210 protein-coding genes, 2 tRNA genes and 1 pseudogene (2 of these 213 running past the window's edge) are annotated in these 225320 nt (G+C 70.5%); 114 read left to right on the forward strand and 99 right to left on the reverse strand.

Annotated elements, in window-relative coordinates; genetic code table 11:
• Positions 1 to 708, forward strand: the 3' portion of a protein-coding gene (locus tag I4J89_RS09640; protein ID WP_196413529.1) for a DUF4407 domain-containing protein. The gene continues 537 nt to the left of window position 1, outside the view; 708 of the gene's 1245 nt are visible here — the last part of the coding sequence; its start codon lies beyond the left edge, outside the window; its stop codon occupies positions 706 to 708.
• 8 nt (positions 709 to 716) lie between these two features.
• Here I4J89_RS09640 and I4J89_RS09645 read toward each other — a convergent pair whose 3' ends face one another.
• The 8 genes from I4J89_RS09645 to I4J89_RS09680 form a co-directional block, all read right to left on the reverse strand.
• Entirely contained in the window at positions 717 to 1724 is a 1008-nt protein-coding gene (locus tag I4J89_RS09645) for an SDR family oxidoreductase (RefSeq protein WP_196413530.1), read from the reverse strand.
• An 11-nt stretch (positions 1725 to 1735) separates the two neighbouring features.
• A complete protein-coding gene (locus tag I4J89_RS09650; protein WP_196413531.1) occupies positions 1736 to 2389 on the reverse strand; it encodes a hypothetical protein in 654 nt (217 codons plus the stop codon).
• Positions 2390 to 2826: 437 nt separating this feature from the next.
• Positions 2827 to 3522 carry a hypothetical protein gene (locus I4J89_RS09655; RefSeq protein ID WP_196413532.1) on the reverse strand — a complete coding sequence of 232 codons (696 nt, stop codon included), beginning with the start codon at positions 3520 to 3522 and terminating at the stop codon, positions 2827 to 2829.
• Entirely contained in the window at positions 3519 to 4001 is a 483-nt protein-coding gene (locus I4J89_RS09660; protein WP_196413533.1) for a hypothetical protein, read from the reverse strand. Before I4J89_RS09660 ends, I4J89_RS09655 begins: the two co-directional genes overlap by 4 nt.
• A gap of 66 nt (positions 4002 to 4067) precedes the next feature.
• Positions 4068 to 4544: a hypothetical protein gene (locus tag I4J89_RS09665; RefSeq protein ID WP_196413534.1), complete on the reverse strand. Its 477-nt coding sequence runs from the start codon at positions 4542 to 4544 to the stop codon at positions 4068 to 4070.
• 498 nt (positions 4545 to 5042) lie between these two features.
• Positions 5043 to 5792, reverse strand: a complete 750-nt coding sequence (locus I4J89_RS09670; protein ID WP_309238249.1) for a class I SAM-dependent methyltransferase — start codon at positions 5790 to 5792, stop codon at positions 5043 to 5045.
• 113 nt (positions 5793 to 5905) lie between these two features.
• On the reverse strand, positions 5906 to 6988 hold the full coding sequence (locus I4J89_RS09675) for a DNA polymerase III subunit beta family protein (protein WP_373688112.1): 1083 nt from the start codon (positions 6986 to 6988) through the stop codon (positions 5906 to 5908).
• A 34-nt stretch (positions 6989 to 7022) separates the two neighbouring features.
• Positions 7023 to 7622 (reverse strand): LysE/ArgO family amino acid transporter, encoded by a 600-nt coding sequence (locus tag I4J89_RS09680; RefSeq protein WP_196413535.1) that lies wholly within the window; start codon positions 7620 to 7622, stop codon positions 7023 to 7025.
• Between the two features lie 70 nt (positions 7623 to 7692).
• On the opposite strand from I4J89_RS09680, the gene I4J89_RS09685 reads away from it, so the two are divergent.
• Positions 7693 to 8517, forward strand: a complete 825-nt coding sequence (locus I4J89_RS09685) for a LysR family transcriptional regulator ArgP (protein WP_196413536.1) — start codon at positions 7693 to 7695, stop codon at positions 8515 to 8517.
• Here the strand turns inward: I4J89_RS09685 and dapD are convergent.
• Positions 8514 to 9494 carry a 2,3,4,5-tetrahydropyridine-2,6-dicarboxylate N-succinyltransferase gene (dapD, locus tag I4J89_RS09690; RefSeq protein ID WP_196413537.1) on the reverse strand — a complete coding sequence of 327 codons (981 nt, stop codon included), beginning with the start codon at positions 9492 to 9494 and terminating at the stop codon, positions 8514 to 8516. The two genes, I4J89_RS09685 and dapD, sit on opposite strands and share 4 nt — an antisense overlap.
• Before the next feature lie 34 nt (positions 9495 to 9528).
• Between dapD and dapE the strand changes: the two genes are divergently transcribed.
• A complete protein-coding gene (gene dapE / locus I4J89_RS09695; RefSeq protein ID WP_196413538.1) occupies positions 9529 to 10599 on the forward strand; it encodes a succinyl-diaminopimelate desuccinylase in 1071 nt (356 codons plus the stop codon).
• On the opposite strand, the gene I4J89_RS09700 is transcribed toward dapE, so the two are convergent.
• Positions 10596 to 10796, reverse strand: a complete 201-nt coding sequence (locus I4J89_RS09700; protein WP_196413539.1) for a hypothetical protein — start codon at positions 10794 to 10796, stop codon at positions 10596 to 10598. The two genes, dapE and I4J89_RS09700, sit on opposite strands and share 4 nt — an antisense overlap.
• 174 nt (positions 10797 to 10970) lie before the next feature.
• On the opposite strand from I4J89_RS09700, the gene I4J89_RS09705 reads away from it, so the two are divergent.
• From I4J89_RS09705 to I4J89_RS09720, 4 genes are read left to right on the forward strand one after another with little or no spacing between them, the layout of a single operon-like run.
• Positions 10971 to 11738, forward strand: coding sequence for an LOG family protein (locus tag I4J89_RS09705; RefSeq protein ID WP_196413540.1), 768 nt, complete (start codon positions 10971 to 10973; stop codon positions 11736 to 11738).
• 1 nt (position 11739) lies between these two features.
• The gene (locus I4J89_RS09710; RefSeq protein WP_196413541.1) at positions 11740 to 12291 is read left to right on the forward strand and encodes an LOG family protein; all 552 of its coding nucleotides are present in this window, start codon (positions 11740 to 11742) and stop codon (positions 12289 to 12291) included.
• Positions 12292 to 12320: 29 nt separating this feature from the next.
• On the forward strand, positions 12321 to 16034 hold the full coding sequence (locus tag I4J89_RS09715; protein WP_196413542.1) for an ATP-dependent helicase: 3714 nt from the start codon (positions 12321 to 12323) through the stop codon (positions 16032 to 16034).
• Entirely contained in the window at positions 16031 to 19702 is a 3672-nt protein-coding gene (locus I4J89_RS09720; protein WP_196413543.1) for an ATP-dependent DNA helicase, read from the forward strand. The genes I4J89_RS09715 and I4J89_RS09720 overlap by 4 nt, the downstream gene beginning before the upstream one ends.
• 30 nt (positions 19703 to 19732) lie before the next feature.
• Here the strand turns inward: I4J89_RS09720 and I4J89_RS09725 are convergent, their stop codons facing one another.
• Positions 19733 to 20140: a pilus assembly protein CpaE gene (locus I4J89_RS09725; protein ID WP_196413544.1), complete on the reverse strand. Its 408-nt coding sequence runs from the start codon at positions 20138 to 20140 to the stop codon at positions 19733 to 19735.
• Positions 20141 to 20364: 224 nt separating this feature from the next.
• Between I4J89_RS09725 and cspE the strand changes: the two genes are divergently transcribed.
• A complete protein-coding gene (gene cspE, locus I4J89_RS09730; RefSeq protein WP_030442529.1) occupies positions 20365 to 20568 on the forward strand; it encodes a transcription antiterminator/RNA stability regulator CspE in 204 nt (67 codons plus the stop codon).
• Positions 20569 to 20929: 361 nt separating this feature from the next.
• Here cspE and I4J89_RS09735 read toward each other — a convergent pair whose 3' ends face one another.
• Positions 20930 to 21646, reverse strand: coding sequence for a lysophospholipid acyltransferase family protein (locus tag I4J89_RS09735; RefSeq protein ID WP_196413545.1), 717 nt, complete (start codon positions 21644 to 21646; stop codon positions 20930 to 20932).
• 101 nt (positions 21647 to 21747) lie between these two features.
• On the opposite strand from I4J89_RS09735, the gene I4J89_RS09740 reads away from it, so the two are divergent.
• Positions 21748 to 22611, forward strand: coding sequence for a hypothetical protein (locus I4J89_RS09740; protein WP_196413546.1), 864 nt, complete (start codon positions 21748 to 21750; stop codon positions 22609 to 22611).
• A 3-nt stretch (positions 22612 to 22614) separates the two neighbouring features.
• On the opposite strand, the gene I4J89_RS09745 is transcribed toward I4J89_RS09740, so the two are convergent.
• The 4 genes from I4J89_RS09745 to I4J89_RS09760 are packed head-to-tail and all read right to left on the reverse strand — an operon-like array spanning position 22615 to position 25802.
• Positions 22615 to 23553, reverse strand: a complete 939-nt coding sequence (locus I4J89_RS09745; protein WP_196413547.1) for an ABC transporter permease — start codon at positions 23551 to 23553, stop codon at positions 22615 to 22617.
• Positions 23543 to 24301, reverse strand: coding sequence for an ABC transporter ATP-binding protein (locus tag I4J89_RS09750; RefSeq protein WP_196413548.1), 759 nt, complete (start codon positions 24299 to 24301; stop codon positions 23543 to 23545). Before I4J89_RS09750 ends, I4J89_RS09745 begins: the two co-directional genes overlap by 11 nt.
• 5 nt (positions 24302 to 24306) lie before the next feature.
• On the reverse strand, positions 24307 to 25380 hold the full coding sequence (locus I4J89_RS09755) for an ABC transporter substrate-binding protein (RefSeq protein ID WP_196413549.1): 1074 nt from the start codon (positions 25378 to 25380) through the stop codon (positions 24307 to 24309).
• A gap of 8 nt (positions 25381 to 25388) precedes the next feature.
• The gene (locus tag I4J89_RS09760) at positions 25389 to 25802 is read right to left on the reverse strand and encodes an RrF2 family transcriptional regulator (protein ID WP_196413550.1); all 414 of its coding nucleotides are present in this window, start codon (positions 25800 to 25802) and stop codon (positions 25389 to 25391) included.
• A 151-nt stretch (positions 25803 to 25953) separates the two neighbouring features.
• On the opposite strand from I4J89_RS09760, the gene I4J89_RS09765 reads away from it, so the two are divergent.
• The 4 genes from I4J89_RS09765 (at position 25954) to I4J89_RS09780 (ending at position 30522) form a co-directional block, all read left to right on the forward strand.
• On the forward strand, positions 25954 to 27261 hold the full coding sequence (locus I4J89_RS09765) for a M16 family metallopeptidase (protein WP_196413551.1): 1308 nt from the start codon (positions 25954 to 25956) through the stop codon (positions 27259 to 27261).
• Positions 27258 to 28577, forward strand: coding sequence for a M16 family metallopeptidase (locus I4J89_RS09770; RefSeq protein ID WP_196413552.1), 1320 nt, complete (start codon positions 27258 to 27260; stop codon positions 28575 to 28577). Before I4J89_RS09765 ends, I4J89_RS09770 begins: the two co-directional genes overlap by 4 nt.
• A complete protein-coding gene (nudC, locus tag I4J89_RS09775; RefSeq protein WP_196413553.1) occupies positions 28574 to 29551 on the forward strand; it encodes an NAD(+) diphosphatase in 978 nt (325 codons plus the stop codon). The genes I4J89_RS09770 and nudC overlap by 4 nt, the downstream gene beginning before the upstream one ends.
• Before the next feature lie 89 nt (positions 29552 to 29640).
• On the forward strand, positions 29641 to 30522 hold the full coding sequence (locus I4J89_RS09780) for a phytanoyl-CoA dioxygenase family protein (RefSeq protein WP_196413554.1): 882 nt from the start codon (positions 29641 to 29643) through the stop codon (positions 30520 to 30522).
• A gap of 45 nt (positions 30523 to 30567) precedes the next feature.
• Here the strand turns inward: I4J89_RS09780 and I4J89_RS09785 are convergent, their stop codons facing one another.
• Positions 30568 to 30810, reverse strand: a complete 243-nt coding sequence (locus tag I4J89_RS09785; RefSeq protein WP_196413555.1) for a mycoredoxin — start codon at positions 30808 to 30810, stop codon at positions 30568 to 30570.
• An 83-nt stretch (positions 30811 to 30893) separates the two neighbouring features.
• Here I4J89_RS09785 and I4J89_RS09790 point away from each other — a divergent pair, with 83 nt between their 5' ends.
• From I4J89_RS09790 to I4J89_RS09800, 3 genes are all read left to right on the forward strand, one after another.
• Positions 30894 to 33029 carry an ATP-dependent DNA helicase UvrD2 gene (locus I4J89_RS09790; RefSeq protein ID WP_196413556.1) on the forward strand — a complete coding sequence of 712 codons (2136 nt, stop codon included), beginning with the start codon at positions 30894 to 30896 and terminating at the stop codon, positions 33027 to 33029.
• Between the two features lie 118 nt (positions 33030 to 33147).
• Positions 33148 to 33426, forward strand: coding sequence for a hypothetical protein (locus I4J89_RS09795; RefSeq protein WP_196413557.1), 279 nt, complete (start codon positions 33148 to 33150; stop codon positions 33424 to 33426).
• A 142-nt stretch (positions 33427 to 33568) separates the two neighbouring features.
• Positions 33569 to 33931, forward strand: coding sequence for a WhiB family transcriptional regulator (locus tag I4J89_RS09800; RefSeq protein WP_196413558.1), 363 nt, complete (start codon positions 33569 to 33571; stop codon positions 33929 to 33931).
• Positions 33932 to 34342: 411 nt separating this feature from the next.
• On the opposite strand, the gene I4J89_RS09805 is transcribed toward I4J89_RS09800, so the two are convergent.
• The 7 genes from I4J89_RS09805 to I4J89_RS09835 all read right to left on the reverse strand — a co-directional run bounded on the left by I4J89_RS09805 (position 34343) and on the right by I4J89_RS09835 (position 38935).
• Positions 34343 to 34693 carry a hypothetical protein gene (locus I4J89_RS09805; RefSeq protein WP_196413559.1) on the reverse strand — a complete coding sequence of 117 codons (351 nt, stop codon included), beginning with the start codon at positions 34691 to 34693 and terminating at the stop codon, positions 34343 to 34345.
• 349 nt (positions 34694 to 35042) lie between these two features.
• Positions 35043 to 35342, reverse strand: a complete 300-nt coding sequence (locus I4J89_RS09810; protein ID WP_196413560.1) for a hypothetical protein — start codon at positions 35340 to 35342, stop codon at positions 35043 to 35045.
• Positions 35343 to 35380: 38 nt separating this feature from the next.
• Entirely contained in the window at positions 35381 to 35611 is a 231-nt protein-coding gene (locus I4J89_RS09815; RefSeq protein ID WP_196413561.1) for a hypothetical protein, read from the reverse strand.
• Positions 35608 to 35871, reverse strand: a complete 264-nt coding sequence (locus tag I4J89_RS09820) for a hypothetical protein (RefSeq protein WP_196413562.1) — start codon at positions 35869 to 35871, stop codon at positions 35608 to 35610. Before I4J89_RS09820 ends, I4J89_RS09815 begins: the two co-directional genes overlap by 4 nt.
• Positions 35872 to 36061: 190 nt before the next feature.
• Positions 36062 to 37408: an ABC1 kinase family protein gene (locus I4J89_RS09825; protein WP_196413563.1), complete on the reverse strand. Its 1347-nt coding sequence runs from the start codon at positions 37406 to 37408 to the stop codon at positions 36062 to 36064.
• 39 nt (positions 37409 to 37447) lie between these two features.
• Positions 37448 to 38563 carry a ubiquitin-activating E1 family protein gene (locus I4J89_RS09830; RefSeq protein WP_196413564.1) on the reverse strand — a complete coding sequence of 372 codons (1116 nt, stop codon included), beginning with the start codon at positions 38561 to 38563 and terminating at the stop codon, positions 37448 to 37450.
• Positions 38564 to 38773: 210 nt separating this feature from the next.
• Positions 38774 to 38935, reverse strand: coding sequence for a DUF5679 domain-containing protein (locus I4J89_RS09835; protein WP_169792401.1), 162 nt, complete (start codon positions 38933 to 38935; stop codon positions 38774 to 38776).
• Positions 38936 to 39408: 473 nt separating this feature from the next.
• On the opposite strand from I4J89_RS09835, the gene I4J89_RS09840 reads away from it, so the two are divergent.
• The gene (locus I4J89_RS09840) at positions 39409 to 39936 is read left to right on the forward strand and encodes a M48 metallopeptidase family protein (protein WP_196413565.1); all 528 of its coding nucleotides are present in this window, start codon (positions 39409 to 39411) and stop codon (positions 39934 to 39936) included.
• 29 nt (positions 39937 to 39965) lie between these two features.
• Positions 39966 to 40562, forward strand: coding sequence for a hypothetical protein (locus tag I4J89_RS09845; RefSeq protein WP_196413566.1), 597 nt, complete (start codon positions 39966 to 39968; stop codon positions 40560 to 40562).
• Here the strand turns inward: I4J89_RS09845 and I4J89_RS09850 are convergent.
• Positions 40559 to 41725, reverse strand: coding sequence for a zinc-dependent metalloprotease (locus I4J89_RS09850; RefSeq protein ID WP_230858723.1), 1167 nt, complete (start codon positions 41723 to 41725; stop codon positions 40559 to 40561). The genes I4J89_RS09845 and I4J89_RS09850 overlap by 4 nt on opposite strands.
• 159 nt (positions 41726 to 41884) lie before the next feature.
• Between I4J89_RS09850 and I4J89_RS09855 the strand changes: the two genes are divergently transcribed.
• From I4J89_RS09855 to I4J89_RS09865, 3 genes are all read left to right on the forward strand, one after another.
• Positions 41885 to 42913 (forward strand): YlbL family protein, encoded by a 1029-nt coding sequence (locus I4J89_RS09855; RefSeq protein WP_196413568.1) that lies wholly within the window; start codon positions 41885 to 41887, stop codon positions 42911 to 42913.
• Positions 42914 to 43011: 98 nt separating this feature from the next.
• The gene (locus I4J89_RS09860; RefSeq protein WP_196413569.1) at positions 43012 to 45999 is read left to right on the forward strand and encodes a UPF0182 family membrane protein; all 2988 of its coding nucleotides are present in this window, start codon (positions 43012 to 43014) and stop codon (positions 45997 to 45999) included.
• A gap of 65 nt (positions 46000 to 46064) precedes the next feature.
• Positions 46065 to 46138, forward strand: a tRNA-Met gene (locus I4J89_RS09865).
• Positions 46139 to 46457: 319 nt separating this feature from the next.
• On the opposite strand, the gene I4J89_RS09870 is transcribed toward I4J89_RS09865, so the two are convergent.
• The 3 genes from I4J89_RS09870 to I4J89_RS09880 form a co-directional block, all read right to left on the reverse strand.
• On the reverse strand, positions 46458 to 46634 hold the full coding sequence (locus I4J89_RS09870; RefSeq protein ID WP_196413570.1) for a hypothetical protein: 177 nt from the start codon (positions 46632 to 46634) through the stop codon (positions 46458 to 46460).
• A 54-nt stretch (positions 46635 to 46688) separates the two neighbouring features.
• Complete coding sequence (locus tag I4J89_RS09875) at positions 46689 to 48023, reverse strand: lamin tail domain-containing protein (RefSeq protein ID WP_230858646.1); 1335 nt, start codon at positions 48021 to 48023, stop codon at positions 46689 to 46691.
• A 110-nt stretch (positions 48024 to 48133) separates the two neighbouring features.
• The gene (locus I4J89_RS09880) at positions 48134 to 49327 is read right to left on the reverse strand and encodes a lamin tail domain-containing protein (protein WP_309238263.1); all 1194 of its coding nucleotides are present in this window, start codon (positions 49325 to 49327) and stop codon (positions 48134 to 48136) included.
• A gap of 470 nt (positions 49328 to 49797) precedes the next feature.
• On the opposite strand from I4J89_RS09880, the gene I4J89_RS09885 reads away from it, so the two are divergent.
• Complete coding sequence (locus I4J89_RS09885) at positions 49798 to 50442, forward strand: pentapeptide repeat-containing protein (protein WP_230858647.1); 645 nt, start codon at positions 49798 to 49800, stop codon at positions 50440 to 50442.
• A gap of 9 nt (positions 50443 to 50451) precedes the next feature.
• A pseudogene (locus tag I4J89_RS09890) lies at positions 50452 to 51432 on the forward strand (TerC family protein); the annotation flags it as partial.
• A gap of 240 nt (positions 51433 to 51672) precedes the next feature.
• Here I4J89_RS09890 and I4J89_RS09895 read toward each other — a convergent pair.
• Positions 51673 to 52569, reverse strand: coding sequence for a translation initiation factor 2 (locus tag I4J89_RS09895; RefSeq protein ID WP_196413573.1), 897 nt, complete (start codon positions 52567 to 52569; stop codon positions 51673 to 51675).
• Positions 52570 to 52729: 160 nt separating this feature from the next.
• Positions 52730 to 53581, reverse strand: coding sequence for a spermidine synthase (locus tag I4J89_RS09900; protein WP_196413574.1), 852 nt, complete (start codon positions 53579 to 53581; stop codon positions 52730 to 52732).
• Positions 53582 to 53663: 82 nt separating this feature from the next.
• Between I4J89_RS09900 and I4J89_RS09905 the strand changes: the two genes are divergently transcribed.
• Entirely contained in the window at positions 53664 to 55205 is a 1542-nt protein-coding gene (locus I4J89_RS09905) for a DUF1800 domain-containing protein (RefSeq protein ID WP_196413575.1), read from the forward strand.
• Between the two features lie 5 nt (positions 55206 to 55210).
• On the forward strand, positions 55211 to 56446 hold the full coding sequence (locus tag I4J89_RS09910; RefSeq protein ID WP_196413576.1) for a DUF1501 domain-containing protein: 1236 nt from the start codon (positions 55211 to 55213) through the stop codon (positions 56444 to 56446).
• Positions 56447 to 56510: 64 nt separating this feature from the next.
• On the opposite strand, the gene I4J89_RS09915 is transcribed toward I4J89_RS09910, so the two are convergent.
• The 3 genes from I4J89_RS09915 to malQ all read right to left on the reverse strand — a co-directional run bounded on the left by I4J89_RS09915 (position 56511) and on the right by malQ (position 59153).
• The gene (locus tag I4J89_RS09915) at positions 56511 to 56768 is read right to left on the reverse strand and encodes a hypothetical protein (protein ID WP_196413577.1); all 258 of its coding nucleotides are present in this window, start codon (positions 56766 to 56768) and stop codon (positions 56511 to 56513) included.
• Positions 56769 to 56861: 93 nt separating this feature from the next.
• Entirely contained in the window at positions 56862 to 57041 is a 180-nt protein-coding gene (locus I4J89_RS09920) for an antitoxin (RefSeq protein ID WP_196413578.1), read from the reverse strand.
• A gap of 15 nt (positions 57042 to 57056) precedes the next feature.
• Complete coding sequence (gene malQ / locus I4J89_RS09925) at positions 57057 to 59153, reverse strand: 4-alpha-glucanotransferase (protein ID WP_196413579.1); 2097 nt, start codon at positions 59151 to 59153, stop codon at positions 57057 to 57059.
• 64 nt (positions 59154 to 59217) lie between these two features.
• Between malQ and I4J89_RS09930 the strand changes: the two genes are divergently transcribed.
• Positions 59218 to 59463, forward strand: coding sequence for a hypothetical protein (locus I4J89_RS09930; protein ID WP_196413580.1), 246 nt, complete (start codon positions 59218 to 59220; stop codon positions 59461 to 59463).
• A gap of 24 nt (positions 59464 to 59487) precedes the next feature.
• Positions 59488 to 60723, forward strand: coding sequence for a chitosanase (locus I4J89_RS09935; protein WP_196413581.1), 1236 nt, complete (start codon positions 59488 to 59490; stop codon positions 60721 to 60723).
• A gap of 21 nt (positions 60724 to 60744) precedes the next feature.
• Here the strand turns inward: I4J89_RS09935 and I4J89_RS09940 are convergent, their stop codons facing one another.
• From I4J89_RS09940 to aroA, 7 genes are all read right to left on the reverse strand, one after another.
• A complete protein-coding gene (locus tag I4J89_RS09940) occupies positions 60745 to 61992 on the reverse strand; it encodes a glycoside hydrolase family 16 protein (RefSeq protein ID WP_196413582.1) in 1248 nt (415 codons plus the stop codon).
• 106 nt (positions 61993 to 62098) lie between these two features.
• Complete coding sequence (locus I4J89_RS51445; RefSeq protein ID WP_196413583.1) at positions 62099 to 62845, reverse strand: family 16 glycosylhydrolase; 747 nt, start codon at positions 62843 to 62845, stop codon at positions 62099 to 62101.
• Between the two features lie 84 nt (positions 62846 to 62929).
• Positions 62930 to 63487 (reverse strand): DUF5709 domain-containing protein, encoded by a 558-nt coding sequence (locus I4J89_RS09950; protein ID WP_196413584.1) that lies wholly within the window; start codon positions 63485 to 63487, stop codon positions 62930 to 62932.
• A gap of 9 nt (positions 63488 to 63496) precedes the next feature.
• Positions 63497 to 64279 (reverse strand): ATP-binding protein, encoded by a 783-nt coding sequence (locus I4J89_RS09955; protein ID WP_230858648.1) that lies wholly within the window; start codon positions 64277 to 64279, stop codon positions 63497 to 63499.
• Positions 64280 to 64455: 176 nt separating this feature from the next.
• A complete protein-coding gene (hisN, locus tag I4J89_RS09960) occupies positions 64456 to 65256 on the reverse strand; it encodes a histidinol-phosphatase (RefSeq protein WP_196413586.1) in 801 nt (266 codons plus the stop codon).
• A 290-nt stretch (positions 65257 to 65546) separates the two neighbouring features.
• Positions 65547 to 66617, reverse strand: a complete 1071-nt coding sequence (rsgA, locus tag I4J89_RS09965; RefSeq protein WP_196413880.1) for a ribosome small subunit-dependent GTPase A — start codon at positions 66615 to 66617, stop codon at positions 65547 to 65549.
• Positions 66618 to 66619: 2 nt separating this feature from the next.
• Complete coding sequence (gene aroA, locus I4J89_RS09970; RefSeq protein ID WP_196413881.1) at positions 66620 to 67912, reverse strand: 3-phosphoshikimate 1-carboxyvinyltransferase; 1293 nt, start codon at positions 67910 to 67912, stop codon at positions 66620 to 66622.
• A 357-nt stretch (positions 67913 to 68269) separates the two neighbouring features.
• Between aroA and I4J89_RS09975 the strand changes: the two genes are divergently transcribed.
• From I4J89_RS09975 to rsrA, 5 genes are all read left to right on the forward strand, one after another.
• On the forward strand, positions 68270 to 68950 hold the full coding sequence (locus I4J89_RS09975; protein WP_196413587.1) for an SOS response-associated peptidase: 681 nt from the start codon (positions 68270 to 68272) through the stop codon (positions 68948 to 68950).
• Between the two features lie 192 nt (positions 68951 to 69142).
• Positions 69143 to 69538 carry a WhiB family transcriptional regulator gene (locus I4J89_RS09980; protein WP_196413588.1) on the forward strand — a complete coding sequence of 132 codons (396 nt, stop codon included), beginning with the start codon at positions 69143 to 69145 and terminating at the stop codon, positions 69536 to 69538.
• 14 nt (positions 69539 to 69552) lie between these two features.
• Positions 69553 to 70161 (forward strand): alpha/beta hydrolase family protein, encoded by a 609-nt coding sequence (locus I4J89_RS09985; RefSeq protein ID WP_196413589.1) that lies wholly within the window; start codon positions 69553 to 69555, stop codon positions 70159 to 70161.
• Positions 70162 to 70816: 655 nt separating this feature from the next.
• Positions 70817 to 71617 carry a sigma-70 family RNA polymerase sigma factor gene (locus I4J89_RS09990; protein WP_196413590.1) on the forward strand — a complete coding sequence of 267 codons (801 nt, stop codon included), beginning with the start codon at positions 70817 to 70819 and terminating at the stop codon, positions 71615 to 71617.
• A gap of 4 nt (positions 71618 to 71621) precedes the next feature.
• Positions 71622 to 71900, forward strand: coding sequence for a mycothiol system anti-sigma-R factor (gene rsrA / locus I4J89_RS09995; protein WP_196413591.1), 279 nt, complete (start codon positions 71622 to 71624; stop codon positions 71898 to 71900).
• Positions 71901 to 71960: 60 nt separating this feature from the next.
• Here the strand turns inward: rsrA and I4J89_RS51935 are convergent, their stop codons facing one another.
• Positions 71961 to 72035: a 50S ribosomal protein bL37 gene (locus I4J89_RS51935; protein ID WP_369752275.1), complete on the reverse strand. Its 75-nt coding sequence runs from the start codon at positions 72033 to 72035 to the stop codon at positions 71961 to 71963.
• 133 nt (positions 72036 to 72168) lie between these two features.
• Between I4J89_RS51935 and I4J89_RS10000 the strand changes: the two genes are divergently transcribed.
• Entirely contained in the window at positions 72169 to 72387 is a 219-nt protein-coding gene (locus I4J89_RS10000) for a biotin/lipoyl-binding carrier protein (RefSeq protein WP_196413592.1), read from the forward strand.
• A 4-nt stretch (positions 72388 to 72391) separates the two neighbouring features.
• Here the strand turns inward: I4J89_RS10000 and I4J89_RS10005 are convergent, their stop codons facing one another.
• Positions 72392 to 73933 (reverse strand): tetratricopeptide repeat protein, encoded by a 1542-nt coding sequence (locus I4J89_RS10005; RefSeq protein WP_196413593.1) that lies wholly within the window; start codon positions 73931 to 73933, stop codon positions 72392 to 72394.
• 162 nt (positions 73934 to 74095) lie between these two features.
• Between I4J89_RS10005 and I4J89_RS10010 the strand changes: the two genes are divergently transcribed.
• Positions 74096 to 75112 carry an SIS domain-containing protein gene (locus I4J89_RS10010; RefSeq protein WP_196413882.1) on the forward strand — a complete coding sequence of 339 codons (1017 nt, stop codon included), beginning with the start codon at positions 74096 to 74098 and terminating at the stop codon, positions 75110 to 75112.
• A gap of 15 nt (positions 75113 to 75127) precedes the next feature.
• On the forward strand, positions 75128 to 76669 hold the full coding sequence (locus tag I4J89_RS10015; RefSeq protein WP_196413594.1) for a sensor histidine kinase: 1542 nt from the start codon (positions 75128 to 75130) through the stop codon (positions 76667 to 76669).
• Here I4J89_RS10015 and I4J89_RS10020 read toward each other — a convergent pair whose 3' ends face one another.
• A complete protein-coding gene (locus I4J89_RS10020; protein WP_196413595.1) occupies positions 76670 to 77809 on the reverse strand; it encodes a glycosyltransferase family 39 protein in 1140 nt (379 codons plus the stop codon). It lies immediately after the preceding gene.
• A gap of 385 nt (positions 77810 to 78194) precedes the next feature.
• On the opposite strand from I4J89_RS10020, the gene I4J89_RS10025 reads away from it, so the two are divergent.
• From I4J89_RS10025 to I4J89_RS10035, 3 genes are all read left to right on the forward strand, one after another.
• Positions 78195 to 79889 carry a nitrite/sulfite reductase gene (locus I4J89_RS10025; RefSeq protein ID WP_196413596.1) on the forward strand — a complete coding sequence of 565 codons (1695 nt, stop codon included), beginning with the start codon at positions 78195 to 78197 and terminating at the stop codon, positions 79887 to 79889.
• 151 nt (positions 79890 to 80040) lie between these two features.
• On the forward strand, positions 80041 to 80805 hold the full coding sequence (locus I4J89_RS10030) for a phosphoadenylyl-sulfate reductase (RefSeq protein WP_196413597.1): 765 nt from the start codon (positions 80041 to 80043) through the stop codon (positions 80803 to 80805).
• Complete coding sequence (locus I4J89_RS10035; protein WP_196413598.1) at positions 80787 to 81572, forward strand: sirohydrochlorin chelatase; 786 nt, start codon at positions 80787 to 80789, stop codon at positions 81570 to 81572. Before I4J89_RS10030 ends, I4J89_RS10035 begins: the two co-directional genes overlap by 19 nt.
• A gap of 308 nt (positions 81573 to 81880) precedes the next feature.
• Here I4J89_RS10035 and I4J89_RS10040 read toward each other — a convergent pair whose 3' ends face one another.
• Both I4J89_RS10040 and I4J89_RS10045 read right to left on the reverse strand, forming a co-directional pair.
• Positions 81881 to 82135 carry a WhiB family transcriptional regulator gene (locus I4J89_RS10040; protein WP_196413599.1) on the reverse strand — a complete coding sequence of 85 codons (255 nt, stop codon included), beginning with the start codon at positions 82133 to 82135 and terminating at the stop codon, positions 81881 to 81883.
• A 411-nt stretch (positions 82136 to 82546) separates the two neighbouring features.
• Positions 82547 to 83497, reverse strand: a complete 951-nt coding sequence (locus I4J89_RS10045) for a diacylglycerol/lipid kinase family protein (RefSeq protein WP_196413600.1) — start codon at positions 83495 to 83497, stop codon at positions 82547 to 82549.
• Positions 83498 to 83549: 52 nt separating this feature from the next.
• On the opposite strand from I4J89_RS10045, the gene I4J89_RS10050 reads away from it, so the two are divergent.
• Complete coding sequence (locus I4J89_RS10050; protein WP_309238251.1) at positions 83550 to 83945, forward strand: hypothetical protein; 396 nt, start codon at positions 83550 to 83552, stop codon at positions 83943 to 83945.
• A gap of 38 nt (positions 83946 to 83983) precedes the next feature.
• A complete protein-coding gene (locus tag I4J89_RS51450) occupies positions 83984 to 84676 on the forward strand; it encodes a FadR/GntR family transcriptional regulator (RefSeq protein ID WP_196413601.1) in 693 nt (230 codons plus the stop codon).
• Here the strand turns inward: I4J89_RS51450 and I4J89_RS10060 are convergent.
• Both I4J89_RS10060 and sodN read right to left on the reverse strand, forming a co-directional pair.
• Positions 84673 to 85080 (reverse strand): ATP-binding protein, encoded by a 408-nt coding sequence (locus I4J89_RS10060; RefSeq protein WP_196413602.1) that lies wholly within the window; start codon positions 85078 to 85080, stop codon positions 84673 to 84675. The genes I4J89_RS51450 and I4J89_RS10060 overlap by 4 nt on opposite strands.
• A 96-nt stretch (positions 85081 to 85176) precedes the next feature.
• Complete coding sequence (gene sodN / locus I4J89_RS10065; RefSeq protein WP_196413603.1) at positions 85177 to 85581, reverse strand: superoxide dismutase, Ni; 405 nt, start codon at positions 85579 to 85581, stop codon at positions 85177 to 85179.
• A gap of 85 nt (positions 85582 to 85666) precedes the next feature.
• On the opposite strand from sodN, the gene I4J89_RS10070 reads away from it, so the two are divergent.
• The 3 genes from I4J89_RS10070 (at position 85667) to I4J89_RS10080 (ending at position 88366) form a co-directional block, all read left to right on the forward strand.
• Entirely contained in the window at positions 85667 to 85975 is a 309-nt protein-coding gene (locus I4J89_RS10070; RefSeq protein WP_255521591.1) for a S26 family signal peptidase, read from the forward strand.
• A gap of 216 nt (positions 85976 to 86191) precedes the next feature.
• Positions 86192 to 87349 (forward strand): NAD(P)-dependent malic enzyme, encoded by a 1158-nt coding sequence (locus I4J89_RS10075; protein ID WP_230858731.1) that lies wholly within the window; start codon positions 86192 to 86194, stop codon positions 87347 to 87349.
• Between the two features lie 72 nt (positions 87350 to 87421).
• On the forward strand, positions 87422 to 88366 hold the full coding sequence (locus tag I4J89_RS10080) for a zinc-binding dehydrogenase (RefSeq protein WP_196413605.1): 945 nt from the start codon (positions 87422 to 87424) through the stop codon (positions 88364 to 88366).
• 329 nt (positions 88367 to 88695) lie between these two features.
• Here the strand turns inward: I4J89_RS10080 and I4J89_RS10085 are convergent, their stop codons facing one another.
• Entirely contained in the window at positions 88696 to 89538 is an 843-nt protein-coding gene (locus I4J89_RS10085; protein ID WP_196413606.1) for an alpha/beta hydrolase family protein, read from the reverse strand.
• Positions 89539 to 89676: 138 nt separating this feature from the next.
• On the opposite strand from I4J89_RS10085, the gene I4J89_RS10090 reads away from it, so the two are divergent.
• Positions 89677 to 89838 carry a hypothetical protein gene (locus I4J89_RS10090; protein ID WP_196413607.1) on the forward strand — a complete coding sequence of 54 codons (162 nt, stop codon included), beginning with the start codon at positions 89677 to 89679 and terminating at the stop codon, positions 89836 to 89838.
• On the opposite strand, the gene I4J89_RS10095 is transcribed toward I4J89_RS10090, so the two are convergent.
• Positions 89827 to 90942, reverse strand: a complete 1116-nt coding sequence (locus I4J89_RS10095) for an acetate/propionate family kinase (RefSeq protein ID WP_196413608.1) — start codon at positions 90940 to 90942, stop codon at positions 89827 to 89829. The genes I4J89_RS10090 and I4J89_RS10095 overlap by 12 nt on opposite strands.
• Complete coding sequence (pta, locus tag I4J89_RS10100; protein WP_196413609.1) at positions 90939 to 93020, reverse strand: phosphate acetyltransferase; 2082 nt, start codon at positions 93018 to 93020, stop codon at positions 90939 to 90941. Before pta ends, I4J89_RS10095 begins: the two co-directional genes overlap by 4 nt.
• 116 nt (positions 93021 to 93136) lie before the next feature.
• Between pta and I4J89_RS10105 the strand changes: the two genes are divergently transcribed.
• Positions 93137 to 93466, forward strand: coding sequence for a hypothetical protein (locus I4J89_RS10105; protein ID WP_196413610.1), 330 nt, complete (start codon positions 93137 to 93139; stop codon positions 93464 to 93466).
• A gap of 3 nt (positions 93467 to 93469) precedes the next feature.
• On the opposite strand, the gene I4J89_RS10110 is transcribed toward I4J89_RS10105, so the two are convergent.
• From I4J89_RS10110 to I4J89_RS10120, 3 genes are all read right to left on the reverse strand, one after another.
• Positions 93470 to 93646, reverse strand: coding sequence for a DUF6104 family protein (locus tag I4J89_RS10110; RefSeq protein ID WP_196413611.1), 177 nt, complete (start codon positions 93644 to 93646; stop codon positions 93470 to 93472).
• A 58-nt stretch (positions 93647 to 93704) separates the two neighbouring features.
• Positions 93705 to 97412 carry a multifunctional oxoglutarate decarboxylase/oxoglutarate dehydrogenase thiamine pyrophosphate-binding subunit/dihydrolipoyllysine-residue succinyltransferase subunit gene (locus tag I4J89_RS10115; RefSeq protein ID WP_196413885.1) on the reverse strand — a complete coding sequence of 1236 codons (3708 nt, stop codon included), beginning with the start codon at positions 97410 to 97412 and terminating at the stop codon, positions 93705 to 93707.
• A 154-nt stretch (positions 97413 to 97566) separates the two neighbouring features.
• Positions 97567 to 98232, reverse strand: a complete 666-nt coding sequence (locus I4J89_RS10120) for a hotdog fold domain-containing protein (protein ID WP_196413612.1) — start codon at positions 98230 to 98232, stop codon at positions 97567 to 97569.
• Between the two features lie 93 nt (positions 98233 to 98325).
• Here I4J89_RS10120 and I4J89_RS10125 point away from each other — a divergent pair, with 93 nt between their 5' ends.
• The 7 genes from I4J89_RS10125 to I4J89_RS10155 all read left to right on the forward strand — a co-directional run bounded on the left by I4J89_RS10125 (position 98326) and on the right by I4J89_RS10155 (position 107498).
• Positions 98326 to 99087, forward strand: coding sequence for a GNAT family N-acetyltransferase (locus I4J89_RS10125; protein ID WP_196413613.1), 762 nt, complete (start codon positions 98326 to 98328; stop codon positions 99085 to 99087).
• Positions 99084 to 99848, forward strand: coding sequence for a lysophospholipid acyltransferase family protein (locus I4J89_RS10130; protein WP_196413614.1), 765 nt, complete (start codon positions 99084 to 99086; stop codon positions 99846 to 99848). Before I4J89_RS10125 ends, I4J89_RS10130 begins: the two co-directional genes overlap by 4 nt.
• Before the next feature lie 72 nt (positions 99849 to 99920).
• A complete protein-coding gene (locus I4J89_RS10135; RefSeq protein ID WP_196413615.1) occupies positions 99921 to 100634 on the forward strand; it encodes a response regulator transcription factor in 714 nt (237 codons plus the stop codon).
• A gap of 7 nt (positions 100635 to 100641) precedes the next feature.
• Complete coding sequence (locus I4J89_RS10140) at positions 100642 to 102225, forward strand: sensor histidine kinase (RefSeq protein ID WP_309238252.1); 1584 nt, start codon at positions 100642 to 100644, stop codon at positions 102223 to 102225.
• Between the two features lie 39 nt (positions 102226 to 102264).
• Positions 102265 to 103827, forward strand: coding sequence for a S1C family serine protease (locus I4J89_RS10145; RefSeq protein ID WP_196413616.1), 1563 nt, complete (start codon positions 102265 to 102267; stop codon positions 103825 to 103827).
• A 239-nt stretch (positions 103828 to 104066) separates the two neighbouring features.
• Positions 104067 to 107252, forward strand: a complete 3186-nt coding sequence (locus I4J89_RS10150; protein WP_196413617.1) for a cyclic nucleotide-binding protein — start codon at positions 104067 to 104069, stop codon at positions 107250 to 107252.
• 30 nt (positions 107253 to 107282) lie between these two features.
• Complete coding sequence (locus I4J89_RS10155; RefSeq protein WP_196413618.1) at positions 107283 to 107498, forward strand: hypothetical protein; 216 nt, start codon at positions 107283 to 107285, stop codon at positions 107496 to 107498.
• On the opposite strand, the gene trxA is transcribed toward I4J89_RS10155, so the two are convergent.
• Both trxA and I4J89_RS10165 read right to left on the reverse strand, forming a co-directional pair.
• Entirely contained in the window at positions 107495 to 107842 is a 348-nt protein-coding gene (gene trxA / locus I4J89_RS10160; RefSeq protein ID WP_196413619.1) for a thioredoxin, read from the reverse strand. The genes I4J89_RS10155 and trxA overlap by 4 nt on opposite strands.
• On the reverse strand, positions 107824 to 108204 hold the full coding sequence (locus I4J89_RS10165; protein ID WP_196413620.1) for a MerR family transcriptional regulator: 381 nt from the start codon (positions 108202 to 108204) through the stop codon (positions 107824 to 107826). Before I4J89_RS10165 ends, trxA begins: the two co-directional genes overlap by 19 nt.
• 65 nt (positions 108205 to 108269) lie before the next feature.
• On the opposite strand from I4J89_RS10165, the gene I4J89_RS10170 reads away from it, so the two are divergent.
• Both I4J89_RS10170 and I4J89_RS10175 read left to right on the forward strand, forming a co-directional pair.
• A complete protein-coding gene (locus I4J89_RS10170; RefSeq protein ID WP_196413621.1) occupies positions 108270 to 109124 on the forward strand; it encodes a patatin-like phospholipase family protein in 855 nt (284 codons plus the stop codon).
• Positions 109124 to 110161: a 1-acyl-sn-glycerol-3-phosphate acyltransferase gene (locus I4J89_RS10175; protein WP_196413622.1), complete on the forward strand. Its 1038-nt coding sequence runs from the start codon at positions 109124 to 109126 to the stop codon at positions 110159 to 110161. Before I4J89_RS10170 ends, I4J89_RS10175 begins: the two co-directional genes overlap by 1 nt.
• Here I4J89_RS10175 and I4J89_RS10180 read toward each other — a convergent pair.
• The gene (locus I4J89_RS10180; RefSeq protein WP_196413623.1) at positions 110140 to 110955 is read right to left on the reverse strand and encodes a hypothetical protein; all 816 of its coding nucleotides are present in this window, start codon (positions 110953 to 110955) and stop codon (positions 110140 to 110142) included. The genes I4J89_RS10175 and I4J89_RS10180 overlap by 22 nt on opposite strands.
• A 228-nt stretch (positions 110956 to 111183) precedes the next feature.
• Between I4J89_RS10180 and I4J89_RS10185 the strand changes: the two genes are divergently transcribed.
• Positions 111184 to 112332 (forward strand): FHA domain-containing protein, encoded by a 1149-nt coding sequence (locus I4J89_RS10185; RefSeq protein WP_196413624.1) that lies wholly within the window; start codon positions 111184 to 111186, stop codon positions 112330 to 112332.
• A gap of 51 nt (positions 112333 to 112383) precedes the next feature.
• Here the strand turns inward: I4J89_RS10185 and rocD are convergent, their stop codons facing one another.
• From rocD to I4J89_RS10205, 4 genes are all read right to left on the reverse strand, one after another.
• Complete coding sequence (rocD, locus tag I4J89_RS10190; RefSeq protein ID WP_196413625.1) at positions 112384 to 113598, reverse strand: ornithine--oxo-acid transaminase; 1215 nt, start codon at positions 113596 to 113598, stop codon at positions 112384 to 112386.
• Entirely contained in the window at positions 113595 to 114401 is an 807-nt protein-coding gene (gene ddaH, locus I4J89_RS10195; protein ID WP_196413626.1) for a dimethylargininase, read from the reverse strand. Before ddaH ends, rocD begins: the two co-directional genes overlap by 4 nt.
• 270 nt (positions 114402 to 114671) lie before the next feature.
• On the reverse strand, positions 114672 to 115235 hold the full coding sequence (locus tag I4J89_RS10200) for a hypothetical protein (RefSeq protein ID WP_196413627.1): 564 nt from the start codon (positions 115233 to 115235) through the stop codon (positions 114672 to 114674).
• A 105-nt stretch (positions 115236 to 115340) separates the two neighbouring features.
• Positions 115341 to 115946 carry an ATP-dependent Clp protease proteolytic subunit gene (locus I4J89_RS10205; protein ID WP_196413628.1) on the reverse strand — a complete coding sequence of 202 codons (606 nt, stop codon included), beginning with the start codon at positions 115944 to 115946 and terminating at the stop codon, positions 115341 to 115343.
• Positions 115947 to 116069: 123 nt separating this feature from the next.
• Between I4J89_RS10205 and I4J89_RS10210 the strand changes: the two genes are divergently transcribed.
• On the forward strand, positions 116070 to 116912 hold the full coding sequence (locus tag I4J89_RS10210) for an Fpg/Nei family DNA glycosylase (RefSeq protein ID WP_196413629.1): 843 nt from the start codon (positions 116070 to 116072) through the stop codon (positions 116910 to 116912).
• Here the strand turns inward: I4J89_RS10210 and I4J89_RS10215 are convergent.
• Together I4J89_RS10215 and I4J89_RS10220 are read right to left on the reverse strand one after the other, a co-directional pair.
• Entirely contained in the window at positions 116890 to 118230 is a 1341-nt protein-coding gene (locus I4J89_RS10215) for a polysaccharide deacetylase family protein (protein ID WP_309238253.1), read from the reverse strand. The two genes, I4J89_RS10210 and I4J89_RS10215, sit on opposite strands and share 23 nt — an antisense overlap.
• Positions 118231 to 118505: 275 nt before the next feature.
• Positions 118506 to 119663 (reverse strand): carboxylate-amine ligase, encoded by a 1158-nt coding sequence (locus I4J89_RS10220; RefSeq protein WP_196413630.1) that lies wholly within the window; start codon positions 119661 to 119663, stop codon positions 118506 to 118508.
• Between the two features lie 146 nt (positions 119664 to 119809).
• Here I4J89_RS10220 and I4J89_RS10225 point away from each other — a divergent pair, with 146 nt between their 5' ends.
• The 3 genes from I4J89_RS10225 (at position 119810) to I4J89_RS10235 (ending at position 123834) form a co-directional block, all read left to right on the forward strand.
• Positions 119810 to 121189 carry a carbohydrate-binding protein gene (locus I4J89_RS10225; protein ID WP_196413631.1) on the forward strand — a complete coding sequence of 460 codons (1380 nt, stop codon included), beginning with the start codon at positions 119810 to 119812 and terminating at the stop codon, positions 121187 to 121189.
• Positions 121190 to 121337: 148 nt separating this feature from the next.
• Positions 121338 to 122609: a chitinase gene (locus I4J89_RS10230; protein ID WP_196413632.1), complete on the forward strand. Its 1272-nt coding sequence runs from the start codon at positions 121338 to 121340 to the stop codon at positions 122607 to 122609.
• A 28-nt stretch (positions 122610 to 122637) separates the two neighbouring features.
• Complete coding sequence (locus I4J89_RS10235) at positions 122638 to 123834, forward strand: carbohydrate-binding protein (RefSeq protein WP_196413633.1); 1197 nt, start codon at positions 122638 to 122640, stop codon at positions 123832 to 123834.
• 9 nt (positions 123835 to 123843) lie between these two features.
• Here I4J89_RS10235 and I4J89_RS10240 read toward each other — a convergent pair whose 3' ends face one another.
• Entirely contained in the window at positions 123844 to 124500 is a 657-nt protein-coding gene (locus I4J89_RS10240) for a DedA family protein (protein WP_196413634.1), read from the reverse strand.
• Between the two features lie 98 nt (positions 124501 to 124598).
• Here I4J89_RS10240 and I4J89_RS10245 point away from each other — a divergent pair, with 98 nt between their 5' ends.
• From I4J89_RS10245 to I4J89_RS10270, 6 genes are read left to right on the forward strand one after another with little or no spacing between them, the layout of a single operon-like run.
• Positions 124599 to 124946: a PadR family transcriptional regulator gene (locus I4J89_RS10245; RefSeq protein ID WP_196413635.1), complete on the forward strand. Its 348-nt coding sequence runs from the start codon at positions 124599 to 124601 to the stop codon at positions 124944 to 124946.
• 56 nt (positions 124947 to 125002) lie between these two features.
• Complete coding sequence (locus tag I4J89_RS10250; RefSeq protein ID WP_196413636.1) at positions 125003 to 125803, forward strand: hypothetical protein; 801 nt, start codon at positions 125003 to 125005, stop codon at positions 125801 to 125803.
• Positions 125804 to 125809: 6 nt separating this feature from the next.
• The gene (locus I4J89_RS10255; RefSeq protein WP_196413637.1) at positions 125810 to 127456 is read left to right on the forward strand and encodes an alpha-amylase family protein; all 1647 of its coding nucleotides are present in this window, start codon (positions 125810 to 125812) and stop codon (positions 127454 to 127456) included.
• Between the two features lie 50 nt (positions 127457 to 127506).
• Positions 127507 to 128271, forward strand: coding sequence for a 3-oxoacyl-ACP reductase FabG (gene fabG / locus I4J89_RS10260; protein WP_196413638.1), 765 nt, complete (start codon positions 127507 to 127509; stop codon positions 128269 to 128271).
• A 36-nt stretch (positions 128272 to 128307) separates the two neighbouring features.
• The gene (locus I4J89_RS10265) at positions 128308 to 128712 is read left to right on the forward strand and encodes a hypothetical protein (protein WP_196413639.1); all 405 of its coding nucleotides are present in this window, start codon (positions 128308 to 128310) and stop codon (positions 128710 to 128712) included.
• Between the two features lie 3 nt (positions 128713 to 128715).
• Positions 128716 to 130179: a glutathionylspermidine synthase family protein gene (locus I4J89_RS10270; protein WP_196413640.1), complete on the forward strand. Its 1464-nt coding sequence runs from the start codon at positions 128716 to 128718 to the stop codon at positions 130177 to 130179.
• Between the two features lie 165 nt (positions 130180 to 130344).
• Here I4J89_RS10270 and I4J89_RS10275 read toward each other — a convergent pair whose 3' ends face one another.
• The 3 genes from I4J89_RS10275 to I4J89_RS10285 all read right to left on the reverse strand — a co-directional run bounded on the left by I4J89_RS10275 (position 130345) and on the right by I4J89_RS10285 (position 131850).
• Positions 130345 to 130872: a hypothetical protein gene (locus tag I4J89_RS10275; protein WP_196413641.1), complete on the reverse strand. Its 528-nt coding sequence runs from the start codon at positions 130870 to 130872 to the stop codon at positions 130345 to 130347.
• A gap of 194 nt (positions 130873 to 131066) precedes the next feature.
• Positions 131067 to 131492: a hypothetical protein gene (locus I4J89_RS10280; RefSeq protein ID WP_196413642.1), complete on the reverse strand. Its 426-nt coding sequence runs from the start codon at positions 131490 to 131492 to the stop codon at positions 131067 to 131069.
• Complete coding sequence (locus tag I4J89_RS10285) at positions 131485 to 131850, reverse strand: hypothetical protein (RefSeq protein ID WP_196413643.1); 366 nt, start codon at positions 131848 to 131850, stop codon at positions 131485 to 131487. The genes I4J89_RS10280 and I4J89_RS10285 overlap by 8 nt, the downstream gene beginning before the upstream one ends.
• 77 nt (positions 131851 to 131927) lie before the next feature.
• On the opposite strand from I4J89_RS10285, the gene I4J89_RS10290 reads away from it, so the two are divergent.
• A complete protein-coding gene (locus I4J89_RS10290; protein WP_196413644.1) occupies positions 131928 to 132827 on the forward strand; it encodes a Gfo/Idh/MocA family protein in 900 nt (299 codons plus the stop codon).
• Positions 132828 to 132832: 5 nt separating this feature from the next.
• On the opposite strand, the gene I4J89_RS10295 is transcribed toward I4J89_RS10290, so the two are convergent.
• A complete protein-coding gene (locus tag I4J89_RS10295; protein WP_196413645.1) occupies positions 132833 to 133048 on the reverse strand; it encodes a hypothetical protein in 216 nt (71 codons plus the stop codon).
• A 311-nt stretch (positions 133049 to 133359) separates the two neighbouring features.
• On the opposite strand from I4J89_RS10295, the gene I4J89_RS10300 reads away from it, so the two are divergent.
• A complete protein-coding gene (locus tag I4J89_RS10300; RefSeq protein ID WP_196413646.1) occupies positions 133360 to 133689 on the forward strand; it encodes a hypothetical protein in 330 nt (109 codons plus the stop codon).
• 2 nt (positions 133690 to 133691) lie between these two features.
• Here the strand turns inward: I4J89_RS10300 and I4J89_RS10305 are convergent, their stop codons facing one another.
• Positions 133692 to 134615: an AraC family transcriptional regulator gene (locus I4J89_RS10305; RefSeq protein WP_309238254.1), complete on the reverse strand. Its 924-nt coding sequence runs from the start codon at positions 134613 to 134615 to the stop codon at positions 133692 to 133694.
• A gap of 351 nt (positions 134616 to 134966) precedes the next feature.
• On the opposite strand from I4J89_RS10305, the gene I4J89_RS10310 reads away from it, so the two are divergent.
• Positions 134967 to 135323 carry an STAS domain-containing protein gene (locus tag I4J89_RS10310; protein WP_196413648.1) on the forward strand — a complete coding sequence of 119 codons (357 nt, stop codon included), beginning with the start codon at positions 134967 to 134969 and terminating at the stop codon, positions 135321 to 135323.
• Between the two features lie 68 nt (positions 135324 to 135391).
• Here I4J89_RS10310 and I4J89_RS10315 read toward each other — a convergent pair whose 3' ends face one another.
• Genes I4J89_RS10315 through I4J89_RS10330 form a run of 4 tightly spaced genes read right to left on the reverse strand, consistent with a single transcriptional unit; the run spans position 135392 to position 139773 of the window.
• Complete coding sequence (locus I4J89_RS10315; RefSeq protein WP_196413649.1) at positions 135392 to 136966, reverse strand: MDR family MFS transporter; 1575 nt, start codon at positions 136964 to 136966, stop codon at positions 135392 to 135394.
• Positions 136963 to 137601 carry an acyl-CoA-like ligand-binding transcription factor gene (locus tag I4J89_RS10320; RefSeq protein WP_196413650.1) on the reverse strand — a complete coding sequence of 213 codons (639 nt, stop codon included), beginning with the start codon at positions 137599 to 137601 and terminating at the stop codon, positions 136963 to 136965. The genes I4J89_RS10315 and I4J89_RS10320 overlap by 4 nt, the downstream gene beginning before the upstream one ends.
• A gap of 40 nt (positions 137602 to 137641) precedes the next feature.
• Positions 137642 to 138100, reverse strand: a complete 459-nt coding sequence (locus tag I4J89_RS10325) for a hypothetical protein (protein ID WP_196413651.1) — start codon at positions 138098 to 138100, stop codon at positions 137642 to 137644.
• Between the two features lie 35 nt (positions 138101 to 138135).
• Positions 138136 to 139773, reverse strand: a complete 1638-nt coding sequence (locus I4J89_RS10330; protein ID WP_196413652.1) for a CocE/NonD family hydrolase — start codon at positions 139771 to 139773, stop codon at positions 138136 to 138138.
• A 131-nt stretch (positions 139774 to 139904) separates the two neighbouring features.
• Between I4J89_RS10330 and I4J89_RS10335 the strand changes: the two genes are divergently transcribed.
• The 3 genes from I4J89_RS10335 (at position 139905) to I4J89_RS10345 (ending at position 145227) form a co-directional block, all read left to right on the forward strand.
• Positions 139905 to 141524 (forward strand): serine/threonine-protein kinase, encoded by a 1620-nt coding sequence (locus I4J89_RS10335; protein WP_196413653.1) that lies wholly within the window; start codon positions 139905 to 139907, stop codon positions 141522 to 141524.
• 80 nt (positions 141525 to 141604) lie between these two features.
• Positions 141605 to 143545 carry a capsular polysaccharide synthesis protein gene (locus I4J89_RS10340; RefSeq protein ID WP_196413654.1) on the forward strand — a complete coding sequence of 647 codons (1941 nt, stop codon included), beginning with the start codon at positions 141605 to 141607 and terminating at the stop codon, positions 143543 to 143545.
• Positions 143546 to 143649: 104 nt separating this feature from the next.
• Entirely contained in the window at positions 143650 to 145227 is a 1578-nt protein-coding gene (locus I4J89_RS10345; RefSeq protein WP_196413655.1) for a methyl-accepting chemotaxis protein, read from the forward strand.
• A 199-nt stretch (positions 145228 to 145426) separates the two neighbouring features.
• Here I4J89_RS10345 and I4J89_RS10350 read toward each other — a convergent pair.
• The 3 genes from I4J89_RS10350 to I4J89_RS10360 all read right to left on the reverse strand — a co-directional run bounded on the left by I4J89_RS10350 (position 145427) and on the right by I4J89_RS10360 (position 147009).
• Positions 145427 to 145498: transfer RNA gene (locus I4J89_RS10350), tRNA-Arg, on the reverse strand.
• Positions 145499 to 145564: 66 nt separating this feature from the next.
• On the reverse strand, positions 145565 to 146221 hold the full coding sequence (locus I4J89_RS10355) for a DUF305 domain-containing protein (RefSeq protein WP_196413656.1): 657 nt from the start codon (positions 146219 to 146221) through the stop codon (positions 145565 to 145567).
• Positions 146218 to 147009: a thioredoxin-like domain-containing protein gene (locus tag I4J89_RS10360; RefSeq protein WP_196413657.1), complete on the reverse strand. Its 792-nt coding sequence runs from the start codon at positions 147007 to 147009 to the stop codon at positions 146218 to 146220. Before I4J89_RS10360 ends, I4J89_RS10355 begins: the two co-directional genes overlap by 4 nt.
• A gap of 86 nt (positions 147010 to 147095) precedes the next feature.
• Here I4J89_RS10360 and argS point away from each other — a divergent pair, with 86 nt between their 5' ends.
• From argS to thrC, 5 genes are all read left to right on the forward strand, one after another.
• The gene (argS, locus tag I4J89_RS10365; protein WP_196413658.1) at positions 147096 to 148766 is read left to right on the forward strand and encodes an arginine--tRNA ligase; all 1671 of its coding nucleotides are present in this window, start codon (positions 147096 to 147098) and stop codon (positions 148764 to 148766) included.
• Between the two features lie 2 nt (positions 148767 to 148768).
• Positions 148769 to 150154, forward strand: coding sequence for a diaminopimelate decarboxylase (gene lysA, locus I4J89_RS10370; RefSeq protein ID WP_196413659.1), 1386 nt, complete (start codon positions 148769 to 148771; stop codon positions 150152 to 150154).
• Positions 150151 to 151461 carry a homoserine dehydrogenase gene (locus tag I4J89_RS10375; RefSeq protein ID WP_196413660.1) on the forward strand — a complete coding sequence of 437 codons (1311 nt, stop codon included), beginning with the start codon at positions 150151 to 150153 and terminating at the stop codon, positions 151459 to 151461. The genes lysA and I4J89_RS10375 overlap by 4 nt, the downstream gene beginning before the upstream one ends.
• Positions 151461 to 151829 carry a VOC family protein gene (locus I4J89_RS10380; RefSeq protein WP_196413661.1) on the forward strand — a complete coding sequence of 123 codons (369 nt, stop codon included), beginning with the start codon at positions 151461 to 151463 and terminating at the stop codon, positions 151827 to 151829. The genes I4J89_RS10375 and I4J89_RS10380 overlap by 1 nt, the downstream gene beginning before the upstream one ends.
• A gap of 68 nt (positions 151830 to 151897) precedes the next feature.
• Entirely contained in the window at positions 151898 to 152947 is a 1050-nt protein-coding gene (thrC, locus tag I4J89_RS10385; RefSeq protein ID WP_196413662.1) for a threonine synthase, read from the forward strand.
• Between the two features lie 35 nt (positions 152948 to 152982).
• Here the strand turns inward: thrC and I4J89_RS10390 are convergent, their stop codons facing one another.
• A complete protein-coding gene (locus I4J89_RS10390) occupies positions 152983 to 153396 on the reverse strand; it encodes a MarR family transcriptional regulator (RefSeq protein ID WP_196413663.1) in 414 nt (137 codons plus the stop codon).
• A 231-nt stretch (positions 153397 to 153627) separates the two neighbouring features.
• On the opposite strand from I4J89_RS10390, the gene I4J89_RS10395 reads away from it, so the two are divergent.
• The 6 genes from I4J89_RS10395 (at position 153628) to I4J89_RS10420 (ending at position 163294) form a co-directional block, all read left to right on the forward strand.
• Positions 153628 to 156900, forward strand: a complete 3273-nt coding sequence (locus I4J89_RS10395; RefSeq protein WP_196413664.1) for an efflux RND transporter permease subunit — start codon at positions 153628 to 153630, stop codon at positions 156898 to 156900.
• A 73-nt stretch (positions 156901 to 156973) separates the two neighbouring features.
• Entirely contained in the window at positions 156974 to 158221 is a 1248-nt protein-coding gene (locus I4J89_RS10400; protein WP_196413665.1) for an MFS transporter, read from the forward strand.
• Between the two features lie 48 nt (positions 158222 to 158269).
• Positions 158270 to 159214 carry a homoserine kinase gene (gene thrB / locus I4J89_RS10405; protein WP_196413666.1) on the forward strand — a complete coding sequence of 315 codons (945 nt, stop codon included), beginning with the start codon at positions 158270 to 158272 and terminating at the stop codon, positions 159212 to 159214.
• 313 nt (positions 159215 to 159527) lie between these two features.
• A complete protein-coding gene (gene rho / locus I4J89_RS10410) occupies positions 159528 to 161591 on the forward strand; it encodes a transcription termination factor Rho (RefSeq protein ID WP_196413667.1) in 2064 nt (687 codons plus the stop codon).
• Positions 161592 to 161722: 131 nt separating this feature from the next.
• The gene (locus I4J89_RS10415) at positions 161723 to 162892 is read left to right on the forward strand and encodes a nitric oxide synthase oxygenase (protein WP_196413668.1); all 1170 of its coding nucleotides are present in this window, start codon (positions 161723 to 161725) and stop codon (positions 162890 to 162892) included.
• Between the two features lie 9 nt (positions 162893 to 162901).
• A complete protein-coding gene (locus I4J89_RS10420) occupies positions 162902 to 163294 on the forward strand; it encodes a VOC family protein (RefSeq protein WP_196413669.1) in 393 nt (130 codons plus the stop codon).
• Here I4J89_RS10420 and I4J89_RS10425 read toward each other — a convergent pair.
• Genes I4J89_RS10425 through I4J89_RS10435 form a run of 3 tightly spaced genes read right to left on the reverse strand, consistent with a single transcriptional unit; the run spans position 163278 to position 165845 of the window.
• A complete protein-coding gene (locus I4J89_RS10425; RefSeq protein WP_309238255.1) occupies positions 163278 to 163898 on the reverse strand; it encodes an RNA ligase family protein in 621 nt (206 codons plus the stop codon). The two genes, I4J89_RS10420 and I4J89_RS10425, sit on opposite strands and share 17 nt — an antisense overlap.
• Positions 163899 to 164795, reverse strand: a complete 897-nt coding sequence (locus tag I4J89_RS10430) for a phosphatase domain-containing protein (RefSeq protein ID WP_196413670.1) — start codon at positions 164793 to 164795, stop codon at positions 163899 to 163901.
• 12 nt (positions 164796 to 164807) lie between these two features.
• Positions 164808 to 165845 carry an RNA ligase gene (locus tag I4J89_RS10435; protein ID WP_196413671.1) on the reverse strand — a complete coding sequence of 346 codons (1038 nt, stop codon included), beginning with the start codon at positions 165843 to 165845 and terminating at the stop codon, positions 164808 to 164810.
• A gap of 196 nt (positions 165846 to 166041) precedes the next feature.
• On the opposite strand from I4J89_RS10435, the gene rpmE reads away from it, so the two are divergent.
• Complete coding sequence (gene rpmE / locus I4J89_RS10440) at positions 166042 to 166266, forward strand: 50S ribosomal protein L31 (protein WP_196413672.1); 225 nt, start codon at positions 166042 to 166044, stop codon at positions 166264 to 166266.
• A gap of 85 nt (positions 166267 to 166351) precedes the next feature.
• Positions 166352 to 167443, forward strand: a complete 1092-nt coding sequence (prfA, locus tag I4J89_RS10445) for a peptide chain release factor 1 (protein WP_196413673.1) — start codon at positions 166352 to 166354, stop codon at positions 167441 to 167443.
• On the opposite strand, the gene I4J89_RS10450 is transcribed toward prfA, so the two are convergent.
• Genes I4J89_RS10450 through I4J89_RS51255 form a run of 3 tightly spaced genes read right to left on the reverse strand, consistent with a single transcriptional unit; the run spans position 167427 to position 171581 of the window.
• Entirely contained in the window at positions 167427 to 168770 is a 1344-nt protein-coding gene (locus tag I4J89_RS10450) for an outer membrane protein assembly factor BamB family protein (RefSeq protein ID WP_196413674.1), read from the reverse strand. The genes prfA and I4J89_RS10450 overlap by 17 nt on opposite strands.
• Positions 168767 to 170083 carry an outer membrane protein assembly factor BamB family protein gene (locus I4J89_RS10455; protein WP_196413675.1) on the reverse strand — a complete coding sequence of 439 codons (1317 nt, stop codon included), beginning with the start codon at positions 170081 to 170083 and terminating at the stop codon, positions 168767 to 168769. The genes I4J89_RS10450 and I4J89_RS10455 overlap by 4 nt, the downstream gene beginning before the upstream one ends.
• 1 nt (position 170084) lies before the next feature.
• Positions 170085 to 171581 (reverse strand): GGDEF domain-containing protein, encoded by a 1497-nt coding sequence (locus I4J89_RS51255; RefSeq protein WP_196413676.1) that lies wholly within the window; start codon positions 171579 to 171581, stop codon positions 170085 to 170087.
• Positions 171582 to 171666: 85 nt separating this feature from the next.
• On the opposite strand from I4J89_RS51255, the gene prmC reads away from it, so the two are divergent.
• Genes prmC through I4J89_RS10480 form a run of 4 tightly spaced genes read left to right on the forward strand, consistent with a single transcriptional unit; the run spans position 171667 to position 174753 of the window.
• Positions 171667 to 172539, forward strand: coding sequence for a peptide chain release factor N(5)-glutamine methyltransferase (prmC, locus tag I4J89_RS10465; RefSeq protein ID WP_196413677.1), 873 nt, complete (start codon positions 171667 to 171669; stop codon positions 172537 to 172539).
• 24 nt (positions 172540 to 172563) lie between these two features.
• Positions 172564 to 173208, forward strand: a complete 645-nt coding sequence (locus tag I4J89_RS10470; RefSeq protein WP_196413889.1) for an L-threonylcarbamoyladenylate synthase — start codon at positions 172564 to 172566, stop codon at positions 173206 to 173208.
• A gap of 1 nt (position 173209) precedes the next feature.
• Positions 173210 to 173803, forward strand: a complete 594-nt coding sequence (locus I4J89_RS10475) for an arsenate reductase/protein-tyrosine-phosphatase family protein (RefSeq protein ID WP_196413678.1) — start codon at positions 173210 to 173212, stop codon at positions 173801 to 173803.
• Positions 173800 to 174753, forward strand: coding sequence for an L-threonylcarbamoyladenylate synthase (locus I4J89_RS10480; RefSeq protein WP_196413679.1), 954 nt, complete (start codon positions 173800 to 173802; stop codon positions 174751 to 174753). The genes I4J89_RS10475 and I4J89_RS10480 overlap by 4 nt, the downstream gene beginning before the upstream one ends.
• Here the strand turns inward: I4J89_RS10480 and I4J89_RS10485 are convergent.
• The gene (locus I4J89_RS10485; RefSeq protein ID WP_196413680.1) at positions 174730 to 176196 is read right to left on the reverse strand and encodes an SDR family oxidoreductase; all 1467 of its coding nucleotides are present in this window, start codon (positions 176194 to 176196) and stop codon (positions 174730 to 174732) included. The two genes, I4J89_RS10480 and I4J89_RS10485, sit on opposite strands and share 24 nt — an antisense overlap.
• Before the next feature lie 81 nt (positions 176197 to 176277).
• Between I4J89_RS10485 and glyA the strand changes: the two genes are divergently transcribed.
• The 14 genes from glyA to I4J89_RS10555 all read left to right on the forward strand — a co-directional run bounded on the left by glyA (position 176278) and on the right by I4J89_RS10555 (position 187988).
• Positions 176278 to 177567, forward strand: a complete 1290-nt coding sequence (glyA, locus tag I4J89_RS10490; protein WP_196413681.1) for a serine hydroxymethyltransferase — start codon at positions 176278 to 176280, stop codon at positions 177565 to 177567.
• Positions 177568 to 177683: 116 nt separating this feature from the next.
• A complete protein-coding gene (locus tag I4J89_RS10495) occupies positions 177684 to 178076 on the forward strand; it encodes a hypothetical protein (protein WP_230858651.1) in 393 nt (130 codons plus the stop codon).
• A 210-nt stretch (positions 178077 to 178286) separates the two neighbouring features.
• Entirely contained in the window at positions 178287 to 178523 is a 237-nt protein-coding gene (locus tag I4J89_RS10500; RefSeq protein WP_230858652.1) for a hypothetical protein, read from the forward strand.
• A gap of 14 nt (positions 178524 to 178537) precedes the next feature.
• Positions 178538 to 179326: a F0F1 ATP synthase subunit A gene (atpB, locus tag I4J89_RS10505; RefSeq protein WP_196413682.1), complete on the forward strand. Its 789-nt coding sequence runs from the start codon at positions 178538 to 178540 to the stop codon at positions 179324 to 179326.
• Between the two features lie 70 nt (positions 179327 to 179396).
• Positions 179397 to 179633 (forward strand): ATP synthase F0 subunit C, encoded by a 237-nt coding sequence (locus tag I4J89_RS10510; RefSeq protein WP_196413683.1) that lies wholly within the window; start codon positions 179397 to 179399, stop codon positions 179631 to 179633.
• Positions 179634 to 179659: 26 nt separating this feature from the next.
• Entirely contained in the window at positions 179660 to 180211 is a 552-nt protein-coding gene (locus tag I4J89_RS10515; RefSeq protein WP_196413684.1) for a F0F1 ATP synthase subunit B, read from the forward strand.
• Positions 180211 to 181032: a F0F1 ATP synthase subunit delta gene (locus I4J89_RS10520; RefSeq protein ID WP_196413685.1), complete on the forward strand. Its 822-nt coding sequence runs from the start codon at positions 180211 to 180213 to the stop codon at positions 181030 to 181032. Before I4J89_RS10515 ends, I4J89_RS10520 begins: the two co-directional genes overlap by 1 nt.
• A 74-nt stretch (positions 181033 to 181106) precedes the next feature.
• Positions 181107 to 182672: a F0F1 ATP synthase subunit alpha gene (gene atpA / locus I4J89_RS10525; protein ID WP_196413686.1), complete on the forward strand. Its 1566-nt coding sequence runs from the start codon at positions 181107 to 181109 to the stop codon at positions 182670 to 182672.
• A gap of 2 nt (positions 182673 to 182674) precedes the next feature.
• Positions 182675 to 183601, forward strand: coding sequence for a F0F1 ATP synthase subunit gamma (locus tag I4J89_RS10530; protein ID WP_196413687.1), 927 nt, complete (start codon positions 182675 to 182677; stop codon positions 183599 to 183601).
• Positions 183601 to 185043, forward strand: coding sequence for a F0F1 ATP synthase subunit beta (atpD, locus tag I4J89_RS10535; protein WP_230858653.1), 1443 nt, complete (start codon positions 183601 to 183603; stop codon positions 185041 to 185043). Before I4J89_RS10530 ends, atpD begins: the two co-directional genes overlap by 1 nt.
• Before the next feature lie 182 nt (positions 185044 to 185225).
• The gene (locus I4J89_RS10540; RefSeq protein ID WP_373688115.1) at positions 185226 to 186353 is read left to right on the forward strand and encodes an LCP family protein; all 1128 of its coding nucleotides are present in this window, start codon (positions 185226 to 185228) and stop codon (positions 186351 to 186353) included.
• An 80-nt stretch (positions 186354 to 186433) separates the two neighbouring features.
• Positions 186434 to 186715 carry a F0F1 ATP synthase subunit epsilon gene (locus I4J89_RS10545; RefSeq protein WP_196413689.1) on the forward strand — a complete coding sequence of 94 codons (282 nt, stop codon included), beginning with the start codon at positions 186434 to 186436 and terminating at the stop codon, positions 186713 to 186715.
• 8 nt (positions 186716 to 186723) lie between these two features.
• The gene (locus tag I4J89_RS10550) at positions 186724 to 187191 is read left to right on the forward strand and encodes a DUF2550 domain-containing protein (RefSeq protein WP_196413690.1); all 468 of its coding nucleotides are present in this window, start codon (positions 186724 to 186726) and stop codon (positions 187189 to 187191) included.
• Between the two features lie 2 nt (positions 187192 to 187193).
• Positions 187194 to 187988, forward strand: coding sequence for a PhzF family phenazine biosynthesis protein (locus I4J89_RS10555; protein ID WP_196413691.1), 795 nt, complete (start codon positions 187194 to 187196; stop codon positions 187986 to 187988).
• Positions 187989 to 187992: 4 nt separating this feature from the next.
• Here I4J89_RS10555 and I4J89_RS10560 read toward each other — a convergent pair whose 3' ends face one another.
• A complete protein-coding gene (locus I4J89_RS10560; RefSeq protein WP_196413692.1) occupies positions 187993 to 188571 on the reverse strand; it encodes a cob(I)yrinic acid a,c-diamide adenosyltransferase in 579 nt (192 codons plus the stop codon).
• 99 nt (positions 188572 to 188670) lie between these two features.
• Here I4J89_RS10560 and murA point away from each other — a divergent pair, with 99 nt between their 5' ends.
• Positions 188671 to 189960: a UDP-N-acetylglucosamine 1-carboxyvinyltransferase gene (gene murA, locus I4J89_RS10565; RefSeq protein WP_196413693.1), complete on the forward strand. Its 1290-nt coding sequence runs from the start codon at positions 188671 to 188673 to the stop codon at positions 189958 to 189960.
• 11 nt (positions 189961 to 189971) lie between these two features.
• Here the strand turns inward: murA and I4J89_RS10570 are convergent, their stop codons facing one another.
• Positions 189972 to 190325, reverse strand: coding sequence for a hypothetical protein (locus I4J89_RS10570; RefSeq protein ID WP_196413694.1), 354 nt, complete (start codon positions 190323 to 190325; stop codon positions 189972 to 189974).
• A gap of 120 nt (positions 190326 to 190445) precedes the next feature.
• Here I4J89_RS10570 and I4J89_RS10575 point away from each other — a divergent pair, with 120 nt between their 5' ends.
• A complete protein-coding gene (locus I4J89_RS10575) occupies positions 190446 to 191294 on the forward strand; it encodes a 3-hydroxyacyl-CoA dehydrogenase family protein (protein WP_196413695.1) in 849 nt (282 codons plus the stop codon).
• Positions 191295 to 191453: 159 nt separating this feature from the next.
• Here the strand turns inward: I4J89_RS10575 and I4J89_RS10580 are convergent, their stop codons facing one another.
• The 4 genes from I4J89_RS10580 to I4J89_RS10595 form a co-directional block, all read right to left on the reverse strand.
• On the reverse strand, positions 191454 to 192206 hold the full coding sequence (locus I4J89_RS10580) for a hypothetical protein (protein ID WP_196413696.1): 753 nt from the start codon (positions 192204 to 192206) through the stop codon (positions 191454 to 191456).
• On the reverse strand, positions 192193 to 194724 hold the full coding sequence (locus I4J89_RS10585) for an FtsK/SpoIIIE domain-containing protein (protein ID WP_196413697.1): 2532 nt from the start codon (positions 194722 to 194724) through the stop codon (positions 192193 to 192195). Before I4J89_RS10585 ends, I4J89_RS10580 begins: the two co-directional genes overlap by 14 nt.
• 74 nt (positions 194725 to 194798) lie before the next feature.
• On the reverse strand, positions 194799 to 196142 hold the full coding sequence (locus I4J89_RS10590; RefSeq protein ID WP_309238256.1) for a hypothetical protein: 1344 nt from the start codon (positions 196140 to 196142) through the stop codon (positions 194799 to 194801).
• 48 nt (positions 196143 to 196190) lie between these two features.
• Positions 196191 to 196811 carry a DUF4126 domain-containing protein gene (locus I4J89_RS10595; RefSeq protein WP_196413698.1) on the reverse strand — a complete coding sequence of 207 codons (621 nt, stop codon included), beginning with the start codon at positions 196809 to 196811 and terminating at the stop codon, positions 196191 to 196193.
• Between the two features lie 60 nt (positions 196812 to 196871).
• On the opposite strand from I4J89_RS10595, the gene nucS reads away from it, so the two are divergent.
• The gene (gene nucS / locus I4J89_RS10600) at positions 196872 to 197531 is read left to right on the forward strand and encodes an endonuclease NucS (RefSeq protein ID WP_196413699.1); all 660 of its coding nucleotides are present in this window, start codon (positions 196872 to 196874) and stop codon (positions 197529 to 197531) included.
• A gap of 968 nt (positions 197532 to 198499) precedes the next feature.
• Here nucS and I4J89_RS10605 read toward each other — a convergent pair.
• The 3 genes from I4J89_RS10605 to I4J89_RS10615 are packed head-to-tail and all read right to left on the reverse strand — an operon-like array spanning position 198500 to position 202140.
• Positions 198500 to 199993 carry a DUF6297 family protein gene (locus tag I4J89_RS10605; protein ID WP_196413700.1) on the reverse strand — a complete coding sequence of 498 codons (1494 nt, stop codon included), beginning with the start codon at positions 199991 to 199993 and terminating at the stop codon, positions 198500 to 198502.
• Positions 199990 to 200637 carry an ABC transporter ATP-binding protein gene (locus tag I4J89_RS10610; RefSeq protein WP_196413701.1) on the reverse strand — a complete coding sequence of 216 codons (648 nt, stop codon included), beginning with the start codon at positions 200635 to 200637 and terminating at the stop codon, positions 199990 to 199992. Before I4J89_RS10610 ends, I4J89_RS10605 begins: the two co-directional genes overlap by 4 nt.
• Before the next feature lie 9 nt (positions 200638 to 200646).
• Positions 200647 to 202140, reverse strand: coding sequence for an aldehyde dehydrogenase family protein (locus tag I4J89_RS10615; RefSeq protein ID WP_196413702.1), 1494 nt, complete (start codon positions 202138 to 202140; stop codon positions 200647 to 200649).
• 54 nt (positions 202141 to 202194) lie between these two features.
• Between I4J89_RS10615 and I4J89_RS10620 the strand changes: the two genes are divergently transcribed.
• Together I4J89_RS10620 and I4J89_RS10625 are read left to right on the forward strand one after the other, a co-directional pair.
• A complete protein-coding gene (locus tag I4J89_RS10620) occupies positions 202195 to 202521 on the forward strand; it encodes an Rv1322 family protein (RefSeq protein ID WP_196413703.1) in 327 nt (108 codons plus the stop codon).
• Between the two features lie 39 nt (positions 202522 to 202560).
• Entirely contained in the window at positions 202561 to 203361 is an 801-nt protein-coding gene (locus I4J89_RS10625) for an alpha/beta hydrolase (RefSeq protein ID WP_196413704.1), read from the forward strand.
• On the opposite strand, the gene I4J89_RS10630 is transcribed toward I4J89_RS10625, so the two are convergent.
• The 4 genes from I4J89_RS10630 to mce form a co-directional block, all read right to left on the reverse strand.
• Complete coding sequence (locus tag I4J89_RS10630) at positions 203358 to 204497, reverse strand: AI-2E family transporter (RefSeq protein WP_373688116.1); 1140 nt, start codon at positions 204495 to 204497, stop codon at positions 203358 to 203360. The two genes, I4J89_RS10625 and I4J89_RS10630, sit on opposite strands and share 4 nt — an antisense overlap.
• A gap of 66 nt (positions 204498 to 204563) precedes the next feature.
• The gene (locus tag I4J89_RS10635) at positions 204564 to 205976 is read right to left on the reverse strand and encodes a coiled-coil domain-containing protein (protein WP_230858761.1); all 1413 of its coding nucleotides are present in this window, start codon (positions 205974 to 205976) and stop codon (positions 204564 to 204566) included.
• A gap of 231 nt (positions 205977 to 206207) precedes the next feature.
• Positions 206208 to 207533: a coiled-coil domain-containing protein gene (locus I4J89_RS10640; RefSeq protein ID WP_196413705.1), complete on the reverse strand. Its 1326-nt coding sequence runs from the start codon at positions 207531 to 207533 to the stop codon at positions 206208 to 206210.
• A gap of 280 nt (positions 207534 to 207813) precedes the next feature.
• On the reverse strand, positions 207814 to 208281 hold the full coding sequence (gene mce, locus I4J89_RS10645) for a methylmalonyl-CoA epimerase (RefSeq protein WP_196413706.1): 468 nt from the start codon (positions 208279 to 208281) through the stop codon (positions 207814 to 207816).
• Positions 208282 to 208363: 82 nt separating this feature from the next.
• Between mce and I4J89_RS10650 the strand changes: the two genes are divergently transcribed.
• Positions 208364 to 209545 carry an acetyl-CoA C-acetyltransferase gene (locus I4J89_RS10650; RefSeq protein ID WP_196413707.1) on the forward strand — a complete coding sequence of 394 codons (1182 nt, stop codon included), beginning with the start codon at positions 208364 to 208366 and terminating at the stop codon, positions 209543 to 209545.
• Positions 209546 to 209547: 2 nt separating this feature from the next.
• A complete protein-coding gene (meaB, locus tag I4J89_RS10655; RefSeq protein ID WP_196413708.1) occupies positions 209548 to 210510 on the forward strand; it encodes a methylmalonyl Co-A mutase-associated GTPase MeaB in 963 nt (320 codons plus the stop codon).
• 108 nt (positions 210511 to 210618) lie between these two features.
• Here the strand turns inward: meaB and I4J89_RS10660 are convergent, their stop codons facing one another.
• Positions 210619 to 211200 (reverse strand): PadR family transcriptional regulator, encoded by a 582-nt coding sequence (locus tag I4J89_RS10660; RefSeq protein ID WP_196413709.1) that lies wholly within the window; start codon positions 211198 to 211200, stop codon positions 210619 to 210621.
• A 59-nt stretch (positions 211201 to 211259) separates the two neighbouring features.
• Here I4J89_RS10660 and I4J89_RS10665 point away from each other — a divergent pair, with 59 nt between their 5' ends.
• From I4J89_RS10665 to I4J89_RS51940, 4 genes are all read left to right on the forward strand, one after another.
• Positions 211260 to 212447: an FAD-dependent oxidoreductase gene (locus tag I4J89_RS10665; RefSeq protein WP_230858658.1), complete on the forward strand. Its 1188-nt coding sequence runs from the start codon at positions 211260 to 211262 to the stop codon at positions 212445 to 212447.
• A 273-nt stretch (positions 212448 to 212720) separates the two neighbouring features.
• Positions 212721 to 214394, forward strand: a complete 1674-nt coding sequence (icmA, locus tag I4J89_RS10670) for a coenzyme B12-dependent isobutyryl-CoA mutase large subunit (protein WP_196413711.1) — start codon at positions 212721 to 212723, stop codon at positions 214392 to 214394.
• Positions 214395 to 214479: 85 nt separating this feature from the next.
• On the forward strand, positions 214480 to 215433 hold the full coding sequence (locus I4J89_RS10675) for a tetratricopeptide repeat protein (RefSeq protein ID WP_196413712.1): 954 nt from the start codon (positions 214480 to 214482) through the stop codon (positions 215431 to 215433).
• A 29-nt stretch (positions 215434 to 215462) separates the two neighbouring features.
• Complete coding sequence (locus I4J89_RS51940; RefSeq protein WP_196413713.1) at positions 215463 to 217136, forward strand: arginase family protein; 1674 nt, start codon at positions 215463 to 215465, stop codon at positions 217134 to 217136.
• 91 nt (positions 217137 to 217227) lie between these two features.
• On the opposite strand, the gene I4J89_RS10685 is transcribed toward I4J89_RS51940, so the two are convergent.
• Positions 217228 to 219135 (reverse strand): penicillin-binding transpeptidase domain-containing protein, encoded by a 1908-nt coding sequence (locus tag I4J89_RS10685; RefSeq protein WP_196413714.1) that lies wholly within the window; start codon positions 219133 to 219135, stop codon positions 217228 to 217230.
• 223 nt (positions 219136 to 219358) lie between these two features.
• Between I4J89_RS10685 and I4J89_RS10690 the strand changes: the two genes are divergently transcribed.
• Positions 219359 to 224290 (forward strand): NAD-glutamate dehydrogenase, encoded by a 4932-nt coding sequence (locus I4J89_RS10690; protein WP_196413715.1) that lies wholly within the window; start codon positions 219359 to 219361, stop codon positions 224288 to 224290.
• A gap of 369 nt (positions 224291 to 224659) precedes the next feature.
• Here I4J89_RS10690 and I4J89_RS10695 read toward each other — a convergent pair whose 3' ends face one another.
• On the reverse strand, positions 224660 to 225320 hold the 3' portion of the coding sequence (locus tag I4J89_RS10695) for a TetR/AcrR family transcriptional regulator (protein WP_196413716.1). It continues 59 nt past the right edge of the window; 661 of the gene's 720 nt are visible here — the last part of the coding sequence; the start codon falls outside the window, past its right edge; the stop codon is at positions 224660 to 224662.

Below are 225320 nucleotides of genomic sequence, written 5' to 3' on the forward strand. Positions count from 1 at the left end.
GAGCTGTCCGACCAGGCGTCCGGCAAGCGGGCCGACGCCCGCCTGCTCTACCGGCAGGCGCTGGCCGACTCGGCCGGCGACGGGGTCACCCGCGCGGCGGGCTGCCCGAGCGGCGGTTACTGCCAGAGGCTGGTGCAGCGCTCACGGGCCCTGGACGGGGAGGCCTCCGCTCTGGACCAGCAGGCCGTTCAGTTGCGGCAGGATCAGCGGGCCGCGCGGGCGGCCCGGGCCGCCGAGCAGACCCGGCTGAGCGAGGCGATCGCGCGGGCCAAGGCCGCCAACGCCGCGGTGGTACGCGCGGACGCCGGCTTCGGTGCCCGTACCGCGGCCATGTGGCACCTGATCACCGCGGACTTCTGGGGCGTCGGCCTGTTCTATCTCGGCATCGCTCTGCTGCTGGTGGCTCTGGACTGTGCGGCCATCGGGCTGAAGTTCGCCTCCCGCGGTAACGCGTACGAGCGGGCCGAGGCGCGGGCCGCCCGGCTCCGGGAGCACGAGGCGTCGCTGATCCACGAGCGGGAGATCCATGACGCCCGCACGTACGGTGACGCGACCGCGAAGGTGATCGCCGACGGCATCGAAGCGGCCAGCCACGACGGCCGCCTGGTCCGGGCCGCCGAGGATCATGCTCGCGCCGTCCTGACCACCGCGGTCGTCGCCCCGGCCGATCTCGACCGGAAGATCCCGCGTCACCGGATCAACGCCTGACTCCGGACTCAGCGGGTGCGGGTGGCGGCCCAGACCGCGCCCGCACCGGCGAGCACGCCGCCGGCGACCGAGGCGAGCAGCCCGTGATGCTGTGACGCCCAGAGCTGAAGGCTGCGGGACTTGGCGTCCTCGTCGAACGCGCCGTGTGCACCCGCGTCCCGGCCGCCCGGCCCGTCGGCCGGGGACCAGAGGTTCGCCGGCTGGTCCGGGTCGCGACGCTCGTCGGTCTGCTGACCGTCGTACCCGCTCCGGGCCAGATACCGGTCGAGCAGCCCGGGCGCCACGGCGTTCGCGGCCAGCGTCAGCGCGGTCGAGCCGCCGACCCAGTACTCCCGGCGGCGCGGATGGTCCGCGGCGTAGAGCACGGCCCGCGCGGCGACTTCCGGCTGGTAGATCGGCGGCACCGGCTGCGCGTTGCGGCCCAGCCGGGAGAGCACCCACCGGAACTGCGGGGTGTTCACCGCCGGCATCTGCACCATGGTGACGTGGACGTTGCTCCGCTCGTGCAGCAACTCGACCCGCAGTGACTCGGTGAAGCCCTGCACCGCGTGCTTCGCGCCGCAGTAGGCGCTCTGCAACGGGATGCCACGGTAGGCCAGCGCCGAGCCGACCTGCACGATCGCGCCCCGGTCGCGGGGCTGCATCCGGGACAGCGCGGCCCGGGTGCCGTGCACGTAACCGAGGTAGGTGACCTCGGTGGTTCGGGCGAACTCGTCCATCTCGATCTCGGCGAACGGGGCGAAGACGCTGGAGAAGGCGTTGTTCACCCAGAGCTCGATCGGGCCGAGCTCCTTCTCGATCCGGTCCGCGGCGGCGTCTACCGCGGCGAAGTCGGCGACGTCGACCTCCAGGGGCAGGGCGGTGCCGCCGGCTCGGCGTACGTCATCGGCTGCACCTTCCAGCCCTTCCTCACCGCGAGCGAGCAGCGCGACCGCGTCTCCGCGCGCCGCCAGGCGGCGGGCGACCGCCCGCCCGATACCGGCGCTCGCGCCGGTCACCACCGAGATCCTGGTCATGCTGCTGTGTTTCACCGGTCTGCGGGACCGGAAACATAACGTACGGCGTGCGCCTGCACCGGAACGCTGAAGGTGGCGCCGCGGCACGCGGCCGGCCCGCTACGCATGGTGAGAGCCCCCGGAAGGATGAACGTCCCGATCGTTCCCTCCGGAACCTCCCAGATCACCGGGAAGTCGGCCTGGTTGATCTCCACCTGCGGATTCACGCAGCCGGCCGCGCGATGTGCGTGGTCGGCGACAGCCGAATCCGAGCTCCGCATGATCGACGTGATCCGGATCGGTTCGGCGTGCCGGTTGGCCACGGTGATCGTCAGATTGCCGGCGCTGCCGGGTCGCAGCTGCTGGTGGGTGTCCGAGGTGCCGCTCAACGCCAGCTCGAAGGCAGCGCCGACCGGCTCGCTGGGGCCGTTGAATCTCCAGTACGCCCACGCCGCTCCCGCGTTGGCCAGCACCGCCGCGATCGCCGCGGCGGTCAGGATGGTGCGGGCCCGCCGGTCGAACCGGCGCCGTGGGGTGCCGGGCCGGTGTACCTCCCACGTCGGCTCCTCGTGGTCGGCCGTCTCCAGCTCGATGTGCGGGGTCGGGGCCTTCCCCCGCGATCGCCCACCACGGAGGTGCGGTGCGCTCCCCTCACGGAGACTCGTCAGAACGTCGCGTCGATTCACGACGCGGCCTCCGCGGTCGCGGCCGCGGGTGACTGGCTCAGTTCGGGCATGCGGCTCGCTCCTCCTCGAAGGCCGGTGTGGGAATCGTGCCTGTTCGGCGCTGATACAACGGTCCCTGATGGAGATGTCCGATGTGATCGGTTTTCCGTACGTCGTTCCGGCGCATAAATCGGACAGGTCTGCCTATCCGGCTTAACCCGCCGGGGTGAGGGCATCGGGGGTCGCCGTTGCCCTGCTCAAGCGCCTCGACCGGCGGTGACCGGTGAGCCCAGTCGAGATGCCCAGCTAGCGCGCCCGCCTCACTACCTCAAATCAGCACCAGTCTACGCGCAACATACCGGCTCGGTCAGATAGTGTAGAAGAGTACGAAACCGGGCACGGTTCGAGCCCTCCGGAATGCTGATCCGAAGGGCTCGACCGCTACCCGGTAACCGCGGTTACTGCCCGGCAGGCGGCGGTTCCACCACGCCACTGGCCGACGTGAGGGGCTCCGGAGCAGTTGTGGTCTGCTCCGGCGTGACCGTCCCGGGCTCGTCTCCGGTCGCCGCCGGATCCGGAGACCTGCCCGGCGATGTCGTGGCCGGATCCGGAGACCTGCCCCGCGATGTCGTGGCCGCCGGAGCCGGCTCCGGCGCGACCGGCGCGACCGGGTCGGCCGGGTCGGCCGGAGCGGTCGCCGCCCGCCCGACGGGAGCCGCCGGGAACGTGAGACGCCGACTCGGCCTGCTCTCCGCTCCGATCCACTGCCGGAGTCGCGGCACGATCGTCCAGCGCCACCTGCCCCCGGCCACCTCGCTCGCGGCGAAGATGATCGACTCCGTGGACCCGCCGCCGGCGGCCACGGTGTGCGTGACGTCCGGCCGGGGCGGGTCACTCACGCTGTGCGCGGTCACCGAGTAGTGATCCATCCGTACGCCCGGCGCGATCTCCTGCGCGCTCCAGGTGATCACGGCCTGCCCGCTCTGCTTCGCCACGCTGGGTTCGATCCCGCGCGGCATCGTGGCCACCTTCGCCGTGAAGGCCGCCGGGTTGTCCGGCAGGGTCCATCCGCCCGCGTAGGCGAACACCGTCCCGGTCGCACCCAGGGTGGCCACCACGCCGGCCACCAGCAGGAACTTCCCGGCGCGCCTCATCGGCTCATCCGATGGCCGACGCCGGACACCGTGATCGTGAAGTCGGCTCCCGCGCACTTCTCGGACGCGTTGACCGGCATCACGATCGGGATCGAGCCGTCGAGCTCGGTACGCCCGGTCGCCGCCACCGTCGCCGGAAGCCGCCCGCTGTACTCACGAACCCGCAGATTTCCCGCGGTGGCCGGGCAGCCGCGCCGCGACGACGAGGACACCGTGGCGGTCAGCCGTTGCAGGGAGATCCGGAAACCGAGCGGATTGCGTACCGTGATCTTCATCTGTTTCACCGCTCCGGGGTAGAGACCCCGGACCGGCTTGCCTTCCAGAACGAAGTGGAGCGGCCCGTCGGGCTGGTCACCGTCCCGGCCGACCAGCAGCAGGGCGTCGCCGTCCCGGACGGACGGAGGGTCGGGGGCGACGGCGACCAGGACGCCGGCCAGGACGGCCGCCGCGGCAGCCGCGGTCCACGAGCTCTTCAACATGGACTGTCCCGGATATCGAGGGCGATGCGGTGGGACGGCGGCCGCCGTCCCACCGGGGCAACCGGATCAGGCCTTGCTCACACCGGTGAAGGTGTAGACCACCTTGATCGTCTTGCCGGCGCAGGCCTGCGGAATGCTGCCGATCGTCACATCGGACGAGACCGCGTGATCGGAGGTCAGCGCAGGGATCGTCGGCGTGCCCGGGAAGTCGGTCGTGATCACGCCGGGGGCGAACAGCCCGGTCTTGCAGTCGTTGGAGGCCGGATTGACGGTCACGTCGGCGACCCCCACGGTTCCGGTGAGCTGGACCGGGAACTCGTTGGGGTTCTCGACGGTCGTCGCCATCTTGGTCGCGAGGCCGGGGTAGAGGTTCTTGGTGAAACTCGAGGTCGCCTTCAGCTTCTTGATCTCCGCGGCCTTGGCGCTGGCCTCCCCGGAACCCTCGATGCCCCAGCCGGTGATGGCTGCCCATGCCGCACCGCCGCTCAGAGCGACAGCGGTGACGCCGGCGATGACAGCGGAACGCTTGGTGATCTTGCGCATGGAATGTTCCTCCTGGAACGGTCAGCGTGCGCCCACCCCCGCACGGATCGGAAGCGACCGTAACGGGGTGCACGTCGTTAATCGGGTGTCCCGGGAGCCCGTCAAGGCATCCCGGCGCTGCGACAAAGATGGCTGACCGGCCATTTCCCGGCGATAGTTCTTCCCGCCCGCCTCTTGCATGCGAGACGACGGTGCCTCCGAGCCGTTCCGGCTACCCCATACGCGTTACGGAGCTCGCCGAACGCTCATCGGCGGCTCGTGAACCAATCCTGCAAGTCCGGCTCGACCAGCCGAAACAGCCGGCTCGCACGCGTCTGCGAATATCTCAAGCCCGAGCCCGTCTCGGATTCGCGAAAAGCCCGCCCGAGATGCTTGAAACGTGAAGCTTTAATGTGAAACCAAGCGTTCGGCAGAATTCTCGGCGCGCCATTCTCCGATCAACCGCCACTAACGGGTTAGCCGTTCTGGTCAGCCGTTCCCCTGAAAGAGCTGTCTGTCTTATGCCTCTGTCGGTCGCTCGGCCTGTACCAGGAACCGATGCGCCCGCGCGGTGAACTCGCCCCGGGCCCGGATCGTCGCGGCGAGGCGGGCCAGCGCCCGCTCATACCGATGCGGGGTGAAGTCCCGAATCTGCCAGGGCACGGTCCGCAGCTGATGCACCACCGCGGAGATGTCCCGGAAGACCGCGGCCGGGTGCTCCTCGCGCACATCGGTCACCTGGAGCCCGGCCGCCTCCAGCGACGCGACCGCGACCTCGGCGTCCCAGCGTCGCGGGTGCAGGGGAGGCGCCTCGAGCGCGGCGTTCAGATCGGCCAGGTCGTCGCTGCCCACCTGCTGGGTGAGCAGGACACCACCGGGCTTCAGCAGGCGGGCGATGTCTGCGGCGGGCAACCGGCCGTGCCGGCTGAGCACCACGTCGAACTCGTTCTCCCCGGCGGGCAGCTCGGTGAGCACCGCGACGCCGAACGGGGTGAGCCGCTCCCGTGCGGCCGGAGTGTTCCGCGCCCAGCTCTCGACCGCCACGGTGTGCGGGGGCAGCGGGGCCAGCTCGGCGAGCAGCTCGCCGCCGCCGGTGTCCAGGTCGAGCAGGCTGGCAGCGCGGCGCACCAGCGGACGGGCCATCTCCAGGTACGACCAGGACGGCTCGGACGCCACGGCCAGGCCGTCCAGCCAGGCGAATTCCCACCCGGTCATGGAGGCGCCGGTAGCCGCGGCGTTCAGTTCGTCCTCCTGCCGGTTGCTGCGCACATCGGGAAACGTAGCCGGGTGCCCGGCCGGGGGGCGACTCCATCTCACGTCCCATACGGGACCGGTGCCGGACTGTGGCTGAACGGTTACCAGAGACACCTCGGCGCCGGAGGTCAGTGCCGGACCGGCATCAGGATCGAGAACCGGGTCTCGTCACCCGGCACCCGGACCGCCAGCGGGTGAAACGGCCCGTCCAGCTCGAGCACCAGCTGCCCGGCGCCACCGGCGTCCAGCGCCTGGAGCAGGAACTCACGGTTCACCGCGACGTGCGCGGTGGCGTCGGCCGCCCACTCGCTCTCGGCGGCCAGGTGCAGGCCGCCCGAGGGGTCCAGGCCGAGGATCGAAACCCGGTACGCGGAGCCATCGTGCTCGCGTGCCACCACCGGTGCCGCGGCGAGCCGCTCCCGGAGATCGGCCGCGTCCACCGGAACCCGGCGGGTCTCCGGGCCGGCCGGACTCAGCAACCGGCGGTAATCCGGGAAGTCGATGTCGATCGGCTTGTCCTCGACCACCAGGTCGCCGGCCCGGGCGGACACCCGCTCGGCCGTCAGGTTCAAGGTCACCGATCCACTGCGAAGCTCACACAGGGACTCGACGAACGTCAGCGGCACGAAGATCCGGGCCGCCGCACCCGCCACCTCGGCCGGGGTGGCGGCCACGGCAAGGCGATATCGATCGGTCGCGACGACGGTGAGGACTCCCTCAACCGCCTCGAACAGGACCCCGGCGGGGATGACGTCACCGGCACCGGCCGCGGCGAACCGCACCGCGCCGAGCACGGCGGACAGGTCGGCGGCCGGCAGCGTGAGGCGGGTTGTCAGGTCGTCCTCCAGGTCGAGCAGTGAGTGCAGGCGAACGATCTCCCGGCGTGCGTCGGCGAGACCCGCCTCCAGCCGGGCCAGGTGGAGATCCAGCTTTCGCCGTACCGAATCGGGGTTTTCCAGGTCTTGCACGGCCTCCGCGATCTCGGCGACCGGCATGCCCACCCGCCGCAGCCCGGCGATGAGCCGGGCCGCTCTGATCTGATCCGCGGTATACCGGCGGTAGCCGGTCGCACGGTCCACCGCGGCTGGAACGAGCACGCCGGCGCCGTCGTAGAACCGCAGTGCGCTGACGCTCAGCCCGCTGGCCCGGGCCACCTCGCCGATCGCTCGCAAGCCCGGCCGCAGGCCCAGCTCCCGCTTGTCGCTCTTCACTCGCTCAACTCTGCGGTCTAACCCAGGGTGAGAGTCAAGCCTGCGCGATCAGGGTTATGCCGAGCCCGGCCATCACGACCGCGATCAGGCCGTCCAGAACGCGCCAGGCGGCCGGACGGGCCAGCAGCGGCGCCAGCCGGTGCGCGCCGGTGCCGAGCGCGAAGAACCACGTCAGGCTCGCGGCGGCCGCACCAAGACCGAACATCCAGCGGTGCGCGTGCTGCTGCGCCACCGAACCCAGCAGCAGCACGGTGTCCAGGTAGACGTGCGGGTTCAGGTAGGTCAGCGCGAGGCAGGTGAGCAGCGTGGCGCGCAGGGTGGCCGGCGCCTTCCCGGCCGGGTCGAGCGCCTGCGGGCGCAGCGCGCGACGCGCCGCCAGCAGGGCGTAGGCCAGCAGGAACGCGGCGCCGGCCCAGCGAATCGCGCTGACCAGTTCGGGCCGCGCGGTCAGCACCGCGCCGAGGCCGGCGATGCCGGCCGAGATCAGCGCCAGGTCCGAGAGGGCACAGGTCAACACCACCGGGAGTACGTGCTCCCGGCGCAGACCTTGACGCAGGACGAACGCGTTCTGTGCCCCGATGGCGATGATCAGGACGGCCGAGGCGGCAAACCCGGCGAAAGCGGAGGCGAACATGCCTCGACGCTACGGACGGTCGCAGCTGTACTCCAGCTAATCATTCTTACGAAGGATTAGAATCTCTAACGTGGATCGGGTGCAGCTCACGACCTTCCAGGCCGTGGTCGAGCACGGCAGCTTCGAGGCGGCGGCGCGTGCGCTGCACGTCACACCCTCCGCGGTCAGCCAGCGGATCAAGGCGCTCGAGCAGACCGTCGGCCAGGTGCTGGTGCGGCGGGTCAAACCGTGTGTGGCGACCGAGGCGGGTGAGGCTCTGATCCGGTTCGCCGGGCAGGTGGACCTGCTCGAGCGGGAGGCGCTGGGCCAGGCCCGCGGCGGCGCCCGCCTCTCGATCGTGGTCAACGCGGACTCGCTGAACAGCTGGTTCCTGCCGGTTCTCACCCGGGTGCCCGGGGTGATCTTCGAAGTGCACACCGACGACCAGGATCACACCGCCGAGCTGCTGCGGGCCGGGACCGCGATGGCGGCGGTGACCGCGGACCACGTCGCGGTCCAGGGCTGCCGGGTGGAGCGGCTCGGCGCCATGCGGTACCTGCCGGTCGCCGCCCCCGGCTTCGACGCGACCGACCTGAGCCGGGCGCCGATGCTGCTCTACAACCGCAAGGACCGCCTGCAGCATCGCTTCCTCGGCGATCGGCCGGAGCCGCCGATCCACTACGTGCCGGGCGCGGCCTCCTTCAACGAGGCGATCCGGCTCGGGCTGGGCTGGGGCCTGGTACCCGAGCAGAACGCCCGTCCCGACCTGGCGACCGGCCGCTACGTCGACATCGCGCCCGGCCGGTACCTGGACGTGCCGCTGTACTGGCAGCGCTGGCGGATCGAGTCGGAGACCCTGAACGCACTGACGGCCGCCGTTCGCACGGCGGCCGCCTCGGCGTTGCGTCCGGACTAGTCGTTGCTGTGCAGAGCGCTGTTCAGCTCGATGCCGGTGCCCTTGCGGGGGCGGGCCTCCAGGGCGCCGGACACCGAGTTGCGCCAGAACAGGAGATTGTTCACACCCGACAGCTCGATGGCCTTGACCACACGACCGTCGGGCAGCGTGAGCTTGGACGACGCGGTGATGTAGACACCCGCCTCCACGACGCAGTCGTCACCGAGCGAGATGCCGACACCCGCGTTCGCCCCGAGCAGGCTGCGCTCGCCGATGCGGACCTTCTCCTTACCGCCGCCGGAGAGCGTGCCCATGATCGACGAGCCGCCGCCGATGTCCGAGCCGTCGCCGACCACCACACCCTGCACGATCCGGCCCTCGACCATCGAGTTCCCGAGCGTCCCGGCGTTGAAGTTGACGAATCCCTCGTGCATCACGGTGGTGCCGGACGCCAGGTGGGCACCGAGCCGTACCCGGTCCGCGTCGGCGATCCGCACGCCGGACGGAACCACGTAGTCGATCATCCGCGGGAACTTGTCGACGCCGTAGACGGCGAGCTGGCGCCCGGCGGCACGCTCCAGGAAGCGCAGCTCGTCGACCCGCTCCGGCGGGCACGGGCCGGCCGAGGTCCAGGCCACGTTCGCCAGCTTGCCGAAGATCCCGTCCAGGTTCAGCGCGTTCGGCCGGACCAGGCGGTGCGAGAGCAGGTGCAGCCGCAGGTACGCGTCGGAGGCGTCGGTGATCGGGTCGGCCAGCGACTTGATCACCGTACGGACCTCGACGGTGCTCAGTCCGGGAAGCAGTTTGGGGCCGGTCTGGCCGGCCGGGAGAGCCGGCGCGTCGGCGGGCTCCTCGCCCAGGCCCAGATGCCCGGCCGGGAACCAGGTGTCCAGCACCTGCCCGTCGGCGGTGACGGTGGCGAGGCCGATGCCCCAGGCGGGCGAAGTCGAGATCGCGGTTTCCACGGACCGAACCCTACCGGACCCTGAACGAGCCATCGGGAGCGTCGTGTGCCCCCGGTATGGTGCGCTCATGGCCAACCCGCTGACCCCGGACGTGCTGCTCGACCCGGTCGTGCTGACCCGCGCCCTGGTCGACATCGAGTCCGTCTCCCGCGACGAGAAGGTGATCGCCGACTGCGTGGAGGACGTCCTCCGCAAAGCCGGGCACCTGAGCGTGCGCCGGCTGGGTAACACGGTGATGGCTCGGACCAAACTGGGCCGCGCGCAGCGGGTGGTGCTGGCCGGGCACCTGGACACGGTGCCGGTCAACGACAACCTGCCGTCCACGGTCGTCGACGACCTGATCTACGGCTGCGGCACCTCGGACATGAAGTCCGGCGTCGCCCTGGCCCTGCACCTGGCGGTCACCCTGCCCGACCCGCGATACGACCTCACCTACCTCTTCTACGAGGCGGAGGAGATCGAGTCCGAGTACAACGGGCTCAACCTGGTGGCCGAGGCCCATCCGAAGTGGCTCCAGGCCGACCTCGCGGTGCTGCTCGAACCGACGTACGGGCTGGTCGAGGCGGGCTGCCAGGGGACCATGCGGGTCCGGGTGCACACCCGGGGCCGGCGGGCGCACACCGCTCGCGCCTGGCGCGGGGTGAACGCGATCCACGCGATGGGCGCGGTGCTGCGGCGGCTCGAGGACTATCACCCGCGGACCGTGACGATCGACGGGTGTACGTACCGGGAAGGTCTGAGCGCGGTCCGGATCGGCGGCGGCATCGCCGGCAACGTGGTTCCGGACGAGTGCTCGATCGACGTGAACCTGCGTTTCGCGCCGGACCGCTCGGAGAAGCAGGCGCTGGAGCACCTGCAGGAGGTCTTCGACGGATACGAGCTTGAGGTGACCGACTCGGCGCCGGGCGCGCTCCCCGGCCTGTCCGCCGCGCCGGCCCGGGAGTTCCTCGCCGCGATCGGCCTGGAACCGGCTGGAAAGCTCGGCTGGACGGACGTCGCCCGGTTCGCCGCGCTCGGCATCCCGGCCCTGAACTACGGGCCCGGCGACCCGGCACTGGCGCACGCGCCGGACGAACACGTCGAGATCGGAAAGATCCGCGACGGCTCCGCCACCCTGTATCGCTGGCTGGCGGACTAGGCCTGCGGCGCCGGCACCCGGCCGATCGCGCGTTGTGGGAGCACCATCAGCTCGGGTGGTATCTCCATCGTCGCTTCCGGGTCGGCGGCCGGCTCGGAGTCACGTGCCGCGAAGGCGACCCGCCGTTCCTCCACCACCAGGCGGATCCGGCGCTGCATGCGGCGCTGCATCTTGAGGCGCTCGTATCGGTTCGTCATGGTGGCTGCTCCTTCGTCGGGAGCCCGGTGATGCCAGGTTCGGTAACAGTACAGACGTGTCGGAGCTACTGTCGGTTGCTTCAATCTGGCAAAAAGGTCTGCGGGTCGCAATCCTCTTACCGAAACGCAGCCGGTTATTCACGAGTTACTGACCGTCCGCACTACCTTGGACGCATGACGGAGCGCACCAACGGGCGACCACAACACGGCCCGGAACGTCATCGCGGCGCGGTCACGCTGCGGCGTGACTCCATCCCGGGAAGCACCGCCGACCAGAAACTGCTCGACTCCCACCATCGCGGTGAGTGGAAGACCAAGGACGCGTGGCGGGCGCTGCGCATCCTCTCCGAGTTCGTCGAGGGCTTCGACACCCTGGCCGATCTCCCATCGGCGGTGAGCGTCTTCGGCTCGGCCCGGAGCAGCCCGGACAGCTACGAGTGCGAGCTGGCCGAGAGCCTGGGCGCGGCGCTGGCCGAGGCCGGCTATGCGGTGATCACCGGTGGCGGGCCGGGCGTGATGGAGGCGGCCAACCGGGGGGCCACCGAAGCCGGCGGGATGTCCGTGGGCCTCGGCATCGAGCTCCCGTTCGAGCAGGGCCTCAACGACTGGGTCGACGTCGGCATCGACTTCCGCTACTTCTTCGTACGCAAGACCATGTTCGTCAAGTACGCCCAGGCCTTCGTCGTACTCCCCGGCGGCTTCGGCACACTCGACGAGCTGTTCGAGGCGATCACGCTGGTGCAGACGAAGAAGGTCACCCGCTTCCCGGTGATCCTGATGGGCACCGACTACTGGAGCGGCCTGCTCGACTGGCTGAAGCGACGGATGCTCGACGACGGCAAGATCAATGCCGCCGACATGGACCTGATCCAGGTCACCGACGACGTCGCCGAGGCGGTACGCATCATCGTGGACGCCGACGCCGCCAACGGGAAGCGGTGACGTGGCAGCCGTCTGCGTCTTCTGCGCATCCTCGAGCACTCTCGAACAACGTTGGCTGGACCTGGCCGCGGAGACCGGCCGGGAACTCGCCGAGCGGGGACACGTACTGGTCTCCGGCGGTGGCTGCGTCGGCATGATGGGCACCGTCGCCGACGGCGCCCGCTCGGCGGGCGGGCAGACCCTCGGCGTCATCCCGCAGTGCCTGGTCGACCTCGAGGTCGCCGACGTCGCCTCGGACGAGCTCCTGGTCACCACCGACATGGGCGGCCGGAAGAACGTGATGATCGAGCGGTCGGACGCGTTCCTCACCCTGCCGGGTGGTCTCGGCACGCTGGACGAGCTCTTCGAGGTGTGGACCACCGCGACCCTCGACGTGCACCACAAGCCGATCGTCCTGCTCGATCCGGACGGCTTCTACGACGGGCTGCTGCGCTGGCTCGGTGGCCTGGTGGACCAGAAGTTCGTCCGGCCCGCCGCGATGGAGCTGATCCACGTGGCCCGCACCGTCCCGGCCGCCGTCGACCTCATCGAGGACACCCTCGGCGCGGGATAACGTCGTACCGGCGTGCTCTCATAGATGCCGTGAGCACGCCGGCCCCCCAAGCACCGGTGCGCCGGCCGGCCTACCGCCTGGTCCGGCGCCCCCGCCCGGTCACGCCCGCGCTGCCGCTCGACCCGATGCAGCGCCGGGTGACCGAGCACACGTCCGGACCACTGCTGGTGATCGGCGGTCCGGGCACGGGCAAGACCTCGGTTCTGGTCGAGGCGGTCGCCGCCCGCATCGCCGCGGGCGCGGACCCGGAGCGCGTCCTGGTGCTGACCTTCGGCCGCCGCGGTGCGGCGGCGCTGCGCGACCGCATCGAGGCACGGATCGCCGACGATCCCGGGCGGATCGTGCACGAACCGCTGGTGCGGACCTTCCATGCGTACGCGTTCGGTCTCCTCCGCCGAGCCGCGGCCGAGCGGGGCGAGCCGTCACCGCGGCTGCTCACCGGTCCGGAGCAGGACCTGATCATCCGGGAGCTGCTCTCCGTCGTCGGTGATCCCGAGGCGTCCGACGAGATCGGCTGGCCGGAGGCCCTGCGGCCGGCCCTGCCCACCCGGGCCTTCGCCCAGCAGCTACGTGACCTCATGCAGCGTGCCGCCGAGCGCGGCATAGGTCCGGTCGAGCTGGCCCGCCTCGGTGAGCGGCTGGGCCGTGACGACTGGCCGGCCGCCGCCCGCTTCCTGCGGGAGTACGTGGCTGTTCTGGCCCTGCGCGACGTCACCACCCGCGGCTCCACGGCGTATGACCCGGCCGAGCTGGTCCGGGCCGCCTCCGGGCTGCTCGCCGACGAGCCGGACCTGCTGGCGGCCGAGCGGCGGCGTCTCGACTTCGTCTTCGTGGACGAGCTGGCCGAGACCGACCCGGCCCAGGTCGAGCTGCTCGGCCGGATCGCCGGCGGTGGCAAGCCGCTTGTCGCGTTCGCCGACCCGGACTCCTCGGTCTTCGGCTTCCGCGGCGCCGATCCGGAGGTGGTCTCGACCTTTCCGGCGCTGTTCCGGTCGGCGGCGGGTGCTCCCGCCGAGACCGTCGTCCTGCACACCAACTATCGGGCGGCGCCACCCCTGCTGGCGGCGACCGCGCGCGTGGCCCGGCGCATGCGCGGGCCGATGCGTCATCGCCCGATGTTCCCGCCGCCAGAGCCGGGCCCTTCCGGCGCGTTGCCGGCCAAAGCCCAGCCAGGCGCAACCCAGCCAGGCGCGATGCCGCCCGGCGCGGTGGGGGGCAGTGCTGGCGACGATCCGTTCGCTCCGGTGGCGGAGGCTGTGGTGCGGACCTTCCGGTCGCCGGCCGCCGAGACCGCCTACATCGCGCATGCCCTGCGTGAGGCGCATCTGTTGCACGGCGTCCCGTGGTCCCGGATGGCGGTGCTGATGCGTTCCACCGCGCTGCAACAGCCGTCGGTGCAGCGGGCGCTGGCCGCCGCCGGCGTGCCCACCGTCATCCATGCCGAGGATCTGCCGCTGCACCTGCAACCGGCGGTTGCGCCGTTCCTGCTGCTCATGCGCTGTGCGCTCGATCCGCGGGTGCTCGACGAGGAGGCCGCGGTCGCGTTGCTTCACTCGCCTCTCGGCGGTGCCGACCCGCTGGCCGAGCGGCGGCTGAGGCAGGGGCTCCGGGCACTCGCGCTGGCCGCCGGCGACCGTCGGCCGTCCGGGGAGCTGCTGGTCGACGCGGTCCGTGATCCGGCTGGGCTGGACATGGTCGAGCGGCGCTGGGCGCGACCGGCCCAGACGATCGCCCGGCTGATCAAGGTCGTCCGGGAGGCCGCAGCCGAGCCGGGAAGCACCGCCGAGGAGGTGCTCTGGGCTGTCTGGCGGGCCAGTGGTCTCGCCGACCGGTGGTATGCGATGAGCACCCGCACCTCCCCGATGCCGGAGCAGCGTGAGGTGGGCCGGGCCCGGCAGTGGCGGGCCGAGGCGGCCGACCGTGACCTCGACGCGATGGTGGTCCTCTTCGACGCGGCGGCCCGGTTCGTCGACCGGCTGCCCGGCGCGCGTACCGAGGTCTTCCTCGATCACGTCCTCGGCCAGGATCTGCCCGCCGACTCGATCGCGCCGAGCGCTGACCGTGGCGAGGCGGTCCGGCTGCTCACCGTGCACGCGGCCAAGGGCCTGGAGTGGGACGTGGTGGTGCTGGCCGGCGTGCAGGAGGGCATCTGGCCGGACCTGCGCCTGCGCGGCAGCCTTCTCGGTTCGGAGCGCCTGGTGGACGTCATCGCGGGCCGCCCGGCATCGGGTCCGGCGGCGGTGGCCACCGAGACGTCGGCTCTGCTGGACGAGGAACGGCGACTCTTCTACGTGGCGATCACCCGGGCCCGGCGCCGTGCGGTGGTCACCGCGGTGGCGTCGGCGAGCGCCGGCGGTTCGGTCGGTGAGGAGCAGCCGAGCCGGTTCCTCGCCGAGCTGGCGATTCCCGTTCCGCGTCCCGGCGGAGGTCCGGACGCGCCGCCACCGACCGACCCACCGGACCCGGACCCGTGGGACACCGGCCCGCCGGACGGCGACCCCGGTCCAGCCGGCGGCAACCTGTCCGGCCCGCCGGACGACAACCCCACGCTGCCACCGGACGGCGACCCCGGCTCAGCCGGCGGCGACCCGTCCGGCCCGCCGGCCGGCGGCGCGGCAGCAGTCCGCCCCGGCGAGGAGGATCCTGGTCCGGCCGGTGACGGGGATGCTGTTGTCGAGCCGGGCGTAGGCGACCCGGCTGAGGACGCCGAGCCGGTGGAGGAGGCTGAGCTTCCGGTCGGCCGGGCGCCTCGGGCCCTCACCCTGGCCTCGCTGGTGGCCGAGCTGCGTACCGTCGTGGTCGGGTCGGCGGAGACGCCCAGCCGGCGGCGCGCCGCGGCGGCCGAGCTGGCCCGCCTGGCCGCCGCCGGGGTGCCCGGCGCGCACCCGGACGAGTGGTGGGGCCTGCGCCCGCTCTCCGACGACCGCCCGCTGGTCGACGAGGGCGAGCCGGTGAAGGTCACCCCGTCGTCCATGGAGAGCGCCCTGCGGTGCAGCCTGCGCTGGCTGCTGGAACGGCACGGCGGTGCGGCCGCGGCCGGCCCGGCGCAGGGCATCGGCAACCTGGTGCACTCCGCCGCGATGCTGGCCGAGGACGCGAACGCCGACCGGGAGAAGCTGGTCGAGTACGTGTCCGCCCGGTTCGACTCGATCGAGCTGGCGGCCCGCTGGCTGGCCGGACCGGAGCAGGAACGCGCCCAGGGCATGGTCGACAAGCTGTTGCGCTGGCTCGCGGTGAACCCGCGCCGGCTGCTCGCGATCGAGCACGAGTTCACGGTCCGGCTGGAGGACGAGCGGCGCCCGATCCAGCTGACCGGGCGGGTGGACCGGCTGGAGATCGACGAGGAGGGCCGGCTCGTCGTGATCGACCTGAAAACCGGTAAGACCACCGCCGTCTCGGCCGCCGATGTTGCGGAGAACCCGCAGCTCGGGGGCTATCAGGCCGCCGTCGACGCGGGTGCCTTCGCCGACTACGGGACGAACACCGGTGGTGCGGCGCTGGTGCAGCTGGGGCCGGGCAAGGAGGCGCGGGAGCAGATGCAGCTGCCGCTCACCGAGGCGGCGGACCCGCAGTGGGCGTACGAGATGGTGCGCCGCACCGCCGAGACCATGGCCGCGTCGACCTTCTCCGCGGTGGCGAACAGCCGGTGCCGGGTCTGCCCGGTCCGGACCAGCTGCCCCATCTCCGGCAAGGGCCGTCAGGTCGTCGAGCCGGGCCTGCCCCGACCGGACGAGCGCCGATGACCCAGCCGACCCTTTTCACCGACGATCCGCGTCCGCGCCGCCGGGCCGCCGAGGGCCCCCGCTACACGCCGCGCGAGCTCGCCCGGATGCTGCACCTGCCGCCGCCCACCCCGGAGCAGGAGGCGATCATCGCCGCCCCGGTGGACCCGCTGCTGGTGGTCGCGGGCGCCGGTTCCGGCAAGACCGAGACGATGGCGTCGCGGGTGGTCTGGCTGGTCGCCAACGGTTACGCGCATCCCGGCGAGATCCTCGGCCTCACCTTCACCCGAAAGGCCGCCGGGGAGCTGGCACACCGGGTCCGCACCCGTCTCGGGCAGCTGATCCGCCGGCTCGGCCGGGACGACGCCTTCGCCGGCGAGGCGACCATCTCGACCTACCACGCCTACGCCGCCCGGGTGGTCACCGAGCACGGCCTCCGCGCCGGGTACGAGCCGTCCGCCCGCCTGCTCACCGAGGCCGCCCGCTGGCAGATCGTCGATTCGCTGGTTCGTGGCTACACCGGGGAGATGACCGGGCTGAACCGCGCACCCGGCACGGTGACCGACGACGTGCTGGCACTCTCCGCCGAGCTCGCCGAGCACCTGGTCTCGCCGGAGGACCTGGCCGCCTGGACCGGCCGGTTCTTCGCCGAGGTGCAGGAGTTCCCCGGGCGGGTCTACGCCGATGTGACCGAGGTGCTGCGCCGCCAGCAGCACCGGCTCACCCTGCTGCCCTTGGTCCGCCTCTACGAGCAGCGCAAACTCGACCTGGAGGCGATGGACTTCGGCGACCAGATGGCCCGGGCCGCCCGGGTGGCGCGGGACCACCCGCAGGTCGGGGAGATCGAGCGCGGCCGGTTCCGCGTCGTGCTGCTGGACGAGTACCAGGACACCAGCCACGCCCAGGTCACCATGTTGAACAACCTGTTCGGCGGCGGCCACCCGGTGACCGCGGTCGGTGACCCGTGCCAGTCGATCTACGGCTGGCGGGGCGCCTCGGCCGGCACCCTGGAGCGGTTTCCGGCCGAGTTCACCGACCGTTCCGGCCGTCCCGCCTGGGTGCGCGGCCTGACCCGGAGCTGGCGCAACCGGCCGGAGATCCTGCGGGTGGCGAACACGCTCGCCGCTCCGTTGAACGCCCAGGTCGGCGTCCTGAAGGCAGCCGATCGGGTGGCTCCGGCGGTGGGTGGGCGCACGGTGACCTGCGCGCTGCTGCCGACGTACGCGGACGAGGCGAACTGGATCGCCGACTCGATGCTCACCGCGTGGCGGCTCGTCGCCGGGATGCCCGCGGTGCTGCCCGAGGAGATTCCGCTGGAGCAGCGCCCGACCAGTGCCGTGCTGGTCCGGGTGCGCAGCCAGATCCCGGTGATCGAGGAGGCGCTGCGGGCCCGCGGCCTGCCGGTCGAGGTGGTCGGCCTGGGCGGTCTGCTCGACACCCCGGAGGTCCGGGACGTGGTGTGCACGCTGCGCGTCCTCGCCGACCCGACCGACGGGGCGTCGCTGTTGCGCCTGCTCACCGGCGCCCGCTGGCGGATCGGCCCGCGGGACCTGGTGGCGTTGCACCGCCGCTCCCGGTCGATCGCCGCCGCCCGGGCCGTGCCGTCGCGGGAGCAGGAGCAGGAGGACGTGACTGCCGACAAGCTGGACGACGCGACCCTGGTCGAGGCGATGGCCGACCTCGGGATGCCCCAGCAGTACTCGGTCGAGGGGTATGCGCGGCTGCGTGCCTACAGCCGCGAGTTGTACGCCCTGCGGCAACGCCTGGACCAGCCACTGCCCGACCTGCTCGCCGACATCGAGCGCACCATCGGCCTGGATGTCGAGGTGGCGGTGCGGGGCTGGGCGGCCGGTGACGCCGGGCTGGCCCGTGGGCATCTCGACGCGCTCGGCGAGGCCGCCACCCGCTACGTGAGCGAGAACGAGACTGGCACCCTCGCCGGTTTCCTGGCCTTCCTGGCCGCCGCCGAGGAGGAGGAACGCGGGCTGGAACCGGGGCAGGTCGACGTGGTCGAGGGCGCGGTGCAGATCCTGACCGCGCACGCCGCGAAGGGCCTGGAGTGGGACGTGGTTTCGGTGGCGGGACTCTGCCGGGGGGTCTGGCCCGGTCAGTCCCGCAGCTCGGACCACTATCTGGGCGGCATCGGGGTGTTGCCGTTCCCACTGCGTGGCGACTCGTCCGGGCTGCCCGAGCTCGATCTCTCCGAGGCGGTCGATCAGAAGGACGTCGCAGCGGCGGTCACCGCTTTCACCCGGACCTGGCGGGAGCACGACGAACGGGAGGAGCGCCGCCTGGCGTACGTGGCGGTCACCCGTCCCCGCCGGCTGCTGCTCTGCTCGGGCTACTGGTGGGGCGACGGTGTGAAGCGGCCGCGCGGCCCGTCGGTCTTCCTCGACGAGATCCGGGCCACCTGCGCCGAGGGCGCCGGGGTGGTCGACGTGTGGACGCCGGAGCCCGCACCGGACGAGACCAACCCGAGCGACCGCGTGGTGACCAACGCCGAATGGCCGGCCGACCCGCTCGGCCTGCGCCGCCCGGCCATGCAGGCCGCCGCCGACCTGATCCGCCGGATGATCGAAAACCCGGACGCGTCCGTCGCCGAGGCCTTCGCCGACCTGGCGTCGGCCGATCCCGAGGTGGCCGCGCGGGCCGGCCTGGCAGCGGACCTGGCCGGCATCGCCGCCGCCGGCTGGGAGCTTCCCATTCACGAACCCGATGGGGTACGCCCGGACGACACCGACCGCGAGCCCGGGGCGGGCCCGGCCGTCCCCCGGCAACGCACCGGCCCGCCGAGCCCAGCCGAGGAGGCCGGCCCGCCCACCGGCAGCGCTGAGGCGGAAGCGGTAGACGCCGTGGCCGGGGAGGCCGGCTTGGAGGGGCCGACTGCCGAGCCGGAAGAGGCTGGTGGGGAAGGACCGCCGGCCGTTGAGCTTCCGGAGCGGGAGACGCTGGTCGCCGCGGTCGAGGAGGTGGATCGCGCGGCTGAGGCGGAGGATCCGGACATCGCCCGGTGGCGTCGCGAGGCTCGGCTCCTGCTCGCCGAGCGGGAGGAGCGGGCCCGGCAGGACGGCCCGATCGAGGTGGCGCTGCCCCCGCATCTGTCCGTCTCGCAGCTGGTCGTGCTGCGCCGCGACCCGCAGTCATTGGCCCGGTCGTTGCGCCGGCCACTGCCGTACCGGCCGGCGCCGCAGGCCCGACGCGGCACGGCGTTCCACGCGTGGCTGGAGCAGCGGTTCGGATCGGCCCGGCTGATCGACATCGACGAGCTGCCGGGCGCCGCCGACGACGGTGCGGCCGGTGACGAGGAGCTGGCCGCGCTTCAGGAGGCGTTCTTGACCGGCGAGTGGGCGGATCGGAGTCCGATCGAGGTGGAGGTGCCGTTCGCTACGACAATCGCCGGGGTGGTGGTGCGTGGGCGGATGGACGCGGTCTTCGCCGACCCGGGAAACCGGTTCGACGTCATCGACTGGAAGACCGGACGGCGGCCGTCGGGCGCGGAGGCCGAGGCGGCGGCGGTGCAGCTGTCCGCGTACCGGATCGCCTGGGCTTCGCTGGCCGGTGTGCCGGTGCATCGGGTCCGGGCCGGGTTCCACTATGTCCGGGAGCAGGTCACCGTCCGTCCCGCCGATCTGATGGACGCCGCCACACTGGCCGCGCTGATCGAGGAGATCCCGGCCGAGTCCCTCTGACGGGTGGATGCGGCGGCTGGACGATTTCGGTCAGGCGGTAGCGGCGGCCAGCAGGTGCAGCAGGGCCGCGGCGTAACCCAGTTCGGCGGTCGGCGCGGTGAAGGTGTGGCTTTCGCCGAGCAGTTCCACCCGTACCCGATAGCGGTCGTTCTCGCGGCGCAGCTCGCGGAACGTCGCACCGAGCAGCTCGCGCAGCTGGTCCTCGCGCGGCAGCCAGATGGTCTCGTCCAGGTCCACGTCGTCGAGCGCCCACTCGGTCGTCCCGTTGAATCCGATGATCCGCCCTTCCGGACGGTCGTGCACCTGAATGGTCATGTTGCTCAGCACGAAGACCTCGTCGTCCAGGTCCCGATCGGGCACCGCGAACCTGTCGCCGAGTCGTGGCTTCCAGATCAATCCGGCGGCTTTCAGCTGCCGCGCGACTTGCACGCCGAGCACGTCCCGGCCCCTCTCGTCATGCTAGGCTCGCGAGCGTTGTCAGTTTGGTTCCCAAGTACTCAGGAGCGCCTGTGGGGAAGTCTGCCCCAGGCGCTCTTTGTCGTAACCCGGGTTTCTCCGGTACGGGCGATCAGTACGGCGACACGAGCCCCGCAGAATACGGGCCTTACCACCTCGTTCCCGTCCATAATGGTCGGGAACGATCGACCGTCGAGGAGACGACAATGGTTACCGGCGTTGTGAAGTGGTTCAACGCGGACAAGGGCTTCGGGTTCATCACCCCCGACGACGGCGGCGCCGACGTCTTTGCCCACTTCTCCGCGATCCAGATGTCGGGTTACCGCAGCCTGGAAGAGAACCAGCGGGTCGAGTTCGAGGTGACCCAGGGTCAGAAGGGCCCTCAGGCCGCCAACATCCGCGCCGTCTGATAAACGCATCTGACGAGCGGCTGCCTCCGGCAGCCGCGAGCGCATGACTGCGGCGCCGTACTCGGCAGGGTGCGGCGCCGTTTGCGTCCCGGCGACACGAAGGTCCCGGATGTGAAAAGGCTCCCGGCCGGGCCGGGAGCCTTGGATCAGTTTCGGTCGACCGTCGCAGCCGGGCTCGGTTTTGGTCAGACCGCGCCGGCCGGGCTCGGTTTGGTCAGACCGCCCCGGCCGGGCTCGGTTTTGCTTGGACCACCCCGGCCGGGATTGGTTTGGTCAGACCGCACCAGCCGGGCTCGGTTTGGTCAGACCGCCCGGGCCAGGATTGGTCTCGATCAGACCGCCCCAGCCGGGACTGGTTCGGTCAGACCGCCGCGGCCGGGCTCGGCAGCGGGGCGCTGCCGCCCAGGTGGGCGGGAAGCCACCAGCGGTCGTCCTCGCCGGACGGCTTCTCCGGGTACGCCCGCTGCACCGCGTCGAGCAGCCCGCTCAGCCGCTGCTTCAGCGCCGCCGTGATCGCCTCGGGGGTGGCGCCGTCCGGCATCGGAACCGCCTCGCCGATCTTGATCAGGACCGGCACGTGCCGCTTCGTGAGCTCCTTCTTCCGGCCCTTGGTCCAGAGGCGGTGCGGGCCCCAGACGGCCATCGGGATCAGCGGGACACCGGCCTCCTGAGCCATCCGGGCGGCCCCGGACTTCAGGCCCTTGACGGTGAACGACTCACTGATCGTCGCCTCCGGGAAGACGCCGACGATCTGACCCTTGCGCAGCGCCTCGGTCGCTTCCCGGAAGGCGCCGGTGCCGGCCTTGCGGTCCACCGGGATGTGCCGCATGCCGCGCATCAGCGGGCCGCTGACCTTGTGGTCGAAGACCGACTTCTTCGCCATGAACCGGACCAGCCGCTTGGCCGGCTGGGCGCCCAGGCCGCAGAAGATGAAGTCGAGGTAGCTCGAGTGGTTGCTGGCCAGCACCGCCCCGCCGGTTGCTGGGATGTGCTCGGCACCGTCAATTTCGATCTTGAGGTCGAGCACTCGGAACATCGTCTTGGCCAAGGCGACGACCGGGGGATACACCAGTTCCATGGCAGCACGGTAGCTGACATTTCCGGGATTCGCGCCGGGCGGGGCGCACAATACCGGCAGGCGTACCGGCCGGTGACACAACCGTGGTGTTCACTGGGGAGATGTCGAGTCGCGCGGGCGGGCCGTGGGCGTCGGGAGCGGTGACCGCTTTGGGCGTACCCCCGCTGGTTTCCGCGCAACCAACCACGCCACCGTCGGCGCCCCCGCCGGACGGACCACAGCGGCGCCGGCGGCAGTTGCTGATCTTCGGTGGGGCGGCCGCCGCGATCCTCGCGGTGGGGCTCTCGATCCTGCTGGTGGTGATCTTCGGCGGTGAGAGCAATCCCTTCGCCGACAAGGAGTCCGGACCGACTGATGTCCGGCCGCCGCTCGCGCAGGCCTGCCCGGCGCCGACCGGATCACCCAGTGGGGCGGCCACGCGGGCGCCGAGCGCTCCGCCGCCGGCGGCCGGGGAGCGGACCGTGGACGACGAGGCCGGCATCTCCTACAAGAAGTACGCGGCGCCCTGGGTCACCTGGGATCAGGAGTGGCGGGCCGGGACGCTGAACGTGCCCTACCGGGTCGGTCAGCACTTCGTCACCGAGGTGTACGGCGGCGGTGAGTACCACGCCTCGATCCTCTCCGCGGCGGTGCCGGCGGCGGACAACGACGCGGTGTCGCTGGATCTCGAGTGCGTCGGCAGGCAGGTCGCGGCGGACGTCCGGGCCGAGTACTACCCGCAGCCGAACACCATGGAGCCGCTCCGCGACGAGGTCACCACGCTGGGCGGGCGGCCGGCCTGGGTGAGCGAGTTCCGGCTGCGCTTCACCGAGCCGGGGCTGACCGCCACCGAGGAGTTGTCCGCGGTGGCGGTCATCGACGTCGGCAAGCCCACGGCGGCGATCCTGTACGTGTCCATCCCGGGCACGCACAAGCAGTTCGACTACGTCGTCGAGGACGTGCTGAAGTCGGTCCGGCCGCTGTAGGGATCAGCTGCCGGTCAGACCCCAGCGCTTGCGCAGGGCGTTGTCGGCGGTGTTGAACAGGACGTCGATCAGGATGCCGATCACCAGCACCACGATGATGTAGCAGATCACCAGCGAGGCCTCGCTCAGGTCGCGCGCCTGCTGCATGCGTACGCCGATCGACAGCGCACCCGGCACGATGACCAGCAGCTCACCGGCCATCAGGCTGCGCCAGGAGAACGCCCAGCCCTGCTTGAGCCCGGAGATGAACGACGGCAGCGAGGCCGGCAGGATGAGGTGTCGGTACTTCGCCAGACCCGTCATGCCGAGCACCTGGCCCACCCGCAGCCAGGTCCGCGGCACGTAGTCGATGCCGCTGATCAGGCCGTTCGCCACCGACGGCGCCGCACCGATGATCACCACGAACATGATGGCGCTCTCGCTGATCTGGAACAGCAGGATGGCGAGCGGGAACCACATGATCGACGGCATGGTCTGCAGACCGGTGATCAGCGAGCCGATGGCCGCCCGCAGCGGGGCGAACCGGGAGACCGCGGCGCCGATCACGGTGCCGATCGCCACCGCGAGGAGGAAGCCGGTGAACGCCCGGATCAGGGTCAGCCGTACGCCGTCCCAGAAGTCCGCCGTGGTGATCAGGTCGCGCAGGTCGGAGAAGACCGTACCCGGGCCGGGCAGCACGTAGATCGGCTTCCACTCGGCGAGCACCACGGCCTGCCAGATCGCGATGACGATCGCGATCGCCAGCAGCTTGGGCCAGGCGCTGTTCCAGATGCGCCCGGCGAGGTTGCCCTTCTCCTTGCGCGGCCCGAGCTCGAGCGCGTCGAGACCGCTGACCCGGTCCGCCGCCGCGATGTCGACCGGCTTCGGCTCGTGGGTGGCGGGCACCGACCCGGCGCTGAGACCGTCCAGGCCGGCCCGGGTGGATGGCAGCTCAGTTGGCATGACGGGCGACCTCCGCGCGGAGCCGGTCGGTGATTTCGGCGGCCTGGGTGGCCACCTCGGTCGAGTCGATGCGCCGCGGGCGCGGGTGGTCGATCGTGAAGTCCTCGATGACCCGGCCGGGCCGGCTGCTCAGCAGGATGACCCGGTCGCCGAGCCGGACCGCCTCGCGGACGTTGTGCGTCACGAAGAGCACGGTGAGGTTCTGTTCGCGCCAGATCCGCTCCAGCTCGTCGTGCAGGATGTCGCGGGTCATCGCGTCCAGCGCGCCGAACGGCTCGTCCATGAGCAGGATGTCGGCGTCCTGGGCGAGCGCGCGTGCCAGTGCCACGCGCTGCCGCATGCCGCCGGAGAGTTCGTGCGGCCGCTTGCCGCCGAAGCCGCCCAGCCGGACGATCTCCAGCAGCTCCTCGGCGCGCTTCTTACGCTCCGCCCGGCCCACGCCCTGTAGGCGCAGCGCCAGCTCGACGTTGCCGGCCACCGAGAGCCAGGGGAAGAGGGCGGCCTCCTGGAACATCAGCGAGATGTGCTTGCCGCCGATGTCCAGGGTGCCGCCACTGATCTTGTCGAGCCCCGCCACCAGGGACAGCAGCGTGCTCTTACCGCAGCCGGAGGCGCCCAGCAGGCAGACGAACTCGCCCTTGCTGACGGTCAGCGACACGTGATCGAGCGCGAGCAGGGCGTTGCCGCCGGACCCGTACTGCTTGGAGACGCCGTCTAGGCGTACCACCGCGGATTCTGCGAGGCTCATCGTCGTCAGGCTGCCGCGTCGCTGACCTCAGGCTGGCCGTCAGCCTTGAGGACCTCGTTCAGCAGGGTCAGGTCGTAGATGCCCTTCAGGTCCACCGGCTTGAGGAGGCCGACCGACTCCGCGTTCTTGGCGCTGGTGTACAGCGACGAGGCGATCGGGTCGTGGGTGAACTTGAGGTTCTTGAACGCGGCCTGCAGGATCTCGTCCTTCAGCGGCTTGCCGGAGAGAGCGGCGAGCTGGTCGTTGGCGGCCTTCTGCGCCTCGGCGTTGTTGGTCTCGATGTACTTGACCGACTTGACGTGGCCCTGGAGCAGCTTCTTCACCGTGCCCGGGTACTTCTTCAGGAACTCCTGGCTGACGATCAGGTGGGTGGTGACGAACTCCTGGTTCGGCCACAGGGTCTTCTCGTCGACCAGCAGCTTGCCCTTGGACTCCAGCTGCAGACGGCTCAGGTTGGGCTCGGGCACCCACGCGCCGTCGATCGCGCCCTGGGCGAAGGCCTGAAGCGCGGTCGCGTTGTCCTGCGGCTGGATCGAGACGTCGCCGCCGCCCTGCTGGTCGGCGTTGAGGCCGTTCTCCTTCAGCCAGGCACGCAGCGCCACGTCCTGGGTGTTGCCCAGCTGCGGGGTGGCGATCTTCTTGCCCTTGAGGTCGGCCGCGGAGTTGATGCCCTCCTTGACGACCAGTCCAGCGCCGCCGGAGGTGCTGCCCGCGATGATCTTCAGTGCGGTGCCCTTGGACTGCGACCAGCCGTTGATCGCCGGGTTCGGGCCGATGTAGGTGGCGTCGATCGCGCCGGAGAAGAGTGCCTCGATCGCGGCCGGGCCGGCGTTGAAGGTCTTCGGGTCCAGCTTGGTGCCGGTGCCGAGCGCCTCTTCGAAGTACTTCTTGTTGACGCCGACCAGGGCCGGGGCGTGGGTGATGTTCGGGAAGTAGCCGAGGCGGAGCGTCTCGGCCTCGGCGCCCGCGCCGGCGGAGGTGGACGCCTTCTCCTCGTCGGAACCGCAGGCGGCGAGGGCGGTCGAGGCCAGCACGGCGGCCGTGGCGAGGGCGAGCGCACGTATGGTGCGGGAGCTCATGCTCACTCCTAGTTTCGTTTCACTGAGGTGATGGAGATTTCGGCCAGGGTTCTGTGGTCGACCACGCCCTCGATGGCCGCCTCCACGGCGATCCACACGTCGTGCAGCGCCGTCGCCGCACCGTGGTAGGTCGCTGTGGAGGTGGGTAGCCCGCGGACTGTGGTGAGGGCGCCTCCGACGGCGCGTACCACGTCGCCGACGGTGATCTCCTCGGCCGGGCGGGCCAGGGCGTACCCGCCGTCCACACCGCGGTGGCTGTGCAGCAGCCCGGCGCGGCGCAGATCGAGCAGGATTCCTTGCAGAAAGCTGAGCGGGATGTCCTGCGCGGCCGCCAGACCGGCGGCCTTGACCAGGCGAGGGTGCTCGGCGGTGACCGCCAGCATCGCGCGTACGGCGTAGTCCGTGCGTGCCGAGACGTACACGATGCGCGCTCCCCTCGCTGAAACTTTGCATAACCTATCTGTTGGATGGGAATGATGGATCAGATGGGTTTAGTGCGTCAAGCCGGGTGTCGAAATCCGGGACGTCGGGTGACTACAGCGCGGATCCGCGCCGACACGCTAGATTCGTACCGTGGCGCCCAGAATCAAGATCCCCGCGACGAAATATCCGGTCGAGCGATTCACCCTCGGCAACGGTCTGCGCGTGGTCCTGTCCCCGGATCGCAGCGCCCCGGTCGTCGGTGTCGCTGTCGTCTACGACGTCGGCATCCGCAGTGAGCCGGAGGGGCGGACCGGCTTCGCCCACCTCTTCGAGCACCTGATGTTCCAGGGCTCGGAGAACCTGGAGAAGCTGGCGCACTTCCGGCACGTGCAGGGAGCCGGTGGCAGCTTCAACGGCTCCACCCACCTGGACTACACCGACTACTTCGAGGTGCTGCCGTCCGGCGGTCTCGAGCGTGCGCTCTTCCTCGAGGCGGACCGGATGCGCGGCCCCCGGCTCACCGAGGAGAACCTGCGCAACCAGGTCGACGTGGTCAAGGAGGAGATCCGGGTAAACGTCCTGAACCGGCCGTACGGTGGCTTCCCCTGGCTGAAGCTGCCTCCGGTGATGTTCAAGACGTTCCCCAACGCGCACGACGGCTACGGCTCGTTCGAGGACCTGGAGAGCGCCACGGTCGAGGACGCGCAGGGCTTCTTCGACCGCTACTACGCCTGCGGCAACGCGGTGCTGTCGGTCGCCGGTGACTTCGACGTGGCCGAGGCGACCGCGATGATCGAGCGCCACTTCGGTGACGTGCCGGCCCGGCCCGCGCCCGGACTGCCCGACTTCGCCGAACCGGACGTGGGTGAGGAGCGGCGGGAGTCGTACACCGACCGGATCGCCCCGCTGCCCGCGGTGGCGGCGGGATACCGGGTGCCCGACCCGATCGGCGCCTTCGACGCCTACCTGCCCTTCTCGGTGCTCGCCGAGGTGCTCACCGACGGCGACGCCTCCCGGCTGGTCGAGCGCCTGGTCCAGCGTGACCGGACGGCCACCACGCTCGGCGGCTACCTGGGTTTCATGGGCGACGAGTACCAGGTGCGCAACCCGACCGCGCTGCTGCTCCAGGCGCACATGCCGCCCGGCGGCGACGCCGGCAAGGTGCTACAGACCATCGACGAGGAACTCGACCGGCTGGTCACCGACGGTCTCAAGCCGGGCGAGCTGGCCCGGACCCAGGCCCGCATGGGTACGCGGTTGCTGCACGACACCGACGCGGTGCTCGGGCGGGCCCTGCCGATGGCCGTACTGGAACTGCAGCGCGGCCGCCCCGACCTGCTCAACGATCTGCCGAAACTGATCAGCGAGGTGGCCGAGGAGCAGATCGTCGCCGCCGCGGCCACCCTGCGGCCGGAGCGCCGCGCCAGTGTCGAAGTGATCCCGGGAGCCGGACAATGACGAGCAAGACCCTGCCTGACCTGGTTCCGGACGCCGCGCTCAACCTGCCCCGGGAGTCCGAGCGCACCCTCCCGAACGGCTTGACCGTGATCGCGATCCGCCGCTCCGCGGTTCCCCTGGTCGAGGTGCGGCTGCGCATCCCGTTCGGCCGGGCACCACTGGCCCCCGCGACCCTGCTCTCCCAGGCCCTCTTCACCGGCACCAGCGGCATGTCGAGCATCGACCTCGCCGCCGAGTTGCAGGCGGTCGGCGGCAGCCTGGCCGCCGGACTCGACCCGGACCGGCTGCTGATCACCGGCAACGCGCTCGCCGACGGCCTGGACCGGACGCTGGAACTGCTGGCCGCGGTGCTGACCGACGCGACCTACCCGGTCGAGGAGGTGTCCACCGAGCGGGAGCGCCTGGCGGACCACATTCAGGTCGCGTTGAGCCAGCCGACACACCTGGCCCGGGTGGCCCTGCTGAAGCGGATGTACGGCACCCACCCGTACGCGGTGCAGACCCCCAGCCCGGACGAGGTGCGTGGCGTCGAGCCGGATCCGCTGCGTGAGCTGCACGCCGCCCGGCTCCGCCCGGCCGGTGCCGTGCTCGTGCTGGTCGGCGACATCGACCCGGACCAGGCCATCGACACCGCGGAGAAGATCCTCGGCGGCTGGACCGGTACGGCGCCGGACGGCGGCATCCCGCCCGCCCCCGCGCTGGAGACCGGTCCTCTGCTGCTCGTCGACCGGCCCGGCTCGGTGCAGTCCTCGCTGCGGATGGCGCTGCCCGGCATTCCGCGTACCGACCCGGACTATGCCGCGCTCAGCCTGGCGAACTTCATCTTCGGCGGATACTTCTCGTCCCGCTGGGTGGAGAACATCCGGGAGGACAAGGGTTACACGTACGGTTCGCACTCGGTGATCGAGCACTTCGTGGCCGGTTCCGCGCTGCTCGCCGCGGCCGAGGTGGCCACCGAGGTGACCGCACCGTCCCTGCTCGAGACGCTGTACGAGCTGGGCCGCATCGCTAGCCTCCCGCCCGGCGAGGAGGAGCTCGAGCAGGCCCGCCGGTACGCCCTGGGCACGCTCCGCCTCGGCATGTCGACCCAGGCCGGTCTCGCCGGCCTGGCCAGCATGTACGCCGGCTTCGGTCTGCGCCTCGAGCATCTGCGCGAACACTCGGCCGCGCTCGCCGCCGCCACCCGTGAGCAGGTCGCCGCCGCCGCGGCCAAGTACCTCGCCCCGGCCCGGGCGGTGACCGTGGTCCTCGGCGACGCGGACAAGATCGAGCCGCAGTTGTCCGCCCTGACGGCAGTGGAGCGCAGCGCAGAGTGACCGAACCGGAGCAGCCAGACCTGGGCGAGCAGCCCGGAACACCACCGCTGGCACGGAGCACCCTGGACCGTGCCGCGGTCCGGCGCAAGGACGAGGCCTGGCTGGCCGAGGCGTGGGAACGCGGCCGGATCCTGGTGGTGGATCTCGCCAAGGGCGGCCGGGCCCTGGTCACCGACCGGGCCGACGGCGGCGCCACGCTGGTGCTGCTGCCGTCGGCCGAGGCGCCGGAGGGTGAGCGCTGGTTCCTGGGGATCGAGGCCGACGGCACCCCGGTCTGGACCACGAACGCTTCGCTGGATCCGTCCGGCGACACGCGGGCGGTGACCCTGCGCGAGATCGGTCACCGGCTCGACGACCGGGACGCCGGTCTGTTCACCGCTGCCGCCGCGCTGGGGAACTGGCACGCCAGTCACCAGTTCTCGCCGCGTACCGGGAAGCCCACCGTCGCGGTCGAGGCCGGCTGGGCTCGCGCCGACGACGACGGGCAGCTGATGTGGCCGCGTACCGACCCGGCCATGATCGTGCTGGTGCACGACGGGGTCGCCGGGCCGGCCGGGCGGTGCCTGCTCGGCCACAACGCGGCCTGGGGGACCGGGCCGGACGGCGTACGGCGCTTCTCCTGCCTGGCGGGTTACGTCGAGCCGGGTGAGTCGGCCGAGGCCGCCGTCGTACGCGAGGTGGGCGAGGAGGTCGGCATCCGGCTCTCCGCCCTGCGGTACGAGGGCAGCCAGTCCTGGCCGTACCCCGGCTCTCTCATGCTGGGCTTTCACGGCGTCGCGGATCCCGCGCAACCGCTGGTCCTCGACCCGGAGGAGATCGACGAGGCGCACTGGTTCACCCGGGACGCCATCGCCAAGATGATCGCCGGCGGTTATGTCGATCCGGAGTCCGGTGTGCCGATGAGCCTGCCGATGCGTTCTTCGATCGCTTTCTACCTGGTCGAGAAATGGTTACTCGCCGGAGCAAATAGTTAACTCAAAGTAGTAAATAAAAATTCTCCGGTTGGATGGCAACCAATAGCAGTGGTCATCGCGTCTTGGTTACAAAGACGAAGGGGGAACCGATGACCCAGGTGGAGGCACCGGCGTGGACGCCGATGACCGCTGAGGAGCGGGAGGCGTTCGATCGCGACGGTTACATCGTCGTTCCGTCGGTGCTGAGTGAGAGCGAGATCGAGGTCGGCCGGACCGCGATTCTCGGGGCGTATGAGAAGGCGAAGCGAGACGGAAAGCTCGGGCCTACGGGGGCTCTGCACCAACTCTCCCCGATCGCTGGGGTTCCGGAGCTGGCGTTCCTGCTCGACCACCCGAAAGCCTTCCGGTACATCTGGTCGCTGCTCGGGTGGAACATCCACGTGTACCACTCGCACATCGACGTGCACCCGCAGCTCCACGAGCAGCAGAAGCAATGGTGGCACTGGCACCAGGACGGTGGCCGGCAGAACCGGGAGATCGAGACCGATCCTCGCCCGATGCTGTCGGTGAAGCTGGCGTACTGGTTCTCCGACGTGAGCGAGACCGGCCGGGGCAACTTCACCGTGCTGCCCGGCAGCCACAAGACCAACTGGCTGCCCGGCCCGCCGAGCCGCGGCGTGTCGTGGCCGCAGCCGGAGGGCGCCACCCAGATCACCGCGAACCCGGGTGACCTGGTGGTCTTCGACCGGCGCATCTGGCACGCCCGGTCCGACAACTACTCGCCGATCACCCGTGTCGGTGCGTTCTTCGGCTACACCCCTCGCTGGATCGCCATCCGCGACGAGGTCGCCGACCTGCCGAACCGGCCGGAGTGGGCGGGCCTGACCGAGGTGCAGAAGCAGCTGCTCGGCGGCTTCGGCCACGGTGACGGTGATCACCAGTGGGGTCACTACCCGGAGACCACGCCGCTATACGGCGCGCTGAAGGAGCGGGGCCTGCTCGACTCCAGCATCCCGGCTCTGATCCCGTAAACGCGAAAAGGGCCGTCCCTGTCCGGGACGGCCCTTTCTTCACGTCTATGCCGAGATGGCTGCCAGATGCTGCTTGACCTGGACGATCGACGGGTTGGTCAGCGCCGATCCGTCGGAGAACTTCAGCGTGGGCACGGTCTGGTTGCCGCCGTTCACGCTGCGCACGAACGCGGCCGAGGCCTCGTCCTGCTCGATGTCCACGACGTCGTAGGCGATGCCCTCCCGGTCGAGTTGCGACTTCAGGCGGTGGCAATACCCACACCAGGACGTCGAGTACATGGTCAGCATCGGTCAGGACTCCTTCGATACAGGTCACACGGCGGTGCGGCTGACAAGCACAACGCACGGCCGGGGTGTCATGATTCCCTACCGTGCGGACTGATGGGGTGCTGGCCGGGCTCGACCCCGAGCAGCGGACGGCGGTAACCGCTCCCGCGGGTCCAGTCTGCATCCTCGCCGGAGCCGGGACCGGCAAGACGCGGGCGATCACTCACCGGATCGCGTACCGGACGTCGACCGGCGAGATCAGCCCCCGCCACGTGCTCGCGGTCACCTTCACGGCCCGGGCCGCGGCCGAGATGCGGGCCCGGCTGACCGGGCTCGGGACGGCCGGCGTGCAGGCGCGTACGTTCCACGCCGCGGCCCTGCGGCAGGTGCGCTACTTCGCTCCCCGGCTCCTCGAGGGCCGGGCGATGCCCGAGCTGGTGGAGAGCAAGGGGCGGCTCGTCGCGGCCGCCGCCGGTAGCCAGGGGTTGCGGGTGGATCGGGCGGCCGCCAGAGATCTCGCAAGCGAGATCGAGTGGGCCAAGTCCTCGCTGGTCGAGCCGGGGGAGTACGCCGTGGCGGCGGCCAAGGCGCTGCGCGAGCCGCCGTACGAGCCGGCCCGGGTGGCCGAGGTCTTCGCCGCCTACGAGCAGCTGAAACGCCGCCAGGGCGTGATCGACTTCGAGGACCTGCTGCGCGCCGCGGTCTGGGGCATCGAGGAGCACGCCGACGTCGCCGACCAGATCCGTGCCCAGTACCGGCACTTCGTCGTCGACGAGTACCAGGACGTCAACCCGCTCCAGCAGCGCCTGCTGGAGGCCTGGCTGGGCGGGCGCGATGATCTCACCGTGGTCGGCGACGCCAGCCAGACGATCTACTCGTTCACCGGTGCGACCTCGTCGTACCTGATCGACTTCCCCCGGCAGCGGCGCGACGCCGTCGTGGTCCGCCTGGTCCGCGACTACCGATCCACGCCGCAGGTGGTCGGGCTGGCCAACGCGGTCATCCGGCAGGCTCGCGGCACCGAGGCGAAGCTGCGCCTGGAACTGGTCGGCCAGCGGCCGGCCGGCCCGGAGCCGGAGCTCAAGATCTTCCCGGACGAGCCGGGCGAAGCGGCCGCGGTGGCCCGGCGCTGCCGGGAACTGATCGCCGCCGGCACGCCGGCGAGCGGGATCGCGGTGCTCTTCCGCACCAACGCGCAATCCGAGGCGTACGAGCTGGCGCTGGCCGAGGCCGAGGTGCCGTACGTGGTCCGGGGCGCGGAACGGTTCTTCGAGCGCTCGGAGGTGCGCGGGGCCATGGTCGCGTTGCGGGCCGCGGTGCGTTCCATCCCCGGCGAGACCCCGCTGGTCGAGGCGGTCGTGGAGGCGCTCGCCGCGACCGGGTGGAGCCGGACCCAGCCCCCGCCGGGCGGTGCGGCACGCGAGCAGTGGGAGGCGCTCGCCGCACTGGTCACCCTCGCCGAGGAGTACGCCGCGACGCCCGAGATCCTGCCCATCGGAGACGCCGGCCGGGTCCAGCGGGACGTGTCGCTGTCCGCCTTCAACAACGAGTTGGCCCGCCGTGCCGAGCAGCAGCACGCGCCGACCGTGGCGGGTGTCACACTCGCTTCTTTGCACTCGGCCAAGGGCCTGGAGTGGGACGCGGTCTTCCTGGTCGGGCTCGCCGACGGCACGCTGCCGACGACGTACGCCAAGACGGCCGAGCAGTTGGAGGAGGAGCGCCGCCTGCTCTACGTCGGCGTGACCAGGGCACGGCAGGTGTTGTGGCTCTCGTACGGTCAGTCCCGCTCACCCGGCGGCCGGCCCCGCCGCCCGTGCCGGTTCCTGCCGCAGCTGGAGCGATCCGGATCGGCCGAGCGAAGCACCGACCGCAGTCGGAAACCCGACCGGCGCCGCCCGCAGGTGTCCTCCTGCCGGATCTGCGGTACGACTCTGCTGGCCGGTGCCGACCGCAAACTGGGCCGCTGCCCGACCTGTCCGTCAGACCTCGACGAGGACCTCTACCAGCGCCTTCAGGTGTGGCGCGCGAACACCGCGGCCGACCTCAAAGTTCCTGCATATGTGGTGTTCACCGATGCCACCCTGGTGGCCATGGCGGAACGCCGCCCGGCCGAGCCCGCACAGCTGCTCGCGATCGCCGGGATCGGCCCGCGCAAACTCGGTCAGTACGGCGATGCGGTCTTCGCTCTGGTGGCCGGAGCCAGCCCAGATGATCTTGCACAAAAAAACTTCGAAAGTTAGTCCGTTAATTCGTTTGCCCTCTCCTGTAGGGCAGGCATAGCCTCAGAACACGTCTTGGCGAGCGTTGGGTTCGCCGAGGGTTTACCACGAGTGCAAGGTCAAGGAGGAGGTGGCAACGATGAAGCTCAACACCACGATGCGTCCGTCGATGCTGCCGACTGCTGCCTGGACTCCGTCCGCCCCGCTGCCCGCTACCGCCGCTCCGTTGGCGCTGCTGGCCGCTGAGCGGACCCCCGTCCCGCAGGTGCACCAGGTCCAGGCTCAGACCGAGCTGGGCAAAGCGGTCCTGGTGCTCATCGACGGAAACAAGGGGACCACTGGGTTCAACAGCTCCATCTCCCGTAAGCGCTACACGGATGGTGGCAGCGGTGTCCCGCCTCGAGGAAGGCCGGTCTGATAAACCAGACCTCCGGCTCACCTCGAGGCCGCGGAACCCGTAACCGGGATCCGCGGCCTAAATTTTTGCCGGCTCACAGGCCGGTGCACGACCCGTACTGCGATCCAGAAGATCGAGAAGAAGAGAGAGGTGACCGGGCTTTATGAGTCTGGCGCTGGCCCCACTCGACGTGAGCGTCGAGCTCGAGGCAAACCTGCCCTGTCGGAAGTTCGACCCGGACCTGTGGTTCTCGGACTCCCCGGCCCAGCTGGAGTTGGCCAAGTCGCTCTGCGGGGACTGCCCGCTGCGCGTCGAGTGCCTCGCCGGCGCGGTCGAGCGGAACGAGCCCTGGGGTGTCTGGGGCGGCGAGATCTTTGAGCGCGGTGCCGTGGTTCCGCGCAAGCGGCCGCGTGGCCGTCCCCGTAAGGCCGACGTCGCCCGCGACGCCGAGCTGGCCGTCGAGGTCGAGGAGCGGCTCGCCGCGAACGGTCTCGAGTCACGCAACTCTGTCCGACTGGCGGCCTGAAATGAAGACCCTCCCCACTGTCGTAACCGAAACGCGAAAGCCGAGTACCGAGATGCCCACGAACGGAGCAACCAAGATGAGACTCATCCAAGAGGCGTTGTCGAGAGCTCGAATGCGTCGGCCTCAGAGTGACCGTGCACCTGAGGCTTACCGCTCCGCTCGCCAGATCGCCATGGAAGCCCGTCACCGGGCCGCCCGCGAACTCGGTGTCTGAGCCCGAATCCCGATGACGAAACGACCCGTCCGCCAAATGCGGGCGGGTCGTTCCCTTTCCGGCCTAGTTGTACGGCGCACCCGAGGTCAGGGGAATGTCCGGCCGGCCGAAGTCGCAGTAGACGGTGACGTTCGTACGGTCCAGGTTCGCCGATGCCGGGATGTCCGACTGTGTCATGCTCGATCGTCGGCCGGCGTTCAGTCCGGTTTTGCACGTGTCCAGCGGTGGCGGATTGTCGAGGCTGCCTCCGGCGATTGCGCCCGATGCATCGCGGAAGACCAGTGATACGCCACGTGGGCCATATCGGCGCAGTTCGTCGACTCGACATCGAATGTCACCTCGCCCTGGCCGCTGGCTTCCCTTTTCCCGCTACCCGCCACCACGGTCGCGGTCACTCGGCCGAGGCCGTTGTTGCCGTCACCGGGCTCCAGCCATTGGCCCACTTCAACGGTCGTCGCAATGGAGCCGATCTCCTTGCCCTGACGCTGCGTCAGTTCGTCAAGCAGGCCCGCGCTGCCGACGGCAACGCTGTCGCCGGGCAGGATCAACGGTATGAGCTGAGTCCGGAATGGCTGGTGAAGTCGGTCGATCACGGTGCGCCCGGTGGAGTCGACGGCATCGAGCGTGGCAACGTTCGATAGGCGACCTTGCCGGTGTTGTCGCGTAGCAACACGCCCATGCTTGCTTTAGCCGATCCGAAGGGCCCGACCCTCGAGAAGCCTTGTTCAATGATCTGGACGCCCGACGAGTCACCGACAGGCGGCATTGAGGACGGCGGGGTGAACTGGCATGTGGGTCGGCTCTGCGACGTGGTACCGGAATCCGGCCGGGTAAACAGATATCCGGCGATAGCCAGCGCGACGATCACCGCAAGGGCGGTTCCCCACCTTCTGTACCTCATGCGTCGTAGTCCAGTCCCTGCGGAGTGAGGATGGTCCTCCTGGTTTGATCCGCGAGTGCGGGCCTCGGCGAGACGAAGCGCTCCCGGCGCGCCGCCACGGTTGCGGACATCGCGGTCATCGCATCGGCGATCTCCTGCTCTTTGCGGAGAGCCACGTACATCAGTTGACAGAGGGCCTGCTCGACCTGGCCGAAAACGGAGGACGCCACGGTAAGCAGGAGGACCTGATAGTCGAGGGCGTCGCCGCCGTTCATCGACTCGAATGCCTCGATAGCGCGGTGCGCGAGTTCGTCCACGTTGTTGCGGCACTCCTGCCACAGAGCCTTCTCCGCCGCTATTGCACCTGCGAGTGCTGCGACCAGGCCGAACTGGTTCGCTGTGACAGCGTCCCAGAATTCCACAAAGTCTCGCCGGATGAAGCCGACGACCTCAGCGGGACCGGATTTCTGTCCTTCACGGAGAGGTATTCGCCGTCCACAAGAACGATGCCCTGCTCGTCGAAGGCCGCCCTCAGTGCCAACTCCTCGATGCGCTGGGCGTGCTGCCACAGTTCGGCGTAGCTCATCGGGTCTCACCTGACGACCTCGGAGGCTCTCCCGGCACCCTGTCCTGCGCCAGGATCACGTTGTCCTTGGCGTTGGCGATCGCATCGGTGTTGATCTGTTCGGCGTCCTGATATTCCTCGGATGCCATCACCAGGACGTCGCCGGTGGCCGCCAGGTTCTCCGCGGTCTCCCGGAGCATCTCCACGGCGGTGTCGGCGAGGAACTGCCATGCGCCCCGCGTCGCACGGTCCGCCGAGCAGTTCCGACCGCCACAGTGCACCGAGGTTGTTCTCGGCGGCGGAGATCTTGGCGACCACGTTCTGATAGTGCGCGGCCAGCGGCTTGAGCTTCAGCTCACCCGCCTCCCAGAGGCGCACACAGTCCGCCAGGTCATCGTCGTCCTCCATATTGGGGTACGCCGATGGTGCCGAGCGCGGTTCAGCGCGACGAGTGCCGAGAATGTCCGAAGATCAGGAGTCGGAGGCGAAACCGGGGAGCCAGTCGATGAGGATCTGGCGGTATGCCGCCTCCGCCTCCAGCTGGCAGAGGACCCCGATCGAGCCCAGCGTGACCCGGTGGATCAGCAGGTAGGACGGCGGCAGGTTGAGCTTGCGGCTCAGCTGGTACGCCGGCGACCGCGGACTTCCCAGCCGGGTCGCCTCGGAGCGCAACCAGCTGCGTGTGAACCGGAACCGCTCCACCGCGACCGGCTCGATCATCGGCCGGAGGAAGGTGAGCACCGTCTCCGCGTCGATCTCGTCGTCGGCCTTGATGAACTTCTCCTCGCGCAGGCCGTCCACGACCCCCTGGGCGTCGCCCTCCAGGGCGAGCCGCACCAGCCGGCCGATCGGCTCGGGATGCCCCTCGGGGAGCCGGGCCACCGCGCCGAAATCGATCACGCCGAGGCGGCCGTCGGGCAGGATCCGGAAGTTGCCCGGGTGCGGGTCGGCGTGCAGCAGCCCGGCGCGGGCGGGTGCGGAGAAATGCAGGATCGCCATGAGCCGGCCGGCCTCGTCGCGTTCCTCCGGGGTGCCGTCGGTGATCACGCGGGCTAGCGGTGTGCCGTCGACCCACTCGGTGACCAGGACCTGTGGCGCCGAGGCGACCACTCGCGGCACGAAGATCTCCGGGTCGTCCTGGTACGCCGTGGCGAAGGCCCGCTGGGTCTCCGCCTCCATCTCGTAGTCCAGCTCCTCGGTGACCCGCTCGCGCAGCTCGGCGAGGAGCGGCTTTATGTCGATCCCCGGCTGGATGATTTTGAACATGCCGGCCAGGCGTCCGAGCTGCTTCAGGTCGGCGATCAGGGCGTCACCGGCGCCCGGATACTGCACCTTCACGGCGACCGGCAGCAGCTTGGGTTTGGCGTTGCGCCGGGCCGGGGGCAGTTTCCACACCGCGCGGTGCACCTGGCCGATGCTGGCGGCCGCCGCCGGGCTGTCGTCGAACTCGGCGAACCGGTCGCGCCAGTCCGCGCCGAGCTGAGCCGCGAGCGCCTTGTGCACGTTCGCCACCGGCATCGGCGGCGCCGCCTCCTGGAGCTTGGTCAGGGCCTGCCGGTAGGGGCCGGCCATCTCGTCCGGTAGTGCCGCCTCGAACACCGAGAGGGCCTGACCGAATTTCATCGCGCCACCCTTGAGCTGTCCGAGGACGCTGAAGAGCTGCTCGGCGGTGCGCTGCTGAATGTCCGCCGAGATGACGTCGCTTGCGATGCCGACGGCTCTCTTGCCGAGCCCCAGTGCGGTACGCCCGGCGAAGCCGAGGGGTAGGGCAGCGAGTCTGGCCGTCCGGGAAGCCGCGCGGCGCGGTATGTCCGTCACCAGATCATTGTTACTGACGTTCGGGGGTTACTCCGCCCGTCACTTGGTGGTTTGGTGCTTATGCGGTGAAGGTCTGGTAAAGGGGTGTGGCCGGCGGCGCTGGCAGTCACAGCTCGCATGGGGCGGCCAGGTCCGGCGCCGGAACCGGCCCGGCGAGCTGATCTCCACTGCGGCGCCGAGCGTCTCCGGGGTCCGGCCGTCCAGGTAGGCGAGGACTTCGGCAGTCGCGTACGCCGTGGCGGCGAGCAACGTGGCGACCGCACACGGCTCGGCCGCGTCCGGGTTCGCCTGCGTCAGCGCACCCGGCCATCCGGCGTCCCGCTCCAGGCGGTGCAGGTCGAGGCAGTTCAGACACGGTGTGCCGCGGGCCGGCACCAGTGGGCCGATCACCGCCGCGCCGTCGCGGATCGCCACCGCGAGGTGCGGTTGGCGGCGGGCGGCGTGTCCGGCGGCGATCAGGGTGGTCGGCTCGTCATGGGAGAGCTGGACGACCAGGGAGGCGGGCATCCGGCGTACGCCGGACACGTCGGTGCCGGGTGCGGCGCGCTGGATCGCGGCCGTGACCGCGGCCCGGCGAGGGCTGCCGACGTCCGCCGGCTGAAGTGGTGCGCCGGCCAGCTCGTCGGGTCCGACGGTGCCGGACAGGTCCGGGTACACATGGCCGACCCCGGACTCGGCCAGGGCGACCGCGATGGTGGGGCCGAGCCGGCCGTGCCCGGTGATCACGATGCGGGCGGCGCGGCGCCGCCGGAAGACCCGGGCCGGCGCCGGGTCGGTCCGCACACCCCCGGAGGTACGCGCGGCGGCGTCCAGCGCCAGGGCGGCGGCCTCGCCGGAGAGGCGGTGCCGTGTGGCGGCCGGCAGCGTGGCCGGCAGAAGTGCCGCGGAGGGCAGCACCAGGCCCGCGGCGTGCAGCAGGTCGAGAAGGGCGCGGGCTTCGTCCGGTGGCACACCGAGCTCCGCCGCGCGGAGCAGGACGATCCGCTCGGGCCGCCGGCCGTCCAGCAGGTCAAGGACCTTCGCGGTACGGGGATCGGGCAGCTGGAGCAGGACGGCGTGTGCCGGGTCCAGCCCGATCTGAAGCTCGCCGGGACTGCGCCAGATGCGCGGCAGACCCGGGATCAGGGTGGGCCGGGGCAGCGGTGTCCGAGTCATGAGTGACAGGGTGTCACCGCGACGCTGCGGAGTGATGTTGTTATCCACAGGACGTCGATGTCCTGAGCCGCGTTGTCCACAGCCTGGCCTGAGTTTTCCACAGGTTGCTGTGGTTCTCCGTTTAACTCAACGTGGCTGAGCGAACACGGTTACGGCAGTTTCCGAGATGTGCCGGGGAGGGCGACCGGCGGCCGCACTCCCCGGGCACGCTCACGCCTTGGCCTTGCCCAGGATTCGGTTCATCGTGGTCCCGCAGACCGGGCACTTGCCCTTGGCCATGTTCATGCCGGTCTTCGAGACCTCCACGTTGCCCTGGAAGTCACGCTTCTCCTTGCACTTGACGCAGTAGCCGTTGTACGTGGTGTCGGCCACGGTTCCTCCTCGTCGTTCTCGTCGGCCGCTCGGCCCGATGCCTTGTTCGCGGCCACGGGCGCGAACCTGTCTGCGGCGCTGGACCGTTTCGCGGTCACGCGGATGTGGCCACCCGTCCGGGGCGGTCACTTACCCAGGTCAGGCCGGTTCCATGTCAACGCAGCGTCGGCGGTGTCGCCGACGAAGCGAGTGTGCCGGTACGAACTATCCTTTTCCGCCAGGTTTGCCGGGACACGCCGATGAATCCCTTCAGATAGGCAGAAAACGGACGAGAAGGTCGCCGAAGCGGCTGACTCGACCATGGTCTAGTTAGACTTGTGTCTCCGGTGTTGCCGGTGAGGAAAATTTTTTCGGGTATATCCGGTCGAAGCGCGCATTTTCCGTGACAGTCATTGCCCGTACTCTTGCGGTGACCAGGGGCATCCGGATTAGCGTCTCAACGTGAACCCGAATCTGGGCCGCGCGAGCCGGTAATGGTCCGCGCGCGCAAGCCTGTCGTGGAAGTGCGGCGCAGTCAGCGCCGGCGACGGACGGTGTCCGCGTATCGCGACGGCGAGCGAGTCGTGGTACTCATCCCGGACCGCTTCTCACGTGCCGAGGAAACCGAGTGGGTCGAGCGGATGCTCGCCCGGCTCGCCGCCCGTGAGGAACGCCTGCGGTGCACCGACGCGGAACTACTCGCCCGCGCTCACCGGCTGGTCGGGCGGTACCTGGCCGACTACGCGGATCAGGTGGTGCCGGCCAGCGTGCGCTGGGTCACCAACCAGAACGGCCGCTGGGGGTCCTGTACTCCCGACGACGCCACGATCCGGATATCCCACCGCATCCAGGAGATGCCCGACTGGGTCATCGACTACGTGGTCCTGCACGAGCTGGCACATCTGGTCGTGCCGAGCCACAACACCCGCTTCTGGGACCTGGTGAACCGCTTCCCCAAGGCCGAGCGTGCCCGCGGCTACCTGGAGGGGGTCTCGGCGGCAGGCAGCCTGGTGATGGGCTGAGGGGGAGCGCCTCTCGGTAGGGTGAGCGGGTGACGCGGCGGGTGGTTGTGGCGATGCTGGTGCCGGTGTCGTGGAGCCCACCCGGTGTCGACCTGCGGGCCTGGCGGGCCGCGATGGCCGAGGACGTGGTGGACCTGCTGGCGCGGCTGGCGCAGGCGGAGGCGGCGATCGCCGTGGTGCCCGCCGACCGTGACCTGGCCGACGAGATCGCCTGGCCCGGCACCCGGATCTACGAGGTTCCCGAGCCGACCGTGCTGCCGGTGCTGAAGGCCGCCGCCGAGGACGGGTTCGACCAGGCCGCCGTGATCGCCGCTGACGCCCCCGACGTCCCCGGCATGACCCTCGGCAAGCTGCTCCGGCCGCTGGACAGCAAAGCGGTCGCGGTCGCGCCGAACGGGCCCGGAAGCGGGCTGTTCGGCGTCGCGACGTCCCTGCCGGCGCCAGGCTGGCTCGTCGATCACGACCTGGACACCGCCTCGGCCCCGCTGCTGCGCAGAACGGCGCCATCGCCGGGTGACGTCACGTCCACCCCGCAATGGCGCCGCCTGCGCGGTCCGGCCGACCTGGCGACGCTGGACGTCGCCCTGGAGGGCTGGGAGAACACCCGAGCCCTGCTCGGCGGCTAGTCCTCGGTCGGGCCGTCCTCCATGCCCTCCAGCTCGCTGATGTCCCAGTCCGACCGGCTCCGGGCGAACGTCGCCGGGTCGGCGAAGTCGTCGTCGGTGGGTAGCAGGTCGGGGTGGTCCCAGAGCGCGTCGCGCCCGGCGATCCCACGGTTCTCGGTGACCGCCGTCCACAGCGCGCCGGCCTCGCGCAGCCGGCGCGGCCGCAGCTCCAGGCCGACCAGCGCGGCGAACGTCTGCTCGGCCGGCCCGCCCGCTGCCCGGCGCCGCCGGAACGCCTCGCCGAGTGCGGCCACCGAGGGCAGCCGATCACCGGCGGCGGCGTCGACCACGTGGCCGACCCAGCCCTCCACCAGTGCGAGCGCCGTCTCCAGCCGGGCCAGGCTCGCCTTCTGCTGCGGCGTGTCCTCGGGCGTGAAGATGCCCTCCAGCGCCATCGCCTGCATCGACTCGGGATCGGTGGGATCGACCCGGCTCATCGCCTCCTCGATCGCCTCCCGGTTCACGGTGATCCCGGTCGCGTACGTCTCGACGGCGCTCAGCACGTGCGCCCGCAACCACGGGACGTGCCCGAAGAGCCGCTGGTGCGCCGCCTCACGCAGGGCGACGTACAGGCGTACCTGATCTTCGGGAAGCTCGAGGCCGGACCCGTACGCCTTGATGTTGGACGGGATGAGTGCGGCCGTGCCCGCCGGGCCGAGCGGAAGCCCGATGTCGCCCGCGGAGAGCACCTCCGCGGCGAGCTGGCCGAAGGCCTGCCCGAGCTGGCCGCCGAAGAGCGCGCCGCCCAGGGTGGCGACCATCGACTGCATCGGGCCGAGCTGGGCGCGGGCCTCCTCGGGCACCAGGTCTCCCATGGCGCCCACCATGCGGCCGGCGATCGGCTCGCACAGCTTCTTCCACACGTCCAGGGTGTTGTAGATCCACTCGTTGCGGTTCCACGCGACGGCCTTGTGGATGCCGCTCGGAAGGGCGGTCACCGGGTCGAGCCACAGGTCGGCGAGTCGCAGAGCCTCCTCGACCTGATGGCGTTCCAGCATGTTCACCGCCGGGTCGCCGGTCGCGGAGAGCTGGCTGGCGGCGACCTGCCGGGCCAGGTCCCAGTTGACCGGGCCACTGCCGGGAGCGGCGAACATCTGCTGCAGCTGCGCCATGAACTGCTGCATCTGCTGCGGGTCGGAGGGGTCGGGCGGCTGAGCGCCCGGCAGGGAGAAGCCGAACGGGATATCAGGCACGACCCCCACGGTACGCGCGAAATGCCCGCAGCGGACTGAGGGAGGTATCAGCTCAGAGAGAACTCAGGGTAGGTGGGTACGCTCACGCGCATGAGACGTCGCGGTGTCACCGTCATCCTCGGCGCCCTGATCACCGCTCTCCTGGCAGCCGGTGTCATGGTCGCACCCCTGCCTTACGTGGTGCTCAAACCCGGACCCACGGTCAACACCCTAGGCTCGGACAACGGCACCGAGGTGATCCAGATCAAAAAAGGTGACACCTCGACCTCCGCGGGTCAGCTCCGTCTCACCACCGTCAACGTGCAGTCGCAGGTGGAGCTCGTGTGGGCCATCCGTGGCTGGCTGAGCGGCGAGGACGCGGTCGTCCCGCGGGAACTGATCTATCCGCCGGACCAGAGCGAGAAGCAGGTCCAGGAGCAGAACGCCCAGGAGTGGAAGCAGTCGCAGACCAGCGCCGAGACCGTCGCGCTGCGCGAGCTGGGCTACCCGGTCCAGACCTACGTGTTCGAGCTCACGCCGGGCGGCGCGGCCGACGGCGCGCTCCGGAAGAACGACGTGATCACCGCGATCGACGGCACCGCGATCACCCGGCCGGGACAGGTCACCGAGCTGGTCCGGGCCAAGCCGGCGGGGACCACGCTGAGCGTCGCCTACGAGCGGGACGGCAAGGCGGCCACCGCCGCGGTCACCACGAAGGCCGCCGCGGACGACGACACCCCGCGACTCGGCATCGAGATCCGGACCAAGCAGCCGAACCCGTTCGACATCGAGATCGACCTCGACAAGATCGGTGGCCCGAGTGCCGGGCTGATGTTCAGCCTCGGCATCATCGACAAGCTCAAGCCGGAGGACCTCACCGGCGGCAAGATCATCGCGGGCACCGGAACCATCGACGACGACGGTAATGTGGGCGCGATCGGCGGCATCCCGCAGAAGCTGGTGGGTGCCAAGGAAGCCGGTGCCGAGCTCTTTCTGGTGCCCAAGGACAACTGTGCGGAGGCGCTGCGCAACGCGGTGCCCGACCTGCCCATGGCCGAGGTGGCCACGGTGGACGACGCCCTCACCGCACTCAAGACCTTCACCGCCGGCGGGACCCCGAAACCCTGCTCGGCGGCGTGATGCCCGTGCCGGTAGTGACGAGACAGTTCTGCCGCGTATCGAAGCCGGATGCGACATCGTAAGGTGAAACACCGGCCAGACGAAGTGTGGAGCCAACGTTGGTCATGCGTAACAGTCCTCTACCGAGGATGAGCCGGCGCGGTCGCGTGACCGTCGGCGTCCTGGTCGGGGTCTTTATTCTTTTCACTCTGCTCGGGTGGGGCATCGACGCCTACTCCGACTACCTGTGGTTCTCCGAGGTGGAGAAGACAAGCGTCTTCTCCGGCGTGCTGCTCACCAAGCTGACGTTGTTCGTGGTGATCGGCGCTCTGATGGCCCTGGTGGTGGGCGGGAACCTCTACCTGGCGTACCGGCTGCGACCGCTGCTGCGCCCACATTCGGCGGAACAGGCCACCCTGGAGCGCTACCGGATGATCCTGGCGCCCCGGCTGGGCACCTGGATCGCCGTGGTCAGCCTGATCATCGGCTTCTTCGCCGGCCTCTCCGCACAGGCCCGCTGGAACGACTGGATGCTGTTCCGCAACGGCGGTGACTTCGGCGTCACGGATCCGCAGTTCCAGGTCGACATCGGCTTCTACATCTTCGACTATCCGCTGCTGCGTTACCTGCTCGGCGTGGGCTTCACCGCGGTGGTGCTCTCGGTGCTCGGCTCGCTCGCGGTGCACTACATCTTCGGCGGCGTCCGCCTTCAGGGCGTCGGCGACCGGATGACCACCGCCGCCCGGGCCCACCTCACCTCGCTGGTGGCGCTCTTCGTCCTGCTCAAAGCCGTGGCGTACGTGCTGGATCGGCGCGCCCTGCTGCTTGAGCAGCACGTCTCCCCGGGGCTGTACGGTGCCGGCTACACCGACGTGAACGCGTTGCTGCCGGCCAAGGAGATCCTCGCCTACATCTCCGTGGTGGTGGCGATCGCGATCATCGTCTTCTCCAACGCGGTGATGCGAAACCTCGTCTGGCCCGGCGTCTCCCTCGCCCTGCTGGCCATCTCGGCCGTGGCGATCGGCGGCATCTACCCGCTGGCGGTGCAGAACTTCCAGGTGAAGCCGAGCCTGTTCGACAAGGAACAGGCCTACATACAGCGGTCCATCGAATCTACCCGGGACGCGTTCGGGCTGACGAACACCGAGGTCAGCCAGTATCGGGCGAGCAGCGGCAGTCCACCGGCGACCCTGGCCGCCGACACCAGCGCGCAGAACGTACGGCTGATCGACCCGCAGCTGGTCTCCCAGGCGTTCACCCAATCCCAGCAGTCCCGCGGCTTCTACGACTTCGGCGAGAAGCTCGACGTCGACCGGTACACGATCGACGGCAAGACGCAGGACTACGTGGTCGGTGCCCGTGAGATCAACGACGAGAAGCTCACCGCTCAGCAGCGCAACTGGCTGAACCGGCACACCGTCTACACCCACGGCTACGGCCTGGTGGCGGCGCCGGCCAACCAGGTGTGCGGCACCGGCCTGCCGTACTTCGTCTCCGGCTTCCTCGGCGCCGAGGCGCGGACCGGCAACAACTGTTCCGCGTCCACCGACCTGATCAAGGCCGATCAGCCGCGGATCTACTACGGCGAGCAGTCCAGCGAGTACGCGATCGTCGGACAGGAGGACTCGAACAAGAAGGTCGAGTTCGACCGGCCGCAGGAGCAGAACACCGATGCCTCGGAGCTCTACACGTACGACGGCAAGGGTGGCGTGCCGATCGGCTCGTTCTTCCGGCGCATGGTCTTCGCGATCAAGAACACCGAGAGCAACTTCCTGCTGTCCGACGCGGTCAACGGCGACTCCCGGCTGATGTACACCCGGACCCCGCGTGAGCGCGTGGAGAAGGTCGCGCCGTTCCTCACCATCGACGGCGACCCGTACCCGGCCGTGGTCGACGGGCGGATCACCTGGATCCTGGACGGCTACACCACGGCGCGGACCTACCCGTACGCCCAGAAGATCAACCTGGCCACCGAGACCCGGGACGAACTGACCGGCCAGGGCTCGTTCGCGCTGGCCCGCGACGACGTCAACTACATGCGCAACTCGGTGAAGGCGACCGTGGACGCGTACGACGGGACGGTCACGCTCTACGAGTTCGACGATCAGGACCCGGTCCTCAAGGCCTGGAACAAGGCGTTCGGCGGCGACCTCGTGGTGCCCAAGGCGCAGATCCCGACCGATCTCGCGGCGCACTTCCGCTACCCGGCCGACCTGTTCAAGGTCCAGCGCAACCTGCTGACCAAGTTCCACGTCAGCGACCCGCGGACGTTCTTCTCCGGCGACGACTTCTGGCAGGTGCCGAACGCGCCGGACTCGCCGCAGGCCGGTGTCAAGCAGCCGCCGTTCTACCTGAACGTCAAGCTGCCCGAGCAGGAGGAGAACCGCTTCCAGCTCACCTCGGGTGTCACACCGGCCAACCGGGAGAACATGGCCGCCCTGATCTCCGCGTCGTACGTCGACGGCCAGCCCAAGATCGAAGTGCTTGAGCTACCCGACGACACGGTGGTACCCGGCCCGGTCCAGGTGCACCAGCGGATGGTCAACAACTACAACATCTCGCAACAGCTGGCGCTGCTCACCCGCGGCGGGCAGGCATCCGTCCTCTACGGCAACCTCATCTCGCTGCCGCTGGGCGAGGACATCCTCTACGTGGAACCCGTCTACGTGAAGAGCAGCCAGGCCAACGCGGCGCCACTGCTGCAACGCGTGCTGGTCTCCTACGGCGACGGGGGCACCTACGTGGTGCTCGAGGACAGCCTGACCGATGCGCTCAAGGCCCTCGCCGAGCTGGGCAAGACAGCCGGCACGCCGAGCCCCGGTAACACCGGTACCCCGGGTAACACGCCGACGACGCCGACACCGAACGTGCCGCCCGGCACGATCAGCCCCGAACTGTCCCAGGCCGCGGCGGACGTGGACAAGGCCATCGAAGACCTCCGGGCCGCTCAGATCGCCGGAGACTTCGCCAAACAGGGAGAGGCGCTGAAGGCCCTGGACGAGGCGATGTCCCGCTTCCAGAGCGCACAGAACGCGGTAGCCGGCACCACGCCGGCCAGCCCCGCACCGTCCGGAGCACCAAGCCCCGCCCCGTCCGCGGGCGGCTGAACCTAGGCGTGCTCCGGGGGCGTTTTGCAGCCCCCGGAGCACGTGCGCTACTGTTACCAAGCCGACGCGGGGTGGAGCAGCTCGGTAGCTCGCTGGGCTCATAACCCAGAGGTCGCAGGTTCAAATCCTGTCCCCGCTACGAGGTTCTGGGGCCCCCTGTTCGCGGAAAGCGCGAACTGGGGGCCCTCTTCGCATTCCTTCCCCGGGGCCGAGCCCCGGACCCCACGTTGCGGCGGTTGCGGTGGGTGCGTTTCTTGCGCTTCTTTTTTGGTACGGGGTGGGTTGTTCTGCCGGATTTGGATCGTTGTCTGGCTACGCCGCGGTCTCATCTGTGGGGCTGCTTCAGCGCGGGCGCCGGGGCGGGGTGGGTGGGAACGGCCCACAGGCGCCTCGCACCCCACGGGCCGGTGTGGTGCTTCGCTCCAGAGGGCCGTTTCTGATCAGCAATTAGGGCTGGGTCAGCAGGTGGTGTGGCCCCTGCCGGGGGTGGTCCAGCGGCAGGTGTCGATCGGGTTGTTGGTGGTCGTGCGCAGGGTTGCGGTGTCGCCGGTGTTGCCCCACACGTGGTTGGACCTGTTCGTCGGCTTCGGGGCCGGCGTGGTGGGTGTCGGCGCTTCGTTACCGCGGCGAGACATGGAACTGCCCTCCGGAAACGGGTTCCGGAGGGCAGTTCTAGGTGTGGCTGACGATCAGCAGGCGCTCCAGCCCTTACCGGGCTTGGTCCAGCGGCAGGTGTCGATCGTCTTGTTGGCGGGGGTCCGCAGGGTCGCGGTGTCGCCGCCGTTGTTCCAGACGTGCTTGGTCTTGCCCCAGTACCGGACGGTGGACTTGTTGGTGCCCTTGCCGGTGTGGACGATCACGCTCTTGCCGGCGCCCAGGTTGTAGGTGCTGGTGAAGCGGTAGAGGTTGCCGGCCCGGTCACGGACCGTCCAGCCCTTCAGGTTGATCGTCTTGTTGGTCTTGTTGGTGAGCTTGTAGTACTCGCCATTGATGCTCTTGTTCTTGCGGGTGTCCTTGCCCGGAGCGTTGAACTGGATCCGGGTGAACTGGACCGAGCCCACCGCCGGGCCGGCCGGCGCGGCCGGCGGCTTGGTGGGCGTGGCCGGCGGCTTGGTGGGGGTGACCGGCGGCTTGCTCGTGCTCGGGCTGGGGCTCGGGCTGCTCGAGCTCGGGCTCGGGTTCGGGTTGTCGACCGGGCCGCCGTCCGGATCCGCGATGGTCGGGTTCGGCACCGGGTTGCTGCCGGAGGGAGCCGTGCTGTCGGTGGCCGGGGAGCCGGCGACCGTCACCCGGACGTTGTTCGAGTAGTTCGCGATGATCAGGTTCGTCGCGCTGGCGAAATCGGCCTTCTCGTCGGCCGTGCCCCCGTCGGTGAAGTTGCCGACGTACGCGCGGAAGGTGTGGGCACCCGCAGGCAGGCCGGTGAGTACGTCACCCCAGCCCGCGGCGGCGCCTTCACCGCTGGTGGCTCCGGTGCCGGCCTGGACCCACGCCGTGCCGTTGTAGCGCTGGATGATGACGGGGAAGCCCGCCTGGCCCGGGTTGACGTTGACCTGGAAGCTGACCGCACCGGCCCCGTTGGGCTCAGCCGAAAGCCCCGCCTGCACCCGCACGGCGGCATACCGGCGGTTCGAGAACCCGTCCTTGGTGCCCACCATCATGATGTGCCCCGAGTCCATGGGCCGGGTGATGCTCCAGCGGCCGGAGGCGTTCGACGTGGTGGTCACCGCCGGCCACGTGTTCGGCCCGGTCTGCGCCTTGCTGTAGTCGGGTGCCGGCGTGTTCTTCAGCTGGTCGACGGTGTACTTGCTGGCCCAGTTGTAGGCGTCCTCATAGAGGGTGACCTCGGTGTTGGGGGCGGCGGTGCCGCTCAGGACCACCGGGTCGTCGGTGTTGAAGCCGTTCGCCACCGGGACCTTGTCGAACGTCGGGGCGTCGGCGGCGAACGCCGGCGTGGGCGCCATCAGCACCGCTGCGGTGATCACACCGAAGGCGGCGCTGGCGCCGAAGAGACGGTTTTGCATCTAGTGGTTCCTTTTCGAGGGGCGGCTCGCCGCCGGCTGCGAGAGACGGAACTGCCCTCCGGGGTACGAATCCCAGAGGGCGGTTCCAGATGATGCGGTGATTCAGGCGATCAGCAGGTGGTGTAGCCCTTGCCGGGCTTGGTCCAGCGGCAGGTGTCGATCGTCTTGTTGGCGGGGGTCCGCAGGGTCGCGGTGTCGCCGCCGTTGTTCCAGACGTGCTTGGTCTTGCCCCAGTACCGGTTGGTGCGCACGTTGCTGCCCTTGCCGGTACGGACGATCGTGCTGTTGCCGGCCGCCAGGTAGTAGTTGCTGGTGAACCGGTAGAGGTTGCCGGCCCGGTCACGGATCGTCCAACCGAAGAGGTTGATGACCTTCTTGGTCTTGTTGGTGATCCGGAAGTACTCGCCGTTGATGCTCTTGTTCGTCTTGCGGTCCGCGCCCGGAGCGTTGTACTGGATCCGGGTGAACTGGACCGAACCGACGGCCGGAGCGGCAGGCACCGTCGGCACGGTCGGCTTCGGCGTCGGCGTGGTGGGCTTCGGCGTCGGCGAGGTCGGCGTCGTCGGCTTGCTGGGGCTCGGGCTGGGCGACGTGGGAGTGCCCCCACCGGTGCCGGCGACCGTGACGTTGTCCGTGAACGTGTTCGCCTCGATCAAGTTTTCCTCGGAGGCGTAAGCCGGCTTTCCGGCCTCGGCCACAACCGCGCGGTAGGTCTGCTGACCCGCCGGCTGACCGGTGGCCGTGCCCTGGAACTCCGCGTCCTTGTCACCGTCATCGCCTTCGGGCAGGACATCGGATTCCTTGCCCTTGGGTCCGTCGGTGTAGCCCGAGGCGACCTCTACCCAGCTGCTGCCGTTCTGCCGCTCGATCTTGACCGGGAACCACGGCTGGTCCGGGCTGGCGTGGTACCGGTAGCTGATGGCGTTGGCAGCGGTCGACGTGACCTCGAGGGTCCCGCCGACCTTCATCGGCGCCGTCACGATCGGCGAGTACTCGTCCTCGGCCTCGACGGCCCAGACGAAACCCGAGTCCATGTCGCGGGAGATCGTCCAGTTGCCGCTCGCGTCCGCCGTGACCGTGACCGGGTGGTCGTACTCGTCCGCCACGGGAAGGTCGGCGCCCGTCTTGGCGTCACCGCGCCAGATGTACGCACGCTCGTGCAGCGTAACCGGCTTGTTCGGCGTCGCCTTGCCGGTGAGCTGCACGGTGGCGAAGCCGGTGGGGACGGTGGGCTTGTTGAAAGTCGGCACGTCGGCCGCGAAGGCGGGAGTCGTCCCCGTCAGGCCCGTGCCGGCGATGAGCACACCCAAAGCGGTTCCTACGCCGAAAATCGTTTTCGGTCGTGTCTGCATGTGTAGTGGTCCTCCGTCGTGGGGCAGTGCTGAAGGTGCCCGCGCCAGGATCGAACGGTGACGCTATCGAGGATTTACCTTCATGGTCATCGTTCCAACAGACCGGGACCTTACCTGCTGGTCCGGCTTTGCGCGGCCCCTGCGGCCGGTAAGTGATCGAACTTGCACGCGGAAATGGCTTTACGGACGATGTCGGTAAGGTGTTTGACGCGCGCGGGTCCGCTGATATCGGCGAAATCGGTCAGCACACCGATTCTGCCCGAACCACTGCGACCCGGGCGCTCAGTTCTACGGAAACGGATGAGATGACTCGCCTGGCTGCCGATTGTGCTCGCTGCGCCGCGCTCTGTTGCGTAGCTCCGGCCTTTGCCAAATCCTCCGATTTCGCCATTGACAAGCCCGCTGGGCGCCCCTGTCGCAATTTGAACGACGACTTTCGATGCGATATTCACGAGGAGCTGCCCCGCCGTGGCTTCCGCGGGTGTGTGGTCTTCGACTGCTTCGGCGCCGGCCAGCGGATCACTCAGGAGACGTTCGGCGGGCGGGACTGGCGATCCGCGCCGGAGCTGGCCGGTGACATGTTCGCCGTGCTGCCGGTGATGCGGCAGCTGCACGAGCTGATGTGGTACCTCACCGAGGCGCTGGCACTGGACGAGGCGCGGCGCCTGCATCCCGAACTGCGTGCCGCGTTGACCGAGACGGACGGGCTCGCGGCCGGCACTCCCGCGGAATTGCGGGTACTCGACGTGCACGCGTACCGGGGCAGGGTTAATCCGTTGTTGCGGCGCGCGAGTGAGATGGTGCGCGCCAAGGCCGGCGGCCGCCGGCCGGACCACAGTGGAGCTCAGCTGATCGGCCGCCGCATGCGCGGCGCCGATCTGCGTGGCGCGAGTTTCCGCGGTGCCGTGCTGATCGGCGCCGACCTGCGCGGTGCGGACCTGCGGCGGGCCGACTTCACCGGCGCGGACCTGCGCGGCGCCGATCTGCGCGAGGCCGATCTGCGGGGTGCGCTATTTCTCACCGCCGCCCAGCTGCGCTCCGCGGTGACGGGCGCCGATCACCCCTAGGATGTACGGATGCAGCAGGTATCCGGTGTGGTGTGGGTCCTGACGGTTCTGGGCATTGTCGGTCTCCTGCTTTTCGACTTCTTCTTCCACGTCCGGCGTGCCCATGTGCCCAAGCTCCGTGAGGCCGCACTGTGGACGTCGCTCTACGTCTCCATCGCGATCCTGTTCGGTGTCGGCGTCTGGGTGTTCGGCGGCTCCACCATGGGCGCGGAGTATTTCGCCGGATACGTCACCGAGGAGGCGCTCTCGGTCGACAACCTCTTCGTCTTCCTGCTGCTGATGAGCAGTTTCAAGGTGCCGCGCGCGGACCAGCAGAAGGTGCTGCTCTTCGGCATCGTGGTGTCGCTGCTGGCCCGGACCGGTTTCATCCTGGTCGGCGCGGCCCTGATCAATTCATTCGCATGGATCTTCTATCTCTTCGGGCTGATCCTGCTGATCACCGCGGGCAACCTGCTGCGGGAGAAACACGACGAAGAGGGCGAGCCGCCGAACAACTTCATCATCCGGCTGGCCCGGCGGTTCCTGCACACCTCGGACAAGTACGACGGGGACAAGCTGTTCACCTACCAGGACGGCCGCCGGGTGCTGACCCCGATGCTGCTGGTCATGGTGGCGATCGGCGGCACCGACATCCTGTTCGCGCTGGACTCCATCCCGGCGATCTTCGGGTTGACCCAGAACGTCTACCTGGTCTTCACCGCCACCGCCTTCTCCCTGCTCGGGCTCCGGCAGCTCTACTTCCTGATCGACGGCCTGCTGGACCGGCTGGTCTACCTGTCCTACGGGTTGGCGGCCATCCTCGCCCTGATCGGCGTGAAGCTGGTGCTGCACGCGCTGCACGAGAACAACGTGCCGTTCATCAACAGCGGCGATCCGGTCCACGTCACCGAGATCCCCACCGTGGTCTCGCTCGCGATCATCATCGGCGTCCTCGTGATCACCGTGGTCGCTTCGCTGCTCAGTCCGAAGGGCCGCGCCCGGACGTACGTCTCGAACGCCCGCCGGCATGCCAACGAGTTCCTCGACATCGAGACCGACCCGGCGTATTGCGACGAGATCTTCCACCGGCTGCTGATCGAGGAGGAGAACCTGCGGCAGCTGCCCGAGCGGTACCGGGCTCGCATCCGCCAGCAGGACGAGCTGATGGACCTGCTGCGCCGGGCACACCAGGTGCACGACGAACGGGTCGCCGACGGGCGGTGTTTCGCTCCGTCGACGACCTGACTGGGGTCAGCGGCGCGGGCCGGACTCCCCGTCGAGGTACGCGGAGAGGTTGGTGCTCCGGCCCGGGACGTCGTCCGAGGCGTCGGAGATCAGGCTGGCGACCCGGGCGGCCAGGCTCGCCGCGCGGGAGGCCAGGTCCGGCTCGGCGTACCGGCTGTCCTGCTCGGCTCGGATGGCCTGTTCGGCGCGGATCGCGTCGGCGGCCAGGCCGGGACGCTCGGGGTAGGCGCGGCTGCCGGAAATCGGCGTCCCGGAGACCGGAGCCGAGGAGACCGGCTGCTCGGTGTGGACCGGCTCCGGGTACGCGGGCTGCGCGGCGTACTCCGGCTCAGGGGCGGGCACCGGCACAGCGCCGAGCATCGTCACCGTCTGGCCCTCGCCGCCCTGGTAGTTGCTGAACTCCGGCCCGATCACCAGGCGGGACAGCATCCGGGCCTGCACGGCCGGCACGCCGATCTCGTCGGCGTTGTCCACCCGGAACCGGGCGATCGCCTGGCGGATCACGTTGGCGAGCCGGTCCGCGTCGCCGACCTTCGTCACATCGCCGCCGGCGAAGACCAGTGCCGGGAAGCTGCCCTCCGGGCCGGTGCAGACCAGCTGGATCTGGGTGACCGTGGCGTTGCGGCCGGTTTCCCGGTTTCCCGGCTGGACCCGAAGATGCTGCGGCCAGAGCCAGAACAGCTCGCCGTTACTCAGTGTTGTGGCGCTTGCGTGCGCGAACCGCACCCGGCGGTCCGTGACGAGGACGTCGGTCTCCTCCGGCAGCGTCCAGCGCGGCAACGAGGACGCCTTGTCGAACCCGTACTCCGCGACGGCGCAGCGGCCTCGCCAGAGCACTCGCTCGCCACTGTCGAGCGGTCCGAGGTCGGTGCCCGTCGCCGACAGGAAGTGCTGGTGGAACATGGTTGCCTTCCCCGTGCTCGCCGCGATCGGTAAACACGCGGCCGGAACGATTACAGCGGGTCGCGGGCGGTGTCGCCAGTCACCCGATGCGAATCACACTGTAACTTCCGAAATCGACATCCGGTGGTGACCGTCGCCGCACCATCGGCCGACCCATCCCTCACTTTCGGTTACTGAACAATCCTTCCGGCGGTAGCGGGGAGGCGATCGCCGTCGCGTCCGGTACGGGTGCGGCGCCCCCCGTGAAGCGGTCGAGATCCGTCTCGACCCGCCCGGGGAACCAGTCCCCGGCGGCGCGCCGGGTCAGCTCCGCGATCGGCGGCGGGGTACGCCCGGCGAGCACCACGAGATTGCCGAACCGGCGGCCGCGCAGCACTCCGGCGTCGGCGATCACACAGGCCTCGGGCAGCGCGGCGCGGATCGTGGCGACCTGGCTGCGGGCGTGCCGCAGGGGCGGACCGTCGGCCACGTTGGCGATCAGCCATCCGGCCGGGTCCAGGACCCGGGCCACCTCCTGCAGGAATTCGGCGGAGGCCAGGTGGGCCGGGGTACGCGCGCCGGCGAAAACGTCCAGGACCACCACGTCGTACCCGCTGTCCCGCATGCCCTCGACGGCCGCGCGGGCGTCGGATACGCGTACCCGGATATTGGCACCGGCCGGAAGCGGCAGTGCCTGCCGGACCAGTTCCACCAGCGGCCCGTCGATCTCCACCACCCGCTGCGGCGAGCCTGGCCGCGTCGCGGCCAGGTAGCGCGGCAGCGTCAGCGCGCCGCCGCCCAGATGAAGGGCGCGCAGCGGCCGCCCGGCGGGCGCCGCCAGGTCGATCGCCGCGGCCATCCGGCGGATGTACTCGAACTGCAGATAGGTCGGGTCGGCGAGGTCGACGTGCGACTGCGGCGCACCGTCCAGCAGCAGCGTCCAGGCGGTGTCCCGGTCCGGGTCGGGGACCAGCTCCGCGACGCCCGAAGCGACCGTCTCCACCCGCCGCCGGGTCGTCCTGCGCTGTGCCATCCGGCCAGTATCCAGGGAGCAGCTCGGTTGCACGCCGCAGGGAACCCAGCGATCACACCGCAAAGTTCCGACGTATCGGAGCGTGAGCGCTTTCGAGCAGACGTTGACCCGGCGCACGGTGCTGGGCGGGGTGGCAGCCGCGGGCGCGGCGGTCACCCTGGCCGGTACACCCGCGGCCGCGGCTGCGGCCCCCGCCTCCTTCCTCCCCGCCGACCCGCTGCTGCACCTGCTGCGCCGGGCCACCTTCGGGCCGAGCCCCGCGTCGATTGCCGAGATCCGCAGGCTGGGTGCGAAGGCCTGGCTGGACCGCCAGCTGAACCCGTCGGCCATCCCCGACAAGGTCGTCGACGGGCTGCTGACCCGGCTGCCGCTGAGCGGGCTGGGTATCACCGACATCCGGGCTCAGGTGTCCGCCGGCAAGCTCAAGCAGTACAGCTGGGACCCGATGTGGCAGCTCGCCTTCGCCGCGGCCGGCCGGGCGATCTGGAGCGAGCGGCAGCTGTTCGAGGTGATGGTCGACTTCTGGAGCAACCACCTCAACGTCACCTGCCCGTACGGCGACGTCTGGGACAGCCGCGTCGACTACGACCGCAACGTGATCCGCAAGTACGCCCTCGGCAGCTTCGCCGACCTGCTCAAGGCCTCGGCCCGGCACCCGGCGATGCTGACCTACCTGGACAACCGGTACTCCACGAAGGCCGCGCCGAACGAGAACTACGGACGTGAGCTGCTGGAACTGCACACGGTCGGTCTCGCGTACACCGAGTCGGACGTGCTCGGCGCCGCCCGCCTGCTCACCGGCCTGACCGTGGATCACGCCACCGGGAAGTACCGGTACGACGCCGCTGGCCACGCCACCGGGGCGATCCGGGTGCTCTCGTTCCAGCACGCCAACGCCACCGCCGCGGGCGGTGAGGCGGCCGCGCTGGCGTTGCTCGACTACCTGGCCCTGCACCCGGTCACGGCCCGCCGGATCGTCACGAAGCTCTGCGTCCGGTTCGTCGCCGACGAACCCCCGGCCGGTCTGATCACCGCGCTGGTCAAGGTCTACCTGGACAACAAGTCGGCGATCGTGCCCGTGCTGCGGGCCCTGTTCACGTCGGCCGAGTTCGCGGCCTCGATCGGGGCCAAGACCCGGACGCCGCTGGAGGATCTGGCCGCGACCGTGCGCACGCTCGGCTACGGCCCGGCGACCAGCGGAACCAAGTTCCTGGAGAGCCTGTACTGGATGTGCCGGGACGCCGGGCACGCGCCGCTGTTCTGGGGGCCGCCGAACGGCTATCCGGACGTGGCGAGCGCGTGGGCGTCCCCGTCCGGACTGCTGGTGCGGTGGAACTTCCACCTCTCCATCGCGGCCGGGTGGTGGCCGGACACGCTGGTCAGGCCGGCGTCGCTGGCGACCGGGATGGTGGGAGTGCTGCCGGCCACGTACGGCGCGCTCATCGCGGCGGTGGGCACCCGGCTGCTCGGCGTGGCGCCGACCGCCCAGCAGACCGCCGCGCTGGCCGCCTTCTACGGAAAGACGCCGGCGTCACCGCTGAAGCCGAACGACCCCGCCGTGGGCTGGATGTTCCCGTACCTGATGGGGATGCTGCTGAACTCCCCGTCCTTCGCGCTGAGGTGACTGCGATGACCACACACACCTGTACGTCGCGGCGCCACCTGCTGGCCGCCGGCCTGGCCGGAGCCGGGCTCGCCGCGGCCGGGCTCGACACCAGCCTGGCGTTCGCCGCCGAGCCCGGGTACGCCGGCGACGTACTGGTGCTGCTCTCGCTGCGGGGCGGGTTCGACGGGCTTTCCGCCGTGGTGCCCGCCGGTGACGCCGCCTATTACTCGGCTCGGCCCGGGATCGCCGTACCGAAGTCCCAGCTGATCGGCGGGGACTCGTTCTTCGGGCTGCACCCGGCGCTCGCGCCGCTGCTGCCGTACTGGACCGGCGGGCAGCTCGCCGCGGTGCACGCGGCCGGCCAGCCGGCGCCGAACCGGTCGCACTTCTCGGCGATGGAGGAGCTGGAGCGGGCGGCGCCGGGCACCTCGCTGCGTACCGGCTGGTTGAACCGGATGCTCGGCACGCTCGGCTCGACCGACCCGTTCCACGCGATCGCGATGGGAACGGCCCGGCCGGCCCGGGTGCTCGCCGGCCCGGCGCCGTACCTCGGACTGACCTCGGTCGACGACCTTCAGCTCACCGGTGAGCAGGCCGATCGGCCGATCGCCGCCACGATGGCGGCGCTCTACGCCGGCGCGCCGGTCGCGCTGTCGGCGAACGCGACGCAGTTGACCGGGGCGCTCTCCCGCGGGACGCGGCTGCGAACGGCGGGGTACGCGCCCGCGAACGGAGCGGTCTATCCGGGCACCGAGCTCGGCGGAGCGCTGCGCGACGTGGCCCGGCTGATCAAGTCGGACGTCGGGCTGATGAGCGCGACGGTCGACTCGGGCGACTGGGACATGCACGAGAATCTCGGTACGGCGGTACCCGGCCGGCGGATGTACGACCAGCTCAAGGCGCTCGCCTCGGCCCTGGCCGCGTTCGCCGCCGATCTGGGCCCGGACGGCCTGCGCCGGGTCACGCTGATCACCATCAGCGAGTTCGGCCGGCGGGTGACGCAGAACGGCTCCGGCGGCCTGGACCACGGCTACGGCAACGCCATGTTCGTGCTGGGCGGCAACGTCCGGGGCGGCAAGGTGTACGGCCGCTGGCCCGGCCTGACCACCGCCCAGTTGCGCGACGGCGACCTCGCGGTGACCACCGATTACCGTGCGGTGATCGGCGAGATCCTCCGAGCCCGCTGTGGCGTCGGCGACCTGACCGGCGTTTTTCCGGGGATCTCCGCGTCGTCGCTGGGACTCGTCACCGCACGCTGAACATGGCTATATTCGGCAAAAGTGCCATACGGTTCACAAAGCGCGTTCCACACTGAAAACCATGTCAAGCAACGTGCTGGCCGAGATCATCGGTGGACAGCGGCGACCGCTGGGTCCGCCGCCGGTCCTGGAGATGCCCGCCATCCTCGAGGCCGCCCGCCAGAGCGCGGGCGCGCCTCTGCAGATCCGGCGGCACACCTCGGAGGAGGGCGCGCCGTTCTGGCGGTGGGACTGCGGTGGTTGCGGTGAGTACGGCGGTGGCCGGCACCACGAGGACGCCGTAGCCCGGGCGCTGCGGCACTGCCGGGAACACCCGGACCATCGATCGTCCTTGCTCCCGCCGGTTCGCTGCCGGCGGCCGGACACCTACCTGCCGCTGCACCCCATGCTGTACGCCGTGGACGACGACCCGCCGCTACTGCTGGGTGTCGCCCGCCCCGGTGCGCTTCTGAGCCTCGTCGACGCCTTGGTCGATCTTGTCCGAGTACTTGTCGCCGGTCCGCTGGTCGACCTGGTCGCCGGCCTTGTCCAGCCCCTGGTCGACCTGCTCGTCGTGCTTGTCCGCGAATTCCTTCGCCTCATCCATGAAGCCCATCCGTGCACTCTCCTCTCAAACCCGGGTGTCGCCGTTGCCGGTGCGCTTCTGGGCCTCGTCGACGCCTCGATCGATCTGAGCCGTGTGCTTGTGGCCGGTTCGCCGGTCCACCACGTCACCGATCTTCTCCAGGGCGACGTCGACCTTGTCGTCGTGCTTGTCGGCGAGCGCTTTCGCCTTGTCCAGGAAGCCCATGTCGTTGCGGTTACCCAGAATTCCGGCAACCTTGCGGAAAAGCCGGTCCGAAGTCACGTCGGCCAGGTCGGGGCCGAGCGGGATTCGCCAGTTCGGGTATTCGTCGAAGGTGCCCGGAAGGTTCGGCTGCCGGCGTTCCAGCAGGACGTCGTGCAGGGACGCGGTGATCAGGCGGCACGGCGTACGGGCCAGGAACCGGTGCATGGCCACCACGGTCTCCTCGGTCGTCGCCTCCTCGGCCAGCAGCCCCTCGGCGCGCAGCCGGTCGAGCAACTGGTCCCGGTCCTTCGCCCAGTTCGCCCGTTCCTGCTCCACCGGGCCGACCAGCTGTCCCAGCTCGGCGCGGACCGCCACCTGCTCACCGGCCAGGAAACCCGCCGCGGTCGGCAGGTCATGGGTGGAGATGCTGGCCAGGGCGTTGCGCGGGTAGCCGGCGGCGGGCCGGTAGCCGCCGTCGTCGTCACGGGTGAACCAGAGCACGGCCGAACCGAGCATGTTCATCCGCTCCAGGCCCTCGGTCACCACCGGCAGGACCGTGCCCAGGTCCTCACCGATCACCACGGCTCCCGCCCGGTGCGCCTCCAGCGCCAGGATGCCGAGCATCGCCTCCGGGTCGTAGTGGACGTACGTACCCGCGGCGGGGCCCATCCCGGCGGGCACCCACCACAGCCGCCAGAGCCCGGCCACGTGGTCCACCCGCAGTCCCCGGGCGTGCCGGAAGATCCGCCGCAGCATGTCCCGGTACGCCGCGTACCCGGTCTCGACGAGCCGGTCCGGCCGCCACGCCACGCCGCCCCACTCCTGCCCGAGCTGGTTGAACGCGTCCGGCGGCGCGCCGGTACGGGCCTGCATCGCCAGCACGTCCTGAAGAAGCCAGCCGTCCGCGCCGGACGGGTCGACCGCGACCGCCAGGTCGTGCACGATGCCGACCGACATGTCCCGGGCGGCGTCGGCGGCCGCGTCGAACTGCTCCTCGAGCAGTTGCTGGAGCCAGGCGTGGAAGGCGACCCGGTCGCTGCGGTAGGCGCGGACCGCGGGGGAGTCCGGCCGGCGCAGCTCCTCCGGCCACTCCCGCCAGTTCGGGCCGTGCTCCTCGGCCAGCGCGCAGAACCGGGCGAAGTCCGCCAGTCCCGGGTCGCTCTCCAGGTCGATCGGGCCGGCGAGGGGCCAGAGCAGCTCCAGCGCGGCGAGCTTGGCCGCCCACACCGCGTCGTAGTCGATCAGCCCGTCCGCGGGAGCCGCCGGCCGCAGCGCGTCCACCCGGGCCCGCAGGTCCGGATCGGCCCGCCGGTACGCCCCGGTGTCCGCCACCCGCAGGTAGAGCGGATTCGCGAAGCGCCGGCTCGACGGCGAGTACGGCGAGGCCGGCACCGGCAGAGTCGGCGTGACGGCGTGCAGCGGGTTGAGCAGCACCACGTCCGCGTCCCCGCACTCGGCCACGAAGGTGCGCAGGTCACCCAGGTCGCCCATGCCCCAGGACCCGGCCGAGTGCAGCGTGTAGAGCTGCAACATCCAGCCCCACGCCTCCGGCGGTTCGGGCAGCTCGGTCGGTACGACGACCAGGGTGACCTCCTGATCCGCCACCCGCAGCCGGTGCCAGCCGAGCGGGAGGTCGGCGGGGAGCCGGTCCACCGACAGCGTGCCGCCCTCCTCGAGAGTGATCTCGCCGCGGGCGGGCAGCGGCCCGGTGCTCCCGGCGCGCAGCACGACCGTCCCGGGCAGGCGTTGTCCCTGGTCACGGCGGCGGGCTGCGGCGAGCGACTCGCGGACCGCCGCCGGGGTTGTCGCGTCCACGCCGAGCATGCCGAGCACGCCGATCACCGACTCCGCGGCCACCGGGGTGCGCTTCCGGCGCCAGTTCTCGTACCACGTGGCCACTCCATGCGCCTCGGCCAGCGCCTCGAGATCCGGGTTCATGGTTGTTCCTTCCGTTCGGTAACGACTGTCTTACCCGTTGCGCGGATGGGTCAGCATGGAAACCATGGCTGACGTGGTGAAGTGGTGGTCCCGACTGGCCGCCGTGCTGACCGGCACGGTGATGGCACTGGTGATCCCGGCGCACGCCTGGGCGGCGAGCAACGGCGTGGCGGAGATCGCGGTGGAGGCGGCGCGGCGGCGCTCCCGCGGGCTCGGGTTCGGGGTCTTCGGCCTGCTCTGCTGCGTGGGTGTGATTGCCCTGGTCGTATTGGCGATAGTGTTGATTTCCCGGAACCGTAAGCGTCGCTGAGGGGCACCGCCCTAGCGTGGGAGCATGCGTTCCTTCGCGCTGGGCAGTGGAATCGTGGCGGTGCTCTGCGTCCCGCTGGCCGTCTCGGTGGCCGCCAACGCGTCTCCCGATGTGCTGCTGTCGCTGCGGCGGCCGGTGCTCGCCTCGTCCACCGCGAGCGTCGCCTGGGCCGCCTCCGGGATCACCGACGCCCACCAGGACACCCGGTGGGCCAGCGCGAGCGGGCCCGGCACGCAGTGGATCCAGATCGATCTCGGTGCCGCCCAGGAGGTGCGCCGGGTGCGGCTGTCCTGGGCCGGGGCGTACGCGAAGGCGTACCGGATCCAGCTCTCGGACAACGGTTCGGTCTGGACCGACCTCTACCGGACGGCGTCCGGCGACGGCGGCACCGACGACGTCCGCAACCTCCAGGGCACCGGGCGCTACCTCCGGATCCTGGCCACTCAGCGAGGCGCGACCGGCGGCTACTCGCTGTGGGACGTGCGGGCGTACGGGCCGGGTTCGGCGGCGCCGGTGACCGAGTCGTCCCGGGCGGCCGGCGTCGAAGTGCCCGCGGTCGCCGCGGATCTGACCGCCGCCGCCAAGAAGGACATCGCGCTGAAGCTGGTCTCCAGCGCGGAGAACTCGACGCTCGACTGGCGCGGGCAGTACGGGTACATCGAGGATCTGGACGACGGACGCGGCTACACCGGCGGCATCGCCGGGTTCTGCTCCGGCACCTCGGACATGCTGGCGGTGGTGACCGAGTACACCAAGCGCAAGCCGGAGAACGGGCTGGCCGGCTACCTGCCCGCGCTGCGCGCGGTGGACGGCACCGACTCGCATCGGGGCCTGGACCCCGGCTTCCCGCGCGCTTGGCAGGCCGCCGCCGGCGATGCGGTTTTCCAGAAAGTGCAGGAGGACGTACGGGACCGGATGTACTTCCGGCCGGCGGTACGGCTGGCCGAGGCGGACGGACTCCGGGCGCTCGGTCAGTTCGCCTACTACGACGCGGCGGTGATGCACGGCGTCGACGGGCTGCGTGAGATCCGGGAGAGGGCGGTGGCCGGGCAGCGGACCCCGGCGCAGGGCGGCGACGAGATCGGCTATCTGTCCGCGTTCCTCGACGCCCGGCGTGCGGAGATGCGTACCGAGCCGGCGCACCGGGACACCACCCGGGTGGACACCGCGCAGCGGACCTTCCTGCGTGCCGGCAACCTGGACCTGGCCACCCCGCTCACCTGGCGGGTCTACGGAGACCGGTACACCGTCAGCCGGTGACCGGTCTCCGCATCGCCTGAATCAGGCCCTTGTCCACTTCTGGTTGGCGGTGCCGCCGCAGTCCCAGAGCTGGAGCCGGGCACCGTTGGTGTTGTTCCACTCCGCGATGTCGACGCACCGGTTGGACGAGACGTTCACCAGGTCACCGGCCGCCGACAGGGTGAACCGCTGCACCGGGTTGCCGTTGCAGGTGACCAGCTGGATCGGGGTGCCGTTGGCCAGCGCGCCTCCGGCCGGGTCCATGCACTTGCCCAGGGCCCGCAGGGTGCCGTCGCTGTTGAAGGTCCACTTCTGGGCGCCACTGCCGTTGCAGTCCCACATCTGCAGACGCGCGCCGTCGACCGCGTTGCCACCCGGGATGTCGATGCAGCGGCCGTTGAAGTTGCTCTTCAGCGCGGTGCCGGTGGCCGGCGGCGGGGTGGTGCCCTCGTTCCAGGCCGAGACGCGTACGTAGTCGACGAGCATGGTCTGCGGGAACGAGGTGGAGGCGTCCGGGCTGCCCGGCCAGTTACCGCCGACCGCCACGTTCAGGATCATGAAGAACGGGTGGTCGAACACCCACTGCCGGCCGCCGAGCGAGGCCGGGGTGACCCGGAAGTACTCGGAGCCGTCCAGGTACCAGATGATCAGGTTCGGGGACCACTCCACGGCGTACTGGTGGAAGGCGTCACCGAGCGGGGCGCTCAGGGTCCGGCTGCCGCCGATCGCGCTGCCGCCGGAGTAACCGGGGCCGTGAATGGTGCCGTAGAGCTTGTTCGGCTCCTTGCCGACGTTCTCCATGATGTCGATCTCGCCGGACTGCGGCCAGCCGACGCTGCCCAGGTTGTCGCCGAGCATCCAGAACGCCGGCCAGATGCCCTGGCCCTTCGGCACCTTGATGCTGGCCTCGAACCGGCCGTAGCGCTGGGTGAACTTGCCGGAGGTCAGGATCCGGCCCGAGGTGTACTGGCACGTGCCGTACCAGCACTGGTAGTTGGCCGGGTTCTCCCTGCGAGCGGTGATCGCGAGGTGACCCTGGCCGTCCTGCCGGACGTTGTTCGTGGAGTTGGTGTAGTACTGCAGCTCGCTGTTGCCGAAGCCGCCACCGCCGACGTCGAAGTTCCACTTCGAGCCGTCCACCGACGTTCCGGCGGCGCCGTTGAACTCGTCGGACCAGGTGACCGGGCCGATCGCGGCTTCCGCGGTGTCACCGCTGGAGGCGACGGTCAGTGCCCCGGCCAGGGTGAGTGCGACTGTGGCCGCGCCGAGCAGGAGTCGTAACTTGCGCATGGGGATCCTCCGGGGGAGAGGGAACCGTTACTTCAAACAGTCTTTAAAGTTCGACTGTCATCGGTCAATGGAGACGGGTTCCGGAACCGCCGGATAACGGAGATCCTCAAACTTTTCGGAAGAGTGCCGGCACCAGGGTCGGCTGCCAGCCGGGCAGCGAGGTGTGCAACTCCCGTACGCGGTAGATGTCGCCCTCGAAGCGGACGTACTTGCCGGGCCGGTAGAGGGTGCGGGCCTTCCAGGTGGTGGCTTTGACGGTGACCCGGACCGAGACGCGTACGTAGTCGACCAGCATGGTCGCCGGGTTGAACCCGCCGGCAGCCGTGTTCAGGCTCACCAGCAACGGACGGCCGGAGCCGGCCGGCGTGAAGCGCAGAACCTGGCGGCCGTCGACCGACCAGACCAGCGAGGTGGGCGTCCAGTCGATCACGTACGTGTGGAAGTCGTCGCTGTCCACCCGGTCGTCGGCCAGCACCTCCACCTTGCCGGCCGGAAGCCCGCCGTCCTGGTTCAGGACCCCCAGAGCGCGCCAGGCGCCGCCGACCCGGTTCATCCGGATCCGCGCCTCGGCCCGCCCGTACGCCTGCCCGAAGGACTTCTGCGTCCGCAGCACGGTGCCCAGGGCGAGCTGACCGTCACCCGTCAACTGGGCGCGTCCCGGATCGCCGGCCCATTTCGCCCCGTCCGGCGCGCCACCGCGGGCCCCGTCGAAGTCGTCGCTGAGCGCCGAACGGCTCACCGTGTCGGCCGCCCGGGCCGGGGCGCCCCGGTCGGCGACCAAGGCCGTCGACGTGACCCCGGAGACGAACACTGCGGCCGCGAGCAGCGGCCGCAGCAGGCGCGCGCTTTTCACCGACAGACTCCCACCCTTGATCACGCGCTGCACTTTGCGCAGGTACGAGGGCTCAGGGCAAGAGCCGATGCCAAATCTTTAGGTTCAGTCGTAGTCGGGCGCGCGGGTCTCGTGCATGGCCAGCTCCTCGGCGCTGGCGCCGCCGCCGGCCGCACCCGCGTCGTAGGCCACGCTGTCGGGCTCCTCATCGATGCCCGAACCCTCGTCCGGGGCGACCAGCCGGCCGACCGCGCGAGGATTCTCCTCGTCCAGCTGCCCGTCGTCGTAGAGGGAGATCGGGGAGTGCGGGTCCGACGTCGGCCCGGGCTCCCAGACGTCCCGGTCGAACTGCCGCTGCTCCGAGTCGTCCAACGTCTCGTCCAACGGGTCGCGCCGCGCCGGCATTTCGTCCTCGGCGCCGAAGTCCGGTCGCTCCTGCCGCAGGCGGCGCTCCAGGCCCTCGCCCTGGCGCTGCTCCTCGGCGGTGTCACCGAAGCGGTTCGACCCGCCCGGACCCACCCCGGCGAGCGCGGCCGGGTCCGGCCCGTCGCTCCACCGAGGGCTGTTCACCTCGTCGTACGCCGTGGAGTCGTCGTCGGCGGTGTCCGGGAGCCCGGAGGCCTCCGGGTCGCTGACCTCGGTGGGGTAGTCGTTGTCTCGCATGCCCGCAATCTACCCACGGGTGGGGTCGGTCATACCGGCATCGTCGCGTTGTAGGTCTTTGGTCCGCGGAATCTCCGAGTCCGCCTCCAGTCGCGCCCACACCACCTTGCCGTCGGCCAGGGCGAGATGGCCCCAGCGGGTGGCCACCGAATCGATCAGGAGGAGGCCGCGTCCGCCGTACGACGTGGGTGCGACCTGGCCGGTGAACCGGGGGATCTTGGCCGAACCGTCGCGGACCGCCACGCTCATCGTGTCGCCGTGCAGAGCGAGCAGAACCCGCATCGGCGTACGGGCGTGGGCCACCACGTTGTTGACCATCTCGGTCGCCACGATGCACGCGTTGCCGGCCAGGTCGGGCTGCTCCCACCGGCCGCACGCCTCGGTGATGACCTCGCGGGAACGGCGGGCCGCGCCCACCACCGGCTCGAGATCAACGCTGACCCGGCGATCGGTCTCCGGCTCGCCGAGAGCCGCGAAGGCCCCGGCCGGGTCGGGCCACACCGGCCAGCCGCTCGGCTGCCAGGGCAGGGCGTCGGCCGGACCGCAGAGCGCGAGGTGACTGCCCGGCCAGTCCCGGGTCTGATCGAGAACCTCACGCAGCACCGAGATCGCGTCCGACTGCGCCACTCGCAGACCGGTGACGTCGACGACGATCGCCTCGGGCTGGGTCGCCAGCAGGTCGAGAAGTGCCGTGCGGACCGGCGTAGCGGTGTCCGCGTCGAGCACCCCGGTCAGCCGGACCAGAGGATAGGTCTGGCCGCGGTCCACCAGGTGACGAACCTCGCTTGGCATGATCGCTCCATTGTGCATAACGCGTCCCCTCCTCGCATTTCGGCGCGTGTGAGGATCGGTCGCCGCGGTCACCACCAAGTGGGCATAAATCCATTTATCGGGTCATAGGCCCCCGGCGGGCATGTGAGAAGTACCCCGCTCGGGTGGTCTCATGCCATAAGTCCGCGCTTGCCTGATCAGGATCGCCGGGCCAGCGCCGCGAGGACGCTCTCGTGGAGCAGGCCATTGGTCCCCACCACCGAGGTCTTGTCCCCGGTAGGCCGCCCGTCCAGGTCGGTGATCTTGCCGCCGGCCTCGGTCACGATCGGGATCAGCGCCGCCATGTCCCAGAGCGAGAGCTCCGGCTCGGCCATCGCGTCCAAGGCGCCCTCGGCGAGCAGCATGTACCCGTAGAAGTCGCCGTACGCCCGGCTCCGCCACACCCCGAGCAGGATGTCCAGCATCTGGTCCAGGCGGCCGATGTCAGCCCACCCGTTCAGGCTGGCGTAGCAGAAACTCGCGTCGGCCAGACTCCGCACCGACGACACGCTGATCCTGGTCGCGGCGTGCTGGTGCTTGCCCGCGTACGCACCCAGCCCGCGCGCCGCCCACCAGCGCCGGCCCAGCGCCGGCGCGGAGACCAGGCCCACCACCGGGGTATCGCCCTCCATCAACGCGATCAACGTGGCCCAGATCGGCACCCCGCGGACGAAATTCTTGGTCCCGTCGATCGGATCGATCACCCAGTACCGGCTGCCCGGCCCCGCCGCCGCGACCGACCGGCCGAACTCCTCACCCAGCACACCGTCCCGCGGCCGCGCCCGGGCCAGCGTCGCACGCACCGCCTTCTCCACCGCGGTGTCGGCGTCGGAGACCGGGGTCAGATCCGGCTTGGCCTCGACACGCAGATCCAGCGCGCGAAACCGGGCCGTCGAAATGGCGTCAGCCGTGTCGGCGAGCAGATGGGCAAGCGCGAGATCGTCCGAATATCCGGCCATGCCGAAAACCTACAGTGCTGTGCTTGCTTGCCTTCGCTGCCGCTCGGCGGCTGTGCTTGCTGGCCTTCGCTGCCGCTCGGCGGCTGTGCTTGCTGGCCTTCGCTGCCGCTCGGCGGGGCATCGCGCCCTTTGGCGTCCGTGTCGAGGCCACCGAAAACGACTACGGCTGCGCCTTGCCGTTTTCGGCGGCCTCGACACGGACGGGCGCGATGCGTGGTGGTCTGGCTTAGGGCGTCGGCCTTGGTTGGTGGTGCGGCTGCGCGGGTGGGTGCGGCGGTGCGGTGGTTTGGCTAGGCGGGTGGGTGTTCGTCGGCGGGGTGGTCTCGTTGGTCCAGGTCGCCGGCGCGGGAGCTGAGCAAGCGGCGGTACGACGCCAGGCGGCGTGGGTCGGCGTGGCCGCCGGCTATCCAGGCGTCGAGACGGCACTCGGCGTCGGCGGCGGTGTGGCCGCAGTTGGGCTGGTCCTCGAGAGTGCCCTCGACCAGGTCGGGGAAGCCGTGCAGCAGGCTCTCGGCGCTCACGTGGGCCAGACCGAAACTGCGGATCCCGGGCGTATCGATGATCCAGCCCGGGTCCTTGCGTGACTTGCCGACCACTGGGAGGCGCAACGCCACCGCGCTGGTCGATGTGTGCCGCCCTTTGCCGACCGCGCTCACCGCGCCGACGGCGCGCAAGGCGTCCGGCACCAGGCGGTTCACCAGGGTCGACTTGCCGACGCCGGAATGGCCCACCATCACCGAGAGCCGGCCGGCCAGCCGCTTGCGGACGTCGTCCAGGTCGCTGCCCGGGCGCACCAGGACGTACGGCAGGTCGAGCTCGGCGTAGTAGTCCAGCACCTGCTCCGGACCGGCCAGGTCGGCTTTCGTCAGGCAGAGCAGCGGCTCGACGCCCGCGTCGTACGCCGCCACCAGGCAGCGGTCGATGAACCCGGTCCGCGGCGGCGGGTCGGCCAGCGCGCTCACGATCACGAGCTGGTCCGCGTTCGCCACCACCACCCGCTCCAGGCGGCCCTCGGGCGTGGTGTCGTCGTCATCCGCGGTCCGGCGCAGCACTGACGTGCGCTCACCGATGCGCACGATCCGGGCCAGCGCTCCGGGCGCCCCCGAGATGTCGCCGACAAGCGCCACCCGGTCGCCCACCACCACCGACTTGCGACCCAGCTCGCGGGCGCGCATCGCGGTGATCAACTCGGTGTCGATGGTGTCCTCGCGCACGCACCCGTACCGGCCGCGGTCGACCGTGATCACCAGGGCGTCGATCGCGTCGTCGTGTTTCGGCCGCGTCCGGGTACGCGGGCGCGACGATCGGCCCGGCCGGATCCGGACGTCGTCCTCGTCGTACTCCCGCTTACGGCCTGGCAGATCTAGCTCCTCGCCACGAGTCCCGCCCAGAGTTCGGGGAACTCGGGCAACGTCTTCGACGTACAACCTACGTCGGCGAGGTTGATGCCCGGTACGGCGAGGCCGATAACCGCCGCCGCGTGTGCCATCCGATGGTCGGCATAGGTCTCGAAGGTGGTGCCGTGCAGCGGCCGCGGCACGATCCGCAGGCCGTCCGGGAACTCGGTCACCTCGGCGCCGGCCTTGCTCAGCTCGGTGGCGAGCGCGCTGATCCGATCGGTCTCGTGCCCGCGGATGTGCGCGACCCCGCGCAGCTCGGAGGGGCCTTCGGCGAGGACGGCCAGCGCGGAGATCACCGGAGTGAGCTCACTGACCTCGGAGAGGTCGGCGGTGATGCCGCGCAGGGTGCCGGTGCCCCGCACGGTCAGGCCCTCGCCGGATCGGGTGACCTCGGCGCCCAGGCCGGTGAAGAGCTCGGTCAGCCGGTCGACCGGCTGCCAGCTGTCGGCCGGCCAGCCGGCCAGCGTGACCGAGCCGCCGGTGACCGCCGCGGCGGCGAAGAACGGCGCCGCCCCGGAGAGGTCCGGCTCGATCGTCCAGGTCCGCCCCTGAAGCGCGCCCGGCTCGACGGTCCACACATCCGGCACGCTCTCGTCCACCACCGCGCCGGCGGCGCGCAGCATGTGCGTGGTCATCCGCAGGTGCGGCGCGGACGGCACCGGTGGACCCTCGTGGCGCAGAACCAGGCCCTTGGCGAACCGGGGAGCGGACAGCAGCAGGCCGGAGACGAACTGGCTGGACCCGGAGGCGTCGATGACCGCCTCGCCGCCCTCCACCAGGCCCCCGCCGCGCACGGTGAGCGGCAGGCCGCCGGTGGACGAGGCCTCGATCGTCACGCCGAGCGAGCGCAGCGCCTCGACGATCGGCCGCAGCGGCCGGTTGCGGGCGTGCGGGTCACCGTCGAACTCGACCGTGCCCTCGGCCAGCGCGGCGGCCGGTGGCAGGAACCGCATGATCGTGCCGGCCAGCCCCACGTCGATCCGGGCCGGGCCACGCAGCGGGCCTGGCTCCACGGTCCAGCGGTCGTCCGCGCCGGTGTCGACGCCGACACCGAGCGCCCGCAGGCCGGCGGACATCAGCACGGTGTCGCGGGCCCGCAGCGGGGCCTCGATCACCGACGGCCCGTCGGCCAGCGCGGCGAGCACCAGCGCCCGCGCCGTCATCGATTTCGAGCCGGGCAGCCGCACGGTTGCCGTGACCGGACCGGAAGCGGGCGGAGCGAGCCAGGGGCGAGGTTCAGCAGTCACGATCGCCATTCTGCCGTCGCGCACCGACATTTCCGGGTGGTGTTCCCGGCCCCCGGGACAATCCCGGCAGATGCGCCCCCTACGGCTGACCCGCATCTCGTCGCCGCGCCCACGCTGCCCGGTCACGCCGCCCCAGCCAGGCACCGCGGCCGCCAGCGATGCTGCGCAGCTTGCCGGTGGGGCGGCCTGCGGGTAGTGGGGCTGCGGGTGGTGCGGCGGAGTCGCGGCTGCGGTTGCCGGAGGTGCGCCGCGAGCGGAGCGGCTTGCGGAAGTGAGGCCGCGGGTGGTGCGGCGTTGCGGCTGTCCGTGTGGCGGCCGGAGTTGCGGGGCGGACGGCGGGGACCGCCGGGGCGTACCGTGCTGCGCATGTGCGGGCGATACGCGACCACTCGGACCAACGCCGACCTCAGCAGTTTCTTCGAGGCCGTTGATGTAGCCGAGCCGCTGCGGCCCAGCTGGAACGTCGCGCCCACCGATCCGGTGCCGCTGGTGCGGATCTCGCAGCGGCATGAGGCCCGGGTGATCGACACCGCACGGTGGGGGCTGGTTCCGCCGTGGGCGCCTGACCTGCGCGGCGGCGCTCGCATGATCAATGCGCGGGCGGAGACGGTCGCTACGCTGCGTTCCTTCGCGCCGTCGTTCGCTCGGCGGCGGTGTTTGATCCCGGCTGACGGCTGGTTCGAGTGGGTTCGTACCTCGGGTAAGCAGAAGCAGGCGTACTACATGACGTCCGGCGATGGCGCGCCACTCGCCTTCGCGGGGCTCTGGTCCGCTTGGGGTCCGGAGGCGGTTCTCACGTGCAGCGTCGTCACCACTGCGGCGGCCGGGAACCTGGCCCGCGTGCACGACCGGATGCCGCTGATTCTGCCCGCCGATCGCTGGCCGGATTGGCTGGCCGGTGGCGGGGATCCGGAGCAACTTCTGGTTCCGCTCTCCGAGCGGGATTTGGAGGCCATCGAGGTACGCCCGGTGGGGTCCGAAGTCGGGAATGTCCGAAACAACGGTCCAGCCTTAGTGAAACCTGTTGCCGAGGTAACGCTTTTCTGAACAACTCGAGATCAACAACGGTCTTTGTCGGTTTATGCGCCTATTTTTAATCGGCAACTTTGTTTCAAGATAGATCACCCCCTTGTTCTGATCTTGTACGGTGCGGTACAAACCAGCGCCGGAGTGGTGCCGGACCGTAAGGTGCGGCCCGGCCGCCACATGCAGTTCCGGTCCCACGGGGGAGGTGGGCTGATGACACGAGCACGCATGCCGCGTCCGCACGAGGTTGCCATCGCGCGACGCGACCCGCGGCTGCTCGAGGCGATCGCGCAAAGACGTACCGATGAGGCCTGGCGCACACGGGGCGCATGCCGCAGCGTTGATCCGGAGACGTTCTTTCCTGCTCCGAATGAGCCGTCCGGTGGCGCTGTCGCGCTATGCGGCACCTGCGACGTGCAAGGTCCTTGTCTGGCGTGGGCGCTCCAGGTCGGTGACTGCCACGGCGTCTGGGGTGGCACCACGCCACGCGAGCGGCGGGCGATGCTGGTGGCCTGGCGGGAGCGCGTTCAGGCGGACGGTGAGATGGTCGAGGACGACAACTCCGACGACGATCGCCGGTTCCTGACACTCACACCGGTCAGTCGCTGATAGAAACGGAGCTTGTGCCCAGCTCCACCCGGACGATCGAAACCTCGCGCGGCCCCGCCGCCGTTGTCGTCACCGAGCCGTCAGGTCCGGTGCGGAGTCTGCTCGTCCTCGGCCATGGTGCCGGCGGCGGCGTCGACGCGCCCGACCTGGTGGCGGTGCACGACGCGGCGGTGGCGGCCGGCGTGCGGGTAGCCCTGGTGACCCAGCCCTACCGGGTCGCCGGCCGTCGCGCGCCCGCGCCCGCCCCTCACTTGGACGAGGCCTGGACCGCAGTCGTGGACGCGCTGCGCGTACCCAATATGCCTCTGATCCTGGGCGGCCGCTCCAGCGGAGCCCGCGTCGCCTGCCGCACCGCCCCCACGCTCAACGCCGCGGGCGTGCTGGCCCTGGCGTTCCCGCTGCACCCACCCGGCAGGCCGGGGAAGACCCGAGCCGCCGAGCTACCCACCGAAATCCCCACCCTTGTCCTGAACGGCGACCGCGACCCCTTCGGCGTCCCAACCCCCACCGGCCCCGTCGAGGTGATCATCCGCCCCGGCGCCACTCACGACCTCCGCAAGGACGTCACCACCACCGCAACCCTCGCCCTAACCTGGCTACGCACCCACCACTGGGCCACCTGACCCCCGACAACCCACCTCAAAGGCGCCTCCACAAGAAGGCCGTGCAAGTGGAGATCGCGCGGGTGCGGCGCGCGAGCGGAGACCGCGCGGTGAGGCGTGGAAGCGGGGACCGCGCAGGGTGAAGCGTGCAAGCGGAGGCCTACGCGAGGCGAGGCGTGCAAGTGGAGATCGCGCGGGAGAGAGGCGCGAGCGGAGACCGCGCGGGGTGATGCGCGCGAGCGGAGACCGCGCAGGGTTGCGCCGGGTGGAGCGTGCAAGCGGAGGCCTACACGGGGTGTGGCGCGCTAGCGGAGACCCGCAGGGTGACGCGCGCAAGCGGAGACCAACGCAGACCGAGGTCCCGCAAGCGTTGCCCCACCCGCAAGAGCCGCGCGCTCCCCGTACCCCAACGGCTTAAGAAAGCGAACCCGCCCTGCCCACAGTGGCCACCACCCCAGCCCGCGCCAAACCGCAACCACCACGCATCGCGCCCGTCCGTGTCGAGGGTGCCGAAAACGGCTAGGCGAAGCCGTGGTGGTGTTGGGGCCCCAAGACAAGGACGTCAAGGGGCGCGATGCCCCGTCGAGCGACAGCGAAGACCAGCAAGCACGGAATGCAACTTGCGGTTTTGCCGTTACACAGCCTGGAAGCCTGTCGTCCGGAAGGGGTATTTGTAGTGGGTGCCGGTACCGAGTACGTCCAGCGCGACGACCGGGAGGCGATCCGGGTGCGGAGCCTGTTGAGCGCCCCCGAATGGCCCGCGGCCGAGGCGCCGCTCGTACCCCCGTCGGTGAGCGTCGGCACACCCGCGGTTTTCGACGGCGTTACAGGGGCACTACCCGTATCCTCGGCGGGGCGGTCGAGGGGGGAGTCCAGGGTGGCCCAAAAGGAGCGGACCGACGAGCGGCGCAGGCGTTTCGAGCGTGACGCGCTGCCGTTCGTGGATCAGTTGTACGCCGCCGGACTGCGGATGACCCGTAACCCGGCTGACGCCGAGGACCTGGTGCAGGAGACGTTTCTGAAGGCGTATTCCGCGTTTCACCAGTTCGAGGAAGGTACGAACCTCAAGGCCTGGCTGTACCGGATCCTGACGAACACCTACATCAACTCGTATCGGCGTAAGCAGCGCCAGCCCGTGCAGGCGCCGACCGAGGAGATCACCGACTGGCAGCTGGCGTCGAGCGAGTCGCACACGTCGCAGGGCCTGCGGTCGGCGGAGACCGAGGCACTGGATCGGCTTCCGGACAGTGACATCAAGGAAGCGTTGCAGTCTCTGCCGGAGGATTTCCGGCTCGCCGTCTACCTCGCCGATGTCGAGGGTTTCTCGTACAAGGAGATCGCCGACATCATGGGTACGCCGATCGGCACCGTCATGTCCCGGCTGCACCGCGGCCGGCGCAACCTGCGCAAGCTGCTGGAGCAGTACGCGTCCGACCGCGGCATCACCCGTACGACTTCCGAGCCGCAGGGGGCGTGACGGGATGAGCAGCGACGATCACGAGACCGATTGCAGTGTCGTTCTCAGCGAGGTCTATCTGTACCTGGATCTGGAGTGTTCCGAGGAACGCCGCCAGCTGATCAAGAAGCACCTGGACGACTGTTCCGGTTGTCTGCAGGAGTTCGGCATCGAGCACGACGTGAAGGCTCTGGTCGGCCGGTGCTGCGGCGACGAGCGCGCCCCGATGGAGTTGCGGGACCGCCTGCGGCACAAGCTGGATCAGCTCGAGGTGCAGACCGAGACCCGCGAGTACCTGCCCTGATCAAGCAAAGGAGAAGGCCCGGCAGCCAGGCTGCCGGGCCTTTTCGGGTATGAAGCCCACTCAGCTGTTGGGGCGCTTGCCGTGGTTGGCGCTGCTCTTCTTGCGAGCCTTCTTCTTGCGGGCTTTCTTGGCCATGGCCGACTCCTGTTCGTGGCGCGTTACTCGGTGCCGATCGTAGTGGGCGCGTCCTGCCGCCCGAGACTCACCCGTTCCTGATCCATGGTTTGATGGCATTCTTCGACAGCGTGGACGAGGAGGGCTTTCGGGCATGGCGGACGAGATCCGGGCCGAGATGGTGGCCAACGTGTGGAAGGTCGTGGCCTCGGTCGGCGACACCGTCGAAGAGGGTGACACGCTGGTGATTCTCGAGTCCATGAAGATGGAGATCCCGGTGGTCGCCGAGTCCGACGGCACGGTCGACCAGCTCGCGGTGAACGAGGGCGACGTGGTCCAGGAGGGCGACCTGATCGCCGTCATCAACGGCTGAGCCGTCAGTCCCGCCGCCAGCGCAGCAGCGACCTGCCGCGCCCGCGCTGGCGTGGGACCGCGGGCACACGGAGGGTGGCGTGGGCCAGCTCCCGGGTGGGCCGGTCCAGCTCGGGTGCGGCCAGGGCGAGCTCGGCGACGGCGCGTGCGGCCGGGCCGGTGGCGGTCTCGGTGAGCCGCCCGGCGACCACGGCGGCCACGTCGGCGCGGGCCTCCGGGTCCACCCAGGCGTAGGCGATGAGTGCGAAGAGCGCGGCCTGGGTCACCCGGTCGACGTCGCCGTCGAGCAGGCTGAGCAGGAGCCGGCGGCGGCTGGAGTCCAGCCAGGTTTCCTCGGTGCCGTGGTGGAGCAGGCCCAGGCAGGCCCAGACCTCCAGGCCGGTGGATTCCGCCGCGCCGGCGACCGATGGGTGGGCGAGCAGGGCGAGCAGCTCCCACGGTTCGACGAGGACCAGGCCGAGCGCGCGGTCGTACGCGGCCGGCGGGTGCGCCCAGGCGGTGGTGGCCACGCGTTGCAGCCGCCGGAGCGCGTCGGCGGACGGTTCCGCGTTGACCGGCGCCCGTCCTGCGGCCGGCGGCGCCCCGGCCGGCATGCCGCCGAGCCAAGCCGTGTTCCGGCAGCATTCTTCGAGGTCGGTGTGCTCGTGCGCGTCGTCCGGGTGGTCGCGGATGAAGTCGGCGAGGGCGACCAGGTGGGCGACGTCGCCGTCGGCGCGGTACCGCAGCCGGTGGGCGGTGTGCACCACGCAGTCGAAGGCGGGGTCTCGTTCCAGGGCCAGTTCGGTCCAGCGCAGGGCTTCGTCGAGGCGGCCCAGATCGGCGAGGGTGGCGGCGACGTCCGCGTACACCGAGAGGTCGTCGGGGTCGTAGGCGACGGCCCGGCGGAGCGCGGCGAGGGCTTCGGGCATCCGGCCGGCGCTGCGGTACGCGTACCCCAACCAGATTTCTCCCAGCTTGGACGGCTGCGACCGCGCGCCACGTGCGGCCCAGTCGACGGCGAGGCGGTTTTCGCCGAGCCGGCGGGCGAGCGCCGAGCCGGCGCCGAGCAGCATCGCGTGCTCGCCGTGCGCGGCGACGGCGTGCCGCACCACCGTCAGGTACGGCCGGAGCGCGGCCACCGTGTCGGCCGGCGCCGGGTCGCCGACCGTGGTGCAGAGGCGCATCACGGTACGGGCGAGCAGCCCGGGTTCGATCCGGGCGCCGAGCGCCGGCTCCTGCACCCAGGGCACCCCGGCCCAGTCGGTCGCCGGGATCTGGCTGCTGGCCGCCGCGAGCAGCGGTAGTCCGTCCTCCGGCCGGCCCGCGGCCGCGAGCAGGTGTGCCCGGGCGACCACCCGGCCGACCGACGCGTGCGGCTCGAGCGGGAAGAGGTCGAGCGCGCCCCCGGCTCGTGCGGCCAACCGGCTGAGCAGCTCGTGTGTCTCCGGCAGGGTGGGTGCGTGGGGCAACGCGCCGGCCAGCAGGCCGGCGGCGTCGGTCATCTCGCCGGCGTCCAGAGCGGCGCGGGCGCGCGCGAGGTCATGGCGAGCCGAGGGGTGGGAATCCACGAGTGAAGACCCTAGGCGAAGTGCCCACCATCTGTCAGTCCTCGCGTTTGCGCACTCTTGCGCGAAACCTTGACCGAGTAAGCTTTTTCTTGCAAGACTGCGCATGCTTTGCGCGAGTAGCGCTCAAATGGGGAGGAACAAGTGACACAGCGAGGCCGAGGCATGTCGGCGGACATCGCGGAACAGCCGGCGGGTTTCGCCCGGCTGCTGGAGGACGAGCACGCCGGCGCGATCGCGGCCGTCGCCGCCGAGGTGGCCCGCCGCCGCCCGCGCAACGTGGTCTTCGTCGGCCGGGGGACGTCCGACCACGCGGCGCTCTATGGGGCGTACCTCTCCGAGATCCGGCTGGGCCTGCCGGTGGCCAGCGCCTCGCCGAGTGCGATCACGCTCTACGGTGCCCGTCCCGACTTCACCGGCTCGCTGGTCATCGGCGTCAGCCAGAGCGGTGGCTCGGCCGACCTGACCGGGGTGCTCAGCGTCGCCCGGGAGAACGGCGCGCTGACCCTCGCGGTCACCAACAACCCCGAGTCGCAGCTGGCCAAGGCCGCCGAGCTCTCGATCGATGTCGCGGCCGGGCACGAGCGGGCGGTGGCGGCGACCAAGACGTACACCGCCGAGCTGCTCGCGCTGCTGATGCTGATCGAGGGCGTGCGTGCGGGTGACGGCCGGCTTCCCGAACAGGAGCGGGCCGCGCTGGCGAAACTGCCGCAGCTCGCCGAGGAGGCGCTCGCCGACCCGGCCGCCGGCGAGCTGGCCCAGCGCTACCGGTTCGCGTCGAGCCTGGTCACCACCGGCCGGGGGTACGCGTACCCGACCGCCCGTGAGGCCGCGCTGAAGCTGATGGAGACCTCCTACCTGCCGGCGCTCGCGTTCTCCGGCGCCGACCTGCTGCACGGCCCGCTCGCCATGGCCGACCCGGACGTGCCGGTGCTCGCCGTGGTCGGCGACGGCCCGGGTGGAAAGTCGATGCGGGACGTGGTGGCCCGGCTGGGCGAGCGGCGGGCCGACGTGGTGACCATCGGTCCGGCCGGGGAGCTCCGAGTCCCGGCGGTCGACGAGCGGTACAGCCCGCTGCTCGACATCCTGCCGTTGCAGAAGCTCGCGCTCTCGCTGGCGCTGGCACGTGGCGAAGATCCCGATGCGCCTCGCGGGCTGAAGAAGGTCACGACGACGCTTTAGAAATAAGCTGGGCCGGTGTCCACGCTGCGTGACCTCGTCGAGGAGCACACTACTCTCGGCCCCGCCGACATCGACCATCTGCACCGGCTCGCCGGTGACTGGTTGTTGCTGTCCGACCTCTCCTTCGCGGACCTGCTGCTCTGGGTGCCGATCAAGGGGGAGCCGCGGGAGCCCCGCGAGTTCCTCTGCGTGGCCCAGGTACGGCCGGTCACCGCGCCGACGGCGTACCAGGACGACCAGGTCGGAAAGATCGTCGGCGGTCCGGAGGTGGCGCACCTCGACGTGGCGATGACCCAGGAGCGGATCTGGCGGGAGGGCGACCCGGTCTGGTACGGGGACACGCCCGCCCGCCACGAGGCGATCCCGGTCCGGCGGCGTGACGAGACCGACCTGGAGGAGGGGTTCAGCGAGGTGATCGCGGTGATCGGCCGGGACACCAACCTGAGCACCGCGCGTACGCCCAGCCAGCTGGAGCTCAACTACCTGACCACGGCGGACGACCTGGCCCAGATGGTCGCCGACGGGACTTTCCCGCCGCGGCGGCACCCGGGCGAGATCACCTCGGCGCCCCGGGTCGGCGACGGGCTGATCCGTCTGGACGCCTCCGGCAAGGTCACCTACGCGAGTCCGAACGCGCAGTCCGCGTACCGGCGGCTCGGCTTCAACGCCCACCTGGTCGGCGAGGAGCTGGCGAAACTGGCCAGCCGGCTCTCCGCCGACCCGCTCGAGGGCAACGACGCGGCCGAGCGGATCCTGGCCTCGCTGCGCGGCGAGTTCCCGCCCCGGATGGAGGTGGAGGCCCGCGGCGCCACCGTGCTCACCCGGGCCCTGCCGCTGTTGCCGGCCGGGGTGCCGATCGGCGCGCTGGTCCTGGTCCGGGACGTCACCGAGGTCCGCCGCCGGGAGCGGGCCCTGATGACCAAGGACGCCACCATCCGGGAGATCCACCACCGGGTGAAGAACAACCTGCAGACCGTGGCCGCGCTGCTGCGTCTCCAGGCCCGGCGGGTGGACGCGCCCGAGGCGCGGATGGCGTTGGAGGAATCGGTACGCCGGGTCGCCTCGATCGCGCTGGTCCACGAGACGCTCTCGATGTCCAGCGACGAGGCGGTCGAGTTCGACGGCATCGTGGACCGGGTCGCCACCGCCGCCACCGAGGTGGCCACCACCAGCGTCCCGGTGCACATGCGGCGGGAGGGCACGTTCGGCGTACTGCCCGCCGAGATCGCCACCTCGCTGGTGATGGTCCTCAACGAGCTGCTGATCAACGCGGTCGAGCACGGCTTCCCGTCCGCCGAGGACGACGAACCCGTGGAGCCGGCGACGCTCGGTGAGGTGGTGGTGTCCGCACACCGCTTCCGCAAGCAGTTGCACGTGACGGTGGCGGACAACGGGAAGGGCCTGCCGGACGGCTTCAAGTTCGAGGGCAGCAACCGGCTCGGCCTGCAGATCGTCCGGGCGCTCGCCACCGGCGAACTGCGCGGCAGCATCGAGCTGCGCAATCGGGCCGGCGGCGGCACCGAGGCGGTCCTGGTGGTGCCGCTCGGCAAGCGCTGATCATGGTGATGCGGTGGCCGGCGGCCGGTCCTGGTGGCCGTCCGGCTGCCGGATCGCCCGCTGCTGCGGCACAGCAAGCAGGATGACCAGCGCGAACACCAGCGCCGCACGCAGGCGCAGGCCGCGCAGCGCGACCGCGGCGCAGAGCGCGATCGGCGGCAGCACGAAGAGCACGTTCCGGGGCGCCCAGAACGGCCCGGTCACGAACGAGGCGGCGAGCAGCACCACCGGGGGCACGGCGGCGAGCACGGCCAGCTCGCGGATCAGCGCCCGGTCCGGCCACCGGGCGGCGAACGCGCACCCGAGCACCACCAGCCCGGCCGTACCGGCCAGCGCCTCCGGTGCCGACCAGGCCATCTCCCACCGCGCGCTCGGGCGATAGAGAAAGAGCGCGGCATGCTGCCGCAAACCCAAAGAGATCAACGGCGCCGGGGGTACGAGTGACAGCACAGTCACCGGAAACCACCAGAAGAGTGCCGGTTGCCTGCTCAGCCGCCACCGCGACAACACGATGTACGCGTGCCCGGCCAGGACCAGCAGCGCCGTCACCTGGGCCAGCCCGATGCCGAGGACGAGCAGCCCGTACCCGGTCCAGCGCCACCACCGCGGCCGGTCCAGCGTCCGGTAGAGCACCAGGGTGGCGGCCGTGGTGAAGAGGAAGGCCAGGGCGTACGGGCCGGCCTCCTGGGCGTACCGGCTCACCTGGGGCAGCGCGGCCAGCAGCAGGCCACCGTAGAACCCGACGCCCGGGCTGAACAGCCGACGGCCCAGCTCGCCCGCGATCCCCACGCCGATCACCATGGCCACCAGGGAGGGCAGCCGCAGGACCGTGACCGAGTCACCGAACCACTCGATCCAGTAGTGCATGACCAGGTGGTACGGCGCGCCCACCACGTCCGACCGGCGTGCCGTCTCGACGATCTCCCCGGCTCCCGGTGCACTGAGCACGCGGGTCAGTGCCTCCCCGGGACCCGGTGCCGGCACCGCCAGGCCGAGCAGGCCCACGGCGGCGGTCAGCGCGGCCGGCACAAGTGCCGGAGCCCAGGTCCAGAAAATCGTGGCCGCGCGCCGTGGGCTGGCCCGGCGCGGGCCGGCGAGTGGTCGGGAGGGGGAGTCGTCGTGGGCGGGTTGAGCGAGCATGCGCGGCTCCCGGTTAGCGCCTCTGCCCGAGTCTTCCAACCTTCGGTGATGTTGTCACTACTCAAGGCGCCGGGCCCCCGGGCATTGTCGGATGTTTCCGTTGTGCTACTTGGCACACTCCCGAAATCTGGACCGCACTGGCCCAGATTGGCGGGGCGTGAGAGGCTTGCGCACATGACCGCTGCAGTAGACCGCCGCTTCGTGGCCCGCCGCCACGTGGACTACGGCCGTGTCCGCAGCGCGATGTGTCCGGCTTCCTGACGCCACCCGAGATTCGAGTCCGGGTGCGCGAGACGCGCCGGGCCCTCTCCTGACACAGACGTCACGAGCCTCCAAATGGCCCTGAGCGTTCCCGCGTGCCCACCAGCCCCGGAGGAACGCCGACATGGCGCCCAGCAACACTCCCGCTGCACGGCCGACCGCCCGCCCCCGTAAGGCGCGCGGCGAGGGACAGTGGGCGCTCGGACACCGCGAGCCGCTCAACCCCAACGAGCGCAGCAAGAAGGACGACAACCCGCTCAACGTGCGGGCCCGCATCGAGAACATCTACGCCCACGGTGGCTTCTCCTCGATTGACCCCGCCGACCTGCGTGGCCGGTTCCGCTGGTGGGGTCTTTACACCCAGCGCAAGGCCGGGATCGACGGCGGCCGCACCGCGGTGCTGGAGCCGGAGGAGCTCGAGGACGAGTACTTCATGCTCCGCGTCCGCATCGACGGCGGCGCGCTGAACCTCGCTCAGCTGCGCACCATCGCGCAGATCTCCACCGAGTTCGGCCGCGACAGCGCGGACATCACCGACCGGCAGAACATCCAGCTGCACTGGATCCGGGTCGAGGACGTGCCGGAGATCTGGCGCCGGCTGGAGGCGGTCGGCCTGCAGACCACCGAGGCCTGCGGTGACTGCCCGCGCGTCGTGCTCGGCAGCCCGGTCGCCGGCGTCTCAGCCGACGAGGTGATCGACGGCACACCGGCGATCGACGAGATCATCAAGCGCTACATCGGCGATCCCCGCTACTCGAACCTGCCCCGCAAGTTCAAGTCGCAGATCTCCTGGCTGGCGGACGGGCCGTACCAGGCGAACGACATCTCGTTCGTCGGCGTGGTGCACCCGGACCACGGCCCCGGCTTCGACCTCTGGGTCGGCGGCGGCCTGTCCACCAACCCACGCCTGGCCGAGCGGCTCGGCGTCTGGGTGCCGCTCGGCGAGATCCCGGACGTCTGGGAGGGCGTGGTCGGGATCTTCCGCGACTACGGCTACCGGCGTCTGCGCCACCGGGCCCGCCTCAAGTTCCTGCTCGCCGACTGGGGCGTGGAGAAGTTCCGCGAGGTCCTGGAGAAGGAGTACCTGGGCCGGGCACTCATCGACGGGCCGTCGCCGGACCTGCCGGAGAAGCCGATCGACCACATCGGCGTGCACAAGCAGGTGGACGGGCGCAACTACGTCGGCGCGGCGCCGGTCGTCGGCCGCTCCTCCGGGACGCAGCTCAGCCGGCTCGCCGACCTGGTCGAGGCGCACGGCTCGGAGCGGGTGCGGCTCACGGCGTACCAGAAGCTTCTTGTCCTCGATGTCACCGATGACCAGGTGGAACCGTTGATCGCGGGTCTCCGCGGCATCGGGCTGGAAGCCCGTCCGTCGGCCTGGCGCCGGGGCACCATGGCCTGCACCGGCATCGAGTACTGCAAGCTCGCCATCGTCGAGACCAAGGCGCGCGGCGAGGAGCTGGTGGCCCGGCTCGAGGACCGGCTCAAGGACTTCGACGCGGACATCTCGGTGCACATCAACGGTTGCCCGAACGCCTGCGCCCGGACCCAGGTCGCCGACATCGGCCTCAAGGGCCAGCTGGTCATGAACGCGCACGGCGAGCAGGTGGAGGGCTTCCAGATCCACCTGGGCGGCGCGCTCGGGATGGCCAAGGGCGAGACCGCCGGCTTCGGCCGCAAGGTGCGCGGCCTCAAGGCCACGGCCGAGGAGCTTCCGGAGTACGTCGAGCGGGTCGCCCGGCACTACCTGGACGGCCGCTCCGGCGGCGAGACCTTCGCCAACTGGGTGCTGCGGGCGGACGAGGAGCTACTGAAATGAGCGACGCCAGATCCGCCCCACTGTACTGCCCCTACTGCGGTGAAGAGGACCTCCGTCCGAACGAGGCTTCGCACGGGGCGTGGGAGTGCCACTCCTGCGCCCGGGTTTTCTCGGTCAAGTTCATCGGCCTTCTGTCCAAGGGAGCTACCAAATGAACCTCCTGAACGCCTCCGGCCTGGGCCTGATCAGTCTCGGCGCACCCAGCGCCCCGGCCGACCCCGCCCGGCGCTCCGCCGAGGAGCTCCGCGAGCTCGCCACCCGGGCCGGTCGTGACCTGGAGGGCAGCTCCGCCGAGGAGATCGCCAAGTGGGCGACCGACACCTTCGGAGCCCGCTTCTGCGTGACCAGCTCGATGGCCGACGCCGTCGTGGCGCACGTCTTCTCCCGCGTCTCGCCCGGAGTGGACGTGGTCTTCCTCGACACCGGCCTGCACTTCCCCGAGACCCTCAAGGTCCGCGACACGGTCGCGCGCACGATGAACGTGAACGTGCGCTCGATCCGCCCGCGGATGACGGTCGGCCAGCAGGACGGTGAGTACGGTCCCCGGCTCTTCGCCCGCAGCCCCGACGAGTGCTGCTTCATGCGCAAGGTCGAGCCGCTGGAGCGCGCGCTCGCCGACTACGACGCCTGGGCCACCGGCCTGCGCCGTGACGAGTCGCCGACCCGCGCCAACACGCCGGTGGTGGCCTTCGACGCGAAGAAGGGCAAGGTCAAGGTCAACCCGATCGCGGCGTGGACCCAGGCGGACGTCGACCGCTACGTCAGCCGGTGGAACGTGCCGGTGAACGAGCTGTTCAAGAAGGGCTACGGCTCGATCGGCTGCTGGCCGTGCACCCGTCGCACCAAGGCCGGCGAGGACCCGCGTGCGGGCCGGTGGGCCATGTTCGAGAAGACCGAATGCGGACTCCACGTCTGATCCTGCCGGCCGCGCGCCCGGCGCCGCCCGCGTTCACCGCCGCGGGCACGCCGGACCGGCCGGCCGTGGTCCTGGTGGCGCACGGCAGCCGTGACCCCCGGGCCGCGGTGGCCACCGAGGCACTGGCGCGGGCGGTCCGGCTGGACCGGCCGGAGTGGGAGGTCCGGGCGTCCTACCTGGACCATGACGGGCCACGGCCGCTCGACGTGCTGGCCTCGCTCGGTGCCCGGCGGGCGGTTCTGGTGCCGCTGCTGCTCACCGCGGCGTACCACGGCCGGGTGGATCTGCCCGCGGTGATCCGTGCGGCGGAGTCCCTGCCGGTCTCGGTGACCGCGACGGACGTGCTCGGGCCGGCCTCTCCGCTGCTCCTCGCCGCCGTCTGCCGCCGCCTGCCGCGGGTCTCCCTGGACGCCGTGGTGCTGGCCGCCGCCGGCACCCGGGACGCTGCCGCGCGCCAGACGGTCGCGGCGGCCGCGGAGGCGCTCGGCGCGCGTCTCGGGCTGCCGTCGGCGGTCGGGTACGCCTCCGGGCCCGGAGGCACCGCGGGGGAGGCCGTCGCCGCCCTTCACTCGGCCGGTGCGCGCCGTGTCGGGATGGCCGCTTACTTCCTCGCCCCCGGGCTGCTTTACGACGTGGCGGCTCGCTCTGCGAGGGACGCGGGCGCGGTGGCCATCGCTGAGCCGCTGGGCGCGGCTCCGGAACTGGTACGTCTGGTGGCCGCGCGAGCCGAGGCGGCCCTGGGCGTGCCGCTCGCTGCCGCGGCCTGAGCGTCACACGATCGTGTTCGTCCTGCACACGTGAGTACCGGAGGATTAGCTCACTCTGGGCGACGGTCACTCTGCGCTAGGCGACGATTCCGGTGAAAGTGGGTTCGGCATCGTCCGATGCGGAGGGTGCGCGGATGACGACGCAATGCCTCTTGATCTTAATTTCGAGATCATTTCGGTGATCAGGTAAACGTACCGTGATCGCATTAGCGCTCAGTGGAATGGAAACGCAGTGTGAGTGGCCCGAAACAGCAAGACGCCCCGGTGCCGTCCGGCCCGGGGCGCAAATGCTGTGGTGGGGGATTAGTTCAAACCGTGGGGGCGCCGACCCGAAGACCGCCACGACGCTTGACGGCACGCCGCTCGTCCTCGCTCATCCCGCCCCATACGCCGGCGTCCTGACCGGACTCGAGAGCCCAAGTGAGGCAATCCTCGGTCACCGGGCACCGCCGGCACACGGCCTTGGCCTGCTCGACCTGCAGGAGCGCCGGGCCGGACGTCCCGATCGGGAAGAACAGCTCAGGGTCCTCGTCGCGGCAGATCGCATCGTGACGCCAGTCCATGGCGGCAAACTCCTTGTTTCGGATGGGGTAATGAAAACAGTGCTGTTTACCTATATGCATGCGCCTGATGCCTTACGGGTTGTACCCGCACGCTCACCAGTGCGTCAGCAAGCTTTTGTGTTTGGTGGCTGTTTCGCGCTACTGGATTAGGAACGCGTACAAGCAGCAACCGGTTACTTCTTATCGCTTGTGAATGCTTTCACGAACTCTCGCGATGTCAAGGGTAGCGCCGGAAGTTTCTCCCGGTGGGTGAGCTGCCTCACGTACCCTTATGTCCGGTTCCGCCGTTACTGCCAGAGCCGGTTGACGAACGCTCCCATCAATGTAGTACGGTCCCGGCCGTTTCGCCGACCTTTTGCCCGTGTTTCTGTAACGGATCGTGAGCACGCATCCGGGACAGGTACCCCGTCTTCAGCAGATCACACGCAGCGCTGACGGAACGGACACGAAGTGCACCTTCTGTCGCTCCCCCAGGTAGTCGCCGTCCAGCTGGAATGCCTGGGGTCGGGACGCCACCACGGTGAACTCGGCGATGTCATGCAGCCGTAATACCTGTTTACCGTGTAGATCACCGGACCGCCACGCGAGCTGTGTCACGGTCCGTGCTGTACCGGGGAGGTTGAGGCGGCGCAGCGCGGTCACGTCGAGCCCGAGATCGAACGAGGCGTCGGGATTGAGGTCGATCGCACGGTCGCCGACGTAGGTCCAGGGTGCTGTGTTCTGCACCATCACCGTGCCGAGGCTGGTCTCGCTCTCCTCGCCGGGGCGGTCCAGCGTCAACGGCGGGTTCTTCCGGTCCAGACCGGTGAAGAACTGGCCGGCCATCGACCGTACATAAAGGCCCGGTGTCGAAGTGCGGCCGCGGAGCCGGGCTCGTTCCACCCCGCGGATCGTCGCGGCGTCCCACCCGAGACCGGCCGTGAAGGTGAAGTATCGGTCGTCGGCGCGGCCCAGCCCGATCACCCGGTGCCGCCCGTCGCGGATGCCGTCGAGGATCACACTTGTCCCGTCCACCCAGTCGCGCGGCATGCCGAGCGCGCGGGCGAAGACGTTTGTGGAACCGCCGGGCACCACGGCCAGGGCCGGCAGCCGGTACGCCGACGGCCCGGAGAGCTCGGCGAGCGGTGTGGAGGCGGTCATCAGCCCGTTGACGGCCTCGTTGACGGTGCCGTCACCACCCAGCGTGACGACCAGATCGACACCACTCTCGGCGGCGTCGCGGGCCAGCGTCCTGGCGTGGCCGCGGCGTTCCGTGTACTTCACCGTCAGGTCCACCGCGCTGCGCAACGCCCGGACCAGAACGTCGCGACTGCGCTCGCTGGTCGTCGTCGCTCGGGGGTTGACCACCAGCAACGCTCGCATGGGCGGCACTGTACCCGCAGGCGGGAACCCGGGCTGTCGGTATGGTGCACCAGTGACCGGTGAGAAGCCCGTGACGACGAGTGCCGCGACCCTCGATTGGGGAGTTCGCCTGCTCTACCTGCAAAGTGCCGGCCTTGCTGTGCTCACGGCGTACCTCATCGTCCTTGCTCTGACGAGCGGCGCGGTGAACCTCGCGGTCGCCGCGTCGCTCACCGTGATGGCCGCCCTGGCCGCGGTCGGGGTGTTCCTGGTGGCCCGCGCCCTCGGGCGCCGGGCCGTACGCGCTCGCGGACCGGCCGTGGTGGTGCAGCTCTTTCTGCTGGCCACCGGCGGTTTCCTGATCCAGGTCGGCCCGCTGCTGGTGGGCGTGGCGATGCTGGTGCTGGCCGTCGTGACCGGCGTCCTGATCCTTCTTCCGGCCAGCAGCCGAGCGTTGGGTGTCGATTAACGGGGTCCCCCGGGCCGATCAGGGCCTAACCTGGACGGGTGACCGGCTCAGCGGTGCGCCCACCCGCCTACCAGCAGCTCGCCGACGATTTGCGGGCGGACATCACTTCCGGGCGGCTACAGCCGGGTGAGCGCCTGCCGCCGGAACCCGAGTTGTGCGTGAAGATCGGCGTCAGCCGCAGCACGGTGCGTGAGGCACTGCGCCTGCTGGCCAGCCAGCACCTGATCGTGACGACCCGGGGTGTCACCGGCGGAAGTTTCGTAGCCCATCCGGACGCGGCGAAACTGGCCGACGGCCTTTCCACCGGATTCGCGCTGCTGACGCACTCCGCCCACGTCGGGCTCGCCGACCTGCTGGAGCTGCGGCGGGCGCTGGAGGTGCCGGCCGCCGGTCTGGCCGCGGTGCGGCGTACCGACCTGCACCTCACCGAGCTGCGGGGCACGCTCTTCGACCCGGCGATCGACGACTTCGACACCATGATGGCCGCACACGCGGCGTTCCACCGGGCGGTCGCCAAGGCCACCGGAAACCCGCTGTTCGAGCTGATCGGGAGCCCGCTCTACCAGGCGTCGTACGGCGAGGAGGTGATCGGCGGGCTGCCCGAGGGCTACTGGAACCGGATCGACGCCGACCACCGGATGCTGCTGGACCGCGTGGCCGCGCAGGACGCCGAGGGCGCCACCAAGGCGGCCGCCCAGCACCTGGACTTCATCGCCGCGGCGGTGCGCTAGAACTCGGTACGCCGGGTCAGCAGGCGAATAGTCGCATACCGCCCGTTGGCCTCGGCGGCGGCGGACGTGGTCAGGGCGGTCAGCACCTTCCACGCGAAGGACGACTCGGAGGGCAGCCGGGCGCCACGCACCGTGGAGACGGTGACCTCGACGGTCAGAGCGTCGTCGGTGACCGCGAACCGGCACTCCAGCTCGGCACCGCGGGTGGCGATCGCGAGCAGCATGGCGCACGCCTCGTCGACGGCGATGCGCAGATCCTCGATCTCGTCGAGGGCGAAGTGGAGCCGGGCGGCGAGGCCGGCGGTAGCCGTACGGAGCACGCCGAGGTACCCACCGTCGGCGGGGACCGTCAGCAGTACGACGTCGTCTCCGACGTCCGGCTCCGTATGGATCAGCTGAGTCACGCGAGCCCTCCTCCCGATGGGGGAGACTCTAGCCGCTCACCCAGCGTACGGACGAGTGTGGCGCCGCCGGAGTGTCCGCGCGGCGCCAGCACAGCGTCAGGCCTGCTTGGTCTCCCAGAAGATCTTGGAGATCTCCTCGATCTTGCCGAGCAGCTGCTCGGCGACCGCCGGGTCCACCGAGCCCTTGGCGCCGGACGCGCCGGCGAGCTTGGTGGCCTCGTTGAAGAGCTGGTGCAGGTTCGGGTACTTCTCGAAGTGCGGGGCCTTGAAGTAGTCGGTCCACAGCACCCAGAGGTGGTGCTTGACCAGCTCGGCGCGCTGCTCCTTGATGAGGATGGCCCGGGTGCGGAACTCGGGGTCGGTGTTCCCCTGGTACTTCTCGGCGATCGCCTTGATCGACTCGGCCTCGATCCGGGCCTGGGCCGGGTCGTAGACGCCGCACGGCAGGTCGCAGTGGGCGCTGACCACGGTGCGCGGGGTGAGGAAACGCGGAAGTCGCATCAGGACTCCTCCATAGAGTTTGCGATGATCCGAGATTGACCCTACCCCTTACGCCCCTGGCGTAACGCGACGGAGGCTTGATGCCTTGAGGTGGCAATTACCACTGTTCCCGGTGCTGGTCCGAGGCCCGTCGATGGTGCCGACATTGCGTTCCGGGGACGCTCTGCTGGTGCGGCGCGGCGGCCGGGTACGGGCCGGCGACATCGTCGTCGCGCGGTTCCGATCGCGGCCCGGTCTGCTCGTCGTCAAACGCGCCGTCGAGGAGCGCGACGGAGGCTGGTGGCTGATCGGTGACAACAGCTTCGTTCAGGACGATTCCCGTGCTCACGGCGTCGCCGACGTCATCGGGCGTGTGATATTTCGGTACTACCCGAGACCGTTCCGGTTAAGTTAGTGTCCTCTGATCCCCAGCGCACACCCGCGCTGTGGTGGCGTTACCGGGTGATCCCCGCATAGCACCGCCCTCCTGGCGCATACTCGCGACCAGGAGTCGCAGGTGCCACGTATCAATGTCGATGCAGTGTGGAGTTTCACCGTGTCTTTCTTCAGTTTCGAGCTCGATCCTGCCCTGGCCGCCGACCCCGTCTTCGACCTGCATCGCCGGGGCAAGATGACGATGAGCGCGACGGTTCCCCTGGCCAGCCGTGACGACCTGTCCCTCGCCTACACGCCCGGCGTCGCCCGGGTCTGTGAAGCCATCGCCGAGGACGAGTCGCTCTACTCCGACTACACCTGGACGTCCAACACGGTCGCCGTGGTCACCGACGGATCCGCCGTCCTCGGCCTCGGCAACATCGGTCCCAAGGCCGCGATGCCGGTCATGGAGGGCAAGTCGGTCCTGTTCAAGCAGTTCGGCGGCGTCGACTCCATCCCGATCGTGCTGGACACACAGGACGTCGAGGGCATCATCGCCACGGTCAAGGCGATGGCGCCGTCGTTCGGCGGGATCAACCTGGAGGACATCAGCGCGCCCCGGTGCTTCGAGATCGAGCGCCGCCTCGACGCCGAGCTGGACATCCCGGTCTTCCACGACGACCAGCACGGCACCGCCGTGGTCACGCTCGCCGCGCTGCGCAACGCGGCCGCCCTGCTCGGCCGCCGGTTCGCCGACCTGCGCGTGGTGATCAGCGGAGCCGGCGCGGCCGGGGTCGCGATCACGCAGACGCTCATCGCCGCGGGTGTCCAGGGCGCCAACATGATCGTGGTCGACTCGCGCGGCATCATCCACGGCGAGCGCGGCGGCCTCACCGGGATGAAGGCCGAGCTGGCCGCGACGACGAACTTCTCCGGGCGTAGCGGGGGGATCAGCGAGGCGCTGATCGGCGCCGACGTGCTCGTCGGCGTCTCCGGCGGCAACATTCCGGAGGAGGCGCTGGCCGGCATGGCGCCGGGCGCGATCATCTTCGCGCTGGCCAACCCCACCCCGGAGGTCCACCCGTCGGTGGCGCACAGGCACGCGGCGATCGTCGCGACCGGCCGCAGCGACTTCCCGAACCAGATCAACAACGTGCTGGCGTTCCCCGGCATCTTCCGCGGCGCGCTCGACGTCCAGGCCACCACGATCACCGACCGGATGAAGGTGGCCGCGGCCGACGCGATCGCCGCGATCGTCGCCGACGACCTGCGTCCCGAGGCGATCGTTCCGTCGCCGCTGGACCCGCGGGTCGCCCCCGCGGTGGCCGCCGCCGTCGCCGCGGCCGCGATCGAGGACGGCGTGGCCCGCCGCGCCGTCGCCCCGTCGCCCGCCCCGGAGCCGCAGCGCGCCTGAGCACCTTTGTCGCGCCGTCCCACCTCACCCGGTGGGGCGGCGCGTCGCGTTAACGGCGACTAAGGTCAGAACATGCGTGCCGCCTACGCCTCCTCACTCCAGCCCGACGCGCCGCTCAGCGGCTTGACCGTCGGTGACCTGCCGTTCTCCGCGCCGGAAGGATGGGTTCCGGTCCAGGTGCGGGCCAGCTCCCTCAACCACCACGACATCTGGTCGTTGCGTGGCGTCGGCCTGCCGGCCGACCGCCTGCCGATGATCCTCGGCTGTGACGCCGCCGGGGTCGACCCGGACGGCAACGAGGTCGTGCTCTATCCGGTGGTCGAGGACAAAGCCGACCCGCGTGGCTACTCGCTGCTGTCCGAGCGGCATCCCGGCACCCTCGCCGAGCAGGTCGCGGTGCCCCGGGAGAACCTGATTCCCAAGCCGGCCGGAGTGTCCTTCGTGGAGGCCGCCTGCCTGCCCACCGCTTGGCTCACGGCGTACCACATGCTGGTCAGCCGCGGCCGGATCGCCGACGCCTCCACGGTCCTGGTGCAGGGTGCCGGCGGCGGCGTGGCCACCGCGGCCGTCGCGCTCGGCGTGGCCCTCGGCAAGCGGGTGTACGCGACCAGCCGGGAACCCGGCAAACGCGAGAAGATCGCAGCCCTCGGCGCCACCGCTGTCGAACCCGGCGCCCGCCTGCCGGAACGCGTCGACGTCGTGATCGAGTCGGTCGGCGCGGCCACGTTCGACCACTCGATGAAGTGCGCCGCGCCCGGCGCCCGGATCGTCGTGTGCGGCGCCACCGCCGGTCACAAGGCCGAGGTGGACCTGCGCCGGGTCTTCGCGATGCAGCTGGAGATCCTCGGCAGCAGCATGGGTACCGCCGCCGAACTCGCCGAACTGCTCGATCTCTGCGCGTCCGGCAAGGTCAAGCCGATCATCGACTCGACCTTCGCCTTCGGCGAGGCCGACCAGGCCTTCGCCCGCCTCGCCTCCGGCGACGTATTCGGCAAGATCGCACTGGACCACACCTGATTTTCCGGTACGCCTAGCCGGCCGCCCCGCCGAAATCCACCCCGTCCCGCCGAGCCGCGCGAGCACCTGCCCGCTTACGGCCCCACGGCGCCCGCCGGGAAAGAGCACGTGGCCAGGGTCTTGTCCGGCCCAACGTGGATGTTGTCTGGCGGCCGTTGAGACAGCATTGAGCGTGGGCCAAGCTGGACCACCTGGTGTTTCCCGGCGGCCGCGCTGAGGCCGGAAGTAGGCGGGAGGTCGCGCGGCTCGGCGGGGAGGTGTGGATTCGGCGGGGCGGGCGGCGACCGTACCCCTATGAGGTTTTTAAGGGGTTTCGTGAGGTCGGCCGCCTAGAGGGTTCCGGTTAGGGCGGCGGCGCCGGTTGCGGAGGCGTCCTGGGGGAGGCGCGCCTTGGCGGCCTCGTCGCCGTAGAGGGACCAGCGCCAGAAGTCGGTCGTGGTCGTCGCGACCACGGCCGGCTGGTCGCGGTGCGGCAGGTGGGTGCCCTGCGGGATCTCCATGAAGGCCTTCGGCCAGGTCACCTCGTTGTAGGCGCCGTAGGCCTGTTCGTAGGTGACCGTGGTGTCCTGCTTGCCCTGGATGAACAGCAGCGGGATCGGCGTGCCGGAGAACGGGGCCGGCTGCGGCATCTGCCGGCCGGCGAGGAGGACGCCGGCCTTCAGGCGTTCGTCGCGGCTGCTGGTGAGCAGGCCGACCGTGGTGATCGCGCCCGCGGAGTGGCCGGCGGCGGCGATCCGGTTCGGGTCGATCTCGGCGGGCAGCGCCTTCAGCACCTCGGTGATCACGAACTGGGCGTCGGCGGGCTGGTTGACCACGTCGTCGGCGTTGAAGTCGGCGGCCTGGTTCCAGGTGTTCGGGTATCTCGGTGCGGCCACCACGAAACCGGCCTGGGCCCACGCGTTCAGCAAGTCGGCGTAGTCGTCCGGCTGCGAGGTGAGGCCGTGGCTGAAATAGATCAGCGGATAGGGTCCGCCGCCGGCCGGCAGCCAGACCTTCGTGGGCAGCGGGCGGGTGCCGTCCCGGTTGAACTCGATTTCGCGGGTCTGTACCTCGAGGTTCTGCTGCGGTGCGCCGCTGGCGGCGGCCGCGGCACTGGCCGAGGTGGGTGTGGCGCCGGGTTCCTCCGAATCGGGGGTGCAAGCGCTCAGCGCTGCGACAACGACGATGGACATGGCGGCAACAGCACGACGTAACACCCGACCCATTGTGCCGTGCCGCGATCAAGCCGCCCGTCGTGGAGATCACACCCGGTTCCGCCGAACAGGTGCAGGACTTCGCCATCCTTGACCGGTTTCGCTAGGGTCGGGCCCATGTCTGACAACAACGTCGACCCGAGTGGCAACACCGAGGCTTTCCGGGCGTTCACCCGGACCACGCCGGATCCCACCGCGGCGCCGTCCAAGGCACCGTTCGTGATCGGCGGCGTGGTCGCCGTCGTGCTCATCGCGCTGGTGGCCTGGCTAGCTCTCTGATCCGATCGCCCGGCGTGCCTCGTCGGCGATCTCCAGTTCCTCCTCGGTCGGCACCACACAGACCGTGATCGGCGTGCCGTCCGGGGAGATGATCAGCTCGTTGCGCGCGTTGCGGTCGGGGTCGACCGCGATGCCCAGCGCCTCCAGGCCGGTGAGCGTGCCGGCCCGCACGGGCGGCGAGTTCTCCCCGATCCCGGCGGTGAACGTGATCGCGTCGACCCGGCCGAGTACGGCCAGGTAGGCGCCGACGTACTCGCGGAGCCGCCGGTAGTAGACGTCGAGGGTGAGCGCGGCCTGCTGGTCGCCGGCGGCGCGGCGCTCCTGCACGGTACGCATGTCGTTGTCGCCGGCCAGCCCGAGCAGACCGGACCGGCGGGTGAGCGTGTCCTCGATCTCGTCGAGCGACAGCCCGGCGACCCGGTGCAGGTGGAAGACCAGGCTCGGGTCGATGTCACCCGATCGGGTGCCCATCACCAGGCCACTGAGCGGGGTCATCCCCATCGACGTGGCGACGCTCCGGCCGCCGCGGACCGCGGTCGCGCTCGCGCCGTTGCCGAGATGCAGGGTGATGACGTTGGTCTCGGTGACCGGTTTGCCCAGCAGGCGGGCGGTCTCCCGGGACACGTACGCGTGCGACGTGCCGTGAAACCCGTACCGCCGCAGGCCCCAGCGGCTCGCCAGGTCCCGATCGATCGCCCAGAGCACCCCCTCGGGCGGGATGGTCGAGTGGAACGCGGTGTCGAAGACGGCCACCTGCGGCACGTCCGGCAGCAGCTTGCGGGCGACGTCGATGCCGGTCAGCGCGGCCGGGTTGTGCAGCGGCGCGAGCGGGACCAGCTCCTCGATCGTGGCGACCACCTCGTCGTTGATCACGGTCGAAGCGGTGAACCGGTCACCGCCGTGCACCACGCGGTGCCCGACCACGGCCAGCCCGGTCAGGTCCACGGTGTCCATCAGCCGCTGCAGCGCCTCGCGGTGGTCCGCCGCGTCGCCGCCGTCCTCGCCGATCCGCTGGATCAGGCCCTTGGCCAGCACCTCGGAGCCGTCGAAGAGCCGGTAGCGCAGCGACGACGAGCCGCTGTTCAGAACCAGAACCCGGGTCATCTCGCTCCCGCCTGGATGGCCGTGATGGCGACCGTGTTGACGATGTCCTTGACCGTCGCACCGCGGGACAGGTCGTTGACCGGTCGCCGGAGCCCCTGCATCACCGGGCCGACGGCCACCGCGTTCGCCGATCGCTGGACCGCCTTGTACGTGTTGTTGCCCGTGTTGAGGTCGGGGAACACGAAGACGGTGGCCTTGCCCGCCACGACGCTGCCGGGCAGTTTCGCGGCGGCGACGGCCGGGTCGATCGCCGCGTCGTACTGGATCGGGCCCTCGACCGGCAGGTCGGGACGCCGCTCCCGGACCAGGGCGGTGGCCGCGGCGACCTTGTCCACGTCGGCGCCCGAGCCGGAGCTGCCCGTCGAATACGAGAGCATCGCCACCCGGGGCTCGATGCCGAACGCCGCCGCGGTCCGCGCCGAGGAGAGCGCGATGTCGGCGAGCTGGGCGGCGTCCGGGTCGGGGTTGACCGCGCAGTCGCCGTAGACCAGCACCCGGTCGGCGAGCAGCATGAAGAACACGCTGGACGCGACCGACAGCCCGGGCACCGTCTTGATGATCTCGAAGGCGGGCCGGATGGTCGCGGCCGTCGTGTGGGTCGCGCCGGAGACCATGCCGTCGGCCAGCCCGGCGGCGACCATCATGGTGCCGAAGTAGTTGACGTCGCGGACCACGTCGTACGCCAGGTCGAGCGTCACACCGCGGTGTTTGCGCAGCTCGGCGTAGCGGCCGGCGAAGTCCTCCCGCCACTGGCTGGTCGCCGGGTCGACCAGCCGCGCTCCGCCGATCTCCGCGCCGATCTCGCGGGCCCGCCGGTTGATCTCGTCCGGGTCGCCGAGCAGCGTCAGGTCGGCGACCCCGCGGCGCAGCAGCGTCTCGGTGGCGCGCAGAATCCGCTCCTCGGTGCCCTCCGGCAGCACCAGGTGGCGGCGGTCGGCGCGGGCCTTCTCGATCAGATCGTTCTCGAACATCAGCGGGGTGACCCGGCTGGAGCGGGCCACGTCCAGCAGGCCGGTCAGCTCGGCGGTGTCCACGTTCTCCTCGAAGACGCCGAGCGCCGCGTCCACCTTGCGGGGTGTGCTGAGTTGCGCCTCGATGCGGCCGGCCGCGGAGATCGTGTGGTAGCTGTCGCCCTTGGCGATGACGATGGCCAGGCCGGTGTTGAGACGCTCGATGACGCGCACCGCCCGGTCGTCGGGCGGCTCGCCGAGGGTGAGCATCAGGCCGGCCAGCGTGACCGTGCCGGCGGCGTGCGCGGCGCTCGCGGCGACGAGCAGGTCGGCCCGGTCGCCCGGGGTGATCAGCAGCGCGCCCTCGGTCAGGTGCTCCAGAACGGTCGGCACCTGGGCGGCGCCGACCACGTAGTCGAGCACGTCCCGGTCGAGGGCACCAGGTGTGCCGGAGAAGACCGTGGCGTCCAGCGCGGCGGCCACCTCGCCCACGGTGGGGGCGGCGATCACCGGCACCTCCGGCACCGCCCAGAACGGCACCGGCAACCCGTCCGGCACGCCGCCGGCGGCGGCTGCCGGCACCCGGTTGGCGATCACCGCGACCACGGTCGCGCCTAAATCATCAAGTGAGTGGTACGCACTACGCGCGGACGCCGCGAGCGACTCCGCGCTCCGGCCCTCGCCGCTGACCACGGAAACCACGACGCTGCCGAACTCGGTCGCGAGCCGGGCGTTGAAGGCCAGCTCGCGGGGCAGCTCCTCGCGGCCCTCCGCCGGCTTGTCGGCGAAGTCGCTGCCGATCACCACGACCGCGGAGCACTGCCGCTCGATCGCCCGGTATCGCTCCACGATCCGGCCGATCAGCTCCTCCCGGCGGTCGTCGGCGATCAGCGCGGACGCCTCGGCGATGGTGGCGCCGTACGACTCGTCGTAGCCCACCGGGCCGGGATAGCGCTCGCGCAGCATGGTGAGCAGGGAGTCCCGGCCGTTGCCGGACACCAGCGGGCGGAACACGCCGACCCGCGCCACCTGCCGGGAGAGCAGCTCGACGATGCCGAGAGCCACGGTCCCCTTGCCGACACCCGGGCCCAAACCCGCTACGTACACACTGCGCGCCACGAGCTTCAACCTACCGGCCGGACGTCGGTCAGGCCGGGCCGAAAGTCCCGTCTTGTAGATGACTCCTGTCACGTGCACACTGGGCATGCGTCAAGGTGGCGCATGTCAACTTCGGGGGAGGTCGCATGGGCTGGCAGATCGACGAGAGGATCAAGGCGCTGGAAGATCGGGCCAGGATGCAGCAGGATGGGCTGGTGATGGCGATCGGCACCCATCTGGAGTCGGTGAACAATCACTTCGAGAGTCATGGGCGGCGCTTGGACGCCGTCGAAGCCAGGCTGGAATCCATGGACGCCAGGTTCGATGCCATGGACGGTCGATTCGATGCCGTGGATGCCAGGTTTGATGCCGTGGACGGCAGACTCGGCCTCATCGACGAGCGCATGGCCAGGTTCTCCGGTTCGCTGGACACGCTGATCGAGCTGTTGCGGCCACGCGTGGCGCAGGAGGGCTGAGGATTACTCCTCGTCCTCGTCGTCGCGGGCGAGCCAGGTCGCGAAACGCTCGATCGGGGTCTCGAACTCGGGGTTGAGGTCGACGAAGGTGCGCAGCTGCTCGCCGAGCCACTCCAGGGTCACGGTCTCCTGGCCGCGCCGTTCGACCAGTTCCTCGATGCCACGATCGGTGAAGTACATGAGCGGATAGTAAAAGGGGGCGCCCCGCCGCAGCGGAGCGCCCCCTCTCACCGTGTGCTCACGGACGCGGCAGCGACGCCTCGACCAGCGCGGCCTGCTCGGCCTCGTGCATCTTCGCCGAGCCCACCGCCGGGGCCGCCGCGGCCGGGCGGGAGATCCGCCGCAGCCGTACGCCCTCTAGGTGCTCCAGCAGGTTGAGCGCCACGAACGACCAGGCACCCTGGTTGGCCGGCTCCTCCTGCACCCAGGCGAAGTCCTCGGCGTTCGGGTACTGCCCCAGCACCGCCTTCAGCTCCTCGACGGGCAGCGGGTAGATCTGCTCCATCCGGATGATCGCGGTGTCGGTGATGCCCCGCTCCGCCCGGGCCTGGAACAGGTCGTAGTAGACCTTGCCGGAGCAGAGCAGGACCCGCTTCACCGAGCCGGCGTCGAGCGGCGTGCCGTTGACCCCGCCGTCGCCGAGCACCGGCTGGAACGTGCCCTGGGTGAAGTCGTTGACCTGCGACACCGCCAGCTTGTGGCGCAGCAGCGACTTCGGCGAGAAGACCACCAGCGGCTTGCGCTTGCTGGACAGGGCCTGGCGGCGCAGCAGGTGGAAGTAGTTCGCCGGGGTGGTCGGGTTGGCCACCCGCATGTTGTCCTGCGCGCAGAGCTGGAGGAACCGCTCGGGACGGCCGGACGAGTGGTCCGGGCCCTGGCCCTCCATGCCGTGCGGGAGCAGCAGCACCAGCGACGACTGCTGGCCCCACTTCACCTCGCCGGAGGAGAGGAACTCGTCGACGATCGACTGGGCGCCGTTGACGAAGTCACCGAACTGGGCCTCCCAGAGGACCAGCGCGTCCGGGTTCTCCACCGAGTAGCCGTACTCGAAGCCCATCGCCGCGTACTCCGACAGCAGCGAGTCGTGCACGAAGAACCGGGCGTTGCCGGTGATCATCGAGCTGAGCGGCAGGAAGTCCTTGCCGGTCTTCGAGTCGACGATGGCGGCGTGCCGGGAGGTGAACGTGCCCCGCCGGGAGTCCTGGCCGGCGAGCCGGACCGTGACGCCCTGGTTGAGCAGCGAGCCGAAGGCGATCAGCTCGCCGAAGCCCCAGTCGATGCCGCCGTCGGTGGACATCTTGGCCCGCCGGTCGAGCAGCTGCTGGACCCGCTTGTGCGGCGTGAAGCCCTCGGGCAGCTCGACGTGTGCCTGGCCGACCGCGCGCACCACGCTCGGGTCGACCGCGGTCTCCGCCTCGGGCTCCGGTTGCTCGGAGAGGAAGTTCGGCCGCGGCGGGGTGCCGGCGGTGTCCCGGGTCGCCTTGAAGACCTCCTCAAGCCGGCCCTGGTAGTCGCGCAGCTGCTCCTCGGCCTCCTGCACAGTGATGTCACCGCGGCCGATCAGCTCCTCGGTGTAGAGCTTCCGGACGCTGCGCTTGGTGTCGATGATCTGGTACATCCGCGGGTTGGTCATCGACGGGTCGTCGCCCTCGTTGTGACCGCGGCGGCGGTAGCAGATCATGTCGATCACGACGTCCTTGTTGAACGCCTGGCGGTACTCGAACGCCAGCTTGGCGACCCGGACCACGGCCTCGGGGTCGTCACCGTTCACGTGGAAGATCGGCGCCTGGATCATCCGGGCGACGTCGGTCGAGTACATCGAGGAGCGGCTGTACTCCGGCGCGGTGGTGAAGCCGACCTGGTTGTTCACGATCACGTGGACCGTGCCACCGGTGCGGTAACCGCGCAGCTGCGACAGATTCAGCGTCTCGGCGACCACGCCCTGGCCGGCGAACGCGGCGTCGCCGTGCACCAGCACCGGCAGCACCGTGTAGCCGTGCAGGCCCAGGTCCAGGCGGTCCTGCTTGGCGCGGACGATGCCCTCCAGCACCGGGTCCACGGCCTCCAGGTGGGACGGGTTGGCGACGACGCTGACCGTGGTCGCGTGCTCGCCGTCCGGCGTCGTGTACTTGCCGGTCTGGCCCAGGTGGTACTTGACGTCACCGGAGCCGTGCGCCGACCGCGGGTCCATCTGACCCTCGAACTCGTTGAAGATCTTCTCGTACGGCTTGCCGACGATGTTGGTGAGCACGTTGAGGCGGCCGCGGTGGGCCATGCCGATCACCATCTCGTCGAGACCGGCCTCGGCCGACGACTGCAGGACCGCGTCCAGCAGCGGGATCAGCGACTCGCCGCCCTCCAGCGAGAACCGCTTCTGCCCGACGTACTTGGTCTGCAGGAACGTCTCGAAGGCCTCGCCGGCGTTCAGCCGGTGCAGGATGTGCTTCTGCTCCTCGGTGTCCGGCTTCGTGTACTTGACCTCGATGCGCTCCTGGACCCAGCGGCGCTCCTCGGGGTCCTGGATGTGCATGTACTCGATGCCGATCCGGCGGCAGTAGCTGTCCCGCAGCACGCCGAGCACGTCACGCAGCTTCATCTTCTGCTTGCCGGCGAAGCCGCCGACCGGGAACGTCCGGTCCAGGTCCCACAGGGTCAGCCCGTGCTGGAGCACGTCCAGGTCGGGGTGCTTGCGGATGGTGAACTCGAGCGGGTCGGTGTCGGCCATCAGGTGACCGCGCACCCGGTACGCGTGGATCAGCTCCACCACCCGGGCGGCCTTGTCGATCTGCCCCTCGGAGGTACGGGCGACGTCACGCACCCAGCGCACCGGCTCGTACGGGATCCGCAGCGCGGTGAAGATCTCGTCGTAGAAGCCGTGCTGGCCGAGCAGCAGCTCGTGCATCACCTTGAGGAACTCGCCGGACTGCGCGCCCTGGATGACCCGGTGGTCGTACGTGCTGGTCAGCGTGGTGACCTTGCTGACGCCGTGCTCGGCCAGGGTCTCGTCGCTCATCCCGGAGTACGGTGCCGGGTACTCCATCGCGCCGACGCCGATGATCGCGCTCTGCCCGTTCATCAGGCGCGGGATGGAGTGCACGGTGCCGATGCCGCCGGGGTTGGTCAGCGAGATCGTCGTGCCGGAGTAGTCCTCCATGGTCAGCTCGTTGCGGCGGGCGCGCCGGACCACGTCCTCGTACGCCTGCCAGAACTGCCGGAAATCCATCGTCTCGCAGTTCTTGATGGACGGCACGACAAGCGTGCGGGAACCGTCCTTCTTGGCGAGGTCGATCGCGATGCCGAGGTTGACGTGCTCGGGCTGGACCAGCGCCGGCTTGCCGTCGATCTCGGCGTACGAGTTGTTCATCTCCGGGTGGGCGACGACCGCCCGGATCAGCGCCCAGCCGATCAGGTGGGTGAAGCTGACCTTGCCACCACGGCCACGGGAGAGGTGGTTGTTGATGACGATGCGGTTGTCCACCATGAGCTTCGCCGGGACCGCGCGCACCGACGTGGCGGTGGGCACCTCGAGCGAGGTCTCCATGTTCTGCACGATCTTGGCGGCGACACCGCGGAGCGTGGTGGTCTTCGCGCCGTCCAGCGACGGTTTGGCGGCGGGCTTCTCGGCGGCGGGCTTGGCCGCCGCGGGAGCCGGCTTCGCGGCGGGTGCGGGCGGGGTCACCGGCTTGGCCGGGGCCACCGAGGCCGCGGCGGGCGCGTCGGTGCCCGCCTTGGCGGCGGTCGCGGTCGCGTTTGCCGCTTTCGCCTCGTCCGGCGTCGCGATCGAACCCGTGGCCATCGCCGGCTTGTAGTCCGCGAAGAAATCGTGCCAGGCAGGGTCGACACTGGTCGGGTCGGACAGGTATCGCTGGTACATCTCGTCGACGATCCACTCGTTGGGACCGAAGTCCGCGAGTGGATTGTCTTGCGAAGTCTGCTGCGTCGACACTGCCGCGTTCGCCTCTTTCACCGTGTTTGTCATCACGTGACTGCTCCGTCACGCGGGACGGGTAGGATTCGGTGTCCAGGCTACGCCGTGTCCGAGCGTCATCCGCTCGGACGTCCGCTCTGTGACCTACCCGGGCTGCACCCGCCGCCGCGACCTACCTGGCCACCGCGATCCAGGTGGCTCGTGCGGACGCGAGACGACGCCCGTCGGGCCCGTACACCGTGGAGTCCACCGTCGCCTTCCGCCCGGCGATCTCGGACGCGGCGCCGACCACCACACACTCCGTCCCGGGTGCCGGCAGGGCGTCGACCCGGGCGGCGATCCGGCCCAGCACGTACGCCTGGCCCCGGGCGATCGCGGCCCACCCGCCGGGACAGTCCAGCGCGGCCCACAGCGTCGGCACCGAGACCTCATCCGGAACCGTCCAGGGCGCCGCGGTACGCCCGTCCGGCAGGATCCCCGGGAAGATCTGCAGGCCGTCCTTGCCGGGCCGGCCCGGGCCGCAGACGAAGCAGGTGGGGAAGGGGTGCTCGGCGAAGCCGGGATAGCCGCGGGAGGCCTCGGCGGCCGTCGCGAGATCGACACCGGGGACGTCCTCGCCCACCTCGGCCGCGTCGCTCACCTCGGCGACCAGGGTGTCGCCGGCGTATACGGAGCCGTCGCGCAGCTCCAGACCGGTCTCCAGCGGCGGCGGGACGCGCAGCGTGACCTGGTAGGGCGGTCCACCGGTACGGGCGCCCGCGGCGACCGCGAAGACACCCGAGCACCAGCCGCCGTTGCCGGTGCCGGGAGGTCCGTTGAAGCGAGCCGGAATCAGCATCCACCGACCTTCGCACAAGTCGTTCATCCAGCGGCCACACATACCAACCTGATCCGACATCCCATCGGCAGACATCGCCCTTACACAGATCTCATGGCAGTTCTGATGACCGCCGCCGCACCCACCGGGACCAGCGGCTACACCCTGCTGCTCGCCGACGACGCGGGCCACGTCGAGGCCGCGCAGCGGCTACGGCACGACGTCTTCGCCGGAGAGCTCGGAGCCAACCTCCCCGGCGCCGCGAACGGCCTCGACGCCGACGACTTCGACGACTACTGCGACCACCTGATCGTCCGGGACGACGCCACCGGTGCCGTCGTGGGCACCTACCGGATGCTGCCGCCGCGCGCCGCCGAACTGGCCGGCCGCCGGTACGCCGACAGCGAGTTCGATCTCAGCGCGCTGCGTCCGCTGCGTGACCACCTGGTCGAGATCGGCCGGTCCTGCGTGCACCCGGACCACCGGTCCGGCGCCGTGGTCAACCTGATGTGGGCCGGCATCGCCCGCTACCTGCACCTCAACAACCTGCGCTGGCTGGGCGGCTGCGCCTCGGTGCCGCTCGCCGACGGTGGCCACGTCGCCGCCGGGGTACGCGCCCGGCTCAACGCCAAGCACCTCTCCCCGCCGGCCCTGCGGGTCCGCCCGCGCCGCCCCTGGCTGCCCGCGGACGACGTGGTCGCCGACCCCAGGGTGGCCGTTCCGCCGCTGCTCCGTGGTTACCTGCGGCTGGGCAGCTGGGTCTGCGGTGAGCCCGCCTACGACCCGGACTTCGACTGCGCCGATTTCTACGTGCTCTTCTCGATGGACCGGCTGGACCCCCGCTACCGCCGGCACTTCCTCGGCGCGACGCGATGAACTGGCAGCCCAGCTCGGCGTGCGGCGACCGGTGCCGGCCGGGCGGACACCCCGCCGCGGCAGCGGGGACGGCGCTGGTGCGGGTGGTGACGCTTCTCGGCGTACTCCTCGGGGGCCTGCTGCCGGCGGCCCTGCTCGGTGGCGGCGCGCTGCGCCGCCTGTCCCGTGCCATCCTCGCGGTTCTCGGGGTCCGGCTGGTGTGGCGCGGCCCGGTGCCGCGCCCGGGCTGCCTGCTGGTCTCCAACCACGTCTCCTGGCTGGACATCGTGGCGCTGACCGCGGTGCTGCCGGTGCGGCTGGTGGCCAAGCACGACGTGCGGGCCTGGCCGGGCATCGGGGCGACGGCCGGCCGGTCCGGTGCGATCTTCATCGATCGCACCCGGCCGCGTGCGCTGCCGCAGACGGTGGGCGAGGTCGCCGCGGCGCTGCGAGCCGGGCGGTCGGTCGCGGTCTTTCCGGAGGGTACGACCTACTGCGGCACCGAGCACGGCCAGTTCCGTCCGGCGCTCTTCCAAGCAGCGATCGACGCCGGTGCTCCGGTGGTCCCGATCTCGGTCGGGTACGACTCGACCGAGGCGGCGTTCGTCGGCGAGGACACGCTCTGGGGTTCGGTGCTGCGGGTGGCCCACGTCCGGCGGCTGACGGTCACGCTGGTGGCCGCGCCGGCGCTGCGCCCGGAGGCCGGCGCCGACCGCCGGGTACTGGCCCGGGCGGCCCAGGCCAGCCTCGGCGGCGGGTCGGGGTATCGCCTGGCCGCGTGATATTCCCGCGCTCACAGAAAATTTTCAGGAAGCGTGCAGCCCCGGTGCAGCGGCCGGGGACACAATGGCCGCATGGCCGCCCAGACCCAGCCCAAGCAGAGCGAGGCGAAACTGCTCGTCGTCGAGGACGACGCCAACATCCTCGAGTTGCTCTCCGCCAGCTTGCGTTTCGCCGGGTTCGACGTCACGACCGCGACAAGTGGCAGTGCGGCCGTCAGCGCCGCCCGCAGCTCCGCGCCCGATCTCGTCGTGCTCGACGTCATGCTGCCCGACCTCGACGGATTCGAGGTGATCCGGCTGATGCGCGAGGGCGGGCAGCGTACGCCGGTGGTCTTCCTCACCGCCCGGGACGGCACCGACGACAAGATCCGTGGTCTCACCCTGGGTGGCGACGACTACGTGACCAAGCCGTTCAGCCTGGAGGAGCTGACCGCCCGGATCCGGGCGGTGCTGCGCCGCACCTCGGCCGGTGAGGAGCAGCCGTCCCGGCTGGTTTTCGCCGATCTGGAGCTGGACGAGGAGACCCACGAGGTGTACAGGGCGGGAAGCCGTGTGCAGCTCTCGCCGACCGAGTTCAAGCTGCTGCGCTACCTGATGCTGAACGCCAACCGGGTGCTCTCCAAGGCGCAGATCCTGGACCACGTGTGGAAGTACGACTTCCGCGGTGACGACAACATCGTCGAGTCGTACATTTCGTACCTGCGCCGGAAGGTGGACAACGTGCAGCCGCGCCTGATCCACACCCTTCGTGGCGTGGGTTACGTGCTGCGCAAGCCAGCCGTGTAGGCCGGACGTGACCCTTACCGACCGGGTTCGAGGATCGCTCCCGCGCCAACCCAGCCTGCGCAAGATCTCGCTGCGGACCAAACTGGTCGCCGCGGTGCTCGCGCTGGTGTTCGCGGCGCTCGCCATGATCAGTGCGACGAGTACGTACGCCTTGAACCGGTTCATGCTCGACCGGATGGACGTGCAGCTGAAGTCCTTCGCGAAGAACATGGCGAAGGTCTACAACAGCAACACGCCCATCACCGTCTTCCTGCCGCCGGACTACTACGTCGCGCAGACCTCGGTGTCCGGGGTCGGCGAGCGCTACTTCGACGAGGACCGGCTGACCGCGGAGGACCTTCCGCCGCTCTTCACCGGCGTCGAGGAGATCGACGCGCACATCGGCGAGCCGTACACGGTCCGTTCCGGTAACGGCGAGTACGTGTGGCGGATGGTGGTGGTCCGGCTCGAGAACGGCGACGTGATGCACTCCGCTCAGATGATGACCGGGGTGGACGCGGTGATCGCCCGCCTGGTCTGGGTGGACCTCCTGGTCGGCGTCGGTGTGCTGATCGCGCTGGCCACGATCGGTGCCGCCCTGGTGCGGCAGAGCCTGATCCCGCTCGTGCAGATCGAGCGCACCGCGGCCCGGATCGCGGCCGGTGACCTCACCCAGCGGGTGCCCGACCCGGAGGTGGACGACGCCGAGCCGACCACCGAGCTGGGCCGGCTCTCGGTGGCGCTGAACACGATGCTCTCCCAGATCGAGGCCGCCTTCATCGCCCGGGCGCAGTCCGAGCAGGCGGCACGCGAGGCCGAGCACAGCGCCCGGCAGGCGGCCGAGGCCGCCCGGCGGTCCGAGTCGCGGGCGCTGGAGTCCGAGGAGAAGATGCGGCAGTTCGTCGCGGACGCCTCGCACGAGTTGCGTACGCCGCTGACCACCATCCGCGGTTTCGCCGAGCTCTACCGGCAGGGCGCGGTCTCCGACCCGGACGCGGTGGCCCGGCTGGTCCGGCGGATCGAGGACGAGGCCGCCCGGATGGGCCTGCTCGTCGAGGACCTGCTGCTGCTGGCCCGGCTGGACCGGGAACGCCCGCTCACCCTGGCCCCGGTCGAACTGCCCGTGCTAGCCGTGGACGCGGTGCAGGCCGCACAGGCCACCGCACCGGACCGGCAGATCGATCTGGAGGTCCGCGACGAGCCGGAGCGGCTGGTGGCGTACGGGGACGACGCCCGGTTGCGCCAGGTGATCGGCAACCTGATGACCAACGCCGTGGTGCACACCCCGCCCGGCGCCTCGGTGACCCTGCGGTTGTACGCCGGAACGGGCGACACCGCGGTGGTCGAGGTGTCGGACACCGGTCCCGGGCTGAGTCCCGAGCAGACCGAGCGGGTGTTCGAGCGCTTCTACCGGGCGGACGGGGCGCGGACCCGCAAGACCGATCGGGATGCCACCGGCACCGGCCTGGGGCTGGCGATCGTCGCGGCGATCGTGGCCGCGCACCAAGGCTCCGTCCAGGTAGTTTCCGAACCGGGCCAGGGCGCCACGTTCCGGGTCACTTTGCCGACCATAAATGCGGATAAAGGGTTCACAGAAAACGTCCAGGACTAACACAGTTCGGTACGAGTACGACGGGGCAGAGTTACTGACATGAACGAGAACGAGACCAACCCGCGGCCCGCGGACGCCGCCGCTGACAACAGCAGCGCGGAGCGGGTCGAGTCTGAGCAGCCGACCGCCGCGCAGCCGTCGGTTGCACCGCAGTCCGCCGCTCCCCAGTCCGCGGCACCGTATTCCCCGGCCGCCGACTCCCCGGCCACTGATTCCCCGTCCGGCTACGCCCCCGGCGCCGCCCAGCCTCCGTACAGTCCGGCGCCGCAGCCCCCGCACAGCCCGTGGGCTCAATCGCCCTGGCAGCAGCCGACGTCCGGCCACCCCGGGGCCGGTCAGGACTACCCGACCACCGCGGTGCCGTACGGCCACCCGCATCAGGGTTACCAGCCGCCGGCCGGTTACGGGCAGCCCGGCTACCAGCAGGAACCGCATTCGGCGTACGCCGCGTGGCAGGCCAGCCAGACCCCCACCGGCGCCGAGGGGATGCCCCCGTGGGCGCGGCCGGTCGGTGTCGACCAGCGCACGCCGGGCCGCGGTCGCAAGGTCCTGCTGACCGGCGCGGCCGCCGTGCTGATCGCGCTCGGTGGCGGCGCGGTCGGTGCCGCCACCACGCTGGCCCTGGACTCCGGCGGCAACACCCCGGCCGTGCAGACCGGCAACTCCTCGGTGACCCGGGTGGTGGACCGCTCGTCGCTGGCCCAGATCGCCGCGGCGGTGCAGGACAGCGTGGTGTCGATCACGACCGGATCCGGCGAGGGCTCCGGTGTGGTGATCACCGCGGATGGCTACATCGTCACCAACAACCACGTCGTCGCGAACGCACAGGGCGACTCGGTGAACATCATCTTCGCGGACGGCACCAAGGCCACCGCCTCCGTGGTGGGCACCGACCCGCGTACCGATCTGGCCGTGGTCAAGGCCAGCGGGGTCTCCGACCTGAAGGCGGCCAAGTTCGGTGACAGCTCGCAGATCCAGGTGGGCGACACCGTTCTGGCGCTGGGCAGCCCGCTCGGCCTGGAGGGTTCGGTGACCGCCGGCATCATCAGCGCCAAGGACCGGGCGATCCAGGCCGGCGGCGAGGAGCAGCAGCCGAACCCGTTCGGTGGCCAGCAGCAGCAGTCCTCGACCACGATGACCGGCCTGCTGCAGACCGACGCCCCGATCAACCCGGGCAACTCCGGCGGCGCGCTGGTGAACACGAACGGCGAGGTGATCGGCATCAACTCGGCGATCGCCACCTCCGGCGCGGGCTCCGGCAACATCGGTCTCGGTTTCGCGATCCCCAGCAACAAGGCCGTCCAGGTCACCAACGCGCTGATGCAGGGCAAGAAGGTAAGCCACCCGGCGCTCGGTGTCAGTGTCGCCGACGCGGAGAACGGTGGTGCCCTGATCCGGGACGTCACGTCCGACAGCGCGGCCGCGAAGGCGAAGCTGCAGCAGGGCGACGTGGTGACCAAGGTCGACGGCAAGGCCGTCGGCGACTCGGACGATCTGGTGGCGGCCGTCCAGGCGGGCACCGTGGGGCAGAAGATGACGCTGACGTTCACGCGTAACGGCAGTGAGCAGACGGTCACCGTCACCCTCCAAGAGTCGCAGTAACCGGCTTCACCAGCACGAAGACCTTCCGCTACGGCGGGTGACGCGACCGGGGTGGACGCGTCACCCGCCGTATTCCTATCTATGTCGTGATTCAGGACCTTCGCGACCAACAGGAAGCTTTCGCCACGCGGGACTCGCGTTTGCCCAGGCAACCGCCTAATCTCCATTCGCCGCCGGCGCTGGCTCGCCGCCCGGCGCGGTGAAGATTTTCGCTTCGGCGGAGTGAGAGGCCCTGCGAGTTGACGTACGTCGAGACCCGGACCAGCGTCTGGGAAGCCCTGGCCGGCCGTGCCCCGGGGGTGCCGTCCGGGCCCGCCGACGCCGATCTCTGGCACACCGTGGCCGAGCGGCTCAATCCGGCCAGCGCTCGTCCCGTCCTCCGCTCCGGGATCGAGGTCCGGCACCGGACCGCGGTCCGCGGCGGCGGGTACGTGATGCTCCGGTCGCCGGACGACGGCGGCCGCAGTTCGTACCTGCGTCTGACGCCGGAGGAGTACCAGCTGGCTCTGATGATGGACGGCGTCAGCACGGTGGCCCGGCTGGTCGCCGAGTTCGCGCGGATCGCCGGGCGCCTCGCACCGGACCAGGTTCGCCGGGTGGTCGCCGACCTCGCCGCCAACCGGATGCTGGAGGAACTCCCCACCGACGCCTTCCGCCCGCTGCGGGAGATGGTCCGAGAGCCGTTGCCGAGGCGGGTCGGTAACTCTCTGCTCGCCGCCGTGCGGGGCCGGCAGATCCTCTCCTTCGAGGTCGACGGCCTGATCACCGGGCTCTACCGGTCGGCCGGCCGCTTCCTCTTCACCCGTGCCGCGGTCTGGGCCGGCGGACTGCTCGCGCTCGTCGGGGTGCTCCTGTTCGCGGCCACCTGGCAGCGGGGGAGCCGGTCACTCTTTCTGGTCGGCGACTCGTACCTGCTCGGCGCGATCGCTCTCCTGCTCCTGAACGTGCTGGTCCTGGCCGCGTACGAGCTGGGTCACGCCCTCGCCGCGAAACGTGTCGGCCGGGAGATCCCGACTGCCGGGCTCCTGCTGTACTTCGGCATCCCCTCGGTCTTCGTGGACACCAGCGACGTCTGGATGGCCGGGCGGCGCGCTCGGATCGGGGTCACCGCGGCCGGCCCGGCCACCGCGCTGGGGCTGGCCGGACTGGTCCAGATGATCGGCCTGGCCGTGCCGGCCACCTCCGGGATCGCCTTCAAGCTGGCGTTCCTCTTCTACCTGCACGCGTTCTTCAACCTGAGCCCGCTGCTGCCGCTCGACGGGCACTACCTGCTGATGGACTGGCTGGAGATCCCCGACCTGCGGGCGCGCGGCCTGTCCTGGGTCTCCGGCCGGCTGCGCCGGCGCGGCCCGCGCTGGTCCGCCCTGGATCGGGAGGGCCGGCTGATCGCGCTCTACGGCCTGCTGGCGGTGCTCTGGCTGGTCGCCGCACTCGGCCTGGGCTACCGGCTCTGGAAGGACCGGGTCCAGGGTCTCGCCGTCGGCCTCTGGTACTCCGGCTTCGGCGGCCGTCTGCTGCTCCTGGTGATCGTGCTGGGCATGATCGCGCCACCGCTCTACTTCGTGCTCGGACGGATCGGCAAGGCCTGGCGCCGGTGGCGGCAGCGTGCCGCGGAACGCGACCGGGAGGCCGACCTGCCCCGCCGGCTGGCCGCGTTGCACGCCTCCGAGCTGGGCGGCCTGCCGGAACCGGCGATGCAGGGGCTGGCCGCGCGGGCCCGCTGGCTGTACCCGCCGACCGGCCGGCAACTGGTGCTCGCCGGTGAACACCAGTCCGCCGTCTACATCGTGGTCGAGGGCGCCCTGCACGGCCGCCGCCCCGGCGACCCGGGCGGCACCATCCGGCATCACGTCGGCCCGGGCGGTGTGGTCGGGCTCGCCAACGCGCTCACCGGCCGCAGCTCGCAGCTCGACTGGCACACCGCCGGCAGCACGCTGCTGGCCGTGCCCGCCTCCACTGTGGCCACGGTGGTCGGCCCGATGCCGGGCCCGCCGCCGCAGGAGCGGTCGGAGGCCGAAGCGCTCTTCGCCGACACCCCGGCCCTGTCCGCCCTCGAGGAGGACCAGCGCCTGGCGCTCATCGCCGGGGCTCACCCGGTGGATCTGGACCCCGGCGCGCCGGTGATGCTGCACGGGCCCACCCACGCTGTGGTCGTCGAGTCCGGCGTCATCGCGATGCCCGACGGCGTCGAGCTGCGCCGCGGCACGCTTGTCGGCCCGGTCGGTGACGGCAGCCCCGGCATGGTGGCGCAGGCCCGCACCCCGGTCCGGCTCTGGGTCATCCCGGACGCCTCGGACCTGCCGCCGCTGGTCGGTGGGTACGGCGCGGGCGGTCAGATGCCGGTGATCCGGCCCAGCGCGCCGGTCGCCGTCCGCCCGGGCGCCGCGCACCCGCCGCTGGCGGTCCCGCCCGGCCCGCCGGACGGCACCGACGAGTACGACCTGGACGGTCATTTCGAACGCCGGATGTGGGCCTTCGCCAGCCTGCTCCTGGTGTTCGCCCTGGTCAGCGTCGGCGTCAACCTGCGGCCCGGCCCGGCCTGGGCGGAGATGCCCGGTGAGCGGCTGCTGCTCAGCGTGGACAGCGGGCAGGCCACCGCACTCGTCGACAAGGAGTCGGAGGCGCTGCGATCGGGCGACAAGCGCTACCTGAGCGCCGGTGCCCGGATCGAGGTGCCCGGGTCGGCCCGGGCGCAGCTCACCTTCCCCGGTGGGGCGACCGTGGTGCTCTGCCCGGGAGCGCGTGCCCAGGTGAACGAGGTCGCGGTGGACTCCGGGCGCCGACCGGCACCCGCCGGCCGGCTGACGCTGGACAGCGGCCGCCTGCTGGCCGACACGACCAGCTCGAGCGGGGCGTACGCGGAGCTCGATCTGACCGTGCTGCGCGCCCAGGGTGACGTCACCAGTACCGGCCGCGCCTGGTACGCGGTCGACCCGTCAGCGATCACCGTCGCCTCTGGGCGGGTCGCCGTCGGCGGCGCCGCCACCCCGGCCACCACCTCGGAGCTGACCTGTGGCGACGGCGTCAAGGTCACGCCCCCGTCGGCCGGGCCGAGCGAGGAGCCCGTCGAGGGCACGTTCCCCGCGACACCCCCGGCCTCGGCCGTTCCGCCGGCCCCGACCACACCGACCGCCGTTCCCGGTGTGATCAGGACGGTGCCCCCCGCCCCGGCCGGTGACGACAACGACGACCCGCGGCCCACGACGACGTCCCCGCCGCGTACGACGAGGCCGACCACCACGGCTGCCCCGCCGCCGGGTGCGCCGCCGACCACCCGGCCCACCCGGACCGGCACGACCCGGCCCACGAACCCGCCGCCGGATCCGACCACTCCGAACGAGCCGGACCCCACGACCCCGGACCCCACCACCGATCCGCCGGAGACCACCAGCCCCAACGGCGAGTCCTCTTCATCGCCTGGCTAGCGGGTTCTCCGTCAGAGGAGGAGCGCCGCGATGCTGTGCTGGTTCTGCGCCGAGGGAGCACGTGCCACGTGCCGGTTCTGCGGCCGGGGCGTGTGCGCCGAGCACGCCCGGTTCGGGCCGTACCTGCTGGAGGTCATCCGGTCGGTGCGCCGGGACCGCAGTGAGGCGCTGGTGGTCGAGGACGCGGTGCAGTGCGGCACCTGCCGTCCCCGACCACAGCCGGTGGCGATGCCCGAGCTGGACTAGACGTTCGCGTACGGCGTCGTCGCGTTCTCCAGAGCCCGGCGCAGCACCGACTTGGGGCGGGCGCCGATCAGGGACGCGGTGACGACGCCGTCGCGGAAGAAGAGCAGGGTCGGCATGGAGGTCACCCGGTAGGTGCGGGTGGTCTCCGGGTTCGCGTCCACGTCCAGTTTGGCGATCACCACCTGGCCGCGGAACTCCTCGGCGAGCTCGGCCAGCACCAGCGCCATCGGACGGCACGGCGGGCACCACTCGGCCCAGAAGTCGACGAGCACCGGCGTGCCCGCGGCCAGCACGGTGTCGGCGAAGGTGGCGTCGGTGACGGTGATCAGGGATTCATCTGGCATCGGATCTCCCGGTGATTGATCGCTTGGTCCAGCTGGGCCCGCAACCGGTGCCGGACCTCGGTGAGCTGGGCGAGATAGCCGTCCACCTCGGCCATCCGGCGGCGCAGCACCGCCACCGAGTCCGGGCACACGTGACCGGCGTCGTTGCCGGCGCGCAGGCAGGCGACGAACGGCTTGATGTCGTCCAGGCCGAAGCCGTCGGCGAGCAGCGTGCGGATCTCGTGCACCACGCGCAGTTCGGCGTCGTCGTACTGGCGATAGCCGTTGACGTCCCGGCGCGGGCGGACCAGCCCGTGCTCCTCGTAGTAGCGCAGCGTCCGCGGGCTGGTTCCGGCCCGTTCGGCCAGCTCTCCGATAAGCATGTGCCGACGGTATGCCTTCACACCGGCGTCAAGGCAAGTGTGCAAGATCGTGGGAGGATGGGCACATGGTCGACGGTCCGGTGGCGTTCGTGCTCGGTGGCGGCGGCGTCCTCGGTGCCGTCGAGGTGGGGATGCTGCGGGCGCTGTTCCGGGCCGGGTTCCGGCCCGATGTGGTGGTCGGCACCTCGATCGGCGCGGTCAACGGTGCACTGGTCGCCGCCGACCCGTCCGAGGCGGTCACCGACCGTCTGGTCCGGCTCTGGACGTCGCCGGAGGCCGCGGCGGTGTACGGCGACTCGCTCGGTCGCCAGATGCGCCGGTTCGCCGCTCGTACCCATCTGCACTCGCCGCGCCCGCTGCGCCGGCTGCTGGAGGGCGAACTCGGCGATGGCGCCACGTTCGCCGATCTGAAGGTCCCGTTCCGCTGTTGCGCGGCCAGCATCGAGCGCGCGGCCGAGCACTGGTTCGACAGCGGTCCCTTGGTGGACGCGGTGCTCGCGTCGTCGGCGGTGCCCGGCCTGCTGCCACCGATGGAGATCGGCGGCGAGCACTTTGTGGACGGTGGCATCGTGAACTCGATCCCGATCGGCGAGGCGGTCCGGGTCGGCGCGAAACTGATCTTCGTGCTCCAGGTGGGCAGGGTGGAGCGGCCGCTCGCCGTACCGCGGCGGCCCTGGGAGGTGGCGCAGGTGGCGTTCGAGATCGCCCGCCGGCACCGGTTCGCCCGCGAGCTTGCCTCGTTGCCCGACGATGTACGCGTGCACGTGCTTCCCAGCGGTGGCGGCGAGGGCCGGGACGACTCGCCATGGGCGTACCGCGACATGGCTTCGGTGGGCCGCCGGATCAGCCGGGCCTACACCGTGTCCCGCCGCTACCTGGCGGCCAATGTGCATCCGCTGCCGGAGCCGGGTGTCCGCTGATGGGACTGCCACCGATCTGGGTCCGTCGTCTGCTGATCGCCCCGGCCGTCGTGCTCCTCGCGCTGGCGCTCGTCACCACCCTGCCGATCTGGCTGCTGATCGCGCTCGCCGTCTCGCCGCTGGTGCCGGGCCGGCTGCGGGTGCCGCGGGTGGTCTTCCTGCTCATCGTCTATCTGGTCTGGGACGCGGTGGCGCTGGTCGCGCTCGCCGTTCTCTGGTTCGCCTCCGGTTTCGGCTGGAAGATCCGGTCGCCGGCGTTCCAGCGGGCGCACTACGTCCTGACCGGACACTTCCTGCGCACGCTGTTCTGGTTCGCGCGCTGGTCGCTGCACCTGGTGATCGACGTGGTCGGTACCGACCCGGACACCGCGCAGCCGGGCCGTCCGGAGATCGTGGTGAGCCGGCACGCCGGTCCGGGTGACTCGTTCACGCTGATCCACGCGCTGGTCAACTGGTTCGCCCGGGAGCCGCGGATCGTCCTGAAGGCTGCCCTGCAGTGGGATCCAGCGGTGGATGTGCTGCTCAACCGCCTGCCCAACCGGTTCATCTCACCGGGGCGGACCGGCACGGCGACGCTGGAGGAGCAGATCGGTGACCTCGCCACCGGCCTGGACCACAACGACGCCTTCGTGATCTTCCCGGAGGGCGGCAACTTCACGCCCCGCCGCCGGACCAGCGCCATCGCCCGGCTCCGGGCCCGCGGCCTGCACGACATGGCGGTGAAGGCCGAGGGCCTGCGCAACCTCCTGCCGCCCAAGCCGGGCGGCTTGCTGGCCGCGATCGAGGCGGCGCCGGACGCCGGAGTGATCTTCGTGGCGCACACCGGTCTGGACCGGATGATGAGCGTCTCCGACGTCTGGCGCGAGCTGCCGATGGACAAACAGCTGGTGATGCGGTTCTGGAGCGTCCCGCCTGAGGAGGTGCCGGCCGGCGAGCCGGAACGCGTCGAGTGGCTCTACGACTGGTGGGCCCGCATCGACGCGTGGATCGAGGAGAACCGGCCGACACCGCTGGGTCAGCCGCCGAGAACCCGGTAGACGTCCTCCGGCGCCTCGACGATCTGCGCCGCCGGGGGAGCGGTGGCGGTGACGGTGGTCCCGTAATCGGTGTAACGGGCCTCGAGAGTGGTCGAGCCCGGCAGCTGAAGCGTGAGCGTCGACAGACGGCCCTTCTCGTCGAGGCCGGCGGTGAACGGCACTCGCTGAGCCGCCGGACCGTACCCCTGGATGGTCACCTGGTTGAGGCCGGCGATGCCGGTGGCCTTGGTCAGGTCCACTGTGCCGGCGTAGTCACGGGCGCCGGTGGCGTGCACGTCAGTGGTGGAGCCGATCAGCCGTGCCGTGTCCACCGGGTCGATGCGGCCGGGACGCAGCCCGATGTTCGCACCCTCCGGCAGCCGGCTCATGTCGAGGTGGGTCCAGGTGTCGCCCTTGGTGATGCCGGGGATCTGCGCGTACAGGTCCTGGCCGATCAGCAACGACTTCACGGTCAGCTCGGTGTTGGTGCCGGAGGCGGTCAGCTGGGCGGTGCCCTTGCTGTTCGGTGCGTCGATCAGCGCGGTGAGGCGGTAGCCGGCACCGCCGGTGACGGCGAGCTTGAAGCTTTCGCGGTCGAGCGCGGTGGTGGCGCCGGTGAGCGCCTGCACGGCCGCCGGGTCGGCGGAGGTGGAGACGGACGGAACCGCGCCAGCGGGCGCGGAGGCGGAGGCGGAGTTGGAGGCGGAGGTGGAGGCCGTGGGTCCGGCCGTGCCGTTCTCAGCGCAGCCGGTCACCGCCAGGGCGGCGGTCGTCGCCGCCACAAGGCCCAGTCCGGCGAGCCGTGGTGTCCGCATGTCGGTCCCTCCTGCCGTGCCGGCGGTCGGGCTGACGCCGGTCGATGGCGAAGTTCCCGATACCGTCGCGCGGCAAACGGACACCTTGGGTTAAACGGACACCACGGATAGTTGCCTCCGGATCAAGGCGCGTTTCCCCTCACGACAGCGGCCCCGGTTTTCTTGACGATCATGGGAGGGGCATGATGGGTCGGAGGTTCAGCGCGCGCACGTACAGGGGGAGGACTCGTGAGATTCGAGGTCAGTAAGGTCCTCGACGCCATCGAGGCCCGGCTAACCACCGACCCGGCTCTGGCCCGGGGTGTGGTTGATCTGTCGGAGGTCGTCCGTTACGCCGACCTCGACGGGGGTCGCCCAGCCAGCCTGGTGCGCCTCGGCCTTCTGGTGGACGCGCTGGGCCGGTACATGGCCGAGGAGAACGTCCCGGTCTACGCGATCGCGCCGCGCGGTCTCATCTCGGACACCGACCTCACCTCGAACGAGCGGATGGTGGTCCGGCGATGGGCTGACGACGGCAAGATCGAGGTGGTGCCGCAGCTCGACGACCGGGTGCTGGAGGTGGCCGAGATGCTCGGTCTGCCGGTGCTCACCCGGGACCGGGAGGACCGCTTCCGGGACCGCCGGCCGTGGGTGGCCGACCCGGGCCGGCTGCTCGCCCTGGTGTCGAACGCCGGTGGGCCGGCCCTGGTGGCCCGGGTCGGCCGGGGCGAGGCGCTGCCACCGGCGTCCCGCTCGCCGCTGGGTGAGCGGCTGCTCTCCCGGGTGTGGAGCTGTCCCGCGTCGAACTGCAACAGCTTCGGCAGCGGCGGGGACTCGGACAGCCCGTTCGCCGACATGCGTACCTTCACCAGCCCGGTCTCGCAGTCACCGCCCGCGCTGCGTGCCGGTGTGCCCACCTGCCCGCGGCACGGCGAGCGGCTCCGCGACATCGGCCCGCGCCCGGCGACCGAGGTCTTCTCGGTACGCATCGACGGCGTGATCCGGCAGCGATTCGTGGTCTCGGAGGAGCAGCCCGTGGTGGTCGGCCGGGCCCCCGACGGCGGCTCCGGAGTCATGCTCGGGCAGTGGCTCACCGACGACGCCCGCAAGTGGATCAGCCGGGGACACGTGGCGTTCGCGCTGCGCGGCGGCGAGGTGACCGTTCAGGACATCAGCACCAACGGCAGCGGCATCCGGCCCGGCGGTTCCCTCGACGACGAGGCCCGGATCCCGCTGCGCCGGCAGGAGAGCCGGGTGCTCGCCGCCGACGACGTGGTCGAGCTCTACGCCGGGGTCCAGGTCGGCCGGTCCAAGCTGTGGGCCAGCGGCGGCGTGGTGCAGCCGGAATCGGTGATGGGCGAGGCACCGACCATGGCGTTCCGTCCGGTCGGGCGCTGACCGGAAAAGCGCCGCTCTTCTAGGAAGAGCGGCGCTTTCCCAGGAACGGGATCAGCTCGCCAGCACTGCGGCGAACTGCGCCAGCGCGTGGTCCAGGTCGGCCTCGGTGACCACCAGCGGCGGAGCCAGCCGGATCGTCGAGCCGTGGGTGTCCTTGGCCAGCACACCGCGTTCGGCCAGCCGTTCGCACGCCTGCCGCCCGGTCATCAGGACCGGGTCGATGTCCACGCCGGCCCAGAGGCCGCGTCCGCGTACGCCGACGACGCCCTTGCCGATCAGCGCCTCCAGCCCGGCGTGCAGCCGCGCGCCGAGCTTGGCCGAGCGCTCCTGGAACTCGCCGGTCGCCAGCAGCCGCACCACCTCGGTGCCGACCGCGCAGGCCAGCGGGTTGCCGCCGAAGGTCGAGCCGTGCTCGCCGGGCCGCAGCACGCCCAGCACGTCGGAGTTCGCGGCGACCGCGGAGACCGGGACGATGCCGCCGCCGAGGGCCTTGCCGAGCACGTACATGTCCGGGACGACGCCCTCGTGCTCGATGGCGAAGGTGCGGCCGGTCCGGCCGAGACCGGACTGGATCTCGTCGGCGATCAGCAGCACGTTGTTCTCGGTGCAGAGCTCCCGCAACTGGGAGAAGAAGCCGGTGGGCGGCACCAGCACGCCGGCCTCACCCTGGATCGGCTCCATCAGGACGGCGACGGTGTTGGCGTTGATCGCCCCCGCCACGGCGGACAGGTCGCCGTAGGGCACCACGACGAAGCCCGGCGTGTACGGCCCGAAATCGGCCCGCGCCTCCGGATCGGTGGAGAAGCTGACGATCGTGGTGGTACGCCCGTGGAAGTTGTTAGCCGCCACGATGATCTCGGCGCGCTCGTCCTGGACGCCCTTGACCTGGTAACCCCACTTGCGGGCCACCTTGATCGCGGTCTCCACCGCCTCCGCCCCGGTGTTCATCGGCAGCACCAGGTCCTTGCCGCAGAGCTCGGCCAGCCCACGGCAGAACGTGGCGAACTGGTCGTGCACGAACGCGCGGCTGGTCAGCGTCACCCGGTCCAGCTGGGCGTGCGCCGCGGCGATCAGCCCGGGGTGCCGGTGCCCGAAGTTGAGCGCCGAGTACCCGGCCAGGAAGTCGAGGTAGCGGCGGCCGTCGACGTCGGTGACCCAGGCGCCCTCGGCCTCGGCGACGACCACCGGCAGCGGGTGGTAGTTGTGCGCGGTCCAGCGCTCCGCGTCCTCCAGGGCGCCCGGCGTACGGAATTCCACGGTCGTCACGAACGCACCTCCAGCGTGCAGCACTTCGGGCCACCGCCGGCCTTGCGCAGCTCGGACAGGTCGACCCCGATGGTCTGGTAACCGGCCGCCCGCAGGGCCCCGGTGAGATGGGTGGCCTGCTGCGGCAGAACCACGGTACGACCGTCGCTCACCGCGTTCAGGCCGAGCACGGCCGCGTCCTCCGGCGTCGCGATGATCGCGTGCGGGAAGAGCTGCCGGAGCACCGACTGGGAACCGGGCGAGAAGGCCTGCGGCAGGTACGCGATGTTGGTGTCGTCCAGCACACAGAGCGCGGTGTCCAGGTGGTAGTAGGCCGGGTCGACCAGCTGCAGGGTGATCACCGGCCGCTGGAGCGCCTCCTGCGTCTCGGCGTGCGACGCGTGTGCGGTACGGAACCCGGTCCCGGCCAGCAGCACGTCCCCGGCGAGCAGGATGTCGCCCTCGCCCTCGTTGGTGTGCTTGGGGTCGTGCACGTCGAATCCGCGCTCACGGAACCACGCGGCGTACGCCGGCGCCTCGTCGGCCCGCTCGGCGTCGCGGAACTGCACGCCCAGCACCCGTCCGTCGACCACGGTGGCGCCGTTCGCGGCGAAGACCATGTCGGGGAGACCGGGCAGCGGGTCGATCAGGTCGACGGTGTGCCCGAGGTCGAGGAACGTCTGCCGCAGGTTCTCCCATTGGCTGATCGCCAGTGCGTTGTCGTACGGCGCCGTGGGATCCATCCACGGGTTGATCCGGTACGTGACCGCGAAGAAGGTGGGCCGGCACATGAGGTAGCGGCGCGGCCTGGCGTGGAACGTCATGGAAAGCAACGCTAGGCGGCAACCACCGCCGGATGCCCCCGATCAACCATGCGTCCCTCGCCGGATCGTTGCGTGATCGTCGGGTCGGGCGGCGATTCGTTGCGTCACCGACACGCAAGCGGTGTGAGAGCGGCGAACCGCCACTCTCACACCGCTTCGCGATCTCCAGCGAACCGCCGGAGGAATTCGGGGCGGGACGACCGCCAGATGTCGTCCCGGTTCCGAGGGAGGGTCGCCGGTGCATCACCGGCGGTGAATCTCAGGTACCCGTCAGAAGCGGGTCTCAAACTGGGTGTCCAGCCAATTCCGGAGATCCGTGACGGGCTGCATGTCGGTGCCCAGCCAGCTCAGCTGACCGGTGAGGGCCAGCACGCCGACGACCACGGCGCCGATCGACAGGAACAGGCCGATCAGGGCGTCGGTCTTGCCCGCGACGTGCCGCTTGCGGGTCGCGTTGAGGCCGGCGAGGGAGAGGATCAGACCAACCGCGGCCACGCCGATGCCGTAGCCCAGCATCGGGCCGGAGAGCACCAGCAGGGCGCCGGCCACCCCGAGGATCAGGCCGAGCGTGGCGAGGAAGCTCGCCCGCGGCTTCGGGGTGGCGGTCGGGGTATCCACCACAGCACGTCCGGCGGCGGGCCGGTCCGTGACGGGCCGGTCGGTGTCGGGCCGGTCGGCGGACACCGTGGCGGCGCGCTCGGTCTCGGTACGCGCGGCCGGAATGGTCGTCGTGGTGCGGGTGTCGTCCCTGCGAGGAGCAACCGGCGGCACCGTCGTGGTGTGGTCGTCCGAGTTATCAGCCGTGCTTTGGCGGGAGAACGTAGGAATCCTCACGTCAGCACCTCCTTGACAGATGCGGGGGTTGACTGCCTATACCCGCACCGGCCGGAAACGACACGAGGGGCACGCGATGCGTACCCCTCGTGCGTGTTCGGGACCTCAGCGCAGCGGCGCGCCGGTGTGCACGTCGCTCGGCTTGCGGATGACGTGGTCGACCAATCCGTACTCCTTGGCCTCCTGAGCGGTGAACCAGCGGTCCCGGTCCGAGTCGCGCTCGATCTCCTCCGGGGTGTGCCCGGTGTGGAAGGCGATCCGCTCGTTCATCACCTGCTTGATGTGCAGCATGCTCTCCGCCTGGATGGCGATGTCGGCGGCGGTGCCGCCGATGCCGCCGGAGAGCTGGTGCATCATCACCCGGGCGTGCGGCAGCGCGTAGCGCTTGCCGGCGGTGCCCGCGCAGAGCAGGAACTGGCCCATCGAGGCGGCCATGCCCATGGCGATGGTGGCCACGTCGTTCTTGATGTACTGCATGGTGTCGTACACCGCCATGCCGGCGCTGATCGAGCCGCCCGGTGAGTTGATGTACAGCGCGATGTCGCGCTCGGAGTCCTCGGAGGCCAGCAGCAGCATCTGCGCGCAGATCCGGTTGGTCACCTCGTCGTTGACCTCGCTGCCGAGGAAGATGATCCGCTCCCGGAGCAGGCGCTCGAAGACCTGGTCGTCGAAGGTTGCGCCGCCGCCACGCATGGTCGTGTCAATACTCATGGACCCACCCTCTCGCATCCGCTGTTCCACGTCTCACACCCTCTCCCAGGGTGAGCCCGGATCCCAGTAATTCCCCTCAGGGCGAATCCGCTCACGGCAGAATGCCCGGCTACCTTTGATCACGTGCCGGAGGGACATACCATTCACCGCCTCGCGATGCGTCACCGCGAGCTCTTCGCCGGGCGTCCGGTGGCGGCGAGCAGCCCGCAGGGCCGCTTCACCGCGGGCGCCGCGCTGATCGACGGGCGCGTGCTGCGCGACACCGAGGCGTACGGCAAGCATCTGCTGCACCACTACGAGGACGATCGCACCCTGCACGTCCATCTCGGCCTGTACGGCAAGTTCACCGACGGTGAGCTGCCGGTCCCGGAGCCGGTCGGGCAGATCCGGATGCGACTGACCGGTTCCGGTCACTGGCTCGAGCTGCGCGGCCCGACCGCGTGCGAGCTGCTGGAGCCGGCCGCGGTGGACCTCCTGCGGGCCCGGCTCGGCGCCGACCCGCTGCGCGACGACGCGGATCCGGCGGCCGCGTACCAGCGGATCCGTGCCAGCACGAAACCGCTCTTCGCCCTGCTGCTCGATCAGTCCATCGTGGCCGGCTGCGGCCTGATCTACGCCAACGAGGTGCTGTTCCGGGCCGGCCTGTCGCCGGAGACACCGGGCTCCGCGATCGAGCCGGCGCGCTGGACGGCGGTCTGGGACGACCTCCGTGCCCTGATGAAGGAGGGCGTGGCGCGCGGCCGGATCGACACCGTGCACACCGAGCACACCCCGGAGGCGATGCGCCGGGCACCACGGGTGGACCGGCACGGCGGCGAGGTGTACGTCTACCGCCGCCCCGGTCAGCCCTGCCTGGTCTGCGGTACCGAGGTCGCCCGCGGCCCGATGGCCGGCCGCAACCTCTACTGGTGCCCGACCTGCCAGCCGGCCGTGGACCGGCCGGTCAGGCGGCCGCGGAAGGGGTGACCTCCGGGGCCGGCTCCACGGGGGAGGGACCCGGCGGCGGGGTGGTGGCACTCGGTTCCGGGGTGGGTTCGGTGGGCACCGGCGTGCTGGGTGCCGGCTTGACCGGGTCGCCCGGCAGACCGAGCTGGAAGTTCTTGGTCAGCCACGGCATCAGCCGTTCGAAGGCCTCGGTCGTCGCGGGCTGGTTGTAGTCGTGGGCCAGCACGATGGAGCCGGGCCGGGTGTACTTCTTCACGTCGCCGACGATCCGCTTCACGTGCTGCTCGAAGGACTCGCCCGCCGGGTGGAACCAGTCGCGCGGGTCCACCTCCCAGTACAGCGAGGTCATCCGGTCCTGGTACGCCACCGAGACCAGCCGGCCGGTGAAGTTGCCGCCCGGCGCCCGGAAGTAGGGGATCTCCGCGTCCGGGACGGCGGCGCGGATCGCCGCGTTTGTCCGGTCGAGATCGGCGCGGATCTGGTCGGCCTTCTTCTTGCCGATCGTCAGATCGTGGTCCCAGGTGTGGTTGCAGAGCGCGTGCCCCGCCTCGACGATCTGCCGCACCAGGTCGGGGTGCCGCTCGGCCTGCGTCCCGACCAGGCAGAACACCGCCTTGACCTGGTACTTGTCGAGCAACGCCAGAATTTTGGGCGTCTCGTTCGGGTCCGGGCCGTCGTCGAACGTCAGCGAGACCACCTGCGAACCGGTGGTGATCAGCGAGCTGCCCGGACCGTCACCCCTCGGCACGTCCGATTTCGGCGGCTCGGCCTTCTCCCGCTCCGGCGCGGGGCGGGAGGCCTCCGGAGCGGGTGGCACCGGCGCCGCTGTCGGCTGGTTGGCGGCCGGACGCGCCGCGGCGACCGGCGGTTCCTCGGTCTTCGGCTGATCCGGCTGCGCCGGCGGTTTCTCGGTGATCCGCGCGGCCACCGCCTGCGCCGCGGCGTTCATCACGCTGGTGTTCTCGCCACCGCTCTGCGGGATGGGCACGGCGGTCAGCAGCAGCCCCGCGGCAACCAGCGTGCCGAGCAGCAGCTGCGGCCGGTTCTTCGCGGTCTCCAGCCAGGCTTCCAGCGGGAACGTGCCGGGCGCGCGATGCGTACCGGTCGCGGCTCGCTTCGCGGACCGGCCGGGCGCCTGCGCGTGCCGGGCATGGCGCGGCCGGGTGCCGCGCGACCGGCGGGTGGCGCTCCGGGACAAACCCTGGTTCGGGTACGCGGCCGCGCGTTGCCGCGCGGAACTCGGCGTCTCGGAAGCCGCGTGCCGGCCCAGCTCGGTGTCCTCGTCCCCACCCAGCTCGGTGAACGAGACCCGTGGCCGGATCGGGCGTTGCGCCGGCACCTGAATCTGCGTCGTGTCGGCCAGCGACTCCGGCCGTCGGTGCCGCCCGCCCGTGGGGGTCTGCGCACCGGTCGTCGGCGCTGCGGAAGGCGAGGTCTGCGGCGGCATCCGTCATGACTACCGTGCCACAAGATCGAGCGCGAGATCGAATTGGTCACCGAGCCATTACCCACAGATATACCCGCTGATCAACGGCCGTTTTTCGGAGGTAACGGTTCACCGTTTCATATAGACAAACGTCTGTATGGAATCGCTCCCATGGTCGTCCCAGGATTTCAGGGCTCGCCGCGCGTGGCCCGGGCCAGCCAATCGACGACGCCGGCGACCGGCTCGCCGCCGGACAGGATCGCCCGCTGCCGCGCCGCTCCGGTGCCGTGTGCCCGCAGCCGGCCCATGAGCAGGGTGGCGGCCTCCAGGTCGCCGTGCCGCTCCAGTTCTGGCCGGACGTAGTCGAAGAGCTGCCGCATGAGCCGCCAGGCCGGGCGCGGCTGCCGGGTGGCCATGTCGATGTTGAGGCCCTCCAGCCCGTCGTGGGCGGCCCGCCAGTGCGCCGCCATCAACAGCGGATGCGGTACGTCCGGCGCCTCGATCCCGGCCCGCACCTCGCGCAGCAGCGTGGCGACCAGAGCCCGGGTGAGCGCGGCGAGCAGTATCGCGTCGTCCAGGGTCGGCATCACGTCGCCCATCCGGATCTCCACCGTGGGGTAATTGGCGGAGAGCCGGGCATACCAGTACAACATCCCCTCGTCGAGCATCGCGCCGCTCGCCTCCAGGTCGGAGATGAGCGTCAGGTAGTGCTCGTGCGACGCCAGGTACGGCGTCGGGCCCACGGTCGGCCAGCGTTCCCACATCATCGAGCGCCAGCTGGCGTACCCGGTCTCGTGCCCGGCGAAGAGCGGTGAGTTGGCCGTGGCGGCCTGCAGGACCGGCAGCCAGGGGCGCAGGTGGTTGAGCACCTGAACGCCGGTCTCCGGGTCCGGGATGCTGACGTGCACGTGCGTGCCGCACATGCCCTGACCGGGGGAGAGGTCGCCGAAGTGCTCCCGCATCCGGTGGTACCGCGGGTTGTCGACGAGCCGCGCGTTGGGTCCGGCCGCCGGGCCGGTGCCCACCGCGACCAGCCGCGCGCCGGCCCGTTCGGTGGCCGCCGCCAGCTCGGAGCGCAACCGCCGCATCGCGGCGTGCAGCCCGTCGAGTTCGAGCTGTGGCGGGCTGGCCACCTCGATCTGGCTCTTGTAGTACTCGTGCTGCACGCTGCCACGCAGCTCGTCCGGCAGCTGGTCGAAGACCTCCTCGACCGCCTCCACGGCTCGTGGTTCGGTCGCGTCGACGAGGAGGTACTCCTCCTCAACACCGAGGGTCAGCAGGTCGTGGCGCTCGGCCTCGGCGGCGATGTCCGCGGGGAGCTCGATGCCCTCGGTGGCGGTTTCCATGGCCGGTCCCTTACCCGGGGAGTTTTCCCCGGAAACCGGGGGAACGGATCGCCGGACGTCCATATTGACAAGCTTGAGAAACAAGCGTGAAATTTTGTGAGAGCGCTCTCTCGGCTCGTCCTCATCCCCGAAAGGCGTGTCCCCACATGAAGATCCCCCGCAGAGCCGCCCGCCGGTTGATCACGGTCGCGGCCGCCATGCTCACGGTCGGTGCCTCCGTCACGTTCGTGGCGACCGCTGACGCCGCCGTCCCGCCGCCGCCGTCCGGCATGAACCTGGTGTTCAGCGACGACTTCACCGGTGCCGCGGGCACCGGGGTGAACCGGTCGAACTGGCTCTACTCGGTCGGCACCGGCTACCCCGGCGGCGCGCCCAACTGGGGCACCGGCGAGGTCGAGACCATGACCGACTCGACGGCGAACGTCTACCACGACGGCAACGGCAACCTGGCGATCCGGCCGCTGCGTGACTCCGCCGGCCGATGGACCTCCGGCCGGATCGAGACCCAGCGCACCGATTTCGCCGCCCCGGCGGGCGGCCGGATGCGCATGGAGGCCCGGATCCAGCAACCCAACGTGACTGGCGCCGCGGCCGCCGGCTACTGGCCGGCGTTCTGGGCGCTCGGCGCCGCGGCCCGCCCGGTCGGCGCCACCAACTGGCCGAGCATCGGCGAGATCGACATCCTGGAGAACGTCAACGGCCGGTCGAGCCACTTCGCCGCCCTGCACTGCGGCACCAACCCGGGTGGCCCGTGCAACGAGACCACCGGATTGACCAGCGGTGAACGGTCCTGCACCGGTTGCCTCAGCAGCTTCCACACCTACGCCGTGGAGTACGACCGCAGCACCTCGCCGGAGCAACTGCGCTTCTACCGCGACGGGTCCAACTACTGGACCCTGAGCGCCACCGCGGTCGACGCCACCACCTGGAACAACGCGCTCCACCACGGGTTCTTCATGATCCTGAACGTGGCGATGGGCGGCGGCTTCCCGGCCGCGTTCGGCGGCGGCCCGACCGCGCAGACCCAGCCCGGCCACCCGATGCTGATCGACTACGTGGCCGTGTGGCAGTCCTCCGGCGGCACCACGCCGCCCACCACCACCCCGCCGAGCGGGACCGTGCGGGACGCGTACTCCCGGATCGAGGCCGAGTCCTACAACGCCGCGTCGGCCGTGCAGGCCGAGGCCTGCTCCGAGGGCGGTCAGAACGTGGGCTGGATCGCCAACGGCGACTGGCTCCAGTTCAACAACGTCGACTTCGGCAGCGGCGGGGTCCGGGACTTCGTGGCTCGCGTCGCCTCCGGCGCCGGAGCCGGGGTGAGCGGCCTCGTCGAGGTACGCCTGGACAGCCGGAGCAACGCGCCGATCGGCAGCTTCGCGCTCGGGAACACGGGCGGCTGGCAGAACTGGCAGTCGATTCCCGGCAACGTCTCGAACGTCACCGGCCGCCACACCGTGTACCTGACCTTCACCAGCGGCCAGCCGGCTGACTTCGCGAACGTGAACTGGATCCAGTTCCGGCGGTAATTATTTTTATCGATGGGTCGTAGCCGCTGAACTGCGGCTGCGGCCCATCTTGGCGATTTAAGGAAGTTTAAGGCCGGCCCTCTTTACTTTTACTGTTAACAGTCCTAAAGATTGATGCACCTCACCGGATGTGCATGGAAGGACGGCGATGAAGCGCTCCAGATCGGTAATCCTCGCAACGGTCACGGCGCTGGTCGCCGGTGGAGCGGCGACCTACTTCACCGGCAACGCGTCGGCCGCCACGGCATGCGCGCCGGCGTGGAGCTCGAGCGCCGTGTACGTCAAGGGCAACGTGGCGTCCCAGAACGGCCACAACTACACCGCGAAGTGGTGGACGCAGAACGAGTCGCCCGCGATCCGCAGCGGCCAGTGGGACGTCTGGGCCGACAACGGCGTCTGCGAGGGCGGCACGAACCCGACCGCGTCGCCCACCGCGTCGCCGTCGCCGACGTCCTCTCCGACTCCCTCTCCCACGGTTTCGCCGACGACCAGCCCGACGGTGGAACCCACCGGCACCGGATCGCTGCCGAAGCACTTCATCACCGGGTACTGGCAGAACTTCGACAACGGCGCCGCACCGCTCAAGCTCGCCGCCGTCCCGGCCACGTACGACCTGATCGCGGTCGCCTTCGCGGACGCCACCGCGACCCAGGGCGCGGTCACCTTCAACCTCGACCCGGGCCTGGCCACCGCGGTCGGCGGCTACACCGACACCCAGTTCAAGGCGGACATCGCCACCCTGCACGCGCGGGGCAAGAAGGTGATCATCTCGGTCGGTGGCGAGAAGGGCACCGTCGCCGTCAACAGCGCGGCCGCGGCCACCGCCTTCGCCGACTCGGTGCACACGCTGATCAAGAACTACGGCTTCGACGGGGTCGACATCGACCTGGAGAACGGGCTCAACCCGACCTACATGGCGAGTGCCCTGCGCTCGCTGCGCAGCAAGGTCGGCAGCAGTCTGATCATCACGATGGCACCGCAGACCATCGACATGCAGAACCCGCAGTCCTCGTACTTCAAGCTGGCGCTGGACATCAAGGACATCCTCACCGTCGTCTTCACCCAGTACTACAACTCCGGTTCGATGCTGGGCTGCGACAACAACGCCGCGTACAGCCAGGGCACGATCAACTTCCTGACCGCCCTCGCCTGCATCCCCCTGCAGAACGGGCTGCGCCCGGACCAGATCGCCCTCGGTCTGCCGGCGAGCACCCGCGCGGCCGGCGGTGGCTACGTCGCCCCGTCGGTGGTCAACGCCGCCCTCGACTGCCTGGCCAAGGGCACCAACTGCGGCACCTTCAAGCCGCCGGCCACGTACCCGGGCATCCGCGGCGCGATGACCTGGTCGATCAACTGGGACGTGACGAACGGCAACGGCTGGGCGAACACGATCGACCCGCACCTCGCCACCCTCCCCTGATCCCCTTTCTCACCCCCCGGAGTTCCCCGTGAGACTCAGTAGGAAGATCGCCGTGGTCGTGGCGGTCGCGGCGGTCGGTACGGCCGCCGCGGTCCTCCCGATGGCCACCTCGAGCGCGGCCGTCGCGTGCGCGCCGGCCTGGAGCGCCTCGGCCGTCTACGTGAAGGACAACGTGGCCTCGCAGAACGGCCACAACTACACCGCGAAGTGGTGGACGCAGGGCGAGTCGCCGGCCACCAACAGCAGCCAATGGGCCGTCTGGATCGACAACGGCGTGTGCGGCGGCACCACACCGACCACGCCGCCGACCACCCCGCCCACCACCGGCCCGACCCCGCCGCCGACCGGCACCAAGATGGCGGCCGCGCCGTACCTCTACCCGGGCTGGGGCAACCCGCCCGCGCCGGCCACCGTGGTCAACGCCACCGGCATCAAGGCCTTCACCATGGCGTTCGTGCTGGCCAGCAACGGCTGCAACCCGGCCTGGGACGGCTCGACCGGCCTGACCGGCGGCGCGCACGCCAGCACCATCGCGGCGATCCGGGCGGCCGGTGCCGACGTAGTCCCGTCGATCGGCGGCTGGAGCGGCAACAAGCTCGGCCCGAACTGCTCGACCGCCGAGGCGCTCGCCGGCGCGTACCAGAAGGTGATCGACACCTTCCAGCTCAAGGCGATCGACGTCGACATCGAGAACACCGACGAGTTCGAGAACTACGTGGTGGCCGACCGGATCGTCGACGCGCTGAAGATCATCAAGCAGCGCAACCCGGGCGTGAAGACCATCCTCACCTTCGGCACCACGACGACCGGCCCGAACGCGCACGGTGTGCGGCTGATCCAGCAGGCCAAGGCGAAGAACGCGAACATCGACATCTTCACCCAGATGCCGTTCGACTTCAGTGGCCACGCCGACATGTACGCCGCTACCGTCGGCGCCACCGAAGGCCTGAAGAACCAGCTCAAGTCGGTCTTCGGATACACCGACGCCCAGGCGTACGCGAAGATCGGTATCTCCGGCATGAACGGCCTCTCCGACCAGCAGGAGCTGACCTCGGTGGAGACCTGGACCCGGATCCGTGACTACGCCAAGAGCAAGGGCCTGGCCCGGTTCGCCTTCTGGGCGGTCAACCGGGACCGGGGCTGCGCCGGCGGCGGCGTGGTCAGCAACTGCTCCGGCATCGCCCAGGCCGACTGGGCCTTCACCAAGGTGAGCGCCGGCTTCTGAGGAAACCGCTCACGCGCGGTCGCCCGCCCGGGCGGCCGCGCGTCGGCGTTTGCGGACCTTCTTGATCACCCACTGGCCGATCACGATGACGAAGAACGTCCACATCGCGTAGTCGAACCAGTGTGCGTACTGCTCCAGGTCCTGCCAGCGGTTGCCGAGCGCGTACCCGCCGCCGACGAAGAGCGCATTCCACACGCCGCTGCCGATGGTCGTGCAGAGCACGAACAGGCCGACCGGCATCCGGTTCGCCCCGGCCGGGATGGAGACCAGGCTGCGGACCACCGGCATGCAGCGGCCGATCAGCACCGCGGACTTCTCGTGCTTCTCGAACCAGCGATCCGCCTTGTCCAGATCGTCGAGGTCGACCAGCGGCACCTTGTCCAGCCAGCGGCGTAGCCGGTCCTCGCCGAGGCCGCGACCGAGCCAGTAGAGCAGCAGCGCGCCGCCCAGCGCGCCGAGCGTCGCGGTGAACCAGACCAGCACCAGGTTGACCCGGCCCTCGCTGGCCAGGTAACCGGCCATCGAGAGGACGATCTCGCTCGGAATCGGCGGGATGAGGTTCTCCAGAGCGACAAGCAGGCCGACACCGACCTCGCCGAGCGACTCGATCACCGAAGCGACCCAGCCGGTCAGTCCGCCGAGGTTCGAGAGATCGCCTTCGGCCATGTGCAAAGTCCTCCTGGAGTCGGTTTCATTCCGGGTACCCGTCAACCAGCGTACGAACCGGGTGGCGTATATACCGATGATCGGTATATGTTGCTGAGATGACCGACGCACCGATGCGGGAGCCGACGTTCCTGATGCTCACCGCGCTGGCCGAGGAGCCACGGCACGGCTATGCCGTGATCGAGGACGTGGCGGCCATGACCGGCGGGCGCGTCCGGTTGCGAGCCGGCACGCTCTACGCCGCTCTCGACCGGCTGCGCACCGAGGGCCTCATCGAGGTCGACCACGAGGAGGTGGTGCAGTCCCGGCTGCGGCGCTACTACCGCCTCACCGCGGCCGGTGAGCGCGGTCTGGCCACCGAGACCGCCCGCCTGCGTGAGCAGGCCGCCATTGCCGAGCGGCGCCTACGCGCCCGTCATGCCGAGTTCGGGGGAGCACCCGCATGACCGACTGCACCGCAGCGAAGCAAGGGCCAGGAGGGCATGCGAAAGAAGGGCACAGCGTGACCGAGATGCGCTATCGCCGGCTGCTCGCGCTCTATCCGCGCGACTTCCGCCAGGAGTACGAGGAGGAGATGCTCGCCGTGCTGATGACCGACGACCGACGCGGCCCGGCTCAGGTCCTGGACGTGGCCCGCGCCGCCGTGACCGTGCGATTCCGGCTGGTGGCGGGTGCGGTCCAGTGGCGGCGTGCGGCCTGGGCCGTGCAGCTGTTCGGCGCGATTGTGCTGCTGTCGGTGGCGCTGCGGCGGTTCCTCATGCCGCTCACCTGGTCGACGTCTCCGTTCCGGCTCGACGCCGTCGACGGCACGCGGGTCGCCGGCTGGGCCGTCGTCGTGGTCGCCGCACTGCTGGGCTGGCGACTGCTCGGGTTCGCCGGTGCGGCGGCCGGGCTGGCCGGTGAGATCGCCTCGCCCGCTCGCTACTACTACGACACCCCGGCAAGCGTGCTCCACGTCTACTGGATCATCACCGCGGCCGCGGTCGTGCTGATCGCCGGACTCGTCGCTCTCCGGGCCGGTCCCCGCCCCCGAGGTTGGCTGGCCGTCGTGCGGGAGCCGGAGGTGCGCCGGTGGATGCTGGCGTGGGCAGCTCCGGTGCTCGTCACGATTCCCCTGGTCCGGGCGGGTTTCGGTGCCTTCATCGAGCACAACATGCGCCACCCCGAGTCACTGCGCCTGATCGCGCCGTACCAGTGGGTTGCTCTGGTGATCGTGCCGGTGGCCGCGTTCGTGGCGGTGGCGGTGCTCAACCGGCGGCTCGAAGCGACCCGGTTTCGGCTGGCCCGAGCGGGGACAAACTAAAGCAGCATGAGTGATCGGTGGTATGAGAAGGCCGTTGTCTACTGCTTGGACATCGACAGTTTCGCCGACTCGAACGGCGACGGCTGCGGTGACATCCGGGGCCTGATCGGCCGCCTGGACTACCTGTCGCGGCTGGGTGTCACCTGCCTGTGGCTCAACCCGATCCACCCGTCGCCGAACCGCGACGACGGTTACGACGTGTCGGACTTCTACAACGTCGATCCGCGGTTCGGCAACCTGGGTGACTTCGCCGAGCTGCTGCACGAGGCCGGCAACCGGGGTATCAAGGTCATCATCGACCTGGTGGTCAACCACACGTCCGACCAGCACCCGTGGTTCCAGTCGGCCCGGTCGTCGCCGGACTCGCTGTACCGGGACTGGTTCGTCTGGAGCGAGACCGAGCCCAAGGACCGCAAGCAGGGCATGGTCTTCCCGGGTGAGCAGGACGAGACCTGGACCTACGACCGCACCGCCAAGCTCTGGTATTACCACCGGTTCTACAAGTTCCAGCCCGACCTGAACATGAAGAATCCGGCGGTCCGCGAGGAGATCAAGAAGATCTGCTCGTTCTGGCTCCAGCTCGGGGTCGCCGGGTTCCGGATGGACGCGGTGCCGTTCATCATCGAGGAGACCGAGCCGGGCAACCCGACCTCACCGATGGACTTCGAGTTCCTCAGCGAGCTGCGCCAGCACGTCCAGTGGCGTAAGGGCGACGCGGTGCTGCTGGCCGAGGCGAACGTGGAGCCGGCCCAGCTCACCGAGTACTTCGGTGACGCCGGTGGCTCGTCGAACCGGATCCACATGCTCTTCGACTTCATGCTGAACAGCAAGATCATGCTGGCCCTGGCGCGGGAGGACCCGGAGCAGATCATCGACGCGTTGCGGGACGCGCCGAAACTACCGCAGGGTGGGCAGTGGGCCACCTTCCTGCGCAACCACGACGAGATCGACCTGTCCCGGCTCACCGCCGAGCAGCGTGCCGACGTGTTCAACCGGTTCGGGCCGGAGCCGGAGATGCAGCTCTACGGGCGCGGCATCCGCCGCCGGCTGGCGCCGATGCTCGGCAATGATCGCCGGCACATCGAGCTGGCCTACTCGCTGCAGTTCACCCTGCGGGGCACCCCGGTGCTGCGCTACGGCGAGGAGATCGGGATGGGGGACGACCTCAACCAGCCCGGCCGCCACTCGGTGCGTACGCCCATGCAGTGGTCCCTGCTGCCCAACGGCGGTTTCTCCACCGCTGACCCGGAGAAGCTGGTCCGTCCGGTGATCTCCGACGACGAGTTCGGCTATTCCAAGGTCAACGTGACCCTCCAGCGCCACGATCCGAACTCGTTGCTCTCCTGGTTCGAGCGCATGATCCGTACGCTGCGTGAGGCGCCGGAGATCGGTAGCGGCGAGTGCAAGCACGTCGACGTGCAGGTGCCGCCCGGAGTGCTGGTGCACCGGGCGGACGACGGCACCGGGACGATGGTTTTCGTGCACAATCTGGGCACCGAACCGGGTGTGGTGGATCTGAGCAGCCTGGCCGCCGAGGCTGAGTTCCCGAACGACGTGCTGGCCGACCAGGAGTACCCGGAACCCGGCAAGCTGGACGCGATCCGGGTCGAGGGACACGGATACCGGTGGATCCGGCTGCGCAGGACCGCCTGACCGCGACTAGCATCGGCCGACAGGTAACGGAGATCACTACGGAGGCCGCAATGTCGCAGTCCGCACCCCGCCGGGTGGCCGTCGTCACCGGAGCCGCTCGTGGCATCGGTGAGGCGATCGCTCTGAAGCTCGCCGCCGACGGCATGGCGGTCGCTGTGGTGGACCTGGACGAGGGCGCCTGCGCCAACACGGTGACCGCGATCCACGACGCCGGTGGCTCCGCGGTGGCGGTCGGCGCCGACGTCGCCGACGCGGCCCAGGTGACCGCGGCGGTCGAGCGGGTGACGGCCGAGCTCGGCCCGCCGACCGTGCTGGTCAACAACGCCGGGGTGCTCCGGGACAACCTGCTCTTCAAGATGTCCGAGGACGACTGGGACACCGTGATGGCGGTGCACCTGCGCGGCGCCTTCCTGTTCAGCAAGGCGGTGCAGAAGCACATGGTCGACGCCGGGTTCGGCCGGATCGTGAGCCTCTCCAGCACCTCCGCGCTCGGCAATCGGGGCCAGGCGAACTACGCCGCCGCCAAGGCCGGCATCCAGGGCTTCACCAAGACCCTCGCGATCGAGCTCGGCAAGTTCGGCATCACCGCGAACGCGGTCGCACCGGGATTCATCGTCACCGACATGACCCGGGCGACCGCTGCCCGGGTCGGGGTGGATTTCGCCGATTTCGAGAAGGCCGCGGTGAGCCAGATTCCCGTCGCCCGGGCCGGCCGTCCCGAAGACGTGGCGAACACCGTAGCCTTCCTGGTCAGTGAGGGGGCAGGCTTTGTGTCGGGACAGGTGGTCTATGTCGCCGGCGGGCCACGAGACTGATGCTGGCAACTTGCTGAGAAGAGTTACAAAGAAATCATGAACCGACGCATGAGTTCCCGCAGCGTGTCGCTGACCAGCACGTTCCTCTTGCTGGCCGCGGGAGGTGTGGCGGCATGTGACAACGACGAATATGTGGACGAGGGCTTCTACTGCGCCGACGAGAACGGTGTGGTCGTCGACGAGGACTACTGCGACGACGACTACCGCGGTGGCGGCGGCCTGGCCTTCTTCATCTGGCACTCCGCGGCCTACCGGTCCGGCTATCCGGTGGGTTACCGGCTGCCCGCCGGCGGCAGCAAGTTCGCCTACAACGACGCGGCCGCGCGTTCCAAGTTCGGGCTGCCGGCCACCGGCAAGATCAGCAACGGCACCGTGAAGACGAGCGTGGTCGGCAAGGGCGGCGGCGGTTCCCGGAGCAAGTCCGGCTCGGGTGGGGGCTGACCGGTGCGACGCGTTCCGTACGGGCCGGTGCGCGACGGCTGGCAGCTCACCAACTTCAGCCTCGGGCTGACGTACAACGACACCGAGCTGCCGGACGGCACGATGACGTCCTACTGGCGCGAGGGGCCGTACTACGACTTCACCGCGGCGGAGATCGAGGAGCTGGAGACCGCCACCGCGACCCTGTACGCGATGTGCATCGAGGCCGGCGACTGGATGGTCCGCCAGTGCCCGCGACTGACCGTCGAGGGCCGTAAGCAGGGCTTCTTCGCCTCGATCTGCAACGACGAGACGTGCTTCCTGGCTCGCATCGGCATCCCGGAGTACACCCACGAGCAGATCATCCGGACCTGGTTCGACGGCGACGCGGAGACGTGGACGCACTACGACAAGGACCCGGACATGCGTCTGCCGATGCAGACGCCGGACTACTCGCCGAGCGTCTACGGCCGGTTCGACCTCTGGTACAACGGCGCCGGCAGCACTCCGCGCCTGCTCGAGTTCAACGCGCAGACGCCGACGTCGCTGGTCGAGGCCGCGGTCATCCAGTGGCACTGGATGGACCAGACCGGCGTCACGCAGCACGAGTGGCGGCAGTGGAACTCCATTCACGAGCGCCTCGTCGGCTGGGAGGCCACGCCGGGCGAGCCGGGCGACCCCGGTGCCTGGCGGCGCAACATCAACAAGCTCCGCGAGGCGCGGACATGGCTCCCGGAGAAGCCGAAGATCTTCTTCGCGTACGAGACGAGCGAGACGTCCGGCGAGGACCGGATGAACGTCGCCTACCTGATGGCCACCGCGGAGGAGGCCGGCTACCCGGTCGAGCTGATCGCGATGAGCCAGATCGGCTGGGACGTGGCCGGCGATCGGGTGGTCTTCGTGCCCGCTCCGGGCCAGGAACACAAGGCCGAGCCGATCGACGTGATCTTCATGCTCTATCCCTGGGAGTGGTTCTGGCACGAGGAGGGCGGCAAGGCCTTCTTCCGGAACATGGCCGACCCGGAGAAGCGCGGCACGGTCTGGATCGAGCCGCCCTACAAGGCCGCACTGCTCGGCAACAAAGCCCTGCTCCCGGTCCTGTGGAACCTGTTCGGCGACGACCCGGAGCGCGGAAAGTACCTGCTACCGGCCTACTTCGCCGAGTCCTCCAAGGCCGCGAAGCTGACGTCGTTCGCGAAGAAACCCGTGTGGGGCCGGGAAGGCGGTTCGGTCACCCTGGTCCGCGACGGCGTTCCGATCACCACAAACCCGTCCGAGTACGGCGCCGACGGCCGCTACATCGTCCAGGAGCTCTGCGAACTGCCGTCCTTCGACGGCCTGGAGGGCACTCTGCACCCGGTGATCGGCTCCTGGCTGATCGACGGCGAGCCGGCCGGCATGGGCATCCGCGAGGGCATCGGCACCGAGGGCCTGGTCACCGGCAACACCTGCAACTTCGTCCCGCACACCATCGAGTCCGGCGCCTGATCGTCAGCCGCCGGCTGGCGAGTGGCGTGCCGGGCACCCCGGAGAGTGCCTTCCGAGAGGGACGACGAGACCCTGTACGAGTCGCATCGTTCCAGATCAGAAGGCACTTTCGCATCCCCGGCACCGTCACCACGAGCCCTCACTGAAGGCCGAGGCCAACTGTGCTTAAGGTCGGTCTCCTATGAAACCTGCCGATCCCGGCAAGCAGTTGAACAGCTCGAGGCGGTAGGAGCTGTAGAGCCCCGTAATGGTGGACGGGTAGCGATATCCGTAGACGAAGGTCCCGCTGCGGACGACCGCCCCGTTGACCACATCCACAACGCGGAAACTACAGCCGATGGTGGGGACGGGTTTGGTGATGATGATGTAGATCCTGCCGCCTGCGGCCGGGATCGCGCCGGTCCGGCAACCTGTGCTCGTCGCCCCGACGGTGCAGTCGTCTGCTGCCAGTAGAACGGGTCCGGCGACCATGTCGGATGCGCCAGTCGCTTCGGCCGGCCGCGATGAGGTAGCACCCGCGGGCGACGCGAGCATCAACATCGAGGCGACTCCGGCGACGGCAGCGACGGCAGCGTGACCGGCCCTCTTGCGCAATGAACTGACCAATGGAAACACCCCCGTGTATCGATGAGTCGGTACGGGTCGCTGCGCTACCGCGAGGGATGCGGCGGCGAGCAGTTTGAGTGTCCGCACGATTTGTCCTCCCGTGAGTCGTGCCCGCTGCGGACCAACCGTCTGCGGGCAAGCTGTGCGGTCCTGCAGTGCGGTCGACGCTAGGGGAGGGCAAGGGAGCCGAGAGAGAGGATTTGGCGTGGGCTGAATAGATGGCCTGCCAAGAACCGGGCCGGGCTGGGCGCAGCGCGATCACCGCCGGGCGAGCGAGGCCATCAGGCCCTGTGCCGCCAGATCCACCAGAGGCCGATGAAGGGCAGGACGAGCGGGACGTAGCCGTACCCGCTGCCGAAGCGGGACCAGACGGTGTCGTCCGGGAAGGCGACCGCGTCGACCACGCTGAGAACGCCGACGACCAGGACGCCGACCAACTCGACCGTGCAGCTGATGAGCGCGAGCATCCGGCCGCGCGGGCCGCCGCGGGCCAGGCCGACGGTGGCGGCGAGGTAGACCAGGCCGGCGAACGCGGACAGCAGGTAGGCGAGCGGTGCCTCGGAGAAGTGCGTGCTGATCTGCACCAGTGCGCGGGCGCTCGCGGAGAGCGCGAAGACGCCGTAGACGAGCAGGAGAACCCGGCCGACGCCGGTGTTCAGCGCGGCGTCGCGGGGCCGGGAGGCGGTTGGTGTGCTCTGGTCAGGCACCGGTCACCGACGCGATCTGCTGCAACCGCAGCACGAGGACGGGCAGGATCAGGCAGCCGATCCCCAGGATCAGATTGCCCCAGCGGGTCGGCTCCATCTTGGCGAGCACCAGCGCGGTCGGCGCGAACCCGACAGTGGTGATCAGATAGCCGGCGAAGGTGCCGGTCTCCTGCGGCCGGCTCCCGTCGAAGAGGCCCACGACCGCGACCACGACAAGTACCGTGACCAGGGCGCCGAACACGGCCATGGCCAGCAGGTCGAACCGGCTGGGCGCGCGGTCCAGCGCTGCACGCAGCAGGTACCACGCCGCGAGCACGAGGGCGGCGACGATCGTCACCGTGGAGAGGGCACCGTTCACCCGGCCAGGTTACTGATGCCCGTCCGGGCTGGTAACTTCCGGCCTGGAGATCAGCTTGAGCGAGGATGGTCGATTCAGTGCGGTTCGGACTTTTCGGTACGGGACCCTGGGCCCATCTGGCCCACGCGCCGGCGCTCGCCGCGCATCCGGAAGTGGAGTTCGCCGGCGTCTGGGGGCGGAACCCGGAGAAGGCGGCGGAGCTGTCCGGCCGCTACGGCGTACCGGCGTACGCCGGGATCGACGACCTGCTCGCCGAGGTGGACGCGGTCGCGATCGCGCTGCCGCCGGATGTGCAGGCCCCGATCGCCCTGCGCGCGGCACAGGCCGGACGACACCTCCTGCTGGACAAGCCGGTAGCGCTGCGTACCGATGAGGCGGAAGCCCTCGCCGCCGCGGTCACCGAGCGTGATCTCGCGTCGGTGGTGTTCTTCACCCGGCGCTTCGCGCCGGAGGTCGCCGGATTCGTCGCCGAGGCGGTCGCCACCGGCGGCTGGACCGAGGCGCGGGTCGACCACCTCGGCTCCATCTTCCGCGACGACAATCCGTTCGGCGCCTCGCCCTGGCGCCGGGAGCGCGGTGGGCTCTGGGACGTCGGCCCGCACGCGCTCGCGCTGGTGCTTCCGGTGCTCGGTCCGGTCACCGAGGTGACCGGCATGGCCGGCGAGCCGGATCTGACCCACCTGCTGCTCCGGCACGCCGGTGGAGCGATCAGCCGGCTCACTCTTTCGGTGGACGCGCCCGCCGCCGCGGCGCGTGAGGAGGCCGTGTTCGCCGGCGAGGCGGGCGTGGTGCCCGTCCCGGAGGCGGCATGGGCCCCCGAGGTGGCCCTCGGCCGTGCCGTCGATCAGTTGATCTCGGCCGCGGCGGGCGGTGCCCGGCCGGATTGCGACGTACGGTTCGGCGCCCGGGTGACCGCGGTGCTGGTCGCCGCCGAGCAGGCGATCCGGGAGCGGACGACCGTACGGCTGGGTGGCTGACCGGCTTACGGAACCGTGCGCTCGATCGCCGCGGCGCCGTCCCGCTCCAGCTCAGCGCGGGCCCGGGCAATGTTCTCCGGTGTCGGGTACTTGCCCTGGGCCACCGCCAGGTCCTCCGGGTCCCAGGGCTGTTCCGCGCCGGTACGCCAGACCGGCGTGGTGCGCCCGGAGTGCCCCCCGGCCTCGGCGGCCTCCTCCAGCGACGTCGTGATCTTCTGCATCATGGCTCCCTACGTGAGTGGTGCGCTTACCGGCTCCGATTCTCTACGCCGGGTCACCCGAAGGTGGCCGTCTCGCGTATTTCGGCCGGTCGAACTGAGCGCTAACTGGACAGAACCCGCGCGTTACGGATGGACGCAAAGTAGCGAGCCGAATACATTTTCGGCTTGTCACGCACATCGGGTACGACGTCCGGCGGAGGCTTGTGGCTTCCGGGCATAACCCGGCGGGTGGGTGGGGGCGAGGGGATGCACCACATGACCGACTGCACCGCAGCGAAGCGAGGCCAGACCGCACGCGGGGGAGGACGGGCGTGACCGGCTCGTGGGACGCCGAGCGGGACGCGTACGACGCCGCGCAGGCGCTCGCCGGCCTGGCTGCCCTGCTGTCCGGGACGCCGGGTGAACAGGAGCGGCACGTGCTGCTCAGCATGGCGCGCAACGGCGAGGCGGCGGCCGAGCGGGTCGCGGCCTACCTGCGCCAGCAACGCGGTGCGGGGGACGGTGACCTGGCCGCGGTGCCCACCCGGCTGGCTCCGTGGCGGGACTGGGTCCCGACGCGCGGCCATCTCTTCGGTGCGACCGCCGCCACCCGCCACTCCAACGAGGTGCCCCAGCCGCGGCGCTGCGATCCCGGAGAGTGACGCTACGGGGTCGCTTTCAACGTGGCGGAGGGTGATTCTCCGAAGCGCTGCCGGTAGGCCGACGCGAACCGGCCCAGATGGGCGAAGCCCCAGCGGTGTGCCACGGTGGCGACCGTGATCCGGGCCGGATCGCCGCGCCGCAGAGCGTCCCGGGCCCGGGACAGGCGTACCTGCTGCAGGTAGGTCATCGGCGCGTTGCCGACGTGCCGGCGGAATCCCTCCTGCAACGACCGCACGCTCATCCCGGCTATCACGGCGAGCTCGCCCACGGTGAAGTTGCGCTCCGGCTCGTCGTTGATGGCCTCCACCGCGCGCCGGATGGCCCGTGGTGGTCCCGCGGTGACCGGCAGCGTCAGCTCGTCGTGGTAGCGGTGCGGCACGCTCAGCAGCAGGCCGCTCAGCACGCTGCTGCACAGCTGCTCGGCGATGAGCGGCTGGTAGATGAGGCTGCTCTCGTGCTCGAGTTCCTCGTGCAGCAGCCGGATCAGCCGGCTCCAGCTGTGCGCCGGACCGTCGCCGAGGTCGAAGGACGTAGGCAGGTCGATCGGGCCGTCGATCGGATGACCGAGCAGCGCGGCCAGCTCGGCCTCCAGCGCACCCCGCTCGATCCGCACCTCCAGCTCCGCGGAATTCGCCTCGTGCCGCAGGTGGATCGGGTCGCCGGGCCGGAAGACAAGGGCGGTGGCGGGTGTCACCGTGACCTCCTGCCCGGCGTGCCGGGAGCGGATCTCCCCGGCCGTCGGCAGCGTCACGTGGTACGCGTCCATCTCCGGCGCGACCAGCGTGGCACAACCGGCGAACGTGAAGTGCCCGACGGTGAGGGGTCCGAGTTGGATCAGCTCCACCTCCACCCGGGTCTTCTCGCCGTCGGAGGCGTCGAGCGACACCGGGTGGTAAAAACGATTCAGAACATCGCGAGCCCGCACGGCGTCGACACTGTCGAAGTAAACGGTTCCCGGCGCCGACATGAGACGCGGAAGGCCGTCAACCATCGCGCCCGGCGGTCCATCGCATACGGTGAGTATTCGGTCAAAGCCCGTAGACAGTCAACGTAGGCGCCACGCAGTGACCGTTCCAGCACATTCCGGCCATATGAACTACTCTGGCGTTCCGCGCCTACGTGGCGTAACTTGCAGACCAGCGGATTGTTGTAGGAACGCGGGTTCCGGTTGGTGTCCCCCAGCGCGCACCGCTCAGGCACGGCCCTTTCGGCCGGCGCTCCGTGTCCCGCGGAAAGTCGGCGTCGGCTCCGGCTCGACGCCAGGAAGAGGGCAGCTGTGTATCTGCCGATCACGACCCGCCAGCTGGCCGACGGCACCGTCGAGATCGCACCTAGTGGTGAGATCGATCTGGACAACGCTCACGTCATGAGGGATGCCGTCAACGACGTGCTGACCAGCATGACGCCGAGCAAGATCTGCCTGGACCTCCAGCGGGTGATGCTGATCGACAGCATCGGGATCGGCATCCTGGTCGCCTGCTTCCACACCGCCGCGGCGAGCGGCGTCAAGCTGGTGGTCAGCCATCCCAGCGCCACCGTCTACCGGCAGCTCTGGGTCTCCGGGCTGGTCGGCCTGCTCGGGTGTGCCGAGCCGCCCTCACCGCGTACGTCGGTGGGCCTTCGCCCGGCCTGATCCGTTTTCACCCGTCCGAGGGGTGCCGGACGACCGATTCCGACCGGCCGGCACCCGCTCAGCGGGGATCAGTGCACGGACAGTGCCGCCGCTTCCTCCTGGGCGCGACGCTCGTCGCCGGAGAGCGTGGAGAGCGGCTTCTCCTTGATGAAGAGCACCGCGATCACCGCCAGGAACGCGATCGGCGCACCGATCAGGAAGAGATCGGCGGTCGCCGTGCCGTAGATGTCCTTGACGACGCCGAGCACCTCGGGCGGCAGGGTCTCCAGGTCCGGGACCTGCGCGGTGCCCTCGGACGCGGCCGCGCCGAACCGCTCGCCGAAGAGCGTGGTGACCCGGCTGGCCAGCACCGCACCGAGAGCGCTGACCCCGATCGAGCCGCCCATGCTGCGGAAGAAGGTCAGGGCGGAGGTGGTGGCGCCCAGCTCGGCGGCCGGCACGTCGTTCTGCGCGGCGAGGACCAGGTTCTGCATCAGCAGACCGACACCGATGCCCAGCACCGCCATGTAGACCGAGAGCACGAGCACACTCGTACCGGCGCCGATGGTGCTCAGCAGCAGCATGCCGGCGGTCATCACCACCGAACCGGCCACCAGATACGCCTTCCATTTGCCGTATTTCGTGATGAGCGCACCGGCGACGGTGGAGGAGACGAGCAGACCGAAGACCATCGGCAGGCCCATCAGCCCGGCGACGGTCGGCGACTTGCCGAGCGAGATCTGGAAGTACTGCGAGAGGAAGACCGTACCGCCGAACATCGCGACACCCACCAGCACGCTGGCGACGATGGCGAGGGTGACGGTGCGGTGCCGGAAGATGCCGAGCGGGATGATCGGCTCCTTGGCCTTCGACTCGACGAACACCGCCAGCGCCAGCAGCACCAGGCCGCCCGCGACCATGGCCGCGGTCTGCCAGGAGGCCCACTCGAAGTGCGCGCCGGCCAGCGTGGACCAGATCAGCAGGGTGCTCACACCCGCGGTGATCAGCAGCGCGCCGAGCCAGTCGATGCTCACCTCGCGGCGGATGACCGGCAGGTGCAGCGTCTTCTGCAGCAACGCGATCGCGATCACCGAGAACGGCACGCCGATCAGGAAGCACCAGCGCCAGCCCAGCCAGGACGTGTCGACGAGCACGCCGCCGATCAGCGGGCCGGCGATGGTGCCGACGCCGAAGACCGCGCCGAACATGCCGGAGTAGCGGCCGAGCTCCCGGGGCGGGATCATCGCGGCCATCACGATCATCGCGAGCGCGGTCATGCCGCCCGCGCCGACGCCCTGGATGATCCGGCTGACCAGCAGCATCTCCACGTTCGGGGTGAGGCCGGCGACCAGCGAGCCGGCCACGAACAGGCCGAGGGAGAGCTGGATCAGCAGCTTCTTGCTCCAGAGGTCGGCCATCTTGCCCCAGAGCGGGACGGTGGCCGTCATGGCGAGCAGCTCGGTCGTGACGATCCAGGTGTAGACGGACTGGCTGCCGTTCAGGTCGGCGATGATCCGGGGCAGCGCGTTGGCCACCACGGTGGAGGCCAGGATGCTCACGAACATGCCGAGCATGAGGCCGGAGAGGGCCTGGAGCACCTCTCGGCGTGACATCCGGCCGGACGACTCGGCGTCCGCGGGGGGTTTTGTTTCTGTGCTGGTCATGCGTCGGATTCCTCGATCGTGCTGACAGGGGCGGCCAGGCCGGCGGCGACGATGCCGAAGGCCTCGCGGGTGTGGTCGGAGAGGGGGCGCGCGCCGCCGGTGTCGGCCGCCCAGCGCATCACCGCGACCCGCAGGGCGGCGTTGGCGACGGCGGCGGCGACCGGCGGGAAGGGGTGATCCGGCGGCAGTGAGAGGCGCTCGGCCACGGCCGCGGCGAGCTCCTGCTCGGCGGTCGCGGCGGCGGCGATCAGCAGCGGCAGCAGCTGCGGGTGTGCGCTGATCACCCGCATCCTGAGCAGCCAGAGCGCGCGTTCCGCCTGAATCTGGCGCATCGCCGGGCCGAGCGCGGTCAGCAGGGCGTCCAGAAGCGGTGTTCCGGCCGGTACGGCGAGCAGCTGCTGCCGCAGGTCGGTGCTCCCCTCCAGGGGGTCGCCGACGAGGGCGTCCTCCTTGGTCGGGAAGTAGTTGAAGAAGGTCCGCGGCGACACCTCGGCCAGCGCGCTGATCTCGTCGACGGTGACCCGGTCGGCGCCGCGCTCGTCCACCAGGGTGAGCGCGGCGGTGATCAGGGCGAGGCGGGTCTGCCGGCGCTTGGTCTCGCGCAGGCCGGCCGGGCGCTCGGGTGGTGGAGGCACCCGGCGAGGCTACGCGCGATCTTGCAGTTTCTGCAAAGTTTTAATCGTTGATCTGCGTCCGCTCGATCTCGGCCAGCGCCGCGGTCAGCCAGGGAGCCGACGGGCGATCGCCCAGCAGGTCGGCGAGCAGCACGGCGGCCTGCCGGGCCAGCACATCCGGCTTCGGCGGCGGCGCACCCTCCTCGTCCAGCACGCCGAGCGCGCCCGCCAGCAGCCAGAGCACCACCTGCGGATCCGCGGCGGGCCAGGACCGTACGCAGCTCGCCAGCGCGGCCCGCACGTCGTCCGCGGTCAGGCCGTCGGGGTGGCCGTCCTCCAGCAGCAGCCGGACCGCCGTACCCAGGATCAGCCCGGTATGTGCCGGATCGAGGGCGGCCAGCCGTTCGGTGGCCTCGTCGAGCGCCGTGGTGTCACCGGCCTTGACGGCCTCGATGGCGGCGGTCGCAGCGGCCGCGATCGGCCGGGCCGGTGCGGGCAGGTGCCGCCAGGATCGATTCATGGCGACGACCCTACCCACGGCCGGATGTTGCCGGCCTAACACGCCACCGGCAGCAGCAGGCGTGATCCGGCGAGGTGCAGGGTGTGCAACGACGGCGCCAGATGGCGGCCCTGTGCCGGTTCGCCCGGGGTGCCGAGGTTGCGGGCGAACCGGGGGAAGGCGCCGCCGGAGACCTGTAGTCGCAGGTGATGGCCGGCCGGCAGCCGGTGGAAGCACTGGTCCAGGGTCAGGGTGAGGCGCTGCAGCTGACCGGCCGGCACCGACGGGTCGAGCCGGAGGTGCTGGTCGGAGAAGTTGTGCGAACGCCCGCGCGGGTCCACGTCGCAGAGCCGGACGAAGACGTCGGCGTACGGGTTGTCGACGTCGATCGCCAGCTCCAGGACCGGCGCACCGACCACGTCCACCGCGGTGGGCAGCGGATCGGTGGTGAACGTGGCCACGTCGGCGCGGGACTCCAGCCGGCGGTTGTCGCGTACGCCCATCGAGCCGATAAGCGTGCGGCCACCCACCGAGGGCGTGGGGTCGGCGGGGTCGTACCGGAAGGCGGCGCTGCCCTCCGGCCGGGCCGGTGCGGCCGTGGTCAGCGAGCGGTCGGCCCGCAGGTGGAAGGTCACCGGCTCGGCCAGCGGCGGCCACGACGGCAGCTCGTGCCACGAGCACTCACCGGTGCGGTACACCCGGACCGGCTGCTTACGGGCCGACGCGCCACCGGCGAGGTGCTGGTCCAGCCAGGCGAGGCTCTCCCGGACGACCTGGCCGGCGGCCCGTGTGGCGACCTGTATGTGGGTCCACGGTCCGACGGTCAGCGCGACGTCGACACCGCGCGCCTCGAGCGCCGCGTACTGCTCCAGGGTCTGGTCCAGGAACAGGTCCTGCCAGCCGCTGAACAGCAGCACCGGCACCGTGGAGCGCTGGAGAGCCGAGCCGGCCCGGTACGGCTCCCACCACGGGTCGTCGCCGTCCGGGTGGGCCAGCCACTCGCGGTACCAGGGTGCGCGTCCGCGCAGCACCGGTACGGCGGCGGCGGGCAGCGGCAGCCCGGTGAGGCCGGGCCGGATCCGGCGCGGGGCGGTCGCCATGCTCAGAACCCGGCGCAGGCCACCACCGTCCTCCTGATGTGCGATCTGATCGCTCCAGCCGAGGAAGTCGCCGAGGGTGAAGGCGCCGGTCCCGTAAACCGCCTGCCGGAAGTCGTGCGGTCCGACGTAGATGACCGCGGCGTGCAGCTCCGGCGGGGGATCCTGGAGCAGCGTCCACTGTGCCCAGCCCAGGTACGAGGCGCCGAGCGTGGCCAGCCGCCCGTCGAACCACGGCTGTTCCCGCAGCCACGCGACGGTGTCCAGGCCGTCCTCGGTCTCCTGGGCCATCGGCCGGAACGTCCCGCCCGAACCGAACGTGCCGCGCACGCTCTGGATCACCACGTGATAGCCGCGGGCCGCGAACAGCCGGCCGTGCAGGGCCGAGGTGGGCAGGCCCCGCCCGTACGGCGTCCGGATCAGCACGGTGCCGTGTGGATCATCACTCTCCGGGATGAAATGGTCGCCGAGAAGTAGCGTGCCGTCGCGCATCGAAGTACGGACTGATTCGACCCGATAAGTGGTCATTGCCGGGCTCTGCCCGAGTATCCGGCTCAGCACCGCGTCGGCCACCCGCTGCCTTTTCGAGATCGGCATTCACTCGCCCCCTGCCCGGTCAACGGCGGATCTGGCGACGATATCGGGGTAGCCGGCGAATATGAAAGATGAATGGCATTCGAGGATGGGCCGATGTGCGATTCCCCGCGCATTTCGGCAGACTGCCACGGGTGGAGGAGGAGCGTAAACTCGGCGGCCGGTACCGGCTGGAGAACGAACTCGGCCGCGGAGGCATGGCCGTCGTCTGGCGAGCCCGCGACGAGGTGCTCGACCGCCCGGTCGCGGTGAAGGTACTGGCCGGGCGCTACGTCGGCGAGGACCGGTTCCGGGAACGCATCCTGCACGAGGCCCGCGCCGCGGCCACCCTCTCGCACCCGAACATCGCGCAGATCTACGACTTCGGCGAATCCGAGGAGAACGGCCGGCGGTTTCCGTACGTGGTCATGGAATTGATCAACGGGCCGACGCTGCAAGAGCGGATCAAGCGCGGCCGGATTCCACCGCGCACCATCTTCCGAATCTGCGGCGAGGTCGCCACCGCGCTCGCCGTGGCGCACGAGGAAGGGCTCGTGCACCGCGACATCAAGCTGGCCAACATCATGGTCACCGTGGGTGGGGCGAAGGTGGTGGACTTCGGCATCGCCGCGGTGGCCGGACCCGCCTCACCCGAGGACGCGCTGCTCGGCACCCCGGCGTACCTCGCTCCGGAGCGGCTCACCGGCGGCGCCATCGAACCCGCCTCCGACGTCTACGCGCTCGGCGTGCTCCTCTATCGCCTGCTGGCCGGGACGGCGCCGTGGAGCGTGGAGACCACCACCCAGATGCTCAGCGCGCACGTCTACCTGCAACCGGAGCCGCTGCCGCCGCTGCCCGGCGTCCCGGACGAGATCAGCCGGCTGGTGGAGCGCTGCCTGGCCAAGGATCCGGCGGACCGGCCGGACGCGGCCGAGGTGGCGGACACGCTGGGCGACGCGGGCGAGGCCGCGATCGTCGACAACCCCGATGGGGTACGCGTAACCGACCGTGACCGCCGAACCCGGGTCGTCGACGCTCTCGCCGGTGGTCCGGCCGCACCCGGGTTCGCCGTGACCCCGCCGCCGGAGGTTCCCACCCGGATCCCCGCCCTCCGGGAGAGCACTGTTCTGGTTTCCGGAGCATTCGGAACGGCGCCGCTCGCGGCGGGACGACCGGACTCCGGCGCGGGACGGCCGGTGGGCGTACCCCCGTGGTGGAAGCGGAAGAAGCTGCTGGCCGGCGGCGGGCTGGCGGCCCTGCTCCTCACGCTGCCGGCCCTCTGGTCCTCTCGCGACGGCGACCGGGGCGCCACGCCGGGAGCGGCGGCGCCTCCGGCCTCGTCACCCAGGGTGATCGCGGATGTGCCGGGAGCGCCGGCCGGTACGCGCCCCGCCGTGCTGCCCACCCGGCCGGAACGCGTGCCCGGTGCGAGCGGCGACGTCTCGGGCGTTCCGGGTCCGGTGCCCTCGTTCCCATTGCCGTCGCAGGCCTCGGCGGCGGTCCCGGCGCCGAGTGGCAGCGCTGCCGGGCCGACCGCCTCCGCCGGGCCGGAAGAGCGCCGGCTGGAGTCGCCGGGCGGGTCGGTGCTGGCCCGATGCGCCGACGGCAAGGCCGAGCTGCTGACCTGGGAACCGCGGCCGGGGTTCGTCGTGGAGCGGGTCGATCCGGGACCGGCGCTGGCCCCGTCGGTAACCTTCGCCGGCAACCTGGCCCGTTACCGGATGACCGTCACCTGTATCGGCGCACGTCCCTCGGCGGTGGTGCTGCCGCTGTGATCCGGCTCGATTTTCCCGATCACGGAGCGTGGATGTCTGGCTAGACTGCGACCTCACTCCGTGGTGCGAAAGGGACATCGATGACAACCGCGACCACCCTCTGGACCAGGCTGGCCCGGCTCCGGGCCGCCGCGACGGGCCGGCCGCGGACGACGACCCCGCCACCCCCGGTCGAGGCCGTTCCCACGGTGATCAACCTGGTCGCGGACCCGGGTTTCCGGGGTCCGCTGGACCGGCCGTTCGAAGCCGGTGGCGTGCACGTGCACGCCCACAACTCGTGCGAGATCACCGAGATCCCCGGCCGGCCCGGAGTGACCGGCGTCCGGGTCGAGGGCACCGGCCGGACCAACGACACCTTCATCGCGCCCGGCGGCTACCAGGCGCCCGGTGCGATGCGTCTCGGGATGCGGGCCGGGAGCACCTACACCGCGAGCGTCTCGATCTTCCTGCTGGCGCCGCTGACCGGAGCGTTGCACGCGACCGCGTTGCGGCTGGTGCCGGGCTGCGTGGCCGGCCGGCACACGCTCGAGCCGTCGCCGCCGGCCCGCAACGAGTACGGTCACCACCGGATCAGTGTCACGTTCACCGTTCCCGCCGAGGCCACCAGCGCCTGGATCAGCCTGCACAGCGGCATGGCGCGGGGTGGCGGGCTGGTGCACTGGTACGACTTCGCGCTCACCGAGACCGCCGCACCGGTCGATCACTTCGACGGCGCCACCCCGGACGACCTGTTCCACACCTACGAGTGGACCGGCGAGCCGAACGCGTCGCCGTCACGCCGCACGCTGCGGGTCTCCGGCGACGCGACGCCCGCGGCGATCGCCGCCGAAGCGGTCCGCCAGGCCTGGGCCGGCGCCGCCGGGGAGGTGCGCCACCTGCGGAGACATCTCGCCGGCGACCGGCTGGCGACGGCCCGGATCGCGCTGGCCGAGGGGCAGGAGGCGGCCGAAGCGCTCCGCGGGATCGTCGCGGCCGGCGATCCGGACGGGTCGGCCGCGTACGAGCTGGGCCGCCTCGCGCTCGCCGAACGCGATTGGGAGACGGCCGAGAAGCTGCTCCGCGAGGCGGTGGCCAAGCAGCCGGAGGCGTACGAGCGGGGGTACGCGCTGGCGTCCGCGTACGACCGGTTGAAGCGCCGCGAGGACAGCAAACGGGTCGCGGCCGCCGCTCTGGAACACGACACCAAGCTGCCGTTCGACGGTCCGGCCGTGCTCGACCTCGACGTCCGGTTCTTCGGGGCCCGGCGGGACCTGGGCGTCTTCCTCGCCGAACACCTGGATCAGATCAGGACGCAGGCTTCGCAGCGCCTGGCCGCCCCGACCAGCAGCACGTTCGACCAGCCGATCTTCATCTACTGGGCGCAGGGCTTCGCGTCCGCGCCGCCGGTGGTGCAGGCCTGCCTGGCCGCGCTGAAGGCCCACAATCCCGGGGTGCACGAGCTCTCCGACGCGAACGTCAGCGCCTACGTCGACGTGCCTTCCGACCTCCGCGACCGGCTCGATCGGGCCCGCTTCTCCGACCTGCTGCGCATGTTGCTGCTGGAAAAGTTCGGCGGCGTCTGGGTCGAGGCGTCCTGCTACGTGTCCGAGCCGCTGCGCCCGCACATCGACGCCGCGCTCGCCCAGGGCGGCGCGTTCGCGTTCAACTACACCGGCCCGTTCATCTCGAACTGGTTCCTGGCCGCCCGCCCGGACAGCTACCTGCTGCACCTGTGGCGGGCGGCGGCCCTGCTCTGGTGGGAGCTGCGCGGTGAGCTGATCGACGACTTCCTGCACCACCACATTTTCGAGATGCTGCACCACCTGGACGACCGGTTCCGGACCGAGTGGGCTCAGTGCCGGCGAATCAACGCGAAGCCCCCGCACGCGTTGCAGGGCGTGATGTTCGAGCCGTACGAACCGGACATGTTCCAGACGATCCGCGAGGGGGCGTTCGCGCACAAACTCCGCTACCGCTACCCCGACTCCCAGTTGCGCAGCGAGTCCTACCTGGCCCGGATCATCCGCGGCGATCTCCCCTGACCTTGCGTAAGCCTATTTTTCAGCACGCCGCACAGCATCCGATCCGAAGAGAGACTATGTCCTGGCGATAGCGGTGTGGATCCCGCCCGAAAGAGGCTTTGACAATGAGTTGGTTGCACCGTGTCACGACGCGGCTGGTTGCCGCCTTCGCCGTGCCGCTGGTGGTGTTGTCCATCGTCGGTGCCCTGGCGTACCGCAACACCAGCACCCTGGAGACAAACAGCGGTCAGGTGTCCCACACCTATCAGGTGCTTCAAGGCGTGGACGGGATCACCGGCGCGCTCAAGGACGCGGAGACCGGTCAGCGCGGCTACCTGATCACGGGCCAGGAGGCCTACCTCGCGCCGTACACCGCGGCCACCGAGGCCGTGACCGGACTGATCGACCGCGTTGCGGGACTCACCGCCGACAATCCGGCGCAGCAGGAGCGCATCGCCCGGCTCCGGCCGCTGGTGCAGGCCAAATTCGACGAGCTCGCCGAGACGATCGAACTGCGCCGCACCGACGGGTTCTCCGCCGCACGGGACGTGGTCCTGACCGACCAGGGCAAGGCTGTCATGGACCAGATCCGCGGCGTGCTGACCGAGATGAACGATGAGGAGGCCAGCCTGCTCGGGGTGCGGGCCGACTCGACGGCGCAGACCGCTGACGCATCGCGGATCGTCATCATCGTCGGTATCGTCATGGCCGCACTGCTGGTCATGGTCCTCGCGTGGCTGCTGGCCCGCAGCATCCTCCGCCCGCTCACCGGGCTGACGGGGAGGCTCGCCGAGATCGCCGACGGTGAGGGCGACCTGACGCAGCGGGTCGACGAGTCACGGCGCGACGAGTTCGGAACCCTCGGCGCGACGTTCAACCGGTTCGTCGCGAAGCTGGCCGGCATCATCGCGCAGATCGGCGATCAGGCGAACTCGCTCGCCGCGGCTAGCGAGGAACTGTCCACCGGGACGCGTCAGATCGCCGGCTCCGCCGACCAAACCTCACGTGAGGTCGGTAGCGTCGCCGGCTCCACCGAGGCGATGAGCACCGCTCTGACCACCGTGGCAGCGGGTGCCGAGGAGATGGGCACCTCCATCCGCGAGATCGCCGCCAGCACGTCGGACGCGAGTCAGGCCGGCGCCGAGGCGGTTCGCGTCGCCGAGGAGGCCAGCCGGACCGTCATGGCACTCGGCCAGTCCTCGGCGGAGATCACCAACGTCGTCAAGTTCATCACCGCGATCGCGGAACAGACCAACCTGCTTGCGCTGAACGCCACCATCGAGGCAGCCCGCGCCGGGGAGTCGGGCAAGGGGTTCGCCGTGGTCGCCAGTGAGGTCAAGGAACTGGCCCAGGAGACCGCACGGGCGACCGAGGACATCAGCAAGCGCGTCCAGGACATCCAGCAAAGCGCGACCGCCACGAGCGAGGCGATCAGCCGGGTGACCCGGATTGTCACCCAGGTCAACGATTACCAGACCACGATCGCCTCGGCGGTCGAGGAGCAGACGGCGACCACGTCGGAGATGTCCCGCAACGTCACGGAAGCGTCGTCCAGCAGCCAGCAGGTTTCCACCAGCCTGTCCACCGTTTCCACGGCGGTGTCCGAAACCTCGACGGCGATCGTCTCGTCAGAGCAGGCAGTCACGGAGCTAGCCCGGATGAGCTCAACCCTCCACAGCCTGGTAGGCCAGTTCAAGTACTGAACCCCCCCAGATCCGCACTTGATCAGCGGACGTGGCGCGCGAAGGAGCGTGGTGCGCGAAAGAGCGCAAGCCCGTGCCGCGCCAGGCAGATCAGCGGACATGGAGCGACGCAGGCGTGGGGTCTGGGGCTCGGCCCCAGGGAGAAATGACAAGCGCTCCAGGTCCGCGTTTCCCAGCGGACATGGAGCGCCATAGCTTGTGCCCCCGGCAGGATTCGAACCTGCGCTTTCGCCTCCGGAGGGCGACGCTCTATCCCCTGAGCTACGGGGGCCCAGTGGTTCAGAAGCCTAGCAGGCCCGCCGGAACCATCGCCAACCGGTTCCGGCGGTGTCGCCTGTCAGCCTTGTTGAACCTGCTTGAGCAGGGAGTCGATCAGTTGGATCTCGCCCTGCTGGGCGGTGACCATGCTCTGCGCGATCCAGTCCACGTTCTCGTCGTCGGAGAGTTCGACGGCTTCCTGGGCCATGTGCACGCCGCCGAGGTGGTGTGCACGCATCAGGGTGAGGAATTGGACGTCGAGCTGCTTGCCGGTGGCTTTGCGCAGGGCCGCCATCTGGTCGCTGGTGGCCATGCCGGGCATCAGGCCGTCGACGATCGAGCCGTCCGAGCCGGGCATCCACGCCATCGGCTCGCTGCTGCCGGTGGGGCCGAGGTCCCAGTCCCGGAGCCAGGCCTGCATGTAGCCGATCTGCGCCTGCTGGGTGGTGGCGATGTCGGCGGAGAGGGTGACGATCTGCGGGGTGTCCGAACCGGCGTGGGCGATCATCGCCATCTCGACGGCCTGGGCGTGGTGGGTGGACATGTCTCGCAGGAAGCCCGCCTCCACCGAGTCGTCGCCGGGGTTGCCGAGGCGCGGGATCACCAGGCCGGCCGCGACGCCGAGCAGCAGGCCCACGAGGAGCAGTGCGACACCGAGGTAGCCGAACCGGTTCCCGGACGGTGCCGCCACCCCGGGCGCGGTGTCCGCGCCCGGGGAGGTGACGTCAGAGATCATTGGGTGGCGCCGCCGGCGGGGGCGGCGGGGAGCGGGCCGGTGGTGGTGTTGCCGCTGGAGCAGGCCGCGCCCGGCTCCATCGAGGCCTTCACCCGGGTGGCCTTGATGAACGCGTCGATCCGCTCGTCGTTCGCGTCGTCGACCTTGAGCTGGTAACCCCAGGCCTGCACCGAGACGTTCTTGTCCAGGTTGGCGATCGGGGACATCAGCATGAAGTCCTGGCCCTCGACCTTCTTCTGCAGGGCCGCGACCTGGTCGGCTGCCAGACCCTGCTTGTAGGTGACCCAGACCGCACCGTGCTCGAGGCTGTGCACCGCGTACTCGTTCGCAATCGGCTCGCTGTAGATGTCACCCATGCAGTTCTGCCAGGTCTGACTGTGCGCGCCGCCGACCGGAGGGTTGGTCACGTAGGTCTGCGCGCCCTCTTTGTGGGTACGGTCGTCGATCTGGGCGTTCTTCTGCGCCCGGTAGTTGACGACGCCCTTGACGTCGGCGACCTGCTCCTCCCAGGGACGGGAGCCCTGGACGGAGGCGAAGACGCCATAGCCGATGATGCCCACCGCGATGAGCACCACCACACCGGCGACCATGATCGGTCCCCAGTTCCGTCCACCGGCCACCTTCACCGGCGTGACCGGCTTGCGGCCCTTGCCACCCTTGCCGGCTGGGCGGTTGCCGCCGGGCCGGTTGCCGCCCGACTTGCCCGCTGGCGGCTTGCCCTGGCCGGTGGTCTTGCCGACCTTGACGGTGGACGGGACCCGTTCGGGACCCGGCGTGCTCATACTCATCGCGCCTCGTCGATTCTTGAAAATAGGAAGGGGCGGGGCTCGGGTGGCCGCCGAACGACGAAGTCTACCCCCGATAGCATGGCCGGGTGACTCCCGCCAACCTTGCTGACACCGTTCTCTCAGCTGCTCGTGCCGTATTCGAGACGCGTGGACTCGACGTCGCCGCACTGCCCGCCACCACGACGGTGGAGCGTCCGCGCAACCCCGAGCACGGCGACTACGCCTCGACCATCGCCCTGCAGGTCGGCAAGAAGGCCGGCGTGGCGCCGCGTGAGCTGGCCACCGCGCTCGCCGAGGAGCTGGGACGACGCCCCGGCATCAAGTCGGTGGAGATCGCCGGTCCGGGCTTTCTGAACATCCGGCTGGACGCGGCCGCGGCCGGTGCCCTGGCGCGCGACATCGTGCTCGCCGGTTCAGCCTACGGGCGTACCGACCGGCTCGCCGGGGAGCGCATCAACCTGGAGTTCGTCTCCGCCAACCCGACCGGTCCGGTGCACATCGGTGGTGTCCGGTGGGCGGCGGTCGGTGACGCCCTGTCCCGGCTGCTGCGTACCGCGGGCGCGGAGGTCGGCACCGAGTACTACTTCAACGACGCGGGCTCGCAGATCGACCGGTTCGCCCGGTCGCTGCTGGCCAGCGCGAAGGGTGAGCCGGCCCCCGAGGACGGGTACGGCGGCGCGTACATCGCCGAGATCGCCGCCGAGGTGGTCAAGCGGTCCCCGGAGGTGCTCGTCCAGCCGGACGAGCAGGCGCAGGAGACGTTCCGGCGGGTCGGCGTCGACCTGATGTTCGCCGAGATCAGGAAGTCACTGGCCGACTTCGGCGTGCACTTCGACACCTACTTTAACGAGAAGGACCTGCACGACCGCGGCGAGCTCCAGGAGGCCCTGGACCGGCTGCGTGAGCAGGGGCACGTCTACGAGTCCGACGGGGCGACCTGGCTGCGCACCACCGACTTCGGTGACGACAAGGACCGGGTGCTGCGCAAGTCCGACGGCGACTGGACCTACTTCGCCGCGGACTGTGCGTACTACCTGGACAAGCGCAAGCGCGGTTTCGAGCGGGTCGTGATCATGCTGGGCGCCGACCACCACGGCTACATCGGCCGGATGAAGGCGATGGCGGCCTGCTTCGGCGACGACCCCGCGAAGAGCCTGGAGATCCTGATCGGCCAGCTGGTGAACCTGGTCCGTGACGGCGAGCCGGTGCGGATGAGCAAGCGCGCCGGGACCGTGGTGACCCTGGAGGACTTCGTCGACGCCCTCGGCGTCGACGCCACCCGGTACGCGCTGGCCCGCTATTCCAGCGACTCCCCGATCGACATCGACATCGACCTGTGGACCAGCGCGAGCCGGGAGAACCCGGTCTACTACGTGCAGTACGTGGCGGCCCGCACCGCCAGCGTGTCCCGCAACGCCGCCGAGGTGGCACTGACCCGCGGCGCACCCGACGAGTTCCGGCCCGAGCTGCTCAGCAACGAGAAGGAGAACGAGCTTCTCAAGACCCTGGGCGAGTACCCGGAGACCGTCGCCTTCGCGGCGCAGCACCGCGAGCCGCACCACGTCGCCCGCCTGCTGGAGAAGATCGCCGGCGCCTACCACCGGTTCTACGACGAGCCGGCCTGCCGGGTCCTGCCGAAGGGCGACGAGCCGGTCGGCGACGGGAACCGGGCGCGGCTGTGGCTCAACGACGCCACCCGTACGGTGATCGCGAACGGGTTGGGCCTGCTCGGCGTTTCGGCCCCGGAGAGGATGTAGCAATGCGCGCACACGAGGCCGGGGCTCTGCACGGTGACCTCGGCAGCCGCGGGCCGGCCTGGCTGCGTACCCCGGAGGACGTGAACGCTCTGGTGTCGCCGCTGTGGCCGCGGACCGTGCGTCGTACCGAGGCCGGGTCTCTGGAGATCGGCGGGGTGAGCGTCGCGGATCTGGCGGCCGACTACGGCACGCCGGCCTACCTGCTCGACGAGGAGGATCTGCGGGGCCGCTGCCGGGACTTCGCGGCGGCGTTCGCGGACGCCGACGTCTACTACGCCGGCAAGTCGTTCCTCTGCAAGGCCGTGGTGCGGGTGGTCGAGGAGGAGGGGCTCTTCCTGGACGTCTGCTCCGGCGGCGAGCTGGCGGTGGCGCTGGCGGCCGGCTTCCCGCCCGAGCGGATGGGCTTCCACGGCAACAACAAGTCGGTGTCCGAGCTGTCCCGTGCACTCGAGGCGGGCGTCGGCCGGATCATCGTCGACTCGTTCCAGGAGATCGCCCGGCTCACCGAGCTGGCCAGGCGAACCGGCAAGCGGCCCGGCGTGCTGGTCCGGGTCACCGTCGGCGTCGAGGCGCACACCCACGAGTTCATCGCCACCGCGCACGAGGACCAGAAGTTCGGCTTCTCGCTGGCCGGCGGGGCGGCGTTCGCGGCGGCCGCGCAGATCATCGACGAGGGCGTGCTCGACCTGCGCGGGCTGCATTCGCACATCGGCTCGCAGATCTTCGACACCAGCGGCTTCGAGGTGGCCGCCCGCCGCATCCTGGAGCTGCAGGCGCAGATCCGCGACGCACGCGGCGTCGAGCTGCCCGAGCTGGACCTGGGCGGCGGCTTCGGGATCGCGTACACCACACAGGACGATCCGTCGGCGCCGGGCGACCTGGCTAAGCGGATCAACAAGATCGTCGAGTCGGAGTGCGAGCTGGCGTCGCTGCGCGTACCGAAGCTCTCCATCGAGCCGGGCCGGGCCATCGTCGGGCCCTCCGTCTTCACCCTCTACGAGGTGGGGACGGTCAAGGACGTCGACGGCATCCGGACGTACGTGAGCGTGGACGGCGGGATGAGCGACAACATCCGGACCGCGCTGTACGACGCCTCGTACTCGGCCACTCTGGCCAACCGGCGTAGCGAGGCGGAGCCGATGCTCGCCCGCGTTGTGGGAAAACATTGTGAAGCCGGGGACATCGTCGTGAAGGATGAATTCCTGCCCGCCGACGTGCAGCCCGGAGATTTTATTGCGGTGCCGGGCACCGGTGCCTATTGCCGGAGCATGGCCAGCAACTACAACCACGTTCCTCGGCCGCCCGTGGTGGCGGTGCGCGACGGCGCCGCCCGCGTCATCGTGCGGCGCGAGACCGAGGACGACCTGCTTGCATTGGATGTTGGATGAGCTCAACGCGATCGGTCCGCCTGGCCCTGCTCGGCTGCGGCACCGTCGGTAGTGAAGTGGTCCGGCTGCTGCACGAGCAGGCCGCGGACCTGACCGCCCGGATCGGTGCCCCGCTGGAACTGGCCGGCATCGCGGTGCGCCGGCTGGGCCGGGAGCGCGGTGACCTGCCGGTCGACCCGTCGCTGTTCACCACCGACGCGCTCAGTCTGATCAAGCGGGACGACGTGGACGTGGTGATCGAGGTCGTCGGCGGCATCGAGCCGGCCCGGAGCTGGCTGATCGAGTCGCTGCGGGCGGGCAAGAGCGTGGTCACGGCGAACAAGGCCTTGCTGGCCGAGGACGGCGGCACCCTGCACGCCGCGGCCGCCGAGGGCGGCGCCGACCTCTACTACGAGGCGTCGGTGGCCGGTGCGATCCCGCTGCTGCGCCCGCTGCGCGAGTCGCTGCACGGCGACCGGGTCACCCAGGTCACCGGCATCGTGAACGGCACGACCAACTTCATCCTCTCCTCGATGGCGGCCACCGGGGCGGGCTTCGACGAAGCCCTCGAGGAGGCCACCGAGTTGGGGTACGCGGAAGCCGACCCGACCGCCGATGTCGAGGGCTTCGACGCCGCCGCGAAGGCCGCGATCCTCGCCTCGCTGGCTTTCCACACCCGGGTCACCGCGGCCGACGTGTTCCGTGAGGGCATGACCGGTGTGACCGCCGGCGACATGGCCAGCGCCAAGGAGATGGGCTGCACGATCAAGCTGCTCTGCATCGCGCAGCGCGGCTCGGGCGTCGAGGGCGACACGGTGAGCGTCCGGGTGCACCCGGCGATGATCCCGCTCAGCCACCCGCTGGCCGGCGTGGGCGACGCGTTCAACGCGGTCTTCGTGGAGGCCGAGGCGGCCGGCCCGCTGATGTTCTACGGCCGTGGTGCCGGGGGGCGGCCGACCGCCAGCGCGGTGCTCGGCGACATCGTCGCGGCCGCTCGCAACAAGCTCACCGGGACCCGGGCGCCGAGCGAGAGCAACTACGCCTCGCTGGCGGTCCGCCCGATCGGCGAGTCGATGACCCGCTACCACATCAGCCTCGACGTGGCCGAGCGGCCGGGCGTGCTGGCCACCGTGGCCGGGGTCTTCGCCCAGCACGAGGTCTCCATCGCGACCGTGCGCCAGTCCGGTCGTGAGGATGACGCGAAATTGGTCATCGTTACCCACAGTGCCCCGGACGCGGCGCTGGCCGCTACCGTCGAGGCACTGTCCCGGCTGGACATCGTCCGGTCGATCGCGAGTGTGCTGCGCGTCGAGGGGGGAGCCGGCTAGTGCTGGACCACGTGGGATTCCAATGTGCCGACCTGGAGCGGAGTGCGGCGTTCTACGACGCGGTGCTGGCGCCGCTGGGCGGCCGCCGGCTATTGGACTTCAAGGTCGCGATCGGTTATGGGACCGACCACGCGGACTTCTGGATCGGCGAGTTCAACGAGGGCGAGGGTTTCCGCGAGTCGCACATCGCGTTCGCGGCGGCTGACCGGGCCGCGGTCGACGCCTTCTTCCGGGCGGCTGTCGAGGCCGGCGCCGAGGTGCTGCACGAGCCCCGCCTGCACCCGGAGTACCACGAGCACTACTACGGCGCGTTCGTGCGCGATCCGGACGGCAACAACGTCGAGGCCGTCTGCCATCGTCCTGAATAGTGGGCATTCGGTCCCAAGAGCCGGATGCTTGAGGCACTCTGTGCCGACAAGCGAGTGAGGAGCGGACCATGTGGCGGGGCTTGATTGAGGCGTACCGGGACCGGCTGCCGGTCACCGACGCCACGCCGGTGGTCTCGTTGCACGAGGGCAACACGCCGCTGGTGCCGGCGCCGGTGCTCTCCCAGCGCGTCGGTGCCGACGTCTACCTCAAGGTGGAGGGCGCCAACCCGACCGGCTCGTTCAAGGACCGCGGCATGACCATGGCCGTGTCCAAGGCGGTCGAGGAGGGCGCCAAGGCGATCATCTGCGCCTCCACCGGGAACACCAGCGCGTCCGCGGCGGCGTACGCGGCACGCGCCGGGATCACCTGCGCGGTCCTCGTGCCGCAGGGCAAGATCGCGCTGGGCAAGCTGGCCCAGGCGCTGGTGCACGGCGCCCGCCTGCTCCAGGTGGACGGCAACTTCGACGACTGCCTCGCGCTCGCCTCGAAACTCTCCCAGGACTACCCGGTGGCCCTGGTCAACTCGGTGAACATCTTCCGCCTGCACGGGCAGAAGACCGCTTCCTTCGAGATCGTCGAGGCGCTCGGCGACGCCCCGGACATCCACTGCCTGCCGGTCGGTAACGCCGGCAACATCTCCGCCTACTGGATGGGCTACCAGGAGGACAAGGAAGACGGCAACGCCACGAGGCTGCCGAAGATGTTCGGCTTCCAGGCCTCCGGTGCCGCCCCGATCGTGAACGGCAAGGTCGTCGAGAACCCGTCGACCATCGCCACCGCGATCCGGATCGGTAACCCGGCGAGCTGGACCAAGGCCCTCGACGCCCGCGACGCCTCGGGCGGCCTGATCTCCGCGGTCACCGACCGTGACATCCTCAACGCCTACCGGCTGCTGGCCCGCGAGGTCGGCGTCTTCGTCGAGCTGGGCAGCGCGGCAAGCGTCGCCGGACTGCTCCAGCAGTCCGCCGCCGGCAAGATTCCGGCCGGCGCGCGCGTGGTCTGCACCGTCACCGGGCACGGCCTCAAGGACCCGGAGTGGGCGATCTCCACCGCCCCCTCACCCACGGTCATCGCCAACGACCCGCTTCTGGCGGCCAAGGCGCTCGAGCTGGCATGACCATTAACGGTACGGGTAACCGACCGTAACAACCGTCAAGTCTCGGAGCCCGCCGCCGCCTCGCGGACCAGCAGCTCCATCGCCTTGGCGACGATGGCGAGCTCCTCGGCTGAGAGCCGGCTGAGGAGTTCGCGCTGTTTGACGGCACCGGCCGTGATGATGCCTTCGATGAGTTCCGTGCCTGCTTTGGTGAGGCCGATCCGGCGAACCCGGCGGTCGTTGACGTCCTCTGTGCGGGTTACCAGGTCCTGCACCACCAAGCGGTCGATCATGCCGCTGAGGGCCGCCGCGCCCACGCCGACCAGCCGGGCCAGCTCGCCGCCGGACAGCGTGCCGTGCCGCGAGAGCAGCAACAGGATCTTCAGTTGCGACATCGTCAGGTGCGACGAGAACAGCGGATCCGACCGGTCATCGGCGAACAGGTGCTCCAGCCGGATCTGGGCGCCCATGATGTCTGCGATGAGCTGTTCCTTCTGGCTCAGCGCCGGCTCCTTTTGTGACGTGCCGGTGGCGTACGCGCTGCCACCTGATGACGGACGGTACCAGTGGGGCTTGTCTGCGGCCTACCTTGAGCCGCGCCGCGCCGTCGGGAACGGGTCCCAGGGGACCCCCATCGAAAACCATTTGTTCGTGTCAGGCAAACTATCAGTATCGACCGAACTTTTCTCGGGGGAGCGCCCATGTCAGTACTGACACGGCTCAGCCTTGCCAACCGAGGTCTAGTGGCGCTGATCGCGATCGTGATCAGCGGATTCGGCCTCTACGCGATTCCGTCTCTCAAGCAGCAGCTCTTCCCCTCGATCGAGCTGCCGGCCGCCTTCGTCAGCGCGGTGCTGCCAGGTGCCTCGCCGGAAGCGGTCGAGGAACAGGTGACCAAGCCGATCGAGGACGCGGTCAAGGGCATCGACGGCATCGACACCGTCACCTCGACCTCCCGGGAGAACGTGTCGAGCGTCGTCGTGATGTTCGAGTTCGGCACCGACATCGAGTCCGCGGTCAACCAGGTCACCACCTCGGTGAACCGGATCCAGTCCCAGCTCCCGGAGAACGTCGATCCGACCGTCTTCGCCGGCGGCACCGACGACATCCCGGCGATCGTGCTCGCCGCCTCCGGCGGGGACGGCGAGTCCGACCTGCTCAACCGCCTCAACGACACCGTGGTGCCGGAGCTGAACGGTATCGAGGGCGTCCGCGACACCCAGGTCACCGGTGCCCGGGCCGAGCAGGTCGTGATCACGCCGGACCTGGCCAAGCTGGGCGCGGCCGGTGTCGACCCGGCTTCGCTGACCACGGTACTGCAGGCCAACGGTGTCTCCATCCCGGCCGGCGCGGTCGTCCAGGACACCAAGTCGCTGACCGTGCAGGTGGGCACCCCGATCACCACGGTGGACCAGCTCAAGGGCGTCTACCTGACCGGCTCGCGCGGGCCGGTGAAGCTCGGTGACGTGGCCGCGGTGGAGAGCAAGCTGCCGCCCGCGGAGTCGTACACGCGGACCGACGGCGTGGACAGCCTCGGCATCGCGGTCACCGCGCGGCCGGACGGCAACCCGGTGTCGATCTCGCACGAGGTGCGGGACATGCTCGACGATCTGGAGAAGGACTCCGGCGCCACGCTGACGGTGATCACCGACCAGGCGCCGTACGTCGAGCGGTCGATCGAGAGCCTGACCACCGAGGGCCTGCTCGGCCTTCTGATGGCGGTGGTGGTCATCCTGGTCTTCCTGATGAGCGTGCGGTCGACGCTGGTCACCGCGGTGTCCATCCCGCTGTCGGTCCTGGTCGCGCTGATCGCGCTCTGGATCGGTGACTACACGCTCAACCTGCTGACTCTCGGCGCGCTCACCATCGCGGTCGGCCGGGTGGTCGACGACTCGATCGTGGTGCTGGAGAACATAAAACGGCACCTGGAGTACGGCGAGGAGAAGGTTCACGCGATCACCGGCGCGGTGAAGGAGGTGGCCGGCGCGGTCACCGCCTCGACCCTCACCACGGTCGCCGTGTTCGCCCCGATCGCGCTGGTCGGCGGCCTGGTCGGGCAGATCTTCTCGTCCTTCGCGATCACCGTGACGGTCGCCCTGCTGGCCTCGCTCTTCGTGTCGCTGACCGTGGTGCCGGTGCTGGCGTACTGGTTCCTCCGGCCGCCGGCCGGAGGCGCCGACGCCGAGGCGATCCGCAAGGCCGCCGAGGAGAAGGAGCTGCGCAGCCCGCTGCAGCGCGGTTACCTGCCGGTCATCCGGTTCGCCACCACCCGCCGCTGGGCCACGGTGCTGATCGGCATCGTGGTGCTGATCGGAACGTTCGCCCTCTCCACCCGGCTGGAGACGAACTTCCTCGACGAGTCGGGTCAGGACAGCCTGACGATCAGCCAGGAGCTGCCGGTCGGCACCAACCTGGCGACGACCGACGCGGCTGCCAAGAAGGTGGAGGCCATCCTCACCGACCGGGACGACGTGACCACGTACCAGGTCACCGTCGGTGGCAACTCGGCGAACCCGTTCGCCGGTGGTGGAGGCGGTGGCACCGCCACCTACCAGGTGGCGCTCGCCGAGGACGCCGACGCCGCGCAGGTCTCCGACGAGCTGCGCGCCGAGTTCGACAAGCTGACCGACGCCGGTGAGATCAAGATCGGTCAGGAAGGCTCCGGGCTGGGCAGCAGCCAGCTCTCCGTCAGCGTGACCGCGGCCGACACCGAGACGCTCACCGCGGCCACCGAGCAGGTGCGCAAGGCGATGAGCGAGGTCGCCGGCGTCGCCGACGTGGACACCACCCTGGCGGCCAGCGTTCCGCGGCTCGACGTGGTGGTGAACCGCGAGGCGGCCGCGAAGGCCGGGCTCACGGAGGCGCAGATCGGTCAGACTGTGGCTGCCCGGTTCCGGTCCGCACCGGCCGGCGAGATGTCCGTCGACGGCACCAGCCAGGACGTGGTGATCTCCTTCGGCGCGGCCCCGGCCGACCCGGCCGCGCTTCGCGCCCTGCCGCTCACCACGCCCCGCGGCGTGATCCCGCTGGACCAGGTGGCCGACGTCAAGGAGGTGGGCGGTCCGGAAGAGGTGACCCGGACCGACGGCAACCGCACCGCCACGGTCTCCGGCGCGGTCACCGGGTCGAACCTGACCGCGGTCAACCAGGACCTGACGAAGAAGCTCGACGCGCTCGAGCTGCCGCCCGGCGCGGAGTACACGATCGGCGGCGTCAGCGCCGACCAGGACGAGGCGTTCTCGCAGCTCGGTCTCGCCGTGCTGGCCGCCATCGCGATCGTCTTCATCATCATGGTCGCGACGTTCCGCAGCATCGTGCAGCCGGTGATCCTGCTGGTCTCGATCCCGTTCGCGGCGACCGGCGCGATCGGCCTGCTGCTGATCACCGGCACCCCGCTCGGCGTACCGGCACTGATCGGCATCCTGATGCTGGTCGGCATCGTGGTCACCAACGCGATCGTGCTGATGGATCTGATCAACCACTACCGAGCCGCCGGATACGGCGTCAAGGAAGCGGTGATCGAGGGTGGCCGGCACCGCCTGCGGCCGATCCTGATGACCGCGATCGCGACCATCTTCGCGCTGATCCCGATGGCGCTCGGCCTCACCGGTGAGGGCGGCTTCATCTCCCAGCCGCTGGCCATCGTGGTCATCGGTGGCCTGGTCAGCTCCACCCTGCTGACGCTGGTGCTGGTGCCGACGCTCTACACCATGGTGGAGAACCGCAAGGAGAAGTCGCGGGCCAAGCGCCAGGCGAGGCGGCTCCGCAAGAGCGGGGCGGCCGCGCCGGTCGCCACCGCGCCGGCCGAGCCCGCGGCGGACGAGCCGGAGCTGGAGCCGGTTGCGGTGCCGGACGCCAAGGACGCTTCGGCGGAGAACGGTGGTCCCCAGCCGGCCGGTGGCGCTCTGCGTGGTTACACCGACCAGTTCGAGGTGCTCAAGATGCCTCGTAAACAGGACAAGCCGGACGAGTAAGCAGTGCCGAACACCGATGCCCGGCCCCTCGTGGCCGGGCATCGGCGTATTCATGACCGGTAGGGTTCAGTACGTGCCAGCAGCGTTCTCGGTCCTTACCCGCAACCGTGACTTCCGCCGTCTGTTCGCGGCTGAGCTCGTGGTCTTCGGCGCCGACTGGTTCGTGATGGTGCCGCTGCTGGTCCTCCTGCCCGAGCTGACCGGCAGCGGTGCGTGGGGCGCGCTCGTGCTCGCCGCGGACACCGGGATCATCGCGCTGCTGCTGCCGTACACCGGCACGATCGCCGATCGCGTGGACCGGCGGAAGATCCTGATCCTGGCGAACCTGGCCGCGTTCGTCTCGGTGATGCTGTTGTTCGCCGTCCGGTCGGCGGCGACCGCTCCGCTCGCCCTCGTCGCGGTGGGTGCCATCGCGGTGTCGAAGGCCTTCTACTCGCCCGCCGCCTCCGCCGCGCTGCCGAACGTGGTGGACCCGTCCGACCTGGCCGCGGCGAACACCGTGGCCGGCTCCGCGTGGGGCACCATGACGGTGGTCGGTGCGTCTCTCGGCGGCGTGGTGAGCAGCGTCTTCAGCCCGTACGTCTGTTTCGCGGTCACCGCGGCCTGCCTGCTCACCGGAACCGTGCTGACCGCCCTGATCCGGCGCCCGCTACAGGCGCCACGCGGCGCCGCCGAGCCCGCGCAGTCGATGCGCGCGATGTTCGAGGCGCTGCGCTACATCGGCGCCCGGCCACGGGTCCGGGCGCTGGTCACGGTCAAGTCGGCGGTGGGCCTCGGCAACGGCGTGCTCACCGTGTTCCCGCTGATCGCCGCCGCACACGGTGTCGGCGCGATCGGGGCCGGCCTGCTCTTCGCGATGCGCGGCGCGGGCGCCCTGGTCGGCCCGCTGGTGATGCGGCCGGTGCTGAACCGGCCCGCGTGGCTGCTCCCCGGCCTGGCCATCTCCATGGGCCTGTACGGCGTCGGCTACCTCGGCGTGGCCTTCGCCCCATGGTTCTGGCTGGTGCTGGCCCTGGTCTTCGTCGCGCACTTCGCCGGTGGTACCAACTGGGTGCTCTCCAACTTCGCGCTCCAGGGCGAGGTCCCGGACGAGCTGCGCGGCCGGATCTTCGCCGTCGACATGATGCTGGCGACGCTCGCGATAGCGATCAGCCAGCTCGGTGTCAGCCTGTTCATCGACCAGGTGGACCAGCGGATCATCCTGGCCACCTGCGCGCTGATCACGCTGACGTACGCGATCGGCTGGCGGATCGCCACCCGGCGGCTCGCCCCGGTGGCCGGTACGCCGGAGCAGGCCGACCGATTCGACATTCGGGATTAGCGGCACCGGGGCACTCCCGTTGAAATGATCACGCCCTAGCATGTGGCGATGGGCCTGTCCTTCGTCACCGATCCGGTCTCCGTCAGCACGCCTGCGACCAGCGCCAACCTCGGTCCCGGCTTCGACTCGCTGGGTCTGGCGCTCACCCTGTACGACGATCTGACCGCCCGGGTGACCGGCGACGCGTACACGGTCACGGTGAGCGGCGAGGGCGCCGGTGAGCTGCCCGCCGACGAGAACCATCTGGTCGTCCGCGCCATGCTGGCGACCTTCGACGAGTTCGGCCAGCGCCCGCCGGGTGTGGCCGTGGAGTGCGTCAACCGGATCCCGCAGGCGCGCGGGCTCGGCAGTTCCTCGGCCGCCATCGTGGGCGGCGTGCAGCTCGCCCGCGGCCTGGTCCGGGACGGGTTGCGGCTGATCGACGACGTGGCCGCGCTGCGGATCGCGGCCCGGCTCGAGGGCCATCCGGACAACGTGGCGCCCTGTCTGCTCGGCGGCTTCACCGTCGCTTGGACCGAGGCGACGGGCGGCCGGGCGGTGCGGTTGACTCCGGCGGAGGGCGTACGCCCAACGGTCTTCGTCCCTGCCGAGCGTGGGTATACGGCGACCGCGCGTGCCGCGTTGCCGGCCGAGGTCCCGCATGCGGACGCGGCGTTCAACGCGGGGCGGGCCGCACTGCTGACCCACGCCCTCACGAACGACCCGTCCCTGTTGTTCCCGGCCACCGAGGACCGGCTGCATCAGGGCTACCGGGGACCGGGGATGCCGGGCACGGCATCGCTCGTGGCCGCACTCCGCTCGGCCGGAGTCGCCGCCGTGGTCAGCGGCGCGGGACCGACCGTGCTGGCGTTGACCGAGGTCCCGGCCGATTTCACGCCGGGTGCGCAGTGGCGCGGCGAAGTGCTGGGCGTGGATGACGCCGGTGCTTGTGTGAAAGGGGGTATGGTGGAACACGCCGAGCGGGGCCCTGTTGCCGCAGGTCGTACGAGTTGATTACGCTCAAGACCTAGCACAGGGCTTCAACAACAACCCGCGAAGCAAGCGATCTCTGCGGTTCGGCGCACCCCCGAGATTTCTGGGCCTTGGTGGCCTGTCTCAACTCTCATCAAGGCACACGCCGGACAGCAGTCGATAGATCGCTGCACTCGCCGAGACCTACCCGTCAAGCCCTGGCGGGCAGGGAAACCGTCGAGCTGCCGTGCTGCACGAAACTCCCGCGCCGCTGTTGCGAAGCGGGTTCCGAGGGCACCCGGCCCTGGCTGCAAGCTCCGGGTGATCTCGGGTTTTTTCCGACGGAAGGAATCCATTGAGCGACACCACCGACGTGACGTCGGGTGTTTCTGACGTCGCTGACGGCGCCGGCACCACCGCGACCGCTACGAAGCGCCGCCGTGGCGGCACCGGGCTGTCCGCCATGCTGCTGCCCGAGTTGCAGAGCCTCGCCGCCTCCCTCGGCATCTCCGGTACCGCCCGGATGCGCAAGGGTGAGCTGATCGCCGCGATCACCGAGCGCCAGAGTGGCGGCAACGCCGCCGCCGCAGAGCCGGCCCCGCGTCCGCGTACCAACGGGTCCGAGGCCGTCGCCGCGTCCCCCGCTCCGGCCCAGCCGGCCCCGGTCGAGGCTGCCCCCGCGCCGCAAACCGCAGCCGCCCCGGTCGAAACCGCCCAGTCCGCCCCGGCGGCCGAGCGTCCGTCCCGGAGCCGCCGCGAGCGCGGGTCCCGTGACACGGCGCCGCGTGAGACACCCGTCAAGGACGCCACCGAGGCTGCTCAGCCCGCCGTGACCACGGCGCCGGCCGAGGCGACGGCCCCGGCCGAGACCATCGAGCGTCCCGAGCGTGGTGACCGTCCGGAGCGCGGTGAGCGTAACCGCGACCGCGACCGGCAGCGCAACCAGCGCGACGGCCAGCAGCGTGACGGCCAGCAGCGTGACGGCCAGCAGCGTGACGGCCAGCAGCGTGACGGCGAGCGGAACCGCGATGGCGACCGCAACCGGGACGGCAACCGCGACGGCGACCGCAACCGGGACAGTGAGCGGAACAACGACCGCGGGCCTCGCGCCGAGCAGGGCCGCCCCGATGACGGGCACGACGACGACAACGACTCCGATGGCGGCCGGCGGAGCCGGCGCAGCCGCTTCCGGGACCGCCGCCGGGGCCGCGACCGCGACGGTGACCAGCGCGACAGCGGCCAGCGGGAGGGCCGTGAGCCGCACGTCGCCGAGGACGAGGTTCTCGTTCCGGTGGCCGGCATCCTCGACGTGCTGGACAACTACGCGTTCGTGCGGACCACCGGCTACCTGTCCGGGCCGAACGACGTGTACGTCTCGATGTCGCAGGTGAAGAAGTACGGGCTGCGCCGCGGCGACGCGGTCACCGGTGCGGTGCGCTCGGCCCCGCGCGACGGTGGCGGCAACGAGCAGCGGCGGGACAAGTACAACCCGCTGGTCCGGCTGGACACCATCAACGGCATGGAACCCGACGAGGCCCGCAGGCGTCCCGAGTTCTACAAGCTCACGCCGCTCTACCCGCAGGAGCGCCTGCGGCTGGAGACCGAGCCGCACATCCTCACCACCCGCGTCATCGACCTGGTCATGCCGATCGGCAAGGGCCAGCGGGCGCTGATCGTCTCCCCGCCGAAGGCCGGTAAGACGATGGTGTTGCAGGCGCTGGCCAACGCGATCACCCGCAACAACCCCGAGTGCCACCTGATGGTCGTGCTCGTGGACGAGCGGCCCGAAGAGGTCACCGACATGCAGCGCTCGGTGAAGGGCGAGGTCATCGCGGCCACGTTCGACCGTCCGCCGCAGGACCACACCACGGTCGCCGAGCTGGCGATCGAGCGGGCCAAGCGCCTGGTCGAGCTGGGCCACGACGTGGTCGTGCTGCTCGACTCGGTGACCCGGCTCGGCCGGTCGTACAACCTGGCGGCGCCGGCCTCCGGCCGCATCATGTCGGGTGGTATTGATTCGACGGCGCTCTACCCGCCGAAGCGGTTCCTCGGCGCGGCGCGCAACATCGAGAACGGTGGCTCGCTCACCATCCTCGCGACCGCGCTGGTGGAGACCGGTTCGATGATGGACACGGTGATCTTCGAGGAGTTCAAGGGCACGGGTAACGCCGAGCTCAAGCTGGACCGCAAGATCGCTGACAAGCGTGTCTTCCCGGCCGTGGACGTCTCCGCCTCCGGCACCCGTAAGGAAGAGATCCTGATGGGCAAGGAGGAGCTGGCGATCATCCACAAGCTCCGCAAGGTGCTCAGCTCGCTGGAGTCGGGCGCTGCTCTGGATCTCCTGCTGGACCGGCTCAAGCAGACCCGGACCAACATCGAGTTCCTGATGCAGATCGCCAAGTCAACGCCTGGCGAATAACCGTACAAAAGCGACGCGATCCACCAAACGGGTGGGTCGCGTCGCTTTTGTCGCACACGGTGTCTGATTATGCCCATCCGTGGTCGTGCGAACCTCCGGTATCCCCACCCTCGATAGGCCGGAGGCGCTCGATGATCGTGCCTGGTTACCGGGACCATCCAACCGAGCCCTGGGACCGATTCGCGCCCGTGGACCCCGGTGAGGCCGAGGACTTCCTGCGCCGCTGCTATCTCGAGAACCCCCGGCTCGGCCCGGTCGAACCCCGGCTCGCCATCGTGCGGGCGCAGATCGCCGCGACCGGAACCTACGTGCACACCACCGACGAACTCGCCCACGGCGCCAAGATGGCCTGGCGGAACGCGAGCCGGTGCATCGGGCGGCTCTACTGGCGAAGCCTGATGGTGCTGGACCGCCGCCGGGCGCGTACCGCGGACGAGATCTACTCGCTCCTGGTGCAGCACCTCCAGGCGGCCGGAACCGGTCAGCTCCGTCCCGTGATCAGCGTCTTCGCCGCGGCGGAGCCCGGCCGGCCGTACGCGCGGGTCTGGAACGAGCAGCTGATCCGCTACGCCGGCTACCGGACCGAGGACGGCCGGGCGAAAGGCGACGCGCGGCAGCTCGGCTTCACCGCGGCGGTGCGCGAATACGGCTGGCGGGGCAAGGGCGACGCGTTCGACGTACTGCCGCTGGTCATCGAGACGCCGGGCGAGGGGGTACGCCTCTACGAACTGCCCGAGCGCGCGATCCGCGAGGTGCCGCTGACCCATCCCGAGTTCGGCTGGTTCGCCGAGCTCGGACTGCGCTGGCACGCCGTACCGGCCATCTCGAACATGCGGCTCACCGTCGGCGGGGTGCACTACCCGCTGGCCCCGTTCAACGGCTGGTACATGGGCACCGAGATCGGCGCGCGCAACCTCGCCGACGCCGACCGCTACGACATGCTGCCGGAGGTCGCCGCCCGGATGGGTCTGGACACCAGCCGGGAGTCGACCCTGTGGCGGGACCGGGCCCTGGTCGAGCTGAACCGGGCGGTGCTGCACAGCTACGAGCAGGCCGGCGTGAAGATGAGCGACCACCACACCGAGTCGCAGCGGTTCATCACCCACATCCGCAACGAGGAGAAGGCCGGGCGGCCGGTGCCGGCCGACTGGACCTGGATCGTGCCGCCGATGTCCGGCGGTCTCACGCCGGTCTTCCACCGCTACTACCAGGAGCTCGACCTGCGGCCGGCGTTCTACCTCGACGAGGAGGCCGCGGCGCTGGCCAGTAACGGCGTGCGCCGGTGCCCGTACGCGAACTAGCGTGTCGTCATGACCTCGTTCATCTCCCACACCACCGTGGACGCCACCGACGCCTACCAGCTGAGTTCGTGGTGGCAGCAGGTCCTGGACTACGTCGACGATCCGGAGGACCCGAACGAACCCGGCCACGAGGAGTGCCTGATCATCTCCCGGGACGGGCGGCACCGGGTGCTCTTCATCGAGGTGCCCGAGCCCAAGCAGGGCAAGAACCGGATCCACTTCGACCTGCGGCCGGTCGAGGGCACCCGGGACGAGGAGTACGAGCGGCTGATCGCACTCGGCGCGAAGCCCGTCGACGATCTGCGGCTGGCGGACGGCTCCGGGTGGGTGGTCTTCAACGACCCGGAGGGCAACGAGTTCTGCCTGCTGCGTAGTGAGGCGGAGGTCAAGCGAACTCGTTGACCGCGAAGTCGTCGCGGTGGCGCCAGGAGGCGTCGGTGCGGACGTGGTCCTCGCGTACCCATTTGAGCAGCTTGTGAGAGAACTCGGCGGCCGGGATGCGGCCGGCCGCGCGGACCACGTACCCCTCGGAGGCGTCCGGTTTCCGCTGCGCCGCCCAGGCGGCGCGGGCCTCGGAGAGGCTGCCGCCGCGGTAAAGGACCGGGACCATCGGCAGCTCCAGGCGGCGCGCCCAGTCCACCGTGTCGTCCCAGCCGAGCAGGGTGTCCGTCTCGTCCCAGATGCCGAAGACCAGGAAGACGCCGGGTAGGTCGGAGTAGGCGACGCTGCGGCGAGCCCACATGGACTCGCCGCAGACCCGCCAGTCGTCCGGTATCCGGTACGCCGTCATCGCCCACAATGCCTTCGCCGGCCGGTCCCAGGGTTGGGTGCCGGAGTCGAGCGACCGGGCGAACATCGAGTCCCGGGTGAAGGTGAGGTTTCCGCCGTCCATCTTCTCGGTCACCACGAGCTCACCGTCCAGCCAGGACAGATCGTGCTGAACGCGATCATCATCGGTCGCGCCCGGCGAGTCGGGCAGATGGAACGTCCGCGGATACTTCACCACCTAGAAGTCCCCTTCCGCCACTTGGAAGACAGTGAGGCCGAGCGCCCGCCACATGCGTACCACCTGCTGGCGGTCGTCGAACACCCCGACGATCCGCCAGCGGTCACGGACCTGACGGTCGAAGATCTCGCGCTTGACCACGGAGTCCTTGCGGCTGTCGCCGGCCGGGCGCATGAACAGACCCTCGTACGGCACGCCGACGAACAGATCGAGCCACGCCTCCGTCTCCGGCCGGCACACCTCGTCCCGCCCCGAGCAGAAGACGATGGCGTGGCCGGCCGCGTGCATCGCCCGGACCGCCGTGATCACCGCGGGGTTCGGCTCGTCCTCACCGACCCGTCCCCAGTCGTACGGGCTGCGGCCGGACATCAGCGCGACCGTCCCGTCGATGTCCACCAGCACCGCCTCGGGCAGCTCCGGATCGGGCCGGTAGACGAGTCCCGGGCCGCCGCGTTCCACCCACGGCACCGGCAGCGGCAGGTTCTTCCCAGCCAGGTACCGGTCGTGCATCCGGCGGATGGCGTCCTCGCCGACGCGCTCGTCCTCCGGCCGGTCCGCGTCCCGCCGGACGCACTCCTCCACCGGTACGTCGGTGAAGTCGTGGACCTCGAACGTCGCGTCGAAGCGGGCCGCGAGTTCGGCCCACTCGCGGACCGTCTTGCCGCGCAGGTTGGTGTCGTCCACGATGACACTCCCGCGCGCACGCAGCAGCGCCTCCACCGCGGCCCGCTGAGCCTGCGTGACCTGCGCCTCGGCCCGCTGGGTGAACAGCCGACGGCCGTGCAGCATGATGCGCAGGTCGTCCCGGTTGACCCGGACCACGTCCGGCTGCAGCTTGCGCGCGAACGTGGTCTTGCCGGACGCGGGCAGGCCTCGCGTGATCAGAAGTCGTGTCATTCCCAGGTCCTTCTATCCGGCCGGCCGGGCCCGCTGCCACAGGCCGGGACGGTAGTCCTTGCCGTCGAGTCGCCGGAACAACTCGCCCCGGAACTCGCTGCGCGTCGCGGCGGCCGCGAACTCCTTGCGGCCCCAGCCCGCCGGCAGGGCCGCGACGATCTCGGCGTAGGCGGCCTCGACCTCGGCCGCGCGTGCCTCGACGGCGGCGGTCAGGTCCGCGGCGACGCCACGCACCCAGACGTGGAACTCGTCGGGCAGCGGTGCGGTGAGCACGTCCAGGTCGCCGCCGTTGGCGAGGACGTCCCACACGGTACGCGGGGTCAGGCCGGTGACCAGGCGGTGCAACCGGACGTACTCCACGTACTTGATCTTCACCCGCTGGTCGGCCGCGGTGAAGTGCACGACCAGTCCTTCCCGCCCGGCGCGAGGCGGTGCGGCGAGCGCGTCGGCCAGCGTCGGGTAACCGAACGTCTCGACCACCGGGCCCGGCCAGTCCGGCACCGCGTCCGGGCCGAAACTGCGCCCGGTGGCGATGTCGACCGCGCCGAGCAGCACGAGGTCGTCCATGCCCTGGTAGTCCACGACGATCCGGTTGCCCGGGTAGATGATCTCGACGAGGACGGTCAGGCCGGCCGGCGGGACGAAGGACGCGTAGCGCGTACGCAACACGGAGGTCGCGTGAAGTGCCTGGTCGGAGGCGAAGGATCCACGGGTGGCGACGGCGTAGCCGGAGCCGTCGTGGTAGATCACGCCGAGGCTGCCGTCCGCCTTGTCGGTCACCGTCACCGGTGCCGCGAGATCGAGCGCCGCCTGAAGCTGATCATGGTTGAAGAACTTCGGGAACGGGCGGGCGACGATCCGGCCCGCGCCGTCCACGACCAGACCGCGGCAGGCGAGGGTGATCGGGGTCCAGGCGCCCGAGTACTGGCAGGCCTCGGTGTAGTTGTAGATCACAAAGTCGCGCGTCGGATGCCGCTGCGGCCGGACGTGCCCGTTTTCGATCGCAGCGACCAGTTCGGCCGGGTCGAGGACGTCGTGGAGCAGGGTCATCGGAGGGCGCCTCTCAGATCGGGAATGCCGAGCAGGGCGCTCACGTTAACCAGGGCGAATCCAGTTGCACCTCCTGATTTCCGCGCGGTACGGGGGACATGGCAGACTGGTACATCGGCCAGTAGGGGTTCCGGTTCACGTCTCATCTCATAGCAGGCGACCCGGCGACCCGATCATCGAGAGGGACCGAGAAGACATGAAGAGCGGCATCCACCCGGAGTACACGACCACCAACGTCGTCTGCTCCTGCGGCAGCACCTTTACCACCCGTAGCACCGCCAAGGGCGGCGAGATCCGCGTCGAGACCTGCAGCGCCTGCCACCCGTTCTACACCGGCAAGCAGCGCGTCCTCGACACCGCGGGCCGGGTGGCGAAGTTCCAGGCGAAGTACGCCAAGGTCACTGCCGCCAAGAAGAAGTAACTGCTTCAACGGCGCCCGTCCCGGTCCTCCGGGACGGGCGCCGTTCGCGTGTGGGGTCCGCTTTACTCCAAGCCGGGAGAGACCGATGAGCAACGACCGCCTGAGCACGCTTCTCGCCGAGTACGCGGACCTGGAGAAGCGGATGGAAGACCCGTCGATCCACGCCGACCAGGCACTGGTCCGCCGGGTCGGACGCCGCTTCGCCGAACTCGCGCCGCTTTACGCCGCCCATCAGGAGCTGGAGGCGGCCCGCGCCGACCTGACCGCGGCGAAGGAGCTGGCCGCCGAGGACCCGGCGTTCGCCTCGGAGGTCGAGGCGGTCGCGGCGGTGCTTCCGGCGCTCGAGGAGAAGCTCGGCGAGATGCTCATCCCGCGCGACCCCAGCGACGCCAAGGACGTGATCATCGAGATCAAGGCGGGTGAGGGCGGCCAGGAGTCCGCGCTCTTCGCCGGCGACCTGCTGCGCATGTACACCCGGTACGCCGAGCGCCGCGGCTGGGTGGTCGAGGTGATCGACTCGCAGGAGTCGGACCTCGGCGGCGTGAAGGACATCTCGTTCGCGGTGAAGACGAAGGGCCTGCCGGAGGGCGGTCACGGCGTCTGGTCCCGGATGAAGTGGGAGGGCGGCGTGCACCGGGTGCAGCGGGTGCCCGTCACCGAGTCGCAGGGCCGGATCCACACCTCGGCGGCGGGCGTGCTGGTGCTGCCCGAGGCCGAGGAGGTGGACGTCCAGATCGAGCCCGGCGACCTGCGGATCGACGTGTACCGCTCGTCCGGGCCGGGTGGCCAGTCGGTCAACACCACCGACTCCGCCGTGCGGATCACGCACCTGCCCACCGGCACCGTGGTGAGCTGCCAGAACGAGAAGAGCCAGCTGCAGAACAAGGAATCCGCGATGCGGATCCTGCGATCCCGGCTGCTGGTGCAGGCCCAGGAGGCGGCGGACGCGGCGGCCGGCGACGCACGCAAGGCCCAGGTGCGTACGGTCGACCGCTCGGAGCGGGTCCGCACCTACAACTTCCCGCAGAACCGGATCACCGACCACCGGATCGGCTACACCGCCTACAACCTGGACCTGGTGCTCGGCGGCGAACTCGACGGGGTGCTGGACGCCCTCGCCGACGCGGACCGGGCCGCCCGTCTGGCCGGCGACCCGGAGCTCAGCCGAAGGCAGTGACGACCACCCGGCCGGCGTGGTCGCAGGCCATGAACCGGCCGGCGGAACCGCACTGCGGACCGTCGAACCCGTCGATCGCCCCGATCCGATAGATCCGGCCGGTCTTCAGGTCCAGCTCACTGACCCCGCTGTACGCCGTACCGGTGCCGATGATCCGGTGCAGCAGGAGCAGTGAGTCGTCGTCCACGGAGCCGTACAGCGGCCAGCCGGCGCCGCCCGGGCCGATCTGCCGGCCGGTCGCCGGATCCACCAGGATCTGGTGTTCCGGCTCCTGACCGGGTGTGGCGGCGAGCAGCCGGTCCTCGGCGACCGGTATCACCCCGCTGTAGTCCGGGAGCCGCCAGACCGGCCGGCCGGTGAGCGGCTCGAGCGCGGTGAGCGCCTTGCTCTCGGAGACGCAGAGCACCGGGCCGCAGCCCTGGGTCCACGCGTACGCGCTCGTCTCTATCCGCCACAGCTGATCGAGCGCGTCGAGGCGGTATGCGGTGATCTCGCTCTTCTCCCGGGTGTTCCGGGTGGCCAGCAGCAGCCCGTTCGCCTCGGCGAGGAACATGTCGAGCCCGCTGTCTGGCCGGCTGGGGATCCACGGGACCCGCCGCTCGGCGAGCACCGTGCCGTCGTCGTACCGGCGCGCGGTGAGGTTGCCGAGGTCGTCGGCGGTGACGATCCGGCCGGGTGCGGAGAGCGGGACCACCACGTGCCGGACGCCGGTGACGGCACGCTGCCAGATCGTCGTCCCGGTACGGGCCTCGATCAGGCGGATCGACGTGATGTCGCTGTTCCGGTTCCGCTCGCCGAGCAGCAGGGTGTCGCTCTGTTCGTGCAGCACCTCGCCGGTCTGGCGCCAGAGCCGGTACCCGGCGCGGGAGTCGACGGCGGTCGTGCTGCCGCCGTACGCGACCACTCCCAGGGTGTCGTCATCCAGCCGGATGTCCTCCAGCTTCTCGTCGCCGGGAATCAGCAGCATCCCGGCCTCCTCACCGCCGATGATGTGGCCGGGCTCGCCTTCGGTCGGCAGCCTCCACCGGGCGGCGCCGGTGGCCAGGTCGTACGCGACTAGCTCGGTCCCGTGGTCGGACCGCTGGGACACGAAGAGCCCGTCCTCCCGCGCGGTCATCGCGTAGTCGGTCGGCGGCCGGATCTGCCACACCTGGCGCACCATCGGCGCGCCCGGCCGGCCCGATGCCGCGAAGACCAGCAGGCAGAGGATCACGACGCCGGCCGCCGCGACCCGCCGCCACGAGCGCGGATCGAACTCCGGGCCGGTCTCCCGCCGCTCCGGGCCGGGCGCGGCGGAGCTGACGTCGCCGAGCTCGATGACGCTCATCGCGGTACCCGGGCGACGACCAGCCGGCCCGGCCCCTCGCAGATCACGTGACCCGGGACCGTCTCGCAGCGTTGCGGGTCCGGCACCGGAGCCAGCGAACCCAGCAGGGTCCGTCGCCCGGTACGCATGTCCAGGTGCGCGACGGAGATCTCGCCCGGCGGATCGCTCGTCGGGTTCAGCAGCAGCAGCGAGTGGTCCCGGGTGTGGTCCGGCGCCACCGAACCGCGCAGATCCTGCGCCAGGAGCCGGCCGGTACGGCTCTCCAGCAGCAGATGCTCGCTGTCGCCCTGGACGTCGATCAGCATCCGGTCGGTGCCGATGACCAGGATGCCGGCGACCCACGGGTACCGCCACAGTTCCCGGCCGGTCTCCGGGTCCAGACCGACCAGGCTCTCCGCCACGTGCCCGCAGATCACCACACCACAGCTGTACGACACGTCGGCCGCCGAACCGATCCGTGGCATCTCGCGCAGAGTCTCCAGGTCGTAGGCGGCGCTGTACGACCGCTCCCCGTCGGAGTGCAGCACCAGCAGCCGGCCGGCCTCCGCGAACAGCGTGACGTAGCGGCCGACCGCCGGTTCGGAGACGAGACCGGGGATGCGACGCTCGGCCAGCACCGCGGCGTCGGCGTACCGCAGCACGGTCAACTCACCCCGGGTGCTGTTGGTGACCACCCGGGCCGGACGGCCGTCGTCGTTCTCCACGGCGACGTCCTGGACGGAGCTGACCCTCCGGTCCCAGTACGGCCTGCCGTCGGTGAGCCGGACCCGGGACAGCCCCATGACGCTGCCCCGCCCGTCGTACCGGATCAGCAGCGTGCTGTCCGCGTCGACGGCCAGCCCGGCCACCTCGCCCGGCTGCCGCCAGATCTCCGCACCGGTGCCGGCCCGTAACGCGATCGTCGTCCGGGACATCCCGGTCCCCGCATCGCCGGGCTCCACGGAGAGCAGCAGCGGGCCGCCGTCCGACGTGGTGCGGAAACCGGCCAGGCGTCCGGAAAGCTCACGGACCCAGCGCCGGGCGCCGTCGGCCAGCGTGTACGCGATCACCTCGGTCCGCTCCCCGCCGCGGACCACGTACGCCACGTCACCGCTGACCGAGACGTTGCTCTCGCTCGCGAGCTCCACACTCCACAGCGGCCGGACACCCGGCTCGGCGGCCGGGGCGGAGCCGGCACAGGCCAGGACGGCGAGACCGGCCACCGCCGCGGCGGCCGTCCGGACCCGGAGACGATCGAGGCGAGGAGCGATCCGGTCGGCCTCCGGTTCGGCGGGCCGGCCGGCGGTCACGTCGCCGAGCTCGATCATCGTCATCTCAGGTGGGTTTCCGGCTGGCGGCGGCGGCCGCCAGCGCCGCGGTCAGCCCGCGGCCGTTGGTGCCCACCTCGGACCAGCCGGCGGCCAGTCCGATCGGGGTACCGGGTACCAGCGCCTGCCAGTTCTCCGAGATCGCGGCCGCACCGATCCGGCGGGACACCTCGGCCGCCTGGTTCGGCCCGGCGCCCGGCAGGACCAGTACGAACTCGTCACCGGCGAAGCGGGCCACGAAGTCGCCGCGGCGCAGCGCCCGGTGCAGCACGCCGGCGATGCGCTGCAGGACCAGGTCGCCGCAGTGCCGGCCGTGACGCACGTTCACCGTGGTGAAGCCGACGACGTCGCAGACACCGACCGCGGCCCGCTCGCCGCGGGCCAGCAGGGTGTCGATGTAGCGTTCCAGCTGCCGGCGGTTCGGCAGGCCGGTCAGCGGGTCGACGAGCGTCTCGTCGCCGTACCGGCCCGGGTCGCGGTGCGTCTCCTGTGCGTCCAGCCGGGCGGCCACCCCGTCCAGGTAGCCGTCCCGGAGCTGGTCGATGCGCTGGGCGGCGAGGCGGAACGCGTACCGGTCGGCGGCGTGCGCGGCGGCGTGGTCGCCGGCGCTGGCGTGGCAGATGCTGCGCAGCCGGGCCGGCTCGGGGGCACCCAGCACCTCCGCGGAGACCGGCACCGACTCCAACATGGTCAGTGCCTGTTCCGGCTTGCCGTCCGCGATCCAGAGACAGACCGAACCGAGATGCCGCAGGTCACGGGTGCGCACACTGTCGCCGCCGCCGGTGAGCCACTGTGCGGCGTCCGCCCCGGTCGGCTCGCCCAGCGCGGCGCGGCGGGCCAGCGCGTATCCGTACACCGCGCGGCTGCCGGGGCGCAGCTGGTCGGTGACGAGGTAGCGGGACAGCTCGGCGTCGATGTCGCGCAGCACCCGTACGCAGCCGTCGGTGTCGCCCTGATGGTCCAGCGAGACGGCGTTGCGCAGCCGGATGCCCGGCGCGGCGAAGATCTCCGCCGCGAGGCCGGCGCTCGCGCCGACCTCGCGGGCCTGCTCGATGGCGGTCAGTGCCTGGCCGTGAAAACCGAGATAGGAGTACGCCATGGCGAGGTCATGCCAGCCCCAGGCGGTCTCCGCGTCCCGTTCCGGCACCGCGGCCAGCGCCCGGGAGGCCTGCACGAGATGGGTGACCCCGCGGTCCAGATTGCTCTGCAGGTGCGCGCCCAGGGCGGCGAACGCGTGCATCTGCCCGCGCAGGTAGGGATCCGGCACCTCACGCACGGCCTCGGCGGCGGCGGCCATCGCGCCGGCCAGCTCGGCGACCCGGCCCAGGTTGATCAGCGCGCCGAAGCGCTGGACCAACGCGTACGCCCGGGCGGTGGGATCGGATGTGGCGGCCAGCACCGCGTCGAGGATCGGTAGTGCCTGCGCGGACCGCCCGTTCTGTTGCAGTCCGCCGGCTCGGCGCAGGTCCTCGACGTGTTCCGCGAGCTGGTCCAACCAACTCACCAGGCGCCTCCCACGGCCTTCTGCGGCGCGCCGCCGGTGACCCGGCCGACCCTCGGCGTGCGCGACGTCTCATGATTATGCCGTGATGCCGCGACACGAACACCCCCGCGAAACCGCGGATCGAATCCGGCTGGCGCCCGAGCTGGCCGAGGCGACCGCGACGCTCGCGGCCGCCGGAGTGGCGTCACCGCGGGTCGACGCGGAACTGCTGGCCGCGCACTCGCTGGGCGTACCCCGCGGCCGGCTGCTGCTGATCGACACCATGCGGGCCGAGGAGTCGGCACGTTTCCGTGCCCTGGTCGCCGATCGGGCCCGCCGGATCCCGTTGCAGCACCTGCTCGGCACCGCCGCGTTCCGGCACCTCGACCTGGCGGTCGGTGACGGCGTCTTCGTTCCCCGGCCGGAGACGGAGCTGCTGGCCGGCTGGGGGATCGAGCGGACCGTGCCGGGCGCGGTCGTGGTGGACCTGTGCAGCGGGAGTGGGGCCATCGCGCTCTCGGTGGCCGACGAGACGACGGCCGGCCGAGTGATCGCGGTGGAACGTTCGCCGGCAGCGCTCGGATGGCTGCGGCGCAACGCGGCCGGGTTCGGCTCGGTCGAGGTGGTCGAGGGCGACGTGACCGATCCTGGTCTCCTGCCCGATCTGCACGGGCAGGTCGATGTCGTGCTCTGCAACCCGCCCTATGTCCCGGACAGCACCGCGGTTCCGCCGGAGGTGTCCGATCACGACCCGTCCGAAGCGGTCTTCGGTGGCGCTGACGGGCTGTCCGTGATCCGCCCGGTGATCGCGCTCGCCGCGAAGCTGCTGCGTCCCGGTGGCTGGTTCGGTGTCGAGCACGATGACGTGCATGGCGCGGCCGTGCCCCGGCTGATCTCCGCCGACGGCCGGTTCACCGAGGTGACGGCACACGACGACCTCACCGGCCGCCCCAGATATGCGAGCGCTCGGCGCGGCTGACGACATGGCACACTGCATCTCGTGATGCTCTACGACTGCGCCACCGTCGCCGACCGGGACCGCGGGATCGCTGCGGCTGTCGACGCGGCCAAGAGCGGCGAGCTCGTCGTGATGCCCACCGACACGGTGTACGGCGTCGGCGCGGACGCCTTCACCCCACACGCGGTCACCCAGCTGCACCACGCCCGCGGCTCGGACCGCCGGGTGCCACCACCGGTGCTCGTCGGCTCCCGGCACACCCTGGACGGGCTGGTCTACTCGCTGCCCCGGGCGGCCCGGGAGCTGGCCGACGCCTTCTGGCCCGGCGCGCTCACCATCATCGTGGAGCACTCGCCCAGCCTGCAGTGGGACCTGGGCGACACCGGCGGCGCCGTGGCGGTCCGGATGCCGCTGCACCCGGTCGCGCTGGAGGTGCTCCGCGAGGTCGGCCCGATGGCCGTGACCACCGCCAACAAGCTCGGTTCGCCCGCGCCGCTCACCGCCGAGGAGGCGCGCGACCAGCTGGAGTACGCGGTCCGCGTCTATCTGGAGGCCGGCCCCGCCGCTGACCCCGCCCCGAGCACGATCGTCGACGTGACCGGCGATGTGCCGCGCGTGCTGCGGGCCGGTGCCATCCCGCTCGAGAAACTGCGTGACGTGGTCCCGGACATCGTCGACGGGCAGGGCTGACGTGACGCCGTTCACCGTTCTGCACGTCTGCATGGGCAACATCTGCCGGTCGCCGATGGCCGAGCGCCTGCTGGCCCGGGCGGTCCGCGACCGCGCCGGCGAGACCAACGAAGAGCTGATCCGCAGCGTGAGCGCCGGCACCGGCGGCTGGCACGAGGGCGAGGAGATGAACCCGCCGGCCGCCCGGCTGGTGCGGGCCCGCCGCGGCAGCGACGAGGGCTTCCTGGCCCGCAAGCTGCGCGGTGACTTCATCGACGAGGCCGATCTGATCCTCACCGCCACCGCCGATCAGTACGACTACGTGGTCGCGCTGCGCCCGGACGCCGCCGACCGTACCTTCGTGCTCGGCGAGTTCGGCCGCCTGCTCGGTGCGGTGGACGCCGCCGCGCTGCCGCCGGCCGAGCCGAAGCCGGCGCCGGTGCACGCCCGCGGTGTCGCCATCGTCGCGGCGGTCGCCCGGCTCCGGGGCACCGAGGCGCCCCAGCCCTCCGACGACCTGGACGATCCGTGGGGTCGCGGCGACCAGACCTTCCAGCGCGTCGGCGACGAGATCGAGGACACCACGGTCCCGTTCGCCAATCTGCTGCTCCCGTGACCGGGCAGTTGGTCCGCCCGGACGCCGAGGGGCTGCGCCGGGCGGTGGCGATCCTGCGGGCCGACTCGGTCGTCGCGTTCCCCACCGAGACCGTCTACGGCCTCGGCGCCAACGCGTTCTCCGAGCGTGCCGTCGGGGAGATCTACCGGCTGAAGAACCGGCCCACCTGGAACCCGCTGATCGTCCACGTGGCGGACGTGGACGCGGCCCGGGCGCTGGCCGAGACCTGGCCGGAGCAGGCCGGTGAGCTCGCCGCCCGGTTCTGGCCCGGCCCGCTCACCCTGGTCGTACGCCGGGCCCGGCACCTGCCCGGGATCGGCGCGGCGAACGACACCGTGGCGGTCCGGGTGCCGGCGCACGACGTCGCCCTGAGCCTGCTGCGGGCGTCCGGCCTCCCGCTCGCCGCGCCCAGCGCGAACCGGTCGGAGCACATCTCGCCGACCACCGCCGAGCACGTGGTGAGGAGCCTGCCCGACGTTCCGCTGGTGCTCGACGGCGGCGCCTGCTCGTGGGGCATCGAGTCGACCGTGCTGGACCTGACCGGTGAGGTGCCGAGACTGCTGCGGCCGGGTGCGCTCGGCCTGCGCGTGCTGCGCGACGTGGCCGGTCCGATCGCCCTGCCGGACGCCGAGACCGCGGACGGCGTGGCCCGGCCCTCGCCGGGGATGAGCCGGCGGCACTACGCGCCGCGAGCCCGGGTCGTCCTCTGCAAGGACGTCGACGACGTGGACCGTTCCGGTCTGGCCGGCCCGATCGGCGTGCTCGCCTACGAGGGGACCGAGGGGACCGAGATCCTCTCGGCCGACCCCCGGGAGTACGCGGCCGACCTGTACGCCGCCCTCCATCGCCTGGACGACGCGGGCGTGGCGACCATCCTGGTCCAGGAGCCGCCGCAGACCGAGGACTGGCTGGCCGTCCGGGACCGGCTAGGCCGGGCCGCCGCGAAGTAGCTCCGCCTCCGAGGTGATGTTGCGGGCCATGCCGTTGAAGACGATGCCGTGGAACGGCAGCACGGACGCCCAGTAGAGGTGACCGGCCAGCCCGCGCGGCAGGAAGACGGCCCGCTGCCGGTAGACGCTGCCGCCGTTGCCGTCGGGTTCGGCGCGCATCTCCAGCCAGGCCCGCCCGGGCACCTTCATCTCCGCCCGCAGCCGCAACAGTGAGCCCGGGACGATCTCCTCGACCCGCCACCAGTCCAGCGCCTCGCCGACCCGCAGCCGGTGCCGGTCGCGCCGGCCGCGGCGCAGGCCGACCCCGCCGGCCAGCCGGTCCACCCAGCCGCGAACCGACCAGGCGAGCGGGAACGAGTACCAGCCGTTCTCGCCGCCGATGCCCTCGATCACCCGCCACAGCCGGTCGGCGGGCGCGTTCACCGGGCGGGACCGCTCGTCGACGTAGAGGCTGCCGCCGGACCAGTCCGGGTCGCTTGGTAGCGGTTCGGCGGCGGCGTCGCCCCCGGTCGCGGTGGACCAGCGGGTCTCCACGTCGGCGTCGCGGATCTTGCTGAGGGCCAGCCGGACCGACTCGTCGAAGCCCAGGGGAGCGGGACCGGGGAGCAGGGCGGCGAGGTCGTTCTCCTGGGCGACGGCCTCGTGCACCAGGCTGGCGACCAGCGGCCGGGCGATGGCGTTCGGCACCGGGGTGATCAGGCCGACCCAGTGCGCGGAGAGCCAGGGGCTGAGGACCCGGGTCGGCAGGATGACCCGGCGGGGGAGGCCGGCCACCCGGGCGTAGCGGCGCATCATCTCGGCGTAGGTGAGCACGTCCGCGCCGCCGATGTCGAAGCCGCGGTTGACCTCGGGCGGCAGCTCCGCGGCGCCGATCAGGTAGCGGAGCACGTCGCGCACGGCGATCGGCTGGATCCGGTTACCGACCCAGCGCGGGCAGACCATCGCCGGGAGCCGCTCGGTGAGGTAGCGCAGCATCTCGAAGGAGGCTGAGCCGGAGCCGATGATCACCGGTGCCCGGAGGACCACGGTCGGCACCCCGCTGTCCAGCAGGATCTTGCCCACCTCGGCCCGGGACCGCAGGTGCGCCGACGGGCGCTCGCCGGGTGGCGGCTCGGGACCGCCGAGGTAGATGATCCGGCGGACACCGGCCGCCCGGGCCGCGGCCGCGAAGTTGGCGGCCGCCTCCCGATCGCGCCGTTCGAAGTCCGGGCTGCCGAGCGAGTGCATCAGGAAGTAGGCGGCCTCGATCCCGTCGAAGGCCGCCGGCAGGCTCGCCGGGTCGGCCAGATCGGCCTCGACGATCTCCACCTGGTCCGCCCACGGGACGTCGCGGAGGCGGCCGGCGCTGCGTGACAGACAGCGGACGAGATGACCGGCGTCGAGCAGGCGCGGGGCCAGGCGGCCACCGATGTAACCGGTGGCGCCGGTGACTAGGCATCGCATAAGTACAGACTGTGCCCGCAGGCGGGGGGTCCCACGCCATATGCTTTTTCCTGGCAGGTCCTCGAGGTCGGGAGGCCAGAGGTGGGCACCTTCTGGGGGCCGGATTTCGCCGCGCTGGAGCGCGACGATCCGGAAATCGCGGCCGTCCTGGTCGATGAGCTGGCCCGTCAGCGCGAGACCTTGCAGCTGATCGCCAGTGAGAGCTTCGCCTCACCGGCGGTTCTGGCCGCACTCGGCTCGACGCTGGCGAACAAGTACGCCGAGGGATATCCCGGGCAGCGTTACTACGGTGGCTGCGCGCAGGTGGACCGGGCCGAGGAGCTGGCGATCGAGCGCGCCAAGGAGCTGTTCGGCGCCGAGCACGCCAACGTGCAGCCGCACTCCGGGGCGTCGGCCAACCTGGCGGCGTACGCGGCACTCGCCGAGCCGGGTGACGTGGTGCTGGCGATGGGCCTGCCGCACGGCGGTCACCTGACCCACGGCAGCAAGGCCAACTTCTCCGGGAAGTGGTTCCATCCGGTCGCGTACCAGGTGGATCCGGTCTCCGAGGAGATCGACTATGACGAGGTACGCGATCTGGCGCTGGCTCACCGACCCAAGCTGATCATCTGCGGGGCGACCTCGTACCCGCGTCTCATCGACTTCGCCCGGTTCCGCGAGATCGCCGACGAGGTGGGTGCGTACCTGCTGGTCGACGCGGCACACTTCATCGGGCTGGTGGCCGGCCGGGCGGTGCCCTCCCCGGTGCCGTACGCCGACGTGGTCACCTGCACCACCCACAAGGCACTGCGCGGACCGAGAGGCGGCATGATCCTCTGTCGTGCGGATCTGGCTCAGCGCGTCGACAAGGCGGTCTTCCCGTTCGCCCAGGGCGGGCCGATGATGCACGCCGTCGCGGCCAAGGCGGTCGCCCTGCGCGAGGCCGGCATGCCGGACTTCCGGGGGTACGCTCAGCAGACCGTCCGCAACGCCCGGGCACTGGCCACCGGGCTCGCCGCCGAGGGGATGCGTCCCGTCACCGGCGGCACGGACACCCATCTCGCCGTTCTGGACCTGCGCGATCTGGGCGTCTGCGGACGGGATGCGGAGGCGCGTTGCGCTTCCGCGCGGATCGCCCTGAACAAGAACGCGATTCCGTACGACCCGGAGCGGGCGGCTGTGGCCTCCGGTATCCGGATCGGTACGCCGAGCGTCACCTCGCAGGGCATGCGGGAGGGCGAGATGCGGCAGATCGCGGGGCTGATCGGGGTGGCGGTGCGCAGCGATCCGGAGACCACCGGTGGGGCGGGCCGGCTCGCCGAGCTCACCGAAGAGGTGTCGGCGCTGGTCCGGCGCTTTCCTTGTTATGCGGAGCAGGAGGTTTTGGCGTGAGTCGTGGAGGACCGGCGGCAGCCGAGCGCAGCTCGGGAGACGGTCTGGATCCGGCGGGTGCGGCTCAGGGCGTACCGGATGATGAGGATGATCTCCCCCTGCCCGATCTCCCGGCGTTGCCGGCCGATCCGCGCTGGCGGGTGGAACACCTGCCGTTCCTCTCCGCGGTCTCCTTCGCGCTGCTCACCTGCGCCGCGTCGGTGGGCTTCTTCGCCGGCGGCGCGGACGCCGCGCTCGGCGCGGCCATGGGCGTCTTGATCGTTACCGTCAGCTACACCATGTCCACCCTGGTCATCGCGTGGGCCGACACGGTGCGGCCGGCTCTGCTGATGCCGCTGGGATTGCTTACATATGTGCTGAAATACACGCTGCTGGGAGTTATTCTGGCATTTGGCGTATCCAGCGAGTGGCCGGGCAAGACCGCTCTCGGGTTCGGCATCGTCGCGGGCGTGATGGTGTGGACCGGCGTGCAGGCCTGGTGGCTCTACGGCAGAACTGTCAGAAAGTGATCTATCGCAACACATCTGCCCTGCTCACGGAGGACGAAGCAGACCAGAGAGCCACGATCTGGTGACCTGCTCGCTCGCGCCGTGTTCCGTTTTGGCGTGACAGGAGTACCGTGTCCAGACAGTTGCGAGACCCCTGACGCCTGGACAACTGCGGTTGTGCGGGGGGTCCCGCTTAGCCTCGTCTTTCCTGCTGATATCGTTCGGGCCGTCATGACCGGCCAGAAACCTCCCGACAAATCCCGCGATGACGACGGTTCCCACCCACCCCCTGATGCGGGAGTGGGCATGGTCGCCCTCTCCTATCTCATCGCGGGTCTGTTGGTCTGGGGTGGGATCGGCTGGCTGGTCGACCACTTCGTCGGAACCAGGGGCATCTTCGCCGGAATCGGCTCGATCCTCGGTATCGGCGGCGGTGTGTACCTCATCGTGCGCCGGCTCGGCGCCTGACAGGAAGGGCAACGGTGATCGGTCAGTCGACGGTCCTCGCGGCGGCGTTCCCGCCCAGCGTCGAGGACTTCTACCTGCCCAGCATCCTGCCGTGGGGCGAGCACGACAACTACTGGTTCACCAAGATCACGCTGCTGGTCTGGCTGGCGGTCGCGGTCATCATCGTGTTCTTCCTGATGTCCTACCGAAAGCCGCAGCTGGTTCCCACCAAGAAGCAGTGGCTCGCGGAGAGCATCTACGGCTTCGTGCGGAACAACATCGCGGTGGACATGATCGGTCCGGCGGGTGTGCGGTTCGCGCCGTACCTCACGACGCTGTTCTGCTTCATCCTGCTGAACAACTTCTGGGGGATCGTGCCGTTCGTGCAGATCTCGCCGATGTCGCACATCGCCTTCCCCGCGGTGCTCGCGGTGATCAGCTACGTGATGTTCATCTACGTCGGCGCCCGGCACCACGGTTTCGGCAAGTACTTCATGCACGCCCTGAAGCCGCCGGCCCCGTGGTTCATCCTGCCGCTGCTGGTTCCGATCGAGTTCTTCTCGACCTTCCTGGTCCGCCCGTTCTCGCTGGCGGTCCGTCTCTTCGCGAACATGTTCGCGGGGCACATGCTGCTGCTGGTGTTCACGCTCGGCGGCTTTGCGATGCTCTCGGCGAACGCCCTCTACGCGCCGTTCGCGGTTCTCTCCTGGGGTCTCACCATCGCGCTGACCCTGCTGGAGTTCCTGGTCATCTGCCTCCAGGCCTACGTCTTCACCGTGCTGACCGCGAGCTACGTCCAGGGCGCGCTCGCCGATGAGCACTGATTTGTTCCACCAGTAACACCCCGTTGTCGTCCCGCGTGACAGTCACGCGAGATTCCAGGAGGATTTCGTAATGGAGCTTCTTGCCGCCGTTGAGGGCAGCACCGCCGCCATCGGCTACGGTCTCGCGGCCATCGGCCCCGGCATCGGTGTTGGCCTGGTCTTCTCGGCGTACATCCAGTCGACCGCGCGTCAGCCGGAGTCGTCCCGCCTGACCCTGCCGTACGTCTGGATCGGCTTCGCCGTCATCGAGGCGCTCGCTCTGCTGGGCATCGCGTTCGGCTTCATCTGGCAGGGCCCGATCCAGTAATTTTCGCTCCTCGTTGGGAGGTGCCCATGATCAACCTTTATCTGGCTGCCGCTGAAGAGGGCGCCGCTGAGCCGCACAACCCGATCATTCCTGTCTGGCAGGAGATCGTCGTCGGCTCGGTCGCCTTCGCGGTGCTCTGCTTCGTGCTCATCAAGTTCGTCTTCCCGCAGATGGAGAAGACGTTCCGGGCACGGGTCGACGCGATCGAGGGCGGCATCAAGCGCGCCGAGGCCGCTCAGGCCGAGGCGAACGAGCTGCTCGAGCAGTACCGGGCGCAGCTCGCCGAGGCTCGTACCGAGGCCGCGCGCATCCGCGACGAGGCCCGGGCCGACGCCGAGGGCATCCGCCAGGACGTGCTGGCCAAGGCTCGCGAGGAGTCGGACCGCATCATCGCGGCCGGCAACGAGCAGCTCGCCGCCCAGCGTGAGTCCATCGTCCGCGAGCTCCGCTCCGAGGTCGGCACGCTTGCCGTCGACCTGGCCAGCAAGATCGTTGGCGAGGCGCTGGCCGACGAGGCCCGTACCCGGGGCACCGTCGAGCGGTTCATCAGCGACCTCGACTCGGCCGGGCGGCGCTGATGGCTTCGGGCGCGAGCCGCGAGGCCTACGGCGAGGCGTTGGACCGGTTCGCCGCGGACACCGCGTCGGCCACGGCCGCGCAGCTGGCCACCGTTGCCGACGAGATTCTGTCGGTGGCCGGCCTGCTGCGGGGCCAGCCCCGGCTGCGCCGGGCGCTGACCGACCCGTCGCGTCCCGGCGCGGACCGTGCACAGCTGTTCAAGTCGCTGCTGGCCGGCAAGGTCTCCGAGGCCTGCGTCAACACGGTGTCCGTGTTGGCGGCCGGGCGGTTCTCCCGCCCGGTGGAGTTGCTGGACGCCACCGAGCGTCTGGGTGTCGAGGCGCTGCTGGCCTCGGCCGAGCGGGACGGCAAGCTGGCCGACGTGGAGGACGAGCTGTTCCGGTTCGCCCAGATCGTCTCCGGCAACTCCCGACTGGCCGTCACTCTCAGTGACGTCAGTGCTTCGGTCGAGGAGCGGGTTAAGCTGGTGCGGGACTTGCTCAAGGGCAAGGTGCACGTGGCCACCGGCCGGCTGGTCGAGGTCGCGCTGACCGGCTTCGGCGGCCGTGGTTTCGAGGCGTCGCTGACCCGGCTGGTCGAGGCGACCGCCGCGAAGCGGGACCGCGAGGTGGCGTATGTGACGGTGGCCAAGCCGCTCACCGACGCCGACGAGCAGTCCCTGGCCGCGAAGCTGTCCGCCCTCTACAGCCGAGAGGTCTCGCTGAAGGTGGACGTCGACCCGTCGGTTCTCGGCGGGGTCAGCGTCCGGGTCGGCTCCGATCTCTACGACGGCACGGTCCTGCGCAAGCTGAACCAGGCCAAGCAGGCGTTCGCTAAATAGTCCTTTCCCCTCGATTTCCATCGAGAAGCCCCTCGGCGGCGGTGACGCTCCGAGCTAGACAGAGAAGGCAGAGGATGGCCGAGCTGACCATCTCCTCGGACGAGATCCGGGGGGCGCTAGAGCGCTACGTCTCGTCCGCCACGTCGTCCGATCTCACCCGCGAAGAGGTCGGCATCGTCTCCGACGCGGGTGACGGCATTGCGCACGTCGAGGGCCTGCCCTCGACGATGGCGAACGAGCTGCTCGAGTTCGCCGACGGCACGCTGGGCGTCGCGCTGAACCTCGACGTCCGCGAGATCGGCGCCGTGATCCTGGGTGACTTCGCGAAGATCGAGGAGGGCCAGCCGGTCAAGCGGACCGGCCGCGTCCTCTCGGTCCCGGTGGGCGACGCCTTCCTGGGCCGCGTGGTCGACGCGCTGGGCAACCCGATCGACGACCGCGGCGAGATCGCCAACGAAGGCTTCCGTGAGCTGGAGCTCCAGGCGCCGAACGTGATGGCGCGCCAGCCGGTGAAGCAGCCGCTGCAGACCGGCATCAAGGCGATCGACGCCATGACGCCGATCGGCCGTGGCCAGCGCCAGCTGATCATCGGCGACCGCAAGACCGGTAAGACCACGGTCGCGATCGACACGATCATCAACCAGAAGGCGAACTGGGAGTCCGGCGACCCGGAGAAGCAGGTCCGCTGCATCTACGTGGCGATCGGCCAGAAGGCCTCCACCATCGCCAGCATCCGGGGCACCCTGGAGGCGCAGGGCGCGCTGCAGTACACGACCATCGTGGCTGCTCCGGCGTCCGACCCGGCCGGCTTCAAGTACATCGCCCCGTACACCGGCTCGTCCATCGGACAGCACTGGATGTACAACGGCAAGCACGTCCTGATCGTCTTCGACGACCTGACCAAGCAGGCCGAGGCGTACCGTGCCGTGTCGCTGCTGCTGCGCCGCCCGCCGGGCCGCGAGGCGTACCCGGGTGACGTCTTCTACCTGCACTCCCGTCTGCTGGAGCGCTGCGCGAAGCTCTCCGACGAGATGGGCGGCGGCTCGATGACCGGTCTGCCGATCATCGAGACCAAGGCCAACGACATCTCGGCCTACATCCCGACCAACGTCATCTCGATCACCGACGGCCAGATCTTCCTGGAGTCCGACCTGTTCGCCTCGGGTGTCCGCCCGGCGATCAACGTCGGCACCTCGGTCTCCCGGGTGGGTGGTTCGGCGCAGGTCAAGGCCATGCGCTCGGTCTCCGGCCGGCTCCGCCTCGACCTGGCCCAGTTCCGTGAGCTGGAGGCCTTCTCGGCCTTCGCCTCCGACCTGGACAAGGCGTCGCGGGCGCAGCTGGAGAAGGGCGTCCGGCTGGTCGAGCTGCTCAAGCAGCCGCAGTACTCGCCTTACGCGACCGTCGACCAGGTCATCACGATCTGGGCCGGCACCACCGGGCAGCTCGACGACATCCCGGTCGGCGACGTGCGCCGGTTCGAGCTGGACTTCCTGCAGTGGTTCAAGCAGCACCACAGCGAGGTCTACACCGCGATCGAGTCGACGAACCTGCTGAGCGACGACAACGTCGAGAGCCTCAAGGCGGGCGTCGTCGAGTTCAAGAAGGTCTTCCAGAGCGGCTCGACCGAGAGCGGTAGCTAGGCATGGCCGGTCAGGTACAGGCGCTGCGGCGGCGCATCCGCACCGTCCGGTCGACCAAGAAGATCGCCAAGGCGCAGGAACTGGTCGCCACCAGCCGGATCGCCAAGGCTCAGGAGCGGGTGAACGCCTCCCGGCCGTACTCGGTCGCGATCACCAAGGTCCTGGGCGCGCTGGCGACGAACGCGTCGGTGGACAACCCGCTGCTGGTCGCGCGTGAGCGCGTCCAGCGGGCGGGCGTCCTGCTGATCACCAGTGACCGGGGCCTGGCCGGCGCCTACAACGCCAACGCCATCCGGACCGCCGAGCAGCTGATCGCTCAGCTCCGCTCGGAGGGCAAGGACGTGGCGCTGTACGTCGTGGGCCGCAAGGGCGTCGGTTACTACAAGTTCCGTAACCGGGAGATCGCCGCCAGCTGGACCGGCTTCTCCGAGCGGCCGTCGTTCGGTGACGCCAAGCGCATCGGTGACGCGCTGATCGAGGCGTTCGCGGCGGGCTCGGAGACGGACGGCACGTTCGGTCCGGAGAACATCGCGGGCGTGGACGAGCTGCACATCGTGAGCACCGAGTTCAAGTCCCTGATGACGCAGGCCGCCAACGCGAAGCCGCTCGCGCCGGTCCAGGTCGAGGAGCAGGACGAGGAACCCGGTCTGCGCCCCGCGTACGAGTTCGAGCCGGACGCCGACGAGTTGCTCGACGCGCTGCTGCCGAAGTACCTCAACACCCGTCTCTACGCGGCGTTGCTGGACTCGGCGGCCAGTGAGTCGGCCTCCCGCCGGCGGGCGATGAAGAGCGCGTCGGACAACGCCGACGACCTGCTCAAGCGGTACACGCGCGAGATGAACTCCGCGCGGCAGGCTGCGATCACCCAGGAAATCAGTGAGATCGTCGGCGGCGCCAACGCGCTGGCCGCGGCGGGAAGTGATGTGTGATGACTGCTGTAGCTGAGCCCACCAAGGCGGAGACCGCTGTCGGCCGCGTCGTCCGGGTCATCGGCCCGGTCGTCGACGTCGAGTTTCCCCGTGACGCCATGCCCTCCATCTTCAACGCGCTGCACGTTGAGGTCACCCTCTCCGGCGGCACGAAGAAGCTGACGATGGAGGTCGCCCAGCACCTGGGTGACAACCTCCTCCGCGCGATCTCGATGCAGCCGACCGACGGTCTGGTCCGCGGTGCCGACGTCCTCGACACCGGCGCGCCGATCTCGGTGCCGGTCGGTGACGTCACCAAGGGCCACGTGTTCAACGCCCTCGGCGAGGTGCTCAACGTCGACCCGTCGACGCTGGACATCCAGGAGCGCTGGTCGATCCACCGCAAGCCGCCGGCGTTCGCCGACCTCGAGCCGAAGACCGAGATGCTGGAGACCGGCATCAAGGTGCTCGACCTGCTCGCGCCGTACGTGCGTGGTGGCAAGATCGGCCTGTTCGGTGGCGCGGGCGTGGGCAAGACGGTGCTCATCCAGGAGATGATCATCCGGGTGGCCCGTAACTTCGGTGGTACCTCGGTGTTCGCCGGCGTGGGTGAGCGCACCCGTGAGGGCAACGACCTCATCCTGGAGATGGAGGAGGGTGGCGTTCTCGACAAGACCGCCCTCGTCTTCGGCCAGATGGACGAGCCGCCGGGCACCCGTCTGCGGGTCGCCCTGACCGCGCTGACCATGGCGGAGTACTTCCGGGACGTCCAGAACCAGGAGGTGCTGCTCTTCATCGACAACATCTTCCGGTTCACCCAGGCCGGTTCCGAGGTGTCCACCCTGCTCGGGCGTATGCCGTCCGCCGTGGGTTACCAGCCCACGCTGGCCGACGAGATGGGTGAGCTGCAGGAGCGGATCACCTCGGTCCGGGGCAAGGCGATCACCTCGCTCCAGGCGATCTACGTGCCCGCCGACGACTACACCGACCCGGCGCCGGCCACCACCTTCGCCCACCTGGACGCGACCACCAACCTCGAGCGGTCGATCTCCGACAAGGGCATCTACCCGGCCGTGGACCCGCTGGCCTCCAGCTCGCGGATCCTCGCGCCCGAGTTCGTCGGCGCCGAGCACTACGCGGTCGCCCGTGAGGTGCAGCGAATCCTGCAGAAGTACAAGGACCTGCAGGACATCATCGCCATCCTCGGTATGGACGAGCTCTCCGAGGAAGACAAGGTCACGGTCGCCCGGGCCCGCCGCATCGAGCGGTTCCTGTCGCAGAACACCTACGCGGCGGAGCAGTTCACCGGCGTTCCCGGCTCGACGGTCCCGCTGAAGGAGACCATCGAGGCGTTCAAGAAGATCGCTGAGGGTGAGTACGACAACTACCCGGAGCAGGCCTTCTTCATGTGCGGTGGCCTCGAGGACCTCGAGAAGAACGCGCACGAGCTGATGAAGGGCTGATCAGCCTCTTTTCCGGCCGAGAGCCGTACCGGTTTGAACCCGGTGCGGCTCTCGTTCGTTTTCTGGAGCGAGGCACTTCAAGCGTCCGGAGTTCGTTTCGGCTTGGGTATGCTTGGCGCCGCGTTCCATGATCCTGCGATCGTCCCGGGGTCGTTGGGTGGCCCGGCAGAGTTGGGGATCGAGTGGCAAAGTCTTATAGGCGCCGCACGCCGTGGTGGGCGAGGCTCAGTGCCGCGTTCGGTGCCGTCCTGATGGTCACGAGCGGCGGCGTGCTGGTGACCGGTCAGGCCCTGATCGCCAAGTACACCGGGGCGGTGGACTCCGACGGCGTGACGATCGGTGGCGACCCGGCCTCGGGGGCGACCAAGAAGGCCGCGGAGATCAAGGGCCCGGTCAACATCCTGCTCGCCGGCATCGACCCGCGGGGTTCGAAGACCGCGCCCCTCTCCGACTCGATCCTGGTGGCGCACGTGCCGGCCTCGATGGATCAGGTCTACCTCTTCTCCCTGCCCCGGGACCTGTACGTCGAGATTCCCGCCTTCGCGAAGTCCGGCTTCCAGGGCGGCAGCTCGAAGATCAACGCGGCGATGACGCACGGCAGCGCGATCGGCAACGGGAAGTACGACGAGAAGCAGGGCTTCCAGCTGCTCGCCAAGACGGTCACCAACCTCACCGGTATCAAGGAGTTCGACGCCGGCGCGATCGTCAACTTCGGGGGCTTCAAGGAGATCGTCGAGGCGATGGGCGGCGTCACCATGACGATCGACCAGAACGTGAAGTCGGAGCACCTGCAGCCGAACGGCAAGGCTCGTCCCAAGCGCCCGGAGTGCGGCGAGGGCGGCTGCGAGCACCCGTACGTGGGGCCGCAGAAGGTCTACAAGAAGGGCACCTACCACCTCGAGGCGTGGGAGGCGCTCGACTACGTCCGCCAGCGGTACGGGCTGCCGAACGGTGACTACGACCGGCAGCGGCACCAGCAGCAGTTCGTCAAGGCGATCGCCAAGCAGGCGATGAGCAAGGACGTGGTGACCAACCCGACCAAGCTGCTGAAGGTGCTGGACGCGGCCGGTGACTCGCTCACCTTCTTCGGCGAGGGGAACAGCGTGGTCGACTGGGGTCTGGCGATGCGCGACGTCAACACCGACGACATGACGCTGATCAAGCTGCCCGGCGGCGCGCTCCAGCAGAACGGCCGGTACCTGGGTGAGCAGCTGGCGCCGTCGACCGAGGAGTTCTTCCAGGCGATCAAGGACGACCGGGTCGCGTCGTTCCTGCTGGACCATCCGGAGTACGTGAGCAAGGACGGCTGAGTCGGCACCCCGTACCACGGTGACCTGGGGCGCCGACTAGACTTCACCCGTTCGGTTTCGCAGCGTCAAAGGGAGACAGCGTGGCCAACCAGCTGCACGTCGAGGTCGTCGCCGTCGAGGAGAAGGTCTGGTCCGGCGAGGCGGAGATGCTCGTGGCGCGTACGACCGAGGGCGAGATCGGTGTCCTGCCCGGTCACTCGCCGCTCCTCGGTCTGCTCAAGGAGCCGTCCCAGGTCCGGGTGAAGCTCGCCGGTGGTGAGCAGCTGACCTACGACGTGGCCGGCGGTTTCCTCTCCATCGACGCGAACGGCGTCACGGTGCTCGCCGAGAGCGCCACGCCCGCCACGCCCGAGTCGCACTGACGCCGGCGATGCGGATTCTGGAGATCGCCGGAATCTGCGTCGTCGCGCTCCTCGCGCTCCTTTTCGCCGTCTTCTTCCGCCGCCGGTTGCTCAGGCTCGGCGGCGGAACCATCCGGGTCCAGGTCCGGATCAGCACCATGGTGCCCGGCCGCGGCTGGTCGCCCGGCCTGGGCCAGTTCGTCGGCGACGAGCTCCGCTTCCACCGGATGTTCAGCCTGGCGATCCGTCCCAAGCGGGTGCTGGACCGGCGCACGCTCACGGTCCGCGAGCGACGCCTCCCGTCCGGTCCGGAACGTCTCACCATGCCCGGGCACTGGGTGATCCTCCGCTGCGGCACCGGCCTGGCGGAGTTGGAGATCGCCATGGCGGAGACCACGGTGACCGGCTTTCTCTCCTGGCTCGAGGCCGGGCCACCGCGTGGCCCGGGTAGCGTGAGCGGCCGTCCCGCCTTCGGACCCCGGCCCATCGAGGGCTGACCGTGCGCATCCGGGTCGTCGACGCGTTCACCGATCGCCCCTTCTCCGGGGCACCGGCCGGGGTTCTTCTCCTCGACGCCTTCGCAGAGGACGCCTGGATGCAGCGGGTGGCCGCCGAGGTCAACCACGCCGAGACCGCGTTCCTGCACCCGCTGCCGGCCGGCTCCGACGCCGACTGGGCACTGCGCTGGTTCACCCCGGCGGTCGAGGTCTCGCTCTGCGGGCACGCCACCCTGGCCGCCGCGCACGTTCTACAGGTGACCAGTCCGGTCCGGTTCGCCACCCGCAGCGGCGTGCTTGTCGCGTCGCCCGGTCCGGACGAGATGATCACGCTGGACTTCCCGACCGCGCCGCTGACGCCGGTCGAGGCCGACCCGGCGCTCGCCGCTGCCCTCGGTGTGGAGATCCGGTCCGTGTGGCACACCGGCCCGAACACCGATGACCTGCTGGTCGAGGTGGCCGACGAGAAGACCGTGCGAGCGATCGTCCCCGATCTGCGCGCGCTCGTGCCGCTCTCGAAGCGGGGCGTCATCATCACGGCGGCCGCCGAGACGGCGGCCGGCTACGACTTCGTCTCCCGCTTCTTCGGCCCGGCGGTCGGCGTCGACGAGGACCCGGTCACCGGCAGCGCGCACACCGCCCTCGCGCCCTTCTGGGCGGAGAGGCTGGGCCGGGACGAGCTGACCGGTTACCAGGCCTCCCCGCGGGGCGGCTTCGTGCGGGTCGCCCTGCGCGGTGACCGCACCCACCTGAGCGGCCACGCGGTCACCGTCATCGACGGCGAGCTGCGGGCCTAGCCGGTCACTTCCGGGCGCCGCCGGGGACCCACTTCACGTCCCCGTCCGGGTTGGCCACCCGGGACAGGATGAAGAGCAGGTCGGAGAGGCGGTTCAGGTATTTCGCCGGCTGCACACTCGTACGCTCCGGTTCCTGTTCTTGAAGAGCCCAGGCCGAACGCTCCGCGCGCCGCGCCACCGTGCGTGCCACGTGCAACAGGGCGGCGCCGGGGGTTCCGCCCGGAAGGATGAAGCTGTCCAGCGGTGCGAGCCGCTCGTTGAACTCGTCGCACCAGCCTTCGAGGCGGGTCACGTACTCCTCGGTGATCCGCAGCGGCGGGTATTCCGGGGGCTCCGGCGAGAGCGGGTTCCCCAGGTCGGCGCCGAGGTCGAAGAGGTCGTTCTGGATGGTGGCGAGCACTGCTCGTACCTCTTCGGGAAGATCGCCCAGCGCGAGAGCGACACCCAGCGCGGCGTTGCACTCGTCGGCGTCCGCGTATGCCGCGATGCGCGGCGCGGTCTTCGGCGCGACCTCGTTGTTGACCAGACGGGTCTGGCCGGCGTCGCCGGTACGGGTGTAGATCCGGGTGAGATGCACTGCCATGCGGCTGAGCTTAGCCTCGCATCCCGGCCGGCCCTCGCCTGTGCGGCCGCCGTCGTTCATGCGGCCCCTACGGAACCGGACTGGGACGCGGCCCATACCATGGCCCGCGTGGATGTGATCAGGGTGAAGGGCGGCGCGCGGCTCGCCGGCGACGTCGTGGTCGGCGGCGCCAAGAACTCTGCGCTCAAGCTGATGGCGGTGGCGCTGCTCGCCGAGGGCCGCAGCGTGGTGTCGAACGTGCCACGGATCACCGACATCGCGATCATGGCTGAGGTGCTGCGCCGCCTCGGCTGCGAGGTCAGCCTCGCGAACGGGGAAGCGGTCATCGACGTGCCCACCGAGCCGGGCAGCGAGGCCGATTACGACCTGGTCCGCCGGCTGCGCGCGTCGATCTGCGTGCTCGGCCCGCTGCTGGCCCGCCGCGGCTACGTACGGGTGGCCCTGCCGGGCGGCGACATGATCGGCTCCCGAGGTCTGGACATGCACGTCTCCGGCCTGGCCCGGATGGGCGCGGAGATCTCCGGCGAGCACGGCTTCGTGATCGCCTCGGCACCGGCCGGACTGCGCGGCACCAAGATCTGGCTCGACTTCCCGAGCGTCGGCGCCACCGAGAACCTGCTGATGGCCGCGGTGCTCGCCAAGGGCGTCACGGAGATCGACAACGCGGCGCGCGAGCCCGAGATCGTGGACATCTGCCAGATGCTCAACGCCATGGGCGCCCGGATCGACGGAGCCGGCACCTCCACCCTGGCGGTCGAGGGGGTGGACGGGCCGCTCAAGCCGGTCCGGCACACCACGGTCGGTGACCGGATCGTGGGCGGCACCTGGGCGTTCGCCGCCGCGATGACGCGGGGCGACGTGACCGTGCACGGCGTACGGCCGGAGTTCCTGGACATCGCGCTGGACAAGCTGGTCACAGCGGGTGCCACGGTCGAGCCCGGCGACAACCAGTTCCGGGTCCGGATGACCGAGCGGCCGAAGAACGTCGATATCGTCACGCTGCCGTACCCGGGGTTCGCGACCGATCTGCTGCCGATGGCGCTCGGTCTGGCCGCGGTCGCCGAGGGCGCGTCGCTGATCACCGAGAACATCTTCGACGGCCGGTTCATGTTCGTGAACGAGATGGTGCGGCTCGGTGCGGACATCCGTACCGACGGGCACCACGCGGTCGTGAACGGGCGGGAGCGGCTCTCCGGTGCCCCGGTGCGGGCCACCGACATCCGGGCCGGTGCCGGCCTGGTGATCGCCGGGCTCTGCGCGGACGGGGTGACCGAGGTCGGCGAGGTGCACCACATCGACCGTGGCTATCCGGATTTCGTCGCGGACCTGGCCCGGCTGGGCGTCGAGGTGGAGCGGACGGACGTACCCGAGCCGACCTTCGACTTCTAGAGGGAACCTCTTCAGAACGAGCCGACCAGGCGGCGGGCCTCCTCCACCTCTTCGCAGAAGACCAGCACGCAGACCCGGCCGTCGCGCCGGGTCGCGGTGGTCGCCCGGATGCCGGCGTCGCCGAGAAGTCGCCGGATCTCGTCGGCCACCGCGATGTCGTCGGCGACCGCTGCCGGGAAGAGGAGACCGTAGTCCTCCCGGTCGCCGAAGATCGCCAGGCCGTCCGCGTACCCGTCACGCGCCGGTTCGCCGCCGGCCGGTCCGGTGGGCTGCAGGCCCATGCGCCAGAACACCGCGCCGAGGAAGCCGACCAATCCGACGGCGATCAACGGTCCGATGAGGTACCAGCCGTCGCTCGTGGCCATGGGCACAGTCTGGCACCGACGACCCCCGATTTCTGGGTATTCGACCCGATCGGGAGCCGTGCTGAATCTTCGTTAAGTAGCGCCGTTAGACTGTGGCCCCCTCGGACTAAGGAGTGGAACATGGCGGGACGGCTCGCGGTCATCGGTTCCGGATTGATGGGTTCCGGCATCGCGCAGGTTTCGGCGCAGGCCGGCTGGCAGGTCACCATGCGGGACGTCGACGACGCCTCGCTCGGCCGCGGCATGACCGCGATCAGGGAGTCGCTGAGCCGGTTCGCGGCCAAGGGCCGGATCGCCGAGGACGACGTCGAAGCCACCCTCGCCCGGATCACCCCCACCACCGACCTGGACGCGGCGGCGGACGCCGACGTCGTGGTCGAGGCCATCTACGAGAAGATCGAGGCCAAGCACGAGGTCTTCAAGGCTCTCGACAAGATCTGCAAGGCGGGCGCGGTCCTGGGGACCAACACCAGCGCCATCCCGATCACCCAGATCGCCACGGTCACCGCACGGCCCGAGTCGGTCGTCGGCATCCACTTCTTCTCGCCGGTGCCGATGATGAAGCTGGTCGAGCTGGTCCGCGGATACCAGACCTCGGACGAGACCCTGGCCGCGGCGCGCGGCTACGCCGAGGAGGTCGGCAAGACCTGCGTCGAGGTCAAGCGGGACGTGGCCGGGTTCGTCTCCAACCGGCTCTTCTCCGCCCTGCTCGTCGAGGCGATCAAGCTGGTCGAGTCCGGCGTGGTCAGCGCGGCCGACCTGGACACGGTCATGAAGCTCGGCTTCGGGCACGCGATGGGACCGCTGGCCACCGTCGACCTCACCGGCCTCGACGTCATGCTCAACGCGACCAGCAACATCTACCACGACACGGCGGACGAGAAGTTCTTCCCGCCGGAGCTGCTCCAGCGCATGGTCATGGCCGGCGACCTGGGGCGAAAGACCGGCAAGGGCTTTTACTCGTACTGAGCTCGGTTCGCCGGTGCGGCTTCGCGTCGCACCGGCAAACCCCTTCGGGGTACGCCCCACACCTCCCACCGCGGAACTGGGCCGTCCCCCGCCTCCGGCGGCTACCGCCGGTGGTGCGGGTCCTGCAGCGGGCCGGCTCTCGCTCAGCGGGCGGTCTTGTCACCTGGACGCGGCGAAGGCCAGCGACAGCAGCGTTGCCGCGACCATGCCGCCGAGCAGGGTCAGACCGATGCCGCCGATGTCCATCCGGGCACCGAGCCGGCGGTGGGCCAGCAGCGCGGCCACCGGCACTCCGGCGGACGGGGCCACCAGGAACGTCAGCCAGCCCAGTCCGCGGATGAGCACGCCGCCCCACACACCCGTACCCCCGAAGGTCACCAGTCCGGCGGCCACCAGGCCGGTGAGCGCCGCGCAGACCGCGCCCACCACCGGCAGCAGCGGTAACGCCCAGCCGGACAGCGACCGGCGCCTGGCCGGGCGCACCGTCACGTCGATCCGATCCGCCGCGCGGGACAGAATGGTCCGCGGCGACTGCCGGCCGGGTGCCGGCGCGTCCTCGGTCGTCGGGCGCCGTTGCAGCGCCACCCGGGGCAGTGTCTCCACCGGTGCGGGTTCCGGCATCTCGCCCAGCGCGCGGACCCGCATGCCACGTGCCCGCCGCAGCTGGTCCCAGAGGCGGGCCGCCTCCCGGTCCACGTCCAGTACCTGAGCCGCCGCCGCACCGGCCCACCGGTCCGCGGCGAGGGCGTCGTGCTCGGCCCGGGCCAGTTCGCCGGCCGCCCGGGCGGCACTGTCCTGGTACGCCTGCTCGGCGTCGTCGAGTTCGGTGTCGCGCCGCCGGGTGACTTCGGCGAGGGCGCTCACCATCAGCTGGTAGTCGCGGCCCAGGGGCTGCCGGTCACGTGTGGTCACTGTTCACCTCGTACGGGATGATCACTTCGGGTGTGCGGTGCACGGATCGGTCGAAGAACAGCGCCCTCCTGCGCCGCGGGTGCCAGACCGGACCTTCGGGTTGCGGGTGCAGCGGAGCGAGGTCGGCGCCCGGAACGTCGAGTGCCACCCAGGCGCCGATCGTGTCCAGGTCACCCAGCCGGGCTGTCGAACGCCACCAGCCGAGCACGTGGGTGCGCTGTTCCGGTCCGTCGGCCAGCAGGGTCCGCAGGGCGGCCTGATGCTCGGGGCCGGCCTCGTCCAGCGCGTAGCCGAGCACGTACCGCGGGACGTCGGAGTGGGTCAGGTCGAAATGGACGTCGGTGGTGTCGTACCAGTCGGCGGCGGGGAGCTCGGCGACCAGGCGGGCCGCGGCACGTTCCGCCTCGGGCGCCAGGCAGACCACGCTGAAGTGCGCGGGGCCCTGCGCGGCGAGGGACAGTGCGGCGGCCGCGAGCACGTCACAGGCCTCATCGGTACGCGTACCGAGCACCGCCAGGTTCCGTCCCGGCATCCGTCCGAGCCGAAGCCGGGCCGGCTGTGCCGCGACGTCGATCCGCTCGCCGAGCACCGCCCCCGGGGACGACCCGACCGGCGCGTCCACCGACGGCACCCGTCCCGACGGCCGGTACGCGGCCGGCAGCCGCGGGACCGCGCCCCCGTCGAAGAGTCGCGGCTCCTCGCAGCCGAGCGGCCGGTTCCGCCACAGCCTGCGCTGGACGGTGCGCCAGGCGCCGCGGTCACCGGCGTCCGGCAGCCGGACCACGCGGTTGGCCCCGGCCACGCCGGACATGGTGTTCACCACCGCGTGGAAGCGGGGGATGACGGCCGCGGCCAGGTTGTCGCCGGCCAGGATCCCGTGCGCCTTGGGCAGCGCGATCCGCAGCTTGAACCGGCCGATCAGTTCGGTACGGCCGGGCAGCGCGGTCTCCCCGGCCGAGAAGATCAGATGGATGCCCTGTGCCCGGCCGCGCGAGGCCAGGTCCTCCAGTAGTCCGGCGGCCTCGTCGGCGATCGCGTCCCGGCCGTCGAGCAGCACCGGGAACTCGTCGATCACCGCGACGATCCGGGGCCAGTGGCCGGCCGGGTCCGCGCTGCGCAGCTCGGCCAGGTTGCCCGCGCCGTACCGTTTGGCGGCCTGGGCCCGGCTGCGCAGCTCCTCGCCGAGGTGACGCAGCATGGCCAGCCCGAACTCGCGATCGTTGCTGACGTTGATCCCGGTGAGGCGCACCTGTGGCAGCCAGCTGGGGTCGCGGGGGCCGGGGGCGTACCGGGCGAAGGACACGCCCGCCGCGAAGTCGAGCAGGTAGAGGGCGAGCTCCTCCGGGCCGTACCGGGCGGCGAGCGAACCCAGCCAGGTGTAGATCAGGTTGGTCTTGCCGGATCCGGGCGGCCCGCCGATCAGCGCGTGCGGAGTGTCGTCATCGAGCGGCACCTCGACCAGCGTCTGGTCGGTGCTGTCGCCGATCGGCGCCAGCAGGCCGTTCCGGGACGACTCGATCCACTGCCGGGCCGGCTCCAGGTCGGCGATCCGGGCCGGTGGCGGCCCGGCTCGCAGCCGCTCCGCCGCACCCTGGCAGAACGCGGTGATCCGCTCCGCGGCGGGTGGCGGGTCCAGGCGGATCTCCAGCCGGCCGAGCGAGCCGCAGGTGGCGATCTGGTCGCGGACCACGATCCGTTCCACCGTGGGATGCGACTCCAGCGGCAGCCCCCGGACCACCAGGTGCACCCCGCACGCCACCCCGGTACGCGCGATCCGGTTCAGTTGCGCCTGCTGCCCCGCGGTCAGCTCGGCGGCGGCCGCCTGATCCGCGAGCAGCACCACGAGCCGCCACGGCGCCGGTTCGGACCCGGCCCTCTCGTTGACCCGGCAGATGTGCTCGACCAGGTCGTCGAGGAGCGACCCGAGCCCGCCGGGCCCGACCAGCGCCGGTCCCAGCGGTGCGAACGGGGCGAGCGTCTCGCCGAGGTGCTCCGGGTCGTAGACGGTGAGCTGCACATCGCCGGCCCGGGTGCTGCCGAGTGCCCGGAGCAGCACCCCGGTGATCACCTCGTCGAGGACCCGCGCCGGGCCCGTCAGGTGCAGGTGGGCGGCACCGAGCAGCGGGACCAGGCCGGGCAGCGTGGTGGTCTCGTCGAACGAGATGGCCCCGATGCGCAGCAGTCCGGGACGGCCGCCCGGCTCCGGCTCGCTCGGCGCCCAGAGCCGCCACGGCGCTCCCGCGGCCCCGGTCGCGCTGACCGTGGCCAGGCCACGCAGGTGGCCGGCGAGCTTGGTGGCCTCGTCCTGGTAGCGCCGCTGGATGTCGTCGCGGGCCGCCTCCCGGGCCGCGGCCAGCTGGGTCAGGCACGTGGCGTACGCGTCGCGGACCAGCCGCCGCCGGTTCTGCGCCTCGCCACGCGCCGACTCGGCCGCGGCAAGCACGGCCCGAGCGGTGCCACGCGCCTCGGCCAGTTCCTGCCGGACCGCGGCGACGAGCGCGTTGCGGTGACTACCCACGCCATCCCCCGGAGCCCATGGTGGGGGATTTTAGCCATTTCCGCACCTTTTGGGGTTTTAGCGGTGCGTGTCGCTCAGGGTTGGCGTGTCGCTATCTCGTCCGTGGCCGGTCGCCCCGGCAACGCCCGGTGCCGGCCCCCGAGCTCGGTCCAGAGCCGCTCGGCCACCACCATCGCGGCTTCCCGCTGCCACTGCCGGGTGACGTCCTGCGGCACATAACGCCGGAACCAGTCCACGGCCAGCCGCGCCTCCCGGCTCATCCCGTCACTCCGCTGCCGCCGCGCATACGGGTTCAGCCCCAGCACACAGCAGAACTGGAGCACGTTGTAATACCGCCACTCGTCCGTGGTGCTGAACGGGCCCGGCGGCCGCAACGCCGAAACCGACTCCCGGAGCACCGCCCGCAACTCCCGCGCCCGGGCCCGCGGCTGATCCTCCCGCCCGGCCAGCCGCCGCTCCACCACCGGCATGTCGGTCAGCGGGCTTCGTGCCAACCGGTCCAGGTCACCGAAGTCGTTGAGAGCCCGCCGGGTCAGCCGCAGAAATTCCGGTTCACCGATCGCACCCAACCGGCGCGGCTCCCGTCGCCGCAGCAGCGCGTCCGCGTTCAGGAACAGGGTCGCCCGGTCGGATCGCAGCGCGACGTCGTCGTAAAGCGCCACCCGGTCCAGCAGCCGCCGCAGCCGCCCGGCCAGGCCGGCTGCCGCCGACATGGCCGCCACCACGCCGAACTGCACCAGAACCACCCCGTCATGGTCCGGGACCAGCAGCATGGTCACCGCGGCGGGCAGCGCCACCAGCACGGTCACGGCGACCCCGGCGACCAGCGAACGGCGCACGTCCGGACGCAGCCGCTCACCAGACTCCATCGCATGGGCCACCGCGATCAGATAGCCGACCGCCAGCAGGTCCACGCCGATCGCCCCGATCAGCAGCATGTCCCCGTCCAGCTCGGCGGGGGAGAGCAGAAGGCCGAGGCCGGACGCGTACAACACGGCCATCACGGTCAGAGCGGACGGAAGCATGCGCGGCACGATCCGGCCCCGGTGCCGCCAGAGCAGCGTCAGGCCGCCGAGCAGCGGACTCAGCGCGATCAGCCGGCCCACCCCGGGCAGAGCGATCACCATCGGCAGGAAGAGCACGCCCAGAATCAGGGCGCCGCGGTCGATCGGCCGCCGCTCCGGCGGCGTCAGCGGCAGCAGCGCCACCACCGAACCGGCCCAACCGAGGGCCGGCAGGCAGAGGAAGACCTGGGCGGGCATGGCATCCGGTGCGATGGTCCAGGCCGCGACCCCGATGGCGTACGCCACCAGCGCCGCCGCCGACCAGCGGAGCACCCAGCGCCGCGGATCACGCCCGATCAGATAGCAGGCGAGCCAGCAGGACAGGGCGAAAGCGGGTACGGCGACTGCGGGCACCCGAGAAGTCAACCAAACAGTTGCCGCGTCTCGACACCCGAGATTCGTTCACACTGAACCGACCCCGCGGCGGAAAACCGATGCAACCCCGCTTTTACGCCTACGCCGTCGCCGTACCACCCAGACCGCGCCGACCAGCAGCACGAGCAGGCCGATCAGCACCAGCACCGGAAGCACAATGGCCAGAATCGACATCGCCACACTGCCGAAATCCTCGGCGGTGCTGGCGACCGGAGCGCCGAAGCCGGCCGTGGTGGCGTTCACCACCGGCCGGGAAGCGGTCTTGACGGCGTGCACGCCCAGCGCGATCAAACCGCCGGCCACGATCGGCACCCACTGATGTGAGGTGAAGAACGTGCCCGGGTCCGAGACGGTCACCGTCTCCGAAGCCGACCCGGCGCCGAACGCCAGCCCGCCGGCCGTCGGCCGGACGAACGTCTGCACCATGTCGTTCAGGTGGTCCACGACCGGGACCTTGTCGGCCACCACCTCGATCGCCAGCAGCAGGCTCAGAATCACCAGAGTCCAGCCGTTGGCCAGCCAGGACCAGCCCGTCGGCAGGCTGATCGCCTCCGTGTAGCGAGCCAGCAGACCCATCGTCAGCAGTGGAATATATGCATTCAGGCCCGCGGATGCCGCGAGGCCGGTACCGGTCAATGCTTCGAACACGAAACCAGCATGGCACCGGCATGCGAACCCCGCCGGGTACGCGTCGGGTAGTGTCGCCCGGTGCGTCTGGTCATCGCGAAGTGCTCCGTGGACTATGTCGGCCGTCTCTCCGCCCACCTGCCACCGGCGGTGCGGCTGCTTATGGTGAAAGCCGACGGGTCGGTGTCCATTCACGCCGACGACCGTGCCTACAAGCCACTCAACTGGATGAGCCCGCCCTGCAAACTGCAGGAGGCGCCGGGCGTCTGGAAGGTGGTGAACAAGGCCGGCGAGGAGCTGCGGATCACGCTCGAGGAGATCTTCCAGGACTACTCGTACGAGCTGGGGGTCGACCCCGGTCTGCAGAAGGACGGCGTGGAGGCGCACCTCCAGGAGTTGCTGGCGGAGCACCCGGAGACGTTCGGCGAGGGGTGGACACTGGTCCGCCGGGAGTTCATGACCGCGATCGGTCCGGTGGACCTGCTGTGCAAGGACGCTTCGGGCGGCTCGGTGGCCGTCGAGGTGAAGCGGCGTGGCGAGATCGATGGGGTTGAGCAGCTGACCCGCTACCTCGAACTGATGAACCGCGACCCGCTGCTGGCCCCGGTCAAGGGCATCTTCGCGGCGCAGGAGATCAAGCCACAGGCGCGCGTTCTTGCTACTGATCGCGGGATCCGCTGTGTCGTGGTCGACTACGACAAGTTGCGGGGTATGGAGCGGAACGAGCTCACCCTCTTCTAGAGAGCTTCCGTAGTCAGGCCCACGCTCAATGCTGTCTCAACGGCCGCCAGACAGCACTCACGTGGGGCCGGGCAAGACCCTTGAGCTCTGCTCGCGGTCTGCGTTTCTCTCGCGCTCGCGAGGTGGGGACGGTTTTGGGGCGGCGATGGCCCACTCCGGGCGGTCAGGCTTGATCCCTGCGTGGACCATCACCGCCCCAAAACCTTGCCTGCTCACCGTGGGCAGCGCGGCTCGCGCGAGCAGCCCGCCCGCCCGCCTCCAGCTCGCCTCTTCGCGGGTAGCCCGCTCCGGCCCAGGTCACCTCTTCGCGGGTAGCCTGCTCCGGCCCAGGTCACCTCTTCGCGGGCGGCTTGCTCTGGCCACCGGATGAGACCCCCGAACAAACGTGCGCCAGCGATGGCTCGCCGAGCCCGGCCGTCCGTCACGCACGTGTTGAGCCTGGGGGAGGTGCGTCATCGACGGCTCGCCTGGGCCGCTGCCCACCGCGACCGGCCCGACGACCTGGACCCCGCGCGGCGGCCGCTGGCAAGCCATCCCGTGTGCACCGCGGCCGGCTCCACGGCCCAGACCCCGCGCGGCGGGCGCTAGACATCTTTCGCGGTCAAGGTCCGAGCTGACCGTTCCAGAGTGCCCGTCGCGGCAGTCGCGCGGTGGCCCAGCCCGGCCCAGCCCGGCCCAGCCCGCTCGGCTCTGGGTGGCGCGGCACGGGCCAGCGCGGCTCGGCTCGGTGCGGCCCGGGAGGCGGTGACAGCCATCAGGCACAGCCGAGCCCGCTTCTTCGGCCTGTTGATCACTGGCGTGCGGGTGCCGGACGAGGCCTCGATTGCGTGTGTGGGCGCCAGCCGGGTGGGTCGAGCTGGCTTTCGTGCACGTCGTCCGGTTCTTCGTTACGGGCGTGGGCGGCAGCGGGGTGAGGCGAGCTGCATGGTGGGCACAGTTACGCGGTTGCTTGGGCGGCGGAGGGCCAGCTAGCGGGTGAGGTCTACTCGGTCGTTTGAGGTGGAGTAGGTCACGTAGGCGCGGACGCCCAGGGCGGTGACGACGGCCTGGATGGCGATGGTGGTCAGCGTGGGTGGGGTGTTGGTGGCGATGGCCAGCATCGTGGGCAGGGACAGGATGAGCAGGTCGGGGCCGGCTACGGAGCTGAGCAGCGGACCGGTGGAGACGGTGCCCATGGGGGTGTCCAGGGGGAGCAGGTCGTTGCGGACGAAGCCGACCCGGGCTCGGCGGACGGCGGCGGCGGCGCCGATCGGGCCGAGGGTCAGGCCCAGCAGCCACCAGAGGCTGCCGGGTACCTTGCCGGTGGCCTGGAGCAGGGTCATGGCGAGGGTGGCCCAGGTGGTGGCCAGGACGGCGGGAATCGCTAGGCGCTGGGTGAGTGCCTGGCGGGAGCTCAGGCCGAGGAGGCGCAGCAGGACCGGGTTGCCGGCGTCGGTCTTGACCGTGGCGGTGGTGGTGCCGGCGGCGATCATGGCACCTAGCGGGAGCACGGTGGCCAGGAGCCAGCCGGAGCCGCCGGCCACGAGCAGCGGCAGGGTGGTGGCGGCGGTCAGCCAGAGCAGGCGGGGCAGGTGGCGCCGGGCCAGCAGGTAGTCCTGGCCGATGAGTACCGGGAGGCGGGCCGGCGGCCGGGACGAACGTAGCCGGCGATGGGCCCAGAAGCGGCGTTCCACCATGTCGGCGACCCAGGAGGGCTCCATGCCGAAGGCCGCGTCGAAGAGGGTGCCCGCGGTCTGCGAGGACTCCAGGATGCGGTCGTTGGGAGTGCGCGCGAGTCCGCGTACCGCATGCAGGAAGCCGGCGGTGACCAGGACCGTGAGGGCACCGACCAGCGGAACCACGATCGTGGCGGTGGGCCACCCGGCCAGGGTGGGCGGCGCCCAGCCGGCCGCCTCCGCGACCAGCTCGGCCAGGGCCGCGGCGAGTGTGAACGCGACGATCCGGTCGGTGAGCGCGGCCCGGACCGGGTCGCCCTGCGCGGTGACGGCGGCCAGGAAGAGGGCGACCCCGGCGACGGCCGCGCCGGCGGTCATGGCGGCTACCGGTGCGGCGTCGCGCTGTGTGGTGTGGCCGACGACGGCGAAACCGGCCGCGGCGGCCAGCAACGCCGCCGCGATCGCGGTGAGCCGGGCTGCGGGAAGCAGCAGCCGGCGGCGGCTCACCGGGGCGGTGAGCAGGAAGTACGCCGCCGGTCGGCTGAGCGAGACCGGGCCGAGGCGGCGCAGGGTCATCAGGAGCAGAGAGCCGCACAGTACGCCCAAAGCGATCGCCGACACTCCGGAGAGTCGCGGCTGTTCGGGCCAGAGGACGGCGGTGATCTGCTGGTGCAGCATGGCCCCGACGATCACCACGAAGAGCAGAGCGAAGTAGAGGCTGCCCAGGGTCTCGCCGCGGTCGCGGTGCGCCGACTGGGTGCGGTGTATCCAGCGGCGGACCGGGCGAAGCGGGACGGTGGCGGTCACGCCCCGGGTCCGCTCAGCGAGTCCATCGTGGTGATCTCGGCGCCGGAGGCGAACGCGAACTTGTCGTCGTGGCTGGCCAGCAGCAGGGAGCCGCCGGCCGTCAGGTAGTCGGCGAGCATCGCGGCCACCAGGGCCCGGCCGTCCGGGTCGAGGCGCTGCTCCGGCTCGTCGAGAATGAGTAGTGAGCTGGGCCGCAGCAGGGCCAGCAGCAGGGTGAGGCGCTGCTTCTGCCCGGAGGAGAGCGACGGCGGGATGGCGTCAGCGTGCCCGCCGAGGCCGAACCGTTCGAAGGCCTCGGCGATGCCGGCGTCGTCCGGGTCCTGGCCGTGGGCCCGGCAGATCAGTTCGGCGTGTTCCCGGGTGGTGAGACCCGGATACCAGGTCGGCGGTTCCACGGTGGTCACCACGGCACGCCAGAAGTCCGGGGTCTCGCCCGGTTCGCCGCCGAAGACCCGGATGGTGCCGGCGTCCGGCCGCTGCAGGCTGCTCACGCAGCGCAGCAGGGTGGACTTGCCGATGCCGTTCTCCCCGGTCACGCAGACGCCGGTGCCGGCCGGGACGGTGAGTCCCACGTCCACCAGCACCGGCGTGGAGCCGTAGCTGACCGATAGACCGCTTACCTCGACCGCCGGGTGATCGACCACCCGATCAGATTAGGGCTTGCGTCCGTACAGCAGGCGCAGTGCCTTGACGATCTGTCCGACCTGGGCCGGGGTGCGCTCGAAGGTCGTCGCCGGGAGCAGGGACCTGGCCCGCCGTACGGTGATCGCCTTGGCCCGGGCGAACTCGCGCAGCCCGTCCTCGCCGTGGATCCGCCCGAAGCCGGACTCGCCGACCCCGCCGAACGGCAGGTTGCCCATGCCGACGAAGGTCAGTGTCCCGTTCACCGCGACCATCCCGGAGCGCATCCGGCGGGCGATCCGGATCGCGTTCTTCTTGCCGAACACCGAGCCGCCCAGCCCGTACGCGGTGTCGTTGGCCTTCTGGACGGCCTCGTCCGCGTCGCGCACCTTGGTGATGGTCAGGGTCGGCCCGAAGGTCTCCTCGCGCATCTCCGAGGAGTCCTCCGGCACATCGACCAGGACCGTGGGCGAGACATACGGTGCCTGCACCGCCGAAGCGCCCCCGAGCACCGCCGTACCGCCCTTGGCCAGCGCGTCCTCGATGTGGTCGCGGATGATGTCGAGCTGCCGCGGCATGGTGATCGGCCCGATCTCCTCGCCGGTACGCAGTTTCGCCGCCTTCTCCACCACCGCGTTCACGAAGCGGTCGTAGACCGGGGCGACCGCGTACACCCGCTCGATGCCGATGCACGTCTGGCCGGCGTTGGTCATCGCGCCCCAGACCGCCGCCTCGGCAGCCGCCGCGACGTCCGCGTCCTCGTCGACGATGAGCGCGTCCTTGCCGCCCGCCTCGATCACTACCGGCACCAGGTTCTCGGCGCAGGCGGCCATCACCTTCTTGGCGGTCGCGGTGGATCCGGTGAAGGCGACCTTGCCCACGCCGGAGCGGCACAGCGCGCCGCCCACGTCGCCGAACCCGTGCACGGTCTGAAGCACCGGGTGTTCCGGGACGATCTCGGCGAACGTGTCGGCCAGCCACTGCCCGACCACCGGCGTGTACTCGCTCGGCTTGAGCACGACCGTGTTGCCGGCGGCCAGCGCGCCGCTGATCGGGCCGATCGGGGTGACGATCGGATAGTTCCACGGGCCGATCACGCCGACCACGCCGAACGGCTGGTACTCCAGGTGCCCGGAGTGCTCGGCGACCAGCAGCCGGGTACGCACCCGGCGCGGCCCGAGCACCCGCTTCGCGTTGCGGGCCGCCCAGTCCAGGTGCTCCACCGCGGCGGCGACCTCCATGATCCCGTCGGTGACCGGCTTGCCGGCCTCCCGGTGGGTCAGTTCGGCGAGCTCCTGGATCCGCTCCACCAGGAGGCTGCGCCAGCGCAGCAGGCGGGTCTTGCGGCCGTCGTAGCCGAGGCCCTGCCACCAGGCCGCGGCCGCACGGGCGCGTTCGACGGCGGCGACGACCGCCTTCTCGTCCGCGACCGGCACACGGCCGGCCTCGTCGCCGGTGGCTGGGTTCGTGGAGATCAACCAGCCGTCCTCGATCACGGGTGTTCCGGGAACGTGAGTCGCCGTCATGTACGGGAGTGTAGGGCGATGGTTACTGATCAGTCACTACGTACTCTTGGACTCGTGAGCCCCCGCCGCAACCGACCCCGCCGCCATGCCGACGACGAGCCGCGTCCGGAGCGTCCCGGCATCACCGAGCAGCGCGTTCAGCAGTGGCAGGACGGCGAGTGGATGGTGCGGAACATCTTCGGCGCGGCGGCCACGAAGACGTACCGGTGTCCCGGTTGCGTGCAGGACATCCGGCCGGGTGTGGCGCACGTGGTGGCCTGGCCGGCCGACGGTTACGGCGACGAGGCCGACCGGCGGCACTGGCACACCGGATGCTGGCGGGCCCGGGACCGGCGCGGCCCGGGTGTGGAGCGCTCGCGCAACGCACCCCGCTATGGGTAAGCCCGCTAACCGCCCTAAAGAGGACTAAAGGCTTTAATGATGAGCAATCAAATCCGTGCCAACTCGATCCTGCCCGCCGACCGGGAGGAGATCGAGCTGCACACCGCGGACGGCGTCACCCTCGTCGGTGAGCTGGCGCGCCCGCGCGACCGCGAGCCGGTGGCCACCCTGGTCTGCCTGCACCCGCTGCCCACGCACGGCGGGATGATGGACAGCCACGTCTACCGCAAGGCCGCCTGGCGGCTGCCGGCCCTGGCCGGGATCGCGGTGCTGCGGTTCAACACCCGCGGCACGAGCAGCGTGCGCGGCACCAGCGGCGGCTCGTTCTCGAACGCCGTGGACGAGAAGTACGACGTCGCGGCCGCGATCGAGTACGCGGAGTTCGCCGATCTGCCCAACATCTGGCTGGTCGGCTGGTCGTTCGGCACCGACCTGACCCTGATGTACGGCCTGGACCCGGCGATCAGCGGCGCCATCCTGCTCTCCCCGCCGCTGCGCTTCTCCAAGCCCGAGCACCTGGACGCCTGGGCCGCCTCAGGCAAGCCGCTGGCCGCGATCATCCCGGAGTTCGACGACTACCTGCGCCCGGCCGAGGCGACGGAGCGATTCGCCGCGATCCCGCAGTGCGAGGTCGTGCCGGTGGAGGGTGGGAAGCACCTCTGGGTGGGTGACGCCGAGACCGTGCTCGACGAGATCGTCCGCCGGGTCGCGCCGGAGGTACCCACCCCGCTGCCGCGGACCTGGGACGGCCCGATGGAGACCGGCGACGCCGGGGCGTACGCGGACCGCACGGTCGCCGCCTTCTCCGACGTCGAGGTGCCCCGCCCGCTGCGTGACTAGCGCTGCTCCATGCTGGGTTGCAGCACCTCGCGCGAGATCAGCTGGATGGCGGCCACCATCGGGATCGCGGCCAGAGCCCCGATCACCCCGAAGAGCCCGACCCCGACCAGGGCCGCCACCAGCGCCGCCACGTCGCTGACCTTGACCGATCGGCGCATCACGTTCGGATAGATCAGGTAGTTCTCCACCTGCTGGTAGACGATGAAGAACACGATGCAGACGATCCCGTCGGTGATCGACGACGCCAGCCCGACCAGGCTGACGATCACGGCGCCGAGGGTGGCGCCGATCTGCGGGATCAGGTCGAAGACCGCGACCACCACGGCAAGCGCGAACGGGTACGCCAGGCCGAGCGCGAGGGCCAGCCCGAAGGTGCTCACCCCGGCCAGGATGGCGATCGCGAGGGCGCCCACCATGTACGCGCCCACCTTGGTGAGGATCTCGTCGGTCAGCAGCCGCACCCGGTCCCGCCGCGACGCGGGCACCAGTGAATACCCGGCTGCCTTGATCCGCTCGAAGGCGGCCATGAAGTAGATCGTCAGGACCAGCACGGTCAGGATGTTGAAGATCGTCCCGAACAGCAGTTTGGCGCCGCCGACCACTCCGCCCACCGCGTTGCCGACGGTTCCCGCGTTGATCGCGCTCTGCACCTTGTTGGCGATGTCGTAGCGCTGGACCAGCTCGTTCACCGTCTCGCTGCGGCGCAGGCTCTCGATCGTCTCGGGCGCGTTGTTGATCAGCTCGGTGGTCTGCGTGACGAGCGGCGGGATCAGGGCGACCAGGCCGCCGGCGAGCAGCCCGACCAGGCTGAGCGCGACGATCGCCACGGCCGCGCCGCGGGGCAGGCCCCACTTGCGCAGCCGGGTCACCGCCGGGTTCAAGCCGATCGCCAGGAACAGCGCGATGAAGATCAGGACCAGGATCGACGCGGCGTTGCGGACACCGAGGAAGAGCGCGTACGCCAGGATGGCGCCGAGTCCGAAGAGGAATCCGAAGAAGAACGGGCTGCGCCGGTTCAGCGGTGGCCCCGGCTCCCCGAACTCGGCGGGCTTCTCCTCCACGACCGGTTCAGGCTCAGGCTTGGCCTCGGTGGAGGACTCATCGGGGGACGACATCGGGACCTCCACATGGCACATCGGAGATCCCGGACGTTATCCCCGTCTCGTCCGCTCCGCCACCCGGCGGAGTGGACGTGTCGGCACCTACTCCGCGTCGGCGGGAACCCGGCTGGGCTGCGGGACGGTCACCTTCGCCGAGGCGGTCACCTTGGCGGGCGGGGCGGTCGGCACCTCAGCGGCGTGGGCGCCGGTCGAGCCTCCGGCCGGGGGTTGGCCGTCGGATTCCGCGTACGCCTCCTGGTTCTCCGGATCGGCGGCGGCCGCGAGCACCGCGGCCGCGGCGAGCTCAGCCACCCGCTTGGCCTCTTTTTGCACCTGGCGCCGGACATCGGCGGCGTGCCGCTCGGCGGCCTCGCCGGCGCGCTCCGCCTCGCTGACCCGCTTGAGCTCCGCCTCCAGGCGCTTGCGCACGTCGGCGAGGCGCTGCTGGGTCCGCTCGGCCTCCTGCTCCGCGGTCTGCGCCTGCTCCTGTGCGGCGGCCCGGCGCTGCTCGGCCTCGGTGATCTCGGCCTGCGCGGCCTCGAGATCGCGACCGGCCTGAGCGATTCGCTCCTGCTGCGCGGCGATCTCCTTGCGTACGGCCGTGGCCTGCTCGTCGGAGCGGCGCAGCACCTCCTCCGCGTACTTGTCGGCCTCGCTGCGCAGATCGGCGCACTGCTTCTCGACGCCGGCGCGCATCTGGGCGAGCTCCTCCAGCACCGAGTGGCGGCGCAGGGCGAGCTCGTGCTCCACGGACGCCTTCAGGTCGGCGTGCTCGCGTTCCGCCTCGTTGCGCTTGGCCGTGATCTCCTGCTGGGTCTTCTCCCGGAGCGCCTTGAGCTCCTGCTCGGCCTGGACCCGGGTGGACTGCACGTAGCCGTCCACTTCGGCCTTGGTGCGCTGAGCGTCCTGAGCCGCCTTCTCGACCAGGTGCTTGGCCTCGCTGCGGGAGCGGGACAGGACGGCCTCGGCCTCGGAGTGCAGCTGCTCGGCGTTCTGCCGGGCGGCGGCCACCGCCTTGTCGGTGGCGGCGCGCTTGGCGGCGTCCGCCTTCTCCTCCTCGGCGCGGCGTGCGGCCAGGGCGATCTCGAAGTCGCGGATGCCGTCGTGGGCGTGCGCCTCGGCCTCCGCCCGGATCCGCTCGGCCTCGGCGAGCCGGCCGGCGATGTCGTCGGTGGCGGACGCCTTGATCGCCTCGGCCTGCTCCTCGGCGAGGGCGAGGATCTGCTCGACCCGCGGGCCGAGGTGGCGGAACGAGACCTCACCGGTGATGCCGGAGTTGCGGCGCGTCTGCGTGATCTCCTGCTGGAGCCGCTCGATCTGCGCGCCCATCGCCTGAATCTGCGAGTAGGCCTGCTCGCGCTCGGCGGCCAGGGCGGCGATCTCGTTCTCCGCGCGAGCAACGTATCGCTCGACCTGCTTCTTCTCGTATCCCCGCAGAGCGGTTTCGAAGCTGGGCTCCGTGGCCGCCTCTCCGCCGAGACCGAAGATTTCACCGCCGTGCGACATGTTGTCCATCCTCACATACGCATCGTCCCGGAGCATATCGGTACACACCGGGTTGGCAGGGACTGTGCGGGTAGTCACCTTTTGTCTCACCTCGGCTTGCCAAAACCAGGCTACGCGCCAAAACGATTGAGGCCGCACCGGAGAAACTCCGGCACGGCCTCAATTCGCTCACAGCCCTCCGGCCGGTTCACCGTCGCGTATCTGCGGCGGTTCTGCAACCGGAGGCCAAAACGGGATCAATCAGGAGTTGGTCTTGGCAGCCACCGGCTCCTCGCCGGCCTCGGCGTTCGGCTGCTCGGACTGCTCCGCCGCCTGCTGGGGAGCGGCCTGCTGGGCAGCCTCCCCGGGGGCACGCTGAGCGGGCGCGTCGGCCGATTTCGGGGCCGCCGGGACACCGGGAACCAGGCCGGAGAGACCGGAGAGCATCTGTCCCAGCTGGTTGGTGACCGCGTCCTTCTGACGGGTGAGATCCTCGACCTCGCGCCGCGCCGCCTGCGTGGTGAGCTCCGCCTCGGTACGCGCCTCGCTGAGCTGACGGCTCGCCTCGGCACGGGCCTCGCCGACGGTCTTCTCGGCCAGCGCCCGGGCCTTCTCGACCACCTCGGCGGCATTGCGCTCGGACTCGACGCGGCGGCTCTCGGCGCGCTGCTCGATCTCCTTGGCGCGGTCCTCGGCGGCGCGAGCCCGCTCCTCGGCCTCGGCCACCATCTTCTGGGTGGCCGCGACCTGGGCGGCGTGCCGCTCGGACTCCTCGCGCTCGGACTTCTCCCGGCGCTCGGCGGTTTCCAGCGCCAGCGCCTGGAGGTCCTTGTCGCGCTTGTCCCGCGCGTCGGTGAGCAGCTTGGTGGCCTCGGCGCGCTTCTCCTCGGCCTCGCGGGCCGCCTTGGCGCGAGCCTGGGTGATCTCCCGCTCGGCGGTGGCGCGCAGCGACGAGACCTCGCGCTCCACGGTCGACTTCAGCTCGGCGACCTCGTGCGCGGTGACCGTACGCAACTGCTTGGTCTCGCGGTCCGCGTCCGAGCGGAGCGTGTCGGCCTCGCGGCGGGCCTGCACCCGGGTCTCGGCGGCCTCCCGCTCGGCGTGGGTGCGCAGCTGACCGGCCTCGCGCTCGGCGGTGGCCTTCATGGCCGCGGCCTCGGCGCGGGCCTTGTCGGTGATCTCCCGCGCCTCGAGCCGGGCGGCGGAGAGAATGCCCTCCGACTCGCGCTTGGCCTCACTGCGGTGATCGTTCGCCTGCTCCTCGGCGAGACGCAGGATCTGCTCCACCCGGGTGCCCAGCCCGGACAGAGTGGGACGGTTGTTCTCCTCCAACAACTTGTTGCTGTCGGCGAGTTTCTGCTCCAGCGCGTTGAGCCGCTGCTCAGCCTGGCGCAGACGACGCTGAGCGTCGTTCATCCTCTGCTCGGCCTCGCCGCGAGCCTGCTCGGACTGGTTCAGCGCGGCGAGCAGCCGGCCGATGTGTCCGTCGACCTGGTGACGGTCGTAACCCCGCAGGACAACAGTGAAGTCGTGCTGCGAGTTCGCGGTCTCGAAGAAGGCCAGGTTCTGATCCTGCTGCTGGGGCATTGCGCCATCCTGGCGAGAAGGGGGCGGACATGCAAGAGCGGATGAGCATCCGAACCGCATCGTAGATCAGCTTTGACCTGGAGCGCAGTCGGGCCCCGGGCCGTTCGGCCGGGACCGCTCGGCTCACCGGCCGGAGTCGTGTCGTCCCGTCGCCACCTGGCCACTCGGGGCTTCGGGTGATCGGGGGCCGGTCGCGGCCAGCGTCGGTGCTGCTCAATGGCGCTGATCCTGCCAGGTGGCCGGGGCCGAGTCAGGAGGAATCACCCGCTCGGCGTACCCGTCAGGCCGGCTCCACCAGCTCCACCAGGACGCCGCCGGCATCCTTGGGATGCACGAAGTTGATCCGCGAACCGGCCGTGCCGCGCCGCGGCTCGTCATAGAGAAGGCGTAGCCCGCGGGCCCGCAGCTTCTCCGCCGCGACCTCCACGTCGGCCACCGTGTACGCGAGTTGTTGCAGCCCCGGACCACTGCGGTCGAGGAACTTGGCGATCGCCGAGTCGGGGCGGGCCGGGGCGAGCAGCTGGAGCCGCGGCCCGGTGCCGTCGCCGACCGCGAGCATCGCTTCTCGTACGCCTTGTTCGTCGTTGGTCTCTTCGTGCACACAGCGCAAACCGAAGTTCTCCGCGTAGAAGCGGATGGCCGCGTCCAGATCGGGCACGGCGATACCGACGTGGTCGATGCGCAGTAATTCGATGTCGGAGAATGTGACATTGTCGGGCGCGCTGGCGCTCGGTGAGACGTCTGTCATGCGGTTAGTCTCGAACCTGACCCATCGTTAAGGCCACCCGGGTGTCCCCCAGCGCCCGGTCGTCGCAGATCGGATCGAGACCGTGACCAGTTCCGTGATCGTCAGTGGCGCCCGGACCCCGATGGGGCGCCTGCTCGGCAACCTCAAGCACCTGCCCGCCACCGCGCTGGGCGGCCATGCGATCGCGGCGGCGCTGCGACGCGGCGGTGTGGCACCGGAACTGGTGCAGTACGTGATCATGGGACAGGTTCTCCAGGCCGGCTGCGGCCAGATCCCCGCCCGGCAGGCCGCGGTCGCCGCCGGCATCCCGATGACCACACCCGCGCTCACCATCAACAAGGTGTGCCTGTCCGGGATCGACGCGATCGCCATGGCCGACCAGCTGATCCGGGCCGGCGAGTTCGACATCGTGGTGGCCGGTGGCATGGAGTCGATGACCAACGCGCCGCACCTGCTCACCGACCAGCGGCAGGGCCGCAAGTTCGGTGACGTGCTGGTACGCGACCACACCGCCTTCGACGGCCTGATGGACCCGTGGGCCGGGATCTCGATGGGCGAGTCGACCGAGGCGACCGGCGTACGGCTCGGGATCACCCGCGCCGAGCAGGACGAGTTCGCCGCGCTCAGCCACCAGCGGGCCGCCGCCGCCCAGCGCGAGGGCCGGTTCGCCGAGGAGATCGCCCCGGTTCCGGCCGGTGGCCGCGACGCCGCACAGCCGGTGGAGACCGACGAGGGCGTCCGCCCGGGCGCCACTGCCGAGTCGCTGGCCGGTCTGCGTCCGGCGTTCACCCCGGACGGCACGATCACCGCCGCCACCGCCTCGCCGATCTCCGACGGCGCCGCCGCGGTCGTGGTGATGAGCAAGCGGAAGGCCAAGCAGCTCGGCCTGACCTGGATCGCCGAGATCGTGGCGCACGGCAACGTCGCCGGCCCGGACAGCTCGCTCCAGTCCCAGCCGGCCAACGCCATCAAGCACGCCCTCGGCAAGGCCAAGCTGACCGTGGAAGACCTCGACCTGGTCGAGATCAACGAGGCGTTCGCCCAGGTGGTCATCCAGTCCACCCGCGAGCTGAAGGTGGACGACGACATCGTCAACGTGAACGGCGGTGCGATCGCCCTGGGCCACCCGATCGGCATGTCCGGCGCCCGGCTGGTACTGACCCTGGCGCTGGAACTCCAGCGGCGCGGCGGTGGCCTCGGCGCGGCCGGCCTCTGCGGCGGTGGCGGGCAGGGCGACGCGCTGATCATCAAGGTACCTTCGTAGCCGTGACCCGATCCCAGGACGTTCCCACCCTGGTGGCCAAGGCGCGGGAGGGCGACCCCCGATCGGTGGCCCGGCTGATCAGCCTGGTGGAGAACGGTGATCCGGCCCTGCCCGAGGTGGCCGCCGCGATGGCGCCGTACACCGGCCGGGCCCAGGTGATCGGCCTGACCGGCGCGCCCGGCGTGGGCAAGTCGACCACCACCAACGAGCTGGTCCGGGTGCTGCGTGAGCAGGGTGCCCGGGTCGGTGTGCTGGCCGTCGACCCGTCCAGCCCGTTCAGCGGCGGCGCGATCCTCGGCGACCGGGTGCGGATGACCGAGCACACCGCGGACAGCGGCGTCTACATCCGGTCCATGTCCAGTCGCGGCCAGCTCGGCGGCCTGTCCGCGGCCACCCCGCAGGCGGTCCGCGTCCTCGAGGGCGCCGGCTGCGACGTCATCCTGGTCGAGACGGTCGGCGTCGGCCAGGCCGAGGTGGAGATCGCCTCCCTCGCCGACACCACACTGGTGCTGCTCGCGCCGGGGATGGGCGACGCCATCCAGGCGGTCAAGGCCGGCGTGCTGGAGATCGCCGACGTCTTCGTGATCAACAAGGCGGACCGGCCCGGAGCCGACGCCACCTACCGCGACATCCAGGGCATGCTGGCCCTCGGCGAGCGCGCCTCCGGCGACTGGCGCCCCCAGGTGGTCCGGGCGGTCGCGGCCAAGGGCGAGGGCGTGGACGACGTGGTGGCCGCCATCAGCAAGCACCGGGACTGGCTGGAGAGCAGCGGCAACCTGCGTACCCGCCGGGAACAGCGGGCGGCGGCCGAGGTGTCCGCATTGGCCCTGGGCAGGCTGCGGGCCCGGATGGGCGACCTGCGCGAAGGCACGGCGCTCAGCTCGCTGGCCGCCCAGGTCGCCGCCGGCGACCTGGACCCCTACGCCGCGGCCGACCGGCTACTGGCGGGCCTCGAGGTTTCCTGATCTTTTTCGGTACGGGTTTTCGAGAAGTCCCCTTGGCCACCACGCGATCGACTGCCCGCTCCCGGCCGCGGCGCGACCGCCGGGCTTGAGCATCGGGCGGGGCTGCGCTCAGCCGAAGCGGGCGAGCGTCTCCTCGATCAGGGCGCGGTCCCAGTGCAGTGTGCCGTCGTGCAGGTCGTCGGCGGCGGCCCGGAGCCAGGTGATCTCGGCCCGGAGGGCGGCCATCCGGTACTCGTCCTCGATGAGGAAGATCCGGGGCAGGCCGGGCGGCGCCTGGGCGGCGATGGCGGCGACCCGCTCCTCCTGGGCGGTGGCGCGGCGTAGCAGCAGCTCGCGGGTCTCCGCCGGGGTGAGCATCGGCAGGAGGGCCAGCGCCACCGGGAGTTCCGGGAACTCGCGGGCCGGCTCGGGCAGCATCTCCAGGAGCCAGCGGCGCAACGTCGCCGTGCCCTCGTCGGTCACCTCGTACACCGTGCGCTCCGGGCGTCCGGGCTCCCGGGTGGTCTCGCCCGGGCGGACCAGTTTCTCCCGGACCAGGCGTTCGAGGGTCTGGTAGACGCTGTTGCGCTGCGCCACGTTGACCAGCTGATCCTGGCCGCGCTCCTTGATCACCTGCTGCATCCGGTACGGGTGCATCGGCGCCTCCACGAGCAGTGCCAACAGGACCATCGCCAGAGGAGACCGCTTCATGGCGGCCAGCTTAGGCCTTGACGAGCCATAGTCATCTCATCAATAGTCATTGTATGACTATGAAGGAGAGAACGGCCGTCGTGATCGGCGGCGGGATCGCGGGCACCGCGACGGCCATCGCGCTGCGCTATGCCGGCTTCGCTCCGGTGCTCTACGAGGCGAAGGAGCGCGGCGCCGACGAGCGGGGTGCCTTCGTCACCCTCGCGGTGAACGGCGTCAACGCCCTCCGCTCGCTCGGGATGGACCCGGCCCGGGTGCTGGAGCGCGGCTTCGCCACCCCGGCCATCGCCCTGCGTGGCGCGTCCGGGCAGCTGCTGGCGGAGGTGCCGCTGGGTGGTCCGCTGCCGGACGGCACGACCACCACCACGATCCGGCGCGCCGACCTGTACGCGGCCCTGCGAGCGGAGGCCGAGGGCCACGGCGTCCCGATCGAGTACGGCGCCCGGCTCAGCGCGGCCACCACCGGGGCCGGTGAGGTGACCGCGGTGTTCGAGGACGGCCGCAGCGCGAGCGGTGAGCTGCTGGTCGGGGCGGACGGGCTGCACTCGCGTACCCGGCAGGTGTTGAATCCCGGCGGCCCGGCGCCGCACTATCTCGGCCTGCTCAACGCGGGTGGTTTCACCGCGGGACCGGTCGTCGGCCCGCCGCCGGGGGTGATGCAGATGGCCTTCGGCCGGCGTGCCTTCTTCGGCTGGGCCGGCGCGCCGGACGGCTCGGTCTGGTGGTTCGCCAATCCGCCGCGCAAGCGGCCGGTGGAGCCGGGCGAGTTCTCGCCGGCGGCCTGGCGTGCCTACCTGCTCGACCTCTTCGAGGGGGAGCCGGCCGCCGGGTTCGTCGCGGCGTCGGACGAGATCCTCGGCCCGTGGAACACCCGGGACCTGCGGCGGGTCCGGCACTGGCGTGGGGACCGGGTGGTGCTGGTCGGTGACGCCGCGCACGCCGTGGCGCCGTCGTCGGGCCAGGGCGCGTCGATGGCGCTGGAGGACGCCGTGGTGCTCGGGTACAGCCTGCTGGAGCATCGCGCACTACCGGAGGCTCTCGCCGCGTACGAGACGGTCCGCCGTCCCCGGGTGGAGAAGGTCGTGGCCCATGGACGGCGCTCCAGCAACACCAAGGTGCTGGGTCCGGTGGGTGCGGCGATCCGCGACGCCGTCCTGCCGGTGGTCATGCGGCGCCTGCATCGCGGCGGCGATCCGCAGGCCTGGATCCTCGACCATCGGCTGCCCGGCCTCGCCGCCAGCCGCTGACGCCATCGATCAGATGGCGCGAACGTGCCGGCGGCCCGCCGGCCGCTGACGCCGCCGGTCGGGCGGTGCGGGTCGGCAGGCGGTGATTGAGGCATGCCCCGGCGGCGTGGCGGTCGCCACCGGGGCTGAGGGGGCCGTCGGCTCAACTGTCGATGATCACGAGCCGGAAGGACAGGAGCGGGAAGAGAACATTGGGGAACAATGATCTCAAGATGACCATCCCGTCTATGTCATAGCCTTAATGATCGTTCAGTTCTGCGCTACGGTGTCGGCATGGATGCAGCCGAGATCGCCGCCGGCCGGGAGCGCTGGCAACGGCGCTACGATGCGGCCCGCAAGCGGGACGCCGACTTCACCACGCTCTCCGGTTCGACGGTCGACCCGGTCTACGGGCCGCCCGACGGCGTCGAGTACCCCGGCTTCGAGCGCATCGGCTGGCCGGGGGAGTACCCGTACACCCGGGGTCTCTATCCGACCGGATATCGCGGGCGGACCTGGACCATCCGCCAGTTCGCGGGGTTTGGCAACGCCCGGCAGACCAACGAGCGCTACAAGATGATCCTCGCCGCCGGCGGTGGCGGTCTGAGCGTCGCGTTCGACATGCCCACCCTGATGGGGCGCGACTCGGACGAGCCGCAGGCGCTCGGCGAGGTGGGCCACTGCGGCGTCGCGATCGACTCGGCCGCCGACATGGACGTCCTCTTCGACGGCATCCCGCTCCAGGACGTCACCACCAGCATGACCATCTCCGGGCCGGCCGTGCCGGTCTTCTGCATGTACCTGGTGGCCGCCGAGCGCCAGGGCGCCGATCTCAGCAAGCTGGACGGCACGCTGCAGACCGACATCTTCAAGGAGTACATCGCGCAGAAGGAGTGGCTCTTCGAACCGGAGCCGCACCTGCGCCTGATCGGCGACCTGATGGAGTACTGCGCTCGCGAGATCCCCAAGTACAAACCGCTGAGCGTCAGCGGCTACCACATCCGGGAGGCCGGCTCGACCGCCGCGCAGGAGCTGGCCTACACGCTTGCGGACGGCTTCGGCTACGTCGAGCTGGGCCTGTCCCGCGGGCTGGACGTGAACACCTTCGCGCCGGGGCTGAGCTTCTTCTTCGACGCGCACGTCGACTTCTTCGAGGAGATCGCCAAGTTCCGCGCCGCCCGCCGGATCTGGGCCCGGCACCTGCGCGAGGACTACGGAGCGACCAGCGAGAAGGCGCTGTGGCTGAAGTTCCACACGCAGACCGCAGGGGTCTCGCTGACCGCGCAGCAGCCGGTCAACAACGTCGTGCGTACCGCGGTCGAGGCCCTCGCTGCGGTGCTCGGCGGCACCAACTCGCTGCACACCAACGCGCTCGACGAGACGCTCGCGCTGCCCACCGACGAGTCCGCCGAGATCGCCCTGCGCACCCAGCAGGTGATCATGGAGGAGACCGGGGTGGTCAACGTGGCCGACCCGCTCGGCGGCTCCTGGTACGTCGAGGCGCTCACCGACCGGATCGAGGCCGAGGCGGAGGAGATCTTCACCCGGATCCGCGAGCTCGGCCACGACGGCAGCCTCACCGCCGGGATCCTGCGCGGCATCGAGGACGGCTGGTTCACCGCGCACATCGCGGAGGCGGCGTTCGCGTACCAGCAGGCGGTGGAGAAGCGTGAGAAGAAGGTGGTCGGGGTCAACGCGCACCTCGGCACCGTCGCCAAGGAACTGGAGATCCTGCGCGTCTCGCACGAGGTCGAGGTCGCACAGCGGCGCGAGCTGACCGCTCGCAAGGGCAACCGAGACGGGGTACGGGTGAAGGCCGCCCTGGATCACCTGGTGGCCGTCGCGCGTACCGGGGAGAACATGATCCCCGCCATGCTCGACGCGGCTCGTGCCGAGGCGACTCTCGGCGAGATCTGCGGCGTCCTCAAGGACGAGTGGGGGGTGTACCGGGAACCCGCTCGCTTCTAGCTGGCCGGGGCGGCTCTGTGACGTCCGATATCGGGCGGCTGGTGGCGGCGCGAACAGGCTGGACTGCGTGCGAGACTAGGTAACCATGAGCGACCCACGGACCACTCCGTCGATCTTCACCCGCGGCGCGGTCGATCTCAGCACACTGCGCCCTTCAGCGCCGGCCAAACCGGCCGCGCCGAGCCGTCCCACCTCGAACACCGCTCCGGCCGCCGACGCACCGGCCACCGGCTCCCCGGGCGCGGTCCCGGGCGCCGTGCCGGGCATCACACCGGACACCGTCATCGAGGTCACCGAGGCGAACTTCCAGTCCGTTCTGGAACGGTCGTTGAACACGCCGATCCTGCTGGACTTCTGGGCCGACTGGTGTGAGCCCTGCAAGCAGCTCTCCCCGGTGCTGGAGAAGCTCGCGGGGGAGTACGAGGGCGCCTGGCTCCTCGGCAAGGTCGATGTGGACTCGAACCCGCGGCTCGCTCAGGCCTTCCGGGTGCAGGGCATCCCGATGGTGACCGCGGTCATCGGCGGGCAGCCGGTCGAGGGCTTCACCGGTGTCCTTCCCGAGGCCCAGATCCGGCAGTACATCGACGCCGTCCTCAAGGCCGCCGGCGTCAGCGTCGCGGCCCCCGAGGACCCGCGGCTGGACGCGGCCGACGACGCCTTGATGACCGGTGACCTGGAGGCGGCCGAGGCGGCGTACAGGAAGATCCTCGCCGAGTCGCCGACCGACGCGGCCGCTGAGTCCGGCCTGGCGCAGGTCGAGCTCTACCGCCGGATCAGCGGCGCCGACCCGGCGTCCGCGCTGGCCAAGGCCGACGCCGACCCGGACGACATCGACGCGCAGCGGCTCGCCGCCGACATCGAGGTGCTCAACGGGCAGGCCGAGCAGGCGTACGCGCGGCTGGTCTCGCTGGTCAAGCGCACCAGCGGGGACGATCGCGACGCCGTACGCAAGCACCTGCTGTCGCTGTTCAGCGTGGCCGGCCCGGACGATCCCGCGGTGGCCGGCGCGCGTCGCGCCCTGGCCAGCGCACTCTTCTAGGCCGCGTTTCTCAACCGAAGGAGGGCGTCGTGCGCCGCATCGCCGTTCTGGACGCGCCGTCCAATCTCGGCCTGCGCCCGCCGACCGCGACGTCGGTGCCGGGCTGCGCCAAGGCCCCCGGCGCCCTCCGCGACCAGGGCTTGCTCACCAAACTGCACGCCCGCGACGCCGGCTGCCTGACCCCGCCGCGGTACGACCCGGGCGACTGGCGTCCCGGCGACGGGGTGGCGCACGCGCAGGAGATCGCCGCCTACTCGCGGGCCCTCGCCGACCGGATCGGCGCGATCATCGACGGCGGCGAGTTCCCGGTGGTGCTCGGCGGCGACTGCTCCATCCTGATCGGATCCGGTCTCGCCATGAACCGTCTCGGTGAGGCGGTCGGCGGCCGGATCGGTCTGGTGTTCGTGGACGGTCACTCGGACTTCCGGCATCCCGGCAACGCGTCCTACGTCGGTGCGGCGGCCGGCGAGGACCTGGCCCTGGTCACCGGCCGCGGGCAGGCCGACCTGGCCGCCATCGAGAGCCGCCGGCCGTACTTCCGGGACGTCGACGTGGTGGTCCTCGGCATCCGTGCCCAGGACGAGTACCGGTTGGACCTGCAAGCCGCCGGGATAGTGACCCGCCCGGTGCCGGCCCTGCGCGCCGAGGGCGCGGCCCGCAGCGCGCAGTGGGCCCGCGACCAGCTCGTCGACTGCGCCGGCTACTGGGTGCACGTGGACGTCGACGTCCTCGACCCGGCGGTGATGCCGGCGGTGGACGCGCCCGACCCGGGCGGCATCGCCTTCCCCGAGCTGGAGTTGCTGCTGGCCGGCCTGGTGGAGTCCCCGCACTGCCTGGGCGTGGAGATCACCGTCTTCGACCCCGACTACGACCCGGACAGCCGGTACGCGGCGGAGATCACGTCCACCGTGACCGCCGGGCTGGCGCCGGTCCGCACGACGGCACCGCGCCCGGACCTGGTGGCGGCGCGCCGCGATCTCGCCAACCCGGCCGCCGGGAAGCCCGTTCCGGCGGCGGAGGGGCCCGCTCCGGCGCCCGAGGAGCCCGTTCCGGCGGCCCAGGAGCCTGCCCCGGCCGCCGAGGAGCCCGCCGCTAGTGCCGCTGAGCCGGCGGCCTCCGTTGCGGGACGGGCTGGGCTGAACCGGCCGGTCTCATCGGAACTGGCCGCCGGGTTGGACGCGGCTGCGCCGCAGGCTCCAGCGGCGGTCGCGGATGTGGAAGCGGCTCAGGCGTCGGCTTCGGTTACGGATGTCGAACCGGCTCAGGCATCGGCCTCGGTCGCGGACGTGGAACCGTCCCCCGAGCCGGTTTCGATTGGCGAACCGGCGGAGCCGGCGGACGTGGCCGAGGACTCGGAGTATCGGTCCACCGAGGAGCACGGCGAGACGCAGCTGCCGTCGGCCGATAGCGAACCAGCATTGACCGAAATGGATCAGTCCGAGCCGGAGCAGGCAGACGAAGCGGACCCCGCGGCGCTGAACGGTTCCGCCCCGGAGGAAACCGCCGGCGGCGAGCCGTCGCCGGACCACACCCCTGCCGAGGTGCGGCTGCTGTCGCGCCCGCTCGGCGCGGCCCCGCTGCTCGACTCCGAGCCGCTACCGGCCACCCGGCCCGGCATGCTCCGCCCGCGCCCGCCGCTGGACCCGCCGGCCGCCGGCGCACGGCACACCCCGGGCCCGGGCTTCCCGACCGGCGCCGCCTGAGCCGCGGCGCGGGGCACACCCCGGCCAGGGCTTCCCGTCCGGCAGGGCCTGAGCCGCCGTGCGGGGCACGGCCGGCCCAGGCTTCCGAGGGCTACTTGTTGAGGTTGGTGAGGAAGCGCTTCACGACCGGCACCGCCGCTTCCGATCCGGCGCCGCCCTGCTGCACCATCACCGCGAACGCCACGTCACCCTGGTACCCGATGAACCAGGAGTGCGTCGCCTCCGACCCGGTCTGGAACTCCGCGGTGCCGGTCTTCCCGTACACCGGCTTCCCGGCGACGCCGCGCAACGCCGTACCCGTACCGCTGGTGACCACCTCGCGCATCATGTCGCGCAACGCGCCAACGGCGGTCTGGTCGAGCTGAGGTCCGGCACTGCCGGCCTTGGCCGGCGCCGGCTCCAGCACCAGCTTGGGCGGCTGGAACTGGCCCTTGGCGACCGCCGCGGTGGCCGCCGCCATGGCGACCGGGCTGACCACCGTGCTGCCCTGGCCGAACGTGGCGGCCGCCAGTTCGGTCGCGGTGCCGCCGTCGGAGACCTGCCCGGAGTACGCCTCGATGCCGAGATCCCACTGACCGCCGAGGCCGAGCGCGGCCGACGCCTCCTGCAGGCCGGCCGAGCCCAGTTTCGGCGCCAGCGAGGCGAACGCGGTGTTGCAGGACTTCGCGAAGTCGACGTGGAACTGCACCTTGCCGAGCGCCTCGTCGTGTGAGTTCTTGAACTCGCGTCCGTCCACGTTGAGCGTCTTCGGGCAGTCGACCACCGTGTCCGGCTTGACCGTCCCGCCGGCCAGCAGCCCGTACGCGGAGACCATCTTGAACGTCGAGCCGGGCGGCACCTGCCCGGTCAGCGCGGTGTTCACACCGCCGGCGTCCGGCCCGTTGGCGGTGGCGAGCACGGCACCGTCGCTGATCCGGATGGCGACCAGCGAACTGGGCTGCTTCTCGGCGGCGAGTGCCTGGTCGGCGGCGTTCTGGGTGGGGGTGTCCAGCGTCACCTTGATCGGTTTGCCGTCGACCGGCTCGGAGGTGAAGATCGGCGCCTGCTCGGCGTCGCCGTCCGCGGCCTCACGGGAGATCAGCACGGAGAGGCCGGGGGTGCCGCGCAGCTGGGCGTCGTACTTCTGCTGGAGGCCGCCGTGCCCGACCAGGTCACCGGTGGCCAGGGTGTCCGGGCGCTGCTGGATGTCCTCCTTGGTGGCCGCGTCGACGGTGCCGAGCAGTGCGCGGGCGAACTCCCGGGTGGGCGCGAGCTGCCGGGTCTCCTCGCGGAAGACGGTGCCGGGCAGCGGGCGTACGTCCGATCGGATCTTGTTGTAGACCGGCCGGCGCAAGGCGATCAGATCGAGGAAGGCACCCGGGTCGGCGGCGTCGACCCGGGCTTTCAGGTCGGTCATGTCCACCTCGACGCCGGCCTTCTTGAAGGCGGCGGCCAGGTCCTTCTGCAACGCGGCCAGATCGGTGATCTTTTCCGGACTGACGCCGATCACCACCACCGGCTGCGGCCCGATCAGCGCCTTGCCGCCGGCGTCGACGATCGCCGCCCGTTCCGCCGCGACCCGGCGCAGCCGGAGCTTGTCGCCGGCGGCGAGTTCGGGTTGCAGGACGGCCGGTTCCCAGATCACCCGCCAGCCGTCGCTGTCGGCCTTGGTGGTGCGGACCGTGCTCTGGTACGACCAGTTCACCCCGCCGGGCAGTGTCCACTTCAGGTTGATCGGGGTGGCCGCGACGTCGCCGCTGGTCTTCGGATCGCCGGCGACGGAGAGTTCGAGCGGCTGCTGGGCCAGGTCGCCGTAGAGCTCCCGGATCCCGGTCAGTACCTCGGGGGCGGCGATCTGGCCGCCGCTCGCGGTGACGAATCCGACGTCGTTGAGGTCGCCCCCGCGCCAGCCGTCCAGGAATGCCTTGACGGCGTCCTCGGGCGGTTCCGCGGAGCAGCCGGTCAAACCGCCCGCCGTGAGGAGGAGCAATGCGGCCAAACCGGCGGACGAGCGGCGCATGAGGTTCCTTTCCCCTGTGGGTAGAAAAGCGGCATCCCTGGGTAGCAGATCGAACCGTAGTAGGAACACGCCCGTCACGGTGACCCGCAGCGGGTGATACTCGGCAAACCGGCACATCACCGTGCTGGCACACCCGGGGTGTGAGGGGTGCCGGGCCGGTCGTTCTAGGCTGTGCTCGACACGTTCGAACCCACAGTGCCGTGGGTGAGGGGAGCGCCAGGCCATGGCTGTCGCCGACGAGGCAGCGACCGATGCTGATCAGACTGTGCCCCACGAGGTACAGAAACCCGGACTCGCCCTCACCGGGCGGTTGGGGGCGTCCACCGAATCCGGAGAGCTCGACGAGCCGCTACCCGATGCCGAACGGCTGGTGGAGCAGGCGGTGCAGCGAGCGGGTGAAGACCACACCACCGCGTCGCTGGTCGGCCGCTTCTGGCGGTTCGCCCCCGACGAGGAGCTGGTCGGTTACACACCCGACGAGATGTACGCGGCGGCGCTGGAGCACCGCGACCTTGCCCGCAACCGGCTGCCCGGTGAGCTGAAGCTCGCCATCACCGAGCCGTCCGGCCCGCAGGGGCACACCGTCCTGCGGATCGTCACCGACGACATGCCGTTCCTGGTCGACTCGGTGATTGCCCTGCTCACCGCACACAACCTCCAGGTCTACCTGCTGGTGCACCCGTTGATCGTGGTGCGCCGTGAGCCGCTCGGTGCGCTCGCCCAGCTGGAGGCCGAGGTCGAGCCGGACGACGCGATCGAGGGCGACCTGGTGGAGAGCTGGATCCGGATCGAGATCGATCCGGTGCGCCGGGTGGAGGCCCGCGACCAGCTGCTCAACGAGGTACGGCGGGTGCTCACCGACGTCCGGGACGCGGTCGAGGACTGGCCCCGGATGCGCCAGCGTGCGGTCGCCATCTCGGAGGAGCTGTCCGGCGTGACCGGGCTCCCGGTTCCGGACAAGGACGTCCGGGACTCGATCGAGCTGCTCAGGTGGCTGGCGGACGACCACTTCACGTTCCTGGGCTACCGCGAGTACCGGCTGGACGGCGACGTCCTGAGCGCGGTGCCGGGCACCGGCCTGGGCATCCTGCGCGGGGCCAGCAAGCCGCGCAAGCTGGCCTCCGAGATGGCGCCGGAGGCGTACGAGCGGGCCCTCGAGAAGCGGCTCCTCGTGATCACCAAGGCGAACTCGCGGGCCACCGTGCACCGCTCCGCCTACCTCGACTACATCGGCGTGAAGGTCTTCGACGACGCCGGCAACGTGACCGGGGAGCGGCGCTTCCTGGGCCTGTTCTCCTCCTCTGCGTACCGGACCAGTGTTCGCCAGCTGCCGGTGGTCAAGCGCAAGGTGCAGGAGGTGATGGACCGGTCCGGCCTGTCGCCGCGCGGGCACTCCGGCAAGGACCTGCTGCAGATCCTGGAGACGTATCCGCGCGACGAGCTGTTCCAGATCAAGACCGATGACCTGTACGAGGCGGTCATCGGCGTGCTGCGGATGGCCGGCCGCCGGCAGTTGCGCCTCTTCCTGCGCCGCGACCAGTACGGGCGGTTCATCTCCTGCCTCATCTACCTGCCCCGGGACAGATTCACCACCGGTAACCGGCTGCGGATGCAGGAGATCCTGCTGCGTGAGCTGAACGGCATCGGGGTCGACTACACCACCCGGGTCACCGAGCGGATGCTGGCTCGGGTGCACTTCATCGTGCGTACCGATCCGGCCGCGCCGCCCGGTCCGGTCGACCCGAACGTGCTGGCCGAGCTGCTCGCCGACGCGACCCGGATGTGGGACGACGACTTCTCCCTGGTGCTGGAGCGCAAGCTCGGCGACGAGCCGGCGAAGCACCTGTTCACCCGGTATTCGACGGCCTATCCGGAAAGCTACAAGAACAGCCACACCCCGTACGAGGGGATGCAGGACCTGGCCAAGCTGGAGCTGCTCGAGGAGCCGGGTCAGCTGGCCATGCACCTGTTCCGCCGGCGCCGGCTGGGCCCCGGCGGGACACCCGAACCGGACGAGCGCGACGTGCGTTTCAAGGTCTACCGGTACGGCGAGCCGATGATGCTCTCCGCGGTGCTCCCGGTGCTGCACTCGCTCGGTGTCCGGGTGACCGACGAGCGGCCGTACGAGATCCGCCGGGACGACGGCATCATCTACCTGTACGACTTCGGCCTGCTCCCACCGGCCGGCCACCGCGAGCTGGCCGAGGTCCGACCACAGGTGGAGAACGCGTTCGCGGCCGCCTGGCGGGGCGAGGCCGAGGTGGACGGGTTCAACGAGCTGGTGCTGCGGGCCGGGTTCACCTGGCGGCAGGTCGTGGTGCTCCGGGCGTACGCCAAGTACCTGCGGCAGGCCGGCACCGTCTTCTCGCAGCGTTACGTGGAGTCGACGTTCACCGCGTACCCGGAGATCGCCGGGCTGCTGGTGAAGCTCTTCGAGACCCGGTTCTCGCCGGCCCTGCAGATCGGTGAGACCGAGCGGTCCCGCCGTGCCGCCGAGCTGCGTACCACGATCACCGAGCTGCTCGACCAGGTGGAGAGCCTGGACCAGGACCGGATCCTGCGCTCGTACCTGACGCTGATCGAGGCCACCCTGCGGACCAGCTTCTTCCAGCGCGGCGCCGAGGGGCGCCCCAAGTCGTACGTCGCGTTCAAGCTGGACCCGCAGGCCATCCCGGACCTGCCGCAGCCGCGCCCGAAGTACGAGATCTTCGTGTACTCGCCGCGGTTCGAGGGTGTGCACCTGCGGTTCGGCTCGGTGGCGCGGGGCGGCCTGCGCTGGTCCGACCGGCGCGAGGACTTCCGTACCGAGATCCTGGGCCTGGTCAAGGCCCAGATGGTGAAGAACTCGGTGATCGTGCCGGTGGGCGCCAAGGGCGGCTTCGTGCTGAAGCAGAAGCCGGGCGACCGGGACGAGGCGGTCGAGTGCTACCGGCAGTTCATCACCGCGCTGATGGACGTGACCGACAACATCCTGAGTGGCAAGATCGTCCCGCCGCAGGACGTGGTGCGTCACGACGCCGATGACCCGTACCTGGTGGTGGCGGCGGACAAGGGCACCGCCACGTTCAGCGACATCGCCAACGAGATCTCGGTCCGCAAGGACTTCTGGCTGGGCGACGCGTTCGCCAGCGGCGGCTCGGCCGGATACGACCACAAGAAGATGGGCATCACCGCCCGCGGCGCGTGGGAGTCGGTCAAGAAGCACTTCCGCGACCTGGGCACCGACACCCAGACCCAGGATTTCACCGTGGTGGGCGTGGGCGACATGTCCGGCGACGTCTTCGGCAACGGCATGCTGCTGTCGCAGCACATCAAACTGGTGGCGGCCTTCGACCACCGCCACATCTTCGTGGATCCCGACCCCGACCCCGCGATCTCGTACGCCGAACGCAAGCGCCTGTTCGACCTGCCCCGCTCGTCCTGGGCCGACTACGACAAGTCGCTGATCAGCGACGGCGGCGGGGTCTTCCCGCGGACCGCCAAGTCGATCCCGCTGAGCCCGCAGGTCCGGGCCGTGCTCGACCTCGACCCGTCGGTGACCACGGTGAGCCCGGCCGAGCTGATGCGGGCGATCCTCAAGGCTCCGGTCGACCTGTACTTCAACGGCGGCATCGGCACCTACGTCAAGGCGTCCGCCGAGTCGCACGCCGACGTGGGCGACAAGGCCAACGACGCGATCCGGGTCAACGGCTCGGACCTGCGGGTCAAGGTGGTCGGCGAGGGCGGCAACCTGGGTCTCACCCAGCGTGGCCGGATCGAGTTCGCCCGTGCCGGCGGCCGGGTCTTCACCGACTTCATCGACAACTCGGCCGGCGTGGACTGCTCGGACCACGAGGTCAACATCAAGATCCTGCTCGGCGGTGCGGTCGCCGACGGCGAGCTGACCATGCCGGAACGCGACGAACTGCTCGCCGCGATGACCGACGAGGTCGGCGCCCTGGTGCTGCGGGACAACTACGAGCAGGCGACGGCACTCGGCAGCGCCCGGGCGCAGGCGCACTCGCTACTCCCGGTGCATCGCCGCATGCTCAAGGCCCTCGAGCAGCGCGGCGAACTCAACCGGGAACTCGAGGCGCTGCCGTCGGACAAGGAGCTGGCCGCCCGACATGAGGCGGGGGACGGGCTCACCGCGCCGGAGTTCGCGGTGCTTCTGGCGTACGTCAAGATCAGTTTGGAGCGCGAGGTCCTCGCGGATGAACTGGTCGATGAAGCCTGGACCACCGAAGTGCTCACCCGGTATTTCCCGACGCCGCTGCGCGAGCGGTTCGCCGGGCGGATGGCCGGCCACCGGCTGCGCCGCGAGATCATCTCCACCTCGCTGGTGAACGAGGTGGTCAACCGGGGTGGCACCTCCTTCGTCTTCCGGGCGATGGAGGAGAGCGGGGCGTCGGCCGCCGACGTGATCCGGGCGTACGTCGTGATCCGCGACGTCTACCGCCTCCCGGAGATCTGGGCGTCCGCGGAAACGCTTGACAACGAGGTGCCGACGTCGGCGCAGACCCTGGTCTTCCTGGAGACCCGGCGGCTGCTCGACCGCGCCGTACGCTGGCTGGTCAGCACCCGCCGCTCGCCGATCGACGTGGCCGGCGAGATCGCCAAGCTGCGTCCCGGCGTCTCCACCCTGCTGCCGCAGCTGCCGCAGCTGGTCGTCGGCGGGGAACGCCGGGCCCTCGAGGAACGGGTCGCCTCGCTGGTCAAGGAGGGCGTCCCGGAAGGATGCGCGGGGGCGGTCAGCCGGGTCTTCTACGGTTTCGGCCTGCTCGACATCCTGGAGACGGCGGCGGCCATCGGCCGGGACGCCACCGAGGTGGCCGAGGTCTACTTCGTGCTCTCCGAGCGGTTCGGGGTGGATGCGCTGCTGTCGCACATCTCCCGCCTGCCGCGCGGCGACCGCTGGCAGACCCTGGCCCGGATGGCGCTCCGCTACGACCTGTACGCGGCCTTGGCGGCTCTGACCGCGGAGGTCCTGCAGTCGACGCCGCCGACGGCGAAGCCGGAGGATCGTGTTTCGGAGTGGGAGCAGGTCAACGCGGCGTCGATTGCCCGGGCCTCCAACGCCATGGGCAAGGTCGAGGATTCGCCGGCGGATCTGGCGGCGTTGTCGGTTCTGCTCCGGCAGATTCGCACCCTGGTGAAGACTTCGTCCGCTGCGTGATGGCTGGTGGGCAGGCGGTCTGACGCTCCGCGTCGGGCTGCCTGCCTGCACTGTCACCTCGCCCATTCACCTCACTGGGCCGGAACGGCGACGCTAGCGACAGGCGGCGGTGCGAAGGTGGTGAGCCGGGCTGCGGCGGGCTGCTCCCGAAGCCCTGCCGCGCCCGGCTCACCGTCTGCGTCGCGGTTCCTACTGGTCCCGAGTCGGATTCCGCGACGTCCCCAGACCCACCTGCGGACATGACGCTACGTGACAATCGGCGGGCCACGGAACCGTTGCGATCACGGATGGTCCGTTCGGTTGGCCCGATTCAGGCAGAAGATTCGCCTGATTCCGACACGGGTGGCGATAGCGCATTACGCCGTAACGCTAAGTGACGTCGTCGCGGCGCACGCTGTCCAGCAGGTCCAGCACCTGGCGCAGGGCCGGGCGCAACACCCGCAGCCGGGACAGCCCGACCAGTCGGTCGATCAGCGGCACCGCGCCGTCGATCAGCCGCCGGGTCCGCCGCTGCTCCGGCGACTTGTCGTAGACCCAGAAGAGGGTGACGCCCATCCAGCTGAGCCAGAGCAACTCGGGCAGGTGCTCCCGCAGCTCCGGGTCGACCTTCGCGGTGGAGCCGTCGAGCACCTCGCGGAACAGGCCGATCGAGGCGTCGCGGGCCGGTGACGACTCGCGGGAGAACGGGCTGAGCGGCGACGACGGCTCGGCCGCGGTCTTGAAGAACGTCGCCGCGAACGAGTGGTACGGCGCGTTGGCGTCGACCCCGGCCTGCAGGACGCCCCGCAACCGGGCCGCGAAGTCACGCTCGGTCGCCAGCACGGTCGCGGCCGCCGCCCGGTGCGCCTCCTGCTGATGGCCGTAGAACTCCTGGATCAGGTGTTCCTTGGAGTCGAAGTAGTAGTACGCGTTACCGACGGCAACCCCCGCCTCTTTGGCGATGACTCGCATGGTCGTGTCCGCGTACCCCCGCTCCCGGAACAACCGCAACGCGGTCGCCAGGATCGCCTGCCGGGTCTGCTCGCCGCGG

The sequence above is a fragment of the Actinoplanes aureus genome (genome assembly GCF_015704865.1).
GTDB lineage: Bacteria > Actinomycetota > Actinomycetes > Mycobacteriales > Micromonosporaceae > Actinoplanes > Actinoplanes aureus.

What these genes read in the sequence shown, in the direction of transcription:
- I4J89_RS09645 (WP_196413530.1), bottom strand. Translation starts at nt 1,724, where the DNA reads ATGACCAGGATCTCGGTGGTGACCGGCGCGAGCGCCGGTATCGGGCGG.
- I4J89_RS09655 (WP_196413532.1), bottom strand. Translation starts at nt 3,522, where the DNA reads ATGAGGCGCGCCGGGAAGTTCCTGCTGGTGGCCGGCGTGGTGGCCACC.
- I4J89_RS09660 (WP_196413533.1), bottom strand. Translation starts at nt 4,001, where the DNA reads ATGTTGAAGAGCTCGTGGACCGCGGCTGCCGCGGCGGCCGTCCTGGCC.
- I4J89_RS09665 (WP_196413534.1), bottom strand. Translation starts at nt 4,544, where the DNA reads ATGCGCAAGATCACCAAGCGTTCCGCTGTCATCGCCGGCGTCACCGCT.
- I4J89_RS09680 (WP_196413535.1), bottom strand. Translation starts at nt 7,622, where the DNA reads ATGTTCGCCTCCGCTTTCGCCGGGTTTGCCGCCTCGGCCGTCCTGATC.
- dapD (WP_196413537.1), bottom strand. Translation starts at nt 9,494, where the DNA reads ATGGCTCGTTCAGGGTCCGGTAGGGTTCGGTCCGTGGAAACCGCGATC.
- dapE (WP_196413538.1), top strand. Translation starts at nt 9,529, where the DNA reads ATGGCCAACCCGCTGACCCCGGACGTGCTGCTCGACCCGGTCGTGCTG.
- I4J89_RS09700 (WP_196413539.1), bottom strand. Translation starts at nt 10,796, where the DNA reads ATGACGAACCGATACGAGCGCCTCAAGATGCAGCGCCGCATGCAGCGC.
- I4J89_RS09705 (WP_196413540.1), top strand. Translation starts at nt 10,971, where the DNA reads ATGACGGAGCGCACCAACGGGCGACCACAACACGGCCCGGAACGTCAT.
- I4J89_RS09720 (WP_196413543.1), top strand. Translation starts at nt 16,031, where the DNA reads ATGACCCAGCCGACCCTTTTCACCGACGATCCGCGTCCGCGCCGCCGG.
- cspE (WP_030442529.1), top strand. Translation starts at nt 20,365, where the DNA reads ATGGTTACCGGCGTTGTGAAGTGGTTCAACGCGGACAAGGGCTTCGGG.
- I4J89_RS09735 (WP_196413545.1), bottom strand. Translation starts at nt 21,646, where the DNA reads ATGGAACTGGTGTATCCCCCGGTCGTCGCCTTGGCCAAGACGATGTTC.
- I4J89_RS09740 (WP_196413546.1), top strand. Translation starts at nt 21,748, where the DNA reads ATGTCGAGTCGCGCGGGCGGGCCGTGGGCGTCGGGAGCGGTGACCGCT.
- I4J89_RS09745 (WP_196413547.1), bottom strand. Translation starts at nt 23,553, where the DNA reads ATGCCAACTGAGCTGCCATCCACCCGGGCCGGCCTGGACGGTCTCAGC.
- I4J89_RS09750 (WP_196413548.1), bottom strand. Translation starts at nt 24,301, where the DNA reads ATGAGCCTCGCAGAATCCGCGGTGGTACGCCTAGACGGCGTCTCCAAG.
- I4J89_RS09755 (WP_196413549.1), bottom strand. Translation starts at nt 25,380, where the DNA reads ATGAGCTCCCGCACCATACGTGCGCTCGCCCTCGCCACGGCCGCCGTG.
- I4J89_RS09770 (WP_196413552.1), top strand. Translation starts at nt 27,258, where the DNA reads ATGACGAGCAAGACCCTGCCTGACCTGGTTCCGGACGCCGCGCTCAAC.
- I4J89_RS09780 (WP_196413554.1), top strand. Translation starts at nt 29,641, where the DNA reads ATGACCCAGGTGGAGGCACCGGCGTGGACGCCGATGACCGCTGAGGAG.
- I4J89_RS09785 (WP_196413555.1), bottom strand. Translation starts at nt 30,810, where the DNA reads ATGCTGACCATGTACTCGACGTCCTGGTGTGGGTATTGCCACCGCCTG.
- I4J89_RS09795 (WP_196413557.1), top strand. Translation starts at nt 33,148, where the DNA reads ATGAAGCTCAACACCACGATGCGTCCGTCGATGCTGCCGACTGCTGCC.
- I4J89_RS09800 (WP_196413558.1), top strand. Translation starts at nt 33,569, where the DNA reads ATGAGTCTGGCGCTGGCCCCACTCGACGTGAGCGTCGAGCTCGAGGCA.
- I4J89_RS09815 (WP_196413561.1), bottom strand. Translation starts at nt 35,611, where the DNA reads ATGAGCTACGCCGAACTGTGGCAGCACGCCCAGCGCATCGAGGAGTTG.
- I4J89_RS09830 (WP_196413564.1), bottom strand. Translation starts at nt 38,563, where the DNA reads ATGACTCGGACACCGCTGCCCCGGCCCACCCTGATCCCGGGTCTGCCG.
- I4J89_RS09840 (WP_196413565.1), top strand. Translation starts at nt 39,409, where the DNA reads ATGGTCCGCGCGCGCAAGCCTGTCGTGGAAGTGCGGCGCAGTCAGCGC.
- I4J89_RS09850 (WP_230858723.1), bottom strand. Translation starts at nt 41,725, where the DNA reads ATGCAGCAGTTCATGGCGCAGCTGCAGCAGATGTTCGCCGCTCCCGGC.
- I4J89_RS09855 (WP_196413568.1), top strand. Translation starts at nt 41,885, where the DNA reads ATGAGACGTCGCGGTGTCACCGTCATCCTCGGCGCCCTGATCACCGCT.
- I4J89_RS09870 (WP_196413570.1), bottom strand. Translation starts at nt 46,634, where the DNA reads ATGTCTCGCCGCGGTAACGAAGCGCCGACACCCACCACGCCGGCCCCG.
- I4J89_RS09875 (WP_230858646.1), bottom strand. Translation starts at nt 48,023, where the DNA reads ATGCAAAACCGTCTCTTCGGCGCCAGCGCCGCCTTCGGTGTGATCACC.
- I4J89_RS09895 (WP_196413573.1), bottom strand. Translation starts at nt 52,569, where the DNA reads ATGTTCCACCAGCACTTCCTGTCGGCGACGGGCACCGACCTCGGACCG.
- I4J89_RS09900 (WP_196413574.1), bottom strand. Translation starts at nt 53,581, where the DNA reads ATGGCACAGCGCAGGACGACCCGGCGGCGGGTGGAGACGGTCGCTTCG.
- I4J89_RS09910 (WP_196413576.1), top strand. Translation starts at nt 55,211, where the DNA reads ATGACCACACACACCTGTACGTCGCGGCGCCACCTGCTGGCCGCCGGC.
- I4J89_RS09915 (WP_196413577.1), bottom strand. Translation starts at nt 56,768, where the DNA reads ATGGTCCGGGTGTTCCCGGCAGTGCCGCAGCGCCCGGGCTACGGCGTC.
- I4J89_RS09920 (WP_196413578.1), bottom strand. Translation starts at nt 57,041, where the DNA reads ATGGGCTTCATGGATGAGGCGAAGGAATTCGCGGACAAGCACGACGAG.
- malQ (WP_196413579.1), bottom strand. Translation starts at nt 59,153, where the DNA reads ATGAACCCGGATCTCGAGGCGCTGGCCGAGGCGCATGGAGTGGCCACG.
- I4J89_RS09930 (WP_196413580.1), top strand. Translation starts at nt 59,218, where the DNA reads ATGGCTGACGTGGTGAAGTGGTGGTCCCGACTGGCCGCCGTGCTGACC.
- I4J89_RS09935 (WP_196413581.1), top strand. Translation starts at nt 59,488, where the DNA reads ATGCGTTCCTTCGCGCTGGGCAGTGGAATCGTGGCGGTGCTCTGCGTC.
- I4J89_RS09940 (WP_196413582.1), bottom strand. Translation starts at nt 61,992, where the DNA reads ATGCGCAAGTTACGACTCCTGCTCGGCGCGGCCACAGTCGCACTCACC.
- I4J89_RS09950 (WP_196413584.1), bottom strand. Translation starts at nt 63,487, where the DNA reads ATGCGAGACAACGACTACCCCACCGAGGTCAGCGACCCGGAGGCCTCC.
- I4J89_RS09955 (WP_230858648.1), bottom strand. Translation starts at nt 64,279, where the DNA reads ATGCCAAGCGAGGTTCGTCACCTGGTGGACCGCGGCCAGACCTATCCT.
- hisN (WP_196413586.1), bottom strand. Translation starts at nt 65,256, where the DNA reads ATGGCCGGATATTCGGACGATCTCGCGCTTGCCCATCTGCTCGCCGAC.
- aroA (WP_196413881.1), bottom strand. Translation starts at nt 67,912, where the DNA reads ATGGCGATCGTGACTGCTGAACCTCGCCCCTGGCTCGCTCCGCCCGCT.
- I4J89_RS09975 (WP_196413587.1), top strand. Translation starts at nt 68,270, where the DNA reads ATGTGCGGGCGATACGCGACCACTCGGACCAACGCCGACCTCAGCAGT.
- I4J89_RS09980 (WP_196413588.1), top strand. Translation starts at nt 69,143, where the DNA reads ATGACACGAGCACGCATGCCGCGTCCGCACGAGGTTGCCATCGCGCGA.
- rsrA (WP_196413591.1), top strand. Translation starts at nt 71,622, where the DNA reads ATGAGCAGCGACGATCACGAGACCGATTGCAGTGTCGTTCTCAGCGAG.
- I4J89_RS10000 (WP_196413592.1), top strand. Translation starts at nt 72,169, where the DNA reads ATGGCGGACGAGATCCGGGCCGAGATGGTGGCCAACGTGTGGAAGGTC.
- I4J89_RS10010 (WP_196413882.1), top strand. Translation starts at nt 74,096, where the DNA reads ATGTCGGCGGACATCGCGGAACAGCCGGCGGGTTTCGCCCGGCTGCTG.
- I4J89_RS10020 (WP_196413595.1), bottom strand. Translation starts at nt 77,809, where the DNA reads ATGCTCGCTCAACCCGCCCACGACGACTCCCCCTCCCGACCACTCGCC.
- I4J89_RS10025 (WP_196413596.1), top strand. Translation starts at nt 78,195, where the DNA reads ATGGCGCCCAGCAACACTCCCGCTGCACGGCCGACCGCCCGCCCCCGT.
- I4J89_RS10030 (WP_196413597.1), top strand. Translation starts at nt 80,041, where the DNA reads ATGAACCTCCTGAACGCCTCCGGCCTGGGCCTGATCAGTCTCGGCGCA.
- I4J89_RS10035 (WP_196413598.1), top strand. Translation starts at nt 80,787, where the DNA reads ATGCGGACTCCACGTCTGATCCTGCCGGCCGCGCGCCCGGCGCCGCCC.
- I4J89_RS10040 (WP_196413599.1), bottom strand. Translation starts at nt 82,135, where the DNA reads ATGGACTGGCGTCACGATGCGATCTGCCGCGACGAGGACCCTGAGCTG.
- I4J89_RS10045 (WP_196413600.1), bottom strand. Translation starts at nt 83,497, where the DNA reads ATGCGAGCGTTGCTGGTGGTCAACCCCCGAGCGACGACGACCAGCGAG.
- sodN (WP_196413603.1), bottom strand. Translation starts at nt 85,581, where the DNA reads ATGCGACTTCCGCGTTTCCTCACCCCGCGCACCGTGGTCAGCGCCCAC.
- I4J89_RS10075 (WP_230858731.1), top strand. Translation starts at nt 86,192, where the DNA reads ATGACGATGAGCGCGACGGTTCCCCTGGCCAGCCGTGACGACCTGTCC.
- I4J89_RS10080 (WP_196413605.1), top strand. Translation starts at nt 87,422, where the DNA reads ATGCGTGCCGCCTACGCCTCCTCACTCCAGCCCGACGCGCCGCTCAGC.
- I4J89_RS10085 (WP_196413606.1), bottom strand. Translation starts at nt 89,538, where the DNA reads ATGTCCATCGTCGTTGTCGCAGCGCTGAGCGCTTGCACCCCCGATTCG.
- I4J89_RS10090 (WP_196413607.1), top strand. Translation starts at nt 89,677, where the DNA reads ATGTCTGACAACAACGTCGACCCGAGTGGCAACACCGAGGCTTTCCGG.
- I4J89_RS10095 (WP_196413608.1), bottom strand. Translation starts at nt 90,942, where the DNA reads ATGACCCGGGTTCTGGTTCTGAACAGCGGCTCGTCGTCGCTGCGCTAC.
- I4J89_RS10105 (WP_196413610.1), top strand. Translation starts at nt 93,137, where the DNA reads ATGGGCTGGCAGATCGACGAGAGGATCAAGGCGCTGGAAGATCGGGCC.
- I4J89_RS10110 (WP_196413611.1), bottom strand. Translation starts at nt 93,646, where the DNA reads ATGTACTTCACCGATCGTGGCATCGAGGAACTGGTCGAACGGCGCGGC.
- I4J89_RS10120 (WP_196413612.1), bottom strand. Translation starts at nt 98,232, where the DNA reads ATGCTGATTCCGGCTCGCTTCAACGGACCTCCCGGCACCGGCAACGGC.
- I4J89_RS10125 (WP_196413613.1), top strand. Translation starts at nt 98,326, where the DNA reads ATGGCAGTTCTGATGACCGCCGCCGCACCCACCGGGACCAGCGGCTAC.
- I4J89_RS10130 (WP_196413614.1), top strand. Translation starts at nt 99,084, where the DNA reads ATGAACTGGCAGCCCAGCTCGGCGTGCGGCGACCGGTGCCGGCCGGGC.
- I4J89_RS10135 (WP_196413615.1), top strand. Translation starts at nt 99,921, where the DNA reads ATGGCCGCCCAGACCCAGCCCAAGCAGAGCGAGGCGAAACTGCTCGTC.
- I4J89_RS10145 (WP_196413616.1), top strand. Translation starts at nt 102,265, where the DNA reads ATGAACGAGAACGAGACCAACCCGCGGCCCGCGGACGCCGCCGCTGAC.
- I4J89_RS10155 (WP_196413618.1), top strand. Translation starts at nt 107,283, where the DNA reads ATGCTGTGCTGGTTCTGCGCCGAGGGAGCACGTGCCACGTGCCGGTTC.
- trxA (WP_196413619.1), bottom strand. Translation starts at nt 107,842, where the DNA reads ATGCCAGATGAATCCCTGATCACCGTCACCGACGCCACCTTCGCCGAC.
- I4J89_RS10165 (WP_196413620.1), bottom strand. Translation starts at nt 108,204, where the DNA reads ATGCTTATCGGAGAGCTGGCCGAACGGGCCGGAACCAGCCCGCGGACG.
- I4J89_RS10170 (WP_196413621.1), top strand. Translation starts at nt 108,270, where the DNA reads ATGGTCGACGGTCCGGTGGCGTTCGTGCTCGGTGGCGGCGGCGTCCTC.
- I4J89_RS10175 (WP_196413622.1), top strand. Translation starts at nt 109,124, where the DNA reads ATGGGACTGCCACCGATCTGGGTCCGTCGTCTGCTGATCGCCCCGGCC.
- I4J89_RS10180 (WP_196413623.1), bottom strand. Translation starts at nt 110,955, where the DNA reads ATGCGGACACCACGGCTCGCCGGACTGGGCCTTGTGGCGGCGACGACC.
- ddaH (WP_196413626.1), bottom strand. Translation starts at nt 114,401, where the DNA reads ATGACGTTCCACGCCAGGCCGCGCCGCTACCTCATGTGCCGGCCCACC.
- I4J89_RS10205 (WP_196413628.1), bottom strand. Translation starts at nt 115,946, where the DNA reads ATGAGTATTGACACGACCATGCGTGGCGGCGGCGCAACCTTCGACGAC.
- I4J89_RS10220 (WP_196413630.1), bottom strand. Translation starts at nt 119,663, where the DNA reads ATGGAAACCGCCACCGAGGGCATCGAGCTCCCCGCGGACATCGCCGCC.
- I4J89_RS10225 (WP_196413631.1), top strand. Translation starts at nt 119,810, where the DNA reads ATGAAGATCCCCCGCAGAGCCGCCCGCCGGTTGATCACGGTCGCGGCC.
- I4J89_RS10230 (WP_196413632.1), top strand. Translation starts at nt 121,338, where the DNA reads ATGAAGCGCTCCAGATCGGTAATCCTCGCAACGGTCACGGCGCTGGTC.
- I4J89_RS10240 (WP_196413634.1), bottom strand. Translation starts at nt 124,500, where the DNA reads ATGGCCGAAGGCGATCTCTCGAACCTCGGCGGACTGACCGGCTGGGTC.
- I4J89_RS10245 (WP_196413635.1), top strand. Translation starts at nt 124,599, where the DNA reads ATGACCGACGCACCGATGCGGGAGCCGACGTTCCTGATGCTCACCGCG.
- I4J89_RS10255 (WP_196413637.1), top strand. Translation starts at nt 125,810, where the DNA reads ATGAGTGATCGGTGGTATGAGAAGGCCGTTGTCTACTGCTTGGACATC.
- fabG (WP_196413638.1), top strand. Translation starts at nt 127,507, where the DNA reads ATGTCGCAGTCCGCACCCCGCCGGGTGGCCGTCGTCACCGGAGCCGCT.
- I4J89_RS10265 (WP_196413639.1), top strand. Translation starts at nt 128,308, where the DNA reads ATGAACCGACGCATGAGTTCCCGCAGCGTGTCGCTGACCAGCACGTTC.
- I4J89_RS10295 (WP_196413645.1), bottom strand. Translation starts at nt 133,048, where the DNA reads ATGCAGAAGATCACGACGTCGCTGGAGGAGGCCGCCGAGGCCGGGGGG.
- I4J89_RS10315 (WP_196413649.1), bottom strand. Translation starts at nt 136,966, where the DNA reads ATGACCAGCACAGAAACAAAACCCCCCGCGGACGCCGAGTCGTCCGGC.
- I4J89_RS10325 (WP_196413651.1), bottom strand. Translation starts at nt 138,100, where the DNA reads ATGAATCGATCCTGGCGGCACCTGCCCGCACCGGCCCGGCCGATCGCG.
- I4J89_RS10330 (WP_196413652.1), bottom strand. Translation starts at nt 139,773, where the DNA reads ATGCCGATCTCGAAAAGGCAGCGGGTGGCCGACGCGGTGCTGAGCCGG.
- I4J89_RS10340 (WP_196413654.1), top strand. Translation starts at nt 141,605, where the DNA reads ATGACAACCGCGACCACCCTCTGGACCAGGCTGGCCCGGCTCCGGGCC.
- I4J89_RS10345 (WP_196413655.1), top strand. Translation starts at nt 143,650, where the DNA reads ATGAGTTGGTTGCACCGTGTCACGACGCGGCTGGTTGCCGCCTTCGCC.
- I4J89_RS10355 (WP_196413656.1), bottom strand. Translation starts at nt 146,221, where the DNA reads ATGATCTCTGACGTCACCTCCCCGGGCGCGGACACCGCGCCCGGGGTG.
- I4J89_RS10360 (WP_196413657.1), bottom strand. Translation starts at nt 147,009, where the DNA reads ATGAGTATGAGCACGCCGGGTCCCGAACGGGTCCCGTCCACCGTCAAG.
- lysA (WP_196413659.1), top strand. Translation starts at nt 148,769, where the DNA reads ATGCGCGCACACGAGGCCGGGGCTCTGCACGGTGACCTCGGCAGCCGC.
- I4J89_RS10375 (WP_196413660.1), top strand. Translation starts at nt 150,151, where the DNA reads ATGAGCTCAACGCGATCGGTCCGCCTGGCCCTGCTCGGCTGCGGCACC.
- thrC (WP_196413662.1), top strand. Translation starts at nt 151,898, where the DNA reads ATGTGGCGGGGCTTGATTGAGGCGTACCGGGACCGGCTGCCGGTCACC.
- I4J89_RS10390 (WP_196413663.1), bottom strand. Translation starts at nt 153,396, where the DNA reads ATGGGCGCCCAGATCCGGCTGGAGCACCTGTTCGCCGATGACCGGTCG.
- I4J89_RS10395 (WP_196413664.1), top strand. Translation starts at nt 153,628, where the DNA reads ATGTCAGTACTGACACGGCTCAGCCTTGCCAACCGAGGTCTAGTGGCG.
- thrB (WP_196413666.1), top strand. Translation starts at nt 158,270, where the DNA reads ATGGGCCTGTCCTTCGTCACCGATCCGGTCTCCGTCAGCACGCCTGCG.
- I4J89_RS10415 (WP_196413668.1), top strand. Translation starts at nt 161,723, where the DNA reads ATGATCGTGCCTGGTTACCGGGACCATCCAACCGAGCCCTGGGACCGA.
- I4J89_RS10420 (WP_196413669.1), top strand. Translation starts at nt 162,902, where the DNA reads ATGACCTCGTTCATCTCCCACACCACCGTGGACGCCACCGACGCCTAC.
- I4J89_RS10430 (WP_196413670.1), bottom strand. Translation starts at nt 164,795, where the DNA reads ATGACACGACTTCTGATCACGCGAGGCCTGCCCGCGTCCGGCAAGACC.
- I4J89_RS10435 (WP_196413671.1), bottom strand. Translation starts at nt 165,845, where the DNA reads ATGACCCTGCTCCACGACGTCCTCGACCCGGCCGAACTGGTCGCTGCG.
- rpmE (WP_196413672.1), top strand. Translation starts at nt 166,042, where the DNA reads ATGAAGAGCGGCATCCACCCGGAGTACACGACCACCAACGTCGTCTGC.
- prfA (WP_196413673.1), top strand. Translation starts at nt 166,352, where the DNA reads ATGAGCAACGACCGCCTGAGCACGCTTCTCGCCGAGTACGCGGACCTG.
- I4J89_RS10450 (WP_196413674.1), bottom strand. Translation starts at nt 168,770, where the DNA reads ATGAGCGTCATCGAGCTCGGCGACGTCAGCTCCGCCGCGCCCGGCCCG.
- I4J89_RS10455 (WP_196413675.1), bottom strand. Translation starts at nt 170,083, where the DNA reads ATGACGATGATCGAGCTCGGCGACGTGACCGCCGGCCGGCCCGCCGAA.
- prmC (WP_196413677.1), top strand. Translation starts at nt 171,667, where the DNA reads ATGCCGCGACACGAACACCCCCGCGAAACCGCGGATCGAATCCGGCTG.
- I4J89_RS10470 (WP_196413889.1), top strand. Translation starts at nt 172,564, where the DNA reads ATGCTCTACGACTGCGCCACCGTCGCCGACCGGGACCGCGGGATCGCT.
- I4J89_RS10485 (WP_196413680.1), bottom strand. Translation starts at nt 176,196, where the DNA reads ATGCGATGCCTAGTCACCGGCGCCACCGGTTACATCGGTGGCCGCCTG.
- I4J89_RS10500 (WP_230858652.1), top strand. Translation starts at nt 178,287, where the DNA reads ATGACCGGCCAGAAACCTCCCGACAAATCCCGCGATGACGACGGTTCC.
- I4J89_RS10510 (WP_196413683.1), top strand. Translation starts at nt 179,397, where the DNA reads ATGGAGCTTCTTGCCGCCGTTGAGGGCAGCACCGCCGCCATCGGCTAC.
- I4J89_RS10515 (WP_196413684.1), top strand. Translation starts at nt 179,660, where the DNA reads ATGATCAACCTTTATCTGGCTGCCGCTGAAGAGGGCGCCGCTGAGCCG.
- I4J89_RS10520 (WP_196413685.1), top strand. Translation starts at nt 180,211, where the DNA reads ATGGCTTCGGGCGCGAGCCGCGAGGCCTACGGCGAGGCGTTGGACCGG.
- atpA (WP_196413686.1), top strand. Translation starts at nt 181,107, where the DNA reads ATGGCCGAGCTGACCATCTCCTCGGACGAGATCCGGGGGGCGCTAGAG.
- I4J89_RS10530 (WP_196413687.1), top strand. Translation starts at nt 182,675, where the DNA reads ATGGCCGGTCAGGTACAGGCGCTGCGGCGGCGCATCCGCACCGTCCGG.
- atpD (WP_230858653.1), top strand. Translation starts at nt 183,601, where the DNA reads ATGACTGCTGTAGCTGAGCCCACCAAGGCGGAGACCGCTGTCGGCCGC.
- I4J89_RS10550 (WP_196413690.1), top strand. Translation starts at nt 186,724, where the DNA reads ATGCGGATTCTGGAGATCGCCGGAATCTGCGTCGTCGCGCTCCTCGCG.
- I4J89_RS10560 (WP_196413692.1), bottom strand. Translation starts at nt 188,571, where the DNA reads ATGGCAGTGCATCTCACCCGGATCTACACCCGTACCGGCGACGCCGGC.
- murA (WP_196413693.1), top strand. Translation starts at nt 188,671, where the DNA reads ATGGCCCGCGTGGATGTGATCAGGGTGAAGGGCGGCGCGCGGCTCGCC.
- I4J89_RS10570 (WP_196413694.1), bottom strand. Translation starts at nt 190,325, where the DNA reads ATGGCCACGAGCGACGGCTGGTACCTCATCGGACCGTTGATCGCCGTC.
- I4J89_RS10575 (WP_196413695.1), top strand. Translation starts at nt 190,446, where the DNA reads ATGGCGGGACGGCTCGCGGTCATCGGTTCCGGATTGATGGGTTCCGGC.
- I4J89_RS10615 (WP_196413702.1), bottom strand. Translation starts at nt 202,140, where the DNA reads ATGACGGCGACTCACGTTCCCGGAACACCCGTGATCGAGGACGGCTGG.
- I4J89_RS10625 (WP_196413704.1), top strand. Translation starts at nt 202,561, where the DNA reads ATGAGCAATCAAATCCGTGCCAACTCGATCCTGCCCGCCGACCGGGAG.
- I4J89_RS10630 (WP_373688116.1), bottom strand. Translation starts at nt 204,497, where the DNA reads ATGTGCCATGTGGAGGTCCCGATGTCGTCCCCCGATGAGTCCTCCACC.
- I4J89_RS10635 (WP_230858761.1), bottom strand. Translation starts at nt 205,976, where the DNA reads ATGGACAACATGTCGCACGGCGGTGAAATCTTCGGTCTCGGCGGAGAG.
- I4J89_RS10640 (WP_196413705.1), bottom strand. Translation starts at nt 207,533, where the DNA reads ATGCCCCAGCAGCAGGATCAGAACCTGGCCTTCTTCGAGACCGCGAAC.
- mce (WP_196413706.1), bottom strand. Translation starts at nt 208,281, where the DNA reads ATGACAGACGTCTCACCGAGCGCCAGCGCGCCCGACAATGTCACATTC.
- I4J89_RS10660 (WP_196413709.1), bottom strand. Translation starts at nt 211,200, where the DNA reads ATGAAGCGGTCTCCTCTGGCGATGGTCCTGTTGGCACTGCTCGTGGAG.
- I4J89_RS10665 (WP_230858658.1), top strand. Translation starts at nt 211,260, where the DNA reads ATGAAGGAGAGAACGGCCGTCGTGATCGGCGGCGGGATCGCGGGCACC.
- icmA (WP_196413711.1), top strand. Translation starts at nt 212,721, where the DNA reads ATGGATGCAGCCGAGATCGCCGCCGGCCGGGAGCGCTGGCAACGGCGC.
- I4J89_RS10675 (WP_196413712.1), top strand. Translation starts at nt 214,480, where the DNA reads ATGAGCGACCCACGGACCACTCCGTCGATCTTCACCCGCGGCGCGGTC.
- I4J89_RS10685 (WP_196413714.1), bottom strand. Translation starts at nt 219,135, where the DNA reads ATGCGCCGCTCGTCCGCCGGTTTGGCCGCATTGCTCCTCCTCACGGCG.
- I4J89_RS10690 (WP_196413715.1), top strand. Translation starts at nt 219,359, where the DNA reads ATGGCTGTCGCCGACGAGGCAGCGACCGATGCTGATCAGACTGTGCCC.